The organism is Salinispora sp. CH2A1_6, from assembly GCF_056820975.1.
In genome coordinates this window covers 1-230,686 of sequence record NZ_JBXEDG010000013.1, presented here as the reverse complement: position 1 = coordinate 230,686, position 230,686 = coordinate 1, and the positions used below count along the sequence as shown (strand labels likewise).

General features: G+C 70.4%; 189 protein-coding genes and 7 pseudogenes (1 of these 196 cut by a window edge). 73 read left to right on the top strand and 123 right to left on the bottom strand.

The features are described from left to right. Window positions 1–283: the start of an APC family permease gene (locus AC1UKG_RS19010; RefSeq protein ID WP_482642217.1), read on the bottom strand. 1,799 nt of this gene lie to the left of the window's left edge; the window shows 283 of its 2,082 coding nt (coding positions 1–283); its start codon is at window positions 281–283; the stop codon falls past the left edge of the window. A 162-nt stretch (window positions 284–445) separates the two neighbouring features. Between AC1UKG_RS19010 and AC1UKG_RS19005 the strand changes: the two genes are divergently transcribed. Both AC1UKG_RS19005 and AC1UKG_RS19000 read left to right on the top strand, forming a co-directional pair. Further along, window positions 446–1,111 carry a potassium channel family protein gene (locus AC1UKG_RS19005; protein ID WP_018745434.1) on the top strand — a complete coding sequence of 222 codons (666 nt, stop codon included), beginning with the start codon at window positions 446–448 and terminating at the stop codon, window positions 1,109–1,111. Between the two features lie 2 nt (window positions 1,112–1,113). After that, window positions 1,114–1,803 (top strand): potassium channel family protein, encoded by a 690-nt coding sequence (locus tag AC1UKG_RS19000; protein WP_196230294.1) that lies wholly within the window; start codon window positions 1,114–1,116, stop codon window positions 1,801–1,803. 17 nt (window positions 1,804–1,820) lie between these two features. Here the strand turns inward: AC1UKG_RS19000 and AC1UKG_RS18995 are convergent, their stop codons facing one another. The 4 genes from AC1UKG_RS18995 to dut all read right to left on the bottom strand — a co-directional run bounded on the left by AC1UKG_RS18995 (window position 1,821) and on the right by dut (window position 4,319). Beyond that, window positions 1,821–2,510: a DUF3159 domain-containing protein gene (locus tag AC1UKG_RS18995; RefSeq protein ID WP_018814843.1), complete on the bottom strand. Its 690-nt coding sequence runs from the start codon at window positions 2,508–2,510 to the stop codon at window positions 1,821–1,823. After that, window positions 2,507–2,887, bottom strand: coding sequence for an OB-fold nucleic acid binding domain-containing protein (locus tag AC1UKG_RS18990; protein WP_475890403.1), 381 nt, complete (start codon window positions 2,885–2,887; stop codon window positions 2,507–2,509). Before AC1UKG_RS18990 ends, AC1UKG_RS18995 begins: the two co-directional genes overlap by 4 nt. 129 nt (window positions 2,888–3,016) lie before the next feature. After that, complete coding sequence (locus AC1UKG_RS18985) at window positions 3,017–3,724, bottom strand: DUF3710 domain-containing protein (RefSeq protein WP_018745430.1); 708 nt, start codon at window positions 3,722–3,724, stop codon at window positions 3,017–3,019. A 73-nt stretch (window positions 3,725–3,797) separates the two neighbouring features. Beyond that, a complete protein-coding gene (gene dut / locus AC1UKG_RS18980) occupies window positions 3,798–4,319 on the bottom strand; it encodes a dUTP diphosphatase (RefSeq protein ID WP_018814846.1) in 522 nt (173 codons plus the stop codon). Window positions 4,320–4,386: 67 nt separating this feature from the next. On the opposite strand from dut, the gene AC1UKG_RS18975 reads away from it, so the two are divergent. Continuing rightward, window positions 4,387–4,917 carry a DUF3093 domain-containing protein gene (locus AC1UKG_RS18975; protein ID WP_018814847.1) on the top strand — a complete coding sequence of 177 codons (531 nt, stop codon included), beginning with the start codon at window positions 4,387–4,389 and terminating at the stop codon, window positions 4,915–4,917. Between the two features lie 59 nt (window positions 4,918–4,976). On the opposite strand, the gene AC1UKG_RS18970 is transcribed toward AC1UKG_RS18975, so the two are convergent. Continuing rightward, entirely contained in the window at window positions 4,977–5,768 is a 792-nt protein-coding gene (locus tag AC1UKG_RS18970; protein ID WP_018745427.1) for a hypothetical protein, read from the bottom strand. Window positions 5,769–5,912: 144 nt separating this feature from the next. Continuing rightward, complete coding sequence (locus tag AC1UKG_RS18965; RefSeq protein ID WP_011905376.1) at window positions 5,913–6,209, bottom strand: DUF4193 domain-containing protein; 297 nt, start codon at window positions 6,207–6,209, stop codon at window positions 5,913–5,915. Window positions 6,210–6,642: 433 nt separating this feature from the next. Between AC1UKG_RS18965 and AC1UKG_RS18960 the strand changes: the two genes are divergently transcribed. Next, window positions 6,643–7,152, top strand: coding sequence for a LytR C-terminal domain-containing protein (locus tag AC1UKG_RS18960; RefSeq protein WP_026325474.1), 510 nt, complete (start codon window positions 6,643–6,645; stop codon window positions 7,150–7,152). Window positions 7,153–7,210: 58 nt separating this feature from the next. On the opposite strand, the gene AC1UKG_RS18955 is transcribed toward AC1UKG_RS18960, so the two are convergent. Beyond that, entirely contained in the window at window positions 7,211–8,020 is an 810-nt protein-coding gene (locus AC1UKG_RS18955; RefSeq protein ID WP_018745425.1) for an inositol monophosphatase family protein, read from the bottom strand. A gap of 281 nt (window positions 8,021–8,301) precedes the next feature. Between AC1UKG_RS18955 and AC1UKG_RS18950 the strand changes: the two genes are divergently transcribed. Next, on the top strand, window positions 8,302–9,921 hold the full coding sequence (locus AC1UKG_RS18950) for an RNA polymerase sigma factor (RefSeq protein ID WP_018745424.1): 1,620 nt from the start codon (window positions 8,302–8,304) through the stop codon (window positions 9,919–9,921). Window positions 9,922–10,200: 279 nt separating this feature from the next. Then, the gene (locus AC1UKG_RS18945) at window positions 10,201–10,434 is read left to right on the top strand and encodes a DUF7455 domain-containing protein (RefSeq protein WP_012181646.1); all 234 of its coding nucleotides are present in this window, start codon (window positions 10,201–10,203) and stop codon (window positions 10,432–10,434) included. Window positions 10,435–10,566: 132 nt separating this feature from the next. Here AC1UKG_RS18945 and AC1UKG_RS18940 read toward each other — a convergent pair whose 3' ends face one another. After that, the gene (locus tag AC1UKG_RS18940) at window positions 10,567–12,300 is read right to left on the bottom strand and encodes a DEAD/DEAH box helicase (protein ID WP_018745423.1); all 1,734 of its coding nucleotides are present in this window, start codon (window positions 12,298–12,300) and stop codon (window positions 10,567–10,569) included. A 254-nt stretch (window positions 12,301–12,554) separates the two neighbouring features. Continuing rightward, complete coding sequence (locus AC1UKG_RS18935; RefSeq protein ID WP_018220546.1) at window positions 12,555–12,779, bottom strand: DUF3039 domain-containing protein; 225 nt, start codon at window positions 12,777–12,779, stop codon at window positions 12,555–12,557. A gap of 32 nt (window positions 12,780–12,811) precedes the next feature. Here AC1UKG_RS18935 and AC1UKG_RS18930 point away from each other — a divergent pair, with 32 nt between their 5' ends. Together AC1UKG_RS18930 and AC1UKG_RS18925 are read left to right on the top strand one after the other, a co-directional pair. Continuing rightward, window positions 12,812–13,786, top strand: coding sequence for a pseudouridine-5'-phosphate glycosidase (locus AC1UKG_RS18930; RefSeq protein ID WP_196230293.1), 975 nt, complete (start codon window positions 12,812–12,814; stop codon window positions 13,784–13,786). After that, complete coding sequence (locus AC1UKG_RS18925) at window positions 13,783–14,679, top strand: PfkB family carbohydrate kinase (RefSeq protein ID WP_018745422.1); 897 nt, start codon at window positions 13,783–13,785, stop codon at window positions 14,677–14,679. Before AC1UKG_RS18930 ends, AC1UKG_RS18925 begins: the two co-directional genes overlap by 4 nt. Before the next feature lie 7 nt (window positions 14,680–14,686). On the opposite strand, the gene AC1UKG_RS18920 is transcribed toward AC1UKG_RS18925, so the two are convergent. After that, the gene (locus AC1UKG_RS18920) at window positions 14,687–15,049 is read right to left on the bottom strand and encodes a DUF3099 domain-containing protein (protein WP_018745421.1); all 363 of its coding nucleotides are present in this window, start codon (window positions 15,047–15,049) and stop codon (window positions 14,687–14,689) included. Window positions 15,050–15,288: 239 nt separating this feature from the next. On the opposite strand from AC1UKG_RS18920, the gene AC1UKG_RS18915 reads away from it, so the two are divergent. From AC1UKG_RS18915 to sigB, 9 genes are all read left to right on the top strand, one after another. Beyond that, on the top strand, window positions 15,289–16,356 hold the full coding sequence (locus AC1UKG_RS18915) for an iron ABC transporter substrate-binding protein (RefSeq protein ID WP_018745420.1): 1,068 nt from the start codon (window positions 15,289–15,291) through the stop codon (window positions 16,354–16,356). Window positions 16,357–16,421: 65 nt separating this feature from the next. Next, entirely contained in the window at window positions 16,422–17,957 is a 1,536-nt protein-coding gene (locus AC1UKG_RS18910) for an ABC transporter permease (RefSeq protein WP_482642218.1), read from the top strand. Beyond that, window positions 17,954–19,009: an ABC transporter ATP-binding protein gene (locus AC1UKG_RS18905; RefSeq protein WP_018737496.1), complete on the top strand. Its 1,056-nt coding sequence runs from the start codon at window positions 17,954–17,956 to the stop codon at window positions 19,007–19,009. Before AC1UKG_RS18910 ends, AC1UKG_RS18905 begins: the two co-directional genes overlap by 4 nt. Window positions 19,010–19,122: 113 nt before the next feature. After that, entirely contained in the window at window positions 19,123–20,607 is a 1,485-nt protein-coding gene (locus AC1UKG_RS18900; protein WP_482642219.1) for a DUF7782 domain-containing protein, read from the top strand. Next, window positions 20,607–21,029, top strand: coding sequence for a D-aminoacyl-tRNA deacylase (dtd, locus tag AC1UKG_RS18895; protein WP_018732712.1), 423 nt, complete (start codon window positions 20,607–20,609; stop codon window positions 21,027–21,029). Before AC1UKG_RS18900 ends, dtd begins: the two co-directional genes overlap by 1 nt. 115 nt (window positions 21,030–21,144) lie before the next feature. Further along, the gene (locus AC1UKG_RS18890; protein ID WP_482642220.1) at window positions 21,145–24,852 is read left to right on the top strand and encodes a S8 family peptidase; all 3,708 of its coding nucleotides are present in this window, start codon (window positions 21,145–21,147) and stop codon (window positions 24,850–24,852) included. Window positions 24,853–25,149: 297 nt separating this feature from the next. Then, the gene (locus AC1UKG_RS18885) at window positions 25,150–28,854 is read left to right on the top strand and encodes a S8 family peptidase (RefSeq protein ID WP_482642221.1); all 3,705 of its coding nucleotides are present in this window, start codon (window positions 25,150–25,152) and stop codon (window positions 28,852–28,854) included. 137 nt (window positions 28,855–28,991) lie between these two features. Then, window positions 28,992–29,972: a helix-turn-helix domain-containing protein gene (locus AC1UKG_RS18880; RefSeq protein ID WP_018746128.1), complete on the top strand. Its 981-nt coding sequence runs from the start codon at window positions 28,992–28,994 to the stop codon at window positions 29,970–29,972. A gap of 134 nt (window positions 29,973–30,106) precedes the next feature. Beyond that, window positions 30,107–31,105, top strand: a complete 999-nt coding sequence (sigB, locus tag AC1UKG_RS18875) for an RNA polymerase sigma factor SigB (RefSeq protein ID WP_018746127.1) — start codon at window positions 30,107–30,109, stop codon at window positions 31,103–31,105. Between the two features lie 54 nt (window positions 31,106–31,159). Here sigB and AC1UKG_RS18870 read toward each other — a convergent pair whose 3' ends face one another. The 6 genes from AC1UKG_RS18870 to AC1UKG_RS18845 all read right to left on the bottom strand — a co-directional run bounded on the left by AC1UKG_RS18870 (window position 31,160) and on the right by AC1UKG_RS18845 (window position 38,845). Beyond that, window positions 31,160–33,868: a bifunctional acetate--CoA ligase family protein/GNAT family N-acetyltransferase gene (locus AC1UKG_RS18870; protein WP_482642226.1), complete on the bottom strand. Its 2,709-nt coding sequence runs from the start codon at window positions 33,866–33,868 to the stop codon at window positions 31,160–31,162. A 29-nt stretch (window positions 33,869–33,897) separates the two neighbouring features. Then, a complete protein-coding gene (locus AC1UKG_RS18865) occupies window positions 33,898–35,079 on the bottom strand; it encodes an acetoin utilization protein AcuC (protein ID WP_018746125.1) in 1,182 nt (393 codons plus the stop codon). A 149-nt stretch (window positions 35,080–35,228) separates the two neighbouring features. Then, window positions 35,229–36,095, bottom strand: coding sequence for a sulfurtransferase (locus AC1UKG_RS18860; RefSeq protein ID WP_482642222.1), 867 nt, complete (start codon window positions 36,093–36,095; stop codon window positions 35,229–35,231). A 419-nt stretch (window positions 36,096–36,514) separates the two neighbouring features. Further along, a complete protein-coding gene (locus tag AC1UKG_RS18855; protein ID WP_018743889.1) occupies window positions 36,515–36,925 on the bottom strand; it encodes a RidA family protein in 411 nt (136 codons plus the stop codon). 200 nt (window positions 36,926–37,125) lie between these two features. Continuing rightward, window positions 37,126–37,341 (bottom strand): hypothetical protein, encoded by a 216-nt coding sequence (locus AC1UKG_RS18850; protein WP_482643216.1) that lies wholly within the window; start codon window positions 37,339–37,341, stop codon window positions 37,126–37,128. Window positions 37,342–37,558: 217 nt separating this feature from the next. After that, a complete protein-coding gene (locus tag AC1UKG_RS18845; RefSeq protein ID WP_482641803.1) occupies window positions 37,559–38,845 on the bottom strand; it encodes an IS256 family transposase in 1,287 nt (428 codons plus the stop codon). 193 nt (window positions 38,846–39,038) lie between these two features. Here AC1UKG_RS18845 and AC1UKG_RS18840 point away from each other — a divergent pair, with 193 nt between their 5' ends. Beyond that, window positions 39,039–39,971, top strand: a complete 933-nt coding sequence (locus tag AC1UKG_RS18840; protein ID WP_482642223.1) for a LysR family transcriptional regulator — start codon at window positions 39,039–39,041, stop codon at window positions 39,969–39,971. Further along, a complete protein-coding gene (locus AC1UKG_RS18835) occupies window positions 39,968–40,888 on the top strand; it encodes a serine hydrolase (protein ID WP_029124536.1) in 921 nt (306 codons plus the stop codon). The genes AC1UKG_RS18840 and AC1UKG_RS18835 overlap by 4 nt, the downstream gene beginning before the upstream one ends. Here AC1UKG_RS18835 and bla read toward each other — a convergent pair. After that, window positions 40,885–41,808, bottom strand: coding sequence for a class A beta-lactamase (bla, locus tag AC1UKG_RS18830; protein ID WP_018744597.1), 924 nt, complete (start codon window positions 41,806–41,808; stop codon window positions 40,885–40,887). The two genes, AC1UKG_RS18835 and bla, sit on opposite strands and share 4 nt — an antisense overlap. 353 nt (window positions 41,809–42,161) lie before the next feature. On the opposite strand from bla, the gene AC1UKG_RS18825 reads away from it, so the two are divergent. Then, window positions 42,162–42,860, top strand: coding sequence for an iron-dependent transcriptional repressor DtxR (locus AC1UKG_RS18825; protein ID WP_018744596.1), 699 nt, complete (start codon window positions 42,162–42,164; stop codon window positions 42,858–42,860). 91 nt (window positions 42,861–42,951) lie between these two features. Here AC1UKG_RS18825 and AC1UKG_RS18820 read toward each other — a convergent pair whose 3' ends face one another. The 4 genes from AC1UKG_RS18820 to nrdR all read right to left on the bottom strand — a co-directional run bounded on the left by AC1UKG_RS18820 (window position 42,952) and on the right by nrdR (window position 47,790). Beyond that, window positions 42,952–43,191 (bottom strand): DUF5522 domain-containing protein, encoded by a 240-nt coding sequence (locus AC1UKG_RS18820; protein WP_018744595.1) that lies wholly within the window; start codon window positions 43,189–43,191, stop codon window positions 42,952–42,954. Between the two features lie 65 nt (window positions 43,192–43,256). Further along, window positions 43,257–44,198, bottom strand: a complete 942-nt coding sequence (locus AC1UKG_RS18815; protein WP_482642224.1) for a DUF2332 domain-containing protein — start codon at window positions 44,196–44,198, stop codon at window positions 43,257–43,259. Window positions 44,199–44,294: 96 nt separating this feature from the next. Next, window positions 44,295–47,186: a vitamin B12-dependent ribonucleotide reductase gene (locus AC1UKG_RS18810; protein WP_482642225.1), complete on the bottom strand. Its 2,892-nt coding sequence runs from the start codon at window positions 47,184–47,186 to the stop codon at window positions 44,295–44,297. Between the two features lie 139 nt (window positions 47,187–47,325). Further along, complete coding sequence (gene nrdR, locus AC1UKG_RS18805) at window positions 47,326–47,790, bottom strand: transcriptional regulator NrdR (protein ID WP_018744592.1); 465 nt, start codon at window positions 47,788–47,790, stop codon at window positions 47,326–47,328. Window positions 47,791–48,363: 573 nt separating this feature from the next. Here nrdR and lexA point away from each other — a divergent pair. Continuing rightward, the gene (gene lexA / locus AC1UKG_RS18800) at window positions 48,364–49,149 is read left to right on the top strand and encodes a transcriptional repressor LexA (RefSeq protein WP_018744591.1); all 786 of its coding nucleotides are present in this window, start codon (window positions 48,364–48,366) and stop codon (window positions 49,147–49,149) included. A 57-nt stretch (window positions 49,150–49,206) separates the two neighbouring features. Here the strand turns inward: lexA and AC1UKG_RS18795 are convergent, their stop codons facing one another. Next, complete coding sequence (locus tag AC1UKG_RS18795) at window positions 49,207–50,790, bottom strand: SMP-30/gluconolactonase/LRE family protein (RefSeq protein ID WP_482643215.1); 1,584 nt, start codon at window positions 50,788–50,790, stop codon at window positions 49,207–49,209. Window positions 50,791–50,838: 48 nt separating this feature from the next. Beyond that, complete coding sequence (hflX, locus tag AC1UKG_RS18790) at window positions 50,839–52,311, bottom strand: GTPase HflX (protein WP_018744589.1); 1,473 nt, start codon at window positions 52,309–52,311, stop codon at window positions 50,839–50,841. Window positions 52,312–52,489: 178 nt separating this feature from the next. On the opposite strand from hflX, the gene AC1UKG_RS18785 reads away from it, so the two are divergent. Further along, complete coding sequence (locus tag AC1UKG_RS18785) at window positions 52,490–54,001, top strand: malic enzyme-like NAD(P)-binding protein (protein ID WP_475890274.1); 1,512 nt, start codon at window positions 52,490–52,492, stop codon at window positions 53,999–54,001. Between the two features lie 127 nt (window positions 54,002–54,128). Next, window positions 54,129–55,379, top strand: coding sequence for an aquaporin (locus tag AC1UKG_RS18780; RefSeq protein WP_482641715.1), 1,251 nt, complete (start codon window positions 54,129–54,131; stop codon window positions 55,377–55,379). Between the two features lie 96 nt (window positions 55,380–55,475). On the opposite strand, the gene AC1UKG_RS18775 is transcribed toward AC1UKG_RS18780, so the two are convergent. The 4 genes from AC1UKG_RS18775 to AC1UKG_RS18760 form a co-directional block, all read right to left on the bottom strand. After that, window positions 55,476–56,609: an FAD-dependent monooxygenase gene (locus AC1UKG_RS18775; RefSeq protein WP_018744586.1), complete on the bottom strand. Its 1,134-nt coding sequence runs from the start codon at window positions 56,607–56,609 to the stop codon at window positions 55,476–55,478. Between the two features lie 94 nt (window positions 56,610–56,703). Beyond that, window positions 56,704–57,546: a diaminopimelate epimerase gene (gene dapF / locus AC1UKG_RS18770; protein WP_482641716.1), complete on the bottom strand. Its 843-nt coding sequence runs from the start codon at window positions 57,544–57,546 to the stop codon at window positions 56,704–56,706. A gap of 7 nt (window positions 57,547–57,553) precedes the next feature. After that, window positions 57,554–58,621 (bottom strand): tRNA (adenosine(37)-N6)-dimethylallyltransferase MiaA, encoded by a 1,068-nt coding sequence (gene miaA, locus AC1UKG_RS18765; protein WP_482641717.1) that lies wholly within the window; start codon window positions 58,619–58,621, stop codon window positions 57,554–57,556. Continuing rightward, window positions 58,594–59,430 (bottom strand): class III extradiol dioxygenase subunit B-like domain-containing protein, encoded by an 837-nt coding sequence (locus tag AC1UKG_RS18760; RefSeq protein ID WP_475890264.1) that lies wholly within the window; start codon window positions 59,428–59,430, stop codon window positions 58,594–58,596. The genes miaA and AC1UKG_RS18760 overlap by 28 nt, the downstream gene beginning before the upstream one ends. A 270-nt stretch (window positions 59,431–59,700) precedes the next feature. Between AC1UKG_RS18760 and AC1UKG_RS18755 the strand changes: the two genes are divergently transcribed. Then, a complete protein-coding gene (locus AC1UKG_RS18755; RefSeq protein ID WP_482641718.1) occupies window positions 59,701–60,909 on the top strand; it encodes a DUF349 domain-containing protein in 1,209 nt (402 codons plus the stop codon). Window positions 60,910–61,023: 114 nt separating this feature from the next. Here AC1UKG_RS18755 and miaB read toward each other — a convergent pair whose 3' ends face one another. From miaB to AC1UKG_RS18740, 3 genes are all read right to left on the bottom strand, one after another. Then, complete coding sequence (gene miaB, locus AC1UKG_RS18750; protein WP_018744581.1) at window positions 61,024–62,523, bottom strand: tRNA (N6-isopentenyl adenosine(37)-C2)-methylthiotransferase MiaB; 1,500 nt, start codon at window positions 62,521–62,523, stop codon at window positions 61,024–61,026. 52 nt (window positions 62,524–62,575) lie between these two features. Beyond that, on the bottom strand, window positions 62,576–63,457 hold the full coding sequence (locus AC1UKG_RS18745; protein WP_482641729.1) for an LLM class flavin-dependent oxidoreductase: 882 nt from the start codon (window positions 63,455–63,457) through the stop codon (window positions 62,576–62,578). A gap of 555 nt (window positions 63,458–64,012) precedes the next feature. After that, on the bottom strand, window positions 64,013–64,393 hold the full coding sequence (locus AC1UKG_RS18740; RefSeq protein ID WP_033664014.1) for a hypothetical protein: 381 nt from the start codon (window positions 64,391–64,393) through the stop codon (window positions 64,013–64,015). Between AC1UKG_RS18740 and AC1UKG_RS18735 the strand changes: the two genes are divergently transcribed. Continuing rightward, on the top strand, window positions 64,377–64,610 hold the full coding sequence (locus AC1UKG_RS18735) for a VHL beta domain-containing protein (RefSeq protein WP_018744577.1): 234 nt from the start codon (window positions 64,377–64,379) through the stop codon (window positions 64,608–64,610). The two genes, AC1UKG_RS18740 and AC1UKG_RS18735, sit on opposite strands and share 17 nt — an antisense overlap. 136 nt (window positions 64,611–64,746) lie before the next feature. Here the strand turns inward: AC1UKG_RS18735 and AC1UKG_RS18730 are convergent. Both AC1UKG_RS18730 and AC1UKG_RS18725 read right to left on the bottom strand, forming a co-directional pair. After that, a pseudogene (locus AC1UKG_RS18730) lies at window positions 64,747–65,002 on the bottom strand (hypothetical protein); the annotation flags it as partial. A 77-nt stretch (window positions 65,003–65,079) separates the two neighbouring features. Continuing rightward, window positions 65,080–65,559, bottom strand: a complete 480-nt coding sequence (locus tag AC1UKG_RS18725; protein ID WP_018744575.1) for a hypothetical protein — start codon at window positions 65,557–65,559, stop codon at window positions 65,080–65,082. Window positions 65,560–65,949: 390 nt separating this feature from the next. Between AC1UKG_RS18725 and AC1UKG_RS18720 the strand changes: the two genes are divergently transcribed. The 4 genes from AC1UKG_RS18720 to AC1UKG_RS18705 are packed head-to-tail and all read left to right on the top strand — an operon-like array spanning window position 65,950 to window position 69,372. Beyond that, window positions 65,950–66,705: an amino acid ABC transporter ATP-binding protein gene (locus AC1UKG_RS18720; RefSeq protein ID WP_018736741.1), complete on the top strand. Its 756-nt coding sequence runs from the start codon at window positions 65,950–65,952 to the stop codon at window positions 66,703–66,705. A gap of 55 nt (window positions 66,706–66,760) precedes the next feature. Continuing rightward, window positions 66,761–67,642, top strand: coding sequence for a glutamate ABC transporter substrate-binding protein (locus AC1UKG_RS18715; RefSeq protein WP_018744574.1), 882 nt, complete (start codon window positions 66,761–66,763; stop codon window positions 67,640–67,642). Window positions 67,643–67,684: 42 nt separating this feature from the next. Continuing rightward, window positions 67,685–68,392 (top strand): amino acid ABC transporter permease, encoded by a 708-nt coding sequence (locus AC1UKG_RS18710; protein ID WP_018744573.1) that lies wholly within the window; start codon window positions 67,685–67,687, stop codon window positions 68,390–68,392. Continuing rightward, the gene (locus tag AC1UKG_RS18705; RefSeq protein WP_018744572.1) at window positions 68,389–69,372 is read left to right on the top strand and encodes an ABC transporter permease subunit; all 984 of its coding nucleotides are present in this window, start codon (window positions 68,389–68,391) and stop codon (window positions 69,370–69,372) included. Before AC1UKG_RS18710 ends, AC1UKG_RS18705 begins: the two co-directional genes overlap by 4 nt. 129 nt (window positions 69,373–69,501) lie before the next feature. On the opposite strand, the gene rny is transcribed toward AC1UKG_RS18705, so the two are convergent. From rny to AC1UKG_RS18680, 5 genes are all read right to left on the bottom strand, one after another. Further along, window positions 69,502–71,268: a ribonuclease Y gene (gene rny / locus AC1UKG_RS18700; RefSeq protein ID WP_482641719.1), complete on the bottom strand. Its 1,767-nt coding sequence runs from the start codon at window positions 71,266–71,268 to the stop codon at window positions 69,502–69,504. Between the two features lie 489 nt (window positions 71,269–71,757). After that, entirely contained in the window at window positions 71,758–72,420 is a 663-nt protein-coding gene (locus AC1UKG_RS18695) for a regulatory protein RecX (protein WP_026325362.1), read from the bottom strand. 5 nt (window positions 72,421–72,425) lie between these two features. Beyond that, entirely contained in the window at window positions 72,426–73,472 is a 1,047-nt protein-coding gene (gene recA / locus AC1UKG_RS18690; protein ID WP_018815033.1) for a recombinase RecA, read from the bottom strand. Between the two features lie 181 nt (window positions 73,473–73,653). Beyond that, window positions 73,654–73,854, bottom strand: coding sequence for a DUF3046 domain-containing protein (locus AC1UKG_RS18685; RefSeq protein ID WP_018220599.1), 201 nt, complete (start codon window positions 73,852–73,854; stop codon window positions 73,654–73,656). Continuing rightward, window positions 73,845–75,245, bottom strand: a complete 1,401-nt coding sequence (locus tag AC1UKG_RS18680) for an MFS transporter (protein WP_482643214.1) — start codon at window positions 75,243–75,245, stop codon at window positions 73,845–73,847. Before AC1UKG_RS18680 ends, AC1UKG_RS18685 begins: the two co-directional genes overlap by 10 nt. 1,382 nt (window positions 75,246–76,627) lie before the next feature. Here AC1UKG_RS18680 and AC1UKG_RS18675 point away from each other — a divergent pair. Then, window positions 76,628–76,840: pseudogene (locus tag AC1UKG_RS18675) on the top strand (AfsR/SARP family transcriptional regulator); the annotation flags it as partial. A 57-nt stretch (window positions 76,841–76,897) separates the two neighbouring features. Then, on the top strand, window positions 76,898–78,640 hold the full coding sequence (locus tag AC1UKG_RS18670; RefSeq protein WP_018744568.1) for a BTAD domain-containing putative transcriptional regulator: 1,743 nt from the start codon (window positions 76,898–76,900) through the stop codon (window positions 78,638–78,640). A gap of 72 nt (window positions 78,641–78,712) precedes the next feature. Here AC1UKG_RS18670 and AC1UKG_RS18665 read toward each other — a convergent pair whose 3' ends face one another. The 4 genes from AC1UKG_RS18665 to AC1UKG_RS18650 are packed head-to-tail and all read right to left on the bottom strand — an operon-like array spanning window position 78,713 to window position 82,842. Beyond that, window positions 78,713–80,050, bottom strand: coding sequence for an APC family permease (locus AC1UKG_RS18665; protein WP_482641721.1), 1,338 nt, complete (start codon window positions 80,048–80,050; stop codon window positions 78,713–78,715). Window positions 80,051–80,063: 13 nt separating this feature from the next. Continuing rightward, window positions 80,064–81,014, bottom strand: coding sequence for a threonine/serine dehydratase family protein (locus AC1UKG_RS18660; RefSeq protein WP_018744566.1), 951 nt, complete (start codon window positions 81,012–81,014; stop codon window positions 80,064–80,066). After that, entirely contained in the window at window positions 81,011–82,189 is a 1,179-nt protein-coding gene (locus tag AC1UKG_RS18655) for a pyridoxal phosphate-dependent aminotransferase (RefSeq protein ID WP_018744565.1), read from the bottom strand. The genes AC1UKG_RS18660 and AC1UKG_RS18655 overlap by 4 nt, the downstream gene beginning before the upstream one ends. After that, window positions 82,189–82,842: a nitroreductase family protein gene (locus AC1UKG_RS18650; protein ID WP_026271646.1), complete on the bottom strand. Its 654-nt coding sequence runs from the start codon at window positions 82,840–82,842 to the stop codon at window positions 82,189–82,191. Before AC1UKG_RS18650 ends, AC1UKG_RS18655 begins: the two co-directional genes overlap by 1 nt. Before the next feature lie 219 nt (window positions 82,843–83,061). Between AC1UKG_RS18650 and gabT the strand changes: the two genes are divergently transcribed. Next, a complete protein-coding gene (gabT, locus tag AC1UKG_RS18645; protein WP_018815037.1) occupies window positions 83,062–84,408 on the top strand; it encodes a 4-aminobutyrate--2-oxoglutarate transaminase in 1,347 nt (448 codons plus the stop codon). Then, window positions 84,389–85,399, top strand: coding sequence for an aldo/keto reductase (locus tag AC1UKG_RS18640; protein ID WP_018815038.1), 1,011 nt, complete (start codon window positions 84,389–84,391; stop codon window positions 85,397–85,399). The genes gabT and AC1UKG_RS18640 overlap by 20 nt, the downstream gene beginning before the upstream one ends. A 59-nt stretch (window positions 85,400–85,458) precedes the next feature. Here the strand turns inward: AC1UKG_RS18640 and argJ are convergent, their stop codons facing one another. The 5 genes from argJ to AC1UKG_RS18615 all read right to left on the bottom strand — a co-directional run bounded on the left by argJ (window position 85,459) and on the right by AC1UKG_RS18615 (window position 92,000). Further along, the gene (argJ, locus tag AC1UKG_RS18635; RefSeq protein ID WP_026325360.1) at window positions 85,459–86,643 is read right to left on the bottom strand and encodes a bifunctional glutamate N-acetyltransferase/amino-acid acetyltransferase ArgJ; all 1,185 of its coding nucleotides are present in this window, start codon (window positions 86,641–86,643) and stop codon (window positions 85,459–85,461) included. A 149-nt stretch (window positions 86,644–86,792) separates the two neighbouring features. Then, window positions 86,793–87,767, bottom strand: coding sequence for a clavaminate synthase Cs1 (gene cs1 / locus AC1UKG_RS18630; RefSeq protein WP_018815040.1), 975 nt, complete (start codon window positions 87,765–87,767; stop codon window positions 86,793–86,795). Further along, window positions 87,764–88,714, bottom strand: coding sequence for an agmatinase (gene speB, locus AC1UKG_RS18625; protein ID WP_026271647.1), 951 nt, complete (start codon window positions 88,712–88,714; stop codon window positions 87,764–87,766). Before speB ends, cs1 begins: the two co-directional genes overlap by 4 nt. 48 nt (window positions 88,715–88,762) lie before the next feature. Next, window positions 88,763–90,286, bottom strand: coding sequence for an asparagine synthase-related protein (locus AC1UKG_RS18620; RefSeq protein WP_482641722.1), 1,524 nt, complete (start codon window positions 90,284–90,286; stop codon window positions 88,763–88,765). 1 nt (window position 90,287) lies between these two features. Beyond that, window positions 90,288–92,000, bottom strand: a complete 1,713-nt coding sequence (locus AC1UKG_RS18615; protein WP_033662849.1) for a thiamine pyrophosphate-binding protein — start codon at window positions 91,998–92,000, stop codon at window positions 90,288–90,290. 416 nt (window positions 92,001–92,416) lie between these two features. Here AC1UKG_RS18615 and AC1UKG_RS18610 point away from each other — a divergent pair, with 416 nt between their 5' ends. After that, window positions 92,417–93,658, top strand: a complete 1,242-nt coding sequence (locus tag AC1UKG_RS18610) for a PLP-dependent aminotransferase family protein (protein ID WP_482641723.1) — start codon at window positions 92,417–92,419, stop codon at window positions 93,656–93,658. 8 nt (window positions 93,659–93,666) lie between these two features. Here the strand turns inward: AC1UKG_RS18610 and AC1UKG_RS18605 are convergent, their stop codons facing one another. Both AC1UKG_RS18605 and AC1UKG_RS18600 read right to left on the bottom strand, forming a co-directional pair. Further along, entirely contained in the window at window positions 93,667–95,910 is a 2,244-nt protein-coding gene (locus tag AC1UKG_RS18605; protein ID WP_475890257.1) for an MMPL family transporter, read from the bottom strand. Between the two features lie 51 nt (window positions 95,911–95,961). After that, window positions 95,962–96,750 carry an LmeA family phospholipid-binding protein gene (locus AC1UKG_RS18600; protein ID WP_080641952.1) on the bottom strand — a complete coding sequence of 263 codons (789 nt, stop codon included), beginning with the start codon at window positions 96,748–96,750 and terminating at the stop codon, window positions 95,962–95,964. A 197-nt stretch (window positions 96,751–96,947) separates the two neighbouring features. Here AC1UKG_RS18600 and AC1UKG_RS18595 point away from each other — a divergent pair, with 197 nt between their 5' ends. The 3 genes from AC1UKG_RS18595 (at window position 96,948) to alsS (ending at window position 100,924) form a co-directional block, all read left to right on the top strand. Then, window positions 96,948–97,703 carry a winged helix-turn-helix domain-containing protein gene (locus AC1UKG_RS18595; RefSeq protein ID WP_475890256.1) on the top strand — a complete coding sequence of 252 codons (756 nt, stop codon included), beginning with the start codon at window positions 96,948–96,950 and terminating at the stop codon, window positions 97,701–97,703. Further along, window positions 97,700–99,151, top strand: coding sequence for a sensor histidine kinase (locus tag AC1UKG_RS18590; RefSeq protein ID WP_026325357.1), 1,452 nt, complete (start codon window positions 97,700–97,702; stop codon window positions 99,149–99,151). Before AC1UKG_RS18595 ends, AC1UKG_RS18590 begins: the two co-directional genes overlap by 4 nt. 93 nt (window positions 99,152–99,244) lie before the next feature. Next, entirely contained in the window at window positions 99,245–100,924 is a 1,680-nt protein-coding gene (gene alsS / locus AC1UKG_RS18585) for an acetolactate synthase AlsS (RefSeq protein ID WP_475890255.1), read from the top strand. A gap of 103 nt (window positions 100,925–101,027) precedes the next feature. On the opposite strand, the gene AC1UKG_RS18580 is transcribed toward alsS, so the two are convergent. From AC1UKG_RS18580 to AC1UKG_RS18570, 3 genes are all read right to left on the bottom strand, one after another. Next, window positions 101,028–102,455 (bottom strand): autotransporter outer membrane beta-barrel domain-containing protein, encoded by a 1,428-nt coding sequence (locus tag AC1UKG_RS18580; protein WP_482641724.1) that lies wholly within the window; start codon window positions 102,453–102,455, stop codon window positions 101,028–101,030. Window positions 102,456–102,689: 234 nt separating this feature from the next. Beyond that, window positions 102,690–102,881 (bottom strand): DUF397 domain-containing protein, encoded by a 192-nt coding sequence (locus tag AC1UKG_RS18575; protein ID WP_018744547.1) that lies wholly within the window; start codon window positions 102,879–102,881, stop codon window positions 102,690–102,692. Further along, a complete protein-coding gene (locus AC1UKG_RS18570; RefSeq protein WP_018736713.1) occupies window positions 102,872–103,639 on the bottom strand; it encodes a DUF5753 domain-containing protein in 768 nt (255 codons plus the stop codon). Before AC1UKG_RS18570 ends, AC1UKG_RS18575 begins: the two co-directional genes overlap by 10 nt. A 205-nt stretch (window positions 103,640–103,844) precedes the next feature. Between AC1UKG_RS18570 and AC1UKG_RS18565 the strand changes: the two genes are divergently transcribed. The 3 genes and pseudogenes from AC1UKG_RS18565 to AC1UKG_RS18555 all read left to right on the top strand — a co-directional run bounded on the left by AC1UKG_RS18565 (window position 103,845) and on the right by AC1UKG_RS18555 (window position 104,545). Next, the gene (locus AC1UKG_RS18565; protein WP_018815050.1) at window positions 103,845–104,066 is read left to right on the top strand and encodes a hypothetical protein; all 222 of its coding nucleotides are present in this window, start codon (window positions 103,845–103,847) and stop codon (window positions 104,064–104,066) included. Continuing rightward, complete coding sequence (locus AC1UKG_RS18560; protein ID WP_018744544.1) at window positions 104,066–104,281, top strand: hypothetical protein; 216 nt, start codon at window positions 104,066–104,068, stop codon at window positions 104,279–104,281. Before AC1UKG_RS18565 ends, AC1UKG_RS18560 begins: the two co-directional genes overlap by 1 nt. A 58-nt stretch (window positions 104,282–104,339) precedes the next feature. Beyond that, window positions 104,340–104,545 (top strand): annotated as a pseudogene (locus AC1UKG_RS18555) (flavin reductase). A 17-nt stretch (window positions 104,546–104,562) separates the two neighbouring features. Here the strand turns inward: AC1UKG_RS18555 and AC1UKG_RS18550 are convergent. Next, window positions 104,563–106,005 carry a glycerophosphodiester phosphodiesterase family protein gene (locus AC1UKG_RS18550; protein WP_482641730.1) on the bottom strand — a complete coding sequence of 481 codons (1,443 nt, stop codon included), beginning with the start codon at window positions 106,003–106,005 and terminating at the stop codon, window positions 104,563–104,565. A gap of 276 nt (window positions 106,006–106,281) precedes the next feature. On the opposite strand from AC1UKG_RS18550, the gene AC1UKG_RS18545 reads away from it, so the two are divergent. Beyond that, complete coding sequence (locus tag AC1UKG_RS18545; protein ID WP_482641725.1) at window positions 106,282–107,721, top strand: MFS transporter; 1,440 nt, start codon at window positions 106,282–106,284, stop codon at window positions 107,719–107,721. 90 nt (window positions 107,722–107,811) lie between these two features. Then, a complete protein-coding gene (gene leuE / locus AC1UKG_RS18540) occupies window positions 107,812–108,474 on the top strand; it encodes a leucine efflux protein LeuE (RefSeq protein WP_018744541.1) in 663 nt (220 codons plus the stop codon). 45 nt (window positions 108,475–108,519) lie between these two features. On the opposite strand, the gene AC1UKG_RS18535 is transcribed toward leuE, so the two are convergent. From AC1UKG_RS18535 to AC1UKG_RS18515, 5 genes are all read right to left on the bottom strand, one after another. Beyond that, window positions 108,520–109,443 (bottom strand): sporulation protein, encoded by a 924-nt coding sequence (locus AC1UKG_RS18535; RefSeq protein WP_018744540.1) that lies wholly within the window; start codon window positions 109,441–109,443, stop codon window positions 108,520–108,522. Between the two features lie 23 nt (window positions 109,444–109,466). Then, window positions 109,467–110,531: a hemolysin family protein gene (locus AC1UKG_RS18530; RefSeq protein WP_018744539.1), complete on the bottom strand. Its 1,065-nt coding sequence runs from the start codon at window positions 110,529–110,531 to the stop codon at window positions 109,467–109,469. Then, complete coding sequence (locus tag AC1UKG_RS18525) at window positions 110,528–111,886, bottom strand: hemolysin family protein (RefSeq protein ID WP_018744538.1); 1,359 nt, start codon at window positions 111,884–111,886, stop codon at window positions 110,528–110,530. The genes AC1UKG_RS18530 and AC1UKG_RS18525 overlap by 4 nt, the downstream gene beginning before the upstream one ends. Window positions 111,887–112,064: 178 nt before the next feature. Continuing rightward, on the bottom strand, window positions 112,065–113,621 hold the full coding sequence (locus AC1UKG_RS18520) for a M20/M25/M40 family metallo-hydrolase (RefSeq protein WP_026325354.1): 1,557 nt from the start codon (window positions 113,619–113,621) through the stop codon (window positions 112,065–112,067). A 159-nt stretch (window positions 113,622–113,780) separates the two neighbouring features. After that, window positions 113,781–114,173 carry a hypothetical protein gene (locus tag AC1UKG_RS18515; protein WP_018744536.1) on the bottom strand — a complete coding sequence of 131 codons (393 nt, stop codon included), beginning with the start codon at window positions 114,171–114,173 and terminating at the stop codon, window positions 113,781–113,783. Between the two features lie 174 nt (window positions 114,174–114,347). On the opposite strand from AC1UKG_RS18515, the gene AC1UKG_RS18510 reads away from it, so the two are divergent. From AC1UKG_RS18510 to AC1UKG_RS18500, 3 genes are all read left to right on the top strand, one after another. Then, window positions 114,348–119,009, top strand: coding sequence for an ATP-dependent helicase (locus AC1UKG_RS18510; protein WP_482641726.1), 4,662 nt, complete (start codon window positions 114,348–114,350; stop codon window positions 119,007–119,009). 80 nt (window positions 119,010–119,089) lie between these two features. Beyond that, window positions 119,090–119,902, top strand: coding sequence for an S-adenosyl-L-methionine hydrolase (locus AC1UKG_RS18505; protein WP_475890399.1), 813 nt, complete (start codon window positions 119,090–119,092; stop codon window positions 119,900–119,902). A 39-nt stretch (window positions 119,903–119,941) separates the two neighbouring features. Next, complete coding sequence (locus AC1UKG_RS18500) at window positions 119,942–120,751, top strand: zinc finger domain-containing protein (RefSeq protein ID WP_482641727.1); 810 nt, start codon at window positions 119,942–119,944, stop codon at window positions 120,749–120,751. A 34-nt stretch (window positions 120,752–120,785) separates the two neighbouring features. On the opposite strand, the gene AC1UKG_RS18495 is transcribed toward AC1UKG_RS18500, so the two are convergent. After that, window positions 120,786–121,565 carry an NAD(P)H-dependent oxidoreductase gene (locus AC1UKG_RS18495; protein ID WP_018744532.1) on the bottom strand — a complete coding sequence of 260 codons (780 nt, stop codon included), beginning with the start codon at window positions 121,563–121,565 and terminating at the stop codon, window positions 120,786–120,788. Between the two features lie 135 nt (window positions 121,566–121,700). Here AC1UKG_RS18495 and AC1UKG_RS18490 point away from each other — a divergent pair, with 135 nt between their 5' ends. Further along, a complete protein-coding gene (locus AC1UKG_RS18490) occupies window positions 121,701–122,549 on the top strand; it encodes an MmyB family transcriptional regulator (RefSeq protein ID WP_018744531.1) in 849 nt (282 codons plus the stop codon). Between the two features lie 108 nt (window positions 122,550–122,657). Then, entirely contained in the window at window positions 122,658–126,419 is a 3,762-nt protein-coding gene (locus tag AC1UKG_RS18485; RefSeq protein WP_482643213.1) for a hypothetical protein, read from the top strand. A 50-nt stretch (window positions 126,420–126,469) separates the two neighbouring features. On the opposite strand, the gene pspM is transcribed toward AC1UKG_RS18485, so the two are convergent. The 7 genes from pspM to AC1UKG_RS18450 form a co-directional block, all read right to left on the bottom strand. After that, complete coding sequence (gene pspM / locus AC1UKG_RS18480) at window positions 126,470–127,249, bottom strand: phage shock envelope stress response protein PspM (RefSeq protein ID WP_018732533.1); 780 nt, start codon at window positions 127,247–127,249, stop codon at window positions 126,470–126,472. Window positions 127,250–127,272: 23 nt separating this feature from the next. Beyond that, entirely contained in the window at window positions 127,273–128,148 is an 876-nt protein-coding gene (locus AC1UKG_RS18475; protein ID WP_018744529.1) for a PspA/IM30 family protein, read from the bottom strand. A 139-nt stretch (window positions 128,149–128,287) separates the two neighbouring features. After that, on the bottom strand, window positions 128,288–128,743 hold the full coding sequence (locus AC1UKG_RS18470; protein ID WP_018744528.1) for a helix-turn-helix domain-containing protein: 456 nt from the start codon (window positions 128,741–128,743) through the stop codon (window positions 128,288–128,290). A gap of 201 nt (window positions 128,744–128,944) precedes the next feature. After that, a complete protein-coding gene (locus AC1UKG_RS18465; protein WP_029124861.1) occupies window positions 128,945–129,472 on the bottom strand; it encodes a CinA family protein in 528 nt (175 codons plus the stop codon). 26 nt (window positions 129,473–129,498) lie between these two features. After that, on the bottom strand, window positions 129,499–130,089 hold the full coding sequence (pgsA, locus tag AC1UKG_RS18460) for a CDP-diacylglycerol--glycerol-3-phosphate 3-phosphatidyltransferase (protein ID WP_018744526.1): 591 nt from the start codon (window positions 130,087–130,089) through the stop codon (window positions 129,499–129,501). Between the two features lie 65 nt (window positions 130,090–130,154). Continuing rightward, window positions 130,155–131,678: a 30S ribosomal protein S12 methylthiotransferase RimO gene (gene rimO / locus AC1UKG_RS18455; RefSeq protein ID WP_482642104.1), complete on the bottom strand. Its 1,524-nt coding sequence runs from the start codon at window positions 131,676–131,678 to the stop codon at window positions 130,155–130,157. A gap of 96 nt (window positions 131,679–131,774) precedes the next feature. Then, complete coding sequence (locus AC1UKG_RS18450) at window positions 131,775–132,725, bottom strand: ornithine cyclodeaminase family protein (RefSeq protein ID WP_018815127.1); 951 nt, start codon at window positions 132,723–132,725, stop codon at window positions 131,775–131,777. A 100-nt stretch (window positions 132,726–132,825) separates the two neighbouring features. Here AC1UKG_RS18450 and AC1UKG_RS18445 point away from each other — a divergent pair, with 100 nt between their 5' ends. Beyond that, window positions 132,826–133,140: a DMT family transporter gene (locus AC1UKG_RS18445; RefSeq protein ID WP_018732526.1), complete on the top strand. Its 315-nt coding sequence runs from the start codon at window positions 132,826–132,828 to the stop codon at window positions 133,138–133,140. A gap of 107 nt (window positions 133,141–133,247) precedes the next feature. Here the strand turns inward: AC1UKG_RS18445 and AC1UKG_RS18440 are convergent, their stop codons facing one another. Beyond that, window positions 133,248–135,713, bottom strand: a complete 2,466-nt coding sequence (locus tag AC1UKG_RS18440; RefSeq protein WP_018744522.1) for an FtsK/SpoIIIE family DNA translocase — start codon at window positions 135,711–135,713, stop codon at window positions 133,248–133,250. 112 nt (window positions 135,714–135,825) lie between these two features. Here AC1UKG_RS18440 and AC1UKG_RS18435 point away from each other — a divergent pair, with 112 nt between their 5' ends. Then, complete coding sequence (locus tag AC1UKG_RS18435) at window positions 135,826–136,302, top strand: type III secretion system chaperone family protein (RefSeq protein WP_018744521.1); 477 nt, start codon at window positions 135,826–135,828, stop codon at window positions 136,300–136,302. Further along, complete coding sequence (locus tag AC1UKG_RS18430; RefSeq protein ID WP_018744520.1) at window positions 136,299–137,933, top strand: type III secretion system chaperone family protein; 1,635 nt, start codon at window positions 136,299–136,301, stop codon at window positions 137,931–137,933. The genes AC1UKG_RS18435 and AC1UKG_RS18430 overlap by 4 nt, the downstream gene beginning before the upstream one ends. A gap of 35 nt (window positions 137,934–137,968) precedes the next feature. Here AC1UKG_RS18430 and AC1UKG_RS18425 read toward each other — a convergent pair whose 3' ends face one another. The 6 genes from AC1UKG_RS18425 to AC1UKG_RS18400 all read right to left on the bottom strand — a co-directional run bounded on the left by AC1UKG_RS18425 (window position 137,969) and on the right by AC1UKG_RS18400 (window position 144,775). Beyond that, window positions 137,969–139,657 carry a ribonuclease J gene (locus AC1UKG_RS18425; RefSeq protein WP_018744519.1) on the bottom strand — a complete coding sequence of 563 codons (1,689 nt, stop codon included), beginning with the start codon at window positions 139,655–139,657 and terminating at the stop codon, window positions 137,969–137,971. A gap of 52 nt (window positions 139,658–139,709) precedes the next feature. After that, window positions 139,710–140,636: a 4-hydroxy-tetrahydrodipicolinate synthase gene (dapA, locus tag AC1UKG_RS18420; RefSeq protein WP_018744518.1), complete on the bottom strand. Its 927-nt coding sequence runs from the start codon at window positions 140,634–140,636 to the stop codon at window positions 139,710–139,712. 46 nt (window positions 140,637–140,682) lie between these two features. Continuing rightward, window positions 140,683–141,426: an FAD-dependent thymidylate synthase gene (gene thyX, locus AC1UKG_RS18415; RefSeq protein WP_018815130.1), complete on the bottom strand. Its 744-nt coding sequence runs from the start codon at window positions 141,424–141,426 to the stop codon at window positions 140,683–140,685. A gap of 328 nt (window positions 141,427–141,754) precedes the next feature. Then, entirely contained in the window at window positions 141,755–142,300 is a 546-nt protein-coding gene (locus tag AC1UKG_RS18410; RefSeq protein WP_018744516.1) for a DUF2752 domain-containing protein, read from the bottom strand. Further along, window positions 142,297–143,526, bottom strand: coding sequence for a winged helix-turn-helix domain-containing protein (locus AC1UKG_RS18405; protein ID WP_482642103.1), 1,230 nt, complete (start codon window positions 143,524–143,526; stop codon window positions 142,297–142,299). The genes AC1UKG_RS18410 and AC1UKG_RS18405 overlap by 4 nt, the downstream gene beginning before the upstream one ends. A gap of 10 nt (window positions 143,527–143,536) precedes the next feature. Then, entirely contained in the window at window positions 143,537–144,775 is a 1,239-nt protein-coding gene (locus AC1UKG_RS18400) for a glycosyltransferase family 87 protein (protein ID WP_018815132.1), read from the bottom strand. Between the two features lie 35 nt (window positions 144,776–144,810). Between AC1UKG_RS18400 and AC1UKG_RS18395 the strand changes: the two genes are divergently transcribed. Further along, window positions 144,811–145,407: a GNAT family N-acetyltransferase gene (locus AC1UKG_RS18395; protein WP_018732516.1), complete on the top strand. Its 597-nt coding sequence runs from the start codon at window positions 144,811–144,813 to the stop codon at window positions 145,405–145,407. A gap of 112 nt (window positions 145,408–145,519) precedes the next feature. On the opposite strand, the gene dapB is transcribed toward AC1UKG_RS18395, so the two are convergent. The 6 genes from dapB to truB form a co-directional block, all read right to left on the bottom strand. Beyond that, window positions 145,520–146,293 (bottom strand): 4-hydroxy-tetrahydrodipicolinate reductase, encoded by a 774-nt coding sequence (gene dapB / locus AC1UKG_RS18390; protein ID WP_018744513.1) that lies wholly within the window; start codon window positions 146,291–146,293, stop codon window positions 145,520–145,522. A 58-nt stretch (window positions 146,294–146,351) separates the two neighbouring features. After that, window positions 146,352–147,719: an insulinase family protein gene (locus tag AC1UKG_RS18385; RefSeq protein ID WP_018744512.1), complete on the bottom strand. Its 1,368-nt coding sequence runs from the start codon at window positions 147,717–147,719 to the stop codon at window positions 146,352–146,354. A 93-nt stretch (window positions 147,720–147,812) separates the two neighbouring features. Further along, window positions 147,813–150,176 (bottom strand): polyribonucleotide nucleotidyltransferase, encoded by a 2,364-nt coding sequence (locus tag AC1UKG_RS18380; protein WP_482642102.1) that lies wholly within the window; start codon window positions 150,174–150,176, stop codon window positions 147,813–147,815. Between the two features lie 235 nt (window positions 150,177–150,411). Then, window positions 150,412–150,681, bottom strand: coding sequence for a 30S ribosomal protein S15 (gene rpsO / locus AC1UKG_RS18375; RefSeq protein ID WP_011905279.1), 270 nt, complete (start codon window positions 150,679–150,681; stop codon window positions 150,412–150,414). 223 nt (window positions 150,682–150,904) lie between these two features. Then, on the bottom strand, window positions 150,905–151,834 hold the full coding sequence (locus AC1UKG_RS18370) for a bifunctional riboflavin kinase/FAD synthetase (protein ID WP_018744510.1): 930 nt from the start codon (window positions 151,832–151,834) through the stop codon (window positions 150,905–150,907). 38 nt (window positions 151,835–151,872) lie between these two features. Further along, window positions 151,873–152,808, bottom strand: coding sequence for a tRNA pseudouridine(55) synthase TruB (gene truB / locus AC1UKG_RS18365; protein ID WP_018744509.1), 936 nt, complete (start codon window positions 152,806–152,808; stop codon window positions 151,873–151,875). A 99-nt stretch (window positions 152,809–152,907) separates the two neighbouring features. On the opposite strand from truB, the gene AC1UKG_RS18360 reads away from it, so the two are divergent. Further along, entirely contained in the window at window positions 152,908–153,216 is a 309-nt protein-coding gene (locus AC1UKG_RS18360) for a hypothetical protein (protein WP_033662848.1), read from the top strand. Window positions 153,217–153,233: 17 nt separating this feature from the next. Here AC1UKG_RS18360 and AC1UKG_RS18355 read toward each other — a convergent pair whose 3' ends face one another. The 10 genes from AC1UKG_RS18355 to rimP all read right to left on the bottom strand — a co-directional run bounded on the left by AC1UKG_RS18355 (window position 153,234) and on the right by rimP (window position 163,088). Further along, a complete protein-coding gene (locus AC1UKG_RS18355) occupies window positions 153,234–154,562 on the bottom strand; it encodes an MATE family efflux transporter (protein WP_018744507.1) in 1,329 nt (442 codons plus the stop codon). A 491-nt stretch (window positions 154,563–155,053) separates the two neighbouring features. Next, complete coding sequence (locus tag AC1UKG_RS18350; protein WP_018735444.1) at window positions 155,054–155,263, bottom strand: DUF6186 family protein; 210 nt, start codon at window positions 155,261–155,263, stop codon at window positions 155,054–155,056. Further along, a complete protein-coding gene (locus tag AC1UKG_RS18345) occupies window positions 155,263–155,670 on the bottom strand; it encodes a hypothetical protein (protein ID WP_018733579.1) in 408 nt (135 codons plus the stop codon). The genes AC1UKG_RS18350 and AC1UKG_RS18345 overlap by 1 nt, the downstream gene beginning before the upstream one ends. Before the next feature lie 216 nt (window positions 155,671–155,886). Next, entirely contained in the window at window positions 155,887–156,933 is a 1,047-nt protein-coding gene (locus AC1UKG_RS18340; RefSeq protein WP_026325352.1) for a DHH family phosphoesterase, read from the bottom strand. Beyond that, a complete protein-coding gene (rbfA, locus tag AC1UKG_RS18335; RefSeq protein WP_018744504.1) occupies window positions 156,930–157,400 on the bottom strand; it encodes a 30S ribosome-binding factor RbfA in 471 nt (156 codons plus the stop codon). Before rbfA ends, AC1UKG_RS18340 begins: the two co-directional genes overlap by 4 nt. Before the next feature lie 154 nt (window positions 157,401–157,554). After that, window positions 157,555–157,848, bottom strand: a complete 294-nt coding sequence (locus AC1UKG_RS18330; protein ID WP_475890391.1) for a DUF503 family protein — start codon at window positions 157,846–157,848, stop codon at window positions 157,555–157,557. An 87-nt stretch (window positions 157,849–157,935) separates the two neighbouring features. Next, entirely contained in the window at window positions 157,936–160,944 is a 3,009-nt protein-coding gene (gene infB / locus AC1UKG_RS18325; protein ID WP_018744502.1) for a translation initiation factor IF-2, read from the bottom strand. 93 nt (window positions 160,945–161,037) lie between these two features. Further along, window positions 161,038–161,370, bottom strand: a complete 333-nt coding sequence (locus AC1UKG_RS18320; protein WP_026271668.1) for a YlxR family protein — start codon at window positions 161,368–161,370, stop codon at window positions 161,038–161,040. Window positions 161,371–161,385: 15 nt separating this feature from the next. Beyond that, entirely contained in the window at window positions 161,386–162,429 is a 1,044-nt protein-coding gene (nusA, locus tag AC1UKG_RS18315) for a transcription termination factor NusA (RefSeq protein ID WP_018744501.1), read from the bottom strand. Further along, entirely contained in the window at window positions 162,426–163,088 is a 663-nt protein-coding gene (gene rimP / locus AC1UKG_RS18310; RefSeq protein ID WP_018815136.1) for a ribosome maturation factor RimP, read from the bottom strand. The genes nusA and rimP overlap by 4 nt, the downstream gene beginning before the upstream one ends. 238 nt (window positions 163,089–163,326) lie before the next feature. On the opposite strand from rimP, the gene AC1UKG_RS18305 reads away from it, so the two are divergent. The 3 genes from AC1UKG_RS18305 (at window position 163,327) to AC1UKG_RS18295 (ending at window position 164,744) form a co-directional block, all read left to right on the top strand. Continuing rightward, window positions 163,327–163,761 (top strand): hypothetical protein, encoded by a 435-nt coding sequence (locus tag AC1UKG_RS18305; protein ID WP_033664011.1) that lies wholly within the window; start codon window positions 163,327–163,329, stop codon window positions 163,759–163,761. Further along, entirely contained in the window at window positions 163,758–164,201 is a 444-nt protein-coding gene (locus AC1UKG_RS18300; RefSeq protein WP_018815137.1) for a ferritin-like domain-containing protein, read from the top strand. The genes AC1UKG_RS18305 and AC1UKG_RS18300 overlap by 4 nt, the downstream gene beginning before the upstream one ends. 72 nt (window positions 164,202–164,273) lie before the next feature. After that, window positions 164,274–164,744, top strand: coding sequence for a nitroreductase family deazaflavin-dependent oxidoreductase (locus AC1UKG_RS18295; protein ID WP_482642101.1), 471 nt, complete (start codon window positions 164,274–164,276; stop codon window positions 164,742–164,744). 10 nt (window positions 164,745–164,754) lie between these two features. Here the strand turns inward: AC1UKG_RS18295 and AC1UKG_RS18290 are convergent, their stop codons facing one another. From AC1UKG_RS18290 to pcaF, 5 genes are all read right to left on the bottom strand, one after another. Beyond that, a complete protein-coding gene (locus AC1UKG_RS18290) occupies window positions 164,755–165,468 on the bottom strand; it encodes a VIT1/CCC1 transporter family protein (protein WP_018744496.1) in 714 nt (237 codons plus the stop codon). Then, window positions 165,465–166,322, bottom strand: a complete 858-nt coding sequence (gene map / locus AC1UKG_RS18285) for a type I methionyl aminopeptidase (RefSeq protein ID WP_482642100.1) — start codon at window positions 166,320–166,322, stop codon at window positions 165,465–165,467. The genes AC1UKG_RS18290 and map overlap by 4 nt, the downstream gene beginning before the upstream one ends. Window positions 166,323–166,551: 229 nt before the next feature. Continuing rightward, the gene (locus AC1UKG_RS18280; protein WP_018744494.1) at window positions 166,552–168,753 is read right to left on the bottom strand and encodes an EAL domain-containing protein; all 2,202 of its coding nucleotides are present in this window, start codon (window positions 168,751–168,753) and stop codon (window positions 166,552–166,554) included. Between the two features lie 5 nt (window positions 168,754–168,758). Continuing rightward, the gene (locus AC1UKG_RS18275; RefSeq protein ID WP_482642099.1) at window positions 168,759–169,577 is read right to left on the bottom strand and encodes an SAM-dependent methyltransferase; all 819 of its coding nucleotides are present in this window, start codon (window positions 169,575–169,577) and stop codon (window positions 168,759–168,761) included. A gap of 158 nt (window positions 169,578–169,735) precedes the next feature. Further along, window positions 169,736–170,941: a 3-oxoadipyl-CoA thiolase gene (gene pcaF / locus AC1UKG_RS18270; protein ID WP_018815140.1), complete on the bottom strand. Its 1,206-nt coding sequence runs from the start codon at window positions 170,939–170,941 to the stop codon at window positions 169,736–169,738. Between the two features lie 317 nt (window positions 170,942–171,258). On the opposite strand from pcaF, the gene AC1UKG_RS18265 reads away from it, so the two are divergent. Then, window positions 171,259–172,566, top strand: a complete 1,308-nt coding sequence (locus AC1UKG_RS18265) for a dicarboxylate/amino acid:cation symporter (RefSeq protein ID WP_018744491.1) — start codon at window positions 171,259–171,261, stop codon at window positions 172,564–172,566. Window positions 172,567–172,662: 96 nt separating this feature from the next. On the opposite strand, the gene AC1UKG_RS18260 is transcribed toward AC1UKG_RS18265, so the two are convergent. Continuing rightward, window positions 172,663–176,379 (bottom strand): ATP-binding cassette domain-containing protein, encoded by a 3,717-nt coding sequence (locus AC1UKG_RS18260; protein ID WP_482642098.1) that lies wholly within the window; start codon window positions 176,377–176,379, stop codon window positions 172,663–172,665. Between the two features lie 505 nt (window positions 176,380–176,884). Here AC1UKG_RS18260 and AC1UKG_RS18255 point away from each other — a divergent pair. Then, window positions 176,885–177,472 (top strand): hypothetical protein, encoded by a 588-nt coding sequence (locus AC1UKG_RS18255; protein ID WP_482642097.1) that lies wholly within the window; start codon window positions 176,885–176,887, stop codon window positions 177,470–177,472. A 112-nt stretch (window positions 177,473–177,584) separates the two neighbouring features. On the opposite strand, the gene AC1UKG_RS18250 is transcribed toward AC1UKG_RS18255, so the two are convergent. The 10 genes from AC1UKG_RS18250 to AC1UKG_RS18205 form a co-directional block, all read right to left on the bottom strand. After that, a complete protein-coding gene (locus tag AC1UKG_RS18250; RefSeq protein WP_018743149.1) occupies window positions 177,585–178,136 on the bottom strand; it encodes a DinB family protein in 552 nt (183 codons plus the stop codon). A gap of 113 nt (window positions 178,137–178,249) precedes the next feature. After that, window positions 178,250–178,897 carry a maleylpyruvate isomerase family mycothiol-dependent enzyme gene (locus AC1UKG_RS18245; RefSeq protein ID WP_482642096.1) on the bottom strand — a complete coding sequence of 216 codons (648 nt, stop codon included), beginning with the start codon at window positions 178,895–178,897 and terminating at the stop codon, window positions 178,250–178,252. A gap of 116 nt (window positions 178,898–179,013) precedes the next feature. After that, window positions 179,014–180,012, bottom strand: coding sequence for a hypothetical protein (locus AC1UKG_RS18240; RefSeq protein ID WP_482642095.1), 999 nt, complete (start codon window positions 180,010–180,012; stop codon window positions 179,014–179,016). Then, a complete protein-coding gene (locus tag AC1UKG_RS18235; RefSeq protein ID WP_482642106.1) occupies window positions 180,009–180,593 on the bottom strand; it encodes an RNA polymerase sigma factor in 585 nt (194 codons plus the stop codon). The genes AC1UKG_RS18240 and AC1UKG_RS18235 overlap by 4 nt, the downstream gene beginning before the upstream one ends. A gap of 211 nt (window positions 180,594–180,804) precedes the next feature. After that, window positions 180,805–181,644 carry a DUF4081 domain-containing GNAT family N-acetyltransferase gene (locus AC1UKG_RS18230; RefSeq protein ID WP_018743145.1) on the bottom strand — a complete coding sequence of 280 codons (840 nt, stop codon included), beginning with the start codon at window positions 181,642–181,644 and terminating at the stop codon, window positions 180,805–180,807. A 105-nt stretch (window positions 181,645–181,749) separates the two neighbouring features. Next, window positions 181,750–182,922, bottom strand: coding sequence for a flavodoxin-dependent (E)-4-hydroxy-3-methylbut-2-enyl-diphosphate synthase (gene ispG / locus AC1UKG_RS18225; protein ID WP_018733602.1), 1,173 nt, complete (start codon window positions 182,920–182,922; stop codon window positions 181,750–181,752). 9 nt (window positions 182,923–182,931) lie between these two features. After that, window positions 182,932–184,182, bottom strand: coding sequence for a site-2 protease family protein (locus AC1UKG_RS18220; RefSeq protein ID WP_018743144.1), 1,251 nt, complete (start codon window positions 184,180–184,182; stop codon window positions 182,932–182,934). After that, on the bottom strand, window positions 184,182–185,393 hold the full coding sequence (gene dxr / locus AC1UKG_RS18215) for a 1-deoxy-D-xylulose-5-phosphate reductoisomerase (protein ID WP_026271214.1): 1,212 nt from the start codon (window positions 185,391–185,393) through the stop codon (window positions 184,182–184,184). The genes AC1UKG_RS18220 and dxr overlap by 1 nt, the downstream gene beginning before the upstream one ends. 145 nt (window positions 185,394–185,538) lie before the next feature. Then, window positions 185,539–185,760: a DUF397 domain-containing protein gene (locus AC1UKG_RS18210; RefSeq protein WP_018813657.1), complete on the bottom strand. Its 222-nt coding sequence runs from the start codon at window positions 185,758–185,760 to the stop codon at window positions 185,539–185,541. A 4-nt stretch (window positions 185,761–185,764) separates the two neighbouring features. Further along, window positions 185,765–186,646 (bottom strand): Scr1 family TA system antitoxin-like transcriptional regulator, encoded by an 882-nt coding sequence (locus AC1UKG_RS18205; RefSeq protein WP_026271213.1) that lies wholly within the window; start codon window positions 186,644–186,646, stop codon window positions 185,765–185,767. A gap of 892 nt (window positions 186,647–187,538) precedes the next feature. Here AC1UKG_RS18205 and AC1UKG_RS18200 point away from each other — a divergent pair. Then, window positions 187,539–187,778 (top strand): DUF6289 family protein, encoded by a 240-nt coding sequence (locus AC1UKG_RS18200; RefSeq protein WP_018743140.1) that lies wholly within the window; start codon window positions 187,539–187,541, stop codon window positions 187,776–187,778. On the opposite strand, the gene AC1UKG_RS18195 is transcribed toward AC1UKG_RS18200, so the two are convergent. Together AC1UKG_RS18195 and AC1UKG_RS18190 are read right to left on the bottom strand one after the other, a co-directional pair. After that, window positions 187,744–188,499 carry a carbon-nitrogen hydrolase family protein gene (locus AC1UKG_RS18195; protein ID WP_482642094.1) on the bottom strand — a complete coding sequence of 252 codons (756 nt, stop codon included), beginning with the start codon at window positions 188,497–188,499 and terminating at the stop codon, window positions 187,744–187,746. The genes AC1UKG_RS18200 and AC1UKG_RS18195 overlap by 35 nt on opposite strands. A 22-nt stretch (window positions 188,500–188,521) precedes the next feature. Next, the gene (locus tag AC1UKG_RS18190; protein WP_018743138.1) at window positions 188,522–189,250 is read right to left on the bottom strand and encodes a Clp protease N-terminal domain-containing protein; all 729 of its coding nucleotides are present in this window, start codon (window positions 189,248–189,250) and stop codon (window positions 188,522–188,524) included. Window positions 189,251–189,408: 158 nt separating this feature from the next. Here AC1UKG_RS18190 and AC1UKG_RS18185 point away from each other — a divergent pair, with 158 nt between their 5' ends. The 5 genes from AC1UKG_RS18185 (at window position 189,409) to AC1UKG_RS18165 (ending at window position 194,514) form a co-directional block, all read left to right on the top strand. Then, window positions 189,409–189,933, top strand: a complete 525-nt coding sequence (locus tag AC1UKG_RS18185; RefSeq protein ID WP_018743137.1) for a PadR family transcriptional regulator — start codon at window positions 189,409–189,411, stop codon at window positions 189,931–189,933. Further along, on the top strand, window positions 189,930–190,658 hold the full coding sequence (locus AC1UKG_RS18180; RefSeq protein ID WP_018743136.1) for an ABC transporter ATP-binding protein: 729 nt from the start codon (window positions 189,930–189,932) through the stop codon (window positions 190,656–190,658). Before AC1UKG_RS18185 ends, AC1UKG_RS18180 begins: the two co-directional genes overlap by 4 nt. After that, window positions 190,655–192,877: an FtsX-like permease family protein gene (locus AC1UKG_RS18175; RefSeq protein ID WP_482642093.1), complete on the top strand. Its 2,223-nt coding sequence runs from the start codon at window positions 190,655–190,657 to the stop codon at window positions 192,875–192,877. The genes AC1UKG_RS18180 and AC1UKG_RS18175 overlap by 4 nt, the downstream gene beginning before the upstream one ends. Window positions 192,878–193,020: 143 nt before the next feature. Next, a complete protein-coding gene (locus AC1UKG_RS18170; RefSeq protein WP_482642092.1) occupies window positions 193,021–194,295 on the top strand; it encodes a cytochrome P450 in 1,275 nt (424 codons plus the stop codon). A 12-nt stretch (window positions 194,296–194,307) separates the two neighbouring features. After that, window positions 194,308–194,514 (top strand): (4Fe-4S)-binding protein, encoded by a 207-nt coding sequence (locus AC1UKG_RS18165; RefSeq protein WP_482642091.1) that lies wholly within the window; start codon window positions 194,308–194,310, stop codon window positions 194,512–194,514. Window positions 194,515–194,774: 260 nt separating this feature from the next. Here AC1UKG_RS18165 and AC1UKG_RS18160 read toward each other — a convergent pair. From AC1UKG_RS18160 to AC1UKG_RS18150, 3 genes and pseudogenes are all read right to left on the bottom strand, one after another. Next, a pseudogene (locus AC1UKG_RS18160) lies at window positions 194,775–196,070 on the bottom strand (IS1380 family transposase). 181 nt (window positions 196,071–196,251) lie between these two features. Beyond that, window positions 196,252–196,761: an SMI1/KNR4 family protein gene (locus tag AC1UKG_RS18155; protein ID WP_482642090.1), complete on the bottom strand. Its 510-nt coding sequence runs from the start codon at window positions 196,759–196,761 to the stop codon at window positions 196,252–196,254. A gap of 44 nt (window positions 196,762–196,805) precedes the next feature. Continuing rightward, window positions 196,806–204,722, bottom strand: coding sequence for a ricin-type beta-trefoil lectin domain protein (locus AC1UKG_RS18150; RefSeq protein WP_482642089.1), 7,917 nt, complete (start codon window positions 204,720–204,722; stop codon window positions 196,806–196,808). A 436-nt stretch (window positions 204,723–205,158) separates the two neighbouring features. Between AC1UKG_RS18150 and AC1UKG_RS18145 the strand changes: the two genes are divergently transcribed. After that, window positions 205,159–208,281 carry a DNRLRE domain-containing protein gene (locus AC1UKG_RS18145; protein WP_482642088.1) on the top strand — a complete coding sequence of 1,041 codons (3,123 nt, stop codon included), beginning with the start codon at window positions 205,159–205,161 and terminating at the stop codon, window positions 208,279–208,281. 113 nt (window positions 208,282–208,394) lie between these two features. Further along, the gene (locus tag AC1UKG_RS18140) at window positions 208,395–210,020 is read left to right on the top strand and encodes a phytoene desaturase family protein (RefSeq protein WP_482642087.1); all 1,626 of its coding nucleotides are present in this window, start codon (window positions 208,395–208,397) and stop codon (window positions 210,018–210,020) included. A 57-nt stretch (window positions 210,021–210,077) separates the two neighbouring features. Here AC1UKG_RS18140 and AC1UKG_RS18135 read toward each other — a convergent pair whose 3' ends face one another. Then, on the bottom strand, window positions 210,078–211,667 hold the full coding sequence (locus tag AC1UKG_RS18135; protein WP_482642086.1) for a Rieske 2Fe-2S domain-containing protein: 1,590 nt from the start codon (window positions 211,665–211,667) through the stop codon (window positions 210,078–210,080). 197 nt (window positions 211,668–211,864) lie between these two features. Between AC1UKG_RS18135 and AC1UKG_RS18130 the strand changes: the two genes are divergently transcribed. Then, entirely contained in the window at window positions 211,865–212,131 is a 267-nt protein-coding gene (locus AC1UKG_RS18130; protein ID WP_026271210.1) for a DUF2631 domain-containing protein, read from the top strand. 113 nt (window positions 212,132–212,244) lie between these two features. Here AC1UKG_RS18130 and AC1UKG_RS18125 read toward each other — a convergent pair whose 3' ends face one another. The 8 genes from AC1UKG_RS18125 to AC1UKG_RS18090 form a co-directional block, all read right to left on the bottom strand. After that, window positions 212,245–213,450 (bottom strand): DivIVA domain-containing protein, encoded by a 1,206-nt coding sequence (locus AC1UKG_RS18125; RefSeq protein ID WP_482642085.1) that lies wholly within the window; start codon window positions 213,448–213,450, stop codon window positions 212,245–212,247. A 52-nt stretch (window positions 213,451–213,502) separates the two neighbouring features. After that, window positions 213,503–214,621, bottom strand: a complete 1,119-nt coding sequence (gene rlmN, locus AC1UKG_RS18120; protein ID WP_482642084.1) for a dual-specificity RNA methyltransferase RlmN — start codon at window positions 214,619–214,621, stop codon at window positions 213,503–213,505. Between the two features lie 128 nt (window positions 214,622–214,749). Then, a complete protein-coding gene (locus AC1UKG_RS18115; protein ID WP_482642083.1) occupies window positions 214,750–216,066 on the bottom strand; it encodes a phosphatidate cytidylyltransferase in 1,317 nt (438 codons plus the stop codon). A 302-nt stretch (window positions 216,067–216,368) separates the two neighbouring features. Then, the gene (gene frr / locus AC1UKG_RS18110) at window positions 216,369–216,926 is read right to left on the bottom strand and encodes a ribosome recycling factor (protein WP_018743122.1); all 558 of its coding nucleotides are present in this window, start codon (window positions 216,924–216,926) and stop codon (window positions 216,369–216,371) included. Between the two features lie 73 nt (window positions 216,927–216,999). Beyond that, a complete protein-coding gene (pyrH, locus tag AC1UKG_RS18105) occupies window positions 217,000–217,767 on the bottom strand; it encodes a UMP kinase (protein WP_033662615.1) in 768 nt (255 codons plus the stop codon). A 161-nt stretch (window positions 217,768–217,928) separates the two neighbouring features. After that, window positions 217,929–218,756 (bottom strand): translation elongation factor Ts, encoded by an 828-nt coding sequence (gene tsf / locus AC1UKG_RS18100; protein ID WP_482642082.1) that lies wholly within the window; start codon window positions 218,754–218,756, stop codon window positions 217,929–217,931. 89 nt (window positions 218,757–218,845) lie between these two features. Continuing rightward, entirely contained in the window at window positions 218,846–219,712 is an 867-nt protein-coding gene (gene rpsB / locus AC1UKG_RS18095; RefSeq protein WP_475891024.1) for a 30S ribosomal protein S2, read from the bottom strand. Between the two features lie 458 nt (window positions 219,713–220,170). Further along, the gene (locus AC1UKG_RS18090) at window positions 220,171–221,103 is read right to left on the bottom strand and encodes a hypothetical protein (RefSeq protein ID WP_026271208.1); all 933 of its coding nucleotides are present in this window, start codon (window positions 221,101–221,103) and stop codon (window positions 220,171–220,173) included. 418 nt (window positions 221,104–221,521) lie between these two features. Here AC1UKG_RS18090 and AC1UKG_RS18085 point away from each other — a divergent pair, with 418 nt between their 5' ends. The 4 genes from AC1UKG_RS18085 (at window position 221,522) to AC1UKG_RS18070 (ending at window position 225,829) form a co-directional block, all read left to right on the top strand. Next, a complete protein-coding gene (locus AC1UKG_RS18085; RefSeq protein ID WP_018813634.1) occupies window positions 221,522–221,878 on the top strand; it encodes a YraN family protein in 357 nt (118 codons plus the stop codon). 15 nt (window positions 221,879–221,893) lie between these two features. After that, window positions 221,894–223,414, top strand: coding sequence for a YifB family Mg chelatase-like AAA ATPase (locus tag AC1UKG_RS18080; protein ID WP_018743117.1), 1,521 nt, complete (start codon window positions 221,894–221,896; stop codon window positions 223,412–223,414). A 19-nt stretch (window positions 223,415–223,433) separates the two neighbouring features. Further along, complete coding sequence (locus AC1UKG_RS18075) at window positions 223,434–224,774, top strand: DNA-protecting protein DprA (RefSeq protein ID WP_029123207.1); 1,341 nt, start codon at window positions 223,434–223,436, stop codon at window positions 224,772–224,774. Between the two features lie 77 nt (window positions 224,775–224,851). Then, on the top strand, window positions 224,852–225,829 hold the full coding sequence (locus AC1UKG_RS18070; RefSeq protein WP_475891026.1) for a tyrosine-type recombinase/integrase: 978 nt from the start codon (window positions 224,852–224,854) through the stop codon (window positions 225,827–225,829). Window positions 225,830–225,987: 158 nt separating this feature from the next. Here the strand turns inward: AC1UKG_RS18070 and AC1UKG_RS18065 are convergent, their stop codons facing one another. Then, complete coding sequence (locus AC1UKG_RS18065; RefSeq protein ID WP_475891030.1) at window positions 225,988–227,211, bottom strand: nucleoside hydrolase; 1,224 nt, start codon at window positions 227,209–227,211, stop codon at window positions 225,988–225,990. 1,172 nt (window positions 227,212–228,383) lie between these two features. Between AC1UKG_RS18065 and AC1UKG_RS18060 the strand changes: the two are divergent. After that, window positions 228,384–228,440, top strand: a pseudogene (locus AC1UKG_RS18060) (hypothetical protein); the annotation flags it as partial. A gap of 50 nt (window positions 228,441–228,490) precedes the next feature. Beyond that, window positions 228,491–228,664: pseudogene (locus AC1UKG_RS18055) on the top strand (DDE-type integrase/transposase/recombinase); the annotation flags it as partial. Window positions 228,665–228,704: 40 nt separating this feature from the next. Here AC1UKG_RS18055 and AC1UKG_RS18050 read toward each other — a convergent pair. Then, entirely contained in the window at window positions 228,705–228,830 is a 126-nt protein-coding gene (locus AC1UKG_RS18050; RefSeq protein WP_018743111.1) for a hypothetical protein, read from the bottom strand. Window positions 228,831–228,984: 154 nt separating this feature from the next. On the opposite strand from AC1UKG_RS18050, the gene AC1UKG_RS18045 reads away from it, so the two are divergent. Beyond that, complete coding sequence (locus AC1UKG_RS18045; protein ID WP_482642081.1) at window positions 228,985–229,548, top strand: GntR family transcriptional regulator; 564 nt, start codon at window positions 228,985–228,987, stop codon at window positions 229,546–229,548. Window positions 229,549–230,047: 499 nt separating this feature from the next. On the opposite strand, the gene imm40 is transcribed toward AC1UKG_RS18045, so the two are convergent. Together imm40 and AC1UKG_RS18035 are read right to left on the bottom strand one after the other, a co-directional pair. Continuing rightward, the gene (gene imm40 / locus AC1UKG_RS18040; RefSeq protein ID WP_155244874.1) at window positions 230,048–230,413 is read right to left on the bottom strand and encodes an Imm40 family immunity protein; all 366 of its coding nucleotides are present in this window, start codon (window positions 230,411–230,413) and stop codon (window positions 230,048–230,050) included. A gap of 2 nt (window positions 230,414–230,415) precedes the next feature. Continuing rightward, window positions 230,416–230,686: pseudogene (locus tag AC1UKG_RS18035) on the bottom strand (hypothetical protein); the annotation flags it as partial.

The following is a 230,686-nucleotide window of genomic DNA, read 5'->3' as shown; positions in this document are numbered from 1 at the left end:
CACCGGACGGGTAGGCGTACACGTTCTGCCGGTAGCTCGCCACCACGGCGAGCATCACCACGACCACCGCCAGGGCGATCCACGGCGAGAAGACGAACGCCGAGGCCCCGGCGAACGAGAGCATCAGCAGGATCTCGTCGGGGGCGTACGCCACGCTGGAGAGCGCGTCGGAGGCGAAAACGGGCAGGGCGATGCGCTTGGGCAGCAGGGTGTGCTGGAGTCGGTCGGACCGGAACGGTCGACCGACGAGCAGTCGCTTCACCAGCGAGGCGGGTCGGGCCACAACCGCCAAGCGTACGACCCTCGCCCACACCCACGCCCGGGTGGCCGGAGACCGGGGGGTGTCGGCACGGAGTACCGTCGGTCCGCGTCCGCCCCCGGGGACGTGACAGGCTCGTCCAACAGCCGCAACGGCTGGTGCGGGCGGATGTTGAGGAGGGGCACGGTGCATGTGGTGATCATGGGCTGTGGGCGGGTCGGAGCGACCCTCGCGCACGGTCTGGAGGCTCGCGGACACTCGGTAGCGGTCATCGACCAGAATTCCGACGCCTTCCGCCGGCTCGGCCCGGACTTCGCCGGCATCACGGTGACCGGCGCCGGCTTCGACGGAGAGGTGCTCCGGCAGGCCGGCATCCAGCGAGCGGACGCGTTCGCGGCCGTCTCCAGCGGCGACAACTCCAACATCATCTCCGCTCGGCTGGCGCGGGAAACCTTCGGTGTCACCCACGTCGCGGCGCGCATCTACGACCCGCGACGAGCCCAGGTCTACGAGCGCCTCGGCATCCCGACGGTGGCCACCGTCCGGTGGACCGCCGACCGGATGCTGCGGCACCTGGCGCCGGAGGGCAACGAGGCGTTGTTCCGGGACCCGACGAGCACCGTCTCGATCGTGGAGGTGCCGGTGCACAAGGACTGGGTCGGCCGGTCGGTGCTGGCGCTGGAGAGGACAACCGGCGCCCGGGTGGCGTACCTCACCCGGTTCGGCATCGGCACGTTGCCGACGCCGAGCACCGTCGTACAGGAGGGGGACCAGATCTTCATGCTGGTCACCGACGACATCGTCAACACGGTCACGTCGGTCGCGGCGCAGCCGCTGGAAGGGGGGCAGTGACGATGCGGGTCGCCATCGCCGGCGCCGGGAACGTGGGCCGCTCCATCGCCCAGGAGCTGATCGAGAACGGCCACCAGGTGACGCTGATCGAGCGGCAACCCACGATGCTCCGACCCGACCGGGTGCCGGACGCGGAGTGGGTGCTGGCCGACGCCTGTGAGCTGACCAGCCTGGAGGAGGCCGAGCTGGCCAACCGCGACGTGGTGGTCGCCGCCACCGGGGACGACAAGGTCAACCTGGTGGTCTCGCTGCTGGCCAAGACCGAGTTCGCGGTGCCCCGGGTGGTCGCCCGGATCAACCGGGCCGAGAACGAGTGGCTCTTCACCGAGCAGTGGGGGGTGGACGTGGCGGTCAGCAAGCCGCGGGTGATGGCCGCCCTGGTGGAGGAGGCGGTGACCGTCGGTGACCTGGTCCGACTGATGACCTTCCGACAGGGGGAGGCGAACCTGGTCGAGATCACGCTGCCGACGAGCGCGCCGTACGTCGGTCAACCGCTGCGGGAAGTGCCACTGCCCCGCGACGCGGCGCTGGTGGCGATCCTGCGCGGCAAGCGGGTGCTGGTGCCCAGCCCGGACGACCCGATCGAGGCCGGCGACGAGCTGATCTTCGTCTGCACGGCGGAGGTGGAGGACTCCGTCCGGACGGTGGTGCTCGGCCCGGACAGCGTCGAGCGGACCCGCAAGGCCTGCTGAGCCCCCGCGGCCGGCGGTTACTCGACCGGGGCCTGGGGGGTCAGCGGGGCTTGGGGGGTCTGCCGGGTCACCCGACGCACCGTCCAGACCGTGATCAGCAGGAGCAGCACGTACGGCGGATAGCCGAGCAGGAGGCGGGCGACGCCGAGCGCGGTGTCCTGGTGGGCGAGGTAGAGCCCGGCCTGCACCCCGACCTTCGCCAGCCAGACCACCCCCCAGAGCACGGTCAACCGGGTGAAGGTCCGCACCAACAGCGGGTCCTGACGCCAGTCGGAGGCGCCCTTGGCCACCAGGATCGACCAGATCCAGCCGACCAGGGGCTGCCGGATCGCCGCCGACACCAGCAGCGCCAGACCGTAGCCGATGCCGTAGAGGATGCCGGGCAGGTAGAAGTCCCGCTCGTCGCCGCTGCGCCAGGCGATCGCCGCGCCGATCGCGATCCCGAACAGCCCGTTCACCGCGTGCCGCACCGGCCGCCGCTGGGCCAGCCGCAGCACCGCGATCGACACCGCGACCGCCACCGCGGCGATCACCGCCGGGCGCAGCTCACCGAGGATGTTGGCGACCACGAAGACGACCACCGGAATGCTGGACTCCAACATTCCGCGCCAGCCCCCCAGCTGGTCGGCCATCTGCTCGGCGATCGTCGGGAGCGGCTCCTCCTCCCCCGTGCCCGGCTGCGCCGTCGGGCGCTGTCCCGTCGTCACTTCGGCGGCTCCAACTCGTAGTACGGGTTGTAGATGACCTTACGGTCACCTCGAATGGCGACCCGACCCCGTGCGGTCAGATGTCGGCCCGGTTCGATGCCGGCGATGTGCCGCCGGCCCAGCCACACCAGGGTCACCACATCGCTGCCGTCGTACAGGTCCGCCTCCAACGTCGGCTGGTTGGTCCGCGGCGTGTAGACCACGGTGCGGAGCCGGCCGGAGACCGCGACCAGTTGCCCCAGGCAGCACTGACGGGCCGGCATTCCGCCGTGTTCGGCACTCTCCCGGAGCAGCTCCTGCGCCTCGATCTCCGCCTCGGTCGCGGTGAGCCGGCGTAGCGCGCGCCGCAGCGAACCCCGTCGCTCGTCGGTCGACATGACCTCCGCGTCACCCTCTCCGGGCTGGGCCGACCCTCCGGGACCGGCGGTGGAGCGGCCCACCGCACGCCGGGACCGCTCCGCCAGCGTACGCCGACGGAGCGGATCCCAGCGATTGGTGCAGCGCCGTCAGGCCTGCGGGTCCGGCTCCGGCTCGGCGGCGGAGCCACCCCCGGCGGAGCCACCCGCGGCGGCCTGGTCCGCGGCCGCCTGTTCGGCGGCCTCCCGGGGCAGGCGCAGGGGCAGCGGCTCCCGCACCGGCCGGGCCTCCTGCCCCCGGTCAACAACGAGGCCCTCCAGACAGACGGTCAGCGGGCCGGCCGCATCCGGCTCGGTCGCCGCCGCGCCCTGGTAGACGGCGCGGACCATCCAGCGCGGCCCGTCGATGCCGACGAACCGCAGGTCGGTACGGCCGTCCTGGGTAGGGACCTGGGCCCGTAGCTCAATGCCGTACGTACCCGCGACCTCCTCGGTGGTGGCGCCGTCGTTGGACAGGGACTGGTGGATCTCCTCACGTACCTCGTCCCAGATGCCCGAGCTGCGCGGGGCGGCGAAGACCCCGAGCTGAAGCGCGTTCTGCCCGTGCACGAGCACCACCTGCTGGACAGCGCCCTGCGGGTCGGCCTGCACCCGCACCTCGACCCCGCCGACCGCGGGAATCTGCAGGCTCCCCAGGTCAAGCCGCTGCACCCCGGCCGGCGCCTCGCTCACGTCGTAGGGGCCGGGGGCCGGGGTCACCGAGTTCGTCGCTTCGCGCGCGTCCTGGGCCTCGGGCCGCTCGTCGCGCGGGCGTCGCTCGGCACCGGCCCGCTTTCGGGAGAAGATCACTGCGTACACCCTCCGCTGTTCACGCTGTTCACGCCCACCCTGTCACTTTCCTTCGCTACCGGTGATGCGCCCGCGCCGGCTATCACGATGCCTCCGACACCGGCTGCCGGCCGTCAGTCGCCCCGGGGGCCGACCCCAGGCCGGCGTGACCGCCGGTGGAGCCGTGCCCGCCGGCGCCCCGCTGGGACGCAGGCAGCTCCGCCGCCAGCTGGAACCCCGCCCGGGCCACCCGCTGCACGACCAGCTGTGCGATGCGGTCACCGCGCGCGATCCGCGCCACCGCCTCCCGATCATGGTTGATCAGGTTGACCAGAATCTCACCCCGGTAGCCGGCGTCGACCGTACCGGGCGCGTTGAGCACGGTCACGCCGAGCCGAGCCGCCAGACCCGAACGGGGGTGAACCAGGCCCACATACCCCTCGGGCAACGCGATGGCCACCCCGGTCGGCACCAGGGCCCGGCCACCGGGGGGCAGCTCCACATCCGCAGCGGCCACCAGGTCCGCCCCCGCATCGCCGGGATGGGCGTACGCAGGGAGCGGCAGGCCAGGGTCGAGCTGCCGCACAGGCACGGGTACGACGTCGGTCACGGTTCCCTCTTCCATCCGGTTCCTGGGTGACCTGCCCATCCTGCCCGGTACTCGCCGCGGCGCGCGCCGTACCCTTCATCTCGTGCGCGTCTCCTCGTCCCCGGCTGCCCGTTACACCGAACGGCTGGATCTGCCGTGGTGGCTCTGGCTGGGCGGATTCGCCGTGGCCGGGCTGCTCGCCGCCGAGGTCTGGCTGGGCGCGTCGGGCGTCCGGGCGTGGCTGCCGTTCGTGCTGCTGCTCCCGGCGTGCCTGGTGAGCCTGCTCTGGCTGGGCCGGATCCGGGTGACGGTTGACGACGGCGAGCTGCGGGTGGACGACGCGCGGCTGCCGGCCCGGTTCGTCGCCGAGGTCATCCCGTTGGACGCCGCCGGGCGACGGGAGGTGCTCGGCGTCGGCGCGGACCCACTGGCGTTCGTGATCCAGCGGCCGTGGATCCCCGGCGCCGTGCAGGTGGTGCTCGACGACCCGGCTGACCCGACCCCGTTCTGGGTGGTGAGCACCCGGCGACCGGTGCGGTTGGCGGAGGCGCTCCTCGCCGCCCGCGACGCGGCCCACACCGGCCAGGAGACGACCCGCACCGGCCAGGAGGCGGCCGACACCGGTCGAGACTGATTCGGCCGGGCGCCACCGGCTGCGGGCGGCTCGCAGGACAGGGTCACCGACAGCCGGGCTCACAGTGGGTCGGGGGGTGTCCCAGCCCGGCGCCGGAGATCAGCACGGAGCAGGTCGGCCAGCGCGCGCGTGGCCCGTCGGTTCAGGTAGCTCGCGACAGCCGCGCCGGTGAGGAACGGGCCCAGCGTGGTGAGGTTGCGGCCGAGGCGTCGGACCAGCCGGTCCCGCAGCTCACGGCGGGCTGCGGCGCCCAGCACCGCGCTCACTCCAACGCCCGGCTTCATCGGGTTGATCCCTCGCCGCCCGGACCAGGAGACGACGAGCGCCACCGCCCGCTGGGCGCCACCGGCAGGCAGCGGCACCCCGTACACCTCGTGCAGCTCGCCGACCAGCTTCAGTTCGATCGCGACCACCGCAACCGTCTCGGCGGCCAGCAGCACCGGCGCCGTGAGCAGGCTCGGGGGCACCGTCCACTCGACAGCGGCGACGCCACCACCGGCAGCGCCCACTCCGGCGCTCGCCCGGGCGGCGTTCCGGACGAGACGTTCGGCCAGCGCCTCACCGTCCAGGTCAGGGAAGTGCCGACGGAGGGTGACCCGGTCCCGGACCGGCACGTGCGGGGCGATCTCGGCGATGGTGTCAACCATCCAGCCGAGCGCCGACCCTGGCCGGAACAGGTCGCCGAACCCGCGGGTCTGGGCCTGCCCGACCAGGCGACCGAGGAGCTGCCCGCGCCGCGTCGACGAGACATCGTCGGCGGTCAGCTCCGCGACGGTGGCACCGAGGTCGTCGGCGTCACCGACCGGTTGGTCGACGGTGCGGTCCGGCTCGCCGCGATCCCGCTCGGTCATGGCACCGGGCCTCCCGCTGGGCTGGGCCGCGCGGGCGGCCGACCGGGACGGGGGCACCGCTGCCCACCGGACCCCCGCACGGCGACCGGGGTGCGCGGCGGCCCCGGCACAGAGCCGCCGCCCGTGGTGAGATTCTTGTCCCGGTCAGACGCACTCGCGGCAGATGAGGTCGCCGTTGCGCTGGACCGCCAACTGGCTGCGGTGGTGCACCAGGAAGCAACGTCCGCAACGGAACTCGTCCTGCTGCATCGGCAGCACCTTGACCGTCAGCTCCTCGTCGGCCAGGTCGGCGCCGGGCAGCTCGAAGCTCTCCGCCACCTCGGCCTCGTCCACGTCCACGGCGCCCGACTGTGAGTCGACGCGCCGGGCCTTCAGCTCTTCCAGGCTGTCCTCGCCGAGGTCGACCTCGTCGCGACGCGGGGCGTCGTAGTCGGTGGCCATCGGTTCACTCTCCCATATCGATGTTGTCGCTTCCGGTTGTAACGCCGGACGACGTTGTTTCGGTTCCGCTGGGCGGCCACCACTTGTGTCGTTCACCCGACCCGGCAGAAGTCGGGTCGACGCCGCCAGGGAACTACCCCCAGCGAGCGCGGTACCTTACCTCCACTGCGGGCGTGGCATGTATACCGCCCTCGTGGAAGAGATGTACGCCTCCGCACGGGAAGTTGTTCCCAATGTGACTCAGGCGACATGAAGATAGGGGTAGTACTACCTCGTTCCCGGCCGGCACGCCGGCATGTCCGGCTGTTTCCACGCCGCCGCCGGACAACCGTTAACCTCAGCGGCGTACCGGACGGCCGTTCGGGCGCTTCGCCCGCCGTTGACGACCGTCGCCCTCCTCCGTCCCGGGAGCACCTTGATGAGCTTTGCGCGAGTGCGAGCACTCGTCGTCGTCGCCCTGTTGGCGATCCTGGCGCTGATCTTCACCGTTGTCGCCCTCGTCCGGGACACGCAGCGCGACGCGGGGCGCGGCGCCGGCTGCGAGGCGGGCTGGCCAGACGCGGACGTCACCCTCCGCGAGCCGGCCGAGGTGAAGATCAAGGTGCTCAATGGGACCGACCAGGTGGGCCTCGCCGGCAAGGTCTCCGACGACTTCCGAAATCGGAAGTTCCAGATCGAGGAGACCGGCGACGCGGCGAAGACCGACGCCATCGCGGTCCTGCGTTACGGGCCGAAGGGCGTTGGTTCGGCGCACCTCCTGCGGGCCTACTTCCTGGACAACGCCGCGATCGAGTTCGACCCGGAGCGCGCCGAGGCCACCGTGGACATCATCCTGGGCAGCGCCTTCCAGCAACTCGCCACCACGACCGAGGTCAACCAGTCCCTCGGTGACCTCGGGGCACCGGTGGCGCCGCCCGGCACCTGCCCGTTCCAGGAGGAGTGACCGAAACTCCGGGTGCGGCTCCCCCGCCGGTCGGTCTTCCGGGACCGCCGGCGGTTTCTCAGGGGCCGCCGGCGGCGTCGAGGTCGGCCAGCCGGTCGTGCAGCGGCGCGAAGAGCCCCGGGGGTGCGGCGATCACCAGATCCGGCCCGGCCGGCGCCCCACCCACGCCGCCGACCCGGAGTCCGGCCTCGGTGGCCACCAGTCCTCCCGCGGCGAGGTCCCAGGCGGCGAGCCCCTTCTCGTAGTAGGCGTCCACCCGCCCCTCGGCGGCGAGGCAGAGATCGAGGGCCGCCGCGCCGAACCGACGGATGTCACGGATGTGCGGAATCAGCTCGACCAGTACGCGGCCCTGGTGCTGCCGGCGGCGCGGGTCGTAGCCAAAGCCGGTGGCCACCAGGGCCTGGCCCAGATCCGGCTCGGTGGAGCAGCGCAGCCGTTGGCCGTCCCGCCAGGCGCCGTCACCGATGGTCGCGGTCCACTCCTCACCGGTGACGACGTTGCGCACCACGCCGGCGACCACCACCCCGTCCACCTCGGCGGCGAGCGAGACCGCGCTGTACGGAACGCCGTACAGGTAATTGACGGTGCCGTCAATGGGATCAACGATCCATCGGACAGCGCCAGCGGTGCCCGCCTCCCCGTACTCCTCACCCAGCACGGAGTCCCCCGGCCGGAGCCGGCGCAGCGCCTCGCGCACCTGCCGCTCCACCGCCCGGTCAGCCGCGGTCACCACGTCGGTGACGGTGCTCTTGGTCGCGGCCACCGAGACCCCCTGACTGCGCATCCGGTACGCCGTCGCGGCTGCCTCCCGCGCCACCTCGATCGCGATCTCCAGCAGTTCTCGCGGCTCCGGTACCGAGCGGACCATTCTCGTCCCCTTCCCGCACGACCGGGGTGGTCGCGACCATATGCGGGTATCATCCTTTCAAAGTCCACATCCGCGCCAAATCGGCGGTCCAATCGGCGGTCCGGCGTGCGCCGCCGAATGATCGCCGTGGACAGCGTTACAATTCACCCTGCCCACGCGCCACGGACCGCCACCAACCGGCGGGCCCGCGACACGGGGGGCCAACGACTCGCCCGGCACCGCGCTCCGCCCCACGCCGGACGACCCTGCCGTGCTCGCTCTTCGCCACCGGAAGGTCATTCGTGACAGAACCCCGCCAGACCGGCGCCGACGTTCGTTCGCTCACCGACACCTTGATCGCACATGCGCAGAGCGCTGGCGGTCAGCTCACGTCGGCACAGCTCGCGCGCACTGTCGAGTCAGCCGAGGTGACTCCGGCCCAGGCCAAGAAGATCCTCCGGGCGCTCTCGGAGGCGGGGGTGACCGTCGTGGTTGACGGTTCGGCCAGCACCGCCCCACGCCGCCGGGTGGCCGCCGCCCGGTCGACCACCCCAGCCTCCCGGGCCACCACCGCCAAGACCACCAAGAAGGCCGCCGCGCCCGCTTCCAAGGCGGCACCGACGGGGGCCGAGGCACCGGCCCCGGCGCCGCGGAAGGCCACCGCCCGCAAGGCCACCGGTGCGGCCGCCGACCCTGCCAAGGTCGCGCCGGCGAAGAAGGCCACCCGGGCCACCAAGGCGACCGTGGCCGCGGCGACCGGCCCGGCAAAGGCCACGACGAAGACGGCGAAGGCCACGAAGGCCGCCAAGAGCGGGGCTGCCGGTGAGGTCGACGCGGAGGAGTTGGCCGCCGAGATCGAGGACGTGGTGGTTGACGAGCCGGCGGAGCTGACCCGGGCCGCCGAAACCGACGCGGCGAACTCTGCCAGCGACAACGACTTCGAGTGGGACGACGAGGAGTCCGAGGCCCTCAAGCAGGCCCGCCGGGACGCGGAGCTGACCGCCTCCGCCGACTCCGTCCGGGCATACCTGAAGCAGATCGGCAAGGTCCCGCTCCTCAACGCCGAGCAGGAGGTCGAGCTCGCCAAGCGGATCGAGGCCGGCCTCTACGCCACCGAGCAGCTGCGCGCGGCGGAGGAGAGCGACGAGAAGTTCAGCCGCGACATGCAGCGCGACATGATGTGGATCTCGCGGGACGGGGAGCGGGCAAAGAACCATCTCCTGGAGGCGAACCTCCGCCTGGTGGTATCGCTCGCCAAGCGCTACACCGGCCGCGGGATGGCCTTCCTCGACCTGATCCAGGAAGGCAACCTCGGCCTGATCCGCGCCGTCGAGAAGTTCGACTACACCAAGGGCTACAAGTTCTCCACCTACGCCACCTGGTGGATCCGCCAGGCCATCACCCGCGCCATGGCCGACCAGGCCCGCACCATCCGCATCCCGGTACACATGGTCGAGGTGATCAACAAGCTCGGCCGGATCCAGCGCGAGCTGCTCCAGGACCTGGGCCGCGAGCCCACTCCGGAGGAGCTCGCAAAAGAGATGGATATCACACCGGAGAAGGTGCTGGAGATCCAGCAGTACGCCCGGGAGCCGATCTCGCTCGACCAGACCATCGGCGACGAGGGCGACAGCCAGCTCGGTGACTTCATCGAGGACTCCGAGGCCGTGGTCGCGGTTGACGCGGTGTCATTCTCGCTCCTCCAGGATCAGCTCCAGCAGGTGCTGCAGACACTGTCCGAGCGGGAGGCCGGGGTGGTCCGCCTCCGGTTCGGCCTGACCGATGGTCAGCCACGGACGCTGGACGAAATCGGCCAGGTTTACGGGGTGACCCGAGAGCGTATCCGGCAGATCGAGTCCAAGACGATGTCCAAGCTGCGCCACCCGTCCCGGTCGCAGGTTCTCCGGGATTACCTGGACTAAGGGGGCGCTGGGGACCGAAATCCGCGCCGGACCTCACGACAGACGTCAACTAAGCGTGTCAGTTTGAGCACTCTCCGCGCAACCCCATCCGTTGGTCGGATGGTTGCCCGGTTGTGATCGTTGACGTGGCACCCTTGGTACAGGGACGCTGTCGGAGTCAGGTGTGACCTCGGTCCCCCGCGGGCACACAGGGAACGCGCGCCCTGATCAGGGTGTTGCACGATAGGTGAGCAACGACCGAAGAGAGTGTTCATCGGTGACGACCAGAGGAGGAAGGCGATGACCCCGACCCTCACGCCGCCGCCCGAGACGGTGAGCCCCCCGGCCGCCGATGAACGGTGCGACCGCTGCAATGCTGCCGGCAAGCTCCGCATTACCCTTGCTGGCGGCGGGGAACTGGTATTTTGCGGACATCACGCGAACAAGTACGCGGAGGATCTCGTCAAGATCACTGTGCGGTACGCGGCGGACCCGGAGTTCAGCTGGCGTGGCGCCGATCTGATGACCAACTGAGGATCCGCAGCTGAATATGAAAGCCGGCCGGGCCCGCTGGGCCCGGCCGGCTTTGTCGTCTCCGGCGGCCTACCGTCCTCGTGTCCGGTAGCTGCCCTCCTGTTCCGGAGGACTGATCGGCTGCCGGTCGGGTCAGAGGGTCTGGACGGTGGCGATCCGCTCCTCCAGCTGCTCAATCGTCGCCTGGGCGCTGGGCGGGCCACCGCAGCGACGGCGAAGCTCCGCATGGATCTTGCCGTGCGGCTGGCCGGTGTGGTGATGCCGGGCAGCCACCAGGGCGTTCAACTGTCGGCGCAGCGCCACCCGGCGCTGCGCCGCGCTCATCGGCGCCGGCGGGGCGGCAGCGGTCGCCGCGGCCGGCTCAGCCGGCCGTGCGGCGCCCCGGCGTCGCGACGCGGCGAGCTGCTCTGCCTGCCGCTTGGACAGCAGCATGGCCACCTGATCGGCGGTGAGCAGACCGGGCAGCCCGAGATACTCCTCCTCCTCCGGCGTACCGGCCTGAGCGGCGGTGCCAAAGGACGCGCCGTCGAAGATCACCTGATCCAACTCGGCGGTCGCGGAGAGCGCGGCGAACCGCTTCTCCAGTTCACCGCTGGCCTGGTCGTCCCGCTGGGCGCGCTCCAGCAGGTCGTCGTCGAAGCCCTCCTGGTCCTTCGGCTTGCCCAGCACATGGTCCCGCTCGGCTTCCATCTCGCTGGCGAGGCCGAGCAGGTGCGGGACGCTGGGCAGGAAGACCGACGCCGTCTCCCCCGGCCGGCGGGCCCGGACGAACCGCCCGATGGCCTGGGCGAAGTAGAGCGGGGTGCTGGCGCTGGTGGCGTAGACGCCGACGGCGAGCCGCGGGATGTCCACCCCTTCGGAGACCATCCGGACCGCCACCAGCCAACGCTGCTCACCCGTCGCGAACGTCGCGATCCGGTCCGAGGCTCCCGCGTCGTCGGAGAGCACCACGGCGGCCTTCTCCCCGGTCAGCTGCTCGATGAGCTTCGCGTACGACCGGGCGGTCTGCTGGTCACTGGCGATAACCAGCCCAGCGGCGTCGGGCATTCCGGCGTTACGCAGCACCGTCAGCCGGGCATCCGCCGCCCGCAGCACCTGCGGCATCCAGTCCCCGGCCGGGTCCAGCGCGGTTCGCCACGCCTGCGCGATCAGGTCCTGGGTCATCGGCTCCCCGAGCCGGGCGGCCAGCTCCTCACCGGCGTTCGTCCGCCACCGGGTCTCCCCCGAGTAGGCCAGGAAGAGCACCGGGCGCACCACGCCGTCGTGCAGCGCGTCGGCGTAGCCGTAGACGGAGTCGGCGCGGGAGCGCAGGAGGCCGTCCCCGCCCCGCTCGTAGCTAACGAACGGGATCGGGTTGTCGTCGGAGCGAAACGGGGTGCCGGTGAGCATGAGCCGGCGCTCCGCGCCCTCGAAGGCCGCCTGCACCCCGTCCCCCCAGGTCCGGGAGTCGCCGGCGTGGTGGATCTCGTCGAGGATGACCAGGGTGCGCCGGGTCAGGGTGCGCCGCCGGTGCACCTGCGGTGCCATCCCCACCTGGGCGTAGGTCACCACAGCTCCGTGGAAGTCCGCCGACGAGTGCAGATCCGCGTTCCGGAAGGCCGCGTCGAGCTGGATGCCGACCCGGGCCGCAGCCTGGGCCCACTGGGTCTTGAGGTGCTCGGTCGGGGCGACCACGGTGATCGCCTCGATGCTGCCATCGGCGAGCAGCTCGGCGGCGACCCGAAGGGCGAACGTGGTTTTACCGGCCCCCGGGGTGGCCACCGCGGTGAAATCCGGCTCCCGCCGACGTAGGTACTCCACCAGCGCCCGGCGCTGCCAGGCGCGCAGGGCTGGGAACGTCTCGAGCGTTGGCGTCCGGGCTGCCACGCGAAGCTCCTCTCACCGCCGGCGGGACGGCCCCGACCGAGGATCGCGGGTTACGAACGCACGCCCCTGAGCCGTACCGGCATCGGCGCCGCCGCCGCCCATGAAAACGCCCCCGCGCGCAGTGCCGCGAGGGCCGGCCCAGCATAACCAGCGAGCGCCGCACGCCCCACTCGACGCCACGGTTGACGGAAGGGGGACGGAGCCGGTGGGTACCGCCGCAGCTCGCGCGGGGCGGCGAACCGCCCGAGCTCGACTCACTCGCGCATTGACTCGTAAATCTCCTTGCACTTGGGGCAGACCGGTGAGCCCGGCTTGGCCGACTTGGTGACCGGGAAGGTCTCGCCGCAGAGCGCCACGACGTAGGTGCCCATCACGGCACTCTCGGCGATCTTCTCTTTGCGCACATAATGGAACATCTCGGGGCCGGTGTCGGCGTCCTTCACCTCGGGACGCTCGAGAACCTGTGTGCTCACTTCCATACCTCCACCCACCAAGTCTGGCAGGTCACCCTTTGCCCGGTCTACTTCGAGCCCGACTGACCGACGCCGTACGGTGGGGCACTGTGACCACCTTTCACCTCCGACACGGCGCCGAGGTCGCCGACGCGCTCCGCGTCGGCCGTCCCGTGGTAGCGCTCGAGAGCACAATCGTCTCGCACGGCCTGCCCCAGCCGGACAACCTCCGGGTGGCCCGCGAGATCGAGCAGACCGTCCGCGACGCCGGCGCGGTACCGGCCACCATCGGCATGGTCGCCGGCCAGCTCGTGGTCGGCCTCGACGACGCGGAGCTGACCCGCCTCGCCACCGTTGACGACGTGGCCAAGCTCTCCGTACGCGATCTCGCCGTGGCCGCCGCGACCGGCGCGGACGGCGCCACGACCGTGGCGGCTACCAGCGCGGTGGCCGCGGCGGCGGGGATCCGGGTGTTCGCCACCGGCGGTCTCGGCGGCGTGCACCGCGAGGCGGCCCAGAGCTTCGACGAGTCCGCCGACCTGACGACCCTGGCCCGTACGCCGATCGCCGTGGTCTGCGCCGGGGTGAAGTCGATTCTCGACTCGGGCGCCACGTTGGAACGCCTGGAGACACTCGGGGTCGGGGTCGTCGGCTACCGTACTCGCCGCTTCCCTGGCTTCTACCTCACCGACGGCGGCTTCGACCTGGACTGGTCGGTCGACTCACCGGAGCAGGTGGCGGGGGCGCTCGCCGCCCAGGAGCAGCACGGGTTGCACTCCGGCGGTCTGGTCGTGGCCAACCCGCTGCCCACCGACGAGCAGCTCGACCCGGCGCTTCACGATCGCACCCTGGCCGAAGGACTGGCGCTGTTGCGGCGGGAGGGGATCACCGGCAAGGCGGTGACCCCGTTCCTACTGGCGCACTTCCACTCCGCGACCGAGGGGGCCAGCCTCGCGGTGAACATCCGGATCATCCTGCGCAACGCCGACCTCGCCGCCCGGATCGCGGTCGCGTCGGCTGCCCGGCAGGCATGACGCCACCCCGGGTGGTCGTCGTCGGCGACCTGATCACCGACGTGGTGGCGGTGCTGGCCGGACCGCTCACGACCGGTTCGGACACGCCGGCCGAGATCCGGTTCACCGGGGGCGGCCAGGCGGCGAACACCGCGGCCTGGCTGGGCGCGTTGGGCATGCCCGTGACGTTGGTCGGGGCGGTGGGCGACGACGGTCCCGGCCGGGACCGGGTCGCCGAGTTGGAGCGCGGTGGGGTCGACTGCGCGGTCACCCAGGTACCCGAGGTCCCCACCGGAACGGTCCTGGTGCTGGCCACCAGCGACGAACGCACGATGGTCACCGAGCGGGGGGCGAACCTGTGGCTTTCGCCGGTGGCGGTGGACGCCGCTCTTGACGCCGCGCCCGACGCCGGCCATCTGCACCTGTCCGGTTACACCCTGCTGGATGCCGAGTCCCGACCGGCCGGGCTCCGCGCACTGGCCGCGGCCCGCGAACGGGGGCTTTCGATCAGCGTTGACGCGGCCAGTGCGGCGCCGCTGCAGCGGGTCGGCGCGGCGGCCTTCCTGAGCTGGGTACGCGGCATCGACCTGCTCCTGGTCAACGCCGCGGAGGCCCGAGTGCTGGCGGGCGGGCTCGACCCGGCGGCGCAGGGGCGGGTGCTCTCCGCCTCGGCCCGGCGGGTGGTGGTCAAACGGGGAGCGGCCGGCGCGGTCTGGGTGGACCGGGACGCCATGATCGCGGTAACCCCGACCCGACGGATGGCGGTGGTCGATCCCACCGGGGCCGGCGACGCCTTCGCTGCCGGCCTGCTCTCCACCTGGCTGACCGGGACGACCCCGGAGGCGGTGCTGCAGCGGGCCGGTGACCTGGGCGCCTCGGCGGTCGGCCAGGTGGGGGCCCGACCACCGATCTGACGCCCGGTCACTGCTCGGCGTCGACGACCTTGTGCGGCGGTTCCTCGGCTGTGAGACTCATCGGCGTCGGGTCCGCCAAGGAGCGGGACCGGGGCCGGAACCGGCTACCGAGGCGGTGCTTCTCCTTCGGCGGCCGATCGTTGGCCAGCAGCACGGCCAGCCACGGGATCAGGATCATGCCCAAGCCGGCCAGGGGCAGCCAGAGCCAGAGCATGGGGGCCTCCACGCCGACCAGGATCGCGCCGACGATCAGACACGCCACCCGGACACCCATCATCAGCACGTACCGCTTCTGGCGGCTGGTGAGCTGATCGTCCTGGCTACGCGGGGCGTCGGTGATCAGGATCGGCTGGTACGCCGGACGCTTCACCACGGACCTCCTCGGGGATCCCCCTCATCCTGTCACCTCGCCCTCCGGCCGCGGGAGGTCGCCGTCAACCTCGCCCTCCGGCGCTGCGCGCGTCGCCCGGCTCCTGCGCGCGCCGACATGCTGCCGGCCCGGTCGGCCCGCGGTCAGTCCACCGCCGTGATTCATCCCGCACACCGCATCACGGTGAGGTTAGCCTGTGCTAACTTCACCGGGTTGGTCTCCGCCGACCTGTCGTGTGAATGGGGTTCGTCGTGTCTGCACTCTTCCGCCGGTCCGCTGCGACGTTCGTCGCGACCGGACTACTCTCCGTTGGCCTGGTCGCCTGCGGGTCCGGTGCGGATGACACCGACCCCGGCGAGCCCAACGACAAGATCATCACCGTCTACAGCGGGCGGAACGAGAAGCTCGTCAAGCCGCTGCTGGAGAAGTTCACCGAGCAGACCGGCATCGAGGTCCGGCCCCGATACGCCACCACCGCCCAGTTGGCGGCGCAGCTCGTCGAGGAGGGCGACCGGTCCCCGGCCGACATCTTCTTCGCCCAGGACGCCGGCGCCCTCGGCACCGTGGCCAAACAGGACATGTTCGCCACGCTGCCGGAGACCAGCACCGGCCAGGTCACCGAGACCTACCGGGCGCGCAGCGGCCAGTGGGTCGGAGTCAGCGCCCGCTCCCGGGTGCTGGTCTACAACGCCGACCAGGTCCCCGCCGACCAACTCCCGACATCCGTCTTCGACCTGACCGGCCCGGCGTGGAAGGGCAAGGTCGCGCTCGCTCCGACCAACGCCTCCTTCCAGGCGTTCGTCACCGCGATCCGGGTACAGCACGGCGACCAGCGGGCGCAGGACTTCCTGTCCGGCCTCAAGGCCAACGAGGCGCAGATCCTCGACAACAACATCCGGATCGTTGAGGCCGTCGACGCCGGCGATGTCCCCATGGGACTGGTCAATCACTACTACCTCGGCGCGATCGCCGAAGAGCAGGGCAGCACGCCGGAGGCGTTGCAGGCCAAGCTGCACTTCTTCCCCGACGGTGACACCGGCGCCCTGGTGAACATCGCCGGCGTCGGGGTGCTCAACCGGGCCGCCGAGGACGCCGACGCCCAGGCGTTCGTCGACTTCCTGCTCGGCGCGGAGGCCCAGCGGTACTTCGCCGAGGAGACCTTCGAGTACCCGGTGGTGACGGGCGTGCCCGGTCCGACGTACGTGCCGCCACTGGCCGACCTGAAGGTGCCCGCCATCGACCTCAACGACCTGGACACCCTTGAGGCCACCGTCGCCATGATCACCGACTCGGGGCTGGTGCCCTGAGCACTCCGACGACCACGGCGGGGTCGGCCACCAGCGGGCCGGCCCGCTTCGCCGTACCCAACCGGGTGCGACGGCTGACGCCCCGACCGGTGCTGCTGGCGGCGTCGACCGCGGCGGTGGTAGTAGCCCTGCTGCCCCTGACCTACCTCGCGCTCCGCACCGCGGAGGCCGGCGGGGACCGAGTCGTCGACGAGTTGTGGACCGAGCGGGTCGCGCTGCTCGCCCTCCGCAGCCTCGCCCTCGCCGCGGTGGTCACCGCCGCCTGCGTCCTGCTCGGTGTCGGCACCGCCTTCCTGATCACCCGCACTGAGCTGCCCGGACGGCGGTTCTTCGCAGTGCTGGCGGCGCTGCCGCTGGCCGTCCCCACCTACATCGCGGCCTTCGCCTGGCTCTCCGAAATACGCGGGCTGGAGGGCTTCTGGCCGGCGGCGCTGGTGCTGACGCTCTGCTCCTACCCCTACGTCTTCCTGCCGGTCGCGGCGGCACTGCGCGGCGCGGATCCGGCCCAGGAGGAGGTGTCCCGGTCACTGGGGCGCAGCGGATGGCAGACGTTCACCGCGGTGACCCTACGCCAGATCCGTCCCGCCACGGCGGCGGGCGGGCTGCTGGTCGCCCTCTACGTGCTCTCCGATTTCGGGGCCGTCTCGATCCTGCGCACCGACACCTTCACCCGAGCCATCTTCGTCGCGTTCGACCTGGGGTTCGACCGCACCGGCGCGTTGGTGCTCGCCAGCGTGCTGGTGGTACTGACCATGCTGCTGCTCACCGCCGAGACCACCACCCGGCGGCGGGGCGCCCGCTACGCACGACTCGGCGGCATCCGCCGCCCACCGGCCCGGCTGCGGCTCGGCGCCGCCCGCTGGCCGGCGTTCGCCGCGCTGCTCGGCGTGGCGGCACTCGCCCTCGGGGTGCCCGCGCTGAGCCTGGCCCGACGGCTCGCCGACGGTGTGTCCCGCCCGGGTGCCCTGGCCGAGGTGGCCGTCGCCGCCGGCAACTCGTTGACCGTCTCGTTGAGTGGTGCAGCGCTGACCATGCTGCTGGCGCTGCCGTTGGGGCTGCTCGTCGCCCGCGCGCCCAACGCGCTGACCACGGTGCTGGACCGGCTCGTGTACCTCGCCCACGCGCTGCCCGGGGTCGTGATCGGGCTGTCGCTGATCTTTTTCGGTATCACCGTGGCGTACCCGCTCTACCAGACCCGCTGGCTGCTGGCGCTGGCGTACGCGACCCTCTTCCTTCCCCTCGCGGTCGGCGCGGTTGCCGGCGCCGCCACCCAGTCCCCACCGGGGCTGGAGGAGGTGGCCCGCTCGCTGGGCCGGGGCCCACTGACCGTACTGCGTACGGTGACCCTGCCGCTGGTCCTGCCCGGCATCGGTGCGGGTGCGGCGCTGGTCTTCCTGACCGGCATGAAGGAGCTTCCCGCCACCCTGCTGCTGCGGCCGACGGGGACAGACACCCTCGCCACCGAGCTGTGGACCGCCACGTCGGTCGGCGCGTACGCTGCGGCCGCCCCGTACGCGGCGCTACTGGTGGCGATCTCGGCGCTGCCCACCTGGCTGCTGGTCTCTCGCAGCGGCCTGCTCGACAAGGAGGACCGGGGATGAGTGAGGTAGCGCTGACCGGGGTGGTCCGGCGGTACGGCGCGGTCACCGCGCTCGCCGGTGTCGACCTCACGGTGCCGTCCGGACTACTCACCGCCGTGCTGGGGCCCTCCGGCTGCGGCAAGACGACACTGCTGCGCTGCCTCGCCGGGTTCGAACGCCTCGACGACGGCGAGATCCACATCGATGGCGTCCCGATCGCCGGGCCCGGCCGGCACCTGCCCGCCCACCGTCGCCGCATCGCCGTGGTGCCCCAGGAGGGCGCACTCTTTCCGCACCTCAGCGTCGCCGACAACGTCGGGTACGGCTTGGGTCGCGCCGCCCGCCGAGGCGACCGGATCGAGGAGGTGCTGACCCTGGTGGGCCTTGCCGGGCTCGGCCACCGGATGCCACACCAGCTCTCCGGCGGCCAGCAGCAGCGGGTCGCGGTGGCCCGGGCGCTCGCGCCCCGCCCATCGGTGGTGCTGCTGGATGAACCCTTCAGCGCCCTCGACGCCGGGCTCCGGGCCGGACTGCGTCACGACGTCCGGGAGGCCCTCCGCGCCGACGGAGCGACCGGCGTGTTGGTCACCCACGATCAGGGCGAGGCGCTGTCCGTGGCCGACCGGGTGGTGGTGCTACGCGCCGGTCGGGTGGTACAGGCCGGGACGCCGACCGCCGTCTACCGGGAGCCAGCCGACGAGTGGGTGGCCGGTTTCGTCGGCGACGCGGTGTTGCTGCCGGCGGTCGTCCTGGACGGTGGCACCGCACGCACCTGTCTGGGGGACGTGCCGGTCGCCGACGGCGCCCCGGCCGGCCCGGTGACCATCCTGGTCCGACCGGAGCAGGTCCGCCTGGGCACCGGCCCGGGGACGGTCACCGCCACCGTGCTGCGGCACGATTTCCACGGGCACGACGCGCTGGTCGGCCTCCGGCTGGCCGATGGCACCCGGGTCACCGCCCGGATCCTCGACGGCAGCCCGACGGTGCCGGTAGGTGCCGAGGTCGGAGTCACCGTCGAGGGCACCGCCCGCGTCTTCCCCACCACCGTCACCTCCACTCTGATCAGCGTGTAGGCGCGGCAGCCCCGGCGACGCCGTGACGGCGCAGGCCCCGCCTGGCTGACACCTGCGGCCGAAGTCCGGCGGGTGCCGCCCACGACAATGTCGATGGCGGGCAGGATAGCGACGTGGACCCAGATGACATGCTCTTCTCCCCCGCCGGCGTGGCGGCGCTGCGCAACGCGTTGACCCGGGCGAACTTCACCTCGAACGGGATCGCCGGCCGGCTGGGGTCGCAGGCGACCGGCGGGATGGCCCGCAACGACTTCCGAGCCGCGCTGCGCGCCACCGAGGACCGCGATCCCCTCGCCACCCTGATCCGGCTCTTCGTCTGCGAACAGACCGAGCCGTACGAGGCGGTCGCCACCGCGCTCGCGCCGCTGCCGATCAAGGAAGCGCTCGCCGGTGGCGTGGTCGAGCGCCACGGCGACGGCCTGCGGATGGGCCTCGACCTGGAGCCGTACGGGGATGACTGGTGGGTGCTCGCCGACGCGCCCGCCAGCACCCACCCCGGCCGGGCGTTACCGGCCGAGCATGTGCTCGGCATCGGCGGCGCCACCCAGACCCTGATCGGGGCGACCGTCCGGCAGCCGGTCGAGACCGCACTCGACCTGGGAACCGGCTCCGGCGTCCAGGCCCTGCACCTCTCCACCCACGCCCGGCGGGTCACGGCCACCGATCTCTCCGAGCGGGCGTTGCGCTTCGCCGCGACCACCGCCGCCCTCAACGGGCAGGACTGGGAGTTGCTTCGCGGCGACCTGACCGCCCCGGTCGCCGGGCGCCGCTTCGATCTGGTGGTCAGCAACCCACCATTCGTAGTCGGGCCGGGCACCACCACGCACGTCTATCGAGACTCCGGGCGGGTGGGCGACGCGATCGGCGCCGAGTTGGCCGCCGCCGCCCCGAGCCTGCTCACCGAGGGCGGCACCATGCAGTACCTCGCGAACTGGGTGCACGTCGCCGGTGAGGACTGGGCCGAGCGGGTCGCCGGCTGGTTTGCCGGCAGTGGTCTGGACGCCTGGGTGATCCAGCGCGAGGTCGCTGACCCGATGGCGTACGTCAACCTGTGGCTCTCCGATGTCGGCGAAACGGCCAGCCCGGAACGGATGGCCGAGTGGTTGGACTGGTTCGACGCGCACAAGGTGGAGGCGATCGGCTTCGGCATCGTCTCGCTGCGCCGCTCCGGCCACGACGACCCGGTCGTCCGGGTGGAGGAGCTGCGTCAACTGGTCGAGACGCCGCTCGGCGACCGCGTCACCGAATGGTTCGACCGCCAGGAGTGGCTCCGGGTCCGCGACACCGACGGCCTACTAGCGGCGCGTTACCGGGCCGCCGACGACCTCCAGCTGCGGCAGGAGGCCACCATGAGCGACGAGGGGTGGTCGGTAAACCGACAGATCCTCGCCATGCCGCACGGCCTACGCTGGACCGAGGAGATCGATCCAATCGTCCTGGCCCTGGTCGGCGGGGCGGATGGGCGGTTGCCGCTGCGCGATCAGCTCGCCCTGCTCGCCTCCGCGCACGACGTGGCCCCGGGCGAGCTGGCGGAGGCGGCCGGCCCGATCGTGGCCCACCTGGTCGAGCGCGGTTTCGTCGAGCCGGTGGTGAAGTGATGCGGGCGGTGGTGCAGACGGTCGGCCGGGCCCGGGTCACGGTTGACGATGTGGTGGTGGGGGCGATCGACGACGGCCTGCTGGTGCTGCTCGGGGTGACCCACTCCGACACGACGCAGACCGCCCAAACCCTCGCCCGCAAGGTGCACGAGCTGCGGATCCTCGACGGGGAACGGTCGGCCGCCGACCTCGGTGCCCCGATCCTGGTGGTCAGCCAGTTCACCCTCTACGGGGATGCCCGCAAGGGCCGCCGCCCGAGTTGGACCGCCGCCGCCCCGGCGGAGGTGGCCGAGCCCCTGGTCACTGCGGTCGTTGAGGAGCTGCGCACCCGTGGGGCCAAGGTGGAGACTGGGCGCTTCCGGGCCCAGATGCTGGTGGAGAGCGTGAACGTCGGCCCGCGCACCATCCTGCTCGACCTCTGATCGCCGCGACGACCGGCCGGCAGCCAGGTCGCACCTCACAGCGGTAACACCATTTGGGTAATCAATCACTCACGGAGTGTTTACCTATCAGGACGCTGTGGGTAGAACTGTGTCTATGTCTTTCCCATCAATCCCCTTCGCTGCTGGCGGGTCACGGCGGCGGCTGCTCGCCGCCGTCGTGGCCGCCAGCATGATCGCGGCTTCCGTCGCCGCGATCGATCCGGCCGCCGCGAACACCGGCCTGTCCCCGACAACCGCCCCCCTCGCCACACCCGGCGCCGCTTCGGAGGCGCACACCGTCACCCTGGTCACCGGCGACATCGTCACCGTCCGCACCCTCGCCGACGGCAAACCCCTCACCGAGGTCGACCAGCCCGACGACGCCACCGGCGGCTTCAGCGTCCAACAACACGGCGACGACCTCTACGTCATCCCCGACGAAGCCATCCCCCTGCTCGCCGACGACCGACTCGACCAGCGACTGTTCAACGTCACCGACCTCATCGAGATGGGCTACGACGACGCCCACACCACCGACATACCGCTGATCGCCACCTACCCCGAAACAGCCCGCACCACCACCAGCACCGCCCCCGAGGGTGCAACGCTGACCCACGGCCTACCGGCCATCAACGGCCACGCCCTCACCACCGACAAAGAAGACACCCGCACCCTCTGGACCACCATCAGCTCCGCTTCCGGCTCCGATCAGACCCGCACGGAAAGCGGCATCGCTAAGCTCTGGCTCGACGGTCAGGTACACGCCACCCTCGCCGACAGCGTCCCCCAGGTCGGTGCCCCCGAGGCCTGGGAGGCCGGCTATGACGGCGATGGCACCACCGTCGCCGTCCTCGACACCGGCATCGACCCCACCCACCCCGACCTCACCGACCAAATCAAGGACAGCGTCAGCTTCGTCCCCGACGAGGACGCCACCGACCCGCAGGGACACGGCACCCACGTCGCCTCGATCATCGCCGGCACCGGTGCGGCCTCCGACGGCGACAACACCGGCGTCGCCCCCGCAGCCGACCTACTCATCGGCAAAGTCCTCAACAACGGAGGCGTCGGCTACGACTCCTGGATCATCGCCGGCATGCAGTGGGCCGCCGAATCCGGCGCCGACGTGGTCAACATGAGCCTCGGCTTCGAGGCGCGCACCGATGTCCTCGACCCGATGACCCTCGCCGTGGAGAACCTCTCCGCACAACACGACACCCTCTTCGTCATCGCCGCCGGCAACAACGCAATGACCATCGCCACTCCTGGCAACGCCGAAAGCGCGCTGACCGTCGGCGCTGTGGACAAGCAGGACCAGCTCGCCGGGTTCTCCAGTGTCGGACCACTGGCGGGGAGCGGAGGGCTCAAGCCCGACCTCACCGCCCCCGGCGTCGCCATCAACGCCGCCCGCTCCCAACACAGCACCGGCGACGGCATGTACACCATCAAGACCGGCACCTCAATGTCAGCCCCACACGTCGCCGGAGCAGCAGCCATCCTCGCCCAGCAACACCCCGACTGGACCGGCCAACAAATCAAAGACGCCCTGATGAGCAGCGCCGAGGCACTGAGCGACAGCTACACCGCGTTCCAGGTCGGCACCGGCCGACTCGACGTGCAAGCGGCCGTGGACAGCACCGTACACGCCGCCGGCTCCGCCTTCATCGGCTACTTCGAATGGCCACACCAGCCCACCGACACCCCCGCCACCGAACCGGTCACCATCACCAACACCGGCACCACCCCGGTCACCCTCGACCTGGCCATCACCGGCAGCGACGCATTCACCCTCAACGACTCCACAGTGACCGTGCCCGCGGGCGGTCAGGTGGACGTCCCGGTGACCGCTGACCCGAGTGGAATCGCCATCGGCTCACACTCCGGCCACCTCGTCGGCACCGACCCCAGCACCGGCGAAACCCTCACCCGCACCGCCCTCGGCCTCCTCAAAGAAGACGAACGCTACGGCCTGACCATCAAACTCCGCGACCACAAGGGCGACCCCACCCAGGCATTCATCCTGTTCCAGGCGGACGACAGTTGGTTCCGCCGGTATATCCCAGTCGATGGCGAACGGACGCTGCGCCTGCCACCGGGGACCTACACGCTGGAGACGAAAGCGGAGATCCCGGGTGAGCAAGCGGACTCCCTCGGCTACGCCCTACTGGCCGCCCCGAGGGTCGTGCTCGACAAACCAACCGAGGTAAACCTGGACGCCAGCAAGGCCCGACTCCTCGACACCACCACCCCCCAACGCACCGAAAACCGACAGCGCCTACTCCAGTACACCATCGACCACGGCACCGGTACCGACCCTTACCACTACTTCCATTTCATCCCGGCGGCATACGACGACCTGTACGTCCTACCGATCGAAAAGACCACCGAAACCTCATTCGCCATGGCGGCGAAATGGCGTAAGGGCGCACCGGTCCTGGGCCTGCGCGCCCTCGGCCTGCTCCCCATCGACGCCATGGTCCAACCCGGCAGCACCATCACCACCGGCACCCAATGGCTACGCCCCATCTACGCCGGCACCGGCGCCCCCGAGGACTACGCCAACCTCGACGCCGACGGCAAAATCGCCGTCGTCACCCGCAACGACGAGGTCAGCGCACCCGACCGCGCCGCCGCCGCAGCAGCCGCCGGAGCCGAAATACTCCTGGTCGTCAACGACAACCCCGGAATCCTCCACGAAGAGGTCGGCAACTCCCCCATCCCCGTCGCCAGCATCCACCGCGACATCGGAAACGCCCTGATCACACTCGCCGAACACGGCATGCCGCCGCTGAAGGTCACCCAGGATCAGTACCCCGACACCATCTACGACCTGGCCAAAGTCTGGCGGGATCAGGTGCCGGACCAGCCGCTCACCTACCACCCCAGCCACCACGACCTGGCCCGAATCGACGCCCGATACCACGCCGTCCATGACACCGAAGGTTCCGGCTTCCGCGCTAGCACGGCCATCGGCCACCCGATCGCGGTTAGCGAGCCAGAGTCGCACCCCGGCACCCGCACCGAATGGGTCACCCCCGAAATCCCCTGGATCGAACACCACGAACAGTCCGGTTGGAACGTCAGGGCCGACCAACGCACCTACGCGAAAGGCACGACCAGCAGAGTAAACTGGTTCGCACCTGCTATCCGACCGGCCTTCAACCAGTCCTCCTATCTTCGAAACAGTCGGTACCAGGACTACATGACTCTCAACCCGCTCCCCTGGAGCCCCTCGGGCGTGCTCGACTACGGCGGGACGACGGGGTATTCCGCCCAGGAACACATCAAGCTCTATCAGGGCGACACCCTGCTGCACGAGAGAACCACGGACTCCTCCCTGCCGAACAAGGAGGTGCCGGCCGGCACGCTGCCGTACCGGCTGGTGTTGGACGCGTCGCGCCCGGCCGACGACTGGCGACTCTCCACCCGCACCCACACCGAGTGGGACTTCATCTCCAGCACCAACGACGCTGGCCCGTTCGACCCCGTCCCGATCACGCTGCTGCAGCTCGACTACGACCTGGAGACCGACCTGCGCGGCGACGTCAAAGCCGGCACCAAACAAGAAATCAGCATCACCGCCAGGCCACAGCCGGGCGGCTCCGGCACCGGCACCATCACCTCAGTGAAGCTCGAGGTCTCCTACGACGACGGCACCACCTGGAAACCCGTCACCCTCAAACCGGGCGACAACGACCGCCACACCGGAAAGCTGAAACTGCCAAAGCAACCCGACGGCTTCATCTCCCTCCGCGCCGCCGCCGAAACCGACACCGGCTTCGCCATCCGACAAGAACTCACCCGCGCCTACGGCCTGCGCTGACCCAACCAACGGGGTCCCCGAACCAACGACGCTCCGGGGACACTGACCCAGCCAGCGGGGTTCCCGAACCGACAACGCTCCGGGAACCCCGCTGGCCCTACCTAACACAGGCGACCGCGCCACACGCCACGGAGCTGGCCCTCATCCCGCCGACCAGTCAAGACGCCCAGCAGCGGAGTCACCGTTGGAGAGCAACTCCCCTAGATGCCCGTCACGCGGTGGCGAAGTAGTGCAGTGGCGGCTAACCGCCAGCAGAAGCTATTCAATTGGTCGAGCAACATCAGTAGAACTAGATCCATGAACTCCCATCCAGGACCCTTCGCCGCTGGCGGGGCACGGCGGCGGCTGCTCGCCGCCGTCGTGGCCGCCAGCATGATCGCGGCCTCCGCCGCCGCGATCAATCCAGCCGCTGCGACCGCCGGCCCACCCCCCACAACCACCCCCGCAGACACGATCACCGGCACACAGACCGTCACCCTGGTCACCGGCGACGTCGTCACCGTCCGCACCCTCACGGGCGGCAAAACCATCGCCGAGGTCGACCAACCCGACGACACCACCGGCGGCTTCAGCGTCCAACAACACGGCGACGACCTCTACGTCATCCCCGACGAAGCCATCCCCCTGCTCGCCGACGACCGACTCGACCAGCGACTGTTCAACGTCACCGACCTGATCGAGATGGGCTACGACGACGCCCACACCACCGACATACCGCTGATCGCCACCTACCCCGAAACCACCCGCACCACCGCCACCGCACCCGAAGGCGCCACCCTCACCCACGACCTACCCGCCATCAACGGCCACGCCCTCACCACCGATAAGGAAGACACCCGCACCCTCTGGACCACCCTCACCGCCGGCTCCAGTCAGACCCGGACCAGCGGTGTAACCAAGCTCTGGCTCGACGGCCAGGTACACGCCACCCTCGCCGACAGCGTCCCCCAAATCGGCGCCCCCGAAGCCTGGAACGCCGGCTACGACGGCGACGGCACCACCGTCGCCGTCCTCGACACCGGCATCGACCCCACCCACCCCGACCTCACCAACCAAATCAAGGACAGCGTCAGCTTCGTCCCCGACCAGGACACCACCGACCCGCAGGGACACGGCACCCACGTCGCCTCCACCGTCGCCGGCACCGGCGCCGCCTCCGACGGCGACAACACCGGCGTCGCCCCCGCAGCCGACCTCCTCATCGGCAAAGTCCTCAACAACGACGGGTACGGCCTTGACTCCTGGATCATCGCCGGCATGCAATGGGCCGCCGAATCCGGCGCCGACATCATCAACATGAGCCTCGGCGACTCCTCCCGCACCGACGGACTCGACCCGATGGCCCTCGCCGTGGACACCCTCTCCGCACAACACGACACCCTCTTCGTCATCGCCGCCGGCAACAACTCCGGCCTGATCGGCTCGCCTGGCACCGCGGCCAGCGCGCTGACCGTCGGCGCCGTCGACAATCAGGACCAACTCGCCGGCTTCTCCAGCGCCGGACCACTGGCGGGGAGCGGAGGGCTCAAGCCCGACCTCACCGCCCCCGGCGTCGCCATCAACGCCGCCCGCTCCCAACACAGCACCGGCGACGGCATGTACCACAGCCAGGACGGCACCTCCATGGCCACCCCACACGTCGCCGGAGCCGCCGCCATCCTCGCCCAACAACACCCCAACTGGACCAACACCCAACTCAAGAACGCCCTCATGAGCAGCACCCAAGCTCTAAGCGACACCTACAGCGCATACCAGGTCGGCACCGGCCGACTCGACGTGGCAGCAGCAGTAGCCAACCCCGTACAAGCCACCGGCTCCACCTACTTCGGCTACTTCGACTGGCCACACCAACCCACCGACACCCCCATCACCAAGTCGGTCACCTTCACCAACACCAGCACCACCCCCGTCACCCTCAACCTCACCACCACCGGCAACGACGCGTTCACCCCCGACATCCCCAGGGTCACCGTCCCCGCCGAAGGCCAGATAGACGTCCCGGTAACCGGCGACCCAACGACAGCCGGCATCGGCCAACACACCGGCTACCTCATCGGCACCAACCCCACCACCGGTGAAACCATCACCCGCACCAGCCTCGGCCTCATCAAAGAAGACGAGCGCTACGACCTCACCATCAAACTCCGCGACCACAACGGCCAACCGACCAGCGCACAAGTTCATGTGAAGACGGCAGACTATCCATTCCCTGGATACACCGACGTGGACGGCGAGCGAACGCTACGTCTTCCACCGGGGTTCTACACTGTTTTCACCGAGCTTGACGTCGCCGGAGAGCGGAGTGATTCGCTGGGCCTCGCCCTGCTGGTCGCCCCCGAGACCGTCCTCGACAAGCCGACCGAGGTGATACTGGACGCGAGCCAGGCCCAGCTGCTCGACACCGCGACACCGCGCGCCACGGAAGACCGGCAGCGCCAATTCAGCTTCACCCTTGAGCACCCCGAATACAAACCCTTCCACTATGGCTACGAGGTTCCGCCTCGGTACGACGACCTGTACGTACTACCCACTGAGAAGGGCGGCGAAAGCTCATTCGACCTCGGCGCCCGCTGGCGTAAGGGTGCCCCGGTCCTGAGCCTGCGCGCCCTCGGCCTCCTCCCCATCGACGCCGTCGTCCAACCCGGCAGCACCATCACCACCGGCACCCAATGGCTACATCCCGTCCACGCCGGCACCGGCACCCCCGAGGACTACGCCAACCTCGACGCCGACGGCAAAATCGCCGTCGTCACCCGCAGCGACGACATCAGCGCAGCCGACCAGACCGCCGCCGCAGCCGCCGCCGGAGCCGCACTCCTCCTGATCGTCAACGACAAACCCGGAATCCTCCACGAATGGGTCGGCGAATCGCCAATTCCTGTCAAGGCACCCATTCCCGTCGCCAGCGTCCACCGCGACGTCGGCAACATCCTGACCAAGCTCGCCGAACACGGCATGCCCCCGCTGAAGGTCAGCCAGGAGCAGTATCCCGACACCATCTACGACCTGGTCCAGGTCTGGCGGGAACAGGTGCCGGACCAGCCCCTCACCTACCACCCGAAGCACAGCGACCTGGCCCGAATCGACGCCCGCTACCACGCTGTCCAGGACACCGAAGGTTACGGCTACCGCAAGGACCTGACCTTCGCCGTCTCTTACGGGAGCCCCGAGCCGGAGTGGTACCCCGGCACCCGCACCGAATGGGTCACCCCAGGAGTCGAATGGCGCGAGACCCATCAGCAACGCTTCTGGACCGACGCCTCCTACCGCAACTCGTACGAGAAGGGGTCAACCACGAGCCTGGACTGGTTCGCACCCGCTGTCCGGCCAGCCTTTGGCCGGACCGACGGCAGTGCACAGAACAATCGAGCCGGCGACACCATGAGCGTCGAGGTGCAGACGTGGAGCCCGTCGGGCTCCGTGCTTGAGCACGGTGGTTACTACCCGTACCGCGTGGTGCCGACGCACCTGAAGCTCTACCAGGGCGACAACCTCCTGTTCGAGAACACCCGGCACGCTTCGCTGGGGTTGATGAAGGTGCCGGCCGGCACGCGGCCCTACCGGCTGGTGCTGGACGCGTCGCGCCCGGCAGACGAGTGGCGACTCTCCACCCGCACCCACACCGAGTGGGACTTCATCTCCAGCACCAACTCGGCTCCCCCAGCCGACCCGGTTCCCATCCCGCTGCTCCAACTCGACTACGAGCTGGAAACCGACCTACGAGGTGATGTCGAGGCCGGCAGCCACCAGGAAATCAGCATCACCGCCGGACCACGACCCGGCACGACCGGCGCCGGCACCATCACCTCGGTGGAGCTTGAGGTCTCCTACGACGATGGCACCACCTGGCAACCCGTCACCCTCACCGCGGGCGACGGCCATACCGGAACACTGAAGCTGCCGAAGCAACCCGACGGCTTCATCTCACTCCGCGCCGCCGCCGAAACCGACGCCGGCTTCGCCATTCGACAAGAGCTCATTCGCGCCTACGGCCTGCGATGAGGTGGCCGGTGGGGCCCCCGGACCGGTATCGTCCGGGGACCCCGCCGGGGCCTCCGGCCAGCGCGGACGACCGTTCCAGGTGGATCCGGGTGGCTCATGCCCACCATGCCGCAGCGGGCCGAGGGAGGAAGCCACTCATGCTGGGCGTGTTGGGATTCAGCCCCGACGACGAGGCGATCTACCGCCTGCTGGTCCGGCAGGGGCAGGCCGGACCGGTCGAGCTCGCCGATGCCCTGCGGATGCCCGTCTCGGGCGTGGCGGGGGCGTTGTCCCGCCTCAGCGACCGCGGCCTGGCCAAGCAGGCATCGGAGGAGGCGTTCTCGGTGGCACCGCCCGCGGTCGCGCTCGGGGCGCTGATCGGCGAGCAGCAGTCCGCGCTGCGGGCCGCGGAGTTGGCCCTCGTCACGCTCGCCGAGGAGTACCGCGGGGCGAGCGCGGAACGTTCCCTCGGCGAGTTGATTGAGGTGATCACCGGGGTTGATGGCATCCGTCACCGGTTCGCCCAGGTGCAACACGCCGCCCGGCGGGAGGTTCGCAGCTTCGTCACACCTCCCTTCGTCGCGGTACCACCGGGCGCCAACACGGTGGAGTCGGTGGCAGCGCGACAAGGCGTACGGTTCCGGGTGGTGATCGACCGACCGGCGCTGGCAGAACCTGGCGTGGTCGCGGAGACCCTGGAGTCCCTCCGCGACGGTGTGCAGATCCGGGTGACGGAGTCACTACCGATCAAACTGATTATCGCTGACGCCGCGTTGGCGCTGGTCCCGTTGACGGCCACAACCGAGGGTGAGCCCGGTGCGGTGCTGCTACATCGCACGGGACTGCTGGCCGCGATGGACGCGCTGTTCGAAGCCGTGTGGCGATGCGCCCACCCGCTGACCCTGTCGGCGGCCGGCACATTGGGCGAAGACTCCGACGGCGACGCCGACAGCCCAACCGACCTGGACCGCCAGATCCTTACCCTGCTCCTGGCCGGGCTCACCGACGCGGTCGTGGCCAGCCAGCTCGGCCTGTCGCTGCGCACCCTGCAGCGGCGTCTGCGCCACCTGATGGACCTCGCCGGAGCCGAGTCCCGGATGCAGCTCGGTTGGCACGCCGCCCGAGAAGGCTGGGTGTGACCACGAGCACTCCGGATCCGGTCCCGCCGGGGATCGCGCCTCACTCCCGTTTCACGCCCGACGCACCAAGCTGACTGTCAACCGGCGGAACCGCGCCGGCTCACGGCACAGACGTGGATACGGGGAGACGAAAGATGGCTCTACAGATGATGGATCACGGGATACGCCCCACCAGCGGCGCCGACACCCTCACCGATCTGGACGCCACTGACGAACGCGGTGTCTCCACCGATCTGGTCCGGGCCTACCTCCAGGGAATCGGCCGGACGAAACTGCTGACCGCCGCCCAGGAGGTCGAACTGTCCCGGCGGATCGAGGCCGGGCTCTTCGCCGCGACCAAGTTGGCGACCTGCACGCCGGTCTCCGTCGCACTCCGTGCTGATCTGGAGCTCGTCGCCGCCGAGGGGCGCGCAGCGAAGGACCATCTGCTGGAGGCGAACCTCCGCCTGGTCGTCAGCATCGCCAAGCGCTACACCGGCCGCGGGATGGCCTTCCTCGACCTGATCCAGGAAGGCAACCTCGGCCTGATCCGCGCCGTCGAGAAGTTCGACTACACCAAGGGCTACAAGTTCTCCACCTACGCCACCTGGTGGATCCGCCAGGCCATCACCCGCGCCATGGCCGACCAGGCCCGCACCATCCGCATCCCGGTACACATGGTCGAGCAGGTCAACCGGATGGTGCGGACCCGGCGCGACCTGTCGGTCGCGTTGGGCCGCGAACCCACGATCATGGAGGTGGCGCGGGCGTTGGACATTCCGGAGATCCAGGTGATCGAGCTGATCTCCTACGACCGGGAGCCGGTGAGCCTGGACCAGACCGTCGGCGAGGACGGCGAGAGCCCGCTCGGTGATTTCGTCGCCGCGGCGGACTCGACGGCCGGGGCCGACGACACCGCCAGCCGCGGCGAGTTGCGCCAGGAGATGCGGGGTGTGCTCGCCACCCTGTCCCAGCGGGAGCAGGCGGTGATCCGGCTCCGGTTCGGATTGGACGACGGTCGGCAGCGCACCCTGGACGAGGTCGGTCGGGAATTCGGCCTCTCCCGGGAGCGGATCCGTCAGATCGAGAAGGGGACGCTGCACAAGCTACGCGCCCCGGAGCGGGCACAGCGCTTGGAGGCGTACGCCTGCTAGGCCGCGCGACCAGCTCCGGACCGTCAGCTCAAGGCCAAGCCGCACGGACTTGCCTCACAGGCGACGGGGGCCGGTGTCAGGGCGGACGGTAGCGGAGCCGAGCCGGACGGTGGCGTGCAGCACCGACAAGCCGTCCGGCCGGGCCAGCACCGGGTTGAGCGTCAGGGTGCGGGCCCGAGGCTGCTCGTCGGCGAGCCGCCCGACCCGCAGCAGCAACTCGGCCAGGGCCTTCCGGTCCACCGGCGCCGCCCCACGATGACCGCGCAGCAGTGGGGCCGCGCGGGGCTCGTCAACCAACTCCGCAGCGTCGCGGTCGGTCAGCGGCACCGCACGCCAGGCCCGGTCGCCGAGTAGTTCGGTGGCGACACCCCCCACGCCGAAGCCCACCACCGGCCCGAACGCCGGGTCCTCCACCAGCTCCACCACGCAGGCCACTCCGGGCGGGACCATCGGCTGGACCAGGACATCCGCGCCAAACTCCGCCGCCATCTTGGCGTACGCGCGTCGTACCCGCGCCTTGTCGGGCAGGTCTAGGCGGACCGCGCCAAGATCCAGCCGGTGCCGCAGACCGGGGTCGGCGGCCTTCATCGCCACCGGGTACCCCAGCTTTCGCGCCGCCGCGACGGCCTCCTGCTCCGACGCCACCCGCACCGACTCCACCACGTTGATTCCGTACGCGGCGAGCAGCCCGGCCGGGTCGAACGACTCCGGCCGCAGCGCCGCCTGGGCCGCGTTCCGGTCCACGTCCAACAGTTCCGGGTGCGTGCCGGTGGGGCGACGCAGCCACCCGGCGTACGCGGTCACCCGCCCCAGGGCACGCACCGCCTCCTCCACGCTCGGGTACGCGGGCACCCCGGAGGGGGCGCGTCCGGCCAGGAACGTCGCCACGGTGGGCTTGCCGCCAGCGAGCACCGCGGGTAGCGCCGAGGTGAAGTCGGTCTCGGCGTCGGGCAGCTGGCCCGGCAGCGGCGGGGCGAAAACCGCCACCAAGGCGTCCACCCCGTCGTCGGCCACGGCGGCGCCGAGAGCGGTGGCGAAGTCGGCCGCCCCGGCGTCTGGCCCGACATCGCGGGGGTAGCCGTCGGCGACGGTGAGCCCCACCGCGGTGGCGGCGGAGGCGGCCAACCCGGTTAACGCCGAGGAGTTACCGACGACCCCCACCCGGTCGCCGGCGGGCAGCGGCTGGTTGGCCAGCAGCACGCCGACATCGAGCAGTTCGGCGACGGTATCCACCCGAATCACCCCGGACTTGGCGAAGAGGGCGCTGATCGCGACGTCGTCCGGACCCGCCGCGTCCGGGCCCACCGCGCCGTGACCCGCCGCCGCCACACCGGCGGCGTACCAGTCCCGCGTCGGCGACGGCGAAGCCGAGGCGACCTCCGCTGGGCCCGCTGACGGGCCGGGGCCGGGTGCGTGGGCCGACGGCGCCAGCGCGACGATCGGCTTCTCCCGCCCGATGCCGCGGGCCAGTCGGGCGAACTTACGGGGGTTACCGAAGGTCTCCAGGTACAGCAGGATCACATCGGTGTTCGGGTCGTCCTGCCAGTACTGCAACAGGTCGTTACCGGAGACGTCGGCCCGGTTCCCGGCCGACACGAAGCTGGACAGCCCAAGTCCCCGCCGCTCCACCTCGGCCAACAGCGCCACCCCGAACGCACCGGACTGGCTGAACAGACCAACCCGACCGGGGACCGGCAACCGCGGGGCCAGCGTGGCGTTCAGACGTACCTCGGTGCTGGTGTTCGCCATCCCCAAGCAGTTCGGACCGATGATCCGCATGCCCGCCGCGTGCGCCGCCCGAACCAGCCGGCGCTGGGCGACCGCGCCGTCCGCACCGGCCTCGGCGAAACCCGCGCTGATCACGACCAGACCGTGTGCCCCGGCGCCAGCCGCATCGGCGACGACGGTCTCGACCGCCGCCGGCGGCACCGCCACCACCGCCAGGTCGATCGGCAAGCCCGCCTCGGCGGCCGACGGGTACGCGGGCAGCCCGGCCACCATTCGCGCGCTCGGATGCACCGGCACCACCGCACCGGTGAACCCGTAGTCGCGCAGGTGCCCGAGGACCGCCGCCCCGACCCCCTGCCCGGTGGCGCTGGCCCCGTAGCAGGCGATTCCCCGGGGCGCGAGCAGCCGGGCGACCGACCGGGCCTCGGTGCGGTGCTCGCGGCCCCGCTGCACCTCAAGGGTCGCCTCGGTCGGCGCGATCGGGAAGCTCAGGTGCACGACACCGTCGGCGAACTGACGCCGCACCTGATAGCCGAAGTCGGCAAAGACCCGGAGCATCGCGTTGTTGGCCGGCAGCACCTCCGCCACGAAGGTCGGGATGCCGACCCGCCGGGCCGCGTCGGCGAGGTGTTCCAGCAGCACCGATCCGATGCCCCGGCCCTGGTAGGCGTCCTCGACCACGAAGGCGACCTCGGCTTCGGTGGCGGCTGGACCCAGCCGCTCGTACCGGCCGACCGCGACGATCTGGCCGCTGGCCAGCACGACGAACGCCTCCCGGTCGTGGTGGTCAACGTTGACGAACCGCCGCAGATCACGGTCGGGAATCCGGGGGTACGGCGAGAAGTAGCGCAGGTAGCGGGTGCGCTCGGAGAAACGCGAGTGCATGGCGACGATGCCCGGTGCGTCCGCTGGCCGGATCGGCCGCAACTGGACGGTGGCGCCGTCGCTGAGCAGCACGTCCACCGGCTGTTCACCTGTGGTCACGCGAGCGTCCTTCCTCCCGGCCGCGTTCGGGCTCGTGTCGTCGAAGGTCAACGCGACCGGCGGGTGACTCGACACCGGCCCTAGTCGCGCGGGTCGTACGGGTCGAGCCCGAGCAGCGGGAACACCGCCTTGCGGGCGGCCACGATGGCCCGGTCCACCGAGTTCGGCTCCCCGGAGGGCTGCCACGACTCGTATGACGGGTTGACGTCGTCGGTCATCCGCAACGGCACCTCCTGCCCCGGACGTCGGAGCTGGGCGAGCTCACGCCAGGCGGGCGGACAGAGCGTGGCCGGCGTGAGCGGTTCACCGGTGGCCACCGCGAGCAGGTGGGTCCAGGCCCGGGGCACGACCTCGACCAACGCGTATCCCCCGCCGCCGGTGGCGACCCAGCGGCCCGCGCAGAGCTCGTCGGCGAGCGCCCGCAGAGCAATGTAGGTGGCACGCTGCCCGTCCACCGACAGGCGCAGGTCGGCCAGGGGGTCTAGCCGGTGTGCGTCCGCGCCGCACTGGGTAACCAGGATCTCCGGCTGGAACGCCCGCAGCACCGACGGCACGATCGCGTGGAACGCCCGCTGCCAGCCAGCGTCCTCGACCCCCGGTGGCAGCGGCACGTTGACCGCGGTTCCCTGAGCCGGCGCACCGCCGGTCTCGTCGGGAAACCCGGTGCCCGGAAAGAGCGCGAGTGGGGTCTCGTGCAGGCTCACCGTGAGCACCCGCGGGTCATCCCAGAAGGCCTGTTGCACCCCGTCGCCGTGGTGCACGTCCACATCGACGTAGGCGACCCGACGCGCGCCCAGGTCGAGCAGGTGGGCGATGGCCACGGCGGGATCGTTGTAGACGCAGAAGCCGGCAGCCCGGTCGGGCATCGCATGGTGCAGCCCGCCCGCCACATTGACCGCCCGACGTGCCGTGCCCCGCCAGACCGCCTCCGCTGCCGCGACGGTGGCCCCGGTAACCAACGCGCTGGCCTCGTGCATCTTGGGAAAGACCGGGTTGTCCGGGGTGCCCAGTCCGAATCCGGTGTAGAGCGGATCCTGCGGGGCAGCTCGCACGGCCTCCAGGTAGGCCGGGTCGTGCACCCGGACCAACAGCTCGTCGTCGGCGGGCTTCGGCTCGACCAGCCGCACCCCGGGACGCCCGAGCACGCCCAGCTCCCGGGCGAGCGCGACAGCCAGCTCGACCCGCACCGGGTCGAGGGGGTGGTCGCCGAGGTCGTAGGAGAGCAGTGTCTCGTCCCACACCACCACTGTGTCGTCCGACATGGGCCTATCGTCGCACGAGGACTTCGCCGACCTGCCGCACGCGCTGCCCACGCCGCTGGTGTCGAGGCGGCGTGGGCAGCCAGGACCCGGAAAAGTGAGCGACCACCCGCGGCTCGGATCACCGCCCCGGGTGAGTTGGCAACGACGGCTCAGGCCGGGGCGGCCCCGGATTCCTGCCCGACCGCGACGGGGCGGGACGGGTCGGCGACCCAGTTACTCCAGGACCCGACGTAGAGGGCGACATCCGGGCGACCGGCCAGGTGCAGGGCGAAAACCGCCTGCGCGGCGGTCACACCGGAGCCACAGTAGACCCCGACCGGCTCGGCGGCAGCCACTCCGGCGGCGGCGAACCGCTCCCGCAGCACACCGGCCGCGGGAAAACGACCCTCGGTCACGTACTCCGGTGCCGGCAGGTTGACCGCACCCGGCACGTGCCCGGCAACCGAATCGACCGGCTCGGTCTCCCCCCGGTAGCGCGGTGCGGCACGGACGTCGACCAGCGTCGCCGCCTCGGCCGCGGCCAGTTGGGCGGCCTCGGCCGCGACCAGCACCGGCAGGGCGCCGGGCCGCACCGCAACGTCGCCGGGACGCGGAGTGGGTACCTCCGTGGAGGTGGGCAACCCCGCCGCCACCCAGGCGGGATGGCCGCCGTGTAGCAGGCGTACCGACCGGTGGCCAGCCCAGCGCAGCGTCCACCAGGCGCGGGCGGCGGACATGCCGTCCCCACCGTCATAGACCACGACCGGATGTCCGGCCCGGACGCCGGCGGTCCGCAGCGCGGCCTGGAGGGCTGCGGGTTCGGGTAGCGGGTGCCGGCCGGCGACGCCCGGCGGGCCGCACAGTTCGGTGTCCAGGTCGACGAAGACCGCCCCGGGAAGATGCCCGGCGGCGTAGTCGTCGCACCCGGGTGGGCCGGTCAGGCGCCAGCGGACGTCGAGCAGGGTCGGTGGGTCGTCACCGCGCATCTCGGCGGCGAGCTGGTCTACCTCGACCAGCAGGTTTTCGATACCGGACATGACGCCCAGTCAACACCATCCGCTGCCGCCGGAGGCATTTGCCTTATCCGTCTTGTTTGGACATTTTCGCTGGCGTTCAGTCCCGCACCCCGGTGGCGGCAGCCTCCCGGACACGGTCGCCGACGTCCCGGGGTGAGCCGACTGTCGCAACTCGGCGTGTCCTTTGCTGAACGACGGGCCAGGGTGCGGACCAGCGCCAATTGCAGTTACGCCCAGTCCCACCGGAGGATCCGTTACGCACCCCCCGATCTGTGGCCGTGCGTCCCGGCGGTGCGACAGGCCGGCCAGGGTCAGCGGAATGGTCGGGCTCAGGCAGTCCGGGTGCGTTGCTACCGACGCGGCCGAACATCGACGGTCACCCGTGACGGTTCGGCCGCGTCGTGTCACTCTCAGTCCCGCTTGGGGCCCCTTCCTCGGCCCTAGCCGCCGAGGACTGCGGTGGCCTCCACCTCGACCAGCAGGTCGGGGCCGGCGAGGGCGCTGATGCCCAGGCCCGTCAACGGGGCAGCCAGGGTGACGCCCAGCTTCGCCGCCGCCCGCGCGATCCCCTCCCCCAGCAGCGCCATCTTGTCGGGCGTCCAGTCGACGACGTACACGGTCACCTTCGCCACGTCATCGAAGGAGCCGCCGACCTCGGCCAGGGCGGTGGCGACGTTGAGGTAGCACTGCTCGACCTGGGTGGCGAGGTCACCCACGCCGACCGTGTTCCCGTCAGGGTCCACGGATACCTGGCCGGCGAGGAAGACCAGCCGAGACCCGGTGGCGACCGCCACCTGGGAATAGAGGTCGACCTTCGGAAGCCCTTCGGGGTTCACCAGGGTGATGGTCATGCTGACTCCCTTTCCTGGAGCTGTCGGTTCAACCACCTAAACATAACACAGCAATGTTATGCATTCTGGGTCGTGGCCAGCACCAAGGACCCAGCGGTCCGTACCCAACTCATCGAGCGAGCCGCGCAGATGCTCCGCACCCGCGAGCCCATCACCCTCCGCTCGCCGGTGGCCGACACGAGCGGGTCAACCATGGCCGTCTACACCCACTTCGGCGGGATCGACAGCATGGCAACGCCCTGGACCACCCCGACCTGCACCGGGCCATGTTCGTCGCCAACGTCGACCTGGAAGACGCCCCGGCGGCGGACGACGCCCTGGAATGCCTGGTCCACACCGCCGAACGAGGCCGACGAGCGCTTGACGACCTCGATGAGCGCACTGACCCGGCCGCTACCGCGCCGACACCAACCCACTCAAACTGGCCGCCCAGAGCTGGGCCGTCGCCCACGGCCTGGTCTCCCTCGTCGCCACCGGCCCCCTGCCCCGGCCGACCCTCGCCCACGGCCCCCTCCTCCTGACCGTGCTCTTCACCGCCACCGGAGGCGACCCCGACCAGTGCCGGCAGTCAGTCAAGCAAGGCTGGCAACCAGACGGGGGCTGTCTCGCTAGCGGTGTTTCCGGCGATCTTGGTTAGTAGGTTTCAGCGGCTGGGAAGCGGTCGCTGAAGGTGATGGCGAAGGCGTTCAACGCGGGTTTCCAGCGCATCGTCCATCGGGTTCTGCCTGCTCCGGTGGGGTCCAGGGAGCGAGTCACCAGGTACAGACACTTCAACGCGGCCTGCTCGTTGGGGAAGTGGCCGCGGGCCTTGACCGCCCGCCGGTAGCGGGCGTTGAGCGACTCGATCGCGTTGGTCGAGCAGATGACCTTGCGGATCTCCAGGTCGTAGTCGAGGAACGGGATGAACTCCGCCCAGGCGTTGTCCCACAAGCGGATCACCGCCGGATACCGGCCGCGCCACTTGTCGGCCAGGTCGTCGAACGCCGCTCGGGCGGCGTCGGCGTTGACGGCGGTGTAGATCGGCTTGATGTCGCGTTTGATCTCGTCCCAGTACTTGCGGGAGGTGAGCCGGAAGGTGTTGCGGATCAGATGGATCACGCAGGTCTGCACCACCGTGCGGGGCCACACGTTCGTCACGACCTCGGGCAGGCCCTTCAACCCGTCGCAGACGAGGAAGAACACGTCCTTGACGCCGCGGTTGCGTAGGTCGGTGAGCACGCTCATCCAGAACTTCGCGCCCTCACCACCTGCGCCGGCCCACAGACCGAGGATGTCCTTGTCGCCGTCGAGGGTGACGCCGATCGCGGCATAGAACGGCCGGTTGGCGACCTGCCCGTCACGGACCTTGACCACGATGGCGTCGATGAACACCGCGGCGTACATCTCGTCCAGGGGCCGGTGCGACCAATCCGCCATCTCCTCGAGCACCTTGTCGGTGATCCGGGAGATCGTCTCCTTCGACACCGAAGCCCCGTAAATCTCGGCGAAGTGCGCGCTGATCTCCCCGGTCGTGAGGCCTTTGGCATACAGCGACAACACGACCTCGTCGACCCCCGACAAGCGCCGCTGCCGCTTACGGACGATCTGCGGCTCGAACGTGCCCGCCCGGTCCCGCGGCACATCGATCTGCACCGGGCCGTTGCCGTCGGTCAACACCGTCTTCGACCGAGTGCCGTTACGGATGTTGCCCGACCCGACACCGGCCTGGTCGTGCTTTTCGTAGCCGAGGTGCTCGGTCATCTCCTCGTTCAGTGCGGTCTCCAGGACCGTCTTGGTCAGCTGCTTGAGCAGCCCGTCCGGGCCCGTCAACGACAGCCCTTGTTCCTTGGCGGCTCGGACCAACTCGACGGCGGCTTTCGCCTCCGCGGTCGACTCGGGCCGCTTCTTACGTCCGGTCTGATCGTTCAGTGTCGCGGTCATCACGGCACCCTCCTCACCAGGCACAACGCCTGGCAGGTCAGGCCGGAAACACCGTTAGATCCACACTCCCGACGTCGGAGAGGGTGGTCCGGAGATATCGAGATGATCTATCCGCTGCCGTCGACACCACGGGCTGCTGCCCTCCACCCGTGGTCGCGGTAGGCGCGGAGTCACTCGGGCTTAAAATCGGCGGGTGGATGTGGTGGCGGCCTGCCGGGCCTTCGTGGCCGTCAGCGGCCACGGCAGCTTCACCTCCGGCGCCGCCGCGGCGGGAATTCCCCAGTCGGTGGCCAGCCGGCGCATCGCCGCCCTGGAGGAACACTTCGGCGCCCGGCTCTTCGACCGGTCGTCCCGGGCGGTCCGGTTGACGCCGTTCGGGCAGGACATGCTACGCACGGCACGCCGCCTGGTCGACCTCGCCGACGCGATGACCGAGGACGCCGAGCGGGCTCGTTTGCGCCCACTGCGAATCGCCGTACCCGACAGTTGCCCACCCCACCGCCTGGCCACCCTGGTGGCCGCCGGGCGGCGGCAACGGACCCAGCTGGAGGTACGGCCGGCCGACCCAGCAGTGCGCGAACAGCTCTGTCGGACCCTGGAGGTCAGCGCCGGGATCATCGCGGTTCCGGCCGAGGCGGCGGTCTGGCGGGTTCCGCTCGGGCTGGCCTCCCGGACCGCCTTCCCCGCCCGGATGGTGTTCCTGGAGACCCTGCGCGCCGGCCGAACCGGCGCGGCGGCGCGACGACGGATCCTCATCCAACCCGAGGACGACGTCGCGCACCTGCGGGACCCGCTGACCCGTACCGGCCAGGCCGTCGGTCTGGCACCGGCCCAGGTGGCGGTCACGCCATCCCTGGTCGATGCCGCCGCCCACGTCCTCAGCTCGCCTGATCTGCTGCTCTGTTCGCCACCGCAGGCCGAGGAGTTCGGGCTGCACTGGTGCACCCTGGCTGATCCCCGGCTCCAACGCGGCTACGACATCGCCGCCGGCGCACACCAGGACCTCGAACAGCTGCGTACTGCCCTGCACTCGGACATCGCCCGCTGCCTGGGCGCCCCGGCCGGCCCCCGGGAACCCTCCGGGGACCGGCTGCCGGACAAGCCGTCGACCGGGGAGCCAAGATGAGTGTCTCCGCCGTGCTGCGCAACGCGCGCGAACTCCTCGAGGAGGCGGGGCTGCACGGGGCTTTCCTCGTCCGCAACCTCGACACCGGCGACGAGATCGGCCTCGACGCGGATGTCCCCTTTCCGGCGGCATCGCTGGTGAAGGTACCGCTGGCGGTAGCTGTCCTGGAACGGGTGGCGCGCGGAGAGCTCAACCCGGCGACGCCGGTCGACATCGCACCCGGCCTGGTCACCACACCGGGCACCACCGGGCTGAGCCGGTTTCGCCACCCCGCCCGGATCGCCCTGGACGACCTGCTCTACCTGAGCATCGCCATCAGCGACGGGATCGCCGCCGACGCCCTGTTCGACCGCACCCCACCGGCCGCGGTCGCCGCCGAGCTGCGGCGACTCCGCATTGAGGGCATCGCCGTGCGACACCGGATCAGTGACCTCACCGACACGCCGCGGGAACGGCTCCGCCCCGATGAGGCGCACCTGGCTCAGGCTCTCGCCATCAGCGCCACGACCGCGGGGAGCGGCCACCCGGTCGCCCAACTCGACGTCACCCGCGCCAACGCCGGGTCGGCCCGGGCCTTCGTTGACCTGCTACACGCCCTCTGGCGGCCCACCGCGATCGGCGAGACCACCGCCGCCCGGGTGCGCGACCTGATGGCCGACACCGTGCTCCGGCATCGACTCGCACCCGATTTCACCTCCGACACCGCGCGCTGGTCCTCGAAGACCGGCACCCTGCTGCATCTACGACACGAGGTGGGGGTGGTGGACCACGCCGACGGGCAGTCGTACGCGGTCGCCGCGTTGACCGCCTCCCGCGTACCCGCCGTCGCGCAGCCGGGAAGCGAGGCGACCATGGCGCATGTCGCGCGGGTGCTGCACGGCTACCTGCGCACGGGCGCCCCGCCGTGGTGGGGTTAGGTTCCCAGCTGGGCGATGACCACCTTGGCGGCCTCGGCGATGAGAGCGTTGTCGAAGCTGGCGTCCGCCTCGTCCCGGCTGGAGAGCACGGCGAGGACGATCGGCGCGCGGTCCGGCGGCCAGATCACCGCGATGTCGTTGCGGGTGCCGTACCCGGCCGCTCCGGTCTTGTCCCCCACCACCCAACCGTCGGGGACGGCGGCGCGGATCAGCTCCCCACCGGTGGTGTTGCCCCGCAACCAGGCGTTGAGGAGGTCGCGGTCGGTGGGATCGAGGGCGTCGTCAACGGCATACTCCCGCAGGTCCTCGGTCAGGGCTCGGGCGGTGCTGGTGTCTCGCCGGTCGCCCGGGATCGCCTCGTTGAGTTCGGTCTCGTAGCGAGCCGCGTCGGTGACGTTGTCGCCGATCCCCTTCAGCTCCTGCTCGAACCGCTCTGGCCCACCGAGGTGCTCCAGCAGCAGGTTGCCGGCGGTGTTGTCGCTGTAGCGAACGGCGGCGTCGGCGATGGCTCGCAACGTCATGCCTTCGGCGACGTGTTGCTCCGTGATCGGCGAGTAATCCACCAGATCGTCCGCCGAGTACCGCACCACCTGGTCCAGTTCGGCGTCGGTGGTCGCGTCGAGGACCTCGGCGGCGGCCAGGGCCTTGAAGGTCGAGCCGTAGGCGAACCGCTGGTCGGCCTGGTAGCGGACCGTCCGACCGGTGCCGGTGTCGACCGCGTAGATTCCCAGCCGGGCGTCGAACCTCTCCTCCAGCTGCCGGAACTCGTGGCTCAGGTCTGCAGCGGCTGAGGTACCGACGGTCACCGCGCTGCCGGGCGACCGCTCCCCGGCCGGGTCCGCGGTGGCGCAGGCGGACAGCGGGATGAGTGCCGTCGCCCCGGCGAGAGCGGCGATCACCCGCCGTGTCGAGATCGTCATCGTGACTCCCTACTTGTCGTTGACCCGAACACGGAGAGTGCCGATCGGGCCGGACCCGACTTTGGCAGAGGGTTGGGGATAGCGTCGAAGACGGAACGGGTGACGTTCATGCTGATCCGGTATACGTGCCCGTGCCGTCCAACTCACGCCCACGGGTTGGGCCTCGGCGACCGGCGCCTTCAGTGCGGGTAACATCGACGTACCTCACGCCGAACCTGAGGGCCGGGCGACCGCGTAACCCCAGATCGGATCGGGAACTGCCATGGTCAACCACAACCTGCGGTAGCGGGTCACGTGGATGAGTGGGGGTCGTGCGTGAGACACTTGCCGTCCGATTTGTTTCTCGTTAACGGGTGATTGAGATCATCGCGCACTCACTGGTCGACACGACCGAGATGTACCTACGGACCATCCTCGAGCTCGAGGAGGAGGGTGTGCCGCCGCTGCGTGCCCGCATCGCCGAGCGGCTGCGCCAGAGCGGTCCCACGGTCAGCCAGACCGTCGCCCGGATGGAGCGGGACGGCCTGCTCACCGTTGAGGGCGACCGCCACCTCACGCTCACCGACACCGGCCGCGACGCGGCCGTCTCCGTGATGCGCAAACACCGACTGGCGGAGCTGCTGCTGGTCAACGTGATCGGCATGCCCTACGAGGAGGCCCACGAGGAGGCCTGCCGCTGGGAGCACGTCATGAGCGACGCTGTCGAGCAGCGGGTCTACGACCTGCTCAACCGGCCGACCCGCTCGCCGTACGGCAACCCGATTCCCGGGTTGGAGGCGCTGGGATCGGCGGACCCCTCCGCCACGGAGCCCGCCGAGGGGGAGCGCAACCTGGCGTTCCCCGGCCTCTCCGGCGCGGTCGTGGTCCGGCGCATCTGCGAGAGCCTACAAAGCAACGCGGACGTGCTGCGCCAGCTGCACGCCGCCGGGGTTGACCCGGGCGCCACGGTGACCGTCGCCCAGGAGCGGGACGGCGTCTCGGTCGACCGCTACGGCGACCGCGTCCGCCTCCCCCGCGAGGTGGCCTCCCGCGTTTTCGTCGCCGCCGGCTGACCGCCACTGCCGGGCAGCCACGCACCGCGCGCGTTGGGCCGGGATCCGCGGTACCCGCCGCCGACCCGGTCGCCTCCACCTGGTCGAGTGTTCAGTCCAGGTACGGGCAGTGGCGGCAGCCGCGACCGCAGCAGGTGCCCCGGCGGGCGAGGAAGCCGGCAGTAAGCACGAACAGACCGGTGGTCGGGTCGGGGTAGCCGGCCTCCCCGGCCGCCAGGGCAGTAGCGTGGGCGGCGCAGATCCGCTCGCGTTGCGGATCCTCGGGCGGCAACCGGGACGGGTGCGGCTCGGTCAACGGCCGGTTCGCCAACGGTTCTCGCTTCCCACCCACGCCGGGCAGTGTAGGACCCGCCTGTCGCGGCCCCACCCCGGCACCCGCCCCGGCAGGGCCGGTGGCTAGCCGAACCAGGCCGCGGCCTGCCCGTGTGCCTGGGCCCAGGCCAGTGGCGTGCCGTCGAGCGCGAGCACATTGTTGAACCCGGCACCGGATGGCTCGGGCAATCCGTCATAGAGCAGCGTTCGCGGAGACTCCGCGGCGATCCAGGTGCCGGGCAGCCCACGAACCACCTCGACGAAGGCGCGGCGTCGGTGCTCCGGCACCTGGTACAGCACCGTGGTGTGGAACACCACCAGGGTCGCCTCGGGTGGGGCCAGTGCGGCCACCGCCGGCAGATCGTCCACCAGGTCGCCGCGGACGAGCAGTGGCGGTTCGGCCGCGACCAGTTTCGCCGCCGCCCGCAGCCGCTCCCGCCGATGACCATGCTCCGGCCAGATGAGAGCGTCCAGCCACGCAAGGTCGTCCGGGTCGGTCACGTCCAACGGATTGAGGTCCAGTCCGGCCCGCCACACCACGGTGGGGAGCCGGCGCGGGGGCAGGGTACCGGTGAGCGCGCAGTCGAGGACAGGACGACCGGCACCCAGGAACTGGCGGTCGTAGCGGTACGCGTACCGGTCGGGGTAGAGACAGAGCCCCGCCGACGCGCCGACCTCCAACAGTGCCAGTGGTTGGGGTAGCGCGGCGAGCAGCGGCAGCAGGACGGCGCACCGCCCGGCCTCGTTCGTCTGGGTCGCCCTGCGCCGAATCTCCACCTCGATCGTCGGCCAGTTCGCCACGACGTAGGCGTGGAAGGCCGCGGGGTCCTCGACCGGGCCACCGAGCAGCCGCACCACACCGAAGAGCAGGTTCGGTTGCCGCTTGGGCGGCGGAAGCCGCTCGATCAACGCGAGCAGTTCGGTGGCACCGGATACCGCCAGCGCCAGGCGCTCGTACGCCGGTGACACACCACACGCTTCCCGGGTGGCGAAGGTGCGATAGGTATCGGCTGTCGTCACGTCCACAGGATCGCACCACAAAGGAGAGCCCGATGCCCCGCATCGACTACCGCCACGTGTGACCCCGGGCACCCTCACCCGAGGTCACACGTGGCGCGTACGTCAGCTACACCCGCTGGTGGAGCCGCAGCCCTCGCAGACGTAGCAGCTGCCGGCCGGGCGCATCTTCGTTCCGCAGGTGAAGCAGAGCGGCGCGTCGGCGGCCTTACCGATCACCGCCTCCAGCAGCTCGGTGCTCGACCCCACCGACGGCGCCGGCTGCACCGCCGCGACATCGGCCAACTCCTGCGCCGGCTGGGCGATCGGGCCGACCTTCGGCTCCTCCGGCCGGGTCTCCACCGGGGCGGAGGAGGCCATCGCGGTGAGGTCCGCCGTGTTCGCCTCCGCCTCCGCCTCGGCCGCGAGCTGGGCGGCCCGCTCCTTGGCGGTGAAGATGCCCAGCTCCGCGCGGCGCTCGTACGGCAGGAAGTCCAGCGCCAGGCGACGGAAGATGTAGTCCATCACCGAGGCCGCCATCCGCACGTCCGGATCGTCGGTCATACCGGCGGGCTCGAAGCGCATGTTGGTGAACTTGCTGACGTACGTCTCCAGCGGGACACCGTGCTGGAGACCGATGGAGATGGCCACCGAGAAGGCGTCCATCACGCCGGCCAGGGTCGAGCCCTGCTTTGACATCTTGAGGAAGACCTCGCCGAGGCCGTCATCCGGGTAGGAGGACGAGGTGAGGTAACCCTCCGCGCCGCCGACCGAGAAGGAGATCGTCTCCGACGGGCGCTTCTTCGGCAGCCGCTTCCGCACCGGCCGGTACTCGATGACCTTCTCCACGACCTTCTCGACCGCGGCCGGTGTCGCCTCCACCGGAGCGGGCGCGGTGGCCTTCTCCTTCTTCGCCACCGAGAGCGGCTGGCCGACCTTGCAGTTGTCGCGGTAGATCGCCAGCGCCTTGAGGCCGAGTCGCCAGCCCTCGAAATAGATCTTCTCGACGTCCTCGACGGTGGCCTGCTCCGGCATGTTGACCGTCTTGGAGATGGCGCCGGAGATAAACGGCTGGACGGCCGCCATCATCCGCACGTGGCCCATCGGGGCGATGGAGCGCTCGCCCATCGCGCAGTCGAAGACCGGGTAGTGCTCCGGCTTGAGCCCCGGGGCGTCCACCACGTGACCGTGCTCGGCGATGTGCTCGACGATCGCCTCGACCTGCTCCTCCTGGTAGCCGAGGCTGCGCAGGGCACGCGGCACGGTCTGGTTGACGATCTGCATCGAGCCGCCGCCGACCAGCTTCTTGAACTTGACCAACGCCAGGTCCGGCTCGACGCCGGTGGTGTCGCAGTCCATCATCAGGCCGATGGTGCCGGTGGGCGCCAGGACGCTGGCCTGCGAGTTACGCCAGCCGTTCCGGTCGCCGACCTTGTTGCCGAGGGTCCACTGCCGGGTCGCCTCCCGCTGCACCGCCGTGGCCACGGCACCGGTGGGCTTGATCTCGTCGTTCGCGGCGGCGTGCTTGCGCATGACCCGCTTGTGCGGTTCGGCGTTGCGGGCATAGCCGTCGTACGCGCCGACGATGCCGGCCAGCTCGGCGGAGCGCCGGTACGCGGTGCCGGTCATCAGCGAGGTGATCGCCGCGGCCAACGTACGACCCTGGTCCGAGCCGTACGGCAGTCCGGAGGCCATCAGCAACGCACCGAGGTTGGCGTACCCGATGCCGAGCTGCCGGTACGCCCGGGTGGTCTCACCGATCTTCTCGGTGGGGAAGTCGGCGAAGCAGATCGAGATGTCCATCGCGGTGATGACCAGCTCAACCGAGCGGACGAACTTCTCCACCTCGAAGCCGCCGTCGGCGCGGAGGAACCGCATCAGGTTGAGCGAGGCCAGGTTGCACGAGGAGTTGTCCAGGTGCAGGTACTCCGAGCAGGGGTTCGACGCGGTGATCCGCCCGGTCTCCGGGCAGGTGTGCCAGTCGTTGATGGTGTCGTCGTACTGGAGCCCCGGGTCGGCGCACTCCCAGGCCGCCTGCGAGATGGTCCGGAACAGCGGCTTCGCGTCGATCGTGTCGATCACCGTACCGTCGAGGCGGGCCCGCAGGTCGAAGGTGCCGCCGTCCTGCACCGCCGTCATGAACTCGTCGCTGACCCGGACCGAGTTGTTGGCGTTCTGGTACTGCACGCTGACGATGTCGGCGCCGCCCAGGTCCATGTCGAAGCCGGCGTCGCGCAGGGCGCGGACCTTGTCCTCCTCGCGCGCCTTCGTGACCACGAACTCTTCGATGTCCGGGTGGTCGACGTCGAGGATGACCATCTTGGCCGCCCGGCGGGTCGCACCGCCGGACTTGATGGTGCCCGCCGACGCGTCGGCACCCCGCATGAAGCTGACCGGGCCGGAGGCGGTGCCGCCGGAGGAGAGCAACTCCTTCGAGGAGCGGATCCGGGAGAGGTTGACTCCGGAGCCGGAGCCGCCCTTGAAGATCAGCCCCTCCTCCTTGTACCAGTCCAGGATGGAGTCCATCGAGTCGTCAACGGCGAGGATGAAGCACGCGCTGACCTGCTGCGGCGAGGAGGTGCCGACGTTGAACCAGACCGGCGAGTTGAAGCTGAACACCTGGTGCAGCAGCATCCAGGTCAGCTCGTGGGCGAAGATCTCGGCGTCGGCCGGGGTGGCGAAGTAGCCGTACTCCTCACCGGCGGTGCGGTAGGTGGCCACCACCCGATCGATCAGCTGCCGAAGCGACCACTCCCGCTCCGGGGTCCCCACCGCACCCCGGAAGTACTTCGTGGTCACGATGTTGGCCGCGTTGACGCTCCACTCCTGTGGGAACTCCACGCCGCGCTGCTCGAAGTTGATCGAGCCGTCCCGCCAGTTCGTCATCACGACGTCCCGACGCTCCCAGGTCACCTCGTCGTACGGGTGGATCCCCTCGGTGGTCCACACCCGCTCGACCTTCAGACCCGTTGCCGCCTTGCTCCGTGACTTGCTCGTTGTCACACCGTCCCCCGGCATCTCATCGCCCCTCGTCCGCGCCCCACGCGCGGCCCTACCGTCAAACCAGTCCGCGCCCCACGCGCGGCCCTACCGTCAAACCAATCCGCGTCGCACCCGCGGCCCGCTCTGGTGCGGCCGGCTGCCCCGACCGGCCGCCTCAGCCTCCCTCGCGGACCTGCGCCCCGGTCCGCAGCGTCTCGATCTCCCGCTCGAAGTCGGCGAGCGACTCGAACGATCGGTAGACGCTGGCGAACCGGAGGTACGCCACCTCGTCCAGGTCTCGCAGCGGCCCCAGGATGGCCAGCCCGACCTCATGGCTGGGAAGCTCGGCAGCGCCCTTGGCCCGCACGGTCTCCTCGACCTTCTGCGCCAGCAGGGCAATGGAGTCGTCGTCAACCGGACGGCCCTGGCACGCCTTTCGCACCCCGCCAATGATCTTCGTGCGGCTGAAGGGCTCGGTGACCCCGCTGCGTTTGACGACCGCGAGGATCGCCTCCTCCACCGTGGTGAACCGCTTGCCGCACTCCGGGCAGGAGCGCCGGCGCCGGATCAGCTGACCGTCGTCGGCTTCCCGCGAGTCGACGACTCGGGAGTCGGGGTGCCGGCAGTACGGACACCGCATGGAGCCCGACCTCCTTCATCGACCGTGGGGCCGAACCGGGCCGCACCCGGACACACGTCACCACGGCGCAGCCGCCCTTCCGACGGTCTTCGCTGTGCTGGCGGATGAAGTGCGGTCCGTAGTCGAACCCAACCTATAGGCAACTAGCGCCCAATGACTACTACATCTAGGGGTTGACCGTATGTCGCCCGGGAACTGAGGTCAAGTTGACGAGCCTGTCCGGCGCGTCACCAAGCGACCTGGATCACGCCGCCCGCGCAACCCGCACAGCCAGCACCAACGGCACCGAGAATTCCAACCCTCGGCACCCCCGGATCGCTACGGGTCATTCACGACCAATCACCCTCGCGAACCCAAAATTAGAACACAAGTACGACCCGTCGTACTATTTACCAGAACAGAAGTGCGACCCAGGCGAGAAGTACCCTCGACACGCCGACCAAGGTCGTACAGATGTTTGAAGAAGGCTGATCTCGCCTATACGGTCAGGTACGACCGGCTCGCAACCGGCTCCCGCCGCGAGCCAACACCACGAGCGACGGGGCACCCAAGCGCCGACCAGGGAGGACGGACGTGACCGAGGACCGGACCAACCGGCCGAAGAGCCCGCAGCAGATTACCGAGGCGGGCACGGCGAGCACCCGCCGTCGACGTGCCGCGCGGGGCCGCACCGGCTCGCCCGCGGTGCGTCCGGTCACCCCCGTCGTCAGCGCATTCCCCGAACCGGCAACCGTTGATCTTACCGCCCGGCAGCGGCGGATCCTGGAGTTCATTCGCACCTGGGTCGAGCGACACGGCTACCCGCCAAGCGTGCGCGAGATCGGCGAGGCGGTCGGTCTGGTGTCGCCGTCCAGCGTTGCCTATCAGCTCAAGGAGCTGGAGAAGAAGGGCTTTCTCCGCCGCGACCCGAACCGGCCACGCGCGGTTGACGTCCGGCCGCCCGGGGACGCCCTCGACGACGAGGCGGCGCTCGCGCAGCGGCCGGTCCCGGCCTATGTGCCGATGCTGGGCCGGATCGCCGCCGGCGGTCCGATCCTCGCCGAACAGGCCATCGAAGACATCTTCCCGCTCCCCCGCGAGTTGGTCGGCGAGGGGGAGGTCTTCATGCTCCAGGTCAAGGGCGACTCAATGCTGGACGCGGCGATCTGCGACGGCGACTGGGTAGTCGTCCGACAACAACCCACCGCCGACTCCGGCGACATCGTGGCTGCCATGCTCGATGGCGAGGCCACGGTGAAGACCTACCGGCGACGGGACGGACACGTCTGGCTGATGCCGCAGAACCCGGCCTTCGACCCGATCCCGGGCGACGACGCCACCATCATGGGCCGGGTCGTCACGGTGCTCCGCCGCATCTGACCAACAGCGGCCGCCGTAGCGGCCGGACCAGCAACAGCGGCCGTAGCGGCGGCCGGCTCAGTAGCGGCCGCCGTATTGGTCCCGCCCCCCGCCCGGCTCCGGGCCGGGTCGGGTCGGGCCGGAGCCGGACTCACGGCGCTGCGCATCGCGCCCAGCCGCCCCACCGCCGTCGCGGCGCGGCGGCTGGGCACGACCACCACCGCCGCGCCCACCACCGGCACCCCCGCCGTACACCCCACCGCCGCGAGTCCCACCGGCCGCCCGACCACCGCCGGCGCCCTGACCGCTGCCCGCAGCGGGACGAGACCCACCAGCGCCAGCGACGGGCCGCCGGCCATAGACGCCGGCAGCGGGACGACCGCCCTCCGGCGGATGCCCACCGCCATACCCGCCCTTGTCGGCGGGAGCGGCCGCCCGACCCGGATCCCGGCGCGCCCCGGCGACCGGCGCACCGCCGTACACAGCGCCGCGGGACCGGTCGGTGGGGTCACGGGAAGCGTTGTCGTCGGCCGGCCCGTCGGCGCCCTTCGGCTTCGCCGGTCGCCGCCGGGCCCGAATGACGCCGGTGACGCCCGCCCCAACCAGCCCCACACCGATCAGGCCCACGGCACCGACCACCAGGTACGCCTTCTCCTGCAGGGTGAGGCGGGCGAACCAGGAGGCCGTTGGCTCCTCCGATCCGTCGGCGTTCGCCCCTGGGTCTGGCTCCGTCTTCGCCGCCGGCGCGTACGACAGGATGTCTATCGGCTCGCCGTCGTCGAGCTGGCCGGCGTCGGAAACGGTCAGCAAGGTCGTGCCGTCCGGGGTGTAGGTAATTGCCTCGCCGAACGGATCCGCGAGCGGAGTCACCCGCGGCTCCGTCGTCGTCAGCGCCGTCACCAGGTCACCGTCGGTGACGTCGTACTCGAAGGCGTCCGCGTAGGTGCGCAGCACCACCCGCGTGCCATCCGGGGAACGGGCGGCCCCGGTGATCGCCGTGCGCCCGAGCGCCCCGAGCGCGTTCTCGGTCTCGGTCGCCGGCAGCTCCACCTCGCCGAGCTTCTTCATCTTCCCCGGTTCGGTGTCGCCGCTGGGTAGTTCCCCATCAACGGTGAAGATCTCGGCGTTGCCGGAGGCGACCTTGGTGATGATCACCGGGACGCCGTCATCGTCGATGACCAGGGCCTCGGCATCCCGCGGCTCGTTGTCCGGGTAGGCGAGGCGATGCAGCGTCAGCCTCTCGTCACCGCTGACCGGCATGCTCCACACCGCCACCCGCTCCCGGCGGTTGCTGCTGGTCACGTTGTCGCCGGTGTCGGCGACCCAGAGGGTCTCTCCGTCTGGCGACAACGCCAGGTCCTCGGTGTCCAGGGGACCGCCGACCGAGTAGCGAACCGGGTCCCCGGCGATCTCGCAGTCGGCGTCCAGGAAGAAGACCCGCTTGCGGCTCTCCACGTCGGTGCTGTCGTTGATCACGATGTAACCGGTCTCGGTAGCCACCAACCCGGACAGCTCCCGCAGCCGATCGTCAGTGACGGTGCAACGCTTCTGCCCCTCCGCCGCAGCCGGCGACGGCACCATGACCAGGATTACGGCGATGGCTACCGCGGCTGCCCCCAGCAAGCTGAGGGCAGCCGTGGTCAGGGTGTGAAAGCGACGCATCCACCCAGTGTCGCACGGCAGCGGATCATCGCCGCCCGCACCGAACGGCTACGAAGGCACCCCGGAGCCCACCGCCGCCGGCTCCGGCGCGGTCACCTCGGTCGCCTGGAAGGGCGCCAACTCGGCGGCGAGCGCCGCATCGACCCGGGCCTGCAGCAGGGTGCCCTCGGGCAGGTGTGCCGTGCTGAGCACCTCGCCCTGCTGGTGCGCCCGGGCGACCAGGTCACCCCGTTCGTACGGCAGGACCGCGCGGACCTCCACGGCCGGGTGGGGTAGCTGGGCCTCGACCGCCCGGCGCAGGTCAGCAATGCCGTAGCCGGAATGCGCGGAGACGAAGATCGCCTCCGGCCAGAGCCGCTTGAGCCGGAGCAGGGTCTCCGCGTCGGCGGCGTCGGTCTTGTTGACGACCAGCAGCTCCGGCAACCGGTCGGCGCCCACCTCGGCGAGAACGGCACGGACGGCACGAACCTGCTCTTCCGGGTCCGGATGGGTGCCATCAACGACATGCACCACCAGGTCGGCCTCCGCCACCTCCTCAAGGGTGGAGCGGAACGCCTCGACGATCTGGTGCGGCAGATGCCGCACGAAGCCCACCGTGTCGGAGAAGGTGTAGTGCCGCCCTTCCGCGGTGGTCGCCTTCCGGATCGTCGGGTCCAGCGTGGCGAAGAGGGCGTTCTCCACCAGCACCCCGGCCCCGGTCAGCTGGTTCAGCAGACTGGACTTGCCGGCGTTCGTGTAGCCCGCGATGGCCACCGCCGGCACTGCATTGCGGTAGCGACGGGCGCGCTTGGTCTGGCGCATCGTGCGCATGGCTTTGATCTCCCGGCGCAGCCGGGCGATGCGGTGTCGGATCCGCCGTCGGTCGGTCTCCAACTTGGTTTCACCCGGGCCACGCAGGCCCACGCCGCCGCCGGCACCACCGCCGCGGCCGGATCCACCGCTCTGCCGGGAGAGGGTCTCACCCCAACCCCGCAGCCGGGGTAGCAGGTATTCCAGCTGGGCCAACTCGACCTGCGCCTTACCCTCCCGGCTCTTCGCGTGCTGGGCGAAGATATCCAGGATCAGGGCGGTGCGGTCAACGACCTTCACCTTGGTGCGCTGCTCCAGGTTGCGCAGCTGGGACGGGGAGAGCTCCCCGTCACAAATCACCGTGTCGGCGCCGCTGGAGCGCACGGACGCACCCAGGTCATCCACCTTGCCGCGGCCGACGTAGGTGGCCGGGTCGGGCCGTTGCCGGCGCTGGATCAGCCCCTCAAGCACCTGCGAGCCGGCCGTCTCGGCCAGCGCCGCCAGTTCCGCGAGGGAATTCTCGGCGTCCTGCTGCGATCCCTCGGTCCACACCCCGACCAGGACGACCCGCTCCAGTCGGAGCTGGCGGTACTCGACCTCGGTGATGTCGGTCAGCTCGGTGGAGAGGCCCGGGACCCGCCGCAGCGCCTGCCGCTCCGACAGCTCGAACTCACCGGTGGTGGCGTCGAACTCGTCGCCCTCGTCGGGAAGGAAGGTCTCCTGCTCTCGCAAACCGCGCCTCCTGTCTGTCTGCGGTCGGCTGGCTGTTTGCCCGCCGTGCTGCCGGGAAATGTGCGGCCGGCTCCCAGCAATCCTGACATGTGACAACGCCACCCGCATCGGCAATATGCCCGGGGCTACCCGCTGGTAACGGGGCCGGATGCGGTACCGCTACCGGGGGCGAGTAGAAATGCGGGGCGAGCCGTTCAGCATCATCGGAAGGAACTGCGTGGCCACCACCCGACTGCCGAGTGCCGGATTCTCGATCACGGTCCGGATCGCAGTAACCGCGGATGCCTCCTCCATCGGGCGGTTGACCACCACGGTCGGCGAGGCCGGGGCGATCGTCACCGCGCTCGACGTGGTCGACTCCGACCACACCCACGTCACCGTCGACCTGACCTGCGACACCGCCGACGCCAGCCACGCCGACCAGGTGGTTGACGCGCTCACCGCGCTCGACGGGGTGGACGTGCGCAAGGTATCGGACCGCACGTTCCTGCTGCACCTCGGCGGCAAGATCGAGGTCAGCTCGAAGGTCGCGCTGCGCACCCGAGACGAGCTGTCCCGGGCGTACACCCCCGGGGTGGCCCGGGTCTGCCAGGCCATCGCGGAGAACCCGGCGGACGCGCGGCGCCTGACCATCAAACGCAACACGGTGGCGGTGGTCAGCGACGGCTCGGCTGTGCTCGGCCTGGGCAACCTGGGGCCGGCAGCGTCGCTGCCGGTGATGGAGGGCAAGGCGGCGCTGTTCAAGCGCTTCGGCGGGGTGGACGCCTGGCCCGTGGTGCTCGACACCCAGGACACCGATGAGATCGTGTCGATCGTCAAGGCGATCGCACCCGCGTACGGCGGCATCAACCTGGAGGACATCGCCGCGCCGCGCTGCTTCGAGATCGAGGCACAGCTGCGCGCGGCGCTGGACATCCCGGTCTTCCACGACGACCAGCACGGCACGGCGATCTGTGTGCTGGCCGCGCTGACCAACGCGCTCCGCGTTGTCGGTAAGGAACTGGCGCAGGTACGGGTGGTGGTCTCCGGCGCGGGCGCCGCCGGCACCGCGATCATGAAACTGCTGCTGCGCCAGGGTGTGGGCGACATCATCGCGTACGACCGGCAGGGTGCGCTGCACCGTGGGATGACCGGGCTGAACCCGGCCTGGCAGTGGCTGGCCGAGCACACGAACCGGGAGAACTACGCCGGTGATCTGGCCGGGGCGGTACGGGACGCGGACGTCTTCATCGGCGTGAGCGCCCCCAACCTGCTCACGGGAGACGACATCGCCGCCATGGCCAAGGACGCGATCGTGTTCGCCCTGGCGAACCCGGACCCGGAGGTTGACCCGCGCGAGGCGCGCAAGCACGCCGCGGTGGTCGCCACCGGCCGCTCCGACCAGCCTAACCAGATCAACAACGTGCTGGCCTTCCCGGGCGTGTTCCGGGGGATGCTGGACGCGCACGCGGAGGGCTTCACGGAGGAGATGGCGATCGCCGCGGCCCAGGCCATCGCTGACGTCGTCGGCGAGGATAAGATCAACCCGACGGTTATCGTCCCCAGCGTCTTCGACTCCCGGGTGGCCCCGGCCGTCGCCGCGGCCGTCCGCGCCGCCGCGCAGAACCCGGCGACCACCCCGCCGCCCGCCGCCGACCCCGGCCCGGCTGACCTTCCCGAGATCGCCGCCAACGCCAGCGCCACCCCCTAGGCCACCACAACCCACCGCACCGGATCACCTCGAGGAACAGGTGATCCGGGCGTAGTTTGGGCCGCACCACAGCTGGTAATCGCCGCTCGGCGGTCCTCGGCAACCGCGGATGGTGGGATACCAAGCGATGACCAGCACACTGTGGCGACGCCTGCTGGCTGAGTTCACCGGCACCGCCCTGCTGGTCACCGCCGTGGTCAGCTCCGCAATCATGGCCACCACCCTCGCCCCCGACCAGGTCGGCCTTCAGCTGCTGGCTAACTCGATCACCACCGCCTTCACCCTCGGCACGCTGATTTTGATCTTCGGGCCGGTCTCCGGGGCCCACTTCAACCCGGTCGTCTCCGCCGCGGACTGGTTCCTCGGGCGGCGCGCCGGCACCGGTCTGACCGCCGGCCTCCTGGGTGCCTACGGAGCGGCCCAGATCCTCGGCGGGGTCGCCGGTGCGGTGCTGGCGCACCTGATGTTCGACCTCGCCGCGATCGACTTCGCCGGCAAGGAGCGGGCCGGCTGGCATCTCTGGGTCGGTGAGGTTGTCGCCACCTCCGGGCTCGTCCTACTGATCTTCGCCCTGGCCCGGTCCGGGCGTGCGTCGGTCGCCCCGGCCGCCGTCGGCGCCTACATCGGGGCCGCGTCCTGGTTTACCTCGTCCACCTCCTTCGCCAATCCCGCGGTCACCATCGGCCGCGCGTTCTCCGACACCTTCGCCGGCATCGCCCCCACCTCGGTACCCGGTTTCATCCTGGCCCAGTTGGCCGGACTCGCCGTCGGCGTCGGCCTGCTCACCACCCTCTACCCCGACGCCGGTGTCGCCGCCGACCAGATCGTCGTCCCCGTGGAGCCGGCAGTGACGGGAACCCGGGGGCCTCCGACCCGTCGAGCGGACCGCCGTCGCTCCCCGGTCACACCACCCCCGAGCTCGCAGGTCACACCACCCCCGAGCTCGCACCAGATCGATGAGGAGCACCTCGGGGTCGACAAACCCTCGGTGCTGTTCGTCTGCGTCCACGACGCCGGCGGCTCGCAGCTGGCCGCCGGTTGGCTACGCCAGTTCGCTGGCGACACCGTCGAGGTCCGCTCCGCCGGCTCCGCCCCCGCCCGCCAGGTCGACCCCGCCGTCGCGGTGGCCATGTGGGAGGTCGGCATCGACATCACCGGTCAGGTGCCGACGCTTCTGCGGCGCGCGACCGCGGCGGCCGCTGACGTCATCATCACCATCGGGTGCCGCAGTGACTTTCCCGGCCTTCCCGCCGGACGCCACGAGAACTGGGATCTCGACGACCCCACCGGCCTCGGCGTCGAGGCGATCCGCCCGATCCGCGACGAGATCCGGAACCGAGTAGAGCAACTACTCGCGGAGCTGCGGCGCACGAGATGACACCCATGTCGTGCGCCGCGAGAAGCGCCAGCCCGCCGGGCACCGCGGCCGATGCGCCAGCCACCCGGGCCGCCGCATCTCGACCGCCACCGCGGATCAGCCAAGCGCCGCCGTTGCTGCCACCGGGGTGCGCAGCAGGCCGTACGCCGACCGGTAGCTGCGCTGACCGATCGCCGGCAGCAGAAGGTTCCGCAACCACGCAGGTTTGGTGACGGCCCGGGAGAGCTGGTCGGTCGCGGTCTGCACATGGGTTACCCGCCCACGCCGAAGCCGTTCCCACTCCCCACCGACCGTTTCCCAGTCCCGGCTGCCGAGGAGTTCGGCCAGCACCAGCGCATCCTCTGCGGCAAGCGAGGCACCCTGCGCCCAGACCGGCGCCGTGGCGTGCGCGGCATCGCCGATCAGGACAACCCGGCCCTGATGCCACCGCGGGATGCGCACCTCCTCGATCGGGGAGTGGTACATCGACTCCGGGCGGACGAGGGCCTCGGCGATCGCGGTCTGTACCGATTCGGGGAACCCGGCGAAGGTCGCCGACAGCCAGGCGGGGTCGGACCCGATCGGGCCGCCCCTGGTCGCGGAGGCAAAGCCATACACCTCGCCGGCTCCGGCCGGAAGCAGCAGGACCGTGCCGCTGTCGCCGGACCACGCCGTCCAGCAGGCGATGCCGGGGTTGGGTGCCATGAACCGCCAGCTCGCCGCGGACAGCAGCGCCGCTTCGAGCCGGGCGTCGCCGAACAGGGACGTGCGAACCGCCGAGTGCACTCCGTCGGCCCCGACCACGAACCCGTATCGGTCGGTGCTGCCATCGGAGAGTGTCACATCGACGCCACCGGCTGTCGCGCGGACCCTGCTCACCGCCACCCCGCGCCGCACCGAACCCGAGGGCAGGTCTCGTTCCAGTAGTTCGAGAAGGTCCCGACGACGCGCGCACCGGGGCTGGTGCGCCACGCCCCAGAACTCGTCCTCGGCAACGGAGAAGAGTAGCCGCCCCCGCTGGGTGCGGTACTCGCGTCTCGACACCGGCACGCCGATGGCACGCAAGCCGTCGGCCACGCCGAGTGCCGCGAACGCCCGCACGCCATTGCCGGGAATATTGATCGCCAGCCCCGCCTCCGTCAGGGCGGGCCGCTGCTCCACTGCCGTCGCGGGGATACCGTGACGCCGCAACGCCCGAACCATCGACAAACCTGCGATCCCGGCACCAGCCACCAAGACTCCGTCGTTCATCTTGGAAAGCTTAGATGCCGGCCTCGTCGGCACGCCGCCGGTCCGGCACCACGGTGGAGCTTCGACGGCCGCCCGCCGTCGAGCAGGTAGCGGGTCAGGCCAGCGCCGCGATCGTCACCTCACCGCTCGCCACCAGTACGGCGGGCCCCGCCAACCAGCAGCCCTGGGCGGTCTGGGTCACCACCAGACGACCACCGGGCACGTCCACGGCGACCACGCCGGTGTCCCGGCCCGCGTCCCGTAGGACGACCGCGGCCACCGCACACGCACCGGTACCGCAGGAACGTGTCTCCGCGCTACCCCGCTCGTAGACCCGCATCCGAACGTAGCCATCGAGGCCGTCCGTCGGGCCCTCGGAGCTGATGAACTCGACATTGACCCCCGCCGGGAAGATAGCCGGGTCGAACTCCGGGGCCCGGGTCAGGTCGAGAGCCGCCAGCTCCAGCCCGGCCGGCACCGGGCAGACCAGGTGCGGGTTACCGACATCAACCGCCGTGCCGGCCAGGGCCAGCCCGCCGAGCACCGCGAACGAGGTGTCGGCCAACCGGGGCCGCCGCATCTCGACCGCCAGCTCCTCCCCCGCAACCCGCGCCCGCACGAGACCGGCGCGGGTGGCTACCGGCAGTGCCGCCTCGGACGGCACCGCCAGCCCGTTTTCCAGCAGGTAGCGCACGAAGACTCGGGCGCCGTTGCCACACATCTCGGCCACGGAGCCATCGGAGTTCCAGTAGTCCATGAACCATTCGGCCGCACCGGCGAGGGCCGCTCCGTCGGGGTGCCGCGCGGCGCGGACCACCCGCAGCACGCCGTCCCCTCCGATCCCCTGCCGTCGATCGCACAGGGCCGCGACCAGGTCCGGGGTCAGCTCGAGGGTGCCGTCGGGATCGGGCAGGATCACGAAGTCGTTGCCGGTGCCATGCCCCTTGGTGAACTCCACGACCCCATCATCGCGCAGCGGGCCGGACAACTCGCAGCGCCTCTGCCACCAGCCCGGCTCCGGCCGAGTCGAGCCAGGTGATCCGCGGATCCCGGCGGAACCAGGACCGCTGGCGCCGGACAAACCGGCGGGTGGCGCGGATCGTCTCCTGGTACGCCTCGGACTCGGTCAGCTCTCCGGCCAGGAACCGCAGGACCTGCTGGTAGCCGAGGGCACGGCTGGCCGTACGGCCCGCGGCCAACCCCTGGTCGGCCAGCACCCGGGTCTCGGCCACCAGGCCGTCGGCCCACATCCGGTCCACCCGTAGCGCGACCCGCTCGTCGAGCTGAGCGGTGTCCAGGTCAACGCCGATCTGCACCGACCGGTAGTACGGGCGGGGGTCGGGCAGCGCGGCGGCGAAGGGCGCACCGGTCAGCTCGATCACCTCCAACGCCCGGACGATCCGCCGGCCGTTGCCCGGCAGAATGTTCGCCGCCGCGTTCGGGTCGACCGCGCGCAGTCGCTCGTGCAGGACAGCCGGGCCGGCCTGCGCCAGCTCCGCCTCCAACCGTTGCCGGAGCACCGGATCCGTGCCGGGGAACTCGAAGCGTTCCAGCACGGCGCGGAGGTAGAGGCCCGAGCCGCCGACCAGCAGCGGCACCCGCCCCCGGGCCAGGATGTCGTCCACCGCCGCGCGAGCGAGCCGCTGGTACTCGGCGACGCTGGCCGGCTCGGTGACCGGCCAGATGTCCAGCAGGTGGTGCGGCACCCCGGCACGTTCGCCGATGGTCAGTTTGGCGGTGCCGATATCCATGCCCCGGTAGAGCTGCATCGAGTCGGCGTTGACGACCTCACCGTCGAGCTCGTGCGCGAGGGCGATACTCAACGCCGACTTACCGGCCGCGGTCGGACCGACCACACCCACCACCGTGCCGGCCACCAGCGGCGCATCGCCCGCCGGCACCGCGCCCGCTGCCAGGTCAGCATCATCAACCTCGCCGGCGGCCGCCGCCCGGCGAGCGTCGTCAGCCGCGTCGGCGGCGCGCGCCGGGCCGCTCCTGTCGGCGCTCACCGGGCCGCTCCTGTCGGCGCCCACGAGGCGACGAAATAGGTCACCCCGTAGGGTGCCGCGGCGTAGGCCAGCTCACCGTGCCAGGGGCCTCCGGCCGCCCGGACCGCACCGGCCAGGACCTGCCAGGGGGCACGGCCGGCGGCCTTCAGCCCCGCCGACAGCTCCGCGTCCAACGCACCGAGGGCACGGGTGTCCGCGCCGCCCAGGGCCCGCGCCACCGCCTGGTCGTACGGCTCGGCGCGTGGATCGTCGTAGCCGGGTGACCACTCCACCCGGCAGGCCGACCCATCACCCAGGACGAGCAGCCCGAGCCGACCGGACGTACCGCCGTCGGGTGCGTTTTCGATCACCGAACCGCGCAGATCCGGGTCGAGCGGGCCCACATCGAACAGGTCCTGGTGGAGCAGGCCCGCCCCGAGGGCGGCACAACGGTCGGCGGGCTCGTCGGCGGCGACCGCCACCGCGGACCGGGGCAGCGTGGTACCAGCGCGACCGAGTAGCCACGCCCCGATGGTCAGACTCAGCGGCAGCCGCGCCGGCCCGAGGGCGGCCGCATCAGTGCGGTCCGCGGTGTCGGTCGGCGACAGCGGCACCCGCCGGTCGATCCCGTACCGATGGAACGCGCCGTGTTCCGCGGCATCGAAGGTCTCGGTCGCCGGCCCACACCCGATCATCACGATCCGGTCCGGCTCGGCGGCGAGCAGCCGGGCCACGACCCCGTCGCAGGCGGTACGCAGCTCGTCCAACTCGGCGGAGGCGGCACCCGCCACCTCGGGAACGAGCAGCGGCGGATGCGGGCAGACGGCGGCGGCGACCAGGGGCACGAGGGTCACGGTAGCGGCTGGTCCGAACGCACCGCCGCGCGCCTTCCCGCGGCCGGGCACCCCGGATTCCGGATACTGACAAGTACACCCAAACGGAGGTTCCGACACTCGCCCCATCCGGGCCCATCGGGGCGCTAGGACACCGTATGGTCACGGTCGGCGATAGGCGCTCGACGGAGGCGGGGGCACACCTGTGACAATGCCGTGGAGAACGTTGGGCTGCGCCGTGGCGGCGCTCGCGGGAATGACCCGTGACGCCGGGAGAACGAGGATGGGCACATGAGCGACTGGACTGCCTTCGGACGGGTGGACGCAGACGGCACCGTCTACGTGAAAACCGCCGAGGGCGAGCGGGTGGTCGGTTCCTGGCAGGCGGGTGCACCGGAGGAGGGGCTGGCGCACTTCGCCCGCCGGTTCGCCGATCTGATCACCGAGGTGGAGCTGGCCGAGGCGAGACTCAACTCGGGCGCCGCTGATGCGAACCACTCGCTCAGCACGATCCGCCGGCTGCGCGCCTCGCTGGCCCAGGCGCACGTCGTCGGCGACATCGACGGCCTCGCCAACCGGCTGGATCGGCTCGCCACCCTCGCGGAGGAGAAGGCCACCGAGGCTCGGGCCGCCCGCGACGCCGCCCGGAGCGAGGCTCTCGCCCGCAAGACCACACTGGTGGAGGAGGCCGAGAAGCTGGCCGCCGAGTCGACCGGCTGGAAGACCGCCGGCGACCGGTTCAAGGAGATCCTCGGGGAGTGGAAGTCGATCCGTGGGGTGGACCGGAAGACCGACGGTGAGCTGTGGAAACGGTTCGCGGCGGCCCGGGATGGCTTCACCCGCCGCCGGGGCGCCCACTTCGCCTCACTGGACGCGCAGCGGAAGCAGGCTCAGGCGATCAAGGAGGAGCTGGTCGTCGAGGCCGAGAAGCTCCAGGATTCGACCGAGTGGGCCCACACCGCCAGCCAGCTCAAGGAGCTGATGAACCAGTGGCGCGTCGCGCCCCGCGCATCGAAGGAGGCCGAGCAGCGGCTCTGGGAGAAGTTCCGGGCCGCGCAGGACGGTTTCTTCACCCGGCGCAGCGAGGTCTTCTCCGCCCGGGACAACGAGCAGCGCGCCAACCTCGAGCGCAAGCAGGCGCTCCTGGCGGAGGCCGAGGCACTGGATGTCGACGGCGACCCGAAGGGCACGCAGGCGAAGCTCCGGGAGATCCAGGCGCAGTGGCACGAGGCCGGACGGGTGCCCCGGGAGGCGGCGGGGGGCCTGGAGCGTCGACTGCGCGCGGTCGACGACAAGGTTCGCGAGGTGATGGACTCCGCGTGGCGGCGCACCGCTCCGCAGGACAACCCGCTGCTCGCGCAGATGCGGGCGCAGGTCGCCGAGGCCGAGGAGCGGCTGGCGCGGGCCAAGGCCGCCGGGGACGCCCGGCGGGTCCGCGACGCCGAGCAGGCCCTCAGCTCCAAGCGTCAGTTCCTCAGCCTGGCCGAGCAGTCCAGCTGAGCCGTTAGCAGGCCGCCCTGGGGCCCCGGTTCCTCGTGAACCGGGGCCCCAGGCGTGTTCAGCCCCGGGTGACGGGAGCTGCGGGGGTCAACCCCGCAGCTCCCGTCCCCGGTGTCAGCAGGAGCAGGCCGACGAGGCCGCGGGCGGCATCGGCGGCGGAGCGCCGACGGTGGGCAGCCCGAGCGACACCCCGGCGGTACGGGGTCGGTGCCCCGCCTCGGCCGCGTCGCCGGCCCGGGTACGCCGGTGCGCGAGCGGCTCACCGTCGGCGTTGAGGTGGTGTGGGGCGGCGTAGGTGACCACGGTCTGCACGATGTCGCCGGGGCGGATCTCCCCGGTGAGGCTGCCGGCGTCGAAGTGCACCAGTCGGCCGTCGCGGGCCCGCCCGGAGAGCCGGCCGGTGCGCTCGTCCTTGCGCCCCTCACCGACGGCCACCAGCACCTCGACGGTCTTCCCCAGCAGCCGCCGGTTCTCCGCCCAGGTGATCTCCTCGACGCATTCGATCAGCCGCTCGTAGCGCTCCTGCACCACCGCTTTGGGCAGCTGGTCGGCCATCGTCGCGGCGGGGGTGCCGGGGCGCTTGGAGTACTGGAAGGTGAAGGCCGAGGAGAACCGGGCCGCCCGGACCACGTCGAGGGTGCGTTCGAAGTCGGCCTCAGTCTCGCCGGGGAAGCCGACGATGATGTCCGTGGTGATCGCCGCGTCCGGCATCGCCGCCCGCACCTTCTCGATGATGCCCAGGTAGCGCTCCGACCGGTACGAGCGGCGCATGGCTCGCAACACGTCGTCGGAGCCAGACTGCAGCGGCATGTGCAGCGAGGGGCAGACGTTCGGCGTCTCGGCCATCGCGGCGATCACGTCGTCGGTGAAGTCCTTCGGGTGCGGGCTGGTGAACCGCACCCGCTCCAGCCCGTCGATGTCGCCGCAGGCGCGCAGCAGCTTGCCGAAGGCGTACCGGTCGCCGAACTCGATGCCGTAGGAGTTGACGTTCTGCCCGAGCAGGGTCACCTCCAACACGCCCTCGTCGACCAGGGCGCGTACCTCGGAGAGGATGTCGCCGGGGCGACGGTCCTTCTCCTTGCCGCGCAGCGCCGGCACGATGCAGAACGTGCAGGTGTTGTTACAGCCAACCGAGATCGACACCCAACCGGCGTAGGTTGACTCCCGACGGGTCGGCAGGGTGCTCGGGAAGACCTCGAGGGACTCGAGGATCTCCACCTCGGCGGCGGCGTTGTGCCGGGCCCGCTCCAGCAGCACTGGCAACGACCCGATGTTGTGCGTGCCGAAGACCACGTCCACCCAGGGCGCCCGGCGGACGATCTCGCTGCGGTCCTTCTGCGCCAGGCAGCCGCCCACCGCGATCTGCATCTCCGGGTGCTGGCTCTTGCGGGGACGCAGCTGACCGAGGTTGCCGTAGAGCCGGTTGTCGGCGTTCTCCCGCACGGCGCAGGTGTTGAAGACGACCACGTCCGGGGTGTCGTCGGCGGCCCCGGCCCGCAGGTAGCCGGCCTGCTCGAGGAGGCCGGAGATGCGCTCGGAGTCGTGCACGTTCATCTGGCAGCCGTAGGTGCGCACCTGGTAGGTGCGGGGGCTGCTCGCCGCTGCGGTAGTCATGACCTCGACAGCCTATCCGGGCCCCCGGATGGACCGGAGTCGAGCTACCGCCTCACAGATCGGACAGAATCCCGGCTACCTGTTCGAGGACCGCCATGCTGGTGTCGAAGGGCGCCTGCCCGGGAAACGGCACCACCAGGTCCGTGATCCCGATCTGGCGGTACGTGTCCACGGTCTCGCGGAACACCTCCAGAGAGGCGAGCGCCGTCGGCTCCCGGTTCACGTACATCAACAGCCGGCGCTGGGTTGCCGGGTCACGGTCGGCGTTCTCGCAGATGTCGGCCAGCCGGCGGACCTGTCCCGCGACATCATCGGGCCGGGCCACCGGGGGAACGACCCCGTTGCGCGGCGACCGGCCGTTGGTCACCCACATGTCGCCATGGCGTGCGGCCAGGGCCATGCCACGGGGACCGTTGGCGGCGATCGCCAACGGGATGTGGTCGGGCGAGGTGTCCACCGGCCAGATGGGCGCCTGTCGCGCCTGGTAGTACTTGCCGTCGGCATCGGTGACGGGGTTGGCCAGTAGCTCCGCGGTCAGCTCCACGAACTCGGCGAACCGCTCGGCACGTTCGACGGGCGTCCATTCCGGCTCCTGACCACGGGCGGTGGCGTCGATTCCACTCCCGCCGGCACCGAGACCCAGGATGAAGCGCCCGCCGCTGAGGTCATTGAGGGTGACAACCTCCTTGGCGTACGGCACCGGGTGTCGAAAGTTCGGCGACGAGACGAGGGTGCCGAGCTTGATCTGTCGGGTGACGACCGCCGCGGCGGCCAGGGTCGGCACCGCCGCATACCACTCCTTACCGACCATGTCCTGCCAGCCGATGTGATCGCTCGTCCAGGCGTGGGCGAAACCCATCTCGTCGGCCTTCCGCCACATCTGCTGGGCCTGGTCCCAGGGCGAGGAGGGCAGGATGAGCACTCCGATCCGCATGGTCAACAACCAGACCCTGAGGTCTCCGGCGCCAGGGTCGGTGGCTTCAGGCGATCCCACCAGGTCGGGTGGGATCGGCGGGTATGGCTCGTGGGTTGCAGCTGCTGCACCACGTCAGCCTAACCATTTCACCCCATTCTGGGCGGGTCATCAGATGATGTCGATCACCTAGCGCACTCACCCAAGCAAACCGGATTCAATTGACCAAATCTCATGTTCAGCCCACAATCGGTCTCGCGTCGTCACCTATGATCACCCCCAATACCCGGGATCGGAGCCCATGACCGAGTCATCCACTTCCGGCGACACCCCTGCGGACAAGCCCGCTGCCGGCCCACTGGAGTGGTCACCGCCGGACACTAGCTGGCCCGAGGAACCCGCCGAAGCACCACCACACGACACCACGAAGGCGGGCACGACGTACTCAGGCGCGGAAGTCGACGACCGACTGGACCACCTGGGCGACCCACCCCACGGCGGTGGCCCACAGCAGCCGAAAGACGCCGATCTCAGCACCCCACGCCATCGCCGCTCGGCCCCGACGCGGCTGCGGCGTCAACACGTCGTTGCCGCGGGCTCTGTGGTGGTCATCCTGGCCGCACTCGCCGTTAGCGCAGTCCAGCGCTCACCGGTGGAATCGTCGCCTCCCGTCGCCGCCGACGCGACCCCCAGCGCCGAACCTACGCTGAACACGGTGTCACCCGCGCCGTCGCCGCCACCCCTGTCCCCAACACCGACACCGACACCGACGCCGACGCCGACTCCGACACCGACACCGACGCCGACTCCCACCACGACAGCGACGGCCACCCAACCGGCGCCGTCCAAAACTCCGCCGCGGACCTCCCCGGCGCCGGCATCGCCGACGCCACGTGGGCTGCCGGCACTTCCCACCTCCAGCGAGGCGTGCCAGAAGTCGGTGAGCGGCGGCGCCACGACGGTCCTGATATTTCGCAACGAACGCAAGGCGACGGTCCGGCTGTACTGGGTCGACCAGAGCGGGGAGCCCCGGCACTATGGGGACATCATCCCCGGGAAGTCCCACCGTCAAGTGACCTTCCTCGGTCATCCATGGGTGGTGACCACCGAGGACGGCACGGGGCTGGTCTGCTATCTGCCGACGGCAGCGGAGGCTACGGCGGTGATCCGCTAGCCGGGCGCCTGGCCAGAGATACCGCACAGACCTGTCGGTCAAACGGCTACTCCGACCGATACGGTCGCCCTGTCTCGTCACAACCCAGCAGCTCACCGCTGGCCGCCAGCCAGGATCGGACGCGGCCTGACGTCCCACGCGCGGACGCTGTCGACCACGGGTTCATCGCCGGCCGCGATACCAGGCGCACCGAGGTGCCCAAATCCGACGTGTGCGCGGCGAGGGGTCGGGGCGAGCGGTTCCCAGTCAGGTAGGTCGTCGCCGACAACCTGCACGGTGGTCCGGCCGGGATCAGCGGGAGGTTGGGTGACGTGTGCGGCGGCCCGAGCGACCTCCGCCTCGACACCGACCACCAGGACCTGACCAACCCGGCGCGCCGACACTTCGATCATGGGCGCTGATCGTACGGTGCTGGCTGGCGGGCGTCGGCGATTCTGATGGCACCGGAACACGTCGCGACTCGCCCAGGTCAGGCGGCGGCGAGGGCGGGGAGCACCGAGTCGGGGGCCCAGCGGGAGCGGTGACACCGGGACCAGCCGCGGCAGCCCGGGTTGGCCTCGGTGCAGAGCCGTTGGTGGCTGAGCACCTCGCCGTCGTCGGTCTCCCGGACGTCAAAGTGCACCGGGCGGATCGTCCCGTCCGGGGCCACCAGCAGGTGCCGGGTCTCGTCGAGGGTGTCGTCGCGGAGCACGCAGTTGCGGTCCAGCAGGCGGGCCAGGGTCGCGACGCTGGGCAGCTCGGCGAGAGTGTCCGGCACGCCGTAACAGTCGACGATGGTGGCGAACTCTCCCGGCGCCTGCCAGATGTCGCAGACCACGGCGTATCTCGGCAGGCGTGCCGGGTCCGCCACGGCCAGCGGCATCACCACCCGGCCGAGCGCCTCGGCCAGTGCCGGCCAGACCTCCGTCGGCCGTACCTGGTCAATTCTCCAGTTCCACAGCTCGGTCATGCCGCCTCCTCGCTGCGATCGTCTCTCCAGCCCCGGATCGGGCCTTACTGACGATGGTGGGGGCCATATAGCCCCAGCCGGGGGCAAGTTACCGGTCTGTGACCATTCCGGGCAAAATTCCCTCGAGTGATGACGCGGCAACCAGCGGGAAGATGACACTTTATCGGGTATAGAGCGGTGCTCCGCCGCACGACACGGGTCAACTCACCCCATGGAAACCCACCGAGCGGTCGGCGGGATCCCCTGCCGAGTGGCCAGAAGCGGCCTCCCCAGCTCATGAAAGGAGGTGTTACTGCTCCGTGACCATCTGAGCCGCCCCACGCCACATCTCCCCGCCTAGAGTTTGCCAACCGGAGGTCATTCGGCCTCCCACCCGTGACGACAGGGACGGTGGACGACGTGACGACGAGCGAACCGCTCATCGTGCTGGAATCGGTCAACAAGTGGTTCGGGCCGCTGCACGTACTGGACAACGTCTCGCTGTCGGTCGGACGCGGCGAGGTCGTCGTGGTGATCGGGCCGTCCGGCTCCGGCAAGTCGACGCTCTGCCGCACCATCAACCGACTGGAGCCGATCACCTCCGGCAGCATCACCTTCGACGGTCAGCCGCTGCCGGCCGAGGGCCGCGCCCTGGCCAAGCTGCGCAGCGAGGTCGGGATGGTGTTCCAGTCGTTCAACCTCTTCGCGCACAAGACCATCCTGGAGAACGTGACCCTCGGGCCGATCAAGGTGCGCCGGGAGAAGCCGGCGGCGGCCCGCGAACGCGGCCTGGCCCTGCTGGACCGGGTCGGCATCGCCAACCAGGCCGACAAGTTCCCGGCCCAGCTCTCCGGCGGTCAGCAGCAGCGGGTGGCGATCGCCCGGGCGTTGGCGATGCAGCCCAAGGCGATGCTCTTCGACGAGCCGACCAGCGCCCTCGACCCGGAGATGGTCGGCGAGGTCCTGGACGTGATGACCTCCCTGGCCCGCGAGGGCATGACGATGGTCGTGGTCACCCACGAGATGGGTTTCGCCCGCCACGCGGCCAACCGGGTGGTCTTCATGGCCGACGGGCAGCTCGTCGAGGACGCCCCCCCGACGGAGTTCTTCGCCAACCCGCGCAGCGAGCGGGCCAAGGACTTCCTATCCAAGATTCTCACGCACTAGGCGTCCGTTGTGGGCGTGCCGCCCCCGGCTCGCCCCGTCTGAGAAGGAGACAGATATGCGTACCAAGCGCGCGGCAGTGCTCGCCGCGGTCGCCGCACTGGCGCTCGGCCTGACCGCATGTGGTGACGACGCTGGTGAGGAGACCGGCAGCGGCGGCAGCGACAAGTCCTTCGCCGCCGGCAGCACCATGGAGCGCCTGAACAAGGCCCAGGCGATCACCATCGGCACCAAGTTCGACCAGCCGGGCTTCGGCCTCAAGGGCCTGTCCGGCCAGCCGGAAGGCTTCGACGTCGAGATCGCGAAGATCATCGCCACGGAGCTGGGTGTTCCCGAGGACAAGATCGAGTGGGTGGAGACTCCCTCAAAGGTCCGCGAGGACAAGATCGCCGATGGCAGCGTCGACATGATCGTCGCTACCTACACGATCAAGGACGAGCGCAAGGAGCGGGTCTCCTTCGCCGGCCCGTACTACGAGGCCGGTCAGAACATCATGGTGAAGAAGGACGACACCTCGATCACCGGTCCTGAGTCGTTCCAGGACGGCACGAAGAAGATCTGCTCGGCGACCGGCTCCACGCCGATCGAGGAGATCAAGAAGTACCTCAAGGATGTCCCCTCCCAGCTGGTGCCGTTCGACACCTACGACAAGTGCCGGGACGCGCTCCAGAGTGGCCAGGTCGACGCCGTCACCACGGACAACGTGATCCTGCTCGGCTACATCGCGGACGACGCGGACGCCTTCAAGCTGGCCGGCGAGAACTTCACCAAGGAGCCCTACGGCATCGGGGTGAAGAAGGAGGACACCGAGTTCCGCGACTTCATCAACGACATCCTGGAGAAGGCGTACGCCGACGGCAGCTGGCAGAAGGCCTGGGACGACACCGCCGGCACCTTCGGTGCCGAACTGGGTACCCCGCCGACCATCGTGCGCTACTGAGCTGAGCTGGGCTGATCTGGAGGGTGGGGAGAGAGACCGACCGTGAGTGTGCTCATCGACAAGTTCGACGTCTTCGCGAGTGGATTCTGGCTCACCCTCCAGATCTGTTTCCTCGCCGCGATCGGAGCCCTGATCCTGGGCTCCGTCGTGGCGGTGCTACGGATCTCCCCGGTTCCGCCGCTGCGGGCGCTCGGCACCGCCTACGTCAACACCTTCCGTAACCTGCCGCTGACCATCGTCTTTTTCTTCGCCGCCTTCGGCCTCCCCGCGCTCGGTACCAATGCGGACTTCCTCCGTATCCCCGGGCTCGACATCGTGTTCAGTCGGCTCGGCACCGACCTGCCATACTTTCGCTTCGCGCTGATCGCCCTGGTGCTCTACACCGCGGCCTTCGTCTGCGAGGCGCTGCGCTCCGGCGTGAACGCGGTACCCGCCGGCCAGGCGGAGGCGGCCCGGTCCCTCGGGCTGACCTTCATCCAGAACCTGCGGCACGTGGTGCTACCGCAGTCGTGGACGGCGTCGATCGTTCCACTCGGCTCCGTGATCATCGCGATGATCAAAAACTCGGCGCTGATCGGCTTCTTCGGTGTCATCGGCGACCTGTCCCAGACCGCGGACCAACTCACCTCAGCCGGGGGCGAACCCTTCATTCCAGTCGCCATAGGCATCTCGATCGGATATCTGATCATGACTGTACCTCTGGGCGCACTCCTTGACCGGGTCGAACGGCGGCAGGCGGTGGCTCGATGACCCAGCAGAGCAGCGTCCTCTACGACGTTCCCGGGCCACGGCAGCGCCGAATCACCCTGTTCGGCAGCGTCGCCGCCCTCATCGGGCTGCTGGTGGGCGCGTACTACCTGATCTACCAGCCGCTGGATGAGACCGGCCAGTTCTCGATGGAACTGTGGGGTCCGTTGATCGACCCCGGCAACGAGAACTTCGCCCTGGTCTGGGAACGACTCGGCGTCGGCATCAAGAACACCCTCATCGCGGCGGCGCTGGCCATCGTCACCTCGCTGGCGGTCGGCACCCTGCTGGCGGTGCTGCGAATCCAGCTCAAGGGTCTGGCCCAACGCCGCTACGCCGGGCTGGACCCCTACCTGGCCTATCTGCTGCGCGGGCTGAACCGCATGCTGTCGGCCGTCACCCGCTTCTGCGTCGAGGTCTTCCGAGGTCTCCCCGTCGTCATCACGATCTTCTTCGTGGCGCGTGGGTTTCCCGAGTTCGGCATCACCTTCGACAATCTCTGGTATCTGGTCATCGGCCTCACCATCTACAACTCCGTGGTGATCGCCGAGATTCTTCGCTCCGGGATGCAGGGACTCGCCGGTGGGCAGGCCGAGGCCGCCGCCGCGATCGGCCTCTCCCCGCTGCAGACCACCCGGATGATCCTGCTTCCGCAGGCGTTCCGGATCATGCTTCCCGCGTTGATCAGCCAGCTCGTGGTCGTCCTGAAGGACACCTCGCTCGGTTTCATCATCAGCTATGAGGAGACGCTCAACATCGGCAAGCAGATCATCGGTGTGTTGGACAACCCCATCCAGGTCTACACCGTGCTCGCCGTGCTGTTCATCGCCGTGAACTACTCCCTGTCGAAGCTGGCCCAGGCCGTCCAGAACCGGCTCTCCCGCGGCCGGCGCACTGCCAACACGCCGGCCGCCCCACAGTTGCCGCCCGCCGCCCTCACCTCGCAAGCCGAGGGCGGCGCTGGCGGCGCTGGCGGCAACTGACCGTCTCACGCAACGGTCGGCCCGGGTCTCCCGGGCCGACCGTTGACGGCTACGCACACTCCGATGAGCAGACAGGCACGCGATACGGTGCACGGATGAGTACCGGACGCGGCGGGCGTACCCGGCGGCTCAGCGGGCGATCTCGGTGACCCGGGACTCGCGGACCACGGTGACCCGGATCTGCCCCGGGTAGGTCAGCTCCTCCTCGATCTGCTTGGCCACGTCCCGGGCCAGCACGGAGGCGCTGATGTCGTCAACGTCGTCCGGCCGGACCATCACCCGGACCTCCCGGCCCGCCTGCATCGCGAAGACCCGCTCCACACCGAGCTTGCCCCCCGCGATCTCCTCGATCCGCTCCAGCCGCCGCACATACGCCTCCAGGCTCTCCCGGCGGGCCCCCGGCCGCCCCCCGGAGCAGGCATCCGAGGCCTGGGTGAGCACCGCTTCGACGGTCTGCGGCGGCACCTCGTTGTGATGCGCCTCGATGGCGTGCACAACGTCCTCGCTCTCGCCGTACTTGCGGGCGACATCGGCACCGACGATGGCGTGGCTGCCCTCGACCTCGTGGGTGAGCGCCTTGCCGATGTCGTGCAGGAACGCGCACCGTTTGATCGTCGGCACGTCCAGCCGCAGCTCAGCGGCCATGATCCCGGCGATGTGGGCGCTCTCGACGAGGTGCTTGAGCACGTTCTGCCCATACGAGGTGCGGTAGCGCAGCCGGCCCAGCAGGCTGACCAGCTCGGAGTGGATCTCGGTGATGCCGACCTCGACCAGGGCATCCTCGGCGGCGCGCTGGCAGAGCTGCGCCACCTCCTGCCGGGCCAGGTCGTGCACCTCCTCGATCCGGTGCGGATGGATCCGCCCGTCCAGGACGAGCTTCTCCAGGGTGAGCCGGCCGACCTCCCGACGCACCGGGTCGAAGCAGGAGAGCAGCACCGCCTCCGGGGTGTCGTCGATGATCAGGTTGACGCCGGTGACCGATTCGAAGGTGCGGATGTTGCGCCCCTCCCGGCCGATGATCCGACCCTTCATCTCGTCGCCGGGCAGGTGCAGGACGCTGACCACGCTCTCCGCGGTCTGCTCGCTGGCCACCCGCTGGATCGCGTCAACCACGATGTGCCGGGCGCGCTCCTCGCCCGTGCTGCGCGCCTCGGCCTCGATGTCCCGTACGAGCAGCGCAGCCTCCCGCTTGGCCTGCGCCTCGATCGCCTCGACCAGTTCGCCGCGGGCCGCCTCCGCGGTGAGCCCCGCGACCCGCTCCAACTCGCGGCGTCGCTGCTGCTCGGCCTGCTCCAGCTCCCGGTCCCGCTCGGCGAGCGCCGACTCCCGGACCTCCAGTGCGGCGTTGACGGCGCCGAGCTGCCGATCCCGCTCGGCCAGCCGCTCGACCTCCTCGCTGTGCAGCCGCTCCCGGTCGTCCATCCGGGCGGCCCGCCGCTCCACCTCGGCCGCCTGTTCCCGGGTGGTCGCGGCGAGGACGGCGGCTTCGCGTTCTCCGCTACGCCGGGCGGCGGTCCGTAGCTGCTCGGCTTCGGCCTCAGCCTGTTTGTGCACCCGTTCCAGGACGGTGTCGGCTTCGGCGCGGGCACCGTCGAGCACCCGCCGGGCTTCGGCGCGGGCGGCCTTGGCCTCGGCGCGGGCGGCGGCGGCTTCGGTGCGGGCCGCAGCGGCGGCGGACTTCGCCGCGTCGATGGTGCTGTTCGCCTCGTCGGCGGCCGACCGCAGCGCGGCGAGGGACTGCTCCTGGCGGTCTTTCTCCGCGATGAAGGCCGGGTCCTCGGGGCGTGCGGTGCCGGCGATGCCGCGGACGGCCCGGATGCCGATCAGCACCGCACCGACCACGACGACGGTGAGCAGCAGGACGGCCACGAGGAGGACCGCATCGAGCCCGTTCATGGTGAATGTCCTGTCGACCCCTGCCGCCTCGCCATCGCGCGCCTCCCCTTGACCGTCGCGCCGCCGGCAACGTGCGGTGGGCGCGCTCCCGCGGCTCTGGACGCCCGACCGGAGCGGCTGGCCGAAAGGGGAGCCCTCCCGTCGGCGGTGCCACGGCGGCACTGCCAACGGCAGCTGCAGTTGTCGCGTCGACTCCGGACCGGCCGGGTCCGGAGCTGACACAGGGCCAACGAATCGGCCAAAGTGATGCGCTTCTGTTACACGATCTATGTTGTGCGCTTTGCCTGCGCTGGTCGGGCAATGTGAGCCTTATGGCGAGGCTAGGTCCCCGGAGCCGGTCCGGTCAAGGAAACCATGATCAATACATCCGAACGGAGAGAGTTTACAGCGTTACGCAGCGCTGACCGGTGATCGGATAGAAGTAACTAAACGGGACGTAATTGCCTTTGACTGGCATAACTGCGACCGAGCAGCCACGTGAACCCTTGGTCAGGGATCGACCTCGGTGTCGCTGAGCGCCTCAGCGTCGATCTGCTCCACGAACTCGGCCGCCTCGGCGCTCTGCGCCGCGAGCGCCTCCTTCACCGCCCGAATCGCCACCCCCGGCGAGTAGCCCTTGCGGGCCAGCATGCCGACCAGTCGCCGAAACACCGCGTCCGGCTCGCCCCGGGTGGCGCGCAGCTTCCGCTCCGCCAAGGCACGGGCCGTCTCCGCCTCGGTCTCGTCGTCCAGCTCGCCGAGCGCGGCCTTCGCCACGTCACCATCGACGCCGCGCTGGCGCAGCTCGGTGGCGAGGGCACGGCGGGCGAGGCCACGGCCGGCGTGCCGGCTGGAGACCCAGGCCCGCGCGAAGGCCGCGTCATCGATCATGCCGACCTCGTCGTAGCGGTCGAGGACCGTGGTGGCGACCTCCGCCGAGATGCCCCGCCGCGTCAGCGCCCGGGCCAGCTCGGCCCGGGTACGCGGACGCACGGCGAGCTGCCGCAGGCAGACCTCCCGCGCCAGCTCGGCCTCGTCCACGGACGAGGCCGAGCTGGTCGCGGCGTCAGCGTTACGTCGACCACGGCGGGGGGCCGCCGCCGCGGTGGTATCACCCGTGCGCGGTGGGCTGGCGTCCCACCCCCGCCCCGTACGGGCTCGTCGTGACGGCACCGGTCTCAGAAGTCGACCGGCGGCAGCTCCGGACCGCCTGCGGCGTCACCCGCGCCGGCACCGACGCCGAGCTTCTCCAGGATCTTCTTCTCGATCTCGGCGGCCACGTCCGGGTTCTCCCGAAGGAACTCGCGGGCCTTCTCCTTGCCCTGGCCGAGCTGGTCGCCCTCGTAGGTGTACCACGCGCCGGACTTCCGGATGATCGCCTGCTCGACGCCGACGTCGATCAGCGACCCCTCGCGGGAGATCCCCTTGCCGTACATGATGTCGAACTCGGCCTGCTTGAAGGGAGCGGCCACCTTGTTCTTCACCACCTTGACCCGGGTGCGGTTACCGACCACGTCGGTGCCGTCCTTGAGGCTCTCGATGCGGCGCACGTCGAGCCGGACCGAGGCGTAGAACTTCAGCGCCCGCCCACCGGTGGTGGTCTCCGGGCTGCCGAACATGACGCCGATCTTCTCGCGGAGCTGGTTGATGAAGACCGCCGTCGTGCCGGTGTGACTGAGCACACCGGTCATCTTGCGCAGGGCCTGGCTCATCAGCCGGGCCTGGAGACCCACGTGGCTGTCGCCCATCTCACCCTCGATCTCGGCGCGCGGCACCAGCGCGGCCACCGAGTCGATCACGATGATGTCGAGCGCACCGGAGCGGACCAGCATGTCCGCGATCTCCAGGGCCTGCTCGCCCGTATCCGGCTGGGAGACCAGCAGGGCGTCGGTGTCGACGCCGAGGGCCCGGGCGTATTCCGGGTCGAGGGCGTGCTCGGCGTCGACAAAGGCGGCGATGCCGCCGGCACGTTGGGCGTTGGCCACCGCGTGCAGCGCCACCGTCGTCTTACCGCTGCTCTCCGGGCCGTAGACCTCGATGACCCGCCCCCGGGGCAGGCCGCCCACGCCGAGGGCCACATCCAGCGCGATAGAGCCGGTCGGCACCACCGCGGTCTCCACGACCGGGCGCTCCCCCAGTCGCATCACCGAGCCTTTGCCGAACTGTTTGTCGATCTGAGCGAGAGCAAGGTCGAGTGCCCTCTCCCGATCAGGCACTGCCGCCATCGTCGCCACCCCTGCCTTCGCCGACTTTCCTGAGCTTCGCGTCACGCGGACACGCTAGGCGCATGGTCCGACAGAACGCCAGCGACCATGCCGCGAGCTGCGGACGAGCGCCTCGCTGTGGACAATAGCCGAACAGGTGTACGAGTGGCGGCGCAACCCGCGAACGTAACGAAATGGCTGCTCAACGGAGCCGCGCGGGCACCCGGTCCGGATACGCGGCGACCACCGCACGCCACACGACGTGGGTCTCCTCCCCCGCCGCGAGCGCCTGCTCGATCGTCCGCTCGCCGAGGGGCGCCAGGACCTGGTCGCTGGCGATGCTGGCCGCGTAGCCCGGCCCGAACGCCTCCTCCAGCCGCGCCCAAAAGTCGGTCAGCCGCACGTGTCATCCTCCCGGTCGGGCGCCCCGGTGGGCCCCCGACGTAACGCTAACGCCACCAACGGCACCACCACGATCGCCGCCAGCAGGGTGAGCACCGGATAGCCGGCCGCCCGCATGACGAACCCGCTGACCGCGGCGGCGCTGGCGCCGGCGAGCCCCATGGTCAGGTCGGAGAAGCCCTGCACGCTCGGCCGCACCGCCGCCGGCACCGACTCCGACAGCAGGGTGGAGCCGCCCACCATGGTGCCGGACCAACCCAGCCCGAGCAGGACCAGACCCACCGAGAGCTGCGGCGTGTGGTGGCCGGCGGTGCCGGCGACGGCACACGCGGCGAGCAACAGCCCCACCCCGCCGAGGATGACCGCCGGCCGGCCGAGCCGGTCAGCGAGCCAGCCCACCAGCGGGGCCAGCGCGTACATGCCGGCGATGTGCAGGCTCAGCACGATCCCGACCACCCGTAGGACGTCCGCGTCGCCGTGCGACTCGCCGAGCCGGACCGGGGTCATCGACATCACCGCCACCATCACGGCGTGCCCGACCGCCACCGCCGCGACGCCGAGCCGGGCCGCCGGGCGGTCGCGGACCACCCGCCAGGCCGCCCGCATCCCCGCGCCCCGCCGGGCCACCGGACCCGGGGGCGACGCGGGTTCGGCCACCGGACCCGGGGGCGTCGCGGGTTCGGCCACCGGACCCGGGGGCGTCGCGGGTTCAGCCGCCGGACCCGGGGGCGTCGCGGGTTCAGCCGCCGACAGTCGCTGCGCGGTGCGCAGCGGGTCGGGCCGCAGCAGTGCGAAGAGTGCGCCGGCGGCCAGCACGAAGGCGACGGCGCTGAAGGCGAACGGGCCGGCCAGTGGCGGCAGCCCCCACCCGCCGGTGACCGCGTTGGCGAGCGCCGCGAAGTTCGGCGCGGCCACCGCCCCGATGGTGGTGGCCCAGACGATCAGGGCGAGCTGCCGGCCCCGACGCGCCGGCTCGGCGAGGTCCACCGCGGCGTAGCGGGCTTGGAGATTCGCGGCGGCGCCGCCGCCGAACAGCAGATTGCCGAGGAAGAGCAGCGGCACGATCCGGGTGACCGCGGCGAGCACCACCAGCACCGCGCCGACCGCACCGACCAGATAGGCGACGACCAGTCCCGGACGACGCCCGTGCCCGTTCGTGATCCGGGTGATCGGGATGGCGAGCAGCGCGGCGCCCACCACGGCGGCGCTCTGGGTCAGACCGGCGACCGCGGTGCCGGCGATCCGGGCGGCGAGCAGCGCCCCGACCGCGACCCCGATGGTGACGCCGATGCCACCGATGATCTGGGTGCCGAACAGCAGGCCCAGGGTGCGCCGTTGGATCGGCGCCACCTCCGACCGGATCCGGGCCGGAGCGGTCAGGTCGGTAGTCACAGACGACTCCCGCGGGTAAGGGGTGAACAGCACACTTATCCTTGCGCATCCGGCCCAGCCGACACCGCCGGGTACGCCGTCACGCAGCGCGGCCGACGCCCTCCACTACGCGGGGGCATCGTCGATCTCGCCCGAGTACGGTTGCTGAACCGGGCCGCGACCCCGACAGCGCTCCGGCCAGTTCGCCGAACACGCCCCACCGACCAGGCGCGACGAAGCCCTGGCCAGCACCGGCAGGAAGCCGTCCGAGCTGCGAAAATCTTGATGTACTGATGTATCACAGCCGCCCACGGCACCATCTACTCAGAGTACGTCACACAATCTTGTAGATCGAAGATGATGGTTGTTATGATTACCCATTGTGGTCGTTTTCTACGACATGGATAAGCCACGGGTCATTGATGACGAGCTGTGGGAGTTGATCGAGCCATTACTGCCACAGGGCCGCGACGGTCACCGGGGGCACGGCCGACACCAGATCAACGGTGTTCACAAGGGACTCTGTTCGCGCCGCACACCAACATCGACTGGGAGGACCCTCCCCAGGAGTTGGGCTTCGATTCCGGGATTTCATGTTGGCGCGGGCCCCGCCACTGGAGCGACACGGGGTGTGCGACCGGTTACATCGTCAGTACGCCGGGGACCCACTCGACGCACCACCACCGGTCGGCGAGTGTCGGGTCGCGCTCCGGCGACGGCTCCCCGTCCGGTCGGCGGAAAAGGGATACGACAGCGCCAGATTCCGCGACGCCTGCCGCAAACGACGGACCGAGCCGGTCCGTCCCACGTCCCGGAACGCAGGCACATCAAGGGCCTGGGCGAACTGCGCCATGTCATGGAACAAGGCACCGCACCACGACACCGGTTCCGCCGTCTGACCATCCACTGAGAACATCACCTCGACCTTCACGGTGCCCCTTGTATCCCCCGGCTGCAGGCTGATCTGCTGGTGACGTCCAACCACACAGGACAACCGGAGATCAGGTTAGGAGCTCTCACACATTAATCAAGATCAGACGGCTCGCGTCACGCTCGCACTCTGCGACACCCACCCTCCGCCCAACTCCCACTTGTCGGCTATCTGACCCCTGCCCGCCACCGTCGAACGACCGCCGTAAGGAAGTCCCGTGGAGACGAAGCAACCACCAGAGCGTCCCGGCCGCAAAGACGGGGCTCCGGCCAACTGCGCCGCACAGAGGTACATCAACGAGCTCCAAAAGACCGCCACCAAGACCGAGCCGGGCGGTCACACCACTGAGACACCGCCACCGCGAGGCAGAGCGAAGTCAGCTGAGGAAACTCGCCGAGCCACCAACCCGAACCGCGCGCTCACCACCCCCTACTCAAGGTGCGTCACGGCCTCGTCCGTGACGATACAGACGATGGGAAGAATCTCGATCAGAGCCGGCGACAAACGGTGCTTCCGCCTTGGCCCTCCACGCCAACGCGCCCTGTTCGCGCTATTACTCATCAATGCCGGACAATCAATATCCATACCAAGGATAATTGACTCGCTCTGGGGCTCGAAGCCGCCCACATCCGTGCGGAGTACAATCTATTCATACGTGTCGAGGCTACGGCAGTCACTTGACGAAACCTCCAGAACGAACCACAATTTCCAGATCAGGATCCGTCACCTGGCCTCGGGATACATGCTTGAGACAGACCTTGACTGCACCGACTTCGTGCAGTTTCAAAACGCCATCGAACTCGCCTCGGACCTGTTAGACGAAGGCCATCCGAATTTCGCGAAAGGTGCTGCGGAGTCTGCCCTCTCCCTCTGGCACGGCACGCCGTACGACGAGCTGACGGCCTACAACTTCGCGGCGCTCGAAGCTACCCGCCTCGACCAGTTGCGGCTCCGAGGACTCCAAATCTGGGCGGACGCGGCGCTCGAGATGTGCCAACACGACGAAGTGATCGAACGGCTGGGGGAGGAGGTCCGCCGCAACCCCACGCAAGAACGCCTGGCAGGCCGACTCATGCTGGCCCAGTACCACAGCGGCCAACCAGCGGAAGCACTGATCACCTACGAACACATTCGCTCCTACCTCGCCGCCGAACTCGGAGTCGATGCCAGCACCCAGCTACAGAAACTGCACCAGGCCGTCCTCCGGAAGGACCTTCCCACCGGTGAACCCGCGGCGGCCACCCCGGACACGAAGTCGACATCCGCTCCCGCCGTCGGGACCCCGACGAGCCCGCTTCCACCCGCCGATGAGCGCATGGTCGGACGCCATTCCGCCATGGAGCGTCTCCGGATGACGGCGGAACCCGGTAACTACGGCCGGATGCTGCTCGTTGTCGGCGAACAAGGAGTGGGCAAGACTTTCCTCCTCCAGGTATTCGAGCGGGAACTCCTCGCCGCCGGGACCGAGGTCGTCTGGGCACGGGGGAAGCGCTCCGCCGATGCGTCGGAACTGGACCTCTGGCACCAGGTAACCCGGAAGGCAGGCCGCTACACCGCCCGCCGGAACGCCATGCCGAGCGACGAGGTAGCGACGGAGGATCCGACCGAACCGCCACCGGAGCGGCGGCTGAGCTACGAGGAGGTGTGCTGGGCAATCGACAAGGCCGGCCGGCAGGCGCCGATTGCACTGTTCCTCGAAGATATCCACTGTGCGGACCACGAGAGCCTACACCTACTGCACCGACTGATCCGGGAGACCCGAGACCCCCGGTTCACCATAGTCGCCACCGCACGGGACCATGCCGTATCAAGCAATCCGAAACTGCAGCAAACGCTTTCCGAAATCCTGCAGGAAGATCTGGTAGACGATCTCCTACTGACTCCGTTCTCACGGGCTGAATCCGAAGCGGTGGTCGTGGGTCTTCGCGGGATGAACGTCTCTTCGGACGAGATCTCGAACCTGCACCGTTCGACGGGCGGCAACCCTTTCCTACTAACCCGGATGACCCTCTCACTGACGCCAGAAGTCGACTCCCGCGCCCTCCGAAGGCAACTACCCTTTCGGGTGAAGGTCGTTGTCCGGGGACGGCTGGCGGAATGCCCGCCGGATGCGCTCACGGTAGTCGAGGTCTGTGCCGTAATCGGTAGCGTGGTCGAGCCTCGGCTCCTGTCCTCGGTCCTACATCTGCTAGGCGTGCCGGCGGACGCCGTGCACAGCGCGCTGCGTTCTGGCCTGATCCGCTCCGACAGCAACGACCTTACTTTCGCCCAGGAGTTGGTGCGTGACCTGGTCCTGGCGGACATGAGCCCCACCCGCCGGGTGGAACTGCACCACCTGGTGAGCAGAGCGCTGCCCGCAGGTGGCGCTGGCAGTGCCGCCAGGGTCCTCCGCGGCCGGCGGGCAGCACTGGACACGGGCGCCTGGGGGGCGATCAGGCCTTTTCTCCAACTAGCCGGGCAGGCGGCAAAACGACTATTCCGGTAGCCCCGCTCGCCTGGTGTTCGGCAGGTGCTGGACCATCCGTCGAGCTGGACAACGCCGACGGCGACAGGTCCGTCAACGCCGGTGTGTGGTCCGGCCGAGGTGCCCCCGTCTGGAGGGCGATGCCTGTGAACCGTCTCCTCGACCCACCCGTACCGGGTGCCGAAACCGCCGATAGAGCAGTGCCCCCGCGCCGAGCGCGGCTGGCCAGAGCAGGTACCAGCCGGAGCTGACCAACAGACCGAGCACGGTGACCAGTGACAACACCGCTGCCTGGTTCCCTCGGGTGCCGCGTGGCAACAGCCGTACGGCTGCCGCCGTGCCAACGACGTAGACCGCGACCAGAGCGCTGTTGGTCATGCGCACCAACGTCTCGATGCCGACGCCAAGGGTGACGATGGCGAGCAGAGAGAGATAGGTCAGGCCGGCGAACACCGCCAGGCTGGTCCGCGGTATGTCGCCCGGCCCGTTACCTCGGCCCAGACGCGCCGGCAGGTCGTGGTGCGCACCGAGCTGCGCGCCGAGTTTCGCCGCGCTGGCCACGTACACCGTTGTCGCCCCGAGGGTTAGCGTCACCGCCGCCGCCGCGGCGAGGACCCGGGCCTGCCCACCGAGCCCGACCGCCAGCAGTTCACCCAGGGGCGCGCTACTGTTCGCGGCGGTGGGGCCGAGTACGGTAATCACCGCGAATGCGACGACGAGGTACAGGGCACCGATGAGCACCACCGCCGTCCAGGTCGCCCGGGGCACGTCCCGCGCGGGGTTGCGAAACTCTCCGTGCAGGTGGGTAATCGCCTCCCAACCGACGAAGCTCCACACCAGCGTCGCCGCCGCAGGGGCGATCGCCAGCCAGCCCTGCGGCGCGAACGGAACCAGGTTTCCGGTGTCCGCCTGGGGCATCGACGCTCCGGAGGCCACCAGGAGTACCGTGACCAGCAGGACTGCCAGGAACAGCTGAATGCGCCCGACAAGGGACAGCCCAGCGACGTTAATCACCACGGCCGCGGTGACCAACAGGAATGCGGTCACGTATGTCGTGGCGGCACCCCCGCCCGTGGCTGCGGCGACATACGCCCCACCGAAGACCGCTGCCGTGGCTGTGCCGGTGGGAACGGCGAGGTAGAAGCACCAGCCGACCACTGCCGCCGCCGGGTCGCCGTAGGCACGACGCACATAGGTCGACACACCGCCGCTGTCCCCGAAGCGGGCGCCCAACGCCGCGAAGATATACGCCAGTGGGGCGGAGAGCAGTGCCAGGAGCAACCAGGACAGAAGTGAGGCCGGCCCCGCGATGCGTGCCGCGATCGCCGGGAGGGTGATGACCCCCGTCCCGAGTACGGCACTGACGTAGAGCGCAGTGCCCTGAAAGAGGTTGAGCCTCCCCGGACGTGGGGAGACCACGTGCCGCACCATCTTCTGTCCTCCCCTAAATGTCCAGGCCAGTTGGGTGAACTGCCGCGTTACCGCCACTGGCGATCAGCACGATGCGCGCTCGCTCCGGCAGCGCCAACTCACGGTGCAGAACGGCGGCCAGCGGCGTGGCACCGGACGGCTCCACGAACAGTCGGGTCGCTGACAGCGTCCGTGCCCACGCCCCCAGGATCTCGTCCTCCTCAACCTGGACCAACTCGTCGAGGTAACGACGGGCGTGCGCGAAGGTGAGCGTTCCGGGTGCCGGGGCGGTGAGGCCGTCGGCCACCGACCGCACGGGCAGCGGCAGTGACGCTGGTTCGCCAACGGACAGCGCGTGCGCCATCGAACTGGCGGCGGCCGGCTCCACGCCGACAATTCTGGTGCGCGGCGACAGCGCCGACAACACCGTCCCCAGCCCACTGATCAGCCCGCCTCCGCCCACCGGCACAACCACCGCGTCCGGCTCGGGCACCTGCTCCAGTAGTTCCAGGCCAACCGTGCCCTGGCCAGCGATGACGTCCTTGTCGTCGAAGGGGTGCAGCATCGCGACATCGGCCTGCGCCGCGAGCCGGAGCGTGGTGTCGACAAGCTCTTCGGTGAGAACTACCTCACCGCCGTAGCGACGAACCGCCTCCACCTTCGCGGGCGTTGACCACGTCGGCATGCAGACGGTCACGGGGAGTCCGAGTCGACTGCCCGCGTACGCCGCCCCGGCTCCGTGATTGCCCGCCGAGTAGGTCACGACTGCCGATACCTTCTCGCCCCGTTCCTGCCGCGCGCACAGAGCGTTCGTCGACCCTCGTACCTTGAAGCTGCCGGTGTTCTGCAGGTTCTCGGCCTTGACGACAATCTGCCACCCCGGATGGCCGGGGAGGGTGTCGCACGGTACCACCGGAGTGACGCGGACATAGGTGTCGAGACGCCGCGCGGCGTCCCGCACATCCTGGAGACTGATCAGGCTCACCGCAGCTCACTCACCTTGGCGACAGCGGGCAGATGGGCCTCCATCGCGTCCAGGGCAGCGGTCTGTCGCACCGGGTCCTTGACGAAGGTGGTCCGGATCCACCGCCGACCGTCTGCGGTGTTCTCGAAGAACGGTGTGCCGGGGACCACCAGTACCCGGGCGGTACGCAGCAGTGCGTCGCTGAGACGTTCCGCGTCCAGCCCGAGCGGTTCGGTTCCCGCCATCACGTACCAGCCGCCCTCCGGCGGGTGTACGTCGAACCCCATGTCCCGCAGCCGATCGACCATCTCCTTGCGACGGTGCTCGAACTGATCCGGCCCGCAGGTGGCACTGGCGACCGCCGCCGCGCCGTGCTGCAGCGGTGTACTGGTGCTGAAGCTCGTCCGCTCGTGCACCTTGCGCAACACCGCCGTGAGTCGGGGGGCGGCGACGCAGTATCCGATGCGCCAGCCCGCCATCTCGTTGGCCTTGGAGAGGCTTCCGGAAACGATCCGGTGCTCACGGTGCTGTGGAAAGTCAAGGGCCGAGACGTGTGCCCGCCGGTCGAAGACGAAGTCGGCGTAGACCTCGTCGGACACACACACGACACCATGCTGCTCGCAGAGCGCCAGCAGGCCTGCCATCTCCTCGCGGGAGAAGACCCGTCCGGTCGGGTTGTGCGGTGTGTTGACGATGACGGCCGCGGTGCGTTCGGTGAAGGCGGCCGCGAGCCGGTCGAGGTCGAGCCGCCAACCAGGGTTGCGCAACCGGACCGGAACGAGCACGCAGCCGGCGAGCCGGACCGCGCCACTGTACGTCTCGAACGCCGGTTCGATAACAATCACCTCGTCACCTGGATCGGTGACGGTGAGTAGGGACACCAGGACCGCTTCGGTCGAGCCCGCGGTCACGGTCAACTCGGTCGTCGGGTCGATGCCTGTCCCATTCCGGGCGGCGATCCGCTCCGCCAGCATCTCGCGCAGGTGCGGAACACCCGAGGGGTCGGCATACTGGTTGAGACCCGAGCGCATGGCCCGGGTAGCGGCGGAAACGGCCGCCGCCGGCGGACTACCGGGCGGTATGCCGATGGCGAGGTCCGCCGCGTCCAGTTCCCGAGCCAACTGGATCATCGGTGCCAGGACCAGGTCCCGCAGCCCAGCCGCCCGTTGTCCCACCTGGTGGCGACGCGCTGCCATCACTGCGCCAGCCACGAGTTGAGGTGCAGCACCGACTCCAGCGGCTGTCGTGGCGCGGGTTTGAAATCCGTGCCGATCGTGTAGGCCGTCGGCAGCAGTGCCGCCTGGATCAGCCCGTCTGGAAGCCCCAACAGGTCAGCGATCTCCTTCTCGTACATGAGGTGCAGGGTTGTCCAGGCGGTGCCCAGGCCCCGCGCTCGGGCGGCGAGTGAATAGCTCCACGAGGCCTGAATGATCGACCCCCACCGGCCGGCCTCGTTGTATTCGGGTGCGGCGGTGGCATCAAGGCAGGGAATGACATGCACCGGAACCTCTGCCATGTGCTCACCGAGATAGGCGACGCTGTCGGCGACCCGCTGCTGGGTGAGGTGCCGCTCGGCGTCCTCCGGGTAAAGCGTGCCGCAGGAGCCCTCCGATGCCAGGTAGGTGTGTACCGCCCGGCGATAGTAGTCGCCGATCACCCTGCGCTTGTCACGATCGGTGACGACAACGAAGTGCCAGGTCTGGCGGTTACTCCCCGTTGGTGCCTGCAGCGCGACCGTGAGGCACTCCTTAACCAGTTCCAGCGGGACGGAGCGGGTGAGGTCGAGTCGCTTACGGACGGACCTGGTCGTGGTGAGCAGCGCGTCGGGACTGAGGTTCAACATTGTCATTGCTATCTCCTCCTCATCGGCGCAAAGAGGATCACCTGTGGTGTTTGAATCTACCTTGGAGAAACCTTGAAGCAATTTTTCCGGCAGCCTCTGAGGCTATCAACAAACCGTTGATAGCCTCCATTCCGAGTAGTCGTGCGATGCATGAGCAATGCCGTCAGCGACACTCCGGAGAGGCCGACCGGGCCTCGCACTCGCAGAAGTCCAGAGGAGAAGCTCGTGACCATGTCGACCACCTCCGTTCGGGCCTGGAAGCGTGAACTGGTTACCGAGATACCCGGACCACGGTCCCGGAGCATGCTGGAGCGCCGCAGGGCGACGGTCGCGCAGGGCGTCGGCTGCGCGGTTCCCACGTTCATCGAGGCGGCCGGAGCGGGACTGCTGCACGACATTGACGGCAACACCCTCATCGACCTCGGCTCGGGCCTTGGCGTGACCTCGGTGGGCAACCCCGCGCCGGAGGTCGTCGACGCGGTACGCGAGCAGGTGGCGTCACTGACCCATACGTGTTTCCTGGCGACACCCTACGAGGGCTACGTCGCGGTGTGCGAGGAACTGGCCCGGCTGACTCCGGGCGACCATCCCAAGCGGTCGGTGCTGCTGAGCACCGGCGCGGAGGCCGTCGAGAACGCCGTCAAGGTCGCCAGGGCTGCCACCGGACGTACGGCGATCGTTGCCTTGGACCACGCGTACCACGGCCGGACCAATCTGGCGCTCGCGTTGACCGCCAAGAACGCCCCCTACAAGCAGCGCTTCGGGCCATTCGTACCGGATATTCACCACATTCCTACCTCGTACCCGTATCGCGACCCGAAGGGCATGACGGGAAAGGAGGCGGTCAGCCGGGCCGTGGAGACGCTCGAACGCCAGGTCGGCGCGGAGAACGTCGCTGCGGTGGTGGTGGAGCCGCTGCAGGGAGAGGGCGGGATGGTGGTCCCGGCCCCGGGTTTCCTCACCGAGCTGGCCGCCTGGTGTCGTCGCAACGGAGTGCTCCTGGTGGCGGACGAAATCCAGAGCGGCTTCTGCCGGACCGGTACCTGGTTCGCCAGCGAACACGAGGGAATCACGCCAGACGTGGTCATCACCGCGAAGGCCCTCGCCGGTGGTCTGCCACTGGCCGGGGTCACCGGGCGTGCGGAGATCATGGACGCCGTACAGCCTGGCGGTTTCGGTGGGACGTTCGGTGGCAACCCCGTCGCCTGCGCCGCGGCCCTCGCCGCTATCCGCTCCATGCGGGAGCAGGATCTGCGGGCGAAGGCACGGCAGATCGGAACCACACTGACCACCCGCCTCACCGCGATCGCCGCCGCCCATCCCGAGGTGGGAGAGGTACGGGGGCGTGGAGCGATGATGGGTGCCGAGATCGTGCACCCCGACACCGGCCGGCCGGACGCGGAAGGGGCCGACCGGTTGGCCCGGGCCTGCCAGGCCGCAGGCGTCGTGCTCCTCACCGTCGGCACCTACGGCAACGTGCTCCGTTTCCTTCCCTCACTGGTGATGCCCGAGGCGCTGCTCACCGACGCGCTGGACGTACTGGAGGACAGCTGTGACCGACTCTTCGGCTGACCGGAGCGGACCACCCGTCCGCAAGCTGGGCGACCTTGCCGTCAGTGGGCAGGGACTCGGCTGCCTCAGCCTGAGCTCGTTCTATGGCACCACGGACCGGGCCGAGGCGATTGCCACCGTGCACGAGGCGATCGATCGGGGCGTGACCCTGTTGGACACGGCCGACGTCCAGGGCCTCGGTTATGGCGAACGGCTGGTCGGCGCGGCCATGGCGGGCCGGCGCGAGCGGGTCCTCATCGCCACCAAGGTGGGGCTCCAACGCTCCGCGAGCGGCGACTTCCTGGGGGTTCGCGGCGACCGTGCCTACATCCGGAGTCGCTGCGAGGCGTCACTGAAGCGACTCGGTGTCGAGCACCTGGACATCTATACCAAACACTGGGTCGCACCGGGCGAACACATCGAGGAGGCCATGGAAGCGATGGCCGAGCTCGTCCGGGAGGGCAAAGTTCGTCACGTCGGCCTCTCCGAGGTCTCGGCGGAGACGCTTCGACGTGCGCACGCCGTTCATCCCGTCACGGCCGTGCAGTCCGAGTGGTCCCTGTGGACCCGCGGCATCGAGGACAACGTACTCGGGGTGTGCCGCGAACTCGGCGTGGGAGTTGTCGCCAGCTGCCCCTTGGGGCGCGGTTTCCTCGCCGGGCAGGTCACCCCGACGACCAGCTTTCGCGAAGGCGACTTCCGGCGGACGTTGCCCCGGTTCTCCGCGGAGCACCTCCCCCGCAATCTTGTTGCCCTGGAACCGTTGCGGGCGCTGGCCGAGCGTTACGAGCTGACGCTCGCCCAGCTCAGCCTGGCCTGGCTGCACCATCAAGGCGAGGACGTCGTGGCGATTCCGGGCACCGGGCGCCGTGATCACCTGGTGGAGAACCTCGCGGCCATCGAGACGAAGCTCAGTGCCGAGCAGCTCCTGGAGATCGAGGCGGCCCTGCCCCCCGCCGCCATTTCGGGTACGCGCTACGACGCGTTTCTCATGGGTCTCGTCGGCAACTGACCGAACCCGGGGGCGTGGATCGGCCCACGCCCCCGGGTCAGTCGGCGACGCCCCGCGGCTCAGGTGGTGTAGTGCGCGTTGAGACGAACGTAGTCGGTGGTCAGATCGCATCCGTAGACCGTGAAGGCCCCATCGGCGATGTCGAGGTCGACACCGATGACGACCTCGTCCTGGGCAAGATGCTCGGCGACGAGCGCACGGGCACGGTCGTCGTTCTGATCTACGGGAGTGCGGGCCGGCGGGTAGACAACCGTGTCACCGAACCGGATCGTCACCGCGTCCTGGTCGATGTCGGTGTCGTCGGAGCATTTACCGACAGCCATCGCGACCCGACCCCAGTTGGGGTCACCGCCGTGGACGGCGGTCTTGACCAACGGCGAGTTGACGACGGTCTTCCCGACCCGCTTCGCCTGGTCGACATCGCGGGCTCCGCTCACCTCGACGGTGATCGTCTTGGTCGCACCTTCGCCGTCACGGGTGATCTCCTTGACGAGTTCGAGCGCGACGGAGGCCAACGCCCGCTCGAACTCGTCCGCGTCGACCTCACCGGCCAGACCGTTGGCGAAGAGCGCTGCCGAGTCGCTGGTGGAGGTGTCGGTGTCGATGCTGAGCGCGTTGAAGGTGCGGTCCATCACGCGACGGAAGAGGCGGTCCTGCTCCCCGGGGGCCAGCCGTGCGTCGGTGGCGAAGTAGGTCAGAAGCGTGGCCATGTCCGGCTCTATCATGCCGACGCCCTTGGCGATACCCACGAGCGTGGCGTCGCCGATCCGACGGACCGCGATCTTCTCCCGGGTGTCGGTCGTCATGATCGCCCGCGCCGCCCGCACGAACCCGCGGTCCGCCGGAGGCGCGGCCACCGCGGTGAGATGCTCTCGCAGGCCATCCATCGGGTACTGCCGCCCGATGACACCGGTGGAGGCGACCAGTAGCTCCTCCTCCGCTGCCCCAATCGCCTTCGCGGCAAGCGACCGAAGCTCACGCGCGTTCTCGAGGCCCTGAGCCCCCGTGGCTACGTTCGCGTTTCCGGCGACGACAACCACCCCGCGGGCGTGCCCGTCAGCGGCAGCCGATCGACTCAGTATGACGCTGGGACCAACGAAACGTGACCGGGTGAAGACCGCGCTGACGGCGGCGGGGACCGTCGAGAACACGATGGTCAGGTCGTCCCGGTCGCCCTCGCGGATGCCCACATGGGCGGTGTGCACCGCGAAGCCCCGCGGCGCGGGAACAGTGCTGTCGGTCATGAGTGGGTTGCCCTCCTGAATGCCGAGCCGGACACGGAACCTGTGCTCAACTGCCATTATCCGACCAGCCGCCGCTGCGGACCGGGAGGGCCGCGCGGCGGCTGGTCTGTGGTCGCTCGGTCAGAGCGCAGCCGCCACCCGTCGCGGCATCACCGGCGGGGGGTGAACGCCACCACGTCACCCGCGCGCTCGCCGCCGCTGAGCTGACCGTTGCGCTCGGTACGGACGTAGACGCGGTGCAGCCAGCGGTCGTGCCCGTCCCACCGGGGGCTGAACGGGGTACGAGCATGTGTGGTGCGGAAGTTGTCCACGATCAGGACGTCCCCGGGGGTGAGGTAGACCGACTCGGTGATCTTGTCGAGTGCGTTTGACAGATCCGCGACGGCCGCGACGTCCCGCGGGTCCCGGGGGGTGAGCAGCTCTCGGTCGTAGCCGAGAAACGGGTCCGACTCGGGGCCGTAGAGCGGCTTGACAGCGGCGATCGTGCCGATGTCGTCGACGCCGCCCCGGAACGCGACGTCAACCGCGCACGGCATCGGCCGCTCGTGGAGGTGAGCGCGGGTCGTGTCGGACAGCAGGGGTAGTGCGTTGCGCACGGACGCCACGAGCGTGGCGGCTCGCCGCTCGTGGTCGGCCCGGGAGCAGGCGAGCATGACATAGTTCGGCTGCAGGAAGTGGTACGCCATCTCGGTGTGGAACTCGAGTAGCGTCTCGGAGGTCTCGGAGGAGAGATGATGCGCCCCGGGTGACGGGTAGACATCGTGGAAGACGGTCCCGCTCCGCAGCTCCTGGTAGCCGGTATGCAGGCCCAGCCGTCGGCCGAAGATCGCTAGCATCGCCTCCATACTCAGCAGCGGCCGATCGTCGGGTGCCGGGGTGCTCGTCGGGGTGGGCGGCAGGGCCTCATCGTCCTCGACCGGTAGTCCGGACAGGACAAGGTGGCCGTCGGTACTGCCGTTCGCGTTGAAGGTGTCCAGTGCGTCGCCGATCTCGCCGGGTAGTTCGCCGGCGAGGCCCTGCGCAGCTTCCAGGAAACCGTACAGGTCGGCACGCGGCACCCGGGGCAGCCGAGCGGCGAGAGCGAGCAGTCGCGTCGAGTGTGCGCTGCAGTCGATCGTGGTCATGGTTTCTTCCCTTCCGGGTGATGGGCACGCGCGTACTGGTACAGCAGTTCGGCGGCGATTTCGGTGGCCAGGATCGCGGTGATGCCGCCATGGTCGTAGAGCGGCGACACCTCCATGACGTCGAACCCGACCGGGTTCAGCGCGCCGACCGAGCGCAGCAGGGCGAGGATCTCGCGCGATGAGGGACCACCGGGGGCGGGAGTACCCGTACCAGGCGCGAACGCGGGGTCAACGACATCGATGTCCACGGAGACGTAGAGGGGGCTGTCCCCCACGACGCCGCGGACAAGAGCTGCCGCGCTCTCCGCGGAGTGCGTGGAGAACTCGTCCGCGGTGACGATCCGTACGCCGTGCCCCCGCGCGTAGTCGAGTGAGTCAGGTCGCGGGTTGTGGCCGCGGATCCCGATCTGGATGGTCTGCTGCGGGTCTATGAGTTTCTCCTCGATGGCGTGCCGGAACGGGGTTCCGTGGTGGTACTCGCCGCCGTAGAACGGCGGGTTGGTGTCCGAGTGCGCATCGAGGTGCAGGACGGCGAGGCGCCCGTGTTTGGCGGCGGTAGCGCGCAGGGCGGCTAACGTCACCGAATGGTCGCCGCCCAGCATGAGAAATGCCGCGTTGTTCTGCAGAATCTGTTCGAGCCCCCGCTGAGCCGAATCCATACCGATCTGCATGTTGAACGGCGTGAGGTCGAGATCACCCGCGTCGACACAGCGAATCAGATCGAAGGTGCCCGGGCCCCGGTCTATTCCGACACCGTGGATGAGGCCCGACTCGGAACGGATGGCACGCGGACCGAACCGCGCGCCGGGCCGGTAGCTCGCGCCCGAGTCGTAGGGTGCGCCGACGACCACCACGTCAAAGCCACGAGGGGTACGGTCGAAGGGCAGCCGCATGAACGTGGGGATCTGGGCGTATCGGGGTGAGATGCTCGTGTCTATACGTTCCACCACTTCACCGTTCCTCCGGTCGAGGTAAGGACACGCGGAATCTGCTCGTCATCCGATGGACGGGCGTTGCATTCCGGCGACCTCGTCGACAATTTTTGCGAGGTCAACAGCGTCCGGGTGCTCGCCATTGGCGACCACTCGGCGGAACAACGCCTGGAGGACGAGATGCTTGACTTCGCGCAGTTGGGACGGGGGTACCCCGGCACCGACGAGCAACGCGGAGAACGCGGCGGTGGTGCCGGAGCCCTCATGTACCCCGAGTTTCGGCCGGGTCACGGTCGCCGCTGGCAGCAGATCCGCCATCGCGGTGCGTAGCACCCACTTGTCTCGCCCGTGGCGGTGTTTCAGCCCGGCTTCGAGCGAGGTCAGGACCGCCAGTACCTCACGGTCCCAAAAGGGATGCGTAGACCAGTGGCCCCCAACGGCGGAAAGGACCGGGGTCATCTCGTTGAGCCCGTCGAAGGTGGCCATGTCATGACTGACGGCCTGCTCCAACGCGGCCAGCCGGCCCTCCCGGTGCATGCCGCCGAGTGGGATGTCGGCGCCGTAGCCGGTGAGGATACGCCGGGGCGTATCGCCGACCCGAAGGTAGAGCGCCGTCAGCGGCAACAGGTATTCGATGATGTCGACGTTGATGGTCTCTGCCGCCCAGACGGCGTGCGGCAGTTGGGCCAACAGATCGGCGGTCGGCACGACAATTTCGCGGTGTCGCGTAGCCAGGTGCTCGGCGACGGTCCTGGCCTCGGGAAACTCGTTGTCGTGCTCGGAGCCCATCGCCAGCGTGTCGATTGTCGCGCCGCCAGCCGCCTCCACCGCGAGCGCCGCGACGCTCGACGAGTCGATGCCGCCGGAGATGACGACCAAGGGAGTGTCGGTCCCAGTCCGGGCCCGCACCGCCCGCCGTAGCGTGTCCCGGACCAGGTCGGTGGCCTCCCCCTCGGGCAGGATGCGCCGCTCGAGCGGCGGCCGCCAGGTGTGGTGGACATCTGTCGTGCCCGTGGCGATGTCGATCTCTAGGACCACCCCGGCCCTCAGCTGGCATACCCCGGGCAGCGCCGCCAGGGCCCGAGCACCGGGCGGCACGCCAACGCCCGCCGTGCCGGCCAGGCTTTTCGCCTCTGTCGCCGCGGCGACCTGACCTGGCCTCGCGGTCGCGTACAGCGGTATCGAACCCGCGTGGTCGGTCGCGAGAAGGACCCGGTTCCCGACCATCGCGACGACCGCGAACCGACCGTTCAACAGCCGGAACGCGGGTGCGCCGTATCGGTCCAGAAGCGCGAGCACCAGATGGACGTCGCTGTCCGCGCCGGCATCGTCGGGCAGCAGCGAAGACAGCTCGGCCTGGTTGTAGAGCTCCCCGGCGAGCAGTACGGCGGTGCCGCCGCGGCGGGCCAGAGACCCGTCGGGGACAGCACCACCGTGCAGCAGGACCGCGTACAGATGCTGGCTACCGTTGCTCTCCCGCACCACGGTACGGCAACCCCGCGCGGCGAAGGTCGGCCGGAGCGCGACTCCGCTGTCTGGTGAGGCCACGGCCAGGAAACCGGTCGCAGCGGGCAGTGTGGTGACCATGTCAGATACTCAGTGCCCCGAAACCACCGGCCGTGAAGTCGTAGTTGACCGGCACCTCGATGAGGAACGGCCCCCCGGAAGTGGCCCCCTTACGCAGGGCAGCGAGCAACTCCTCTCGGCTGGTGGCGCGTACCGCGTCGACGCCGTTCGCCTGCGCCAGCTGGGTGAAGTCGACGCTACCGAACTTCACCGCGGGGTCGTGTGACCGCTTGTGCCCGAGATTCTGATAAAGCTCGATCAAGCCGTTCGTGTCGTTGTTGACCACTACCGTGACGATCGGCAGGTTCAGGCGGGCAATCGTCTCCAGGTCGGCACTGTTGGAGTGGAAACCGCCGTCGCCCGCGATCAGGAACGTCGGCTCGCCGGGACGCGCGAGTTGGGCCCCGATGGCGGCAGGGATGCCGTATCCGAAGCTGGAGCAGCCCGCCGAGGTGAGGAAGCCGAACGGCTGGTCGGCACGGGCGAACAGCACACCGTAGTGTCGAAAGAAGCCGATGTCCGACACGATGGTGCCCTGTCCGGCATCCGCGGTCTCCGTCATCACCGTGTTCATCGCGTCGATGACCTGATGCACCCGCATGCCGTCGTCGTACTCCTGCGGATCGGCCAGGAACTCGGCGACCCGGGCCCGCAGGGCCGAGATGTCGTGCGGGGTCTTCGCCGCGAAGGTGGCACGCTCGTCCAGATATTCCACGAAGGCGAGGACGTCGGTCACCACGTCGACATCAGGGCGGTAGACACGAGGGATCGGGTTGACCGTCGGCGACACCCGCACGGTCTTCTTGGGGCCACCTCGGGCCCACATCGAGGGCCGTAGATCTTCGGCATAGTCGTAGCCGACAGTGAGCACGAGGTCCGCGGGGCCGAAGAGGGTCTCGAGCGCGGGGAAGGACAGGATGCCGTCCATATAGCCGGTGACGGCCCCGTAGTTGAGCTCGTGTCGGTGCGGCAGCACGCCCTTGGCCAGATACGTGGTGACCACGGGGATCCGAAGCCGCTCGGCCAGTTCCCGGAGGGCCGGGACCGCCCCGGAGCGGATCGCCGCCGCCCCGACCACCAGAACCGGGTGCTCGGCGCGGGCGAGCAGGTCCAGCGCCTGGTCGGCCGCGTGCCGCCAGTTCGCGTCGATGGTGGCGACGGGCTTGGCGACAGGGTGGGCCGGTGGCCGGGGCGACGACAGGTCGGCCTCGGCACCGAGCAGGTCGACGGGGAGGGACAGGAAACTCGGCCCAACCGGCTCGCTCATGGCGGCGCTGATCGCCGAATCCACCAGGTCGGTGACCTCGTTGGGGCGCTCCAGTTCCCGGGCGTACTTCGTCATGGGCCGCATGACGCCGACGGAGTCGAGACACTGGTGCGTGTCGTTCGGAAAGATGTCGTGGGACTCCGACTGCGCGGCCAGCGCGATGACCGGCGAGCGGTCAAGGACCGACGTGGCGACACCGGTGGTCAGGTTCGTCATGCCGGGACCAAGGGTGGCCCAGCAGGCCTGGGGACGGCCGGTGATCCGGGCCAGGACGTCGGCGGCCACACCCGCGGTGAACTCGTGCCGGGTCAGGATGAAGTCCAGACCCTCGACCTCGTCGAAGAGGATCGACGCAGCCTCCCGTCCGACGACGCCGAAGACGTTGGTGATCCCGTGGTCACGCAGACGCTGCAGGAGGAGGCGGGCGGTGGTGTCACCGTTGACCGGAATGCTCGACACTCGCGACATTGAGAGCTCCCACTTGTAGGAAAAATTCCGCGCACCGGGCCCCGCGAACGCTGGTGTACGTGTTCGAAGGCCCGGTCGGCTGGCACTACCCTGAAGTGGCGGACTTGCAAGGACTTTGACGATTACCTTGCGTGCTGGAGCAATGACACCAGACGGTCCGGTGGAGTCGACGCTCCACTCTCGCCGGAGGGCGCTCCGCCACGGCCGGCAGGTCGGTCAGGGCCACCGCGAGTCAGGTGCTACCGGACCGACTCGACGCAGAGCACCCCGGCGGCACGGGCGTGAACAACCCCGCAGTGCCGGACTCTCCCGCAGGCGCGTCCGCCGGCCCCCGCCAGTGGGGCCGACGGTGGGGTGGGGCCCGCCCGTGGGGCCGACAGAGAAACACAGGATGTCAGCAAGATCCGGCGCGCACTATGGACAGCTCATATTTCCGGCGCGGAGGAGAACTCGTGGATGTCCTGGGAGCCCTTCAGGGAACGGCCAGCCTCAATTTGTTTCCGATCGAAAACAGACTCTCCCCACGGGCGAGAATGGCGCTCTCGAGTGATGCGAATAACCGCTACCCGTACGTCGAGGGGGCCCTCACCCACTACGGCGACGTCTCGGGGCTCAACGACGTGTACGCCTACTGCGTCGACCTCGCCAGGAAATACCTCGGCGGGCGGTACGGCTGCGTGCACTTCCTGTCGGGCCTGCACACCATGTACACCGTTATCACCGCGCTGGTACCGCCGGGCAGTCGCATCATGACGCTGGACCCCGAGGACGGCGGCCACTACGCCACCGTCACCATCTGCGAGGGCTCGGGCCACACCCTGTCATTTCTCCCCTTCGACCGGGAACGGCTGCTGATCGACTACGAGCGGCTCGCCGATCGGCTGCGACAGGAGCCGGTCGACGTGATCTACGTCGATGCCTCCAGTATGCTGCGCTTTCCCGACGCCCGGGCCCTGCGCGCGGCCGCGCCGGACACGCTGCTGATCCTGGACGCCTCGCACCTGATGGGCCTGCTCCCCGCCGCTCCGCAGACAGGGGTCCTCGACGGTGGATTCGACATCATCCAGGGCAGCACGCACAAGACCATGCCGGGGCCCCAGAAGGGCCTGATGGTCACCAACCACGAGGAACTCGTCCGCAAGGTCGAGGCACGGATCCCGTACACCGCCTCAAGCAGCCACGCCGCCAATGTGGGCGCGCTGGCCATCACCCTGGAGGAACTGCTGCCCTGCCGACTCTCGTACGCGCGACAGGTCATCGCCAATGCTCGCGAACTCGCCGGCCAGTTGGCCGGTCGCGGGTTCGGCGTCGCGGGCGAGGCGTTCGGCTGGACGGACACCCACCAGGTGTGGCTGGACATTCCGGCGGAGATCGGTCCGCACCGGTGGGGACGGCTACTCAAACAGGCGAACGTGCGCAGCACCACGGTTCCGCTGCCGAGCAGCGGCGGCTTGCCGGCGTTGCGGCTGGGCACCCAGGAACTGACCCGCGTGGGCATGGCGGAGCAGGAGATGGCGGAGGTCGCGAACATCCTCGACCGGATCCTCCTGCGCGGTGAGAACCCCGACTCGGTGGTGGAGAGCGTGACGAAGCTGGTCACGAAGTTCCCCGAGGTCAAATTCATCGGTAAACCGGGTGTGGATGAGTCCTTCTCCTAACCGGACGGTCACTTGGCCTCCAGGACGATCCGGGCATCGGTCGGCGGGAGCCCGTCGGGCGTCTCGTCGGGCGTCTCGTCGGTCACGGGGGACGCCTCCAGGTCGACCCGGGGCATGAACCGGTCCAGCCAGCGGGGGAACCACCAGTTGGCGCGGCCGAGCAGCACCATGATCCCCGGTACCAGGAACCCACGGACGATCACCGCGTCGAGCAGCACCGCCAGGCCGAGCCCCACCCCGAACATCTTGATCAGCGGGTTGTCCTGGCCGGCGAAGCTGATGAAGACGCTGAACATGATCAACGCTGCCGCGGTGACGACCCGTCCCGCCGAGCCGAGCCCCGTCACCACCGCACGCCGGTTGTCCCGGACCGCGTGCCACCGCTCGGCGATCGACGAGACCAGGAAGACCTCGTAGTCCATCGACAGCCCGAACAGGATCGCGAAAAGGATCAGCGGGATGTAACTCTCGATCGGCACCGGCCCATCCAGCCCGAGCAGCCCCGTGAGGTGCCCCTCGGCGAAGGCGAAGGTGAGGATGCCGTACGCGGCGCCGACGGAGAGCAGGTTCATCAGCGCGGCGGTCAGCGGGATCACGAAGGAGCGGAACAGGACGACCAGCAGCAGGAAGCTCAGCGCGATCACCACCGCCAACACCAGCGGCAGCCGCTGGGCCACCTGGTCGGTGAAGTCAATCTTCGCGGCGGTCTGGCCGCCGACGTGCAGCTGCGTACCGTCGGTCGCCAGCGGCGGCAGGATCTCCGCGCGCAACTCGGTGACGAGGTCACCGGTGGCCGGGTCGCTGGGCGCGGTTGTCGGCACCACCTGCCAGAGCGCGCCACTGCCGTCGGTGGAGACCCGCGGCCCCTGGACGGACTGCACACCGGGCACGTCCGCCAGAGCGGAGCTGAGGGCGGCGGCCTGTCGCTGCACCGTGGCCGGGTCAGTCTCGGCGGTGTCACCCAGGTCGGCGACGACCAGCAACGGCCCGTTCACGCCCGGGCCGAACGCCGACTCCAGCAGGTCGTAACTCTGCCGGGTGGGCGTACCGACCGGGTCGTGGCCGCCGTCCTGCTGGCCGAGCTCCAGGTCCGCCACCGGCGCGATGAAGACCGCCAGCACCAGGAGCGAACCGACCACCGCCAGCCACGGCCGCCGGGCCGTCCCCTCGCCGATCCGGTGCCACCAGCCCGCCTTCGACGCCTTCTTCGCGCGACGCCGGGGCAGCGCCCCGACGTCGAGCCGCGAGCCGACGACCCCGAGGACGGCCGGCAGCACACCGACCGCGGCCACCACCGACAGCCCGACCGCCACGGCGGCGGTCCACCCCAGCGAGGTCAGCAGCGGCAGCCCGGCCAGCAGTAGGCCACCCAGGCCGACGGCGACGGTGGCGCCGGCGAAGAGCACCGCCGCGCCCGCGGTGGCCACCGCGACCCCCAACGCCCGCTCGGGTGATTGCCCCTCCTGCCGGGCCGTGCGGTACCGCACGACGATGAAGAGCGCGTAGTCGATACCGACGCCGAGCGAGATCATGCTCGCCACCGTCGTCGCGATGTCCGGGATCGCTCCCACCTGGCTGAGCAGCCCGATGGCGGCGAGCCCGAGCACCAGCCCGACCAGCGCGGAGAGCAGGGGTAGGGCCATCGCCGCGGCCGCGCCGAGGGCCACCAGCAGGACGACGGCGGCCACGGCCAGACCGATCAACTCGCTACGGTGCCCCGGATCCCCGGCCGCCGCCTGGGCGAGCTGCCCCCCGGGGAGCACCTCCAGCCCGGCGTCCACCGCCGGGGTGGCGGCGGCCAACACGCGGTCGGCATCCTGCTCACCGAGGGCGGCGGGTGGCACGTCGAAGTAGACCTGCGCGTACGCGGTGTGCCCGTCGGCGCTGATCCGCGGCGCGGGCTGGCCGGGCTCCTGCGGAAATGGGGGCACCACCTGTGTCACCCCTTCCACATCCCGCACCGCCAGCAGCGAAGCCTCGATCGCCGCCCGCCCCTCGGGCGCGGTGACCGGGGAGTCCGGGTCGTGGAACACCAGGGTGCCGTTGCCGAGGGCGGAGGCGGGGAACACCGCGTTCTGGATCTCCTGTGCGCGGCTGCTGTCGCTGCCCGGGATGGTGATGCCGTCGTCGATGCTGGTGCCCACCGTCACCCACGCGCCCACGACGGCCGCGGCCACCAGGAGCCAGGCGGTGAGCAGCTGCCAGGGCCGGCGGGCGGCCAGCCGGCCGTACGAGTACAGGGCCTTACGCACCGAAACCTCCGAAGGGAGTGGGGTGGATCTGGGTCACTGGATCGAGGGCCGTCACGCGCGGCAGTCGCCCGCGGCGGCGAGCTCGTTGGCGTCGAGGCTGGCCTGCAGGGTCAGGCCGTCGGGGCCAACGGCGACGCGGTCGGGCGTCAGACCGTTCGGGAGGCCCGGCAGGGCGACGTGGCGCGGCTCCAACTGCCCCGCGAGCTCCGGGTCGCGTACGCCGAGCAGCGGGGCGACCAGGTCCACTGGCAGCTGTTGCCCGGCCACCTCCACGGTGGCCGGGGTGAGCACCAGCTCCTCGCCGGCCACCGCGAGATCCATGAGTACGCGCATCTCGCCGCCCAGGACCACGCCCGGCCGGACCACGGCGAGTTGGTCACCGGCGTTCTCGAACCACTGCTGGCCCGCTTCGGTGCCGGGCAGTTGGTCGTACGGCAGGGTCATCGCCGCCTCGGCGCCGGCCACGTCAACCGGTTCGTCCGAGAACGGCCGGGCGTGCACGTCACGCAGGGAGAGCTGAAGGTGGGTCGGCCCGGCCTCGGTGTCGACGATGCCCTGCACGGTCACGTCGCCCAACTCGCCGGTCAGTAGTCGCGGAGTGATGAACGGGCCGGGCAGCGAGGTGGTCAGCTCGGCGCCGTCGAGGCGACAGCCGACCGCCGCGGACACCCGCCGTTCGACCGCGGCGGCGAGGAACCGATCGGCGCCGTAGGAGAGCACCAGCGCGACGACGACCAGCACCAGCGGCAACCGCAACCGGCGGGCCAGCGAGCGATCGGTACGGCGGGGCCTGGTCCGGCTCGGTCGGCGGGCCCTGGTCGGCAGATCAGTCCGGCTCATGCCCCAAGGCAACCGCACCGACCTGCCGGTCCCCTCCGGCGTACCTTCCGGTTTGCTGACGATCCGGATCGGGCGATGCGGACCTGGTCGCCACCGGCGGCGTTCCGCGGACGGTCCGTCGGGCCTTCAGCAAACCGTCAGCCGTTCGGCAGCCGATTGGCAGGTTCCCCGGTCCCCACGCCGGAGATACTGACACCATGGCCGGACCCACAGGACGTTCCGCCCGGCAACCGCGGCCGGGCTCCACCGCCGAGCTGAGCTCGGTCTGGCGGGCCCGCGTGCTGGTGGTGGACGACGAACCGGCCCTGGCCGAGCTGCTGCTGCGCACCCTGCGGGTCGCCGGGTTCGACGCCCGGTCCGCCGGCTCCCGGTCCGAGGCGCTGACGGTCGCCGGTGAGCTGGCTCCGGAGCTGGCGATCGTGGACGTGATGCTACCCGACGGCTCCGGCTTCGACCTGGTCCACGACCTGCGCCGCGGGCTCCCGGAGCTCGCGGTGGTCTTCCTGACCGCGAAGGACTCGCTGGAGGATCGGCTCACCGGGCTGAACCTCGGCGGCGACGACTACATCACCAAGCCGTTCAGCGTGGCGGAGGTGATCGCCCGGGTGAACGCGGTGCTGCGCCGCCTCGGTGGGCGGCCCGGCGCGGCCAACCGGCTCGCCGTCGCCGACCTGGAACTCGACGACGACGCGCACACGGTGACCCGGGCGGGCACGCCGGTCGAGCTGTCGCCGACCGAGTTCCGGCTGCTGCGGCACCTGCTGGAGAACGCCGGCCGGGTCCTGTCCAAGCAGCAGATCCTGGCCCAGGTCTGGCAGTACGACTTCCCCGGCGATCCGGGGGTGGTGGAGAAGTTCGTCAGCCAGCTCCGGCGCAAGATCGATATCTCGGACCCGCCGTTGCTGCACACCGTACGCGGCTTCGGCTACGTCCTGCGGGAACCGCCCGAATGAGGCGGCCGGCCGTGCGGAGCCTCCGCGGCCGACTGCTGGTGGGCACGGTAGCGCTGCTGGTGGTCGGGCTGCTCGCCGCCGATGTCACCGCCTACCTGGCGTTACGTCGATTCCTCGACGAACGGGTCGACAACACCATCGAGCTGGTCCTCGACCGGGGATTGGCGCGCGCCCGCCTCGCCGGGCCGACCCTGCCCACCACCGGCCTGGAACAGCTCCTACCCGCCAACGCCTACCTGGCCCTCTACGACGCCGAGGGCGACCTGGTGCTGGCCCGGCACCCCCTACGGCACGGTGACGCACGGCCGCCCGTGGTGCCGCCGGTCAACGAGCTGCCGGCGCACCCGGTGACCATCGGCGCCGACCCGGAGACGGCACTACGGGTGCGCCGCGAGCTGCTTCCCCCCGAGCAGGCCCTCCCGGTGGAGATCAACGGGCAGGTCCTTCCGGTAACCGGGCTGGTGGTCGGGGTATCCCTGGCGGACAACGCGGCGACGCTGCGCCGGCTGGTCCTGGTCCAGGGGATCGCCGGGCTGCTCATCGTCGTCCTGGGGGTGGCGCTGGCCCGGCTGGTACTCGCCACCGGGCTACGCCCGCTGCGCGCCATGGCGGACACCGCCCGGGAGATCGGCCGCGGCGACCTGCGCCGACGCGTACCCGTGGGCGACCCGCGCACCGAGATCGGCAGCGTCGCCACCGCGCTGAACGAGGCGTTCGACCAGCGGGAACGCAGCGAGGCGTTGACCCGGACCTTCGTCGCCGACGCCTCGCACGAGCTGCGTACCCCGCTGAGCGCGGTACACGGCTGGGCCGACCTCTACCTCAACGACGGAATCACCGACTGGGACGGCGTGGACGAGGCGATGCGCCGGATCCGTACCGAGAGCACCCGGATGGGGGCCCTCGTCGAGCAGCTCCTCACCCTGGCCCGGCTGGACGCGCACCAACCGCTGGCGCGCGCCGCGGTCGACCTGGGCCGCGTCTGCACGGACGTGCGGGACAGCCTCCGGGTCACCGCCATCCATCATCGACTCACCCTCGCCGCCGACGAGGGGGTCACCGTCACCGGCGACGCGACCGCGCTTCGCCAGGTGGTGCAGAACCTGGTCGGCAACGCGGTTCGGCACACCCCACCCGGCACCGCGGTCGAGGTTCGCGTCCGCCGCGACGACGCGGACGCCGTTCTCGTCGTGCACGACGAGGGGCCCGGGCTCGACGCCCCGGAGCTGGCGCACGCCTTCGACCGGTTCTGGCGTGCCGACCCCGGGCGGGCCGCACCCGGCGGCACCGGGTTGGGCCTGGCCATCGTCCGCGACATCGTCGAGGCGCACGGCGGCACCGTGGCGCTGGACTCGGCGCCCGGGCAGGGGCTGACGGCCACCGTACGACTGCCGGCCGTCGCCGCGCACCGGCCCGCGCCGGGTTCCCCCCGTTCGCCGGAGTTCTGACCCCCCGGACCGCGTACGTGCGCCCGTTACGGGTAGGTCTCCGACGCACGTGTTGGGTGGATGTGACTTGCGGGTGAGGGGAGCAGGGGAACCGTGGGTACGACGGAATCGAACCCGACTCGCGTTGCCCAGCGCGTCATCGAGGTGTTGCAGGCGTACGGCGTGCAGTTCATCTTCGGAGTCCCCGGAGCCAAGATCGACGCGATGTACGACGCGCTGGCGGATGGTGGGCCCCAGCTGATCGTGTGCCGACACGAACAGAACGCGGCGTTCATGGCCGCGGCGGTCGGCCGCCTCACCGGCATCCCCGGCGCCGTGCTGGTGACCTCCGGACCCGGCACCGCCAACCTCGCCACCGGCCTGCTGACGGCGTCGACAGAGCAGGATCCGGTCATCGCCCTCTGCGGCGCGGCGTCCCGCGCCAACCGGCTCAAACGCGCGCAGCAGTCATTCCACTCCGCCGCCCTGCTCGCCACGGTCACGAGATATACCGGCGAGGTCTCCGACCCGGACAACGTGTGCGAGGCGCTGAGCAAGGCCATCCGGACGGCGACCACCGAGCCCCGAGGAGCCGCCGCGGTGGTGTTTCCCCAGGACGTACTCGCCGCGTCGACCGCGCAGACCCTGCACCGGCCGGCGCCGGTACCCCGGCTGAACGCGGCGCCGCCCGAGGCGATCGCCGAGGCGGTACGGCTCATCCGCTCGGCGCGGCGTCCGGTCGTGCTCGCCGGCATGCGCTCCGGTGAACCGGAGACCAGCCACGCCCTGCGGGCCCTGATCGGCGAGACAGAGCTTCCGGTCGTGGAGACCTTTCAGGCCGCCGGGGTGCTGTCCCGCGACCTCGACCACCACTGGGCCGGTCGAGTCGGGGTGTTCCGCAACCTGCCCGGCGACGTGGTGATGGCGCACGCGGATCTGCTGCTGACCGTCGGCTACGACGAGGTGGAGTACGCCTCCGCCGCCTGGAACACCGATTCGGCGCGCACCATCGTGCACGTCGACTCCATCCCCGCGGAACTCGGCAACCACTACCAACCGACGCTCGAGCTGCGGGGCGACCTGGCCGCCACGCTCCGCCAGCTGGCCGGACCGCTCGCCGGGCTCCGCCTCGAGCCCGAGTTCCGGGAGCTGATGGACGCCCAACGGCGGGCGCTCGCCGAGATCGACCTGGAGGCGCGCTCCGCCTCGGACGACTCCCGCGGCCTCGAACCGCCGGCAGTCGTCCTCAAGCTGCGTGAGCTGCTGGCCGACGACGCCACGGTAGCCTGCGACGTGGGCTCGTTCTACCTGCACATGGCGCAGCACTTCCGCGTGCACGAGCCACGGCACCTGTTGTTCTCCAACGGCCAACAGACCCTCGGCGTCGGCCTGCCCTGGGCCATGGCCGCCTGCCTCGTACGGCCAGGGCGACAGGTGGTGTCGGTCTCCGGTGACGGCGGATTTCTGTATTCCAGCGCGGAACTCGAGACCGCGGTACGCCTCGGCCTCACCTTCACGCATGTCATCTTCCGGGACGACGCCTACGACATGACCCGCTTCGAGGAGCGGCTCAAGTACGGCCGCGACCACGGTGTTGACCTGGGGTTCCTCGACTCCGCCGCCTATGCCCGGTCATTCGGGGCGAACGGTTACCGGGTCTCCAGCGAGGAGGAGCTGGTCGACGTCCTGCCCCGTGCGCTTGCCGAACCCGGCCCGTCGGTCGTCGATGTGGCCATCAATTCGGTGCGCAACATCCATCTGGGCCAGAGCCTGCTTCCGGACAGCTTCGACTAGCCGCCGCCCGAGCGAACGGGCCCACGGTGGGAACGGCGGAGGGTCCCGCGTCGCCGGCACACGGCGAAACGGGACCCTCGTGAATCGGATTGTGCGCGATTCGTTACCCGGCGCAGTCGGGCACGATGCCGGAGCAGTTGTTCGGGCGGTTCTTGATCACCACAGTGCCGGTGGCGGGGTTCAGCAGGACCGTGCCACCCGCCTCGTTGAAGATGCCGCCGCCGTCGGTGACCGCGAGGTTCTTTATGACCTTGGTGTTGTACAGCACGGCCGTCCCCGTGGCGACGTTGTAGATGCCGCCACCCATGTCAGCCTGATTTCCGACGATCTTCGTGTTCAGGAGGGTCAACTCGTCGGCGTTGTAGATTCCACCACCAGTGGTGCTCGCCCGGTTGTCCTCGATGTAGCTGTCCACAACGGACATGCTGGAACCTGTCTCAGTGGCCAGAGCGCCAGCCAGCTCGCCCGAGACGTTATCGGCGAGGGTGACCGAGGAGAGGTACACCTGCGTGCCTACGTTGGCAAGAATGCCACCGACCGACCCGGTAGCCGTGTTGCCCGAAACGCTACTGTCCTCGACAACCGCCGAACCACCGTTCACGATGATTCCACCGACAACATCCTGGGCCGAGTTGTCGGAGATGGTGCTGTGCTGAACCAGGGCACTCCCCGTAGTTGCCACCCCACCGCCAGCGGCGGTGACATTTGCGCGTACGCCGGAATCGGTTACTTCGAGCACACCGGAGCTGGAAATACCACCGCCGAGGATGCCAGAGGTATTGCGACTGACCGTGGAGTGCTTGACCAGGGTGGTGCCGTCGTTGGCGATGCCACCGCCGTTGTCTCCGGCGATGTTGCGGCTGATGGTGCTGTGTTTGGTGGTGAGCGCCCCGCCGGTGTTGACGAGGATTGCGCCGCCGTCGCTGTCGGTTTGCCCGCCGGTGATGGTGAGGTGGTTGAGGGTGAGGTCGCCGCCGACGTCAACGGTGAGGATTCTAAACTGTTCGACCGCTGCGGCGCGTTCGATGACGGTGTGCTTGCCGCCGTTGAGGGTGATGGGGGCGGTGATGGCGGGGAGGCCGGCGTCGTCGATGATGGCGGTGAGTAGGTAGGTGCACTTGCTGGCGAGGTCGAGGGTGGCGCCGCCGCGGGCGTTGGCGAGGGTGATCGCGGCGATCAGCTTGTCCGCGTCACAGGGCACCGGAATGCCCTTCGACTTCTCCCGCTTCTTCCCCTGCACCTCGCCGTCGGCCTTACCTTCGGTGCGGTGGTCTTCAGCAGTGCGCCGATCAGACTTTCCGGGCTGATCGTCGGCGGCAGCGAGAGCCCCTCCGACGGCGCCGGCGGCCGGCCCGCCGAAGGCACCGACCGTGGTGGCGGTGAGGGCCAGGCCGGCGACGCCGGCCAGTCCAACAGCCCACCACCGTGCACCCGCCCTCCGTGAGCCAGAGCGGCACAGTTCGCGTTCCTGACGCTGATGGTTCATGGCGATCTCTACGTCCTTCCCCGTGAACGGCGAGGAACCGGCCACCCCAGGGGCAGATCGACCGTTCCTCGGCTACCCGGCAGGCGGCAGCAACCTCCTTGAGCTAAGCCAGTAAAATTCACGTTGACCCGCATACACGAAAATTACCCCCAAAAAGGTACAGACAGGACGAGTCGGCCCGGGTGATCGTTGTCGGAAGCGCACTGAACCCCCAACCTGACAGACCGCCGGGTTGGGGGTTCAATTTTTCGGAGTGGTCGGGGCTGTCCGTGGGTGGGGTCAGGGCTGTCCGGGGAGTTGGGCGACGAACGCCCGCCACGCCGCCGGGCCGAAGACCAACGCCGGCCCGGCCGGGTCCTTGGAGTCCCGGACCCCCACGACGCCGGGAAGGTTACCGGCGACCTCGACGCAGTCGCCGCCGTTGTTGCCGCTCTTACTGCTCTTGCGCCACCGCGCGCCGATCAGGTCCATGAACTTGCCGCTTCCCTGAGCAGGTCTCGGGACTGCGCCCGGGAGAGGGCCTCCCCACGGATGCGTTCCCACCGTCGACTCAGCGTAGCAATATCCGTGACGCCATCGACCAGTTGCGCCTTCGCCTGGCTGTCCACATGGGCCACCACTGTGCCCTTTTCCAACTCGGCGAGGGTGAACGGACCGCCGAGACCAGGGTGCATACCGGCCGAGAGCGGCACGACATGGATCGACACGTTCGGTAGCTCCGCAGAAGCCGCCAGCTGCTCGCACTGCTCCCGCATCAACGCGCGGTCGCCGTAGGCGGACCGGCGGAGGATCAGCTCGTCCAGCACCGCGATGAACATCGGCGCCCGGTCCCGACGCAGGATCGCCTGCCGCTTGATCCGCACGTCGACCAACTCCTCGACCGTGTCGGGGCTGAGCGCCTCGCCGGCGAGGGTCGCCCGCGCGTACGCCGCGGTCTGCAGCAGGCCCGGCACCCACGCAAGTTGAAACGCGCGGAGCGACACCGCCTCACGTTCAATATCGGCCCACGGGCGAAACCACGCCGGCTCGCGGCGCCGCACCGCATCCGGCCACAGATCCTCCACCTCCCGCTTGAGGATCGCGGCCACCTTCGCGCGGTGCCGGGTCTGGGGAATCCGTCCACGGCTCGCCCACTTCGCGGCCGTCTTCGGATCCACACCGATCTGAGCTGCGAGGCTCTCGGCGGTCTCACCCGCCTCCGCCATCGCCGCGATGACTGCGTGGTTCATGCTTCAACCTCCCCTAAACGTTCCAGACGTCCCAAAAACCTAGTACTACGCGGTGTGTTCGCCCCACAACTGTCGGAAAACTGCCCGTAGACGGCGTGAGCCGGTGGAGGCCCGACCCGCCGGAGGCGCTGCCGGACCGCCCCACCACCGGGAGGGGGGTGATGGGGCGGTCCGTTCCACAACCACCACATTCGGGAGGCGAGCCGTGCCAACGACCACCACCGCGCCACCACCACCCCTACCGCGACGGAAGCACCGCGCCGCGCTCGCCGACGCGATCAACCCAGACCACGCGGTGACTGTTTCCGGCACGGAGCTGGAGCGGCTGCTCTTCGGTGGGCGGGTGGTCGGCCGGGCCCGCGTCGTCCACATCGTTCCCGGTGCCGACCTCCTCGCCGCGGTGCTCGCGGGGCTACGGAGACTGTGATGACCGACGACAACCCGCCCACCGACCAGCCGGCGCACGCCGACCGGCGCGCGTACCGTGACCCGCACGGGTCGCCGCCGCTGCCCGACGGCGACCGGGTGCGGCCGAGCACGCCGACCACTCCCCCGCCGTCCGCCACCACCCGGCACCAGCTGATCGCGGCGCTCATCCTGATGATCATCGTGGCCGCCATCGTGCTCGGGGCGCTGCGATGACGACCAGCCCGAGGCCCCGCGTCCGGTCGATCCGGCCGCTGACCGGTCGCACCTACCGATGCGCCCGCTGTGGGGATGCGGCAGCTGCCCGGCGGAGTGGCCCTGCCCGGCAGCCCGACACGCCCTCCTGGCCGAATACCGCAATGACCGCACCGCGCTGCGAGTCTACCTGGGCGCCTCATGTCCGAAGCGGCCGAACAGCTAGCCCAGGTCCAGGCCCACACGGCGTCCGACCTGTACCGACGATTCCTGCTGTGGGTGTAGCGACACGGCGGGTGCCACTACCCCACGCGGTCGAACTGGAAATAGTCGATGTTGAAGTTCTGGTAGGCGTCCTCGTCCATCCGCACCTCGAACTCGTGCGTACCCTTCCGCAGGAAGTGGGTCCCCTCGATCTCCTGCAGTTCGAAGGCATCGTGTGAGGTCGTGCCCGCCACATCCACCGGGCCGGTCGTCGACTGACCGTCGACAGTCATCGAGAACCGCCCCGCCGGGAAGTACGGGGACGACATCCGGGCGCTCACCCGGTAGTTCCCCGACTTCGGCACCTCGACCGTGTACCTGACCCACTCACCACCGCGGATCCAACACATCACCAGCGCGCCATTGCTGTCGCAGATGTCCACACCCTCGTACTGGCGAGCCGCCGTGCCACCCCGGTTCTCGTCATCCAGGTCGTGGTAGCCGATCCCCTTACCCTCCCGCGAGTAGTCCTCGGCCTGCACCCGCACCGACCCCTTCGGCAACGACGGCCACTGCCCCTGACCACCGTGCTCCCGGTCCCGACCGGCCAACCAGCTGACCACCTGCTCCGGGTTGTCAGTCTGGATCATGTCCGCCTGGTGCCGATCCACCACCGCACCCCAACCCTGCGCCGGATCCCGCAACGACGACTCATCGGTGTAGCCGGCGGCGAGGCCGTACCACAGGGTGTTGACCCAGACCCGGGCCCGCTCGCGGAGCGCCGCCACCACCGCCGGCTGGATCTGCGGCTCGGTGAGCCGGTCGAAGACCAGCTCGTACGCCTCCGGCTGGTGGTAGGCGAACCCGTCGAGGTCGGCGGCGTTCTCCTCCTTCACGACATGGACGTAGAGGATCTCCGGGTCGGTGGCGAGGAACTGCTCCACCTCCGCGACCGGCGCCGAACTCTTGAACAGGACGTGGTCCAGGGTGCCGGTGTCAACCAGGACGTCGTACGCCTCGTCCCGGATGTCCCACGCCTTGTCCAGGTTGACCATGGCGCGGCCCTTCACCTGCGCCATCGCCTCCGCCAGGGTCGGCACCCGCTCCTCAGTCAACGGCGCCTGATCGCCCCCCAGGCCCACCTTCAACCGCAGCTGCCTCACCTCGGCCAGCGTCAACTCCGACACCGCACCCGTACCGTCCGTCGTCCGATCCACCGTGCTGTCATGCATCAACACCAGATGACCATCAGCCGTACGCCGAACATCAATCTCCACCACGTGCGCGCCCACCCTCACCGCAGACCGGATCGCCCTCAGCGAATTCTCCGGTGCGGCACGCCAGTGCCCACGATGCGCCACCACCAACACCTCCGCACCCGGACCGTGCCGCAGGAACTGCTTCCGCACCTGCCCGCTGGTGTGCGCCGACGCCGACTCAACAGTCTGGGCGAGTGCCCCCGAAATCGGCGTAGCCCCGGCCGTGGCCCTGGCTCCCGCCACCGTCGGAGCGACACCGACCACCACACCCGCCGTCACCACGGCCAGCACCCCACTCACCCACCTCGTACGCACGAGCAACTCCCGGGTAGACACCAGAATGATCAGCGGTTCACCCCGATACCAGCGCAAACCACCGTTATCCTGCCGATCTCCCACCACGAAACGCGGGCCTCCGCGGTAACAACCCGGCGAACAGGTGCTGACATGCCGATGCCGGACCTTCAAGATCTTTAGCTACATTCCCCGGCTTCCGGTGATATCCCGCATTACCTTCGATGAGCACGAAGCGGTCATTTCACGATCAGGCGGGGGCGGATGTCGAGGTCGGACGCCCCAGGCGGAGCCGGGCACACCCGACGACGGCGGATCATCGCCATCGCGGCGGCCGTCTCCTTCCTGAGCTTCTTCGACCTGAGCGTCATCAACGTGATGCTCCCCTCGATCGAACGCACGCTCGGCGCCGGCAACAGCGCTGTCCAGTGGGTCGTCTCGGGCTACTCGCTGATGTTCGCACTCGCACTCGTCCCCGCCGGACGGTTCGGTGACGCCAGCGGACGACGCCACGCGCTCCTCATCGGCCTCGCCTTGTTCACCGGCGCCAGCGCAGTCGCCGGAACGGCCGGCTCCGGCACCGCACTGGTCGTCGCCCGGCTCGCGCAGGGTGCCGCAGCCGGTGTCCTCGTTCCCCAGCTCACGGCCCTGGTCGAAGAGTTGTTCCGTCCCGAGCGGCGGGGCCGGCCGTTCGGGCTTCTCGGTGCCACGGCCAGCGTCGCCACCGCGATCGGACCGGTGATCGGTGGGCTGATCATTGCTCTCGGTGGGGTGGAGAACGGCTGGCGGTTGGTCTTTCTCAGCAACGTCCCGATCGGTGTCGTCGCGGCGGTGCTCGTCTGGCGGCTGTTTCCGGCGAAACCGCTGAGCGACGAGACAGATCACCGGCCCGACGTGATCGGCACGCTGCTGTTGGGCACCGGAATCATGCTCGTGATCCTGCCCGCGCTGCAGCGGGAGCAGTGGCCGGGGCCGCTGCCGTGGCTGTTACTGCCGGCCGGGATCGGCGTCCTCGTCGCCTTCCGATCCTGGGAAACCTCCCCTACGCGGCGACACCCGCCCGTCTTCGACTTTCACCTACTGACCCACCGGACATACCGCCTGGGGCTGCTGCTCGGCTTCTTCTACTACGCCGGTTTCACCTCGCTGCCGCTGATCTTCAGCCTGCACCTGCAGTACGGCCTCCACCGCAGTCCGTTGCACACCGGGCTCACGATCGCACCATTCGCGGTGGGCTCCGCGCTGGGCGCACTGCTCGGCGGCCGGCACGTCGAACGACTCGGCCGCCGGCTGATCGCCGGCGGGCTACTCACCGTCCTGGCGAGCCTCGCCCTGATGATCGCCGTCACCAGCGTCACCGGGACGACATTCTCGATCCTGAACTCGTTCCCGCTGCTCCTCGCCGGAGTCGGTAGCGGCCTCGTGATCACACCGAACAACACCCTGACTCTGGCGCAGGTGCCCCGGCGGAACGCCGGCAGCGCCGCCGGAATGTACCGGACCATGCGGCAGGTCGGCGCCGCGATCGGGCTGGCGGTGATCAGCGCAACCCTGCTCGGCTCGGTCACGGCCAACAACGGACACTGGCCAACCGCCCTGCGCCACGCACTCGTCGTGGAGTTCGGCATCGTCACCGCCGCGCTGCTCACCAACCTCGCCGGCATCGTCGGTAGCCACCGCCATTCACTCGATTCGGCAGCCTGACCGTTCGCACCGCCCACGCCGGGCCGTCGGTGGCCAACGACACAGACCAGCGCCAGGGAAAGGACTCGCCCCGGTGGTGTCGGCACCGGCATGATGTCCGGCGTGCTGGGGATCACCGACATCTGGACGTACGTGCTGGGCACCGTGGCGATCATCATGCTGCCCGGACCCAACTCGCTCTTCGTACTCTCCACCGCCGCCCGCCGAGGCGTGGCCGCCGGCTACCGCGCGGCCAGCGCGGTGTTCGTGGGCGACGGAGTCCTGATGATCCTCTCGGCCGCCGGAGTGGCGTCCCTGCTCCAGGCGTACCCGCCGCTCTTCCTGGTGATCAAATATGCCGGCGCCGCCTACCTGGGCTACCTGGGCCTGGGAATGCTGCGCGGGGCCTGGCAGCGGTGGCGGGCCCGCCACGACCCGGCCACCCCGCGACTTCTCGACGCCGGCGACCCCGCCCCACCCCGCAGCCCGTTCCGCCGGGCCCTGGTGATCAGCCTGCTCAACCCGAAGGCGATCCTCTTCTTCGTTTCGTTCTTCATCCAGTTCGTTGACCCGCACTACCCCTGGCCGGCGCTGTCGTTCCTGCTCCTCGGGTCCATCGCACAGCTCATCAGCGCGCTCTTCCTGACCATACTGATCTTCGCGGGCACCTTCCTGGCCGCCCAGTTCCACCAACGCCGCCGCCTGGCCGCGGGCGGGACGACCACGGTTGGTGCGCTCTTCCTCGGCTTCAGTCTGAAACTCGCCACCGGCTGACCCACCCCGGTCACGTGCCACCGCCAGCGGCCGGCCCGCCCCGACTCACGTGCCGTCGCCACTGCCGCCGCCGACGCCCGGGCCACCGGCCGTGCCGCCCAGCCCGAATCCCGGCGGCAGTGGCGCGTCCGGAGGTCGGCTCACATGGGCGGACTCGTTGATCGGCGCCGACCAGTCGGCGTGCGCCGCCATCGCCGCGTGCCGGTTGATCGCACTCCGCAGCCACCCATCCACGGTGGTCACCCAGTCCTGCCGCTCGGCACCGTCATGCCAGACCCGAAACCGACTGATGCTCTGGTGGGTGATCCCGGCCAGCGCCAGCCGCCGATCGCACCAGAGGAGCACTTCGAGACCGGCGGAGTTCGCGATGAAGATCACCTCCAGTTCGGTGATCGGCCCGGCGTACAACGGCGCCACCCAGTAGCCCAGCCGCTGGTGCAGCGAGAGCTGCTGCTCAACGCCGGGCAACCGGGCCGCGACCGCGCCGGCCTGCCGCAGACTGAACCCCAGCATGTCCAGGGTGGTGAGGATGTGCGCCTGGGCGATCAGCGGGTGCACGAAGAGCGGCACCATCGCGCCCTGATCCAGCCCGGGCTCGATCGCCACCTCGGTACGCAGCCCCATCCGTAGGCTGAGCAGCGGCGCTCCGCCGACGACCGTCAGCGGGGTCTCCCAGGGCATCGGAAACGAGAACGGAATACTGCGGGCCCGCCCGGCGCGCAGGACGAACCCGGTGGCGATCTCCGCCTGATGGAACTGCACCAGCCGCCGGGAGTCCTCCGGGTCGTCCGGCTCGGCCGACGTGACCAGGCCGAGCCGGACATGCAGCACCGGAACGTCAACCGGGCCGGCGCTGACGGTCACCCGCCCCGGCAGCCGGAGGCCGGGGCGGGTGCTCGGGTTGGCCAGCGCGGTCCGGACGGTCAGCCCCGTCCGACCGGACTCCGGCGACACCCCCGTCAACCGCACCGGCCCCGGTTACCCAGCCCAGATCAGCGCAACCGCCGTCCCCGAGGAACCTGGTCCGTCTCGTCGTCGAACTCGCCGATGACCTCCTCCAGCAGGTCCTCGAGCGCGACGAAACCGACCGGACGGGTCGGCCCCCCACCGTTGCGGACCAACGCCAGCTGGGAACGCCGGGCCCGCATCGCCCCCACCGCCTCGGTGACCGTGGCGGACGAGGGCAGGGTGAACGCGGTCGTCATCAACGTCTCGGCCGTCGCCGTCGGACGGCTGGCCGCGGCCCGAACCGCCTCCCGTACGTGCACCAGCCCGCAGACGTCACCGGCCTCGTCGAGCACCGCCAGGCGGGACCGCCCGCTGTCGCGGCTGACCTGCTCGATCTGGCCCGCGTCCGCGTCCCGTCGCACGGTGACGATCCGGTCGAACGGCTCCATCACCTGCGCCACGGTGGTGCCCTGCAGCTGCAGCATGCTGGTCAGCAACTCGTGCTGCTCGGCACCGAGGAGCCCGTGCTCGCGGGACTGCTCCAGCAGGAGGCGCAGCTCCTCCGGGCCGTGCACCTGGGCAAGCTGATCCTGTGGCTGGACCTTGACCAGCCGCAGGATGCCGTTCGCCAGGGAGTTCAGGGCCGACAGCACCGGCCGGGCGACCCGGGCGAAAGCGCGGAACGGCAGCGCCAACAACGTCGCCGACCGCTCCGCGTCGGTGATCGCCCACGACTTCGGCGCCATCTCCCCCACCACCAGGTGCAGGAAGGTCACCAGGCTCAACGCGAAGATCAACGCGATCACGTGACTCGCCGCGCTGGGCAGGCCCACGGCATACAGCAGCGGGCTGAGCAGCTGCTCGATCGCCGGTTCGGCCAGCGCACCGAGCCCCAGCGTGCACAGGGTGATGCCCAGTTGCGCGCCGGCCAACATCAGCGAGAGTTCGCGTACGCCGTCCAGCGCGGCCCGGGCACCTCGGCCACCACCGGCGGCGGCCTGCTCCAGCCGGTAGCTCTTGCTCGCCACGAGGGCGAACTCGGCGGCGACGAAGAACCCGTTCAATGCCAGCAGGACCACCGAGGCCGCGAGAGCAACACTGACGCTCATGCCTGCACCTCCGGCTGACCTTCCGACTCCTGCAGGCGCAGCCGGACCGAGTCGGCGACGTGCCGGTCGACCACGAGCACCTCAACCAGCGCCCGGGGGCCGGCCGCCGCCTCATCCCCGTCCGCCGGCAGGGCGACCTCCAGTTGGTCACCCACCTCGGGTACCCGGCCCAGCTCCCGCATGACCAGCCCGGAGAGCGTGTCGTACTCCGGGGCCACGGGCAGCGAGATGCCGGTGCTGTCGGCGACCTCGTCGATCCGCCAGCGAGCCGGCACCACCCAGGAGCCATCGCGCTGCCGGGTCGGTATCCGCTCCGGCGGATCGTCCTCGTCTCGGATCGGCCCCACCAGTTCCTCGGCGATGTCCTCCAAGGTGATCACACCGGCGAAGCCACCGTACTCGTCAACCACGCAGGCGAGCTGCCGGTGACTGGAGCGCAGCCGGTCCAGCACCGTCGGCAACGGCAGGGTCTCCGGCACCAGCAGCGGGGGAACGGACACCGTACCGACCGGGGTGGTGGCGCGGCGCTCCAACGGCACACCGAGCACATCGGCGATGCCGGTCACACCAATCACGTCGTCAACACCCTCGGCCCCCTGGACGGGGAACCGGGAACGGCCGGTCTCGAGTAGCTCGACGACGCGGCTGACCGGCTCGTGGGCGCGGACGGTGTGCACGTCGACCCGGGGCACCATGGCTTCCCCGGCGGTGAGCTGACGGAAATCCAACCCGCGGTCCAGCAGGGTGGACATCTCCGCGGTGAGGTGCCCGCCCTCACGGGACTCGGCGATGATCTGCTCCAGATCCTCCAGGGTCGCCCCGCTGGGCAGCTCCTCGACGGGCTCCACACCCGCCCGGCGGAGCAGCCGGACGGCCGCCCGGTCGAAGAGCTTGATCACTGGGCCGGCGACCTTGAGGTAGATCAGGGTGGAGCCGGCGAGCGCCCGAGCGAGCGCCTCGGGGCGGGCGATAGCGAGGTTCTTGGGTGCCAGCTCACCCAGCACCATCTGCACGATGGTGGCGATCAGCAGCGCGAACGCGACGGACAGCGGCCCGCTGACCCGGTCGGACATCCCGGACAACCCGAGCAGGTCAGCCAGACCAGCGCCGAGATACGGCTCAGCGACGTAGCCGACCAGCAGCGCGGTGACCGTGATGCCGAGCTGGGCGCCGGAGAGCATGAACGACAGCCGTCCGGTCACCTCCAGGGCCCGGGCCGAGGCCTTGTCACCTTCGGCGGCACGCTGCTTGAGCTTGCCCCGATCCACGGCGACGTAGCCGAACTCCTGGGCCACGAAATATCCGGTGGCCGCGGTGAGGACAACGATGAAGAGGAGCCCAACGACGATCAACACGGGAGCTTCAGGGCTCCCGTCGATCTCGGGGCCGGGGATAGCCGGGCATAACCCGGCTTGCTACTGCTGCCCTCCTGGGCAGACGAGTCGATCATGCCATCCATTTTATCGGGAGGACCTGAAAGTACGCTGGCGGTGCCGGAAGGGTCACGGCGACGCGGACCCTTCCGGCGCACGGTCAGCTCTGGGTGATCCGCACGTCGTCGACGGCGGCCTCCACCAGGCTCGGGTTACTGGCATCCGCCACGTCGATCAGTATGTGTACTGTCTGGCCGCTTAGAGCTGATATGTCCGCGCTGGCTAGCTGCCAGGACCCCGCCCGGTTACTCGCCGTGCCGGTGACGTTCAACGCCGTCACGGTGCTACTGCCCACCACCCGGACTCGCAGGTAGTCGGCACTCGTGGCGTTGCTGAGATGGGCGAGGTACCAGGAGAAGCTGAGGGTCAGCGCGCCGGTCGACGGCAGGCTGACCGCCGGGGACTGGATCGTGGTGACGCCACCGTCGACGTCGTGACTGCCCGCACTGCTGCCCGCAGCCGCGCCGGTGACCAGGTCGAAGCTACCGCTCACCGTGGTGCCGAGTTGGAGGGTGGTCCCGGAACTGCTGGTGGTGGCGGGGTCGCCGCGTTCCCAGGCCCCGGTGGTGGCGGTGTCGGTCCCGGCCGGGTCCACGACCCAGCCGGTGGCGGTCTCGAAGGTGTCGCTCCAGACCGTCTCACCCGGCGGGGACGTCTGGGCCAACTCCCACACCGTGTACGCGATCGCGTCGGCGTTGCGGTCCAGCGCCGTGTCGTTGACGTTGGCGATGGTGTCGCACGAACGGTGGTAGCAGGAGTCGAAAGCCCGTCCCGCCGTCCCGCCCCAGAGCGCCGCCTGGGAGCTGGACTTGATGCCCTCCGCGCCGGTGAACGTGCCCCCAGCCGGGATGCCGACCGCGATGAACGGCCCGTAGTCGCTGCGGCCGTTGAAGTCGGTGCCCTGGGTCGTCACGCCGATCGAGGTGTAGTACGCCTGGATGGTCTGCTCGATCTCGGCGGAGCCCTCGGGCCCGGGGCCGGCGCCCACCCCGTCGGAGTCGTCGCCGTCGTAGACGAAGTAGCCGGCGTTCGGCGACGCCACCATGTCGAAGTTGAGATACTGCTTGATCCGGTCGCGCTCCGCGCCCGACAGGCTGTTCACGTAGTGACGGGAACCGCGCAGACCCAACTCCTCCGCGCCCCACCAGGCGAACCGTAGCCGTTTGTCCGGGGTGAAGCCGCTGCTCGGTACGGCCAGTGCCACCTCGAGGATGGCCGCCGAGCCGGACCCGTTGTCGTTGATGCCCGGTCCACTGGTGACGCCGTCCAGGTGCGCTCCGGTCAGGACCACGGCGTCCGGGTCACCCGTCGGCCACTCGGCGAGCAGGTTGTAGCCGGTCGCACCGGCGTAGGTGAACGACTGCACGGTGGTGGTGTAGCCGACCGCGTCGAGCTGCGACCGTAGGTAGTTCACCGAGGCCAGGTAGCCGGGTCGACCGTGCGCCCGGTTTCCGCCGTTGGCGTTGGCGATCGACTGGAGCTGGGTCAGGTGGGCCTTCACGTTGGCCAGCGGGATGTCCGGGGCGTCGACGGCGGTCGAGGACGGCGCGAGGCGGGGGTGCACCGGCGCAGCGGCGGCCGCGGTGGCGGTCAGCGCTGTCACGGCCACGACGGCCAGCACCGCCGGCCAGACGGGTCGAGGGGTACGGGTTCTCATGGGTCCTCCGGGTCGGGGCGGGCCGTACCAATGGGCACGACCACACATCCGGGACTACATTGACAGCTTTCGCTATCCCAGCGTGCCCTGACACTCCCCGTACGGCAAGACGTGAACCGACCTGAAGGCAACCAGCGGGGCGCTGCCCCCCGAGGGCAGTCAGCGCGGCGGGCCCCCGGGGCGACAGTCCCAACGCGCCTCGACCAGCAGGTCAGGACGCCCGAGGTCGAGCACGACACGGTTGACGACCCGCTGGGCGGCGGTCAGCGAGCGCACCGAGAGCAACCGCCCCCGACTCTCCCGACGCAGGACGAAGTAGTGCACGGCCGCGCGCACTCGACCCCGGTCCGCGGCACTGGCCCGGGCCGTGGAGACGACCAGCTCGCGCAGCACCTGGGCGAGCCGCTCGGCGAGTTCCAACTCGGGCTCGGCCAGGCCGGCGCGGACGGCGGCGAGATGACCGTCGACCTTCCGGATCAGCACATCGGTGCCAGCCCGGGCCGCCCGCTTACTCGTCGTCGACACCGCCGCCGGCGCCTTCTCGACCGCCATCCGCCCTCCACTCGCGCTACATCGCGAGGAAGTTACTTTATGTTGTGGGCCACAATCAAGCAGTTAACTAAGACTTAAGCAATCCATAGTTACATTCAATGCTTTTAGTGTCTAGACGGACAGAACGCCACAGCTCTTCGGATACGTGTCGGACCGTGGGGGCACGATGGGGACGTGGCGAACCAGTTGGGCGGCAGGTCGACGAGCGGCGAGGCCAGCGACGCGACCGCAGCGCCCCACCCGACCGACAACACCGCGCTGGACGCGTTCGGCCCGGCCACCCGGGAATGGTTCGCTGCGGCGTTCGCCGCGCCAACCGCGGCCCAGGCGGGGGCCTGGCGCGCCATCGGCGCCGGCCGCAACGCGCTGGTCGTGGCCCCCACCGGCTCCGGCAAGACCCTGGCCGCGTTCCTCTGGTCGCTGGACCGGCTGGCCCGCGAGCCCGCCCCGGCGCAACCCCGGCAGCGCTGCCGGGTGCTCTACGTCAGCCCCCTCAAGGCGCTCGCGGTCGATGTCGAACGGAACCTGCGCACGCCGCTCACCGGCATCCGGCAAGCCGCCGCCCGGCTGGGGTTGACCCCGCCCGAGATCACCGTCGGCATGCGCACCGGCGACACCCCCACCGACGAGCGCCGCGCCTTCGCCCGGACCCCGCCGGATGTCCTCATCACCACCCCGGAGTCGTTGTTTCTCCTGCTCACCTCCGCCGCCCGCGACTCACTCCGGGGCGTGCAGACGGTCATCGTCGACGAGGTGCACGCGGTGGCCGGCACCAAGCGCGGAGCCCACCTCGCGCTGTCGCTGGAACGGCTCGACGAGCTGCTGCCCACCGCGGCCCAGCGCATCGGCCTCTCCGCCACCGTCCGGCCGGTTGACGCCTGCGCCCGCTTCCTCGGTGGAGCCCGGCCAGTTGACGTGGTCGCCCCGCCCACCGCCAAGACCATCGACATCGGCGTCCAGGTCCCGGTCGCCGACATGACCCTCCTCGACGAGCCGGAGCAACCCGGGCCCGACCTCGACCGCCCCCGCCGCGCGTCGATCTGGCCGGCCGTGGAGGAGCGGGTCTACGCCCTCGTCCGGGCGCACCGCTCGACCATCGTCTTCACCAACTCCCGCCGCTCCGCCGAGCGACTCTGCGCCCGGCTCAACGACCTGGCCGCCGAGGAGTTCGCCGGCAACGCCCCGAGCGTCGAGGCGCTCGGCACCCGAGCACCGGGCACCGCAACGCCGGACAGGCCCCGACCCGCCCCCCGACCGCCCGCCGAGCTGATGGCACAAGCCGGGTCGGGGACCGGAGCGCCACCGGTGCTCGCCCGTGCCCACCACGGCAGCGTCTCCCGAACCGAACGCGAACACATCGAGGAGTCGCTCAAATCCGGGCAGCTCCCGGCGGTGGTCGCCACCTCCAGCCTGGAACTGGGCATCGACATGGGCGCGGTCGACCTGGTCGTGCAGATCGAGGCCCCGCCGAGCGTCGCCGCCGGGCTCCAGCGCGTCGGCCGCGCCGGACACCAGGTCGGCGCCGTCTCCCGGGGCGTGGTGTTCCCCAAGCACCGAGGAGACCTGCTCGCCTGCGCGGTGGTGGCCGAACGGATGGCCGAAGGCGCGATCGAAGAGCTGCACCACCCCCGCAACCCCCTCGACGTGCTAGCCCAGCACATCGTGGCGATGGTGTCACTCGAGCCGTGGCAGGTCAGCGACCTGGCCGATCTGGTCCGCCGGTCCGCACCCTTCGCGGAGCTGCCCGACTCGGCGCTGCACGCGGTGCTCGACATGCTCTCCGGCCGCTACCCGTCGACCGCCTTCGCCGAGCTGCGGCCCCGCCTGGTCTGGGACCGCGCCACCGACCTGCTGACCGGGCGGCCCGGTGCCCAGCGGCTCGCGGTGACCAGCGGCGGCACCATCCCCGACCGAGGTCTGTTCGGCGTCTTCCTGGCCGGGGCGGAGCGGGCCGCGCGCGTCGGCGAACTGGACGAGGAGATGGTCTACGAATCGCGGGTCGGCGATGTCTTCCTCCTCGGCTCATCGTCCTGGCGAATCGAGGACATCACCGCCGACCGGGTACTGGTAACCCCCGCGCCAGGCCAGGCGGCCAAGATGCCGTTCTGGAAGGGCGACCAGCCGGGCCGCCCGGTGGAGCTGGGTCGGGCCATCGGCGCCCGCCTCCGCGCCCTGCTGCGGACCGACGACGACGCCGCCACAGCCACGCTGCGCGCCGGGGGCCTCGACGAATGGGCAGCCGGAAACCTGCTGGCGTACCTGCGGGAACAGCAGGCGGCCACCCGTAGCCTGCCGGACGACCGGACCGTGGTGGTCGAGCGCTTCCGCGACGAGCTGGGTGATTGGCGGCTCGCCGTACACAGCGTCCTCGGCGCCCAGGTCAACGCCGCGTGGGCGCTGGCCATCGGCCGCCGGCTCACCGAGCGGTACGGGGTGGACGCCCAGGTGCTCCCCGCCGACGACGGGATCGTCGTCCGCCTGCCCGACACCGCCGCGGAGCCACCGGGCGCGGAGACGGTCGTCTTCGAGCCCGAAGAGATCACCCAACTGGTCGAGGAGTCGGTGGGCACCTCGGCGTTGTTCGCCGCCCGGTTCCGCGAGTGCGCCGCCCGGTCGCTGCTGCTGCCCCGTCGCGATCCGCGCCGCCGACAGCCGCTCTGGCAGCAACGGCAGCGCGCCGCGCAACTCCTCGACGTCGCCCGGGAGTACGCGGACTTCCCGGTCACCCTGGAAGCGGCCCGGGAATGTCTCCAGGACGTCTTCGACCAGCCCGCGCTCGCCGCGCTGATGCGCGACCTGGCCGCCCGCACCGTACGCCTGGTCGAGGTGGAGACGGCGCAGCCGTCGCCGTTCGCGCGGTCACTGCTCTTCGGCTACGTCGGGACGTTCCTCTACGAGGGGGACGCTCCCCTCGCCGAACGGCGTGCCGCCGCCCTCACCCTGGATTCGGCCCTGCTCGGCGAGCTGCTCGGCCGGGTCGACCTGCGGGAACTACTCGACCCGGCGGTGCTCGCCGAAACCGAACGCCAGCTGCGCTGGCGCACCGAACAGCGCCGACCCCGCGACGCCGAGGACGTGGTCGAGTTGCTGCGGGTGGTCGGCGACCTGAGCAGCGCCGAGCTGGCCGAGCGGGGGGCGCCGGCGCAGTGGTTGACCGAGCTGGTCGCCGCCCGCCGGATACTGCGGGTCCGCATCGCCGGCGAGGAACGCTGGGTGGGAGTCGAGGACGCCGCCCGGCTGCGGGACGCGCTGGGCGTGGCGCTGCCCGGCGGCGTGGCCGAGGCGTACCTGGCCCCGGTGGCCGACCCACTCGGTGACCTCATCGCCCGCTACGCGCGCACGCACGGGCCGTTCACCGCCGCCACCTGCGCCGCCCGATTCGGGCTCGGGGTGGCGGTGGTCGAAGGGGCGCTGCGTCGGCTCGCCGCCGCCGGCCGGGTGCTCGCCGGGGAGTTCGCCCCCGACACGGTCGGCATCCAGTGGTGCGACGCCGAGGTGCTACGAATGCTGCGCCGCCGCTCCCTCGCGGCGCTGCGCCGGGAGATCGAGCCGGTGCCGCCCCGGGCGCTGGCCACCTTTCTGCCCCGCTGGCAACAGGTCGGTGCGGCCGGGCGGGGGGTGCCGGCGCTAGCCGCGGCCCTGGAACAGGTGCAGGGGCTGGCCCTGCCCGGCTCCGCCCTGGAGCGCCTGGTGCTGCCGGCCCGGATCGCCGACTACTCCCCCGCCCAGCTCGACGAGCTGTGCACCAGCGGCGAGGTGCTGTGGGCCGGTTCCGGGGCGATCTCCGGCGGGGACGGCTGGGTTGTGCTCGCGTACGCGGACACCGCCCCACTGCTGCTTCCCCCGCCGGATGCGGCCCTGACCCGTACCCCGTTGCACGACACGGTGCTCGACGCCCTCGACGATGGACAGGCGCTGTTCTTCCGTGCCCTGTCCGACCGGTTGGGCTCCACCGACGACGCCGCGCTCGCCGCCGTCGTCTGGGATCTGGTGTGGGCCGGTCACCTGACCAACGACACCCTCGCCCCGCTGCGGGCCCTGCTGGCCGGTCGCGGGGCACACCGGTCCCGCCCGGCCACACCCCGTACCCGCTACCGACGACCCGGCCGCGTCGCCCTGCCGTCACGCGGCGGCCCACCCACCGTCGCCGGCCGCTGGTCGCGCCTGCCCGAACGGGACACCGACCCGACCCGCCGCGCCGCGGCGCTCGCCGACGTCCTGCTGGAACGGCACGGCGTGGTCACTCGGGGAGCGGTCGCGGCGGAGCAGGTGCCCGGCGGGTTCGCCGCCGTCTACCCGGTGCTGTCCGCGTTGGAGGAGCGGGGCGCCACCCGGCGCGGCTACTTCGTGGAAGGGCTGGGGGCCGCGCAGTTCGCCGTACCCGGGGCGGTTGACCGACTGCGCGCACTGGCCGACCCGGCTGACGGTGGACGCGTCCGTGCCGGCCTGGCTCTGGTCCTCGCCGCGACCGACCCCGCCAACCCGTACGGCGCGGCGCTGCCCTGGCCGGAACGGGTGGTCGACTCCGGGGACGGCGGTGCCACCCCGACCGGACACCGAGCCGGCCGCAAGGCCGGCGCCCTGGTGGTGCTGGTCTCCGGCGATCTGGTCCTCTACGTCGAGCGGGGCGGTCGGACGCTGCTCTCCTTCACCGACGACAGCGACCTGTTGGCGAGCGCCGGTAAGGCGCTCGCCGACGCCGTGCAGGGTGGAGCCCTCGGGACGATCTCCGTCGAACGGGCCGACGGCGAGGCGGTGCGCTCGTCACCGCTGCGCGACGCGTTGACGGCCGCCGGGTTCCGGGCCACCCCCCGCGGGCTCCGCCTCCGGGCCTGATCGGTCCGCCGATTTCGGGCCGCCCCGGGCTGTCCGCCGGGTGCCCAGGTCGACCGGTTGGCTCAGCTAGCCTTCCCTCCATGGCGCCGACGCCCTGGATCTCCTTCACCACCGACTACGGTCTCGCCGACGGCTTCGTGGCCGCCTGCCATGGGACGCTGGCCCGGCTGGCGCCCACCGCCCGGGTGATTGACGTGACCCACCTGGTCCCGCCCGGCGACGTGCGGCGGGGCGCCGCGGTGCTGGCACAGACCGTGCCGTACCTGCCGGCCGCCGTCCACCTCGCCGTGGTTGACCCCGGCGTGGGCACCGCTCGTCGGGCGGTCGCCCTCGCCGCCGGGGACGGACTGCTGGTCGGCCCGGACAACGGGCTGCTGTGGGAGGCGGCGGCGGCGCTCGGCGGGGTCCGCGCGGCGGTGGAGCTGACGAACCGGAACTGGCTCGGAGCGCAGCTGTCCGCCACCTTCCACGGGCGGGACATCTTCGCGCCGGTAGCGGCCCGGCTGGCGCTCGGTGCGCCGCTCGCCGACGCCGGCCCGGCCATCGAGCCCACCACCCTGGTCCGGCTGCCGGCGCCGCTGGTCCAGCCGGAGGCCGACGGGTTCACCGCCGAGATACTGACCGTGGACCACTTCGGCAACGTGCAGCTCGCGGCGACGGGCGCCCTACTGGAACCGCTACCCCGATCACTTCGGGTCGCGCACCGGCCAACGGGCCCGGACCGCGTCGGTGCGTACGCGGTGCACGCCCGGACGTTCGACGACGCACCGCCGGGAGGGCTGTTGGTGCACGTGGACTCGGCCGGCCTGGTCGCGGTCGCGGTCAACGGTGGGCGGGCCGCCGACCGGCTCGGGGTGGCGCCGGGCGACCAGCTCCGCGTCACCGCCGGTTGACCGGCAGCGCCGAGGCCGCCCGAGCGGGAGGATGGGGAGGTGCCCGAAGGCGACACCATCTGGAACACCGCCCACATACTTCAGCGGGCGCTGGCCGGCGACCGGTTGATCGGCGCTGACCTCCGCGTGCCACAACTCGCCACGACGCACCTCGCCGGCTGGACGGTCCGGGAGTCAACCAGCCGGGGCAAACACCTGCTGCTGCGGCTCGCGGCTGCGCGCACCGACCACGGCGACGGCGAGCGCTGGACGCTGCACTCGCACCTACGGATGGACGGCAGCTGGCGCGCGTATCCGCCCGGAGGGCGCTGGTCCGCCCGCCCGGCACACCTGATCCGGGCGGTGCTGCGCGGCCCCCGGGCGGTGGCCGTCGGCTATCACCTGCACGACCTCGCCCTCGTGCCGACCGCCGCAGAGCACCGCCTCGTCGGCCATCTCGGCCCGGACCTCCTCGGCCCCGACTGGGACCCGGTCGAGGCGGTCCAGCGCCTGACCGCCGGCGCCGAGGTCACCATCGGCACCGCCCTGCTCGACCAACGCAACCTCGCCGGGGTCGGCAACCTCTACAAGTGCGAGGTGCTGTTCCTCCGCGGGGTGTCGCCGTGGACACCGGTGCGCGCCGTACCCGACCTGATCGGCCTGGTCGCCCTGGCGCAGCGGCTGCTCGCCGCCAACCGGGGGCGCTGGACCCAGAGCACCACCGGATCGCGGCACCGGGGACAGACCACCTACGTGTACGGCCGGCGGGCTCAGCCCTGCCGCCGCTGCGGCACCACGATCCGCCGGCAGGAGCAGGGCGAGCGGGTGACCTACTGGTGCCCGACCTGCCAACCCGAACGTCCCGGCTGAGACAGACCGTCGAGGCGGTGGTGGGCGACCACGGTCAGCCCCTCAGGTGCAGCCCAAAGCTGGTACGCCCCCTGGGCTCCAGCCCCTCCTTCAGCCGCAACGAGGGGATCTCGTAGTCGCCGGAGTTCTGCTGTCGGAACGCGATCGGCTCGGTCGATTCCAGGGTGAGCAGGCGCTGCGTCCAGGCTTTGGCGATGTCCGGGTAGTCCTCGTCGGTCAGCCGATCGGCGCCGTACAGCACGAACGGCGGCAGCACCTCCATACCCGGGTAGTAGAGAATGCCGTGCTGGATCGGGAACAGCAGGTCCTCGATGGGGCCGTTGATCCCCCGGTCAGAGTAGTGCGGCTCCGATCCACCGGCGGTCACCGACAGCAAGGCCTTCCTGCCGGCCAGAGTGCCTTCGCCGAAGCGGTCACCGAACCTGGTGTCGCTGTACTCGCCGACGCCGTACGCGAAATGAAGGCTGAACACCCGGTCCACCCAGCCCTTGAGGATCGCGGGCATGGTGAACCACCACAGCGGGAACTGAAAGATGACCGTGTCGGCCCACCGCAGCTTCTCCTGCTCGGCGAGGATGTCCGGGGTGAGTGTCCCGGCGTCGAAGGCTCGGCCCGAGTCCAGGGCGACCCTCAGCCGACCGGTGGCGTCGGGTTCGTAGTCCGTGCGGTCCACGACCGCCTTCCAGTTCATCGCGTACAGGTCGCTGACCCGCACCTCGTGTCCGGCGGTACGCAGGGTGGCGACGGCGAGGTCTTTCAACGAGCCGTTGAGCGACGTCGACTCTGGGTGGGCATAGACGATCAGCGTCTTCATGAGGGCTCCCTTCGGATCGGTGTCTCGATCCTGGGCGCCGGGGCGCTCGACATTCAGGGGTGCCGCTTCCTCGGATGGGACTTCCTGGTAACAGCAGTACCACCCTCGCGGCAGTAGCCCGGCGATACTGGGGGGATGGACAGTCTCGCGGGCTTCCTGCGGACCCGGCGTTCCCGGGTCGACCCGACGGCCGTCGGCATCCCCACCGACCGGCACCGCCGGGTGCAGGGGCTGCGCCGCGAGGAGGTCGCGCACCTGTCCGGAGTCAGCGTCGACTACTACGTACGCCTGGAGCAGGGCCGCGCGACCCAACCCTCCGACCAGGTCCTCAACGCGCTCGCCCGCGTGCTCGGCCTCGACGAGACCGAACGCGAGCACCTCTACCGGCTCGCCCGACAGCGTCGCCACCGCACGAAGACACCGGGCGGGCGGGTCCGGCCCGAACTGCTCCACATCCTCGACCTGATGGCCGACGCGCCCGCGCTGATCATGAACCATCGCCTGGACGTGCTCGCCGGAAACCGCCTCGCCCGGCTCCTCTACGGGCTGCCGATGCCGGGCCTGAACACCGCTCGGCACATCTTCCTCGAGGAGGACGAACGCGGTCTGTACGCGGACTGGGAGGCGTGCACGCTCAACGTGGTCGGACACCTGCGCCTGGCTGCCGGCAAATACCCCGAGGAGCCCCGCCTCACCTCGCTCATCGGCGAACTGGCCATGGGGAGCGAGCGCTTCCGCGGCCTCTGGGCCCGCGCGGACGTACGCGCCCGCACCCACGGACGCCGGACCTACCGGCATCCGCTGGTCGGGCTCCTGGAACTGCACCAGGAGAGCCTCATGCCACCGGACGAATCCGGCGTGGAGCTGCTGGTCCTGTCCGCGGCCCCCGGCAGCCCCAGCGAGGACGGACTACGCCTGCTCGCGGGGCTGGGCACGGACGAGGTGACGGGCAGTCCCAGAAAGGGACGATTGGATACTTCCTAACCCACCCGCACAGGTCGCATGCTGCGGTGGAGCGCTCACGTACCGTTCGTTTCGCGCGTCCACCGCCACGCCGAGGTGGTCGGTGCCGCGCCCGACGCCGGGAGAGCCATGGACCTGTTCCGCAGATTCCGGATCCCCTGGGCCGTGCGACCCGCCACCAACCACACAGACGCCACCGATGACGACGGCCCGCTGGTGCCGGCGACCCGGAACGCGCAGGACGCCGCGAGCCCGCCAGCGGAGGTCCCGAACCCGCCGACGACCCTGGATCCGGCACCACCGACGGCCCCGGACCCGGCGGCACCGACAGCGCTGGACCCGGCGGCACTGCCCCGCTACTTCGGCCCGGTGCCGAACCACTCCCACAGTCCGCTGCCAACCCTGGACGGCAATGGCGACGTGGTGCCCGGCACCGGCATCCGCAAGTTCGTGGACCCGCTGCCCACGCTCGGCTCAGCCCACGACCCCGGCTGCTTGCCGGTGGCCGTACCCGACACGATCACCTACCCGGGCTGCGACTATTACGAAATCGGCCTTCAGGAGTACGCGCAACGGCTGCACCGGGACCTTCCGGCCACCCGGCTACGGGGATACCGGCAGCTGAATCTTGGTACCGATGCGACCGGACACAACACTGTCACCCCACCGAAATGCCCGATCCACCTCGGCCCGGTGATCCTCGCGCGACGCAGCCGGCCGGTACGGGTCAAGTTCATCAACCAGCTTCCCACCGGTCGAGCCGGTGAACTGTTCCTTCCTGTTGACCCGACCATCGACGGCGCCGGCCACGGGCCACTGGGCGGGCCGGCACCATATCCACAGAATCGAGCGGTGCTGCACCTCGCTGGAGCCCAGACCGGTTGGATCAGCGCCGGAAACCCGTGGCACTGGATCACACCTGCCACAGAGATCACCCCGTACCCGACCGGTCCCGGGCTGACCCCCGTACCGGACATGCCGCCGCCCGGCCGGGGTGCCACCACGTTGTACTACCCGAACGCGCAGAGCGGCCGGCTGCTCGCGTTCCACGACAACACCGTCGGACTGGCCCGGCTCACCAGCTACTCGGGACAACTAGGTATCTACCTGATCACCGAGCCGGCCGAGGACGACCTGGTCGCCGACGAGGTGCTGCCCGCCGACCAGATCCCGCTGGTCTTCGAGGACAAGACCTTCGTGCCCGACGACAGCCGGCTGGCCGCCACCGACCCGACCTGGGACCGCGACCGGTGGGGCGCACGGGGCAGCCTCTGGCACCCACACATCTACCAACCCCGGCAGAACCCGTACCGCGACGACGGCATCAACCCGACCGGGCGCTGGGACTACGGGCCGTGGACACGAACCGCCGAAGAGCTCGGGGCGGACAGCGCCGCCAGACCCAACAGCACTGGACCCAGCAGCACTGGACCCAACGGCGTCAGGCCCGACAGCTCAACCGAGCCCCACAACACCGGACCGAGGCCGGTCCCGAACCCACACCACGACCCGGTCGGCGACGACTCGAGTGAGCCGCCGATGGCACCCGGCGTACCCCACCCATCGGCGGTGCCAGCCGCGTACGGCGACACGGTACTGATCAACGGCATCGCGTACCCGTGGCTGATGGTCGAACCGCGCACCTACCGGTTCCGTGTCCTCAACGCGTGCCTGGACCGCAGCCTGAACCTCCAGCTCTACCAGACGCGCTCCGCCGGCCCGATGTGGGACAGCGATGGCGGGCTCGCTGACCCGGGCGCCGGGGAGATTCCGATGGTGGCGGCGATTCCGTCTCCCAGCCGACCCAGCCGGTGGCCGACGGACGGGCGGGAAGGCGGGGTGCCGGATCCGCTCGCCGCCGGCCCCGACCTGGTGCAGATCGGCAACGACGGGGGGCTCCTACCGGCCCCGGTCGTGCTCCCCAACCAGCCGGTGACCTACCGATACGACCGGCGCGACCCCACCGTCCTCAACGTGGACCGGCACACGCTGCTACTCGCCCCCGGGGAGCAGGCCGATGTCCTGGTGGACTTCGCCACCGTCGCCCCCGGCAGCACCGTGCTCCTCTACAACGACGCCCCGGCCCCGCTCCCTGACTTCGACCCGCGCTACGACCACCACACCCACGCCCCGGACCACACCGCGGCGGGCGGGACACCGCCGAGCCGTCCCGGGTTCGGGCCGAACACCCGTACTCTGCTGCAGTTCCGGGTGACCGGCGTCCCGGCGCCCCGCTACGACCTGGCCCGGCTCCAGGAGCGGCTACCGCAGGCGTACGCGGCCAGCCAGCGCCCGCCGATCGTGCCGCAGCCCGCCTACGACACCGCCTTCGGCACCCACACGGCTCGGGAGACCATCGTCCCGGTACATGCCACCACGGTCGCATTCACCCCAGCCGGAGACGTGTGCCCGGTCCTGCTACCGCTCGCCGTGAAGATCATCAAGCAGGTCTTCGAGCCGACGTACGGCCGACTCGCCGGCCGCTTCGGTGTCGGCCCGCCGCCCGGAGGGCCACTCACGCCGACCGTGGTGCCCCTCAGCCCGACCGACCCGGCCACCGAGGTGGTGCCGGTCGTCGAGCCGGCGGTACCGGCCGGCTCAGCCAGCGGCGGCGTGCAGCTGTGGCGGCTACGCGGCGCCGACCGGCAGACCCAGCCGGTCCGCCTCGACGGTGTCGACCTGCAACTGGTCAACCGAGCCGGCTGGGACGGCACGCTCCGCCCACCGGCACCAAATGAGATGGGCTGGAAACAGGTGGTCCGGGTCAACCCACATGAGGATGTGGTGGTCGCGCTGCGCCCGGTCGCACCACCCCTCCCGTTCAAAATCGCGGACAGCGTACGGGCGGCGGAGCCGGGCTGGCCGGACGGTGTCCACCTCGGCGGCGCACCGCGCGACGGCCGGGCTGCGCCGGTGCTCCACCAGCCGGTCAACCTGGGCTGGGAGTACCGCTGGCACAGCCAGCTCGCCGGTTATCGAGACCAGGGCCTGAGTCGACCGCTGGTGCTGCGGGTCGCGCCACCGGCGCCGACCGGACTCTCCGCGACCCCGGGGCCCGGATCGGCCACCGCGCTGCCGGCGATCCTGCTCGCCTGGACCGGCAACGGCAATCGGCCCGCAGCCACCAGTCACCAGCTCCAACGCGCCGTTGACCCGGCGTTCACCGCTGAGCTCGCCACGATCACGGTAGCCGCCAGCGCCACCCACTACACCGACGCGACCGTCACCCCCGGGGTGACCTACTACTACCGCCTCCGGGCGGAGAACGCGGTCAGCTGCTCGGCCTGGTCGAACTGCGCGCCCGCCTCGGTGTGGCTCACCGCCCCCACCCGCCTGGCCGCGGCGGTGCCGCCGGCGGCACCGCTCCGGGTGGGGCTGCACTGGCGCAACCACTCCTTCGCCACCGGCGTTGATGTGCAGCGGGCCACCAACCCGACCTTCACCAGCGGGCCCGGCACCACGGCCATCAGTGTTGGGGACACCCATCTGGACACCGCCGTGGCGCCCGACACCCGCTACTACTATCGGGTGCGCACCACCTACCTGGGCGCGGCCTCACCGTGGTCCACAGTGGCTCAGATAACCACACCACCCCGGCCGGGCGTACCGGGCGCGGTGACGGTCACCACCACCACGTCCGCACCGGACACCGCGACGGTCATCCTCGGCTGGGCGGCGAGCGTGCCCGCCGGGTCCGGCGCCGGATTCACCGTGCAGCGGGCCACGGACCCGGCGTTCACCCACGAGGTAGCCACCTTCACCGTGAACGGACGGGGGTTCACCAACACGGGCCTGACGCGACGCACCACCTACCACTATCGGATCCGCGCGTTCAACGTGGTCGGGATGTCCCCCTTCACCGCCCCGATCGCCGTGACGACGCCGGGTTGAGCGGCCTGGTTCGCGCAGCTGAGAAAGACGTGGTCGCCGGCCCGGTTGGCTCAGGAGGTACGGAAGGTGGGGTCGGTGGCGCGCAGCTCCGCGAGGGCCGACGCCACCCCGTGCAGCAGGTCGGTCGCCTCGGTGAGCCGGTCCACCGCCGGTTCTGGGACATCGGACCGCACATTCTCGGCCACATAGCCAGCGGCGGCGGCCACCAGCCGCTCGTACGCCGCGACGCCGCTGTGTAGCTGGCCGGCGAGGGCCGCCCAGGCCTGCTCAAGCGGGGGCCGGGTCTCGGACGGCGCGAGCCGAATGGCCCGTTCGACCTCCGCGACGCGGAGGGCGAGGTCCCGAAGGGAACGGTCGGCCGCGGTGGCTTCGGCGACCGCGGGTGCCGCCAGCCCGGTCAGCCGGTCCCGCAGGCCGGCGAAGGTAGACCCGGCCCGATCCAGCCGGCCCCACGGCTCGGCGGCGCTGGTGCCGCGCAGCGCGACCCGGGACCGCACCCGGCGGGCCTCCGCGAGGATGCCGGGGCCGGCGGGAAGGCGCTCCACCGCCGCGACCAGCCGGGCCCGCGAATGGGCCGCCGCCTCGGCCGGGTCCAACGCCGGCGGCGCCGGCTGGGCGGCGAGCGCCCGCAGATCGGCCCAGCGCCAGGCGGCGAGCACGATCGCCCCACCCGCACCGGCGGCCCAGGCGGCGTCGGGTAATCCCAGACCGGCGTACGGCGTCAGCACCGCCGCCGCGCCACCGAGCCCACCGGCGATGACGCTCCATCGGCGGGCAGACCGCCGCCGGCGGCTCAGTCGCCGGAAGTACCGCGTCCGTTCGTCTGCCACGTCGCCTCCCCAACCCGCGCCGCTCAGCCGGCGGCGGTGCTGTCCCCGGTGCCGCGTTCGCGGCCCAGGGTGGAGCGAATCTCGTCGAGCCGGGCCGCGGCGGCCGGGTCGGCGACCGGAGCGCCCTGCTGCTCGGGTCGGGTGACGGCCGGCCGCTCGGCGGCGCCGCGTAGCTGTTCCCCGGCCATGCCGGCACGGATCTGGTCGAGTCGGGCGGAACCCGCCGCGTCGAGGGCTGCCTGCTGGATGTCGAGCATCTGTCCCTCGACCGAGTTGCCGGCGAGCTCGGCTCGGCCCATGGCGTTGGCGTAGCGCCGCTCGATGCGCTCGCGCACCTCGTCCAGGGTGGGGGTGGTACCCGGAGCGGTGATCGCGGACATCGACTCCAGTGACGCGGCGACGTTCTCCTGCATCTTGGCCTGCTCGAGCTGGCTGAGCAGCTTCGCCCGCTCGGCAAGCTGCTGCTGGAGAATCATCGAGTTGTTCTCGACCGCCTTACGTGCCTGGGCCGCCGCGCCGAGCGCCTGGTCGTGCAGGGTCTTGAGGTCTTCGGTGGCCTGCTCGGCGGTGACCAGCTGGGTGGCGAGCGCCTGAGCGGACTGCTCGTAGCGGGTGGCTTCGGTGACGCTGCCCCGAGCGCGGGCCTGGTCGGCCAGGACCAGGGCCTGGCGGGCGTTGCCCTGCAGCCGCTCGACCTCGGACATCTGCCGGGACAGCTTCATCTCCAGCTGCCGCTGGTTGCCGATCACCGCGGCGGCCTGCTGGACGAGCAGCTGGTGCTGCCGCTGAGATTCCTCGATCGCCTGCTGGACCTGCACCTTCGGATCGGCACGCTCGTCGAGTTTGGTGCCGAAGAGCGCCATCAGATATTTCCAACCCTTGACGAACGGGTTCGCCATCTCCGCGGTATCCCCTCACTAGCAACGCGGCCGGCCGCGACCTGGCCGGCCGCGACGGCAGTGGCTCTATCGTCGCAGGCGGATGCCAGTTTGGGCAGCCGCCAGCAATGCGGCGGGGCCACGACAACCCTACGCGCGCTCAGGCGGCGCAGACCACGTCCCGGTCTGTTTTGCGAACCCGGGTGTGCAGGGTCGCCTTGAGCGGCGAATCCTGGCGGACCTGCACCGACACCGTGCCGTCCGAGGAGGAGACCTGGCGGACCGCCCGGCCGGCGGTCTTGCCGGGGCTGGCGGCCGGGACCGGGGCGGGCTGCTGCCCGGTCGGCTCATCCTGGACCGGCACCAGCACCCCCGGCATCTGCTCGGCGAGGGCCACCGTGTCGCTCACCTCGCGCAACAGCTCGGAGAGGCGGGCACCAAGCGCATCACAGATGGCGGCCAGCAGCTCGCTCGACGGCTCCTTGTGCCCGCGCTCGATCTCGGATAGGTAGCCGAGACTGACATTGGCGGCAGAGGAAACCTCGCGCAGGGTGCGGTGCTGCCCCTGCCGGCGTGTCCGTAGCGCGTCACCGATCAGCCGGCGCAGCAGGACCATCGCACCTCCCCTGGAGGAACACTCCGTGCCTCGGCGACCCGGGGATTCCGGGCCCCGACCACCGGAACCTTCCCGCAACCGTACCCGGTGCCGGCCTGACCGACATACCGCCCCACTTGCCGAATCGGGCTGCGAGCGGGCGAGCCTGCCGAACGGCAACGCTATCGACAAAGAGTGCCGACCGTATCACGTTCGGTGTCGCTACGCACCGCCGCCGGCAGCACCGGGCACCTCGGCCACCTGCTCGGCCAGCAGTCGAAGCGCCTGCACCACGGTGGCGGACCGGATGAGATCACGGCCCCCGCCCAACTCCAGCCGCCGGACCACGCTGCCGCTCGGACCGGCCACCGCCACGTAGACCAGGCCGACCGGTTTGCCGCCCTGCGGCTCCGGTCCGGCCACCCCGGTGGTCGCCACGCCCCAGTCGGCGGCGCACCGCCGCTGGCCCCCCAACGCGAGCGCCATGGCCACGTCCGGGTCAACCGGCCCGCGCCCGGCGAGCAGCTCCGCCGACACTCCGGCCAGCTGAGCCTTCAACTCGGTCGCGTAGACCACCAGCCCGCCGCGGAAGACGCTGCTCACCCCGGGGACCTCCACGATCGTGGCGGCGAGCAGGCCACCGGTCAGCGATTCGACGGTGGCGAGCGTCTCCCGCCGCTTGACCAGGTCATGCACGACGCTGGCGGCCGGGCCCTCGACGGGCCGTTCGCCGTCCGCTCCCAGCCCCATCGTGGCTCCCCCTTCGCCGGGCCCGGTCAGCCCTCGTTCCGCCGCCGCAGGCGCAGCGCCCGCACCACGTAGTCGAGGCCACTGACCACGGTAACCGCCACCGCGGCACCCATGACCCATGGTCCGACCAGGTCCAGCGGCGCCGGCATGGGCCAGAGGTACCAGACGATCGCGAGGGTCTGCAGGGCCGTCTTGATCTTCCCGCCCCGGCTGGCGGCGATGACGCCGTGCCGGATCACCCAGAACCGCAGTGCGGTGATGCCCAGTTCCCGAAAGAGGATCGTTCCGGTTACCCACCACGAAAGCTGGTCGTAGCCGGAGAGCAGCAGTAGCGCGACACCGGTGAGCGCCTTGTCCGCGATCGGATCGGCCACCTTTCCCACCGAGGTGACCAGCCCGAACCGGCGAGCGATCCACCCGTCCACCAGGTCCGTGAAGGAAGCCCCGACAAAAATCAGACAGGCCACGATCCGCCAGCCGACATGAGTCATCTCGGAGACGACCACCGAGACGGCGAAGACCGGCACCAACACCAGCCGCAGCAACGTCAGCGCATTCGCGGCGTTGAGCACCGGCACCCGGGGAGCCGCCGGGGCCGGCTCTGCCGCTCCGATCATCGCCGCGTCCCGCCGCCGACCCGGCCCCGCACCAGGTGCGCCGGCCGGGTCCCCTGCACCCACCGTCACCGTGCCACGCCAGGAGCCGCCGAGATCATCGCCTCCGGTACGGCGAGCAAGTCCACACCCTCCGTAGCGGTGACCGTGCACTGCACCAGGTCACCGGGGCGCAGGGCAGTGAGGTCCACCCCGCCCTCGGGGGGTGCGACCAGGGTCGTCGAGCCGTCCACCTCGGGAGCCTGGTGCGCGGCCCGGCCCTCCACCACACCGTCGTCAACCGAGTCGACCAGGACCTGCACCGTCGAGCCGAGCCGCTGCTCGGCCCGCTGCGCGCAGAGCTCGTCGGCGAGCGCGCTGAGCCGGTCGTAGCGGCGCCTGACGGTGGCGGCGGTGACCTTACCGGGCAGACCGGCGGCCTCGGTGCCGTCCTCGTCGCTGTAGTCGAACACCCCGATCGCGTCCAGCCGCGCCTCCTCCAGGAAGCGGACCAGCTCAGCGACGTCGGCCCGGGTCTCGCCGGGGAACCCGACGATGAAGTTGCTCCGCGCGCCGGCCTCCGGGGCGAACGCCCGGATGGTGCTCAGCAGCTCCAGGAACCGGTCGGTGGAGCCGAACCGGCGCATCCGCCGCAACACCGGCTCGCTGGAGTGCTGGAACGACAGGTCGAAGTACGGGGCGACGCCCGGCGTGGTGGCGATCGCCTCGACCAGTCCGGGCCGGGTCTCGGCCGGCTGGAGGTAGCTCGCGCGCACCCGCACGATGCCGTCCACCGCGGCGAGCTGGGGCAGCAGCTTCTCCAGTGCCCGCGGGTCGCCCAGGTCCTTGCCGTAGGAGCTGGAATTCTCACTGACCAGGACCAACTCCCGCACCCCGGTGCTGGCCAGCCACTCCGCCTCGGCGAGCAGCGCCTCCGGCGGGCGGGAGACGAACGCACCGCGGAAGGCGGGGATGGCGCAGAAGGCGCACCGTCGGTCGCAGCCGCTGGCCAGCTTGAGTGACGCGACCGGTCCGGTGTCGAGCCGACGCCGCAGCACCGGACGCAGATGCGCCGGAGTGTGCTCGTCGACCTCGATCGGAGCGGACCGCACACCGGGCTGCGCCACGGCGGCCGGGGTGCCGTGGCCCGGCACCGACACCGCCGCCTCCGCCCGCCGTACCGGGGTGAGCGGTAGGAGTTCCCGCCGGTCCCGTGGGGTGTGCGCGGCAACCGCGGTTCCGGCGAGCACCGCTCCGAGTCGATCGGAGATGTCCGGGTAGTCGTCGAAGCTCAACACCGCCTGCGCCTCGGGCAGGCTCTCCGCGAGCTCCCGCCCGTACCGCTCGGCCATGCACCCGGCCGCCACCACCTTCGCGCCGGTTTCGGCGGCGGCCAGTAGCGTCTGGATCGAATCCTGCTTGGCCTTCTCGACGAACCCGCACGTGTTCACGACCACCACGTCGGCGCCCTCACCGTCGGTGGTCACCTGCCAGCCGTCGGAGTGCAGCCGGGCAGCCAGCTCCTCGGAGTCGACCTCGTTGCGGGCGCAGCCCAGGGTCAGCAGGGCGACACGGCGGCCGTCGGCGGGTGCGGGAGGGATGGCAGACACCATCCGAGGGTACCGGGCGCGGGTTGACCTCCCGGCAACCGCCAGCGGCCGGCCTCGGCCGGGCTCCCGTCCGCGTCAGCCCAAAGCCGCACCAGGGGGTCAGCCAGCCCGCACGGCCGCACCGGTTGGTCCGGCCCTCGCGGCGACCCGAACCACGCGATCGAGCAGGAAGCTCTCGGCACCGCCCAGGCCGGTGGAGCAGAAGGCGGAGATTTGGTCCGCACCGGTCCGGCCGGGCACCGCCGCCGCCAGGACCGCGCCCAGATCCCGCAGCCGTCCGACGTACGGGGGGAGGGCGGCGAGCATCGGTGGGTCGTACCCGGCGGCCTGGGCCAGCGAGTCGGTGACCAGCACCTCGGCCCGGTCCAGCAGATCCGGGCCGAACTCGTGCCGGTCGACCTGTTTGAAGCCGACCGCGTTCACGTGGGCGCCGGGCGCGAGGTCCGCGGCGTCCACCACCGGGATGGTGCTGGAAGTGGCGATCACCACGATGTCCAAGCCGGCGACGGCCGCCGCCACGGAGTCGACTGCCCGCGCCGGTACGCCAAGTTCGACGCCGACCCGGTTGGCGAAGGCCGTACGCCGTGCTGCCGAGCGGCTGTGCACGCGCACCTCCCGCAGCGGCCGTACCGCCGCGGCGGCCCAGACCTGCGCCCACGCCTGCCGGCCCGAGCCGACCACCCCGAGCGTGGTCGCCTCCGGGCGGGCCAGCGCGTCGATGGCGACCCCGCCCAACCCACCGCTTCGCCGGGAGCTGAGCTCCGTCCCGACCGCGACCGCCCGGACCCCGCCGGTGTGGGCGTCGTGTAGCACCACCACCGGTTCGCTTCCCGGCAACCCGAAGGTGTCGTAGGAACAGGCGCCGTACCACTGACCGACCAGTTGCCCGGCGGCCAGCGCCATCCGGCCTCCGTCCAGCGACGCGGTGGCTCGGGGCGGGGCGACCAGCCGACCCTCGTGGGCGGCGTGCAGCGCGTCGCGCATGGCGGCGATGGTCGTCGGGGCATCGAGCGCGGCAGCGACCTCTGAGTCGCCGAGTAGCAGCGGCATGGACCGATACTGCAAGATAAAGTCAGGTTCAGCTCCAGCCGCAGTGGCGAAGATCACCTTCACCGCGCTGCTCCGCCCCGGCAGCTGCTACCGTCCGGCAATGGCCTGGATCGTGCTGGTGATCTCCGGACTCCTCGAAACCGCGTGGGCCATCGCCCTCGACCGCAGCGCCGGCTTCAGCCGGCTCGTCCCCACGATTGTCTTCGCCATCACGGCCGCCCTGAGCATGATCGGCCTCGCCTACGCGCTCCGCGAGATCCCGGTCGGCACCGGCTACGCGGTCTGGGTCGGCATCGGCGCGGTCGGCACCGCCGTGGTGGGGATGGTGGCGCTGCACGAGTCGGCCAGCCTGCCGCGGATCCTCTGCCTCCTGCTGGTGATCGCCGGCGTGGTGGGCCTGAAGATCTACCACTGACGGTCGAACCGGGACCGGACGACCTCGTCCGGACCGCGCGGGCACAAGGGACTGCCCCGCCCGGCTCCGGGGCCAGACCGACCCCGCCGGCACCACCGCGGTCGCGGTCAGTCCTGCCCGCCGCGGAGGCCGACCAGCACCTCCGTCAACTCGTCCGGCTTCACCAGCACATCCCGGGCCTTGGAACCCTCGGACGGGCCGACCACGCCGCGGGTCTCCATCAGATCCATCAACCGACCCGCCTTCGCGAAACCGACCCGCAGCTTGCGCTGCAGCATCGAGGTGGAGCCGAACTGCGAGGTCACCACCAGCTCAACCGCCTGCACCAGCAGGTCGAGGTCGTCGCCGATATCCTCGTCGATCTTCTTCTTGCTCTCCTGGGCCACGGTGAGCACATCCGCACGGAACTCCGGCTCCCGCTGCTCCTTGCAGAACCGGACCACATCGGCGATCTCCCGCTCGGTCACCCATGCGCCCTGGATTCGGACCGGCTTGGCGGCACCCATCGGCAGGAAGAGACCATCGCCGCGACCGAGCAGCTTCTCCGCCCCCGGCTGATCCAGGATGACCCGCGAATCCGCCAGCGACGAGGTCGCGAAGGCGAGCCGGGACGGCACATTGGCCTTGATCAGACCGGTCACCACGTCCACCGACGGACGTTGCGTGGCGAGCACCAGGTGAATGCCGGCGGCCCGGGCGAGCTGGGTGATCCGGACGATGGAGTCCTCCACGTCCCGCGGGGCGACCATCATCAGGTCGGCCAGCTCGTCCACGATCACCAACAGGTAGGGGTACGGCCGCAGTTCCCGCTCGCTGCCCGGCGGGGCCGTGATCTCACCATTGCGAACCTTGCGGTTGAAGTCGTCGATGTGCCGAACCCCGTTGGCGGCCAGGTCGTCGTAGCGCATATCCATCTCGCGCACGACCCACTCCAACGAGTCAGCCGCCTTCTTGGCGTTCGTCACGATCGGCGTGACCAGGTGCGGGATCCCCTCGTAGCCGGTCATCTCGACCCGCTTCGGGTCGATCAACAGCAGCCGCACCTCGTCCGGGGTGGCCCGGGTCAGGAGCGAGACCAGCAGTGAGTTCAGGCAGCTCGACTTCCCCGCGCCGGTGGCACCCGCGATGAGGATGTGCGGCGTCTTTGCGAGGTTGGCCACCACGTAGCCACCCTCGATGTCCTTACCGAGCGCGACCAGCATCGGGTGATGGTCGCTGGTGGCCGCCCGGGAGCGCAGCACGTCGCCGAGGGCGACATTCTCCGGATCGGTGTTCGGAATCTCCACGCCGATCGCGCTCTTGCCCGGGATCGGGCTGAGGATGCGCACGTCCGGCGACTTGACCGCGTACGCGATGTTGCGGGAGAGCTGGGTGATCCGCTCCACCTTGACCCCGTGGCCCAGCTCGACCTCGTACCGGGTCACCGTCGGCCCCCGGGTGAAGCCGGTAACCGCGGCGTCCACGTCGAACTGCTCGAACACCCCGGTCAACGCGGCGATCACCTCGTCATTGGCCCGGCTGCGCTTCTTGGGGGCGGCACCACTGCCCAGCAGCGTCGCCGGGGGCAGCGCGTAGTCGCCCGCCAGCCCGGTCAACGCGAGCTGCTCGGCCCGGGTGGGCAGCGGCGAGTGCTCCGGTGGCTCCGCCGGCTTCCGACTGGCCGGCACCTTCGCCGACGACTTGCGGGGCAGCACGAGCGTCTCCTGCAGATCCGCGCCCGCCAGGTCGTCGGCGAAGTCCGCCGGGTCCGGCGGTGGTGGCGGCGTCCGCTTTGCCGCACGCTTGCGCACCGGCTTGCCGGCCTCCGCCACGGCCTCCTCGGTGGCCTCCGCGCCGGCCGGGGTGCCGACCACCGTGCCGGCCAACAGACCGAGCCGCTCCGGAACCTTGTTGATCGGGGTCGCGGTAACCACCAGCAGCCCGAAGACCAGGAGCAGCAGCAACAGCGGCACGGCCACCCAGGCCGTCACCGCCCGCTCCAACAGGCTCCCCACCCCCGCACCGATCAGCCCGCCCGCGAAGTCCCGCTGCGCCGGCGAGGTCGGCTCCTGCCCGATGTGCAGCAGCGCGGCCGTGGCGACCAGCATGGACCCCCAGCCGACCGGGCCCCGCCCCCGGTTCTCCGGAGCGGTCGGCTCCCGCATCAGTCGCCAGGCACCGATCGTCAGCAGCACCGGCACCACGACGGCGATCGCACCGAGAAACAGCCGTACGGTGTCGGCGAGCCGCTCCCCGACCGGTCCGGCCTTTTCGAACCAGATGCTGGCCGCGCTGAGCAGCGCGATGCCGAGCACCAGCAGCCCGGCGCCGTCGCGCCGGTGCTCGGGGTCGAGGCCACGGGCCGCGGCGGCCTGCCGGCCGGCGGCGCGAACCGACCAGCCCACCCCGTGCGCGAGGCCCATCCACAGTGCCCCGAGCGCCCGACCCACGGAGCCGGCCGGGCTGGTGCGGGCCGGCGGACGACGCTTGGCGGCAGCGCGGGGCTTCTTCGCCGGCTGCCGGGCACGGTTGTTCGTGTTGCCTCGTGGCGACGCGCCGCGCCGCCGACTCGCCTGAGAGGTACGGCCCGCCATAGCATCAACCTAGCGGCGGTACCCGGCGGATCGCCGCTATTCCAGGTCGTGTCCGCGCGTCGGCACGCGAATCCGCCGCCGGTCGTGATATTCGCCTCAGAAGGGATGCCGTATGGCGTCGCCGACCGGGGATATTCCGGACCGCCTCCTGGGCGGCTACCCGGGCGCCCTGAGCCCACTCACCGACGAGCTGATCGCCACCGTACTCACCCAGCGGGGGTACCCGGTGGAGACCGACCCGGCCGGGGAGCTGGTCGGCCGGTGGGCCGACAACCTCATCTGGTTCCTGCGGCCCGGGACCGCCGGCGAGCTGCTCCAGGTACGCACCGTCGCGGCACCCACGTTCGCGATCGAGTACGTCCCCGCGCTACACGCCTTCTGCAACGCCTGGAACCACGACCGGCTCTGGCCCAAGGCGTTCGTGCACGTCGAAGATGACGGCCGGGCACGGATCTGTGGGGAGGTCATCACCGACCTCGAACGCGGCGTGACCCCGCACCAACTCGACCGGCTCCTCGACCGCGGCATCACCGCCGGTTGCCAGCTCGCCGCCGAGGTGGCCGGGCTACCCGGCGGGGTGCGGTCGTGATCGGGCAGCCCGGTGGCCGCGGGCTGGAAGAGTTCGGCTGGCCGGGGTGGCCACCACGCCGCCAACGACCTGGGCGCGACGGCCGTCCCCTCGCCGAGGAGCTGGCCGACGCCCGGGACTCCCCCGACGGGGATACCCGCAGCGCCGAGTTGGAACGGATCGCCGCGCGGGCCGATGCCGCCGGCGACGACCAGTCGGCGTTGGACGCCCGGCTCGCGCTGATCGAGACCTACCTGCTCGACGAAGGGCGGTGGCGCCTGGTCGAGCCGGTCCGCCGCTGCCTCGCCGCCGTGGACCGGCGGCCCGACCTGCTGCCGCCCGACGGTCACGAAACCCTGGCCCGCTACCGGCGGTACGCGGTCGAAGCCCTGCTCGGCAGCCCGCGTGGTGGCCTGGACCAGGCCCGGGCGCTCCTAGACGACCTCGGCACCGCCGACACCGCGACCGCCGCCGAACTCTACTGCCGGATCGCGGACCACCTCGGCGACGAGCCAACCGCCCGGTCCTGGTACGACCGCTGGGTAGCGGCGCCCGCCACCCCCGCCGACGGCTGCCTCAGCTGCGCCGCCGTCCGCCGGGCGGAGCTGCTCGCCGGGTGGGAGGAGTGGTCCGCCGCGCTGGACGTCCTGGCCGGCGTGAACCCGGACGACTGCACCGGAGCACCCGAGCGGGGGCTCGCCGCCGGGATGCTCCCGTGGCTCCGGGTTGGCGCGACCGAGTCGGCCGCGGCGGCGCACGTGCACGCGTACCAGCGGCACCGACGCGAACGGGCCGGCTTCGCGTACCTCGCGGCGCACCTGCGCTTCTGCGCGCTCAGCGGGAACCCGGTCCGCGGGCTGGCCCTCCTCACCGAGCAGTTGTCCCGGCTGGACCGGGCTCCCGACGAGCTCTCCGCGATGGAGTTCGCCGCCGCCGGGGCGCTGGTGTGCGGGGTGGCGGTCGCCGCTGAACTCGGCGAGCAGCGGGTACACCGCCCCGGGTACGGGCAACGGCCCGCGGCCGACCTCGACCTCGCCGCCCTCGGGGCCGAGCTGACCGACCTGGCCACCGGGATCGCCGGCAGCTTCGACGCGCGCAACGGCACCGGGCACCAGTCCGGGCGGGTCGCCTCCTGGCTGGACGAGCGGGGCGCGGGCGAACGAGCCCTGGCCAACCCGGTGGCGCTGCCCTTCGAGGGCCCCGACGCGGACGAACCCGACCGCGAGGCGGACGACCAACCGGGCGACCAGCCCGCCCCGCTCAGCCTGGCAGCGATCACCAGCGCCCTGGACCGCCGCGGCGACCAGTACATCCTGGACGCCACGGACACCGTCGTGGGGCGCTGGGGCGAGGCGCTGATCCAGGTACGGCGGGCCGGCGAGCGCGGCGAGGTCCTGCACGTACGCGCCGTGGCCAGCCGCCGGCTGCCGGCCGACCGACGCGCCGAGGCGTACGCGTTCTGCAACGCCTGGAACCAGGACCGGCTCCTACCGACGGCGTATGTGCACGACTCCGGCGCCGAGCTGGTGCTGGCCGGTGATGTCAGCACCGACCTGTCCCACGGCGTCGCGCCCACCCAGCTGGACGTGCTGCTGGCCGCCGCGGTACGCACCGGTTCGGCGTACGCCGACGCGGTCGCGGAGCTGCCCTGACCCGGGCCAGCTCCCCGACCTTGCCGCGCCTCGGCTCAGACCTCCACCACGTTCGGCACGATCATGGGCCGACGGCGGTAGGCGTCGTTGACCCACCGCCCCACCGTGCGCCGCACGATCTGCTGCAACTGGTGCGGGTCGGTGATGCCATCGGAGGCCGCGCGATTGAGCGCCTCGGTGATCAACGGCACCACCGGGCTGAACGCCTCCGGGTCCTCGGAGAACCCCTTGGCGGAGACCGTCGGCCCACCGACCACCTTCCCGGTGACGGAGTCGACCACCACGGTGGCCGCGATGAAGCCGCCGTCGCCGAGGATCCGCCGCTCGGTGAGCAGCGACTCCGACACATCCCCGACGGCGAGACCGTCGACGTAGACGTACCGGCTCTTGACCTTCCCGACCAGGTTGGCCCGCCCCTCGACCAGGTCGACCACGTCGCCGTCCTCACAGAGCACCACCCGGTCGGCGGCGACCCCGGATTCGATGCCCAGCCGGGCGTGGGCGCGTAGGTGCCGCCACTCCCCGTGGACCGGCATCAGGTTGCTCGGCCGAACCATGTTGAGCAGGTAGAGCAGCTCGCCAGCGGGAGCGTGCCCGGAGACGTGCACCTTGGCCACGTCCTTGTGCACGACGACGGCACCCGCCCGGGCCAACCGGTTGATCACCCGGTAGACGGAGGTCTCGTTGCCGGGCACCAGCGAGGAGGCCAGCACCACGGTGTCGCCGGGGGCGATCGTGATGTGCCGGTGATCACCGCTGGCCATCCGCCCCAGCGCGCTCATCGGCTCACCCTGGCTACCCGTTGACATCAGCACGATCTGGTCGGGCGGCATGCTGGTGGCCTCGTCGAGCCCGACAACCAGACCGGGTGGGATGTTCAGCAGACCGAGGTCGCGGGCGATGCCCATGTTGCGCACCATCGACCGGCCGATCAGGGCCACCTTGCGGCCATGCTCCACCGCGGAGTCGAAGACCTGCTGGACCCGGTGCACATGCGAGGCGAACGACGCGACGATAATCCGGCCCCGAGCCTTGGCGAAGATCGAGTCGAGCACCGGGCCGATCTCCCGCTCCGGCGTGACGAAGCCGGGAATCTCGGCGTTGGTGGAGTCGGACAGGAGCAGGTCCACCCCCTCGGCGCCGAGCCGCGCGAAGCCGGCCAGGTCGGTGATCCGGCCATCCAGCGGGAGCTGGTCCATCTTGAAGTCACCGGTGTGCAGCACCAGGCCGGCCGGAGTACGGATAGCCACGGCGAGCGCATCCGGGATCGAGTGGTTGACCGCGAAGAACTCACACTCGAAGGGGCCGAGCTGCTCCCGGCCGCCCTCCCGCACCGTCAGCGTGTACGGCTGGATCCGCCGCTCGGCGAGCTTCGCCTCGACCAGGGCGAGGGTGAACTCCGAACCGACCAGCGGGATGTCCGGCTTGTGGGCGAGCAGGTACGGCACCGCGCCGATGTGGTCCTCGTGGCCGTGCGTGAGCACGATCGCCTGCACATCGTCGAGGCGGTCCAGGATCGGGGCGAAGTCGGGCAGGATCAGGTCCACGCCCGGCTGCTCCACGTCCGGGAAGAGCACGCCGCAGTCGACGACCAGCAGCTTCCCGTCGTACTCGAAGACGGTCATGTTCCGACCGATGGCGCCGAGCCCGCCCAGCGGAATAATCCGCAGCCCGCCCTCGGGCAGCGGCGGTGGCAGTTCTGTCTCGATTCGCGCCTCGGTCACGCGTTCACCTCATTCTGCGACGCCGTCACCCGGCGTCCGTCGTGTCGTTCGTTCATTCAGGGAGGTCTAGGCCCGCCGCCGCGCAGTCGGCGCGGAGCTGGGCGAGCTGGTCGGCGGTGGCGTCCACCAGCGGGGAACGGACCGGACCGGCGGGCAGTCCCTTCGCCGCCAGGCCGGCCTTGACCAAAATCGTGCCCGGGGCCCGGAAAACGCCCGTGTACAGCGGCAGCAGCCGGCGGTGCAGGGCGAGCGCCGTGGCGTGGTCCCCCGCGTCGAACGCCCGGATCATCTCCTGCGTCCGCGCCCCGGTGAAGTGGGTTGACGTGCCAACCACCCCGACCGAACCCACCGCCAACGCGGGCAGGAGGAGCGAATCCTCGCCGCTGTAGTAGGCCATACCGGTCCGGCTGGTCACCCAACTCGTGGCGGTCAGATCGTTCTTGGCGTCCTTCACCGCGACGATCCGGCCGTGCTCGGCCAGGCGCACGAACGTCTCGGTCTCGATCGCCACCCCGGCGCGGTGCGGAATGTCGTAGAGCATCACCGGCAGCCCACTGGCGTCGGCCACCGCGGTGAAGTGTCGCACCAGGCCCGCCTGCGGCGGCTTGCTGTAGTACGGCGTCACCACCAGCAGGCCGTGCGCTCCGGCCTTCTCCGCCGAAGCGGCCAGCTCGATGGTGTGCCGGGTGTCGTTGGTCCCGACCCCGGCCACCACCTTGGCTCGATCACCGACGGCCGCGACCACCGTCTGGATCAGGTGTTCCTTCTCCGCGTCAGTCGTGGTCGGCGACTCACCGGTGGTGCCGTTGACCACCAGCGCGTCGTTGCCCTGCTCGTCGACCAGGTAGTTCGCCAACCGGGCCGCGCCGTCCAGATCCAGCGCACCGTCGGCGGTAAAGGGTGTCACCATGGCCGTGAGCACCCGCCCGAACGGCCGGGAGGCCGTCCGGGGGGGACTGTCGAGGAGGTCACTCGTCATGCGTCCAACCTAGCGGACGGCTTCCGAGCCCCCGACGGGGAAGGGCTCAGGACACCTCCGCGTGCGGGCTGGCCGCCACCTCGGTGCCGTCGGGCAGGGAGGAGATCACGAAGTCGTTGAAGACGCTCGGGGCCACCCCCTGCAGCTGGCGGAGGCACTCCACCGCCAGCTCGCGGATCTCCACGTCGGCGTGCTCGGTCGCCCGCATGCCGATGAAGTGCCGCCACGCCCGGTAGTTGCCGGTGACCACGATGCGGGTCTCGGTGGCGTTCGGCAGCACCGCCCGCGCCGCCTGCCGCGCACGCTTACGCCGCAGGGTGGCGTTGGGCTCGTCGGTGAAGCGCTGCTCCAGGCCCTCCAGCAATTCGGTGTACGCCCGTACGCTCGCCTCGGCGGCCTCCACGAACCGCTTGTGCAGCTCCGGGTCGTCGGCGATCACGGTCGGCTCCACCATCGCCGCGTCCCGCTCCGGCACATACCGCTGGGACAGCTGCGAGTACGAGAAGTGCCGGTGCCGGATCAACTCGTGGGTGAGCGACCGCGACACCCCGGTGAAGTAGAAGCTCACCGAGCTGTGCTCCAGCACACTCAGGTGGCCCACCTCGAGAATGTGGGCGAGGTAGCCGGCGTTGGTCGCCGTCGCCGGGTTTGGCTTCTTCCAGCTCTGGTAGCAGGCCCGGCCAGCGAACTCGGCGAGCGCCTGCCCCCCGTCGGCGTCAGTCGACCACCCAATGTCGTCCGGGGCCTCGAACTGGGTCCACGCAATGAGCTTGACCTGGGGCTGCACCATGTCCGGCATTCCTGCGACTCTAGTGGCGCGACCGGCGCCGACGGAAATCGGACCCCCACTGTCGGCGAAGATCAGGCCTGGCCACAACGGTCCCCACGGCGAGCGCAGGCGCGGCAACCCCACGACAGGCGAGGCTGCCCCCTGTGTGCGGACTCACCGACGGGGCAGCTCGCCAGCGGAGAGAACGGGATACACGGAGGGCGGGGAAGAGATGCACAGCCCGAGTCGATCGGACCCTTGTCGTCGGGGAACGCCGCTGGCAGCAGCAACCGGCAACCCACGCGGGCACCCCACGCAGGCAGGCAGCCAGCGCGAAGGCGAGAAAGAGTCAGACGTAGAGCGCGGCGAATGGCGCCCAGGGCAGATTACGCACCACTGAGAAAGCCAACCAGGCAGCCAGGAAAACCCCGATCAGCTTGTTGCTGATCCGCAGCTCGGGCAGCCGCCACCCGAAGGCCTGCCGGCCCGCCCACGCCACGAACAGGTATGCCAGAAACGGAAGCGCGAAGACGAGGAGGACATGGTGCCGGGCAGCGGCCGGCAGGTCGGCATGCAGCAGGTACCAGAGGGCCCGGGTGCCGCCACAGCCCGGACAGTCGAGCCCGGTCGTCAACTTGAGCAGGCAGGTGGGGGCCGCATCCGGCGCGGACCGGGTCGGATCGATCATCAGGGTGTAGCCGATGCCGGCGCCGACACAGCCCAGGGCGGCCAGCGGCACCGCCCACCGAGGCGAGCGTTCCTGGAGACGGAGCACGAATCGGGTCAGTCGGTCCGGCTGTGGAGGCGGGTAGACCGGCACGGCCTCCACCGGCCAGCCATCAGGCGCCGGGGTGGCCCGGCTCTGCGGCCCGTCAACGCTCGTCACGTCGATCACGGTACACCCGCCACGCTCCTCAGGGCGGCGGCCAGCGGCACCGCCAGGTCACCCGCCGTCGGTCGGGCCACGGCGTCCAGGCCCAGCCAGCCGGCGAGCCGGTACAACTCGGCGGCGAGCGCGAGCGCCGTCTCCCCCACCTCAACGCCCGGCTCCTGCCAGGCTGCCGGCACGAGAAGCACTCCGCTCTTTCGGTCGGCCTTCAGGTCGACCCGGGCGGTGAACCGCTCCCCCTGGAGAAACGGCAACACGTAGTAACCGTGCACCCGCTTCGGTGCCGGGACGTAGATCTCGATGCGGTAGCTGAAATCGAACAACCGCTGGGTACGACCCCGCTCCCAGACCAGCGGGTCGAAGGGGCTGACCAGCCGGTTGCCCCGTACCCAACGGGGCAACCGGGCCGCGGCGTGCAGCCAGGCCGGCTGCCGCCAGCCCGACACGGTCACCGGGATCAGCTCCCCCGCCTCCGCCAGCTCGGCGATCGCCGTCCGAGCCTGCGCCAGTGGCAACCGAAAGTAGTCCCGCAGCTCCGGCTCCGCCGCCACACCAAGCGAACGGGCGGCCACGGCCACCAGCGTTCGGTACGCCTCGGCGTCGCTCGGGGTGGGCGCCGCCAACACAGCCGCCGGCAGCACCTGCTCCGGCAGGGCATAGCGGCGGGCGAAGGACGTCGTACGCTCGGCGGCCGTCACCTCGCCAGACCAGAACAGGTATTCCACCGCCCGCTTCGTCGCGGACCAGTTCCAACCCCAGTTGCCGGTCACCCGGTCAGCGTCGTGCTCGATCTCCGCAGCGGTGATCGGCCCGCGGGCCGCCACCTCGTCCCAGACCCACGCCACCAGATCCGGCTGCTCCTCGGCGACCCGGCGCATGCCGCCCCAGGCCTGGCTCCGGGCGCGCGCCATCCGCCAGCGCAGCGCCGGCTGCAACGCGACCGGCACCAGCGACGCCTCGTGTCCCCAGTATTCAAAGAGATCACGGGGTTGGCGGTACGCAGCCGCGTCGAGCAGCGTCGTCGGGTAGGGACCGAGGCGACTGTAGAGCGGCAGATAGTGCGCCCGCTGGAGCACGTTGACCGAGTCCACCTGGATCAGGCCGACCCGGTCCAGCACGCGACGCAGGTGCCGGCGAGTGGGAACGCCGGTCGGCGATGGGTCGGTGAAGCCCTGGGCTGCCAGGGAGATCCGACGGGCTTGGGCAAGCGAGAGCGACTCCGGCACAGTCATCGCGGGAACACTAGGTCACCGGTACGACACCGGTGCGGGTCTGGTCCCTCTCCTCCTGCCCGGCCGTCCCGGCCCCAGTCCGGTCCACCGCGGTCCGGATCGGCAGAAATGCCAGCAGGGCCAGGCTGATCCAGACGTAGGTGTTGCTGCCGAGGAAGCCGTCGATCCCGGTGAAGTCCCGCTCCCAGGCCCACACGATCCGGCTGATCAGGAACGCGTAGGCGATACCCAGGGCGGCCAGGAGTCGGCGACGGCGGCGGCTACCGACGGGCGCGGCCATCGCGTTGTCCAACAGCAGGATGAGCGCCGGCAGCAACCAGACCAGATGGTGTACCCAGGTGACCGGGCTGACCAGGCACATCAGCACACCGGTCAACGCCAGTCCGGTCGCCTCGTCACCGACCGCCACCGCGGACCGGGCCCGCCACACCCAGAGCGCCAGTACGGCCACCACCAGCCCCAGCCAGGCGACGGTGCTCGGATCCTCCGGGTTCAGCCGGGCCACCACCCCGCGGAGCGACTGGTTGGAGACGAAGGAGAGTTCCCCCACCCGGTTGGTGTTCCAGAGCGCCTCGGTCCAGAACTCCCGCGAGGCGTCCGGGAAGAGGGCGGCGGCGAGCAGGGTCGCGCCGGCGGCGGTGCCCATCGCGGTGACCGCCGCCCGCCAGCGTCCGGTGACCAGCAGGTAGACGATGAAGATCCCCGGCGTCAGCTTGATCGCGGTGGCCAGGCCGATGGTGGTGCCGGCCCAGCGGCTACCCGACGGCAGTAGCCGCAGCAGATCCACCGCCACCAGGAACAGCAACAGCATGTTGACCTGGCCGAAGTTCACCGTCTCCCGCATCGGCTCGTACGCCGCGACGAGGCAGAACGCTACCGCGATGGCGAACCAGCGGGTCCAGCCGGCACGCCGCGAGATCGGGTCCAGCAGCCACCAGAACAGCACCAGGGTGACCGCCACGCTGGCGGAGACACTCAGCACGATCGCCACCGTCCACGAGACGTACGCCATCGGCAGCATGACCAGGGCCGCGAACGGCGGGTAGGTGAAGCCGTACTGGGTGAATGGGCGCAGGAAGTCGTAGATCTCGCCGCCGTCGTGCACCCAGTAGCGGATCGCGCCGTAGTAGACCCCGAGGTCGAAAAACCCGTGCCGCATGGCCGCCACGGACAGGAACAGGGCCACCCCGACGGCGAGCCCGGCCACACCGATCGCCTGTCTGACCGTTCGCCTGGCACCCTGCGCCATCGTCGCCTCCTCCACCCTGCGTAGGCTTTCGTGCCATGGCTCTCGGCTACGTCCGCCCGGCACGTCCACAGGACGCCGGCGAGATCGCACGCATCCAGCTCGCAACCTGGCGGGTCGCGTACCGCCGCATCCTGCCTCGGCAGGTGCTCGCGAACCTCGACGAGGCGTGGCTGGCCCAGCGGTGGACCGCTGCGGTGCAAGAACCACCCTCGGCTGCCCACCGGGTGCTGGTCGCCGTCGAACAGGCCGAGCAATCGTATCTGGTGGGCTTCGCCGCCTCCGGTCCGGCCGACGCCGAGGCCCAGGCACCCGGTGAGCCCGCCGAAGCGCTGGGTCCGGAGGTCGTCGCGGTCACCGACCTGCTGGTGGAGCCGCGCTGGGGTCGGCGCGGGCACGGCAGCCGACTGCTCGCCGCGGCGGTGGACCACTGGCGTGACGACGGGTTCACCCGCGCGGTCGCGTGGGCGTTCGACGGCGACGCGGCGACCCGGGGGTTCCTGACCGGCACCGGGTGGGAGCCGGACGGGGCGACCCGCGCGCTGGACGTGGACGACATGTTGGTCGCCCAGTTACGACTACATGTGGCGATCCCCGCGGAGCCGACCCGACGCTCGGACGACCCAGCGCCCTGACGGCCCCGCGACCCGACCCCCGACTCCCGGACCGTCCGGCCCCCGACTCCCGGACCGTCCGGCGCCTTGCGTCCGGACGACCCGGGTTCACGGCCGGTGCGGGGCGAACCGCTCAGTCGAGCAGGGCGTCCAGGCCGACCGTCAGGCCGGGCCGGGTGCGCACCTTGCGGGCGGCCAGCAGCACCCCGGGCATGAAGGAGGCCCGGTCGTAGGAGTCGTGCCGGATGGTCAGCGTCTCCCCGGTGGTGCCGAAGAGCACCTCCTGGTGGGCGACGAGGCCGGTGGCGCGGACCGAGTGCACGCGTACGCCGTCGATGTCGCAACCGCGGGCACCGGCCACCTCGTCCCGGGTGGCGTCCGGTGCCGGACCTTGACCGGCTGCGGCGCGGGCCGCCGCGACCAGGCGCGCGGTGTGCGTCGCGGTGCCGCTCGGCGCGTCCAGCTTGCGCGGGTGATGCTGCTCGATGATCTCGGCTGACTCGAAGTAGCGGGCGGCCCGTTCGGCGAACTGCATCATCAGCACCGCCCCGATGCCGAAGTTGGGGGCGACGATCACGCCCACCCCCGGCTTCCGGGCCAGCCAGCCGCGCATCCGCTCGAGCCGCGCCTCGGTGAAGCCCGTGGTGCCGACCACGGCATTGATGCCCTGGTCGATGCACCAGTGCAGGTTGTCCATGACCACGTCAGGGGTGGTGAAGTCGACGATCACCTCGGCTCCGGCATCGGAGGCGTTGAACAACCAGTCGCCCTGGTCAACCATGGCCACCAGCTCCATGTCAGGCGCCGCGTCCACCGCCTTGCACACCTCGATGCCCATCCGACCCCGGGCGCCCAGCACACCGACCCGGAGCGGCTCGTCCGCGCTCTTGTCCTGCTCGTCAGTCACAGCCGACAACCTATCCCAACCGGGACATGAGCATCGCTGGGTGGGGCGGGATAGACGATCAGGCAGCGGTGGTCGGGGACGCTCCGGCGGTGAAGTCGGATTCGCCGAACGGACCCACCACCGCCAGCGACATCGGCCGCCTCAGCAACTCCTTGGCGAGCGTGTTCACGTCGGTAACGGTGACCGCGTCCACCCGGGCCAGCAAGGTGTCGACCGGCATCAGCTCGCCGTAGAGCAGCTCTCCCTTGGCCAGCCGGCTCATCCGGGAGCCGCTGTCCTCCAGGCCCAGCACGAACGCGCCCTTGCTCATGCCCTTACCCCGGGCCAACTCGGCCTCCGTGAGCCCGTCGGCGGCCACCCGGGCCAACTCCGCGCGAATCAACTCCAACACCTCGTTGGCTCGCCCCGGCGCACAGCCGGCGTAGACGGCGAACAGGCCGCTGTCGGCGTGCTGGCTGGCGTAGGAGTACACCGAGTAGGCGAGCCCCCGCTGCTCGCGGATCTCCTGGAAGAGCCGGCTGGACATACCGCCACCGAGGATGTTGTTCAGCACGCCGAGGGCGAAGCGGCGTTCGTCCCGCCGGTCGATGCCGGCGCAGCCGAGCACGACGTGCGCCTGCTCGGTCTCCTTCGGCCCGACCCGGGTGGTCGCGGGCTGCGTGCGTACCGCCGGGGTGGCGCTCCGGTACGACGCCGGCGCCGCCGGTTCGGTGTCCAGCGGCGTGCCCCGCAGCGCCTGCCGAACCAGCTTGACCACGCTCGCGTGGTCAAGGTTCCCCGCGGCGGCGATGACGATCCGCGGCGCGGTGTAGTGCCGCCGGTAGAAGCCCTGGATCTGTCGCCGGGTCATCGGGGTGACCGTCTGCTCCGTCCCCGAGATCAGCCGACCGAGTGGGTGCTCACCGTAGACGGCCCGGGCGAAGAGGTCGTGCACCTCGTCGCCGGGCTCGTCGTCGTGCATGGCGATCTCCTCGAGGATCACGCCCCGCTCGACCTCCACGTCTTCCGGGGTCAGCACCGAGTCGGCGACCATGTCGCACAGCACATCGATGGCGAGGGGGAGATCCTCGTCGAGAACCCGCGCGTAGTAGCAGGTGTATTCCTTCGTGGTGAAGGCGTTGGTCTCGCCGCCGACCGCCTCGATCGCCGACGAGATCTCCAGTGCTGACCGCCGGTGTGTCCCCTTGAACAGCAGGTGCTCCAGGAAGTGGGCGGCGCCGGACTGGGGGCCGCTCTCGTCCCGGGAGCCAACCGACACCCAGATGCCGAACGAGACGCTGCGCATCGCCGGGATGGCCTCGGTGAGTACCCGCAGCCCGCTGGGGAGCACGGTCCGGCGGACCGTGCCGCCCAGCGGGTCGTCGCTGAGCGTACGGGTTACGGCGCGGCTGGCGGCGCCGTTCGGGTTACCCCGGAACGCCGCCACCCCCCGTCGTTCCGGTGTGGACGGTACGGAGACAGTCCGGCTCACGCAGGGCTCCCGGTTCGACGAGGGGTGGATGGTGCGCTGGTACGACGGTCAGCTGCGTCGGGTACGGCGACGCGGACGCGACTCGCCGCCCTCACCGCCGTCGCCACGCTCGCCGCTGTCGCCACGGTCCGGGCCCCGGCCGCCGCGCTCGCGGTCACCACGGTCGCGCGGTCCCCGGTCGCCCCGGTCCCGACCCGCCGGCCGCTCGCCGGCGCCCTCCGCCGGGGCCTCGGCGCCCTCCGGGCGCACCTTGTCCAGGTAGACCTTGCCCCGCTGGTCGATGTCGGCGATCTCGACCTCGACCTTGTCACCGACGTTGAGGAAGTCCTCAACCTTCTCGACGCGCTTGCCGTCGCCCACCTTGGAGATGTGCAGCAGACCGTCGCGGCCGGGAAGCAGCGAGACGAACGCCCCGAAGGCCGCGGTCTTCACCACCGTGCCGAGGAAACGGTCGCCCACCTTCGGCAGGGTCGGGTTCGCGATCCCGTTGATCCGCTCGACCGCGGCCTGCGCCGCCGGGCCGTTGGTCGCACCGACGTAGATGGTGCCGTCGTCCTCGATCGAGATCTCGGCGCCCGTCTCGTCCTGGATCGCGTTGATCGTCTGCCCCTTCGGGCCGATCACCATGCCGATCTTGTCAACCGGGATCTTGACCGTGGTGACCCGCGGCGCGTAGTCACTCATCGTGGCCGGTACCTCAATCGCCGCCTGCATCACCTCCAGGATCGTCTGCCGGGCCTCGTAGGCCTGCTGGAGCGCCGCGGCGAGCACGTCCGACGGGATGCCGTCGAGCTTGGTGTCGAGCTGAAGCGCGGTGACGAAGTCCGGCGTACCGGCGACCTTGAAGTCCATGTCACCGAAGGCATCCTCGGCACCGAGGATGTCGGTCAGCGTCACGTACCGGGTCTTGCCCTCGACCTCGTCGGAGATCAGGCCCATCGCGATGCCCGCGACCGGCGCCTTCAGCGGCACACCGGCGGAGAGCAGGCCGAGCGTCGAGGCGCAGACCGAGCCCATCGAGGTCGAGCCGTTGGAGCCGAGCGCCTCGGAGACCTGCCGGATCGCGTACGGGAACTCCTCACGCGAGGGCAGCACCGGGATCAGGGCCCGCTCGGCGAGCGCACCGTGCCCGATCTCCCGCCGCTTCGGCGAGCCAACCCGGCCGGTCTCCCCGGTCGAGTACGGCGGGAAGTTGTAGTTGTGCATGTAACGCTTGGACTTCTCCGGGGAGAGCGTGTCCAGGGACTGCTCCATCCGGAGCATGTTCAGCGTGGTGACGCCCATGATCTGGGTCTCGCCCCGCTCGAAGATCGCCGAACCGTGCACCCGGGGCAGGACCCCGACCTCGGCGGTCAGCGGACGGATCTCCCGCGGGCCACGGCCGTCCATGCGGACCTGCTCGCGCAGCACGCGGTTGCGGACCTCGGACTTGGTCAACGACCGCAGCGCGGCGGAGAGCTCCTTCTCCCGGCCCTCGAAGCGCGGGCCGAGCTCCTCCACCACCCGGGCCTTGATCCGGTCCAGGGCCTCCTCGCGGTCGGCCTTGCCGGCGATCTTCAGGGCCTCGGCCACGTCCTCCCGGGCCAGCTCCGCGACCGCGTCGTACGCGTCGTCGGAGTAGTCGAGGAAGACCGGGAACTCGGCGACCGGCTTCGCCGCCACCTCGGCCAGCTCGCTCTGCGCGCGGCACAGCTCACGGATGGCCGGCTTGGCCGCCTCCAACCCGCTCGCCACGACCTCCTCGGTCGGTGCGGCGGCGCCATCGGCGACCAGCTTCGCGGTGTGCTCGGTGGCCTCCGCCTCGACCATCATGATCGCGACGTCGCCGTCGGGCAGGGTCCGACCGGCGACCACCATGTCGAAGGTGGCGCGCTCCAGCTCCTCGTGGGTCGGGAAGGCAACCCAGGAGCCGTCGATGTGGGCCATCCGGGTCGCGCCGATCGGGCCGGAGAACGGCAGGCCGGAGAGCTTCGTCGACATCGAGGCGGCGTTGATGGCCACCACGTCGTACGGGTGGCTGGGGTCGAGCGCCAGGACGGTCTCGACGACCTGGACCTCGTTCCGCAGGCCCTTGACGAACGAGGGACGCAGCGGCCGGTCGATCAGTCGGCAGGTGAGGATCGCGTCCTCGCTGGGGCGCCCCTCCCGGCGGAAGAACGAACCGGGGATCCGGCCCGCCGCGTACATCCGCTCCTCGACGTCAACGGTCAGCGGGAAGAAGTCGAACTGCTCCTTCGGCTGCCGGCCAACGGTGGTGGCGGAGAGGACTACCGTCTCGCCGAGCTGGGCGACGACGGAGCCGGCGGCCTGACGGGCCAGCCGGCCGGTGGAGAACGTGATCACACGGGTGCCGAAGGCCCCGTTGTCGATCGTGGCGGTACGGGACTGGGTACCGAGGTTGCTCTCGGTCATCTGTGGTTGCGCTCCTTCGCGTCTACGGACCGCGACGCGCAGCTGCTCAGACGGCCGGTCTTCGATCGAAGCGCCCGGGCGGGTCGGCGAGATGCCGGATGCCCGGAGGCCACTACCGGAGACCGGTGCGCTGACCGGCTCCCGGTGGGTCGGGGGGTCGTGCGGCCCTGGTTGTCGGAGTTTCTGGCGGTGAACCGGAGCGGGGGAGCGGCCGGTCGGCCACTCCCCCGTCACGTCACCGGCGCAGACCGAGCCGCTCGATGAGCGACCGGTAGCGGTTGATGTCCTTCTTCTGCACGTAGTTGAGCAGCCGACGGCGGCGGCCGACCAGCAGCAGCAGCCCACGGCGGCTGTGGTGGTCATGCTTGTGCACCTTCAGGTGCTCGGTCAGGTCAGCGATCCGCTTGGTGAGGACGGCGACCTGCACCTCCGGCGAACCGGTGTCACCTTCGACGGTCGCGTACTCCGCGCGGATCTTGGCCTTGGCTTGCTGGTCGAGCGCCATGTTCTCCCTGTTTCGGTGAGTGAATCGATGTCGTGTCCGCCAGAGCGGGCTTACCCCGAGGGCCGGGCGGTGCCCGGCGGCGGACGGTCCTCGCACCCGCGGCGTCGTGCAGGCACGCCAGGACCCACGTCGGTGCGCCGACGTCTCCGTCAGGTTACCAGCCCCGGTACCCACGGGCCGGGCAAGGGGCCGACCGGGTGTCGAACCCGATCACTTTCCGTGATCACCCCAGGGCTTCACGGGTACGCTCGATGTCCTCTTTCATCTGGGCCACCAACGGCTCGACCGAGTCGTAGCGGACCTGCCCGCGCAGGTGCGCCCCGAAATCCAGGGCCAGCCGCTCGCCGTACAGGTCCGCGTCGAAGTCGAGCACGTACGCCTCGACCCGTCGTTCCCGGCCGGAGAAGGTCGGGTTCGTGCCGATCGACACCGCCGCCATCAGCGGCTCCCGCTGCCCCCGCCGCACCAGACGGGCGGCGTAGACGCCGTCGGCCGGGACCGCGGCGTACCGGTGGCAGAGCAGGTTGGCGGTGGGGAAACCCAGCTCGCGACCGCGGCGGTCACCGCGGACCACCACGCCCTCCAGCCGGTGCGGCCGCCCCAACGCGCTGGCAGCGGACCCCACGTCCCCGGCGGCGACGCACGACCGGATGTACGTGGAGGAGAAGACCGTCCCCGCCTCGGCCACCAGGGGCGCCCCCTCGACCGCGTAGCCGAAGGTCCGACCGAGTTGCTCCAGCAACGCCACGTCCCCGGCGGCCCGGTGCCCGAACCGGAAGTTCTCCCCCACCACCACCAGCGCGGCGTGCAGGTGCTCGACCAGGACGTCGTGCACGAACGCCTCTGCCGACAGCCGGGAGAAGTCCGGGGTGAACGGCACCACACAGAGCACGTCCACGCCGAGCGCCTCGATCAGCTCGGCCTTGCGGGTCGGCTCGGTGAGCACCGCCGGGTGCGAACCCGGACGTACCACCTCGGCGGGGTGTGGATCGAAGGTGACCACCACCGACTTGACGCCGAGTTCCCGGGCCCGCGCCACCGCGTGCCCGATGGTCGCCTGGTGCCCTCGGTGCACACCGTCGAAGACGCCGATGGTGACGACCGACCGCCCCCAGCCGCCGGGCGCCGCGTCGTACCCCCGCCACCGCTGCATAACGCTCCTCCCCTGTCGCTGTCCCGACCGCCGCGCCGTCAGGCCGGGGCCAGCACGATCTCGGCACGGGCCCGACCGGCCCGCTCGCTGACGATAGCGACCAAACCGCCCGCCGGGCCGAAGACGGCGTACGGGCCGTCGATCCCCGCCGGGTCCAAGGGACCGCCGTGGGAGAGCACCCGCTCCTCCTCCGCGGTCGCCTCCCGGCGCGGGAAGAACCGGTCGGCCGCCGCGGCGAGGGAGAGCGTGACCACCTCGGGTGCCCGGCCCTCCAGGTCATCGAGGGTAGCGGCCTCGGCGAGGGTGAAACCGCCCACGGCGGTACGCCGCAGTGCGGTGAGGTGCCCGCCGACACCGAGCGCCTGGCCGGCGTCCCGGGCGATCGCCCGCACGTACGTGCCGGAGGAGCAGGTGACGTCCACGTCCACGTCCACCACGTCCGGCTCGTCCCGCCGTAGCGCCCGTACGTCGAGCTGGGAGATGGTGACCCGCCGGGGCGGCAGGTCAACACTGGCCCCCTCCCGAACGCGGCGGTACGCCCGCTGACCATCGATCTTGATGGCGCTGACCGCGCTGGGCACCTGGTCCACCGCACCGGTCTGCGCCGCCAGCACGGCCCGGACCGCCTCCTCGGTCACCAGACCAGCCGGGGCGCTGGAGATCACATCCCCCTCGGCATCGTCGGTCACCGTCGCCTGCCCCAGCCGAATCGTGGCGGCGTAGCTCTTGCCCGCTCCAATGACGTAGGTCAGCAGCCGGGTGGCTCGCCCCACCCCGAGGACCAGGACCCCGGTCGCCATCGGATCGAGCGTGCCACCGTGCCCGACCCGCCGGGTCCGGGCCAGCCGGCGCACCCGCGCCACCACGTCGTGCGACGTCATGCCGCCGGGCTTGTCGACCACGATCAGTCCGTCTGCGCTCACGACCGCCAAGCCTGCCAGACGGGCTGGCCCGGCCGGCACCGGGACGCCCACCGGACGTCCGTGCCAACCCACCCGTTCCTTCCACGACGAGTCGCTTGACACCTGCTGCTACAAAGGGGCGCCCGCCTAGCCCACCGGAGGTTCGTGTCCATGTCGCCCCAAAGCCAGAGCCGGTTCCCGCGGCTACACCAGCCGGAGCAGCCGCCCAGTCTCCCCGCCTGGATGCTCGACCCACCGCCCGCTCGGCGCACGGCGGGAGATCGGATCGCCACCGCACTGCTCGCGCTCCCGGGCGCCACCGCCCTGCGCCGCCGGTGGCAGGTGTGGCAGGACCGGCACCGCCTGTATCAGCGGTTCCCGAACGTGATGAAGGTGGTCGGTTTCGTCGTCTGCTTCGCCGTGGCCCTGGGGCTGGTGCTGGCCACCTACGCCCTGCGGGCCAGCACCGGGCAGGCCTAGCCCAGGGGCGGCGCTACTCAGGTCCGGACCGCGCCGACGACCGCCCAGTGGCCGGAGCGCAGCCGCAGCAGCAGGGCGGCCAGCCGGAGCACCACAAAGAACGTGAGCCCAGCCCAGATCCCACCGAGTCCGAGGTCCAGCCCGTACGCCAGCCAGATGGCCGGCAGAAATCCTCCCAACGCCGCCACGACCGTGAGGTTCCGCAAGTAACGGATGTCCCCCGCGCCGATCAACACCCCGTCCAGGGCGAAGACGACGCCCGCCAGCGGCAGCATCGCGACGAACCAGGGCCAGGCCACCATCGCCTGCTCACGGACCTGTCCATCGGCGCTGAACCAGCCCGGAACCACTCCGGCACCAGCGGCGATGACCAGCGCGAACGCCACACCGCAGCCGGCGCCGAGCAGCCCGATCCGGCGGGCCAGTCCGCGGGCGCCGGCCACGTCGTCGGCGCCCAACGCGGCACCGACGAGGGCCTGCGCGGCAATGGCGAGCGCGTCGAGCACCAGGGCGGTGAAGAACCAGAGTTGCAGGACGATCTGGTGGGCGCCGACCACCGCCGCGCCGAAGCGGGCGGCCACCGCGGTGGCGGAGAGAAAACTCGCCTGGAAGGCGACGCCGCGGATGAGCAGGTCCCGACTGAGCACAAGCTGCTGGGCGAGAACCCGGGGCCGGGGGCGGAGGGCCACCCGCTCGGCGACCAGCGCTCCGGCGAAGAGCGCACCGGAGATCGTCTGCGCCACGACGTTGGCGACCGCCGATCCGGGCAGGCCGAGCCCGGCGGGGTAGACCAGCACCGGGCAGAGCACCGCGGAGAGCAGGCTCGGGCCGAGCACGAACCACAGCGGCCGGCGGGTGTCCTGGACCCCCCGCAGCCAACCGTTTCCCGCAGCGGCGAGGAGTAGCCCCGGTGCGCCCAGCGCCGCGATCCGCAGCCACTGCGCCGCGGCCTCCGCCACGTCGTTCTCCGCCCCGACCAGGGTACGGGCGAGCACGCCGCCGCCGGCCTGCATGCCAACCGCGACGAGGACCCCTACCGCGAGCGCGAGCCAGGAGGCCTGGACTCCCTCGGCGACGGCGGCGGTGCGGTCACCAGCCCCGAACCGTCGGGCGGAGCGTCCGGTGGTGCCGTACGCGACCACCGTGCCCAACCAGGCGATCAGGGTCAGCACCGTGCCACCGATCGCCAACGCGGCGAGCGGGACCCGGCCGAGGTGTCCCACCACCGCCGTGTCCACCAGCACATACAGCGGTTCGGCGGCGAGCACCACGAGGGCCGGCAGGGCGAGCGCGGCAATTCTGCGCGGCGAGGCGGAGCGAGGCGTGGTGGCGGCCGGCGGGTTCATCGTCGCCGATCCTGACACGGCTCGGTAAGGACCGCAAACCGGACTAGTCACTTACCAGCCGCGGGCTGCGCCGGACGACGGGCGGCCAGCGCCGCCCGTCGGGGAGGGCGTCAGCCGGTCGGCGACGTCACTGGCGGGTGTCCATCGAGGTCTGCAGCGCACGGCGCAGCTGCTCACGCGCCTCGTCAACGGTGTCGGGCTTGGGCTTGTTCGGCATGGGAAACCCCTTCCAGGGCGCGAGCCACCAACGCAGCGGTGGACTCACGGGCAAGGTCTGCCACCCGCGGGCGTCCGGGGTCGCCGGAGCGGCACACGGAGCAGCGAGCCCGGGTCGGTCCGACCCTGGAGAGCGACGACGCCGGGTACGGCCCCACCGCTCACGACCAGCACCGTCAGCACGGCATCGGTCAATACCCAAGCTATCGTTCAGGTCTGCCCACCGCCGGTGGTTCCCACCATCCGGGCGAAGCCACAGTGCGGATAGCGGCACCTCAACGAGCCAGGAAGTGCCAGCCCAGCCACCACCAGAAGCCGAAGAGCCCAATCCGGCCGACCGGCACCGAGCCGACCTCGTACCGCATCACGTACGCGCAGACCTCGCCCAGGGTGGGGATACGGGACCCCTCCCGGCGGGCCGCCAACTCCACGGCGACGAAGAGCGCCACCGCCGCCAGGAAACCGCCGATCGCCAGCGTCCGCATCATCGCCGCACCAGCCCCCAGAACGCGGACAACCAGGCCAGCCAAGCCGCTGAGCGGATCACCCCGTCCTCCAGTAGCGGATCCGCCAGCCGGGAGAAGGTCGGGAACTCGTCACCCGCCGCGGCCACGAAGGTGGCCCCCTCGAAGACCACAAACACCACCACCGGCAACGTCCACCACACCGCGCCCTGATCCAGCCGAACCGGTGCGGGCCGCCGGGGCACCCGGTTACCCAGGCCAAGCCAGATCAGGACACCACCGGTGCCGAGCGTCCACAGATTTGCCTCGATCGAGAAGGACGGAAACCGGCCGCCCACCAACGACAGGCAGACGAGCACGGGCACAGTGACAGCGGGACGATCCCAGGCACGCGGTACCTCGATTGTCAGGTCACGGGGCTGTTCCATGCCGCAATTCTGCCCACCGTCACCAACGGCGGGAAGACCGAACACCCGTAAGCCGACCCTGATCTTTGTCGACAGATCATCAGCCGAACGGCCGATCGACAGCTAACCGCCAGGCCGACCCCGACCACTGCCGCAGGGCTAACCCGACCGTTACCGCGCACCGGCCCCCCAACCGTTACCGCAACACCGGCCCGCACCCGCTACCGCACACCGGCCTCACCCGCCTGTCGGGGCGAGTAGCGCCCCGACCAGCTCCCGCCGGATGGCCTCCATTACCTCGTCAGCGCTGCCCCGGCCGGTGAAGCCCGCGGCGAGCCGGTGCCCTCCGCCGCCCAACGCCACCGCCACCGCGCTCACGTCCACCGCGCCCTTGCTCCGCAACGACACCGCCCACTCGCTGTCGGCGGTCTGCTTCACCACGCAGCTCACGTCGGCCTCCGCCGTGCACCGCACCGAATCGATCAACGGCTCCAGCACGTACGCGGGCTGCCCGTGCCGGGCCAGGTCCTCCTGGGTTGCCCAGGTCCACACCAGGCCGTGACCATCCGCTGCGGCGGGCTCCAGCCGGGCCCGACCCACCACCTCGGCGTAGAGCCGCACGGCACCGAACGGGCGGGTGTCCAAGACGCGACGAGAGATCTCACCGGGACTGATACCCGTGGCGAGGAGCCGGGCCGCGAACCGGTGCACCGCCGCGGTGGTGGCCGCGTACCGAAACGAGCCGGTGTCGGTGGTCAACGCCACATAGAGACACTCGGCGATCTCCGGGTCGAGCGGCACCCCCAGCCGGTTGAGCAGTTCGTCCACCAGCACCGCGGTGGCCGCCGCCCGCGGGTCAATCAGATTGATCGCACCGAAGCCGGGGTTCGACGCATGGTGGTCGAGCACCACCGTGCTGCCGGCGGTCGTCAACCGGTCAGCCAGCTCCCCCAACCGGGACTCGTTCGCCGCGTCGAAGCTGATCAGAAGGTCCGGATCGGCAACCGCCTCCGCCGCCGGGACCAGCAGCTGCTCACCGGGGAGCCCACGCAGCGGCTCCGGGAGCTGCGGCGGGCCGGGAAAGGCGGCCTGTACCTGTCGCAGACCGAGCCGACGCAGGCCGAGAGCGAAGCCGAGCATGCTGCCGAGGGCGTCGCCGTCTGGGTTCACGTGACAGACCAGCAGCACTCGCCCGGCGCCCGGCACGGCTCGGACCGCGGCCACCGCCGCCGCCCAGTCGGCCTCCACCGGCGCGGACCGGGCCCCCACGGCGGAATCGGTCACCGTTGGTCCCCGCCCGGCGGCGGCACCTCGTCCCCGGCGTCCTCGGGCTCCTCTTCCAGCCGGTACGGCTGGGCCTCACCCGCGTACTCGGCCCGGGTGGCGAGGCGCTGCACCTCGGCATCCGCGTGGCGGGCCTGGGCGAGCAGGTCGTCGATGTGCTTGACCTGATCCTGCACGTCGTCCAGGACGAAGGTCAGCGTCGGCGAGTGCCGCAGCCCCAGCGCCTTCCCGACAGTGCTGCGCAACATGCCCTTGGCACTCTCCAACGCCGCGGCGGTGCTCGCCTGGGCGGCGGCGTCACCGAGCACCGTGTAGAAGACCGTGGCGTCGCGGAGGTCGGCGGTGATCCGCGCATCCGTGATGGTGATCATGCCAAGCCGGGGATCCTTGATCTGGCTGCGCACCACCGACGCGACCAGCTCGCGCACCCGCTCCGCGTGCCGGCGCACCTTGGCCGGATCCGACATCTCGCCACCTCCAGGCGTACCGCTCCCGACCGCCGGGCACCTGGAGTGCCAAGCCGCCGGCCAACACCACGAACACTACCCGCGCCGCCGGTACGCCCGTACGCGGCCGGTGCGGTGACCGCCCGCGGAGCAGCCCCGCAGCGACGCCGGTGGATCAGTCGTCCGCGCCGTACAGCCGCCGACGCACCGACAAGAGGTCAACCTCGGGACGGGCGGCGACCAGGCGCTCACACGAGTCGAGCACCTCGTGTACGTGGGTTGCCGTCGCGGACACCACCGCGACGCCGATCTCCGCCCGCCCGTGCAGGTCGAGCGCCCCCACCTCGGCGGTGGAGACCTCGACGCGACGCAGCGCCGCCACGATCGGCCGAACGTAGGACCTTTTGGCCTTCAGCGACCGGGAGTCGCCCGGCAGCAGAAGGTCGAATACCGCGGTTCCGGTGAACATCGTCCCGGAGACTACGGACGAACCCGGACATGATCAAGGGGTTTACGCAGCATGGCGTAAACCCCTTGATCTGTTGTCCCTACCGGATCAGGCGCGCGCCTTCTCCCGCATCTCGAAGGTCTCGATCACGTCGCCGACCTGGACGTTGTTGTAGCCGCCCAGAGTCAGACCACACTCGAAGCCCTCGCGCACCTCGGTCGCGTCGTCCTTGAACCGCTTGAGGGAGCTGATGGTGAGGTTGTCCGCCACCACCGCCCCGTCACGCAGCAGCCGAGCCTTGGCGTTACGCCGAAGCAGACCCGACCGGACGATGCAGCCCGAGATGTTGCCGACCTTGGACGAACGGAACACCTCGCGGACCTCCGCGGTGCCCAGCTCGACCTCCTCGTACTCCGGCTTGAGCAGGCCCTTGAGCGCCGCCTCGATCTCCTCGATGGCCTGGTAGATGACGGTGTAGTACCGGATCTCCACGCCCTCGCGGTCGGCCATCTCGCGGACCTTGTTGGCGGCCCGCACGTTGAAGCCGATGATCGTAACCGCCTCCGACGAGGCGCTCGCGAGCATGACGTCGCTCTCGGTGATCGCCCCGACGCCGCGGTGGATGATCCGTAGCTGGACCTCCTCGGGGATGTCGAGGTTGAACAGGGCGTCCTCGAGCGCTTCCACGGAGCCGGAGACGTCGCCCTTGAGCACCAGGTTGAGCGAGGTCTTCTCGCCCGCCTTGAGCTGCTCCATGAGCGTCTCGAGGGTGGCCCGGCCGCGGGAGTTGGCGAAGGCCGCCGCTCGCCGCCGTGCCTGCCGCTGCTCGGCGATCTGCCGCACGGTGCGGTCGTCCTCGGCGGCCAGGAACGTGTCGCCCGCCCCGGGCACCGCGGTCAGACCCAGCACCAGCACCGGACGAGCCGGACCCGCCTCGGCGACCTGGTTGCCGTTCTCGTCGAGCATCGCCCGGACCCGGCCGTGCGCCCCGCCGGCGACGATCGAGTCGCCCGCCCGCAGGGTGCCCTTCTGCACCAGCACCGTCGCCACCGCGCCCCGGCCCTTGTCCAGGTGCGCCTCGATCGCCACACCCTGTGCCGGGCCGTCGGTCGGAGCGGTCAACTCCAGCGACGCGTCCGCGGTCAGCAGGACCGCCTCGAGCAGGCTGTCGATCCCGGTGCCCGGCTTGGCCGCCACGTCGACGAACATGGTGTCGCCGCCGTACTCCTCGGCGACCAGTCCGTACTCGGTCAGCTGCTGGCGGACCTTGTCCGGGTTGGCGTCCGGCTTGTCGACCTTGTTGACCGCCACCACGATCGGCACGTCGGCCGCCTTGGCGTGGTTCAACGCCTCGATAGTCTGCGGCATCACCCCGTCGTCCGCCGCGACGACCAGGATCACGATGTCGGTGACCTGGGCGCCACGGGCACGCATGGCGGTGAACGCCTCGTGACCCGGGGTGTCGATGAAGGTGATCGCCCGGTCCTGGTCCTCGTGCGGAACGTGGACCTGGTAGGCGCCGATGTGTTGGGTGATGCCACCCGCCTCGCCGGCCACCACGTTCGCCTTCCGGATCGCGTCCAGAAGCTTCGTCTTACCGTGGTCGACGTGACCCATGACGGTCACCACCGGCGGCCGGCTGACCAGACGGTCCTCCGCCACCTCGGCGTCCAGGTCGATGTTGAACTGCGCGAGCAGCTCGCGGTCCTCGTCCTCCGGGCTGACGATCTGGACGGCGAAGCCCAGGTGCTCACCCAACAGCAGCAGGGTGTCGTCGGAGCAGGACTGGGTCGCGGTCACCATCTCGCCCAGGTTGAACATCTCCTGGACCAGCGAACCCGGGTTGGCGTTGATCTTGTCGGCGAAGTCCGACAGCGAGGCGCCTCGGGACAACCGGACGGTCTGGCCCTGCCCCCGGGGCGCACCCGAGGACATGGTCGGGGCCGACAGGTTGTCGAACTCCTGTCTGCGCTGCTTCTTCGACTTGCGACCGCGGGTCGGCCGGCCACCGGGACGCCCGAAGGCACCCGCGGCACCACCACCGCGGCCACGGCCACCGCCACCGGGACGGCCACCGCCGGGGCCGCCGCGGAAACCACCGCCGCCACCACCGGGGCCACCGCGGTAGCCACCGCCACCGCCGCCACCGCCACCGGGGCCGCCGCGGTAGCCACCGCCACCGCCGCCACCGCCGCCACCGCCGCGGTAGCCGCCGCCACCGCCACCGGGGCGGCCGGCGCCGCCGCCGGGACGACCGGAGCCGGGGCCGCCGGGCCGGCCGGGACGCTGGCTCGGCATGGAGGCCGGGCTCGGCCGCGGCGGCATCGAGGCCGGGCTGGGCCGCGGCGGCATGGAGGCCGGGCTGGGCCGCGGACCACCCGCACCGGCGGCCGGGGGACGCTGCTGGCCGCCCTGGATGCCGAACGGGTTGTTACCGGCGCCACGCGCCGGCGGACGACCGCCGGACCGGGGACCGGGGCCCGGAGTGGGCCCGCCGGAACGTCCGGCGGCCGGAGAGCCGGGCCGAGGCGGCATCGTGCCGGGACCGGGGCGGGGACCCGGGCGCGGACCACCCTCGGTGGGCGGCTCCCGCCGGACGTTCTCCCGCTGCTGCTGCCGGGCAGCCTGCGCGGCCTTGACCGCGGCCTCCTGCTCGGCCTTCAGCGCGGCGGCACGCGCCTCGGCGGCCGCCACTTCGATGTCGTGGGCGCTCGCCGGCTTGGCGGCCGGTGTCGCGGACTGCGGCGGACCCGGAACCGGACCCTTGGGTTTCGGGCCGGGCGTCGGGGCACCCGGCCGCCGCGGCGGCATGGGCTTGGCCGTGACGCGGGGTCCGCCCGGGGGCGGCGCCGGGGTCGGGGTCCGGGAAGGGGTCGGAGTTGGGGTTGGGGTCGGGGTCGGGGTCGGGGTCGGCGGGGTCGCCGCCGGCGGAGCCGCCGGCGCGGGCGAGCCGGCATTGTTGACGAACGCGTTCCGCAGCCGTCGGGCGACCGGCGCCTCGACCGTGCTGGACGCGGACTTCACGAACTCGCCCATCTCCTTGAGCTTGGCGAGAACGGTCTTGCTTTCGACCCCGAGCTCCTTGGCGAGCTCGTGTACGCGGGCCTTTCCTGCCACTGCACTCCTCATTCCGAGGTCGTGCGGGCAGCACCCGCAGCGACCTCACTCGTGCACTTGAAGCCTGGTCATTTCTGCGACTTCATCGTGTGCTCATGTCGGTCGTCCTACCTTGCTAGCGACCCGCGTCCGGTCGGGTTGGCCGGACGTCGTGGCTGGCGCATCGATATGCCTCGCAAGCTCACCGTGATCGGGGACCCCGGTGACGCGCAGCGCCCGCCCGAAAGCACGACGCCGCACCGCCTGCGCGAAGCAGGCCGGGTCTGGGTGCACGTGCGCCCCCCGACCCGGCAACCTGCGGGCCGGGTCGGGACGAAGGCTGTGACCAGCCCCATCACCCACCGCGACCACCCGCAGCAGTTCCTTGGTCGACGCTCGAGACCGGCAACCCACACAGGTGCGCTCCGGCAGCGCGCGTCGTACCACTGGGAAAGTCTACCCCTAGCCCCCGGAGATCGCGCGGCCCGGCTCCGGGACGTGATCAGCTTCGGCCCCACCCGCCGGGCGGGCCGGCTCGGCGTCGGAGCGAATGTCAATCCGCCAACCCGTCAATCGGGCGGCAAGCCGGGCGTTCTGCCCTTCTCGCCCAATAGCCAGTGAAAGTTGGAAATCCGGCACCGTTACCCGAGCGGTTCGGGAGGCCAGGTCAACCACCTCCACCCGGAGGGCCTTGGCTGGCGAGAGTGCGTTTCCGACGAAGGCCGCCGGATCCTCGGACCAGTCAATGATGTCGATCTTCTCCCCATGCAGCTCACCCATGACCGCCCGCACCCGCTGACCCATCGGCCCGATGCAGGCACCCTTGGCGTTCACCCCCGCCGCGGTGGAGCGGACAGCGATCTTCGTTCGGTGACCTGCCTCACGGGCGATCGCGGTGATCTCCACCGAACCGTCGGCGATCTCCGGCACCTCGAGGGCGAAGAGCTTCTTCACCAACGCCGGGTGCGAGCGGGACAGGGTCACCTGCGGACCGCGTACACCCTTGGCTACGTGAACCACGACGCAGCGCACCCGCTCGCCGTGTGCGTACTGCTCACCGGGGACCTGCTCGGACTGGGGCAGCACCCCCTCCAGCTTGCCCAGGTCCACACTGACGATGCCCTTCTCGGCACGCGCCTCGTGCGCCTGGACCACCCCGGTCACCAGGTCCCCGTCCCGACCCACGTACTCACCGAAGTGCACCTCGTCGGTGGCCTCCCGCAGCCGCTGAAGAATCACCTGCTTGGCGGTCATCGCCGCGATCCGACCGAAGTCGTGCGGGGTGTCGTCCCACTCCCGCACCACACCGCCGTCAGGCTCCACCTCCTGGGCGAAGACCAAGGCCGCGCCCGTCTTGCGGTCGATCTCCACCCGGGCATACGGCTGCGCACCCTCGGTGTGCCGGTACGCCGTCAGCAGCGCGGTCTCAATCGCCGCGAGGATCGTGTCGAACGGAATTTCCCGCTCACGCTCCAGTGCGCGCAGCGCCGCGAGGTCGATGTTCACCTCTCCTCGCCCTCCACATCATCATCGTCGTCGAAATCGCCGGCCTCGTCGGCGCCGTCAGCGCCATCCGCCTCGCCCGGGCGGGTGAACTCGACCTGCACCCGTCCTGGCCCCAACTCGGCGTAGCTCCACCCCGCCCGACCGGCGTCGGTCTCCAACACCACCTGTTCGTCGTCCACCTCGACCACCCGCCCGGTGACCTGGCGATCCCCAGCGTCCGGCCCACCCCGCACCATGACCCGTACCAGGCGACCGGTGTTGCGCCGCCAGTGCCGGGGGAGGGTGAGCGGACGGGACACGCCCGGCGAGCTGACCTCGAGCTGGTACTCCCCGGCAACGAGGTCCCCGCTGGCCTCCTCGGCCGCATCCAGGGCGGCGGAGACCGCCCGCGAGATCTCAGCGACGCCGTCCAGGTCGATTCCGCCGTCGGCGTCAACAATCACCTGAAGCACGTGGCGCCGGCCGGCCCGGGAGATCGACAGCTCCTCCAGGTCGTACCCGGCCTCGCCGACGACTGGTTCGACAACCTCGTGCAACCGGGCCCGCCGGCTGGCGAGATCACCGCCGCGGTTGACCCGACCGGCGCTGCGTTGGCCACCCGTACGCCGCGGTCGCCCCGTCGGCCCGGTGGGCCTGGTGGCCCGGCCACGCTGGCTCATCTGGCGCCCCTATCTGCTGTTGGCGGCGCCCGGTCGGTCGCCATAGCCACACGCCACCGGGGCGGACGCACCGGTGGTTGCGCAGAGCGTAACGCGCCGCCGGCCCGTCGGATGGGCCGGCGCACCGACTCTGGCCTCTGCGGGGGGCGCCACCATGGTGTTGACTTGGACGGTGATGGGCAAAATGACGCAGCAGGACACACTTCCGGACCGGACAATAAGACATTCCCGGCGAAACATGCTACGGGTGGGTGCACTCCTGACCCTCGGCAGCGCCGTGCCGTCGCTCACCGGCTGTGACCTGTTCCACCAGGAACCGCCCCCACCCGACCCACTCGCCCCCATGGTGGACGAGGCGCTCGCGCTCGCCGCGGCCTACCGGGACGCCGCCACGACCCACCCCACGCTGGCCGCCCGGCTGGCACCGATCACCGAAGCGCACAGCGCGCACGCGGCGGAGTTGGCCCGGATCACCAAGGTGGCCCTACCGTCGGCCACCCCGACCGCCAGCACCCCCGCCGACTCCGACGCGACCCTCACCGGCCTACGCGAACGCGAGCAGGCGGCCAGCGCGTCGGCCACCCGGGCCTGCCTGGCCGCACCGGCCGGGCGGGCCGCGCTACTCGCCAGCATCGCCGCCGCCCGCGCCAGCCACCTGGAGGCGCTGCAGTGAACACCCCCACCCCCGGCGCGAGCTCCGCCCACGCCGCGGCCCTGACCGCCGAATACGCCGCCATCTGGGCTTACGGCCCGATCGGGGTACGCCTGACCGGACCCGCCCGGGAGGCGGCCCGCGACGCCGAGGCGACGCACCGGCGCCGTCGAGACGACCTGGTGCTGCAGCTCACCGAGGCTGGCGACAGCCTCCCGGCCGACCAGGCCGGCTACGCCCTGCCGTTCCCCGTCACCGACGAGCCGAGCGCCCTCCGGCTCGCCGTTGAGGTCGAGGAGCGTACGGCGGGATTCTGGCAGGCGACGGTCGCCGCCACCAGCGGCGCCGAGCGGGAACGGGCACTCGCGGCGCTGGTCGACTGCGCGGTGCGGGCCACCCACTGGCGACGAACCGCGGGGATCACCCCCCTGACCACGCCCTTCCCCGGTAGGACCGCCTGACCCGTTCGGCAGCGGTCGCCGACCGCGGGGCCGGAGCATCGACCCGGGCCACCGGTCGGCAGAATGCTCTCCATGTCCATTCTGGGTTCCCTCACCCGCCGGGTCGGTCACCACCGCTGGTTCAGCACCACCGCCCGGCTCCTCGTCCCGGTTGACCGCGCGGTCGGGCGGCTCAGCCGCGGACGGGTGATCGCCCTCGGGCTTCTCCCGTCGTTGGTCATCACCACGACCGGCCGCCGCTCCGGCAAGCCCCGCAGCAACCCCCTGCTGTACGTGCCGGACGGGGACGGTTACGTGGTGGTCGGGTCAAACTGGGGACAGACCCACCAGCCCGCCTGGGCGTTGAACCTGCTCGCCACCCCCCACGCCAAAGTAGACATCAAGGGGCGCCGGTTTCCGGTACGCGCCGACATCCCCGAGGGCGCCGAGCGGGACCGACTCTGGCAGTTGCTGGTGACCGAGTGGCCGGCCTACCAGACCTACGTGCAGCGGGCCGGCGACCGTAAGATCCACCTCTTCCGGCTGGTACCCGTCGCCGGGTAGCCGCCTCCTCCTACAGCCCGCCCTGAATACCGATCACTGTGCCGATGCCGTAGGTCGCGGCGGCGGCGAGGCCACCCAGCAGCAGCTGGCGCAGGCCCGCCGCCCACCAACGCCGGCTGGTGAACCGGGCGACGATCGCGCCGGCCAGGAAGAGACCAAGGCCACCGACGCCGAGCGCCAGCCAGAGACTGGTGCTGCCGAGCAGGTAGGGCAGCAGCGGCACCAGGGCGCCAACGGAGAAGCAGACAAACGACGAGATCGCCGCCGCCCACGGGCTCGGCTGGTCGTCCGGGTCGACGCCCAACTCCTCCCGGACGTGCACCCGCAGCGCCTCCTCCGGATTGCGCCGCACCACCTCCGCGACCTGCGTCGCGAGCTCCCGGGGCAGGCCACGGGCCACCCAGGTGTCCGCCAGTTCGCGCGCCTCGACCTCGGGGTGCCGTTCCAACTCCCGCCGCTCCTTGGCCACCTCCGCGGCGACCTGTTCGTTGGCCGACCGGACGCTGGTGTATTCCCCCAGCCCCATGGAGATGGCGCCGGCAACCAGGCCGGCGGTGCCGGTGAGGAGCACGGCGCGCGCCGACACCCCGCCACCCCCCACCCCCGCGATCAGGGCGATATTGGTGACCAGTCCATCCATCGCCCCGAAAACCGCAGGGCGCAGCCAGCCGCCGGAGACATCCGCATGGTGTGCCTCCCGCAGCGCCGCCGGGGTCTCGGTCACGGCAGGGTGAGAATCTCGTAGCCGTCGTCGGTCACGAGAATCGTGTGCTCGAACTGGGCGGTCCACTTCCGGTCCTTGGTGACCACGGTCCAGCCGTCATCCCACATGTCGTACTGGTAGGTGCCGAGGGTGATCATCGGCTCGATGGTGAAGGTCATGCCCGGCTCCATCACATCGGTGGGCCGGGGGCTGTCGTAGTGCGGCACATAGAGCCCGCTGTGAAACGCCTCGCCGATGCCGTGCCCGGTGAAGTCCCGCACCACCCCGTAACCGAAGCGCTTGGCGTACGACTCGATCACCCGACCGATCACGTTGATCTGCCGGCCGGGGGCGACCGCCCGAATGCCCCGCATCGTCGCCTTGTGGGTCCGCTCGACCAGCAACCGAACCTCCTCGCTCACCTCACCCACGCAGAAGGTGGCATCGGTGTCGCCGTGCACCCCGTCGAGGAAGGCGGTGACATCGACATTGATGATGTCACCGTCCTGGAGCACCATCGAGTCGGGGATGCCGTGGCAGATCACCTCGTTCAGGCTGGTGCAGCAGGACTTGGGGAACCCCCGGTAACCCAGCGTTGACGGGTAGGCGCCATGGTCACAGAGGAACTCGTGCACCACCTTGTCGATCTCGTCGGTGGAAACCCCTGGCTTGCAGTGCTCGCCAGCGAGCGCAGTGGCCTGCGCCGCCAACCGCCCGGCGGCCCGCATCCGCTCGATGGTCTCCGGCGTCTGTACGTGTGAGCCCTGCCATTGTTTGGGCTGCTTCTTGCCCACGTACTCGGGTCGGGGAATGTGGGCGGGCACCTGTCGCCAGGGAGAGAGCGTGCCTGGGGTCAACGGCGCACGGACGGTCATGGCGCAAGCCTAACGCCGCCACCTCGACCCCGCGTGGCGCCCATCGCGCCCCGGACCGGGCCGGACCGGGGCGGACCGTGCCGGACGAGCACACGCCGCCCGAAATGATTTGCCCCACTGCCGGCCCCGGCCGCATCCTGACTGCGGTGACCAGGCCCGATCCGGACGGGCCAGCGCCGGGCGCTCGGCAACGCCCGGCGGAGCGGTGGCGCGGGATCCGACCTCTCTCTCACGTACGGTGATCCGCCGTACCCGATGGGTTCCGCGCCACCGCTCCCCGCCCACGGAGCCGGGCCGTGATCTCACCCGCCGGCCCCGGCACGCCGAACCAGTAGCCCTGCCCGGTATCGCACCGCAGTGCCCGCAGCCGCTCGGCCTGCGCCCCGGTCTCCACCGCCTCCGCGGTCACCGACAACCCGAGCGCCCGCGCCAGCCGCACCAGGGCGTCCACGATCTGCTCGTCCCGATGGCCGGCCGCCCGCTCTGCTCCGGCCTCGCGCAGCCCTTCCACGAACGGGCCCGCCAACTTCAGCGACCGGATCGGCAACCGGCGCAGATACGCCAGATTCGAGTAGCCGGTGCCGAAGTCGTCGATTGCCAGCCCCACCCCCAGCCCGGCGAGCCGGTGCAACGCCCGCAGCGGCTCCCCCGCGGTACCCATCACGGCGCTCTCAGTCAGCTCCAGCTGCAGGAGCTCGGCCGGGAGCCCGCTGTCGGTCAACGCCTCCGCCACCACGTCCACGATGGCGGGGTGCTCCACCTGACGCGCGGCGAGGTTGACGCTGACGACCAGGCGGGCCTCCGGCACCTCGCGTCGCCAGGCATCGGCGTCCCGACACGCCTGGCGCAGCACCCACTCCCCGAGTTGGACGATCAACCCGGTCTCCTCGGCCAGCCCGATGAACCGGGCCGGGCCAAGCCGACCCAGCGTGGGATGCTGCCAGCGGACGAGCGCCTCCACGGCCAGCATCGAGCCGTCCCGCAGGGAGACGATCGGCTGGTAGTCCAGCACGAACTCATCTCGCTCCAGGGCTGCCGGCAGGCCGGCGGCCAACGTGGATCGGGCGATCTCGCGCGCGCTTCGCTCCCGGTCCCAGACCGCCCACCGGCCACGCCCCTCGGCCTTGGCCCAGTACAGCGTGGTGTCCGCGGCCTTCATCAGCTCCGACGGATCGGTCGTGTGCACCGGGCACTCGACGATGCCGACGCTCGCCGAGACCATGAGCTGGTGGTCACCGATCCGAATCGGTGCGGCGACGGCCGCGAGTGCGGCCTCCGCGACGCTCACCACGTCGTCGAGGGACTCCCCGTCGTCGACCAGGATGACGAACTCGTCGCCGCCCATCCGGGCCACCAGATGCCCGAACCCGGCGACGCAGTCCGACAACCGGTCGGCGATCACCACGAGCAGTTGGTCGCCCAGATCGTGACCGAGGCTGTCGTTGACCGCCTTGAACCCGTCCAGATCCAGGAAGCAGACCCCGACCGGGCGGCCGGCGCCGGCGTTGTCGAAGACCATCCCGAGGGTCTCGAAGAAGAGAGTCCGGTTGGGCAGGCCGGTGAGCGGGTCGTGCAGTGCCTGAAACCGGAGCCGCTGCTGGAGCTCGTAGCGCTCGGTGATGTCCTCGACCACCGCTACGGTGAACCGGGGACGGCCGTCGTCGTAGCGGACCAAGGACACCGCCACGTCGGTCCAGACGGCGGTGCCGTCCTTGCGGTAGTACCGCTTCTCGAGCCGGACGGTGTCCCGCTTACCCTCGACGACCTCCAGGTAGAGCTCCCAGATCCCGGCCGCGTCGTCGGGGTGGAACAGCGACGACACGTTACGCTGCCGCAGCTCCTCGATCGTGTAGCCGAGCATGTCGGCGAAGGCCTGATTGACGTCGATGATCTGGCCATCGACCAGGCCGATGCCGATCCCGATGGCGGCACCGGAGAAGACCGCGCGGAACCGGGCCTCGCTGTCCCGCAGCGCCTGCTCCACCTCGTCCCGCGCCTGCCAGGCCGAGCGGGCGATCCGCTCCTGCTGGGTGAGGGTGCGGTCCCGTAGCGCACCGGCGAAACCGGCTGCCATCGCACCCTGCAACGCGGCGACCCGGGTCGCCGCCTCCGCCGTACCGACCAGGTCGGGCAGGACCCGGGCGAGGAACCGGTCACCGAGCGCCCGGACCGACCAGTCGAGCATCCCCGGCTCGGTCAGGTGCGCCTCGGCCAGCGCCTGGCCGACCTGGGCCGCGGGCTGGGACGAGAACGGCTCGGCGCGCAGCGCCTGGGCCAGCCGAACGGTGTGCAGGTGCAGCAGCCGCTGGGTCTCCGGGGCGCTGAACGGGACGAAGCCGAGCCGGCGTACGGCCCGGGCCCACTCGGCCGCATACCCCTCGGCTCCGGCCTGGCTACGGTCGCACCCTCCCGACTCCAGGACAACGGCCACCGCGATCAGCCGACCGGTTGGTCGTGCCGGGCAACCCCGCCGAAGGCACCGAACTGCGCCGGATTGTCATCCACGTCGGAGGCGGAGTCCGGCCGCCACAACGGCAGGTGGAGCACCCCTGGCTCCAGCAGGGTCCAGTCTCCGAAGAAACCGGTGATCTCGGCACGGGACCGGAGGGTGATCTCGGTGCCGGTGCGCGCCGACAACCGCTGGGCGTCGAGCATCTCCCGCGGCTGGTCCTCGAAGGTGGAGTGTGAGAGCACCAGGCAGCTTCCGGGTGCGGCGGCGGCCCGGAGCGTGGCGAGGAGGTCGCCCGGGCGGTCGTCGTCGCCGATGAAGTGCACCACCCCGGCGAGCAGGATGCCCAGCGGCCGGTCGAAGTCCAGCAGGTTCAGCGCCCGGGCCTGCGCCAGGATGTGCCCGAGATCGCGCAGGTCGGCGTGGATGACCCCGGTCCGGTCGTTACCCACCAACAGCTCCCGACTGTGCGCCACCGCGACCGGGTCGATGTCGACGTAGACGATCCGGGCGTTCGGGTTGACCGCCTGGGCCACCTCGTGCACGTTGCCGACGGTCGGAATGCCGGAGCCGATGTCGAGGAACTGGTCGATGCCCTCGTGCAGCAGCACCCGGACCGCGCGGCGGAGAAACTCGCGGCCGGCGCGCATGGTGCCGGCGAGGTTCGGCGTCATGCTGGCGATCTGCTCGGCCAGCTGCCGATCGATCTCGAAATTGTGGGCCCCGCCGAGAAAGTAGTCATACACCCGGGCCGCGCTCGGGCGAGAAAGGTCAATCTCGGTGGGAGGTCCGTCCTGCTTCTGCACAGTGCTACACCCCAGTTCGTCGCCGCGGTGCGGGAGGGGACCGGTGTCGAGGGCGCGTGCGGACACGCGGAGGCCACCGGCCGACCCCGCGGATCATCAGGTGCCCACAACTGTAGGCGTGCGTCAATGCGGGCGGGAGAGTGCGGGCGGGCCGCCGGTCACCCCGCCGACTCCAACAGCAGCGAGATGCCCTGGCCCACCCCGACACACATGGTGGCCAGCGCCCGGCGGCCGCCCCGGCGCCGCAGCTCCAGGGCAGCGGTCAGCGCCAGCCGGGCCCCACTCGCGCCGAGCGGATGCCCCAACGCGATCGCGCCCCCGTTGGGATTGACATGCTCGGCGTCCACCGGCAGGCCCAGTTCCCGCAGGACCGCCACCGCCTGCGCGGCGAACGCCTCGTTCAGCTCGACCACGTCCAGGTCGCCCACCGCCAGGCCGAGCCGGTCGAGGAGCCGGCGGGTGGCGGGCACCGGGCCGACGCCCATCACCCGCGGCGGCACACCGGCCGCGGCGGCGCCGACGACCCGGGCCAACGGGTTCAGGTCGTACCGCGTGAGTGCTGACTCGGAGGCCACCAGCAGCGCCACCGCGCCGTCGTTGACGCCGGAGGAGTTACCGGCGGTGATCGTGCCCCCCGCCCGGAACGGGGTGGGCAGCGCGGCCAGCTTCGCCAGCGACGTCTCCCGCGGATGTTCGTCGACCTCGACCAGCGTGGTCCCCCGCCGGCCGGCCGGGGCCGACACCGGCACGATCTCCTCGGCGAGCCGACCGTCGGCCTGGGCCTTGGCCGCACGCTGCTGGGAGCGGTACGCGAACTCGTCCTGGGTGGCCCGCGCCACGCCGTACTCGGCGGCCACGTTCTCCGCGGTCTCCGGCATCGAGTCGATGCCCCACCCCTGTTCCAGCAACGGGTTGACCAACCGCCAGCCGATGGTGGTGTCGTAGACCTCCGCGTTACGGGAGAACGCGGTCTCGGCCTTGGGCAACACGAACGGCGCCCGGCTCATACTCTCCACCCCACCGGCCAGCACCAGGTCGGCCTCGCCGGCGATGACGGAGCGGGCGGCGAGGGCGAGGGCGTCCAGGCCGGAGCCGCAGAGCCGGTTGACCGTGCTGCCGGGCACCTGCTCGGGCAGCCCGCCGAGCAGCGCCGCCATCCGGGCCACGTTGCGGTTGTCCTCGCCGGCCTGGTTCGCGCAGCCCAGGATCACGTCGTCGGTCCGGGCCCAGTCCACCGTCGGGTACCGCGTCACCAGCTCCCGGATCACGTGCGCGGCCAGGTCGTCGGGGCGGACGCCGGCGAGCGCCCCGCCGTATCTCCCGATCGGGGTACGGACACCAGCCACCAGATATGCCACGGTCATCGCGAGTCCTTCGGGGGTGGGAAGGTCGGAGGGGGGGTGGAGCGGACCCAGATCCCGGGCGGCGCTCCGGCGTCAGAATATCGATGCCCGGACCAGCGGGGTGGCAGGTGTCCGAGTCACCCTGGTGGGGAGGGTCACCGGCCAGCCGCTCCCCCGAACCGCGGAGAACGGTGTAACGTCGTCCGGCAATGACCAACGTCTGGAATCTCACCGTGCGCCTGTACGTCGACCTTCGACTGCAGGCCAGCGGCGTCTGTCCGGCGCGGCCGCACCTCTGACGCCGCCCGTAGCTCTTCGTTTCCAGACTTGGACCTTTCATGCGCAAGATCCCTTTCTCCGTGCAGATACTGCTCGGCCTCGCCCTCGGCGTGGCCCTCGGCTACCTCGCCCGGGCCGCTGAGCTGAGCTGGCTGGCCAGCGGCCTCGACATCGTCGGTGGCCTCTTCGTCCAGCTGCTCAAACTCGCCGTGCCACCCCTGGTCTTCACCGCCATCGTGATCAGCGTGGTCAGTCTGCGGGGCGTGGCCAACGCCGCCCGGCTGGCGCTCCGCACGCTGCTCTGGTTCGGTGCCACCGCGCTCATCGCGGTCAGCGTCGGCATCGGCCTCGGGCTCCTCAGCAACCCCGGCCGCGGGGTCACCCTGGACACAGCCGACGCCACCGCCCCGACCAGGACCGGCTCCTGGACCGACTTCCTCACCGGCCTCATCCCGACCAACCCGGTCGGCGCGTTCGTCGAGGGCAACGTCCTCCAGATCGTCTTCCTCGCCCTCGTCCTCGGCGCGGCGGCCCTGCTGGTCGGCTCACCCGCCGAGCCCTTCGTCGCACTCAACCGGGCCCTACTGGCGATCGTTCAGAAGGCGCTGTGGTGGGTGATCCGGCTCGCCCCGATCGGGACCCTGGGCCTGATCGGCAACGCTGTCGCCACCTACGGCTGGGACCTGCTGGCCCCGCTGGCCCGCTTCACCACCGCCGTCTACGTCGGCTGCGCGATCGTGCTGTTCGTGGTCTACCCGCTGCTGCTGCTCGGCGCCGGCCGGCTCAACCCGCTGCGCTTCTTCGCCGGCGCCGGACCGGCGATCCAGCTGGCCTTCGTCTCCCGCTCCTCGGTCGGCACCATGCCGGTGACCCAGCGCGCGGTGGAGCGGCTGGGGGTCCCGCGCGAGTACGCCTCGTTCGCGGTCCCGTTCGGCGCCACCACGAAGATGGACGGCTGCGCGGCGATCTACCCGGCCCTGGCCGCGATCTTCGTGGCGCAGGTCTTCGGGGTGGAGCTGGGCGTCACCGACTACCTGCTGATCGCCTTCGTCTCCGTGGTCGGCTCGGCGGCGACCGCCGGGCTCACCGGCGCGATCGTCATGCTCACGCTGACGCTGAGCACACTCGGCCTGCCACTGGCCGGCGCGGGCCTGCTACTGGCCATCGACCCGATCCTGGACATGGTCCGCACCGCGACCAACGTCGCCGGGCAGGCCCTCGTGCCGACGATCGTGGCGGCCCGGGAGGGCACCCTGGACCGGACCGCGTACGACTCGGCCGGCCGGCGGAGCCTGGTTGACGAGGACCCGGCCGAGCGCGACTCCCGGCCCGGCCAGCACGAGGAGCCGGCCCTGGCCCCCGCCTGAGCTGCCCCCTCCCGGCCCCGCCCCGCTGCTGGGGCGGGGCCGGCGTCGGTCCCGACCGACTCACCGGCACCCGCGCCCAGCACCGGGCCTGTCCCGTCAACCGGCCAGGTGCGACCACCGGGCCGCCAGCTCACCCCAACGGCCCTGGGCGGCCACCCGCCCCTCCTCCAACACCAGGACGTGGTCGGCGCGGAGCAGCGCCGCCCGTTTCGAGGTCGACCCCAGCACGGTGACCCCGTGCTGTCGCAGTGCCGCCCAGAGCGCCAGCTCCGTGGTGACATCCAACGCGGAGGAGACGTCGTCGGCGACCAGCAGCTCGCTCCCCGGGGCGAGCGCACGGGCCAGCGCGAGCCGCTGCAGCTGCCCGCCCGAGAGTCGGGTGCCCTTGTGCCCGATGACCAACCCGAGACCGGCCCCGGAGGCCGCCAGGTCCGGCTCGAGCTGGGCGGTGGATGCCGCCGCGGCGGCATCCACCGGATAGTCGAGGGTGATGTTGTCGGCGACCGTCCCGGAGAGCACCCGGGGCTGCTGACCGACGTAGCCGACCTGGTGCGGGCGGAGAAACAGCTCCGGCTCGGTCACCGGCACGCCGTTCCACAGCAGCCGGCCGGTGTGCGGCGCGATCCCGGCGAGGGCCCGCAGCAGCGACGACTTACCCGACCCGACCGGACCGACCACCAGGACGAGCTGGCCGCGTTCGATCGTCAGGTCGACATCGCGGACCGCCGCCACCCCGTCCCGGTGGCGGACCCCGAACCCGACCAACTCGAGCCGACGCAGCGGGTGCCGGGCCGGCGCCGACGGCACCGGAGCGAAACCGACGGCCGGGTCGACCCCGGGCAGCCCCACCGAGTAGGCCGGCGCCCCGGTCATCGCCACCGTCCGCTGGGTCCACACCCGAGCCGACGGCACCTGGGAGAGTAGCGACGCCGCGGTCCAGGCGATCCAGCGCGCCGCGACGAGCGTGGAGACGGCGACCAGGGTCGCGCCGGCCGACAGAAGACCGGCCAGAAACAACGCCCACGCGCCGATCGGTAGCAGCCCGCTGACCACCGACGGGGTGGAGCGGGACCACACCTGGGTGGCGATCTCCCGCCGCTGACGCTCGCTGCGGATGGCGTCCAGATCGGCGAGGTGGTCGAGCACCGGCCCGGTCGCGCCGGCCAGCTTCACCGTCCGCGCGGCGGAGAGCCCGGAGACCAGCGCGGTCGCGTACGCGGCACGCGCCGTCACCGTCGCCCGTGCGCTGCGCTCCAGGGCCGGGCCGAACAAGGCGGCGACCAGCGCGGACACCACCATCGTCCCGAGGAAGAAGAGTCCGGGTACGACGCTGCCGGAGATAACGGTCATCGCCACCAGCAGAACCAGGCCGAAGAACTGGTCCACCATGTTGTCGGCGAGCTCCACGACCCGTTCGGTGTCACCGCCCTGGGCGACCACCTCGGCGGGGGTGTAGCCGCTGACCCGCCGGGACCCGGTCTGCCCGTGCACCAGCCGAAGGTTGATCCGCAGCATCTGCCGCACCCACCAGTTCTGGAACCACAGCGTCGTGTACCAGTGGACGGGCAGCGTGACCAGCAGCCCGGCCGCGATGCCGAGCGCCGGCAGCCACGGCTCACCGACGCCGTCAACCACGTCTGCCCAGAGCCACGGCAGCACCGGGCCGGCCAGGCCGACCAACACCAGCACCACGAAGGGCGCCATGGCCGCCAGCCCGTACCGTGGGTCGTTGCCGATCAGCCGGAAGACCTCCCGCAGCGTTCGGCCCAGGGACGCCACCGCTGGCGCCGGGGTATCACCAGCCGGCGGCCGACATTCCTCGGCCGCCGGCGAGCCGTCCACGGCGGATGGCGGGAGGAGCACAGCTGGTGGCGAGACGTCCGCAGCTGGTGACGAGACGTCCACGGGGGGCGGCGGGGTGGGCTTCGCCGGGACGGCGACCGGGCCGAGTTCGGGTCTGGCCTCCGGCTCCGGGCCGTCCAGCAGCCCGACCCCAGCGCCGACGCCGCTACCGCTGGCAGGGCCGGGGCCACCGCCGCCAACGCCAACCTGGACGGGCGCGTGGACGCCGGTGCCGACGGGAGCAACGACGTCACTGATAACGGCGGCACTGGTCGTGGCGTCGCTGATAACGGCGGCACTGGTCGCGGCGTCGCTGATGGCCAGCAGTTCAGCGAAACGCCCCGACTCCCGCAACGGCCCGGCCTCCAGTACCGCGCCGTCGGCCAGCACCACCACCTCGTCGCAGTGCCGGACCGAGGAGAGCCGGTGCGCGATGACGATGCCGATCCGGTCGCGCAGCAGCCGTTCGGTGGCCGCCTGCACCCGCGACTCGGTGACCGGATCGAGCCGGGCGGTCGCCTCGTCCAGGATCACCACCTGCGGGTCGCGCACCAGAATCCGGGCGAACGCGACCAGTTGCTCCTGACCGGCCGAGAGGACGTGCCCGCCCTCACCGAGCCGGGTCCGCAGCCCGTCGGGGAGTTCGGTGGCCCAGCCGTCGAGTCCCAGTTCGCGCAGGGCATCGGCGGCGGCGTCGAGCAGGTCCGGGTCGAAGAGGGCGATGTTCTCCGCAAGGGTGCCGGCCAGGATCTCGGTACGCTGTGGCACCACCGCCACCCATTGGCGCAGCTTCTCGACATCGATGTCGCGCAGGTCCCGGCCGCCGAGCAGGACCGCCCCGGCCGGCACGTCGACCGCCCGGGTGAGCACCTTCGCCAGCGTGGACTTCCCCGAACCGGTCCGGCCGACCAGGGCGTACGAACGGCCCCGGGTGAAGGTCAGGTGGATGTCACGCAGGGCCGGCCCACGGCTGCCCTCGGCCACCGAGTACTGGAAGGTCAGACCCCGCACCGTCAGATCACCGGCAACCGGGGCCAGCCCGCCCACCGGCTCCTGCGGGGAACCCGCCAGCAGCCGTACGCGGCCCCAGGCACCGAGTGCGTACTGTAGCTCCGGCACCAGCTGGCTGACGTGCTCGACGGTCACACCGAAGGCGACGGCGAGCAGCCACACGGCGGTCAGCCGGGCGCCGTCCACCCGACCGCTGGCCAGCGCCCACGCTCCGGTGAGCACCACCGCGGCGATCCCGACGCCGGTGACACCGACCGCGGTGGTGGTGACCCGGGCCGACCTCCGCCACACCGGCATCGCCCGGGCGAGCACGGCCGCCGCCCGGGTGGCCCAGAGCCGCAGCACGTACGGCTGGGCGAGGCTGGTCCGCACGTCATCCTGGCCGTGGACGGCCTCCTCCATCACCGCGGCCAGGTCGGACCAGGCCGCCTCCTCGGCCATCCGGGCTGGAACAATGCGCGCGGTGGGCCGGCGCAGGCCGACGGCGAGGACACCGGCGAGCAGCAGCATGGTCAGCCCGGCCGGCCACCAGACACCCAGTGCGACGACCGCGGAGAGCAGGCCCGCGGTCAGCATCTGGGCAAGGCGGATACCCTGCGATCGGACCCCGGCGGCAACGTCGTAGACGTCGCCGTCGATCCGGTCCAGCAGCTCGCCGACCGGGGTCGCCTCCACGGTGGACAGGTCCTGCCCGAAGGCGACCCGGCAGAGCCGGCGCCGGACGGCAGCGGACCAGTCGGCGGTCACCCCGGCCAGCACCAGATTGACCACGAGACCGCTGACCACGGCGGCGACCAGCGCCACCGCGAGCAGGGCGAAGGCGCCGACGGAGCGGTGTACCAGGACCGGCCCGGCCAACGCGGCGGCAGCGGCCTGACCGCCTGCCCCGAGCAGGACCAGGATGCCCACGATCGTCATTCGGCGAGGCGCGGTGGCCCACAGGTCACGGAGCAGACGCACGGGAAACCCTAACGACGAGCGGCGCTGGAACGCCCAGCCTCACCCGGCGGGCAACCATCGCTCAACGCATTTTGGGCCCCGCCGACCGGAGCCCTCGTCGGAACACCAGCTAAGCCGACTGCGAGAACCGGATCGGCAACATATCACGGTATGCGCCGTCTGAGGCCCTTCACCCCACGAGCCACCAATGTCCGATGGATGCCTGTGTGGGGTGTGGTCGGGGGCACGGTGGTGGTGGAATCTCGGCGGCCGTCGGGGCGTTACACCCTGCGTACGGCCGTGGAGGTGGCCCGCTTGGGCGGGTGACACCGGGTGCGGGTCGCCGGGAATGCCGGTGGCCGGCCGGTCGTTACATCTGGACCCGGCGCCGTGCGTGTCCCCGGACCGCGGTAGCCGATCTTTTCTTTCCTGTTCTTTGAGCGCCGGACGGTGCTTGCACCCTGTTGCCGCCTGACCCCCTTCGGGCGTGCGTGATGGGTGTCGACCCCCGAATGGAGCAACCCCCATGGTGAACACGATTCTGCGTCGTAGTGTGCTTGGTATCGCTGGTCTGGCCCTGTCCACCGGTGTCGTCGCCGGCCCCCTGGCCACCCTCACCGACACCACCACCCCCGCCGCCGCTGCTGGTGTGGTGCAGGTGGACAAGCCCGACACCAGCACGCTGATCCCGCACGGCACCCAGGGCAAGCAGTCCCGCATCGACCTGGGCGACGAGCAGGTATCGAATGTGAAGGCGATCATCGAGGCCACGAAGAAGGCCGGCATGGACGAACGCGCCGCCGTGGTGGCGATCGCTACCAGCTTGCAGGAGTCGAAGCTGGAGAACCTGGGTCACCTGGGTGCGCGTAACGACCACGACTCGCAGGGCCTGTTCCAACAGCGCCCCTCCTCCGGTTGGGGCAGCGTGGAGCAGATCACCGACCCCGAGTACTCCACCACCGCCTTCCTCAACGGCCTCAAGCAGGTCGACGGCTGGCAGGAACTCCCGTTGACCGAAGCCGCCCAGAAGGTCCAGGTGTCGGCCTACCCGTTCCACTACGCCCAGTGGGAGACCCAGGCCGCCGACCTCGTCGCCGCGCACTGGACCAACTGACCCCACCGCAGCACCCGATAGAACTAACCCACACAAGGGGGAAAGAAACTGTTGGCCGGCACCCGGTTCGGGTGCCGGCCAACAGCCGTCTCCGGATGTCCTGGACAGCTAACTACTGCCCTCGGCGCCCATCGATGCACTCACGAAGAAGGTCGGCGTGGCCCAGGTGGCGGGCGTACTCCTCGATCAGGTGGACCAGGACCTCACGTAGCTCCACGTCGTCTTTTCCCCGGGCGTCCAGTTCCGTTCGCGCGACAAACTCGTCGGCGGCATCGCACTGCCGTTGCCATTCCTGGAATGCCGCCTCGACATCGGAGTCCGTGGGCATCGGAAAGGTGAACTCTTCGCTGTGCACCCCGTTGGGGCGGAAGGGGCGAGGACCGCTGTCGCCCTGCATCACCCGCTGGAACCACCCGTGCTCGACCGCGGCCAGGTGCCGAACGAGCCCGAGCAGCGTCAGCTCCGACGGAGGCACCACGGGACTCGCCAGCTGCTCCGGTGTCAGCCCCGCACATTTGAGCCGCAGTGTCTGCCGCTGAAAACTCAGGTAACCGAGGAGCACGTCTCGCTCGCCGTGGACGGTGTCCTGGTTCCTCGGGTCCTGCTCGGGCGAGACGAACATGTTCTGCCAGCCGAAGCCCTTTCCCTCCCACTGATCTGTCATAAACGGAGTATGCGCGACCGGTCAGGGGCCCGGGCAGCAGTGCCCGCCGGGATGGCCAGCCCTGGGGTGCCGAGCTCGCGAGCAGCTCGGCGTGATCGCGGGCGCCACCTTGGTCACCGTCCGGAGGTGACGCGCTCGATGAGGGTCGCGGCCCCGGGCCCGAAGAGCTCGTCAGATGCGACCGGCCGACCGGAGACCGCGAGCAGAAGGGCGAGGGTCGTGCCCCGCACCTCGGGGCCTACTCCGCTGTCGACGGTAGCGTCCGAGCTGACCAGTCGCAGCCCATTCGCGCGCTCCTTACCGCCGCCCAGCTGCACCGTCGTCCGTAGTTGGAAGGTCAGTGCCGCCGCCACCTGCTCAACCGGGTACTCGCCGCTGAGCCCAACTGCCCGTCGGATGTCCTCGCCGTGGACGAACGCCTCGACGAGTCGGGTGACGATCGCGGCCGGTGGGGTGCTGGTGCGGGTCACGACCGCGCGAAGGGCGGCGAGGGTGTCCAATGGGTCCGTGCGCCGTTCGCGGGCGAGACCCACCGCGTTCTGGCGGTCGAAGTCGAAACGCGCGGTGACCATGTCTCGGACGAAGCGGAGCCGCGTCGTCTTCGCGGTGTCGACCAGGTGGGCCACCACATCGTGGACGTCCCACCCGGGGCAGGCGGTCGGGGCAGCCCACTGCTCGGGCCCCAGGCTCTCCAGGCTGCGCACGAGAGCCGCGCGCTCGTGGTGAACGACAGTCCACACCGCGGCATGCCGGCTGTTCATGCCGCCACCCAAGCAGCAGGGGCTGACACTCCGGGCTGAGCTGGCGGTCCGGACAGCCGGCGAAGCGGAGGTGGGAGCGCCGGCCACCCCGAGCTGCGGGGGTGGCCGGCGACGGGTCAGCGCCGCACGGTCACCTGCTCGCCGACGGCGACTACCTGATCCGGGGTCATGAAGGGTGGTGCCAGCAGGGTGAACGCCGAGCCGTCGGGCAGCGGGACCTGGAGGAACCAGAATTCGTCAGCCCGGACGAGGCGGGCCTCTCCACCGTTAACCTGGACCGTGCTCACCTCCTGGGCTCCCATGACGGTGTGCAGAAGGTCCGACGAGGGCCGCTCGGCCAAATACACCGTCATCGTGACGTCCGAGTTCTCGTCCTTCAGGGTGAGGATCCGGTCGTCCTTGAAGGCGAACACCTCCCAGCCCGCCGGCGCGAGGCCGACCTGCAACGGCACCTCCTGTGGCCGCTCGACAACCGTATCCGCGAGGGCCAGGACGGCCGCCTCGGTGCCGAACCGGCCTCGGCCCGTGACTGTCACCCACTGACCCGGCTCCCGCTCCCAGATCACTGACACAGACTTAGGCCCGTTCTGCGGACGGAATTCCGACAACTCACCGGGTTGTCCGTGCACCATCACCGTTCTGATGTCCTCGCCGAGCTCGAACTCGGGGCGTGGGCGCCGGTCACGAACGCTCAGGGAAACACCGCTCTCCCCGGCCGGATCCTGGTGCACCGCGAGGAAGCGGCTGTCGTGGAGGCTGAACGACGGGGCTTTCAGACCGGCCGGCACCGGATCGAGGGCGAGCGGGAAGACCGGCATCTGGAACGCGACGAGGGTGACACCCGTCGGCGTTCGGTCCGAGGACCGCTCGGCGGATATCACACCGCCGACCACGACCGAGAAGACAAAGAGCGCACTGGCCGCGATGACAGTCATGGCCAGTACCCGGGCCCGCCTGATGCCGCGCTGGCGGTGCAGCCCCGCCCACCGTTGCCGGGGTTCGGTCGACGCGTCGGCGATCTCGGTCAGCAGCCGGTGCCGGGCAGAGTCCAGCACGCTCTCGGTGGCAGGCGCCGAATCGGGACCGTGTTGCTGGATCAGAGTGATCTCGTTCATGCGCGTTCCTCGCTGGTGATAGTGACGCTGAGGGCCGCACGAGTCACCCGTCGCGCCCGGTTCAGGCGGGAACGAACGGTGCCGACGGGGATGCCCAGCACCGCCGCGATCTCGATGTACGACAGCTCCGCCCACGCGGACAGAAGCAGGACATCCCGGTCGCCCCGCCTGAGTGCGGCCAACGCGGCGGCCAGGTCCCGGCGCAGTGACTGGGCGTCCAGCCGCCCGAGCGCATCGTCGGTGGCGTAAGCTTCGCCGCCAGGATCAGCTGGGACCCGGGCCAGAGCCCGGTACCGCCGCTTCTCCTGACGCGCGTGTCGGCGCAGCACGTTGGTGGCGATGCCGAACAGCCAGGGGCGTACGTTGACGTGCAGCTTCCGGTACGTCGCGCGTCGGCGGAACGCGATCAGGAACGTCTCGGCCAACAGGTCGTCGGCGTCCGACCCGATCCGCCGGGCCAGATACCGGTGTACGGCGCTGGCGTGCCGGTCGAACAGCGGCCCGAACCGCTCCGCCACCAGCAGGGACTGCTTGATCAGCGCCTCGTCAGAGGGCTGGTCGGCCGGGGAGCCGTCCAGCACCTCGTCGGAGGCATGGCCGGCCGGGGAGCCGTCGGCGGGCGACGGTCTGGCAGCCGCAGGGCTCCCCGGTTCATGTTGACGGGTTTGCAACCCTGGTTTGGTGGTCACACTTCCTCATGCCCGATAGCCGTCCCGGGGTTCACGATGATCGCCACGAGCCACGAGCCACGAGCCACAAGTCACGAGCCGCGGCATTGCGGCTGGTTCTCGCTCAGAACAAGACGGTGGCCAGGGTGCCCACCGGGCGGAAGCCGCAGCGCTCGTAGACCCGCCGGGCGGCCTGGTTGAAGTCGTTGACATAGAGGCTCACCGTGGGCGCGCAGCGGTGCAGCGCGTCGCGGACGACGGCGGCCATCGCCGCAGCGCCGATCCCCCGGCCCCGCCACTCGGGGGCCACCCAGACCCCCTGCACCTGGGCGGTACGCCGGGTCACCACCGCCAGCTCGGCCTTGAAGACGACCTCGCCATCAACGAAGCGGACGTACGCCCGACCGGCCCGAACCAGGTCCTGGACCCGACGGTAGTAGCCGCGCCCGGCGTCCTCGGCCAGCGGCGAGACACCGACCTCCTCGGTGTACATGGCCACGGCGGCCGGGAAGAGCCGGTCCACCTCGCCGCGGCGTACGTGACGCACCTGCGGGTCCGGGGTCACGGCGGGCACGGTGTCGGTGGCGAGTAACGGCTGGTTGGGGCGGACGTCACGGGCCGGGCCCCAGGTCGAGGCGAGCCGCTCCCAGAGGCCGAGCACCGCGTCGGCCCGGCCGACGATCGACGAGCAGAGTCGCTCCTGCCCGGCGAGTAGGTCGGCGTAGGCGGCGATGGCCGGCTCGGTCGCGAGCACCGGGGTGAGGTTGCCGCCCAGCCAGCAGACAGATTCCAGGCTTCGACGGGGGCCGTAGCCGAGGACCCGGCCCTCGGACCGCCACCAGCCGAGCCCGCGCGCGGCGACCCGCTCGGCGACCTGTGCGCCCGCGTACGGGTCGAGGTCGAGCAGCTGCTCGACTGCGCGACGCTCCGATTCCCCGAGTTGCCGTACCGGCGTCGTCAGCACGGGTTTCAGCCTGCCAGATCGGCGGAGTCGGCGTTGGCCGACCGGCCTACTCGCCGGCCGGCTCCCGGGGAACGGCCCGCGCCCAGCCGAGCCCACCCGAATGGGTCAGTGCACGGTCACAGTGGCGCCGCCGGCCAGGCTCCGCAGCTCCTCGGGGAGCTCGGCGCCCATCTCCTCGGCGAGGCGGAGTGCCTCCTCGATGAGGGTCTCCACGATCTGGCCCTCCGGGACGGTCTTGATGACCTGGCCCTTGACGAAGATCTGGCCCTTGCCGTTGCCGGAGGCCACCCCCAGGTCGGCCTCCCGGGCCTCACCGGGGCCGTTGACGACGCAGCCCATCACGGCGACCCGCAGCGGCACCGGCAGCCCCTCCAGGCCGGCGGTGACCTCCTCGGCGAGCTTGTACACGTCGACCTGGGCCCGGCCGCAGGACGGGCAGGAGACGATCTCCAGACCGCGCTCGCGCAGGCCGAGGGACTCCAGGATCGCGGCGCCGACCTTGATCTCCTCCACCGGTGGGGCGGAGAGCGACACCCGGATGGTGTCCCCGATCCCCTCGGCGAGCAACGCGCCGAAGGCCACCGCCGACTTGATCGTGCCCTGGAACGCCGGCCCGGCCTCGGTGACCCCGAGGTGCAGCGGGTAGTCGCACGCCTCGGCGAGCTGCCGGTAGGCCCGGACCATCACCACCGGGTCGTTGTGCTTCACCGAGATCTTGATGTCCCGGAAGCCGTGCTCCTCGAAGAGCGAGCACTCCCACAGCGCCGACTCGACCAGCGCCTCCGCGGTCGCCTTGCCGTGCTTGGCCAGCAGCCGCTTGTCCAGCGAGCCGGCGTTCACGCCGATCCGGATCGGCACGCCCGCGTCGCCGGCGGCCTTCGCGATCTCCTTGACCTTGTCGTCGAACTGCCGGATGTTGCCCGGGTTCACCCGTACCGCCGCGCAGCCCGCCTCGATCGCGGCGAAGACGTACCGGGGCTGGAAGTGGATGTCGGCGATCACCGGAAGCTGCGACTTGCGGGCGATCGCCGGCAGCGCCTCGACGTCGTCCTGGCTGGGTACGGCGACCCGGACGATCTGGCAGCCGGCGGCGGTCAGCTCGGCGATCTGCTGGAGCGTGGCGTTCACGTCGGCGGTGAGCGTGGTGGTCATCGACTGCACCGACACCGGTGCACCCCCACCGACCGGCACCGAACCGACCATGATCTTGCGGCTCACGCGACGGGGCGCGAGCGGCGGCGGCGGTACGGCGGGGATACCGAGACTGACAGCGGTCACTTCAGGCACTCACCTTGTGAAGAGCGTGATCGGGTTGACGACGTCCGCGGTGATGGTCAGCAGCGTGAACGCGCCGCCGATCAGGATTACCGCGTACGTCACGGGCATCAGCTTGAGATAGTCGACCCGGCCCGGGTCGGGGCGACGCAGCCCGGCGTAGACCCAGGAGCGGGCCCGCTCGAACCAGGCGATGGCGATGTGGCCGCCGTCCAGCGGCAGCAGCGGCAGCAGGTTGAACACGCCGATAAAGAAGTTCAGCGAGACGAAGAGCATGAAGAAGAGCAGCCAGGCGTTGTTCTCCACCGCCTCGCCGCCGATCCGGCTCGCGCCGACCACGCTGATCGGGGTGTCCATCTCCCGCTCACCACCGGTGATCGCCGTCCAGAGCGCCGGGACCTTCTGCGGGATCCGCTTCATCGCCTCGTACGTGTTCACCGCCATGGTGCCGGTGAACTCGGCGGTACCGCCGAAGGCGCCGATCGGGCCGTACTCGATCCGGCTGGGGGTGCTGGGGATGAGCCCGACGCCGAGCGCGGCGACCGGCCCGACGGTGCCCTCCGGGTCGTCCAGCGGCGGGCGTTGGGTCTGCCCGAGCGTCACGGTGGTGCTGCCCGGCTGGTCGTCCCGCAGGTATTCGACCTGCGCCGGCTGCCCCGGCTGCTGGGCGCGCAGGGCGACGAGCAGGTCACCGTAGCTGGTGACGGGGGTGCCGTTGACCGCGGTAATCTGGTCGCCGTCGCGCAGCTCGCCCTGTGCGGCCGGGCTGGCCGGGTCGGCGTCGGTGCAGGCGCGGGCCTCGTTCTCCGGGACGACGCAGTTGGCGAGCTGGATGACCGCCGGCTCCTGCCGGACCTGCGCCAGGGTGCTCGGGAAGTTCGGGTTGGGCAGGCCGGCGGTGATCGCGATGATCCAGAGCGCGATCAGGGCCAGCGCGAAGTGCGTGATCGAGCCGGCGGACATCACGATCGTCCGCTTCCAGACCGGGAACCGCCACATCGCCCGCGGCTGGTCGGCCGGGTCGACGTCGTCGTCCTGCGGGGTCATCCCGACGATCTTGCAGAAGCCGCCGAGCGGGATGCCCTTGAGGCCGTACTCCGTCTCGCCCCGCCTGAACGACCAGAGGGTCGGGCCGAAGCCGACGAAGTAGCGGGTCACCTTCATGCCGAAGGCCTTCGCCGTCAGCAGGTGCCCCGCTTCGTGCAGACTCACCGAGATCAGGATGGCGAGGGCGAAGAGCGTCACCCCGAGCAGGTAGGCCATCAAGTTCCTTCCACTGACTTCTCGATGATTGTCTGCGCGTGCCCGCGCGCCCACGACTCGGCCGCGAGCACGTCCTCGACGGTACCTGGTTCACCGAAGTCAGGAGCCTCGGCCAGCACCTGCTCCAGGGTGTCGACGATGCCGAGGAAGGGCAGCCGCCCGGCGACGAACGCCGCGACGCACTCCTCGTTGGCCGCGTTGTAGATCGCCGGCCGGCAGCACCCGGCCTCGCCGGCCGCCTTGGCGAGCGCGACCGCCGGGAATGCCTCGTCATCCAGCGGCGCGAACTCCCAGGTGTGGCTGGTCGTCCAGTCAACGGCGGGGGTGGCGTCGGCGACCCGGTCCGGCCAGCCGAGGCCGAGCGCGATCGGCAGCCGCATGTCCGGCGGGCTGGCCTGGGCGATGGTGGAGCCGTCCACGAACTCGACCATCGAGTGGATCACCGAGGTCGGGTGGACCAACACGGTGATGTCGGCGTACGGCACGTCGAAGAGCTCGTGCGCCTCGATCACCTCCAGCGCCTTGTTGACCATCGTGGCGGAGTTGATCGTGACGACCGGCCCCATGTTCCAGGTCGGGTGGGCGAGCGCCTGCTCGGGGGTGACCTGGGTCAACTCGTCGCGCCGCCACCCCCGGAACGGGCCGCCGCTGGCGGTGACGAGCAGCCGGCGCACCTCGGGGCGGGACCCGGAGCGCAGACACTGGGCGAGCGCGGTGTGCTCGGAGTCGACCGGAACAATCTGCCCCGGCCGGGTCACCGCGGCCCGCACCAGGGGGCCGCCGGCGACCAGCGACTCCTTGTTGGCCAGGGCGAGGGTACGCCCGGCGCGCAGCGCGGCCAGGGTCGGCGCGAGCCCGAGCGAGCCGACCACCCCGTTGAGCACCACGTCGCTATGCCACTGGGCCAGCTCGGTCATCGCGTCCGGTCCGGCAATGATCTTCGGCAGCCTGACCTCGCCCCGGTCCCAGCCGCGACGGCTCGCCTCCGCGTAGAAGGCAAGCTGGAGATCCTGCGCGGCGGACGCCCGCGCCACGCCGACCGCCTCCACGCCGAGCTCCAGGGCCTGTGCGGCGAGTAACCCGACGTTGCCGCCGCCGGCGCCGAGCGCCACCACCCGGAACCGGTCCGGGTTACGGCGCACGATGTCGATGGCCTGGGTGCCGATCGAACCGGTGGAGCCGAGCAGCACGACGTCGCGGGGAGAAGTCACCTCGCCATTGTTCCCCAGCCGGTTCAGCGCTCGCCGGGAGCCTCAGCCAACGCGCCGAAGGCCGGTGCCGGCACCCCGCCGGGCGCCTGAGCCGCTCCACCGCAGGCCGGTGTCGGCACCCCGGCCGACACCGGCCAACAGCAGCTCAGAGCTGGTCTCGCTCCTCAGCCGGGACGGCGGCGACGAACCGGGCCCAGGCCGCCGAGTCGAAGTTCAGCGCCGGACCGGGCCGGTCCTTGCTGTCCCGTACGCCGACGACGCCGTCTCCTGCGCCGACAGCGCTGTTCTGTGCGCCGGCCGTGGCAGCGAATGCCGCCACCTCGACGCAGTCACCCTCGCCACCGGACCGGGACGACTTACGCCACACCCCGTCACGCCTCATCGGTCATCTCCCTCGCAATCGCCATGATCAACTCACGGGACTCGGCAACACCCCGCGTTCGCGCGCTGAGCGAACGCCAGGCATCCTCGTAGGTCTGGACCTCGTGGGCCTTGTCAAGGTAGACCGCCCCGCACGGCCCGTCCGTGTAGATGGTGGTCGGCTCCGGCTCCCGCACGTCGGTCGGGAACTCCAGCACGGTGAAGGTGCCCACCTGCGCCCAGCGGAACACCCCGGCGCTCAGCGGCAGCACCCGAACGCCAACGTTGTGCCGTTCCCCGGTGACGAGCAACGCCTCGAGTTGACGCGCCATCGCCGACCGGTCGCTCAGTGGCCGCCGCAACACCGCCTCGTTCAGCACCACCTCGAGCTGGGGCGCCCGCGGGATCGCCCGAGCCAACAACCGCTGCCGGTGCAGGCGCACCTCCACCTTCGCCTGCCGCTCCGCCGCACTGAGCTGCGGATGGTCGGTGGCGATCACCTCGGTCATGTACTCCACGGTCTGCAACAGACCGGGAATCAGGTCCACCTCGTATTTTCGAATCCGGGTCGCGGCGGCTTCCAGGCCAACGTACAGCTTGAACCAGTCCTTGATCGCCGAGCCGTAACTGTGCCACCAGCCGTGCGCCTTGGTCTCCCGGGCCAGCGCCCGCATCGTCTCGATCGTCTCCCGGGCCGCCCCGTAGACCCGACACATGGCCTCCACATCGTTGGGGTGCATGGGGACCTGGCCGGTCTCGTACCGCCAGATCCGGGGCGCCGACCACTCCAGCTCCTTCGCGGCGGCCGACACCGTGACATACGCGCTTTCTCGAAGCTCTCTCAGATATCTCCCGAGTTGCCTACGCGGAACGGTGCTCCCCGAATCATCCACGCCATCTCCTTTACGGTCGTCGCGTTAGGCACCTCATCCCTTGGCCCGCATCCTCCCGCGATACATTGCCGCAATCCAGGGTTGTAATAAATCTTGTCTGGGAGCGGCCACATATCGTCAGGGGCCACCCGGGGCCGGCACCTCCTCCCACCTCATCCAGGCGCCCGCCCCGGCCTCGACAGCAACCGCAGGCAGCACCCATGAAGGCCATCGACGACGGTACGGTCACCCACCCGAGGCGACCCGAAGATGATCTATCTGAGTCAGGACCGGCTGGGCGCACACCAACTCCACCTTCGACGTCCGCCGACAGGCCCTGCGCCAGTGGCAGTCGCGACACACCGACTGCCGCCACCACACCGACACAGCCCACGCTCGACAGGTGGAGAACATAGGACGCGGTCCGCCCCGCCACGGCGCTCTGCGACTCCCGCACGCGCGTCGCCGTCCTCGACTTCGGCGCGACCATGCTCAGCGAGGAGGACCGCCAGCTACCGCGGACCCGGGTCTGGTGCGATGCCGGGCTCGACGGAGCAGGCCGCTGCCGCCAGCGCGCCGACGACGCCGAACCCTGCGGCAACGCCGCAGGGCGATGCGGCGTGAGCTGTTGATACCGCTGGAGCCACCGGCTTTAGCAATTTGACGTGGAGCAATAGAACCCGCGATCGCACCATAGTCGACATGCCCCATATTGCCTACTGCGGCCGCCCCCCGCGTGGGTCGCCCCGAAACCGGCGCCACCGGCGGAAACGCCGGTGGAATCGGGACAAATCCCGCACCCTGAAAACAGCACGTGCACGAAAGGATGAGTTGTTATTTGTTTCATCCTGGTTAATGCTTACGGCACGGTCAGCTCTCGAGTCATCAGCCACATCGCCGGAGGTCAACCATCATGATCCGACGCCTCTTCGCCGTCCTGGCCTTCCTCGCCGCTGCCATCCTCGTCTCGCCCGCAGCACCCGCGCCGGCTCGCGCCTGCACGTTCGGCTACGAGTGCTACACGACCTTCTATTCCGACCCGTCGCACACCAGCGTGGTCGGAAGCCTCCACGAGGACTGCCGGGGTGAGCCGACCATGGTCGGCACCCGCAGCGCCTTCAAGACGTTCCAGGAGTACCCCTGCCCACGCTGACCCCCGCACGGGACAAGGGGTCAGTCCCCGCTCGGCAGAAGACCGTGCGGGCAACATCGTCGGGTGCCGCGCTCGCCTCGGCGACCAGTTCCCCGGCGGCGGACCAGATGCCCGAGCGGCCGGACGTTCGGGCGAAGCGGCCACCGGTCGGTCCGGCGAAGGCCGCCGTGGCCACCCAGATGCCGTGGTCTGCGGCGACCCGACGGGCCCGCTCGCCGTGCAGCTCGGCCTCGTCCTCGGCGTGGACCACCCCGGCCACGTAACCGTCGATCCCGAGCGCGGCCGTCTGCGCGGCGTGCTCGGGGACGCCGGTGTCGCGGCAGACGGCGAGTCCCAGCCGCCACCCGTCCACATCGATCACGGCCGGCTCGCCGGGGACGAAGTGGAGAGCCTCCCGACCGTGCAGGTGCACCTTCCGGTAGGCCACCCGCGCGCCCTCCCCGTCCACCGCCAGCACGCCGATACCCGGCCCCGGCACCGGGGCGCCGACGAGTGCGAGCGCCCCGGTGTCGGCACAGGCGTTGACGATCGGGATCAGCCGTTCATCGTCGGGGGCGACCGGGAGCGCGTCCAGTTCGTAGCCGGTCAGCGACAGCTCGGGAAACACCACCACCCGCGCATCCGCCGCCCGGACAGCCGCCGCGTGCGCCTCCGCGTTGACCAGCACGTCGTAGGCGATACATCGTGGCTGTGCCACCGCGATGCCCAATGGCCGCCCCATCACGTCTCCCCCTCTGCCTCGCCTAGCTCTTGCGGGCGAGCGCGGCGAGTGCGCCCTGGACCGCGGCCTCCACCCCTTCCTTCTCCAGGCCGAGGCCGGTGAGCACGCCGTCGCCGCCCTCCTCCTCGAGCAGGGCGAGCAGGATGTGCTCGGTACCGAGGTAATTGTGGCCGAGCCGAAGCCCCTCGCGGAAGGTGAGCTCCAACGCCTTCTTGCCCCGCGCGTCGTATGGGATCAGGTCCGGGACCTGCTCGACGCGGGGCGGCAGGGTCGCCGCGACCGCGTCCCGGAGCCGGTCCAGGGACACCCCGCGCGCCTTGATCAGTTGCGGGGCGAGCGCATTCAGATCGACCAGCAGACCCAACGCCAGGTGCGCGGGACCGATCTCGGCGTTACCGGCGGCGCGCGCCTCCTCCTGGGAGGCGACGACGACGTTACGGGCCCGGGTGGTGAACCGGCTGAAGCCGCCATCCGACTCCAGCGCCGCGGCCGTCGCCACCTTCGCCGCCGAACGCTTCTGGGCGGCCTGCTTGCTGACCCCCATGCTGCGGCCGATCTCGGTCCACGAGGCGCCCGAGCGTCGGGCCTGGTCGACGAAGTGGCCGATCAGATGGTCGGCCACCTCGCCGAGGTGTTCGCCGGCCAGGACCGCGTCGGCGAGTTGGTCCAGCGCGCTGGTGCGCCCCTGCTTGATGTGGTCGATCAGCTCGTCGAGGCGCACCGGGTGGGTCATCATCAATGGTTCAGTCATGCGTCAACCATAGGTTGACGCATGCAGACCGTCAACCATGGGTTGACGATCCGGCCGACCCCTACGACCCCACAAGCCACAAGCCACCAGCCACCAGCCACCAGCCACCAGCCGAAGTAGATTGTGCGTGTAGATACCGCGTGCATATAGTCCCGGACGTGGACAACACAACAACCCTCCTCGGTCTCCTCGGCACCGGTGCGAGCTACGGCTACGACCTGAAAAGCCGCTACGACCGCTGGTTCGGGCTGAAGAAACCACTGGCGTTCGGGCAGGTCTACACCACCCTGACCCGGCTGATGCGCGACGGCTGGATCGTCGCGATCGGCGCCGAGGCCGGCGCCGGCCCGGAGCGCAAGCGCTACGGGATCACCCCCGCCGGCCGCGCCCGGGTACTGGAGTGGATCTTCACCCCCGAGGTGCCGTCGGAGACCCTGCAGAGCGACCTCTTCGCCAAGACAATCATCGCGCTGCTCCTCGGCGACGACGCCGGCCGACTGCTGGACCTGCAACGAAGCCGGCACATGGCGCGAATGCGGGAGTTGACCAACGAGAAGCGGGGAGCGGGCCTCGCCGTCGTCCTCGCCTGCGACCACGCCCTGTTCCACATCGAGGCGGACCTGCGCTGGATCGACCTGACGGCGGCCCGCCTGTCCCAGCTACAAGCCGAGGTCAAGAAATGAACAAGGTGGAGAGCATCGGGACGTCGGCGCCCGCCCCCGAGGACGGGTCGGCTCCGCTCCTGCGGGCGCGGGGGCTGCGGCTCACGTTCGGGCTGACCGAAGCCCTACGCGGCGTCGACCTGGACTGCCACGCCGGTGAGATCATCGCGGTGACGGGCCCCTCCGGGTCCGGAAAATCCACCCTCCTCCACGTACTCGCCGGGGTCCTGGTCCCGGATGAGGGCACCGTGGACTACGACACCGTTCGCCTCACCGAACTCGACGAGGCGGGCCGGTCGCGGCTCCGCCTGGACCAATTCGGATTCGTCTTTCAATACGGGCAGCTCCTGCCCGACCTGACCGCGATGGACAACGTGACGATTCCCCTCCTGCTGGCCGGCGTCACGCGCCGCGAAGCCCGCCGCCGCGCTGACGCCTGGCTCGACCGGCTCGGTCTGGGCGAGTGCTCCCGGAAACTGCCGGGGCAGCTCTCCGGCGGGCAGGCGCAGCGGGTCGCCGTCGCCCGCGCCCTGGCCACCAAGCCGACCCTGCTCTTCGCCGACGAGCCGACCGGATCGCTGGACTCACTCGCCGCCGAGACGGTGATGCTCGCCCTCACCGAGGCCGCCGGAGACGCCGACACCGCCGTCATCCTCACCACCCACGACCCGCGTACGGCCGCCTACGCCGACCGGGAAGTCGTCGTCCGCGATGGACAGATCACGATCGCAGGGGCGTACGGATGAGGCTGTTCACCCTGACCAGACTCGTCACGGCGGAGGGCCGCGGGGCATCCGGGCGGCTGATCGGCATGGCCGGCGGCATCGCGGTCGGGGTCGCCCTACTGCTGTTGCTCCTTGGGGCCTACGACGGCGTCACCTCCCGCTCCGAACGCCTCAGTTGGCCCTCGCTATCCCACGGACAGTGGTCCACCCAGGTCCAGAACCCGGCTGCCGCCGCGCCAACCGACGAGTCCGTGCTCGCGGCGACCAACCTGGAGCACTTCGACGGAAGAGAGATCATCAGGGTCGACATCGTCGCGACGCCGGACTCGACCGTGGTCGTACCCGGAGTCGGGCGGCCCCCGGCGGCCGGCACCTACCACGCCTCCCCCGCGTTGATCGCCCTCATCGAGGCGAACCCCACCGACATCCTCGGTTCCCGGTACGGCACCCCGGCCGGCGTCATTGACGAAGCGGGCCTGGCGGGCCCGGACTCGCTGGTTGTCGTAACCGGGACGACGACCGAGAACTTACGGCCATCGACAGCTGGCGTGGCGGGAAGCGTCTTCCTCCGCGGAGGGGTCTGGTCGGTCACGGAGTTCCGCGGGGTGTCCTATCCAAGCAGCAACTACCGCACCATCACCAGCATCGGCGCCATCGCGGTGCTGCTCCCCGTCCTGATCCTGGTCGGGATCGTCACCCGCCTCGGCGCGGCCACCCGCGCCGAACGTTTCGCCGCACTGCGCCTCATCGGCGCCACCCCCCGCCGGGTCGCCGCCATCGCCGCCACCGAGACCGGGGTGACCAGCCTCGTGGGCGCCCTGGCCGGGGTAGCCCTGGCATGGCTGCTCATCCCGGTCGCCGCCCTGGTCGAGATGGAAGACGGCCGGTTCTTCCGCACCGACCTGACCGTGCCAACCGGCACCGTGCTCATCGTCGTCGCGGGTGTCGTGGCCGGCTGCACCGCCGTCGCCGGGTGGCGCACCAGCCGGGCCAGAATCGGTCCCCTCGGTGGCAGCCACGGGCAAACCGAGCGCCGCCCCACCGCCCTCGGCGTGGTGCCGCTCATCGCCGGCGTGGTGGTGCTGCTGGGCGCCACGACCGCCGCCCTGCGGCACACCCCGCTCCCCCGTACCGACCGGATCCTCATCGCCGGCTTCGTCCTGCTCCTGGTCGGGCTGATCGCCGCCGGGCCGGTGCTCACCTACTGGATCGCTCGGATCGCGGCCCGCCGCGCGCACCGCACCGCCGGGGTGATCGCGATGAACCGCATCCAACAACACCCACGGGCCACGTTCCGCGCGGTCAGCGGCCTGGTCGCCGCCGTCTTCCTGGTCTCGGTCTTCTCCGCCGGGATCACCAGCGTCACCGAGGAATCGCCCACCGAAGGGTCCGAGTATCTCGCGCCTTCCACCCTGATCGCCTGGCTCCACCCGCCACCACCGGACGATGCCGGCGCAGCGCCGTCCGATATCACCGCGGTCACCGCCGCGACATCCCGGATCGCCCGCACCAACGGGGTCACCGCGACCGCGATCGGCTACTCCCACCCCGAGGGCGGAGCCGTCTTCACCGCCGCTGACGCCGCCCTCGTCGGCCTGTCCAATCCCCACGGCGCCAGCCATATCCAGGTCAACGGCAGCAGCGCCTTCGGCGACGGCTCGCTGGTCACCCGCCCAGCGACCGCACCGGGCCCCACGCCGCAGGTTCTGGTCGTCGCCACGGACGGCACGACGCACTCGGTCGAACGTGCCCGCACCGCCATCCTCGGCAGCGAACTGCGCCTGTTATCACCACCCACGTCCCAGGCCGACCACGAGAGCGCCCGGTGGCAAACCTGGGCCGACCGCTACGCCAACCTCGGCCGCCTGGCCGTGCTCGTGGCCACCCTGATCTCCGCGGTCTCCCTCGCTGTCTCCAGCGTCGCCGCCATCCTGGACCGCAAACGGGTGCTCGGCCTGCTTCGCCTCATGGGAATGCCCGTATCGACGGTACGCCGCGTCATCGTCGCCGAAGCTGCCCTGCCGCTCGCCACGGTCTTCGCACTCTGCATCGGACTGGGAATCCTCACTGGCTGGTGCATCGTCGCCGGCCTCACCGAAGGCAAGCGAACGATCACCTGGCTGCCGCCGTCCTACTACCTGATCCTCGCCACGAGCCTCGCGCTCGCCGCGACCGCGGTGATCGCCACCTTCCGTACGGCGCGCACGAGCACCACCATCGAAGCGACCCGGATCGAATAGCTGTCCACTGTCGGCCCGCCCGGCCGGTGATAGGTAGACCGGCATCACCATTAGTGGTCGGGCATGGACGGAGTGCCACCGTCCGGCTAGCCTGAGGCCGAGCGGGCGGGACAACATCGACTTCTGCGAGGTGACAGATCACCATGACAGAGACTGCCTCGATCACTACGCCAGGGACCTCCTCGACCACTACGTCAGAGCCTGCCTCCGGGCAGGTCACCGACGCCGAGTTTCCCATCGAACGTGGATGCCCCTTCAGCACACCCGTCGAGTACGAACAGATCAGGGACCACTCCCCGCTCGCCAAGGTCCGCCTGACGACCGGCCGCGAAGCATGGTGGATCGCCGGGCACGAGCTGGGACGCGCCGTCCTGGCCGACCGGCGGTTCTCCTCCGACCGCCGCCGGGACAACTTCCCGTTCGTCAGCACCGACCCGGAGACCAGAAAACAGTTGCAGGACCAGCCCACCTCCATGATCGGCATGGATGGCGCCGAGCACGCCCAGGCGCGGCGAGCACTGATGGGCGAGTTCACCGTCCGGCGGATGGCCGGGCTGCGGCCACGGATCCAGCAGATCGTCGACCAGCACATCGACGAGATGCTGTCCTCCGATCAACGCACCGCCGATCTGGTCGAAGCGCTGTCGCTGCCGGTGCCGTCACTGGTCATCTGCGAGCTACTCGGCGTCCCCTATGCCGACCACGACTTCTTCCAGGCACGCAGCGGCCCCCTGATCCGGCACACCACACCAACGGAGGTCCGGCTCCGCATCCAGGAGGAACTGAACACCTACCTCGGCGCACTGATCGACCGCAAGGTCACCGAGCCCACCGACGACCTGCTCAGCCGGCAGATCGCCAAGCAACGCGCGGCCGGCACCTTCAGTCGCACGAGCCTGGTCAGTATGGCCTTCCTCCTGCTCATCGCCGGTCACGAAACCACCGCGAACATGATCTCCCTCGGCGTCGTGGGACTGCTTCAACACCCCGACCAACTAGCCATGATCAAAGATGACCCGGAGAAGACACCGCCGGCCGTCGAGGAGCTACTGCGCTACTTCACCATCGCCGACACGGTCACCGCCCGGGTCGCCACCGAGGACGTACAGCTCGGCGGCACCACCATCAACGCCGGCGACGGCGTCGTCATCTCCGGGCTGGCCGCCGACCACGACCCCACGGTCTTCACCGACCCAGACCGGCTCGACCTCGAACGCGGCGCGCGCCACCACGTCGCCTTCGGCTTCGGCCCACACCAGTGCATCGGCCAAACCCTGGCCCGCATGGAGCTGCAAATCGTCTTCGACACCCTGTTCCGCCGCATCCCCACCCTCCGCCTGGCCGCACCGCTCGACGACATCCCGTTCAAATCCGACGCGTTCGTCTACGGCGCCGAAAAACTCCCCGTCGCCTGGTAAACGGAGGACCACATGCGAGTCGAGGCGAACACCGACGTCTGCATCGGGGCCAGCCAGTGCGTACTGATCGAACCGACCGTGTTTGACCAACACGACGACGGCATCGTCATGCTCATCACCAAACACCCCGAAGGCGAAGCCGCCCAACGCGCCCGCGAGGCCGTCGAGCTCTGCCCATCCGGCGCACTCTCCCTGATCGAGGAACCGGGCGACGGCTAGCAGAAACTCTGTTTGCCTGCCCACCTCCACTGCGTTGGTCAAGCTGTCCCGTCGGGGCCGACCAGGCTCCTACCTTGCGCCTGCGCATCGACCAGATCCGCGACGGACGCCTTAACCTCAGTCCTTCATTCGAGCGTCGCTTCATAGCTGTCGTTCGATGAGATGGTGATCTGGGCGTTTAGCGCTGTTTGTGGGAGGCTGAGGGCCCGACGTGGGGTCGGGTTCCTCCGTGACCACTGGCCGGTACGTGGGTCGCGGGGTCAGCCGGTGGGCCGGGGCAGTGCGGTGAGCTTCTTGAATGCCTTGGTCAGGGTGTCGGTCCAGGGCCAGTCGGCGGCGATGGCGAGTCGTGTCCTGCGGGCGGCACGGGTGATCCGGGCCGCGACGTGCAGGAGCCGGTAGCGCAGTTTCTTGGGTTCGGCGCGGGTGAGGCCGCCGCCCAGGAGCAGGTTCTGGGTCCAGGCAATCAGGTCGATGCCGGTCAGGGCGAGTTGTAGCCAGGCCTGGTTGATGGCGAAGTGTCGGGACGGGAACCGGCCGAAGCCGGTGTTCTTGCCACATCGGATGCGGTCCTCGACGCGGGCGTGTGCCTGGTGCCGCCAGCCCTCGATGGTGTCGAACAGCGACAGTTGAGCGCCGGGGGTGCGGGCGTTCCCGGCGGACCAGGAGCCGGGTGCCGTCGGGCCAGCCGGCTGGGTCGAACAGACCGGTGATCTCGCAGACCTCGGCATGTTCACGTAGGTCACCGCCGTTGTCGATGGCGGGAACCCAGCCGGTCGCGGCCCGGATCGCCTCACGCACGGGTTCGGTGATCGCAGCGCCGACGGAGAACCGGATGTCCAGGTGGTTCTGTTCGCGCAAGGATCGGATGTGGGCGAGGAACCCGTGACTTGAACCGGCAGCGTCGACGCGCAGCAGGATCGGCGTGCCGTGCCGGTAGGCGTCGGGGATCTGAGTGAGGGCCTGGTCGAGCACGGTGATGTGGTCGACGGTGGTGTTGGATCCGGACCGGCCTTCGCGTAGCACGCCGGCGAGGGCTTCGCCGGTGTTGTCCGGAAAGCACAGCAGTGGGTGGTAGCCGAAGGTCTTCTTCCAGGTCCGGGTCGCCGATTCCTTCTCGGAGTGGCAGTTCACGAGGGTCGCGTCGATGTCCAGGACCAGGCCGACCACCGGCTGGCCGGCCACCATCGGCTACGGCAGGTCATCGCGAACCTCGGCGTGCTGGGCCCAGGCGATCTCACGGGCGTGAGCGCGGGCGGATCGCAGTTCGGCCAGTATCTTGTCGTCGAGCTATGCCAACAGCCGCCATGCGGTCGGGTCGGACGCCACCGGCCCGAACAGGGCCTGTTGATCTCGTAGTACTGCCAGGTCAGCGATGGCCTCACCGCCGTCGGCGAGCATCACGGCAAGATCGACGGCGATCCGGCCCGGATCATGCCCACGCTGCCGCCGCCGCAGACCCGCAAGGGTGTTGCGGACGCACTGGTCAGACCGGTCGTATCAGCGAGCAGCCGGGCACCGGCATGACCGACCACACCCCCGCCCCCGGTCACCATGATCTTCGGACGTGTTGCGGTAGCCTTCACCCAGCAAGTGCCTTCCGTGACGGGAACATCGGACCCTCAGCAAGTCCTATTTTGCCTGACCAGAAGGCACTTCTTCGTTCCCGATCCACTCCTTGGGCAGCCCTTAACGAAGGGCCGAGGCTAACGGATCGGAGACGTGCGTTCTCCGACCCTACTGACCAATGACCTCCGAGTGGATCACCTCATAAAGTTCGGGATCCATAGTCAGCATCCCGCGATTGTCGACTCCGAACGCGCCACGCCTGTAGCATTCGGTGAATACGGAGATCATTTGCTCAACATCGTTGAACTCGATTTCCGTCGGTGCTTCAGATAGAACCCCGGCAACCTTCGGCCGATCCCCCGACGCCCACACCGCCGCATAGAAATCGCCACTAGCGCCACCAATTAGCGGAATCCAGTCCACACCGAGAACAGGGTCACGAGGGTACGCCTCTCTGAGGACAACAGCCTCAGAGAGTGACAGGGGGGCGTATCCAGGAATAAGGTTCGCGTCATCCTGGGTCTGTCCATCTAGGTACTCAACACCGTTGCACCAGCCAAACCACGCGACCACGTCGTCGGGGACCGAGCCGCCAAGTGCCGACTCAACCCGTGCCGCTGAAATTCCTGGTGAAAGCGCTGGAACGATCGGGCGCCCCAGTTCGGCAAGCTGCGCCACCAGGAGCTCCAAAGATCTCAACAACATCCGAACGATCCTCTCACTTACCGCACCCGCACATTATACTGGTCGCCATTACCTATCCCGTTATCTCTGAGGAATGGCCATAGCGAGTCTCGCCCATGCGCGGAGTTCTGCCTCCCAGGAATGAGGCTCAATATAGCCCCAGCTCCACCCTCCTGCGTCGACGCAAAAGGATATTCCTCCCAAGAGCCGTTACTGGCAATTGACCGGGGCCTCGGTCTACCAGCCTGCGCGGCATTCCTGTTCGCCCTAATATTGGCCCGACCTGTCAGTCTCGTGACTATCGCGCTCTTGCCAGCCGCCATCGCCTTCTGGAAATTAGCAGCTACTCCAGGATACATAGCCGAATCGATCTCATGCACAGGAAGAGCAGTCGCTTCACCTACGGAATCAACTGCGAAAACCCGGGGACAGCTTGTGTTGTGTACGAGGACCGGTGCGGCCCCCGCCAGCACATAGTACGTGTGGATGTTGGCGACGGTGAGGTTGTGGACGGTGGCCTGCAGGACCTCCCAGCGGTCGACCGCCGTGATCTGCACGTACGTGCCGGAGCTGGTCCGCAGCCACTGGCCGGAACGCAGGTCGGTGGCGTCGATCCAATCGCCCAGCTCCGGCACCCAGAACGGGTGACCATCGGTCGCGGTGATCTCGGCGGTCTCCGAGCCACGGTCGCCATCGGTGTCGATGGTGACCTTCACCAGCTTCTTGACGCCGTCACCCTTGATGGCCGCGGTGACCGTCTCGGCCACGGTCTCGCCCGTCTCCGGGTCAGTAACCAGAACCTCGTCACCCGGCTGCACATCCTCCACCGGCTTGGTGGAGCCGTCGGCCATCAGGACCCTGGTGCCGGGAACGAAGCTGTTGGTCTTGCACGACGCGCCGCTTGAGCCGCCGTTGCTGCGCGTCGTCGCGCCGGATTTCCCGCCGCCCTTGGAGTCACCCTTACCCGAGCCCCCGCCAGACTTACCGGAGCCACCACCGGACCTACCGGACTTGCCAGCACCGCTGGAGGCCGCCGACGACCCCTTGGGGTTGGATCTGGCCTGGGCGTTCTTCTGGACCGGGCTACCTGTCTTCTTCGCGACGTTCGTCGCCTTGTTGCTGATTGTTTGCGCCATCTCGTCGGCTTTTTTCTTCGCGGCCTGAGCGGCCTTCTTTGCCTTTTCGATGGCTAGCTTCTTGGCGTTGAGCGCCGCTGTCTCCGCCGCCTTCGCGGCGCGTAGCACCCCTTGGGCAACACGCTTCGCCTTACGCCATGCCTGAATCGCGGAGACCGTCCGGTCGATCGCCTTCCAAAAACTCGACCCGGCCTTAATGGCTTTTACTGGGCCCAGCGCCCCGAAGATAAGCCAGCCGCACCCCCACAAGTCACCGCCGAAGCACGCCACAGCGTCGTTGATGCCGATGAAGTCTTTCAGCATGTACCATGCCGCATCGAGAATCACCGAGGTCATCGAACGGTTCATGTCGGACTGGGCCTGGGCGACCTGCGCCGCCGATAGGCCCGCGCCCGCGAGCGCCGCCGCCCTCTCCGAGGCGGTCAACGACACCGCCAGACCCGTCGGGTCGGAGTGCGTCACCGGGTTGTTGTGGGCGTACGCGTACCCGTTGGACTGCATCGGGTCCGCGATGTCCAGCACCGGGTCGGCGGAGAGGAACCGGCCCACCACCGGGTCGTAGAGCCGCGCGCCGAGCGGTGTGTAGCCAGAAGCGTCGTCCCGGTCCGCGCCGAGGAACCCGGTGCGGGTCTGCATGTCGAATCCAAGGGGCGTGGTACCGCGCTGGTTGCCGAACGGATCCTGCTTACGGATCCGCACCGGCATCTCACCGTAGAGACCGACCTCGGCGTACGGGCTGCCCTGGTGGTCACCGGCGAGGGCCACGAGAGTGGAACTGGTGGTGGCGTGCGCGTACCGCATGACGATGCCGCCCGGCGCCGGGTAGGAACGCTGGATGTTGACCAGGTTCCCACCCCGCCGCACGGTCAGCACCGACTCGCCGAGGTGCAGCGTCGCCTGCTGGTCCTGAACCGTGAGCAGGCGGCTGCCGCCGGGTCCGTAGAGGTGCCGGGTCTCGTTCTGCGCCTCCCACTGCTGCGCAGCGGAATCCGGGTCGCAGGTCACGAGCACCAGCGGGGTGCGGTTGTCGGTGGCCTCGTCCTTCACCGCCAGACACAGGCCGGAAGCGACGTGCTTGAGCTGCCCGGTGGAGAGGCGCTCCAGGTGCTGTGCAGTCGACCCAGAACACTCCTGTGTGGCGAAGGCTGACCCGGCGGTGTTGGCGGCGGGCTGGACGCACCAGTCGTCGTGCACGGACAGGGTGCCCAGGTTCGCGTCGGCCTGGCCGGCCAAGGGGGCGAAGTTCCACTTCTGCGCGATCGTGCCGTTGCACTGGTACAGCTGGATCGACCCGCCCGGTTCGCTGCTTTGCAGATCGATGCACTTGTCGGCCAACCCGACGTAGGCGGTCTTGCCCCTGCTTCCCGCGCCGGTGATCCGGTCGACCTTGCCGTCGTAGGTCCAGGAGAGCACCTGCTGGTCGCCGTTCTCCACGGAGGTGACGACCTTGGTCTCTCCGGTCAGCTCATACAGCCGCTCGGCGACGGCGGTGACCTCCGCGCCGTCCGGGGTCACGTAGTCCTTGGTGACCTTGGTGAGGGTACGCGGCTGCGTGCCGTCGGCCTTGCCGTAGTCGTAGCTGGTGGTGGCGTCCTTGGCGGTGTCGCCGGTGAGGTCCTTCTCCACCAGTTTCGTGCGGTTGCCGAGCAGGTCGTACTCGTACTCCTGCCAGTAGCCGGCGCCGTCGGTGCCAGCGGTCACGGTGTCGCCGGCCGGGCTGGCGGCACAGGACTCCTGGTTGGTCGCCGTCCACGCCGTGGTCAGCTGGCCGATTGGGTCGTACGTGAAGCACTGCCGCTCCTCGAGGCCGAGGGAGCGCTCACGGATCGAGGTGACGTTGCCGGCCTCGTCGTACTGGTAGGAGCGGTGCGACACCAGGTTGGCGGCGACGACGCTCTGGTCACCGGTCTGCTCCCGGTGGACCAGCTGGTCGGTGAGGGCGCCGCTGGCGTTGTCGTAGGAGGCGGTGGTCCACACCCGGTACGGCTGGGCGCCGAGGGTGGAGCGCAGCACCTGCCCGTACGCGGAGTAGACCGTTTCGGCGCCATACCAGTCCTTACCCGACACCGACAGGGGCAGCCCGTCCCTGGTATAGCGGGTCAGCAGCTTCTCAGCGGGGAGGGTCCCGACGGCCGGCAGCATGGTCGACTCGGGTAGACCGGTGTCGGTGTAGGTGTAGTCGTACCGGTAGGAGGTTTCCAGACCCCAGGTGTCGGCGATGGACTCGGGCAGCGTCAGCGTGGTGGAGGTGGGCTGGTAGTCGTCGGTATACCCGCCGATCGACTGGGTGTACGCCAGTCCGTCGGTGTAGCGGGTGGCGGTCGCCGGCAGCCCCTTGCCGCCCGGGGCACTGTCGTAGGTGTAGGCCGCCAGCAGGGTGCCGTCGCTGACGCCGAGCCGCTGCGCGGTGGGGCGGTGCAGCTTGTCGTAGCTGTTCCAGACGGTGATGTTGCGGCCGTTGGTGGCGCTCTCCTGCCGGTCGAACCGGTCGTAGGTCAGCCGGGTGGTGCCGCTGTTGGGGTCCACGGCGGTGACGAGTCGCCCGCGCTGGTCGTACGTCCAGGTCCACGGGTGGGTCGCGTCGGCGGAGTTGGTGGCCTGCACCAGGTGCCCACGCGCGTCGTACTCGTACCGCATCGAGGTGAACTCGGTGTGGCCGCTGTCGGTGAAGGTGTCCAGCCGGGTGGTCCGGCCCATGGCATCGCTGAAGATGCGGTAGGACGCGGCACCCGCCGGGTTGACGACCGTGGAGTGGTCCTCCCCGTAGGTGTAGCGGGTGGCCCGCGCCGGCACCTCGACGCCGTCCAGGACGGGCAACTCCCGGGTGACCCGGCCGAGACCGTCGTAGGTGTAGCGGGTGGCGTTGGGGACGGCGGTGTCGGCGAGCGGCGTGAAGAGCTGCCCGATCGGTGATCCGCCGGCGTGGTAGGCGTTGCGGGTCTGCCACACCTCACCGGAGCTGTTGTAGAGCGTGTCGGTGATCAGACGACCGCCGCCGATGGCCTCCGTCTGGCTCTGCCGCTCCCGACCCATTCCGTCGTAGAGCGTGACCGAGGTTTCGATCCGGCCCTCGTGCCCCCGCGCGAAGGTGGTGATGTATGGCGGCTTGCCGTCCGGGATGGCGTACTCGGCCCGGAAGTCCGGGACGGCCTTGGTGGAGGGGGTACGGCCGGGTGCCCACGCCTCGACGAGCCGGCCCAACGGGTCGTACCTCGCCTCGCTGACCAGGCCGTTGACGTCGGTGGTCTTGAGGGAGACGGCCCGGCCCGGCTCCACCTCCCGGGTCTGCCGGTGGCCCAGCGCGTTCTCCTCGGAGACGGCGAAGGCCTGACCGGTGGCGGGGGTGTAGGTGAGCGTGGACGTCTCGCCGTCCACGTCGGTTCGGGTCACGACCCGGCCGATGGCGTCGAAGCCGGTGGTGCCGTCGGCCTGGAAGCCGGAGCCGTCGCCCTTCAGCGACCAGGTCTCGGTGGCGAGTCCCCGGGTGCCGTCGCCGAGGTCGGCGCCGTATTCCGCGCCGTCGTAGGCCACCCGGCTGGCCGAGCTCAGCGTCGTCAGGTCGTCGAAGGTGGCGGCGGTGCAGGTGGTTGGGCTGGAGCGGACCTGCTTGGTCAGCCCGATGAGGTTCTTGTCCAGCCGGTGGTGGTACTCGAGGAAGGCGCACGACTCGTCGCCGGTCTGCGCGGTGTCACCGAGGGACTCGACGTGCGTGGGCAGGCCATGCGTCGTCTCGAAGGTGGTCCTCGTCTCGACGACCCGCTCGGTGCGGGTGTCGTCGCCGGTGCCGGAGGAGCGGGCGTGGGCCACCTGCCGCGGCTCGGTGACCCGCCAGGCCTCCAGCGGGCTGAGGCCGTCGTCGCGGTCGCGGCTGGCGAGAAGCTGGGCAGCGGGGTACGTGACGCTACGGGTCAGCCACTCCCCGTCGGCGGCCTCGGCGCTGGTGTAGGTCAGCTCCTCGGCTATTCGGCCGGCGAAGGGCTTTCGGTCCTTGGCGATCTCAGCGCCGGTGATGTCCCGCACCGAGACGGTGTCGCCGAGTCCCCGGAAGTAGCGGGTGACGGTCTTGGTCTGCGCGCTGCCGATGGTGGGATCGTCGTCGCCGGTGCGGACGGCGACCTGCGCGAAGCCGGCAAACTGGGAGTACGTGCGGGTCGACTTCTTGGTGAACTCCCGCTCGGCGAGCCGCCAGGCCGGGGTCCCGTAGGTGTAACGGGTGACGGTGGCGACGGAGGCGCCGTCGATCGCGGGCAGCTCCTCGATGCTGTCGACGACGTACTTGTGGAACCAGTCGATGTCCTCGGCTTCCGGGTCCGGATGCCAGTACGACGGATAGCAGAGTCGGGTGTTGGCCTTCAGGTCGGCGGTGTCGTCCTTGCCGGGCAGGTTGGTGCCGGTGGCACAGTCCCCGGTGGGATCCTTGTAGCTGACGACCGTCTCGCCGCCGTACTCGTTGATGACCCGGGCGATGCGCAGTCGGGAGAAGCCGGGGCGGTGGTCCTGCTTGACCCGGTTCGGCATGTCCTCGACGTTGTGTTCGAAGCGCACCGGGTTGAGGGTGACCTTCTCGTCGGTCGTGCCGTTGCGGGCATACCCGGTACGGGTGATCGACTCCAACCACAGCGCGGTGTTCGGCCCAGTCAGCAGGATCGGGAAGGACTGCGTGAGCTGGTACTCGTCCACTGCCTGCAGCGTGGTGTCGCCACTGCGCCGCTGGGCCGAGGTGGTGATCTTGTCGAGGCGTTTACGGGTGAAGAAGGCCGGACCCGCATTCCAGCAGTTCTCGCCCGCGGCGCACCGCAGGTTGGCCGGGGTGTCGTACCAGATCCGGTAGTCCCCGGGTTCGGAGCTGGTGAAGTTCTCCTCGCTGCAGGTCGACTCCCCCTCGTCGAAGCAGCGCTCGGCGACGGTGAATCCCACCCGGGCCAGGGGGGCTGCGGTGAAGAGGGTGTCCCGGCGTTGCCCGTATTCGATGCGGGAGAGGTAGCCGCCCCGGTCGTACTTGACCGGGTCCTTGAAGTTGAAGTTCCGGGCGTAGTAGTTGGTCTCCTTGCCCCACCACAGGGACATCGCGTTGCCGTTGATGTCCTCGACGTAGTCGAGACCCCAGCGCCAGGCCTGGGTGCAGAAGGAGCCCGCCCAGTTGCCCTCCTTGTAGCAGGGCTCGCCGGCGTGGTTGCCGTAGACCGGCACGGTGAGGACCGAGTTCGTCACCGGGTCGTTGGCGCCCGAGCCGTGGTCGGACCATCCGGGAAGTCGGTGCAGGCCGAAGTGGTAGCGGGTGCCGTCCCGGGTGGTGACGATCCAGTACTCGCCGTCCGCGTCCCCGTTGGCCCGGCCGGTGTCCGTGCGCAGCTCCACCGTGGAGCCATCACCGTTGGCGGTGAACCAGCGCTCCTTGTCCTCGTCCCAGACCAGCTCGGTGGTCATGCCGCCGAGCGACAGTGTCGCGTTCGGCGAGCCCCAGCAGAGGTCGGCGGTCCGGTGCTTGGAGTTGTTCGCCCCCGGCTTCTTCGAGTCCTGTCGGCAGTTGGCGTAACTGCGGGTGATCGCCCCTGCGTTGTAGTCCCAGCCGTCGCCAATCCAGGACGCCTGGTTGTTCGTGGCGGAGGTACGGCCGTCCACCGACTGCGAAGAGTAGGCGAGGTTCACCTTCGGCATCAGGCCACCGGCGGTCTCCGGCACCTGCACCTGGTACCCGTAGGTGAACGCACCGGAAGAGGAGCCCGCCGCCCAGGATCCCGCGGAGAGCAGGGGCGTGGCGGTGAAGTCACCGGCCGTGGAGGCACCGGTGTCCAGCACACCCACCACACTCGAGCTCGTTGACGACCTCGCGGCAATGGCGCTCGCGGTAGCGGCTCTCGCGGTACCGGCGCTCACGGCGGTGGCGACGCTCGCGGTAGCGGCGCCCGCAGCGGCGGTGTCGGTGCCTGCGGCGGCGGTGTCGGCGCCCGCAGCGGCGGTGTCGGTGCCGAGCAGTGAGGCGACGGGGACCGTACCGGTGACCACCCGCCGGGTCGGCTCGTCCTCCGCCGCGGAGTTGTTGGTGGGCGCGTCGTCGGCCGGCACCAGCTCGACCTCGCTCGGCACGGCCTGTGCGGCGGGCGGGCCGGTCAGGTCAGTCGGGGCGGCGGTCCGCACCGACATGCCGCCGCCAGTGCCGCCATTGGTCGCACAGTCCCCGCTGTCCGGGTCGTCATAGACGCAGTCCGGCAGCAGGACGACCCCGAAGCGGTCAGCCGCCTGCGGGCCGTACAGGTCGGCGAAGGGTGTGTAGTCAACGCTGAGCGCGACCTCGGCGGCCGGGTCCGCGGTCTCCGGCGGGGTGAGCTTCATGATCAGACCGGCGACCCCCGCGTCCTGCGACGCCTCGGGTGCGGCCAGGTCCACATTCCAGGTGCCGGCGAGGTCGGCTGGGTCGCCCTCCTCCGGCACACCGAGGGCGATCGGGAGGTCATCGACAGGCCGGCTGTCGCCTGCGGCGAGACCGGTCAGGTCCACCACGCCGCTGTCCTGCTGCCAGGGGTCAACCGCCTGCGGCACGTATGGGTCGATCGGCACCTCGGGGGCGGTGGTCAGGTCCGTCTCGGCGCCCTCGTCCCGGTCGACCCGCTCGATCTCCGGCAGGTCGGGCAGCTCGACCTGCTCTCGAGTCATGCCCGATCCGGGTACCGCGAACGCGGCGGCGGGCAGGCTGGTCACCGCCAGGGTTGCCGTGAGCGCCAGGACGAAGGCCCGGCGGGTCGGCCCCACCAGGCGGCCCAACTCCGTCGGGGTCCGCCGGCCGGACGGCCGTCGGAACAACAAACCGGTACCACGCATACCCGTCGACTCCCGCGAGGACGAAAGAGAAGGCACGGATTGAACCGCGCAGAACACGCGTCGGACGCGACACGTGCGTGTGCACTCTGCGGCATAGGCCCGCCCTGCTCAAGGCGTCAGTCAGACCAAGATCCCAAGAAGGTGATCTTGGCCACGGGATACTCCTGATACAAAAGCTAGAAAGATCAAATAGCCGGCACGGGGGCATGAATTAGGCCAACCTCCGCACACAGCACAGACAAAATAGACCACAAAGGTCGTTCCTCCTGACCCCATCTCTGAGCGACAACACCGGGTCACAGGTCAATAACGTTCGCGGGTCACCCAACTCGCTCGTTTCCGTGCGATCGTGTGCCCGCGTTCTGCCCCCCGACCCACCGACGGGGCTGCTTGCCGCGCCTTTCTGTCCGCCTGGCCCCCACGGGAGGGGATCGCCGTGACCGCGCCTCGCCTGCTCAGTCCCTTCGTGCGTACACGCACCCGGCTGACCCTCACCCTCGGTCTCCTCCTGACCGCCGTCGTCGCCGCCCTACTGCCGTGGTGGCCGGGAAGCCACGACTCCCCGGAGGGCGTCTCCCGCCTCACGGCCGTCCCGCTGAAGGACGAGGCCGCCGCGATGGCGCAAGCGCTCCGCACCGGTGAGGAGGTGCTGGTCGAGACCGCCACCACCGCCACCGCGCTGACCTGGGCACTGCCCGACGGGCAGCTCCGCTCCGCTTTCAACGCCACACCACAGCGGACAAAGAACGCCGCCGGCCGGTGGTCGCCGATCGACACCACGCTGACCCGTACCGATGCGACTCCGGACGGCCTGGACATCCAGCCGGTCAACGCCCCCTCCCCCGTCCGCTTCTCCGCGGGCACCAGCGCAGCCGGCCAACCCGACAGCTCTGGCGGCTCCGGCGGCTCCGGTGGGGGCCAGGCTGGTGACAGCGAAACCGTCCTGGCCGTAGCGGAGATGGACGGCCACACCGTCGCCTTCACCTGGCCCGGACACCTGCCGGAACCCGTCCTCGACGGCCCGCGGGCCCTCTACCCCGAGGTCCTACCCGGCGTTGACCTGCTCATCGTCGCCCGCGACGTGGGCGGATTCGGCCAGTTGCTGGTCGTCAAGAACCGCGCGGCCGAGACAATCGAGGCCGCCAGCGCGGTGACCTACGGGCTCACGTCAGAAACCGCGCGCTTCCGCCACGACGCCGGCACCGGGGGAATCCAGATCCTGGACCAGACCGACCAGGAGGTCGGCTCCATCCCCACCCCGTTCGCCTGGGACTCCGCTGGCCAGGAGAGCCCGGATGCCGAAATCCGCACCGTGGTGAACACCCCCGCCGACGTGCTGAACCTCAGCGGTCTCAGCGGCAACGAGCCCGGTGCCCGGAGCGCCCAACTCCCCACCCGGGTGGACGGCGACGGCACCGGTGAGCTCCGCCTGCACCTCGATGCCGCTGCCACCGGGCTCCTGACCAACCCGGAGACGCTCTTCCCCGTCTTCCTGGACCCGACCCTCAACAGCGGTGTGGTCGCCTGGGCGACCGTCTACTCACAGCACCCCACCACCAACACCTGGAACGGCACCAACTTCAACAAAGGAACGACCGTCGCGCGAGTGGGATACGAAAAATCCACTCCGCTCCGAACCCGCTCGTTCTGGCGGATGGGCTTCAGCACCTCCCTGCGCGGCGCGGTAGTCAGCTCGGCGACCTTCAAGGTGTTGAACGAACACTCGTGGAGCTGCACCAAACGGGAAATGCAGTTGTGGCTCGTCGGTGCGATCTCCTCTGGCACCACCTGGAACGCCCAACCCAGCTATATGACCCTGCAGCAAAAGAAGTCGTTCGCCCACGGCTACAACAGCAGCTGCAGAGGGGAATATGTCGCGTTCAACGTGAAGAACGCGGCCCAGCAGGGGGCCAGCAACGGGTGGTCGAACATCAACCTGGGCATGCGGGCCACCAGTGAGTCCGACACGTACACCTGGCGCAAGTTCACGGCGAAGTCCGCGACGCTGACGGTCACCTACAACCGCAAGCCCAACACCCCGACCGGCCTCACCACCTCCCCCGGGGGCGCATGCGCCCCCGGGGGGGTCACGGTCGCCAAGACCGACCTCACCCTGTCGGCGAGCGCCTCCGACCCGGACGGCAACCTGAAGAGCCTGCGCTTCCGCTTCTGGAAGAGTGGTGCCACCTGGCCCACCGGCACCCTGGTGACCGCCACCAGCGCAGGCAAGGCCAGCCTGAGGATCCCCAGCACCACCCTGGTCGACGGGGGCGTCTACCTGTGGAACGTCCGGGCCGAGGACACCTCCAACGCGCTCTCCACCTGGAACCCGCCCGTCGCGCCCTGCAAGCTCATCATCGACGCCTCGGCACCACCGGCGCCCGATGTCAGCAGCAATGTCTTCCTGGAAGCCACCCCCGACGGTGCCACCTGGGCGACCGTGAGGTTCGGACAGACCGGGCCAGTCACCTTCACCGCCGCAGACGCGACGCGGTTCGAGTACGCACTCAATGGCGTCAACTGGACCTCGGTGACCGCCACCAACGGCACCGCAACGGTGCCCGCCCTCAAACCACGGCACGGCGGGCCCACCAACCTGCAGGTGCACGCGTTCGACCGGGTGGGAAACAAGAGCAAACGCACCGACTACCACTTCTACGTGCCGCCGCGCGACACCGCCGACGGGCCCGGGGACACCGGCGGCGACGGAATCCCCGACCTCCTGATGATCGACGCCGGCGGCACGCTACGTAACTACCCCGGCGACGTTAACGGCGAACTGGAGGCCGCGCAGGTCGCCTCCTACGACGAGAACGGCACGCTCAACCCACCCGGTCACTGGTACGACCCGAAAACCGACCAGGCAGCACTGATCACCAAATACTCCGATGTGTATCCCGGCGACGGCTCCACCGACCTGTTCGCCCGAACCCCGGACGGCGGCTTCTGGCTCTACCCCGGCGACGGGTACGGCACCTTCAACGTTGACGACCGACTCCGCGTCCTGCTTCCGCCAGACACACCCGATCCCGCGACCTGGATCCAGATCAAGGCGCTGGGCGACATCACCGGCGACCGCCGTCCAGACCTGGCTCTGCGGGCCGGGGCCGGCTTCTGGGTGCTCAGCGGCTACACCGGCGCCAGCTTCCAGGAAGCCATCCTGATGGACACCGGCCCATGGGGGCGGCGCCAGATCGTCAACATGGCGGACGTGGACCTGGACGGCACTGCAGACCTGCTCTGGCGCGACCTGGATACCGGCTACATGTACCTCCGCCACGGCAAGCCCGGTCCAGTCTCGGGAAGCGTCGACCTTGATTCACTCAAGCGGGCCGATGCCTCCCGGAAGGGTGATGTCTCGTACGGCGGCAACTGGACCGAGACCAACACCACCGCCGTCCTCGCGATCCCGGACTTCAACGGGGACGACGTTCCCGACTTCTGGGTCCGGCGATCGGACGGATTCATCTGGGCCTACCACCCCTCCACCACCGGCACCGGCGGCCCGAAGTTGGCTGCCAAAGCCAGCGACTGGAGCGGGGTCAAGGCCTTCGGCTGACCGCGTCGCGGGGGCCCGGCAGTCGCTGACCGGGCCCCCGCGACTCCATCCCCAACCCCAGCACGCGCGGTGCAGGGGTAGCCCAGGGCTAGATCGACCGCTATCTTCGCTGCATGAATCGGCAGGCGACCTCCGCGTCACGGGCTCGACCGCAGACCAAGCTCCCGCGGCGGGTGGACGTCGCCGTCGTCGGCGCCGGACACAACGGGCTGGTGTCGGCGATCCTGCTGGCCCGAGCCGGGCTGGAGGTGCTGGTGCTGGAGGCCGCCGACGTGGTCGGCGGCGCGGCCCGCACCGAGACGCCGTTTCCCCGGGTGCCGGGGCTGCGCCACTCCACCGGGTCGTACCTGCTCGGGCTGATGCCCCCGGAACTGCTCGCCCGGCTCGACGTCCACATCCCGGTGCTGCGACGCGACCCGCACTACTTTCTGCCCACCCCGGGCGGGCCCGGCTCGCCGTACCTGCTCTTCGGCGGTGACGCGAGCGCGACCCGGCGGCAGTTCGCCGAGTTCTTCTCCCCCGCCGATGTCGCCGCCGACGCCGCACTCCAGGCCGAGCTGACGGCGCTGCGCGCGGACCTGGCGCCGGCCTGGCTGGCCGAACCGCTGCCGGTCGAGGAGACCGCCGAACGATACGTCCGGCCGGCGCTACGTCAGATCTTCGTCGACCTCGTTCGCGGCTCGGTCGTCGACTACCTGGCCCGCTTCGACTTCCACTCCGAGTTGCTCATCAGCATGTACGCGGTGACCGACGGCCTCTCCGGGGTCAACGCCGGGCCGGACGACCCCGGCACCGGGCACAACTTCCTGGTCCACAACATGTGCCGACTTCCCGGCTCCGACGGCACCTGGATGATCGCCAAGGGGGGCATGGGCACCGTCTCCCGGACCTTCGCCGACGCCGCGCGCGCCGCCGGCGCCACCATCCGCACCGATACGCCGGTCAGCGCGATCACCCTGGACGGGGGTGCGGCCTCCGGTGTCCGGCTCGCCGACGGGCAGACCGTTGCCGCCTCCGTGGTGCTGGGAGCCTGCGACCCGTACCGGCTGCTGGAGCTGCTCCCCGACGGCGCGCTCCCGACGGCGCTGACCGACCGGATGACGGCGGTCCGCCGCCCCGGCACCACGCTCAAGCTCAACCTGGCGCTGACCGGGTTGCCGCGCTTCTCCTGCCTGCCGGAGGCCGCCCCCAGCCCGTTCGGGTCCACCATCCACCTGCTGCCCGGCTCCGAACCCGGCGACACCCGGGACACGCCGCTGGCGGGGCTGCGCGCGATGTGGGCCGACGTGCGGGCCGGGCGGCTGCCGCCGGAGCCGACGATCGAGTGGTACCTGCACACCACCGTCGACCCGACGCTCTCCGACGCCGCCGGGCACCACTCGTCGGCGCTCTTCGTGCAGTCGGTGCCGTACGCGTTGGCGGGCACCACCTGGGACGAGGCGCTACCCGGGTATGTGGCGCAGCTGGTGGCGATCTGCGAGCGATACGCCCCCGGTACCGGGGCCCTGATCGCCGACGCCGTACCGCTGGCCCCACCCGGCATCGAGGCGCACTTCGGCATCACCGGTGGGCACATCCACCACGTGGACAACACGGTGTCGTTCACCGACCGGATGCCGTATGCCACCGGGATCGACGGCGTGTACGCGGGCAGCGCCGGCTGTCACCCGGCCGGCAGTGTCATCGGTGCGTCCGGCCACAACGCCGCCCAGCGTATCCTCACCGACCTCGGACGGTGAGGATACGCTGGCGGTGCGGCCGCCGCGCAGCCGAAGCGATGCGGGACCGCACGGGGATCAGGTCGTCGTCTCGACGACCGGGGCGGGGGTCTGCTCGTCGGCGCGCTGGGCACGGATCTTGTGGCCGACGCTGGTCAGGCACCGCCCGCTGGCCAGGTCGAAGCGCCAGCCGTGCAGCTGGCAGGTGAGCTGGTCGTCCGCCACGATGCCGAATCGGCTCAGGTCCGCCTTGAGGTGCGGGCAGCGCCGCTGCACCACCCAGTCGCCGAGGGTGATGTCCTCCGCGTCGACCGCCCGCTCGTGCTCGTCGTACCAGCCCTCGGCGTACTGCAGCCGCTCCTGGGAGAGACACTTGAAGAAGGCGTAGACGAACTCGTTGTACTGGCCGATCCGCGCCGCGGAGAAGCGACAGGACAGGAAGAGCGAATTGACCCAGTCCACCTCGCCAATGTGCAGCAGGTGCTCGATCAGCGCCCGCTCGGTGCGGAACCGGTAGCGCACCTTCTCGTCGGCGTACGGGCGGACCTGCTTGCCGGGGAAGTCCACCACTATGGACTCGACGGTCTCCGCACCCGCGTCGTCACCATCGACCAGGTCGAAGCGGACCGGGCCACCGACCCCCTTGGCCAGATAGATCGACTCATTCAGCAGCGGCTCGATGCGGCGCTGCATCTCCGCCAGGACGTCCACCTCCGGGTGCCGCCAGGACGCCTTCTCCGCCGCGATGATCGGCCGCTTGCGCTCCCGCATCTCTTCGAGGTGGGCGACCTTGTTGGCGAAGAACTCCGCCACCGGCACCGGGTGGGTGGTCTCGCAGCCGTCGGCGGTGACCTCGGCGACGCTGCCCGGCAGCAGCACCACCCCGTTGGTGCCGCCGACCTTGGCGTACTCGTCCAGGAACACCGACTGGTCGGGGAAGATGTTGCCCTCGTCACCGTGGATATCGTTGAACTGCCACAGGGTGTCGTCGAGGAAGCACGGCGGGCCGGCGATCGGGAAGACGTGGTCGGCCTTCAGGTCGTCGATGTAGCGCCAGGTCCGGTCGAACTGCCGATCCCGCTTCTGCTTGCCGAACGCGGTCTTGGCGGCGTTCGGCAGCTCGTAGACCATCGGATACCAGATCGCCCCGGAGAACTGAAGCATGTGCGCGTGCACGTGGCCCAGCTCGGTGAAGATGCTGAGGTCGGTGGGGCGGGCGTCGTTCTGGTTGAGCAACCGGACCCCGTTGTGCTCCACCCAGAGCGACGAGTCCCCGATCGGACCGTCGGTCGGGCTGGTCAGCGCCTGGATCATGACCTTGAGGCCGCCACCCAGATCGACGACCTCCTCGTTCGGCGCCTTCAGGAACTGGGTGAAGCCCAACTCCCGCAGCTCGTCTTCCATCTCCGAGGTCGGGAAGGCGGGCAGCAGTACGGTAGCCCGCTTCGACACGTATCGCTTGAGGTGGGCCGCGTCGAAGTGGTCCCGGTGCAGGTGCGAAACGTAGAGATAGTCCACGTCGCCCAGCGCCGCCCAGTCGAGTTGGGAGTTGTCGGGGAACGGAAACCACGAGGCGAAGTACGCCGGGTTGACCCACGGGTCGCACAGGATGCTCCCCGCGGGAGTGTCGATCCGCATGCTGGCGTGCCCGGTACCGGTCACTCGCACCGCAGTTCCCCCTCTAGCAGACATAACAAGGTTCACGTCAGAACCTACCGGAGCCACTCTCACCATCACGCCGCGACGCCGGTAGTGCCCCGTCCATGGGCGACAACGCCCTCCGTTCCGGCCGACACGGGCTCCCGGCGCCCCCACAACTCCGGTCCGGGAGATGGTCGGACCCAGCGCCGGGGCCGGCACCAGGCGTGCCAGACTTGACCGCGGATCAGATCACGAGGGAAGGACCGACAGTGGCAGGAAGCGAGCCGGTTACGTCTCCGGACCAACACAAGCCCGGGCACCGCAGGTCCGGACGGATCGGCGCGGTGGTCGTGGCGCTGTCGCTGCTGGCAATGATCTGCGGTAACCACGAGGGCAGGATCGAGGACCTCTGGCTGATCGGCCTCGCCGTTCTGCTGCTGGCCGTCGTCGTCGGCGACATCGTGCTCCGGCGCAACGGGCTTCGCCCGTAGCGCACACCGGCAGCCACAACGCTGTGGCCCGCTCCCCGGAGTCCGGGAGCGGGCCACAGCGTTGTTCCGGGTCAACCCGGCGTTGGTCCGGGGCAATAACCGTCAGTCCGGGGTCAACGACCGAGCAGGACGTCCTGCACATTCTTCAGGGCGGCGTCAACCTCCTCCTCGAAGTAGCCACCCTGGACCAGGCCGAAGCGGAGCGTGCCCAGGTCGCGCGGATTCACCGGCATCGGATTCCGCCCCTGCATCCCGCCGAGCAGGCTGTCGAAGAAGCGGTCTACCTGGTCCGGGTCGTACCCGCTGCCGAAGCGACGAACCTGGAAACTGCGGCGAATCTGGTCAACCCGGTAGAGATCGCTTCCCGGCGGGCCGGCCATGGGCGGACCCCCCATCGACGGACCAGTCACCGCCGGCGGAGCCGCCATCGGTGGCCCGGGGACCGCCGGCGGGTTGCCGAAGCCGGGCTGCGACGGAGGCGGCCCGGTCGGCCCGGGCGGGCTGGGGACGGCCGGCGGGCCCCCGAAGCCGGGCTGCGGTGCGGGCGGAGCGCCCAGCTCCCGCCCTCGCTCCGGCATCCGCATCTCGGTCGTCATGTCTGCCCGCCCGTGCCGACCGGCCTCGAACCCGTCAAACCGCGGCTCGTCGGGGCCGTAGCCGCCGGTAGCCGGGCCACGGGGCGGGCCACCGGGACCGTGCGGAGCGGCCGGCCCACGGGGCGGACCACCGGGACCGTGCGGAGCGGCCGGCCCACGGGGCGGACCACCGGGAGCGTGCGGGGCGGCCGGCCCACGGGGCGGTTCGTAGCCGCCGCGGGGGGCGTCGTAGCCGCCGGCGAAGGAGCCGGTGGTGTCGTCGTACCCACCGTACGGGCCCCCGGGCTGCGCCGGCATGAACCGGGGTGGCATCGGCTGTTGCTCCGGAGCGATGCCCCGCTCATCGTGCCTCGGTGGACCCATCCGCTCCGGCGGGCCGAGTTGGTCGGGTGGACCGATCCGATCCGGGGGACCCATCCGATCGGGTGGACCCATTCGCTCGGCGGTGTGGGGATCGGTGGCCGGAGCCGAGAGGCCTCCCTGCTCCTCCAACTCGGCGAGCTGCCGTTCGACCCGGTCGAGGTGAAGATCGACCTGCCACTCGTCATAGCCGTTGAATCGGACCCGGAAGACGACGTCGTGAACCTCCTGCGCGGAGACGGGTGCGCCCACCGGCTGCCCGTCCAGCGTGGCCTCGACCCGGTCGAGGAAGACATCCACCTCGTCAACCTTGTATCCCCGGCGCAGCGACTTACGCCGGAAACGCTGACCCTGACTCGCCACTATGTCTCCTGGTCTCGTTCGCTCCGCCGGGTCTCCCCGGCCCCCCACGCTCTCATTGCCCCTCGGCCGCGGCGAGCTGCCCACACGCTCCGTCGATTTCACGCCCCCGGGTGTCCCGCACTGTCGTGGAGACCCCGGCAGCGCGCAACCGCCGGACGAACTCCCGCTCGACCGGCTTCGGGCTCGCGTCCCAGCGGCTACCCGGAGTGGGGTTGAGCGGGATCAGGTTCACGTGGGCCAACCGGTCGGCCAGTAGCCGCCCAAGCAGGTCGGCTCGCCACGGCTGGTCGTTCACGTCCTTGATCATTGCGTATTCGATCGACACGCGACGTCCCGTGCGGGCCGCGTACTCCCAGGCCGCCTCCAGCACCTCGGACACCTTCCAGCGCTGGTTGACGGGCACGAGTTCGTCGCGCAGCTCATCATCGGGCGCGTGCAGCGACAACGCAAGGGTCACGGAGAGGTCTTCGCTGGCCAGTCGACGGATAGCAGGGACCAGACCCACCGTGGAGACGGTGATGTGCCGCTGGGACAGCCCCAGCCCTTCCGGCGAGGGCGCCACCAGCCGGCGAATCGCCGCCACCACCCGGTTGTAGTTGGCCAGTGGCTCACCCATCCCCATGAACACCACGCGAGACAGCCGCGGCGGGGACCCGGCGACAGCGCCGGAGGCAGCCACGCCGGCCAGGTAGACCGCCTGGTCGACGATCTCCGCGGTGGAGAGGTTGCGGGTCAGGCCCGCCTGGCCGGTCGCGCAGAAGGGGCAGGCCATCCCGCACCCCGCCTGGCTGGAGAGACAGACCGTCACCCGGTCGGGATAACCCATCAGCACGCTCTCGACCAGCGAGCCGTCGTGCAGCCGCCAGAGCGCCTTGTGGGTGGCCCCGTCGTCACACGCCAGCTCCCGCACCGGCGTCAACAGGGTGGGCAGCAACTGGTCGGCCAGCTTCTCCCGGGTGGCCGACGGCAGGTCGGTCATCTGCGCCGGATCGCGGACCAGGCGGCCGAAGTAGTGGGTCGACACCTGCTGAGCTCGGAACCGCGGCTCGCCCAGCTCTGCGACCAGAGCCTGGCGACCGGCGAGATCGAGGTCGGCGAGGTGCCGCGGGGGCATCGCCGCGCGGCGGGCAGCGGCGTCGGGGTTGACCGGGGTCAAGGGCAGGCTCGTCATGACCCATCCAGTCTGTCACGCCGGAACCGGACCGCACCGCTGTGGATCCGCCAGCCTCGCCCCGGCCCGGCCGGCAACGCTGATGAAGGCGGGACGCGCCCGGCGGGGGGCACCGGGTAGTCCACGACTCAGCCCGTCACCGGAACGAAGAGCGCAAGCAGCAGGTACGCCGTCGGGAGGGCGAAGAGAACCGAGTCGAGGCGATCCATCAGGCCGCCGTGCCCCGGCAGCAGGTTACTCATGTCCTTTACCCCGAGGTCTCGTTTGATCATCGACTCGGCCAGGTCGCCCAGGACGGCCGCGGCGGAGACGGCCATCCCGAAGAGCGCTCCCCACCAGGGCGCCACATCGAAGAGCAGCCAGATCAGCAGGGCGCCGCCGAGGGCCGCGGCGCCGAGCGAACCCGCCAGCCCCTCCCAGGACTTCTTCGGGCTGATCGTCGGGGCCATCGGATGCCGGCCGAAGTTGGCTCCGGCCGCGTATCCACCGGTGTCAGAGAGCACCACCGCGACCATTGTCACCAATACCCGCAGCGCCCCGTCCTCCGCCGCCGCCATCAGCGCGGCGAACCCACCGAGGAACGGTACGTAGACAGCGATCAGGGTGGTCGCGAGGGCATCCCGGCGAAACCCGGCCAGCCCGTCACCCAGTCGCCACACCAGGGCGCCGAGCACCGTGACGAGCAGGCCGAGGGTCAACGCATCGGGCCCGGCGAACCAGGCCAGCCCGACCACCAGCACGCTCCCCGCGGCCAGCGGGACCAACGGCGGGTGGACACCCGCGCGACCGACCGCTCGGATCATCTCCCAACAACCGACCGCCAGCGCCCCCGCGACGACCACCACGAAGGCGAACGGGTAGAGAAAGAGCGGCACGAGGATGAGGGCACCGAGGCCAAGCCCCACTCCGATGGCCGCCGGCAGGTTACGGCCGGCCTTGCCGGACGACCGCTGTCGGGCAGCGGCGCCGGTGGCACGACGCCGTCCCGGCCGACGCCGCCCCCGCGATGGCGGCTGCGTGGCCGGATCATCAGCTGAGACCGGCTGAAGCGGGGCCGTGGGGTGCTCAGCGCCGACCGGGATGTCCCGGACCGGAGGCTGTTGGGCGGTCGGGAAGTCCCGGTCATCGGCGGAGGCGTGGTGGCCGTTACGGCGGAGCCGGTCGGGCCCACCCGCCGGCTCCGCCGGCGACCAGCCAGGCCGGCCGGTTCCCCCGTGGTCGTAACCGGGAGTTTCTCGACGCCGAGCCATCGCAGTGGCGTCGCGAGTCACCGCGCCGGGGTCCGCCGGCGCAACGCCGCGCGATTCGGCGGGTCGGTCCGGGGCGACGGCGAACCCACTGCCCCGCGCCTCCGGCTCGAGCTCCCGGTCGGGCCACGGCGCGGCGGAGGCCGGCCGTTCCGAACCGTGCGGTTCGGCGCTGCGGTGTGGGTCAACGGGGGACATCACGCACCGGGCGGGGAGACGAAACCGACGACCAGACGCACAACCACAACCATGTCCCCTACCCGAATGATGTTCCCTCTGGTTGACCGACGGGTCGGCCAGTCGATCCCCGCCAGTCACCGCCGGTGCCCGAGAATCGAGCCGAGCCTACTGCACTCGCCACCCCGGCATCCGAAACCGCCTCCACCGCCCCGACCAGCCACCGGGACGGCCGGCGCGGTGCCGAGCCGCGACAGAAGGGCGGCACCGGCGGCCCCGAAGGGCGTGGTCGCCGGTGCCGCGTCAGCAGTCGGGCAGCGAGGTCAGACCTCGAGCAGCTCGGCTTCCTTATGCTTGATCAATTCGTCCACGGTGCCGACGAAGCGCTGGGTCAGATCGTCCAGCTCCTTCTCGGCACGACGCCCGTCGTCCTCGCCGACCTCACCGGCCTTGACCAGCCGGTCCAGCTCTTCCTTGGCCTTGCGGCGGATGTTGCGGACCGCCACCTTGGCCTCCTCCCCCTTGTGCCGAGCCACCTTGATCATCTCGCGGCGGCGCTCCTCGGTCATCTGCGGGAGCAGAATGCGCAGCTGGTTACCCTCATTGTTGGGGTTTACCCCAAGGTCGGAGTCGCGGATCGCCCGTTCCATGGCGTTGGTCTGCGAGGTGTCGTACGGCTTGATGATGACCATCCGGGGCTCCGGCACCCCGATCGACGCCATCTGCGGCAACGGGGTCGGGCTGCCGTAGTAGTCGATGATGATCTTCGAGAACATGGCGGCGTTGGCGCGGCCCGTACGGATGGCCCCGAACTCCTCCTTGGCGTGCTCGATGGCACGCTCCATCTTCTCCTCGGCCTCGAGGAGGGTTTCGTCGATCACCGTTCTCCTCGCCTCCTTCTATGCTCGTCGTGGCTGGTCGTGTCGGAGGACAGGACCGTCGAGGTCGAACCGCTCAGGTGGTGATCAGGGTGCCGATCTTGTCGCCTCCCACGGCCCGGGTAATGGTGTCGTCACCCTGGGCGCCGAAGACCAACATCGGCAGGCCGTTCTCCATGCAGAGGCTGAACGCGGCGGCATCGGCAACCCGCAGATTTCGACGAAGCACCTCGGAGAAGGTGATCGAGTCGAACTTGCTGGCAGTCGAGTCGATCCGCGGATCCGCCGTGTAGACGCCGTCCACCCCGTTCTTGCTCATCAGCACCACATCTGCCCGAATCTCCAGGGCACGCTGCGCGGCGACGGTGTCGGTGGAGAAGTAGGGCATGCCAGCACCGGCCCCGAAGATCACCACTCGCCCCTTTTCAAGGTGCCGGATGGCGCGCAGCGGAATGTAGGACTCGGCGACCTGAGCCATCGTGATGGCGCTCTGCACCCGGGTCTCGATGCCCTCCTTCTCCAGAAAGTCCTGGAGGGCGAGGCAGTTCATCACCGTACCGAGCATGCCCATGTAGTCGGCCCGGGCCCGGTCCATCCCCCGCTTCTGCAACTCGGCACCCCGGAAGAAGTTGCCCCCACCGACCACCACCGAGACCTGCACACCACGCCGAACCACGGTCGCGATCTGCTGGGCGATGCCCTGAACAACATCGGGATCGACACCGATCGCGCCCCCGCCGAACACCTCGCCGGAGAGCTTCAGCACCACCCGACGCGCGCGGCCAGGAGGCGGCGCCGTCGGATCCTCCGCCAGCAGACTCCGGTCACTCACAACCTGTGTCATCCTCCCCGCCCTTCACCCTGCGCACGCCGCACACACCGCACACGCCGCGAATTGCCGCCACCGACCCTATGTGACGAGGAGGCCGCGGTGCTTGACACGTACACCGGCGACCTCCTCGTCCATGTTCCCGTCCCGAGCGCCGGCAAGCGCTCCGGCTCGGCTCAGGCCTGGCCGACCTCGAACCGCACGAAGCGGGTGACCTCAACACCGGCCTCGGCCAGAACCTGCCGCACCGGCTTCTTGTTGTCGGTGACCGACGCCTGCTCCAGCAGGACGAAGTCCTTGAAGAAGGAGTTCACCCGGCCCTCGACGATCTTCGGCAGCGCCGCCTCGGGCTTGTTCTCCTCCCGGGCGGTCTGCTCGGCGATGCGCCGCTCGGACTCGACGACCTCCGCCGGCACCTCGTCCCGGCTCAGGTACTGCGGACGCATCGCGGCGATCTGCATCGCCACACCGCGCGCGTCGGCGTCACCCGCCTCGTCGGTCTTGCCGGTGTACTGCACCAGCACGCCGACGGCCGGCGGCAGATCCTGCGCCTTGCGGTGCAGGTAGACCGCGACGGTGCCGTCCAGCTTCGCGAACCGGTTCAGCACCAGCTTCTCGCCGATCTTGGCGGACTGCTCCTGGACCAGCTCGGCGACGCCCTTGCCATCGATCTCACTGGCCAGCAGTTCCTCGGCGTTACTGACGCCAGTGCGCTCGCCGTGCTCGACCAGCTGCTGGGCCAGCGCGACGAAGCTCTCGGTCTTGGCAACGAAGTCCGTCTCGCAGTTCAGCTCCAGCAGGGCCTTGCCGGAGTGCGCGACCAAGCCGTTGGCGGCGGTCCGGCCAGCCCGCTTGCCGACATCCTTGGCGCCCTTGACGCGCAGAACCTCGACAGCCTTGTCGAAGTCGCCCTCGGCCTCGGTCAACGCCTTCTTGCTGTCCATCATGCCGGCGCCGGTGAGGTCGCGGAGCTTCTTGACATCCGCGGCGGTGAAGTTGGACATGACTCTCTCTTCAGTGGTGAGACTGCGGGTGGGTGGTCTGGATGACGATCTACCCAGACCCCGGCCGAACGGCCGGGGCGGGTGGGCGGTCACTCCGCGGCGGCTGCCGCCGGCTGCTCGTCGGCCTTCGCCGGCTGCTCGTCGGCCTTCGCCGGCTGCTCGTCGCTCTTCTTCGGCTCCTCGAGCAGCTCGCGCTCCCACTCGGCCAACGGCTCGTCGGTGGCGACCCCCGCCTCCGGCTTCTCGTCAGTGCCCCGACGGCGGCCGGAGCGGGCGATCAGACCGTCGGCGACGGCGGCGGCCACGACCTTGGTCAGCAGCTCCGCCGAGCGGATCGCGTCATCGTTACCCGGAATGGGGTAGTCGACCTCGTCCGGGTCACAGTTGGTGTCGAGCACCGCGATGACCGGAATGCCCAGCTTACGGGCCTCGTCAACGGCGATGTGCTCCTTCTTCGTGTCGACCACCCAGATCGCGGCCGGGAGCTTCTGCATGTCCCGCAGACCGCCGAGGGTACGCGACAGCTTCCCCTTCTCGCGGTTGAGCTGCAGCGTCTCCTTCTTGGTGTAGCCGGCCGCAGTGCCGCTCAGGTCACCGAGAGCCTCCAGCTCCTTCATCCGCTGGAGCCGCTTGTACACCGTCTGGAAGTTGGTCAGCATGCCGCCGAGCCAGCGGTGGTTGACGTACGGCTGACCGACCCGGGTCGCCTGCTCGGCGATCGCCTCCTGCGCCTGCTTCTTGGTCCCGACGAAGAGGATGCTGCCCCCCTCGGCGACCGTGCCGCGCACGAACTCGTACGCCTTCTCGATGTAGTCGAGGGTCTGGCGCAGGTCGATGATGTAGATACCGTTGCGCTCGGTGAAGATGAAACGCTTCATCTTCGGGTTCCAGCGCCGGGTCTGGTGCCCGAAGTGGACACCACTTTCGAGCAGCTGGCGCATGGTCACGACGGCCATGGTTACTCCTTGCATCCCTGGTTGTTCCGCCCGGCCGGCGGCTGGGCGTCCTGGCGCCCGGTCGTCGGCCGTGGTGGGCCCGACCCAAAGGTCGGGACCAGGGAGCCGCCGCCCCACGGCAAGCCGCGGAGAGGGCGCGCGAGGTCGACCGCGCAAGGCGGTCGCCAGTCGACCAGTGTACGCCACCGCCCACTAACCCCGCGTTCGGGAGTAAGGGCCGCAACGCCGGGATTGTCGTCGGCCCCAACGCGGCCGGATTGGCGTTGGCCGGCCGCGTGGGGGCCGGGTCCATGGGTCACGTTGAGCCCGGGTTGACCGACCGGGCAAGCTCAAGGTCGGCCCGCCGGGCAGGCCAGGGTGTGACCGGCTGCCGGACCAGGGGTTGACCGGCAGCCAGCCCGACCGGCGTTGACCGGCCACGCGGGCCGGACCAGCCAGCGGCCAGCCCGACCAGCCGCTCAACCGACCGCGAGTGCCGCCGCCACGAAGAGCACCAGACCGGCGGTGAGATGGGCTGTCGGCGGACGCAGCCAACCGCGACCATCCGGCAACGCCAACCCACCGGCACGCAGCCCGTACAGGCCGATGGCGAAGATCGGCACCCCACTGACGAGGAACATCCCGGCCAGCACGTTCGCCACCGCCAGCTCCCCGGTCATCCCGTCCAGCAGCACCCGCAGCGCCGGCACCTCGAAGGCCAGCACCAGGACGGCGAAGATGACCGCCAACGCCGGGCGGCGCGTCCGATAGACACCGTCGCTCGCCGGGGGAGCCGGCGCCACCGCGGGCGCCAGATCACCGCGCGGCCCGACCGGCGGCATCGCTCCGGTCGGCTGCTCCAACGGGCTCACCGCCTCGTCGGCGGGGCGGTTCGGCTCCACGATCGGGTACCCACCCAGTGCGCCCGGCCGCCCCGGCTCCGCGACCGGGCCGGCCCCACCGAAGGCGTCCGCGCTGGAGGCCGAGAGCTGGTCACGTGCCTCCCGCGAGCGCCGCCCCGGCCGGTCAGTAGCGGTGTCGCCGGTGTTCTCCGGATCGGCAGCCCGCCGCGAGCGGCTCGCCCGGTAGCCCTCGGCCTCGGACCGGGCGTCCCCGTACGCGCCCGTGGCGCTGAAACGTCCGGAGTCGTCCTCGCTGGTCCGAAACGCACCGGAGTCCTCCGAGCTGCCGAGCCCTCCCCGCCCGTCGCCCAAGTCCCCGTACCGGCTCTTCCCGCCGCCCTGCTCGAGGCCCCGGGGGTCCCCCTCGCTGTAGCGGCTCTCACCCCGCCACGTCGGCTCCTGATAACCCCGCTCCCGGTCGTCGTGGTACCAACGCGACTCCTGATCTTCAGTGAAACTCCGTCGTCCGTCCACGTCGGCACCGTATGCGACCGACTGCCCGGACGCCATTTCGCCGGGTAGCCGGTCCCGGCCTGCACCAACTCACCAATCTTTGTCATCTGGCCGTCACTCTAAGTGGCCACCGAGGCGCTCCACTCCAACCACCGCGCCGGTTGTGGGCCACGAACGCCGCTGGCGGCGACACCACACACCTCGCCACCGCGCCCGCCGAAGGCGATCTCCCTGGCCGGCGAGAGCTTGATCGTCGCCCTTGCCCGGCGAGAGGCGGGTAACGGCACCCATTGACACTGACCCTGCTCGTGCCGGATAGCGAACCGGTGACCTAGTGCTGGCGGGCAGCCGCACCTGATCGTCGCTTTAGCACGGTGAGAGCCTGATCGTCTGTTCGTCCACAGGCGCTCCCGTCGTCCACAGGTCCACCCCGCCCGCACCACAACGCGGAGCCAGCCCGGGCACCGTGCCAGGCATGAGCAGACACAACCAGTCGGTGGGCGCATACGGAGAACGCTGCGCCCTCCGACACCTGATCACGGCGGGACTACAGCCGGTGGCCCGCAACTGGCGCTGCCCGCACGGCGAGATCGACATCATCGCCTGGGACGGCCCGGTCCTCGCCATCTGCGAGGTCAAAACCCGGCGCACCGACACCTTCGGCACCCCCGCCGCGGCCATCACCGGCACCAAGGCCCGCCGGTTACGTCTTCTCGCCGGCCGCTGGCTCGCCGAGACCGGCACCCGGGCCGACGAGGTGCGCTTCGACGTGCTCTCCATCCGCCTCACCGGTGGCCCGCCCCGCATCGAGCACCTGAAAGGGGCCTTCTGACATGGTTTCGCACCGATGAGCTACGCCCGGGTCCGCTGCGTCGGCCTGGTCGGGGTCACCGGGCATGTGCTGCAGGTCGAAGCCGACCTCGCCCCCGGTCTGCCCACCGTGGCGATCACCGGCCTCCCGGACACCGCCTTGCACGAAGCGCGTGACCGCGTCCGGGCCGCAGTGGTCAACTCCGGTCGGTCCTGGCCCAACCGCCGGATCACTATCAACCTGCTCCCCGCCACCCTGCCCAAACACGGCTCCAGCTTCGACCTCGCGATCGCGGTAGCGGTGCTGGGCAGCGCCGGGGAGCTACCGCTGGCCCCGCTGGATCAGGTGGTGCTCCTGGGCGAGCTGGGCCTGGACGGCACCGTCCGTCCCGTCCGCGGCGCGCTACCCATGGTCGCCGCCGCGGCCCGCGCCGGCCACCACCGGGTGGTCGTTCCCCTCGACAACGCCACCGAGGCGGCCATGATCCCCAGCATCCAGGTCCACCCCGTCCGCAGTCTCCGCCAGCTGGCCGCCTTCCTCACCGACGGCACCCCCCTGCCGCAGCCACCCCAGGCCCGCCGGGCGGACCCCACCCCCACCCTCGACCTGGCCGACATCGCCGGCCAGAGTCTGGGCCGGCGCGCCCTGGAGATCGCCGCCGCCGGCGGCCACCACCTCGCCCTCCTCGGCCCGCCCGGCGCCGGCAAGACCATGCTCGCCGAACGGCTCCCGTCGGTCCTGCCCGAGCTGCCCGACGACGCCGCGATGGAGGTGACGTCGCTGCACTCGATCGCCGGCCTGATGCCCTCCGGTGGGCAGTTGATCCGACGACCACCGTTCCAGGCGCCGCACCACACCGCCACGGTCTCGGCGTTGGTCGGTGGTGGCTCCGGCCTCGCCCGCCCCGGCGCGGTATCCCTGGCCCACCGGGGCGTGCTGCTGCTCGATGAAGTTCCCGAGTTCAACCGGCGCGCGCTCGACGCCCTCCGGCAGCCACTCGAGCACGGCCGGGTCCGGTTGGCCCGCTCCCGAGGCACCGCCGAATACCCGGCCCGGGTGCAGCTCGTCCTGGCCGCCAACCCCTGTCCCTGCGCCAAGCCGGCCGGGGACATCTCCTGCGACTGCACCCCGCTCGCCCGACGCCGCTACCTCGGCCGCCTCTCCGGCCCACTCCTCGACCGGGTCGACATCCAGGTGACGGTGCGGCCGATGCGCGCCGCCGAGCTGATGCAGGTGAGCTCCGGCGGTGAGTCGTCACGCGTGGTGGCCACCCGGGTCGCGGCGGCCCGCGCGGCGGCCCTCGACCGCTGGTCCCGCCTCGGCCCACGGAGTAACGCCGAACTACCCGGGCCGGTGCTGCGGCGGCCACCCTGGTGCCTGCCCGGCCGGGACCTCCGGGAGCTCCGTGCCCGGCTCGACCGGGGATCACTCTCGGCCCGGGGCTTCGACCGGGTTCTCCGGTTGGCGTGGACGATCGCCGACCTGGACGGTCGGCAGCGCCCCGACGCCGAGGACGTCCGGGAGGCGATCGGCCTACGCACCGGGGAAGCGCTGTGAACCCCTGGGGAGCGGCACGGTGACCGCCTGGAGAGAGGCCGGCGGGGGCTCCCGGCCGGTGGGAAGTCCCGAGCCGACCGGGATACGACATCCGACGGGTGACCGATCCGCGGCGGCGCTCGACGCCGACCGCCTCGCCCGGGTGGCGCTGACCTGGATCGCCGAACCGGGTAACCGCTCCGTCTTCAGCTTGGTCGAGCAGCACGGCGCGGTTGGTGCGCTGACCCTGCTGCGGGAGGGCGGCGCCCCCGAGGACGCCCTACGGCAAACCGTGGCAGCCCGACTCTCGGCCGGAGACCCACTGGCCGTAGCCGCAGCGGCGTTCGAGCGCGCCGACCGCCTCGGCGCCCGGCTGGTGACGCCGGCCGACGACGAGTGGCCATGGCCCGTCGCCGACCTACGCCGCCTCGTGCTGGCGGATTCGACCCGCCGGGTCGACCGGGAGACCGCCCCACCGCTCTGCTTCTGGGTGCGGGGCGGGCACCCCCTGGCCGAGACGTTGGACCGGTCGGTCGCGGTGGTGGGCGCCCGGGCCGCGACCGGCTACGGCCTCCACGTGAGCACCGAGCTGGCGTACGGACTGGCCGAACGGGGTTGGACGGTCGTGTCGGGCGGGGCATTCGGAATCGATGCCGCCGCGCACCGGGGGGCGCTGACCGCCGGCGGGTTGACCGTCTCCGTGCTCGCCTGCGGCCTGGACAGGCCGTACCCGATGGGCAACACCGCCCTCTTCGACCGGATCGCCGACACCGGGCTGCTGGTCAGCGAGTGGATACCGGGAGCGGATCCGCTGCGGCCCCGGTTCCTGATCCGCAACCGGGTGATCGCCGCGGCGACCCGGGGCAGCGTGCTGGTCGAGGCCGCCGCCCGCAGCGGAGCGACCCAGACGATGCACCGGGCCCTGGCGATCGCCCGGCCGGCGATGGTGGTGCCCGGCCCGGTCACCTCCACCGTGTCCGTCGGGGCGCACGAGCTGCTTCGGCAGTACCCGGAGGCCCGGCTGGTCGTCTCCCCCGCGCAGGTGCTCGAGGAGGTGGGCCGCATCGGCGAGGACCTGGCACCACAGGTCCGGGGTCCCGTGCGGGTACGAGACCAGCTCGACGACGAGTCCACGATGGTGCTGGAGGCGCTGCCCCGGCGAGGCGTGCGCGGAGTTGACGACATCGCCGCCCGGTCCGGGGTCGGGGCCCGGACAACGCTACGCAAGCTGGCCCTCCTCGAGGAGCTGGGCCTGGTCAGCCGACGCGGCGACGGATACGGGCTCTCGCCCCCGCTGACGCGGCAGGAGCCGTTGATGTTTCAGAAGGCGTCAGCGCCGCAGGATCCGTCGGGGCCGCAGCGGCCGGCAAGGCGCCCGTAGGCTGATCGGGTGCACGCCGACAAGCAGCTCACCATCGGTCCGCCGGGCCGGCTCACCCGCTGGTGCGAGGCCCGCCGGTGAAGCGAGGCGACGCGACCCGAGCGCGACACGCGGCGCTGCCCGCGCCGCTACGCGAGGCGGCGGACGACTTCGCGACCCAGCTGGCCCAGGTCCAGAACCGCTCCGCCCACACCGTCCGGGCGTACGTCACCGATGTCATCGGCCTGCTCGACCACGCCGTACGGGCGGGAGCCCAGACCCCCGCCGACCTCACGCTGGCACAGATCCGCAGCTGGCTGGCCCGGCAGCGCACGACGGGAGCCGCCCGGACCACACTGGCCCGAAGGGCCGCCGCGGCCCGCACCTTCAGCACCTGGGCGCACCGCGACGGCCGGCTGCCGACCGACATCGCCGCCGGCCTGGCCAGTCCCCGCGCCCACCGGGAGCTACCCGCCGTACTCCCGGTTGATCAGGCCGCCGCCCTGTTGGCGGCGGCGCACGCGGCGCCCCCGGAGCAGCCGACCGACGACGTCCCGCCGGAAGTCGCCGACCCGGCCCGGCTGCGAGACCACCTGCTGCTGGAGCTGCTGTACGCGACCGGGGTCCGGGTCAGTGAGGCGTGCGGACTGAACGTCGTGGACGTGGACCCGGGCCGGCGGGTACTCCGAGTCTTCGGCAAAGGGGGCCGGGAACGCAGCGTGCCCTACGGAATCCCGGCGCAACGGGCGCTCGACGCATGGCTACGCCACGGCCGTCCCCGACTGGTCGGGGCTCGGTCGGCGAACGCGCTGCTGCTCGGGGCGCGCAGCGGCCGGCTCAACCCGACCACCGCGCGGGAGATCGTCGGCCGGTACGCGACCGCGGCGGGCCTGCCCCGGACCAGCCCGCACGGGCTGCGGCACGCGGCGGCCACCCACCTGTTGGAGGGGGGCGCGGACCTGCGGGCGGTGCAGGAACTCCTCGGGCACTCCTCGCTGGCCAGTACCCAGATCTACACCCACGTGTCGGTCGAGCGGCTGCGGGCCGCATACCGGCAGGCCCACCCCCGGGCGTGAGCCGACGGCTGCGATGTTCGCCCGTCGCTCCTGCGGGGTACGCCAGGGGGGCATCCGCCACGACGCTCCCACGGTCACGGCGGCCAACACTGACGCGAACGGGCTACGTACCCAGCCACTCGGCGTGGGGACGTAGCCCGTGCTCGGCGGGGCTCCCATTACTCCGGGACAACACCCTCCTCATCCCAGGTGGCGCCCTCCTCGGTGGGAAGCGCCCACTCCTCAGTCTGCAGGAGCCCCTCCTCGGTCGGGAGCGCCCACTCGTCGGTCCACAGCGGCCCGGTGTCCGTCGGCGCAGCCCACTCGTCGGTCCGCAGTGGCCCGGTGTCCGTCGGTGCGGACCACTCGTCGGTCCGCAGGGGTCCCGTGGTCGGTGCGGACCACTCGTCGGTCCGCAGCGGCCCCTCCTCGTTCAGAAGGACATCCCGGTCGGTCCACCCATCTCCACCAACGGCCTGAAGAATCGCATGCTGGTAGCGGCCCGCCGCCGCCCTACTCGTGAAACCCGTGCACGAGATGACCTGCCGGGTTTCGGTGATCTCAGGCGAGAACCAGTCGTAGATATCTGTTTCCCCGGCCTCCGCTGTTGCCGGCGATCCGGTCTTCAGTCGATAACCCGCCTGCTGACACACCTGGTCCTGCGGCCGAATCAGATGCCATGCGGCGGCGGCGTCAAAAATCGGGTACGCGGGGCCGAAGTCTGTCTCCTTCAACATCTCCAGGCGCGGCATCGACGACTCGCCGTAGAAACGCGCGAGCGGGTCCGTGCTGGTGGCCAGCCGCTCCAACTCCGGGATCGGGATCGGCGCCAGCGAGGAGAGGTCGAAGGTAATGGCCGTGAAAGGAATGTTCGTTTCGTCTAGGAGAATCTGCTCGGCACGCGGGTCCATGATGTAGTTGAAGTCAACCAGCGGGGTGCCGAAAATCTCGAACACTGTCGTCGGCTTACTGCCGACGAGGGCGACGATCCGGGAGATAAGGGAGGCCTCTTCCGGGAAGTTCATGGTCAGGCAGGCCACGTCGGTCAACGGCCCAATCGCCAGGATCGTCAGCCCGCCGGTCTCCCGCAGCTGGTCGGCCATGAACCGGACGCCATCGTTGACGCAGGTGCCGGTCAGATCCGCGCCGCCGGTGGTCTGCTGGGCCTCGACCGGCAACCAGACCTCCGCCCCCTGCACCACGGGTATATCCGCACCGAGTGCGTCAACCGTCGCCTGGGCGGTTACCACAGTGGGCGTGGCCATCGAGTTTCCCATGGTCACCACAACGCCTCGCACATCAACCCCGTGAGCCAACGCAAGGGCGAGCGCGTACGAGTCGTCAATATCCGGGACCGAGGTGGACATACCGTTACGGGAGCCCGTGGTCAGCCCCATCGACATATCGGTAGAGAAGAGCACGGGCTCACGTTGCCGATCACCCCGATGCTGAGGCTCCACGGAAGGGGGAACCGACGGGACGTAACGGCCACGATCGGGGGCACCCCGACCATCATTCTGCACTGTCGGGGAGCTCTCCGGCGCTAACGGCGACGTGGGATCGGCGAGCGCGTGCGGCATACTGCTCGCGACACCGGCAGCCACCGTGCAGGCAAGCGCCCCGGCAGCAATCGTGGACGCGCGACTTTTCGTCGGACGTATCATCTTCCACATCAGCATCACTCCCTGGGTGTAAAGATTGGCGCCTCGGAACCCCTTGCTAAGGCCGGTGCCTGGACTCGAAGTTCCGCCGGCACCAAGCGATACCGATAGTGCATATCGATGCGATACGGGGCTAGATGCGCAGCCACGCGAGGTTTGTTCATGAACACTGTCAGGCGTCACTGTATCCAGTCTTTGAGAGTTAGCACGGCGTTATCTCAGGTTTGACCGGATCGGGTGGACCTTCGGGGCGTTGCCGCAGACACCGATATCCGGCAGCCGGGCGTCAACCTGCCCCACGTCCGTAACCCGGACGAGCGAATGGCAGACCCTGCCACAAGCCAGCCCACTGGCAGGCAATGCCCGAGGAGCTACCGGAGGAACTCTGGGCCTGACCCGGTTTGACGGACATCCGAGATCAGGGGGCTGTGGGCCCTCGGGAGGATGTTCATCATGGAAGGCATGGGGAAAAAGCCATGCCGACCGCGTCGGCGTTCAAGGCGGAGAGATCGTCGAGGTGTGCCGGCGGGGTGACCGTACGGTCGGTCAGGTCGCGAAGGACTTCGACTTGACGGAGGCGGCGGTCCGGGACTGGCCAAATAGACCGACCTCGACGCCGGCACCCGTACGGACGGGCTGGCCAGCGCGGAGCGCGAGGAGCTGGCGCGGTTGCGGCAAGAGAACCGCCGGCTGCGTGAGGACGTGGACATTCTCAAGCAGGCCACGGCTTTCTTCGCGAAGGAGACCCGGTGAACGTGTACCCGTTCATCGAGGCGGACAAGGGCGCAGCAGGGCAACGTGAAGCGTGCCTGTGAGCTGTTGAAGGTCTCCCGGTCCGCGTACTACCAGCACCGCGCCGCGGCCCGTCGCCCCGTCAGCGGGTCGACACCGAGTTGGCCGAGCGGATCGCTGAGGTGCATAAGGCTTCGGCCGGCACCCACGGCTCTCCACGGGTTCACGCCGAACTCCGCGCGCAAGGCCGGCGGCACTCCCGCAAACGGATCGCCCGGCTGATGCGCACGGCTGGCTGTACCTGGCCACCGTCATCGACTTGGCTACCCGCCACGTGGTCGGCTGGGCCGTCGCCGACCATCTACGCACCGATCTGCCCGCCCAGGCCCTGTCCAACGCCGTCGTATCACGACGCCCGGCCGGCCCGGTGGTGTTCCACAGCGACAGGGGGCTGCCAACTTAGGTTCAAGGAGTCGTTGCCACACCGGCTACCTGGGCCGATTCTAGGTGTTCGGCTCACCCGTGACCCGATCAGTCGCGGCCACACCATTGGCCTTGTCCTTGAACTGCGGCGCCGGCACAGCCAGCACCAGCAGCGTCTGGCTGCCATCAATCGGCAACACCAACATGCGTTATCTCCCCTACTCCGGTCTACGCCACTGCGGCGTGCGTCCCGTGCACATAAGGTGTCACGTGACACCTGGGACGGTCAAGAGTTTGGGAACACGAGTGTCATGTGACGCCTGTCTCGCCTGATCAGCTCGTGATAGCTACGATCAGCGCATGGCCCACGACCCAGACGACAAGCGAGCCCTATTCCAGCAGGTCGTCGACGACATCCTCGACCAGATCCGCGACGGACGCCTCAACCCCAACGACCCACTACCGTCCGCCCGCAAAATGGCCGACCTCTACGGCGTGGCCTCCATGACCGCCCAACGCGCACTACGCGAACTCCAACACCGACGCATCACCTACAGCGTCGCCGGCAAAGGCACCTTCGTCCATCCCGACGCCTTCGACCTCCTCCGCGGCGGTGTCCTCCGCGAACCCATCGACGACCCCAACCTACGCCACCGAGTCGCCGCTTACCTCGCCGACCAGCAAGCCATCACCATCCGCTACCACCACGCCCGCACCGCCGACGACAAGAACGCAGCCCTACACGACCTACTGCACCACGCCGACACCAACAACGACCTCATCGACGAAGTGATCAAATACCAAGCCGACCGAGGCCACTTCGCCCAACAGCCCGAACACCTCCGAAGGCCCAGCAACGACGACCAGCCCGCGCCGCCCACCAAGCGCCCCCGCAGCAACCGCAAACGCGCACCCAAGCAGTAAGCCAGCCAGACCAAGGCCCTCGGCCAAGATCCGACTGGCTCAAAACTGCTCTACAGGATCAAGAGGGCGGGCCCGGCCGAAGCCGGGGCCGCGCGCACGCGCTACAGCCTACGGCCACGCGCGCACGCGCCCACGCAAGAGAACCATGAACCTCGAGCCGATCAAGAGCCTTAGCGGGGGTGAGGGCCGTGACGATCGCTTCACGACACCAGCCCTCCACGCGCTGCCGGCGATCGACGCCGCACCGCTGACGCCGCACGCCACCGCCGCAATTCCCAGACCATGATCACAAGTTGTGGCAGACGGCAGGAATTGAATCGATGCATGCACATGAGGCGTCAGCCCATGACGGCAACCGTGACGGCAACGTCGGTCAACCACGAGCAACCTGTACGACCACTCGTCACCCTCCGGTTTCGTAGCCACTCCGTCGCATCATCGCAGAATGCGAACTCGTTGGCTCAATCTTTCGCATCCGCATTGATTCCGACTTGAAGCATCAGGAGGCTGCTGGGTTGGACCTCACGACGAACGTGACTCGCTTTTCGCCCGCAGTCGCATAGCGGGCAAAGAATTGCCTTGCGGTCGCTCCAACTCGCGCCTCACGAATTTCTGCCGGCTCCCCTTCCACAGACTCCGTGTACCAGTTCTCACCTGACGGGTAGTACTCGCCATTCTCAAAGTCCCAAAGGTCTCCGCCAAGCACAGCCACACCGTTCATCAAGAGTATATTGAGCACCGCAGGAGCTGCAGCGAGGGGAAAGCAGTACTCCTTCGATCCAGCGACCGTACTGAGATCAAAGGCAAGTCCAGCCAGGTCAGGAGGCAGCAAACTGAGCATATTGGACTGAGCTTCGCTGGCCATGGTTACTTCATCCTTCGATCAAAGAATCGATGGTTAATCGAACCATCAGACTCAACAATCCAATGGAACGTACCCCTCGTACCATTCACGGAGCCGGGAAGCTTCACATGCAGACGCGGAATGCCGTCGCCCCCCTTAACCATCGACGTATCCCGCATCGTTGGCAAGGTATCAATTGACGCGGGGAATGCATGGTCATCGCCACTCTTGATCTGCTCCTGAACCTTCTCCGTGTACCGCGTGCCCTGAAGCGGATTAGCGTCCGGCCACTCC

Coding starts and splice junctions, on each gene's coding strand:
- AC1UKG_RS19000 (WP_196230294.1), top strand. CDS start 1,114: ATGCGGGTCGCCATCGCCGGCGCCGGGAACGTGGGCCGCTCCATCGCC.
- AC1UKG_RS18990 (WP_475890403.1), bottom strand. CDS start 2,887: ATGTCGACCGACGAGCGACGGGGTTCGCTGCGGCGCGCGCTACGCCGG.
- dut (WP_018814846.1), bottom strand. CDS start 4,319: ATGGAAGAGGGAACCGTGACCGACGTCGTACCCGTGCCTGTGCGGCAG.
- AC1UKG_RS18970 (WP_018745427.1), bottom strand. CDS start 5,768: ATGACCGAGCGGGATCGCGGCGAGCCGGACCGCACCGTCGACCAACCG.
- AC1UKG_RS18965 (WP_011905376.1), bottom strand. CDS start 6,209: ATGGCCACCGACTACGACGCCCCGCGTCGCGACGAGGTCGACCTCGGC.
- AC1UKG_RS18955 (WP_018745425.1), bottom strand. CDS start 8,020: ATGGTCCGCTCGGTACCGGAGCCGCGAGAACTGCTGGAGATCGCGATC.
- AC1UKG_RS18945 (WP_012181646.1), top strand. CDS start 10,201: ATGACCCCGACCCTCACGCCGCCGCCCGAGACGGTGAGCCCCCCGGCC.
- AC1UKG_RS18935 (WP_018220546.1), bottom strand. CDS start 12,779: ATGGAAGTGAGCACACAGGTTCTCGAGCGTCCCGAGGTGAAGGACGCC.
- AC1UKG_RS18925 (WP_018745422.1), top strand. CDS start 13,783: ATGACGCCACCCCGGGTGGTCGTCGTCGGCGACCTGATCACCGACGTG.
- AC1UKG_RS18915 (WP_018745420.1), top strand. CDS start 15,289: ATGGGGTTCGTCGTGTCTGCACTCTTCCGCCGGTCCGCTGCGACGTTC.
- AC1UKG_RS18905 (WP_018737496.1), top strand. CDS start 17,954: ATGAGTGAGGTAGCGCTGACCGGGGTGGTCCGGCGGTACGGCGCGGTC.
- dtd (WP_018732712.1), top strand. CDS start 20,607: ATGCGGGCGGTGGTGCAGACGGTCGGCCGGGCCCGGGTCACGGTTGAC.
- AC1UKG_RS18890 (WP_482642220.1), top strand. CDS start 21,145: ATGTCTTTCCCATCAATCCCCTTCGCTGCTGGCGGGTCACGGCGGCGG.
- AC1UKG_RS18885 (WP_482642221.1), top strand. CDS start 25,150: ATGAACTCCCATCCAGGACCCTTCGCCGCTGGCGGGGCACGGCGGCGG.
- AC1UKG_RS18880 (WP_018746128.1), top strand. CDS start 28,992: ATGCTGGGCGTGTTGGGATTCAGCCCCGACGACGAGGCGATCTACCGC.
- sigB (WP_018746127.1), top strand. CDS start 30,107: ATGGCTCTACAGATGATGGATCACGGGATACGCCCCACCAGCGGCGCC.
- AC1UKG_RS18865 (WP_018746125.1), bottom strand. CDS start 35,079: ATGTCGGACGACACAGTGGTGGTGTGGGACGAGACACTGCTCTCCTAC.
- AC1UKG_RS18860 (WP_482642222.1), bottom strand. CDS start 36,095: ATGTCCGGTATCGAAAACCTGCTGGTCGAGGTAGACCAGCTCGCCGCC.
- AC1UKG_RS18855 (WP_018743889.1), bottom strand. CDS start 36,925: ATGACCATCACCCTGGTGAACCCCGAAGGGCTTCCGAAGGTCGACCTC.
- AC1UKG_RS18845 (WP_482641803.1), bottom strand. CDS start 38,845: ATGACCGCGACACTGAACGATCAGACCGGACGTAAGAAGCGGCCCGAG.
- AC1UKG_RS18835 (WP_029124536.1), top strand. CDS start 39,968: ATGAGTGTCTCCGCCGTGCTGCGCAACGCGCGCGAACTCCTCGAGGAG.
- bla (WP_018744597.1), bottom strand. CDS start 41,808: ATGACGATCTCGACACGGCGGGTGATCGCCGCTCTCGCCGGGGCGACG.
- AC1UKG_RS18810 (WP_482642225.1), bottom strand. CDS start 47,186: ATGCCGGGGGACGGTGTGACAACGAGCAAGTCACGGAGCAAGGCGGCA.
- nrdR (WP_018744592.1), bottom strand. CDS start 47,790: ATGCGGTGTCCGTACTGCCGGCACCCCGACTCCCGAGTCGTCGACTCG.
- AC1UKG_RS18795 (WP_482643215.1), bottom strand. CDS start 50,790: ATGCGTCGCTTTCACACCCTGACCACGGCTGCCCTCAGCTTGCTGGGG.
- AC1UKG_RS18785 (WP_475890274.1), top strand. CDS start 52,490: ATGCGGGGCGAGCCGTTCAGCATCATCGGAAGGAACTGCGTGGCCACC.
- AC1UKG_RS18780 (WP_482641715.1), top strand. CDS start 54,129: ATGACCAGCACACTGTGGCGACGCCTGCTGGCTGAGTTCACCGGCACC.
- AC1UKG_RS18775 (WP_018744586.1), bottom strand. CDS start 56,609: ATGAACGACGGAGTCTTGGTGGCTGGTGCCGGGATCGCAGGTTTGTCG.
- AC1UKG_RS18755 (WP_482641718.1), top strand. CDS start 59,701: ATGAGCGACTGGACTGCCTTCGGACGGGTGGACGCAGACGGCACCGTC.
- miaB (WP_018744581.1), bottom strand. CDS start 62,523: ATGACTACCGCAGCGGCGAGCAGCCCCCGCACCTACCAGGTGCGCACC.
- AC1UKG_RS18745 (WP_482641729.1), bottom strand. CDS start 63,457: ATGCGGATCGGAGTGCTCATCCTGCCCTCCTCGCCCTGGGACCAGGCC.
- AC1UKG_RS18725 (WP_018744575.1), bottom strand. CDS start 65,559: ATGACCGAGCTGTGGAACTGGAGAATTGACCAGGTACGGCCGACGGAG.
- AC1UKG_RS18715 (WP_018744574.1), top strand. CDS start 66,761: ATGCGTACCAAGCGCGCGGCAGTGCTCGCCGCGGTCGCCGCACTGGCG.
- AC1UKG_RS18705 (WP_018744572.1), top strand. CDS start 68,389: ATGACCCAGCAGAGCAGCGTCCTCTACGACGTTCCCGGGCCACGGCAG.
- rny (WP_482641719.1), bottom strand. CDS start 71,268: ATGAACGGGCTCGATGCGGTCCTCCTCGTGGCCGTCCTGCTGCTCACC.
- recA (WP_018815033.1), bottom strand. CDS start 73,472: ATGGCGGCAGTGCCTGATCGGGAGAGGGCACTCGACCTTGCTCTCGCT.
- AC1UKG_RS18670 (WP_018744568.1), top strand. CDS start 76,898: ATGCTTGAGACAGACCTTGACTGCACCGACTTCGTGCAGTTTCAAAAC.
- AC1UKG_RS18665 (WP_482641721.1), bottom strand. CDS start 80,050: ATGGTGCGGCACGTGGTCTCCCCACGTCCGGGGAGGCTCAACCTCTTT.
- AC1UKG_RS18655 (WP_018744565.1), bottom strand. CDS start 82,189: ATGGCAGCGCGTCGCCACCAGGTGGGACAACGGGCGGCTGGGCTGCGG.
- AC1UKG_RS18650 (WP_026271646.1), bottom strand. CDS start 82,842: ATGACAATGTTGAACCTCAGTCCCGACGCGCTGCTCACCACGACCAGG.
- argJ (WP_026325360.1), bottom strand. CDS start 86,643: ATGACCGACAGCACTGTTCCCGCGCCGCGGGGCTTCGCGGTGCACACC.
- cs1 (WP_018815040.1), bottom strand. CDS start 87,767: ATGACCACGATCGACTGCAGCGCACACTCGACGCGACTGCTCGCTCTC.
- AC1UKG_RS18620 (WP_482641722.1), bottom strand. CDS start 90,286: ATGGTCACCACACTGCCCGCTGCGACCGGTTTCCTGGCCGTGGCCTCA.
- AC1UKG_RS18615 (WP_033662849.1), bottom strand. CDS start 92,000: ATGTCGCGAGTGTCGAGCATTCCGGTCAACGGTGACACCACCGCCCGC.
- AC1UKG_RS18610 (WP_482641723.1), top strand. CDS start 92,417: ATGGACAGCTCATATTTCCGGCGCGGAGGAGAACTCGTGGATGTCCTG.
- AC1UKG_RS18600 (WP_080641952.1), bottom strand. CDS start 96,750: ATGAGCCGGACTGATCTGCCGACCAGGGCCCGCCGACCGAGCCGGACC.
- AC1UKG_RS18595 (WP_475890256.1), top strand. CDS start 96,948: ATGGCCGGACCCACAGGACGTTCCGCCCGGCAACCGCGGCCGGGCTCC.
- AC1UKG_RS18590 (WP_026325357.1), top strand. CDS start 97,700: ATGAGGCGGCCGGCCGTGCGGAGCCTCCGCGGCCGACTGCTGGTGGGC.
- AC1UKG_RS18575 (WP_018744547.1), bottom strand. CDS start 102,881: ATGGACCTGATCGGCGCGCGGTGGCGCAAGAGCAGTAAGAGCGGCAAC.
- AC1UKG_RS18570 (WP_018736713.1), bottom strand. CDS start 103,639: ATGAACCACGCAGTCATCGCGGCGATGGCGGAGGCGGGTGAGACCGCC.
- AC1UKG_RS18560 (WP_018744544.1), top strand. CDS start 104,066: ATGACCGACGACAACCCGCCCACCGACCAGCCGGCGCACGCCGACCGG.
- AC1UKG_RS18545 (WP_482641725.1), top strand. CDS start 106,282: ATGTCGAGGTCGGACGCCCCAGGCGGAGCCGGGCACACCCGACGACGG.
- leuE (WP_018744541.1), top strand. CDS start 107,812: ATGATGTCCGGCGTGCTGGGGATCACCGACATCTGGACGTACGTGCTG.
- AC1UKG_RS18530 (WP_018744539.1), bottom strand. CDS start 110,531: ATGAGCGTCAGTGTTGCTCTCGCGGCCTCGGTGGTCCTGCTGGCATTG.
- AC1UKG_RS18520 (WP_026325354.1), bottom strand. CDS start 113,621: ATGAGAACCCGTACCCCTCGACCCGTCTGGCCGGCGGTGCTGGCCGTC.
- AC1UKG_RS18515 (WP_018744536.1), bottom strand. CDS start 114,173: ATGGCGGTCGAGAAGGCGCCGGCGGCGGTGTCGACGACGAGTAAGCGG.
- AC1UKG_RS18505 (WP_475890399.1), top strand. CDS start 119,090: ATGGCGCCGACGCCCTGGATCTCCTTCACCACCGACTACGGTCTCGCC.
- AC1UKG_RS18495 (WP_018744532.1), bottom strand. CDS start 121,565: ATGAAGACGCTGATCGTCTATGCCCACCCAGAGTCGACGTCGCTCAAC.
- AC1UKG_RS18490 (WP_018744531.1), top strand. CDS start 121,701: ATGGACAGTCTCGCGGGCTTCCTGCGGACCCGGCGTTCCCGGGTCGAC.
- AC1UKG_RS18485 (WP_482643213.1), top strand. CDS start 122,658: ATGGACCTGTTCCGCAGATTCCGGATCCCCTGGGCCGTGCGACCCGCC.
- AC1UKG_RS18475 (WP_018744529.1), bottom strand. CDS start 128,148: ATGGCGAACCCGTTCGTCAAGGGTTGGAAATATCTGATGGCGCTCTTC.
- AC1UKG_RS18470 (WP_018744528.1), bottom strand. CDS start 128,743: ATGGTCCTGCTGCGCCGGCTGATCGGTGACGCGCTACGGACACGCCGG.
- AC1UKG_RS18465 (WP_029124861.1), bottom strand. CDS start 129,472: ATGGGGCTGGGAGCGGACGGCGAACGGCCCGTCGAGGGCCCGGCCGCC.
- pgsA (WP_018744526.1), bottom strand. CDS start 130,089: ATGATCGGAGCGGCAGAGCCGGCCCCGGCGGCTCCCCGGGTGCCGGTG.
- rimO (WP_482642104.1), bottom strand. CDS start 131,678: ATGGTGTCTGCCATCCCTCCCGCACCCGCCGACGGCCGCCGTGTCGCC.
- AC1UKG_RS18450 (WP_018815127.1), bottom strand. CDS start 132,725: ATGCCGCTGCTACTCGGCGACTCAGAGGTCGCTGCCGCGCTCGATGCC.
- AC1UKG_RS18445 (WP_018732526.1), top strand. CDS start 132,826: ATGGCCTGGATCGTGCTGGTGATCTCCGGACTCCTCGAAACCGCGTGG.
- AC1UKG_RS18440 (WP_018744522.1), bottom strand. CDS start 135,713: ATGGCGGGCCGTACCTCTCAGGCGAGTCGGCGGCGCGGCGCGTCGCCA.
- AC1UKG_RS18435 (WP_018744521.1), top strand. CDS start 135,826: ATGGCGTCGCCGACCGGGGATATTCCGGACCGCCTCCTGGGCGGCTAC.
- dapA (WP_018744518.1), bottom strand. CDS start 140,636: ATGACGAGTGACCTCCTCGACAGTCCCCCCCGGACGGCCTCCCGGCCG.
- thyX (WP_018815130.1), bottom strand. CDS start 141,426: ATGGTGCAGCCCCAGGTCAAGCTCATTGCGTGGACCCAGTTCGAGGCC.
- AC1UKG_RS18405 (WP_482642103.1), bottom strand. CDS start 143,526: ATGACTGTGCCGGAGTCGCTCTCGCTTGCCCAAGCCCGTCGGATCTCC.
- AC1UKG_RS18400 (WP_018815132.1), bottom strand. CDS start 144,775: ATGGCGCAGGGTGCCAGGCGAACGGTCAGACAGGCGATCGGTGTGGCC.
- AC1UKG_RS18395 (WP_018732516.1), top strand. CDS start 144,811: ATGGCTCTCGGCTACGTCCGCCCGGCACGTCCACAGGACGCCGGCGAG.
- AC1UKG_RS18380 (WP_482642102.1), bottom strand. CDS start 150,176: ATGACCGAGAGCAACCTCGGTACCCAGTCCCGTACCGCCACGATCGAC.
- rpsO (WP_011905279.1), bottom strand. CDS start 150,681: ATGGCGCTCGACCAGCAAGCCAAGGCCAAGATCCGCGCGGAGTACGCG.
- AC1UKG_RS18370 (WP_018744510.1), bottom strand. CDS start 151,834: ATGCAGCGGTGGCGGGGGTACGACGCGGCGCCCGGCGGCTGGGGGCGG.
- AC1UKG_RS18360 (WP_033662848.1), top strand. CDS start 152,908: ATGTCGCCCCAAAGCCAGAGCCGGTTCCCGCGGCTACACCAGCCGGAG.
- AC1UKG_RS18355 (WP_018744507.1), bottom strand. CDS start 154,562: ATGAACCCGCCGGCCGCCACCACGCCTCGCTCCGCCTCGCCGCGCAGA.
- AC1UKG_RS18350 (WP_018735444.1), bottom strand. CDS start 155,263: ATGCGGACGCTGGCGATCGGCGGTTTCCTGGCGGCGGTGGCGCTCTTC.
- AC1UKG_RS18345 (WP_018733579.1), bottom strand. CDS start 155,670: ATGGAACAGCCCCGTGACCTGACAATCGAGGTACCGCGTGCCTGGGAT.
- rbfA (WP_018744504.1), bottom strand. CDS start 157,400: ATGTCGGATCCGGCCAAGGTGCGCCGGCACGCGGAGCGGGTGCGCGAG.
- AC1UKG_RS18330 (WP_475890391.1), bottom strand. CDS start 157,848: ATGTTCACCGGAACCGCGGTATTCGACCTTCTGCTGCCGGGCGACTCC.
- rimP (WP_018815136.1), bottom strand. CDS start 163,088: ATGAGCCAGCGTGGCCGGGCCACCAGGCCCACCGGGCCGACGGGGCGA.
- AC1UKG_RS18305 (WP_033664011.1), top strand. CDS start 163,327: ATGCTACGGGTGGGTGCACTCCTGACCCTCGGCAGCGCCGTGCCGTCG.
- AC1UKG_RS18295 (WP_482642101.1), top strand. CDS start 164,274: ATGTCCATTCTGGGTTCCCTCACCCGCCGGGTCGGTCACCACCGCTGG.
- map (WP_482642100.1), bottom strand. CDS start 166,322: ATGACCGTCCGTGCGCCGTTGACCCCAGGCACGCTCTCTCCCTGGCGA.
- pcaF (WP_018815140.1), bottom strand. CDS start 170,941: ATGACCGTGGCATATCTGGTGGCTGGTGTCCGTACCCCGATCGGGAGA.
- AC1UKG_RS18265 (WP_018744491.1), top strand. CDS start 171,259: ATGCGCAAGATCCCTTTCTCCGTGCAGATACTGCTCGGCCTCGCCCTC.
- AC1UKG_RS18255 (WP_482642097.1), top strand. CDS start 176,885: ATGGTGAACACGATTCTGCGTCGTAGTGTGCTTGGTATCGCTGGTCTG.
- AC1UKG_RS18250 (WP_018743149.1), bottom strand. CDS start 178,136: ATGACAGATCAGTGGGAGGGAAAGGGCTTCGGCTGGCAGAACATGTTC.
- AC1UKG_RS18245 (WP_482642096.1), bottom strand. CDS start 178,897: ATGAACAGCCGGCATGCCGCGGTGTGGACTGTCGTTCACCACGAGCGC.
- AC1UKG_RS18240 (WP_482642095.1), bottom strand. CDS start 180,012: ATGAACGAGATCACTCTGATCCAGCAACACGGTCCCGATTCGGCGCCT.
- AC1UKG_RS18220 (WP_018743144.1), bottom strand. CDS start 184,182: ATGGCCTACCTGCTCGGGGTGACGCTCTTCGCCCTCGCCATCCTGATC.
- AC1UKG_RS18200 (WP_018743140.1), top strand. CDS start 187,539: ATGATCCGACGCCTCTTCGCCGTCCTGGCCTTCCTCGCCGCTGCCATC.
- AC1UKG_RS18195 (WP_482642094.1), bottom strand. CDS start 188,499: ATGGGGCGGCCATTGGGCATCGCGGTGGCACAGCCACGATGTATCGCC.
- AC1UKG_RS18190 (WP_018743138.1), bottom strand. CDS start 189,250: ATGACTGAACCATTGATGATGACCCACCCGGTGCGCCTCGACGAGCTG.
- AC1UKG_RS18180 (WP_018743136.1), top strand. CDS start 189,930: ATGAACAAGGTGGAGAGCATCGGGACGTCGGCGCCCGCCCCCGAGGAC.
- AC1UKG_RS18175 (WP_482642093.1), top strand. CDS start 190,655: ATGAGGCTGTTCACCCTGACCAGACTCGTCACGGCGGAGGGCCGCGGG.
- AC1UKG_RS18170 (WP_482642092.1), top strand. CDS start 193,021: ATGACAGAGACTGCCTCGATCACTACGCCAGGGACCTCCTCGACCACT.
- AC1UKG_RS18165 (WP_482642091.1), top strand. CDS start 194,308: ATGCGAGTCGAGGCGAACACCGACGTCTGCATCGGGGCCAGCCAGTGC.
- AC1UKG_RS18150 (WP_482642089.1), bottom strand. CDS start 204,722: ATGCGTGGTACCGGTTTGTTGTTCCGACGGCCGTCCGGCCGGCGGACC.
- AC1UKG_RS18140 (WP_482642087.1), top strand. CDS start 208,395: ATGAATCGGCAGGCGACCTCCGCGTCACGGGCTCGACCGCAGACCAAG.
- rlmN (WP_482642084.1), bottom strand. CDS start 214,621: ATGACGAGCCTGCCCTTGACCCCGGTCAACCCCGACGCCGCTGCCCGC.
- AC1UKG_RS18115 (WP_482642083.1), bottom strand. CDS start 216,066: ATGTCCCCCGTTGACCCACACCGCAGCGCCGAACCGCACGGTTCGGAA.
- pyrH (WP_033662615.1), bottom strand. CDS start 217,767: ATGACACAGGTTGTGAGTGACCGGAGTCTGCTGGCGGAGGATCCGACG.
- tsf (WP_482642082.1), bottom strand. CDS start 218,756: ATGTCCAACTTCACCGCCGCGGATGTCAAGAAGCTCCGCGACCTCACC.
- rpsB (WP_475891024.1), bottom strand. CDS start 219,712: ATGGCCGTCGTGACCATGCGCCAGCTGCTCGAAAGTGGTGTCCACTTC.
- AC1UKG_RS18090 (WP_026271208.1), bottom strand. CDS start 221,103: ATGGCGTCCGGGCAGTCGGTCGCATACGGTGCCGACGTGGACGGACGA.
- AC1UKG_RS18085 (WP_018813634.1), top strand. CDS start 221,522: ATGAGCAGACACAACCAGTCGGTGGGCGCATACGGAGAACGCTGCGCC.
- AC1UKG_RS18080 (WP_018743117.1), top strand. CDS start 221,894: ATGAGCTACGCCCGGGTCCGCTGCGTCGGCCTGGTCGGGGTCACCGGG.
- AC1UKG_RS18065 (WP_475891030.1), bottom strand. CDS start 227,211: ATGTCGATGGGGCTGACCACGGGCTCCCGTAACGGTATGTCCACCTCG.
- AC1UKG_RS18050 (WP_018743111.1), bottom strand. CDS start 228,830: ATGTTGGTGTTGCCGATTGATGGCAGCCAGACGCTGCTGGTGCTGGCT.
- AC1UKG_RS18045 (WP_482642081.1), top strand. CDS start 228,985: ATGGCCCACGACCCAGACGACAAGCGAGCCCTATTCCAGCAGGTCGTC.
- imm40 (WP_155244874.1), bottom strand. CDS start 230,413: ATGGCCAGCGAAGCTCAGTCCAATATGCTCAGTTTGCTGCCTCCTGAC.